At 38.2% G+C, this 230686-nt stretch carries 245 protein-coding genes, 4 pseudogenes and 1 riboswitch (2 of these 250 running past the window's edge); of the genes and pseudogenes, 80 read left to right on the forward strand and 169 right to left on the reverse strand.

Annotated elements, in window-relative coordinates:
* The 4 genes from MHI18_RS01790 to MHI18_RS01805 all read right to left on the reverse strand — a co-directional run.
* Positions 1-97, reverse strand: partial view of a family 43 glycosylhydrolase gene (locus tag MHI18_RS01790; RefSeq protein ID WP_340845705.1) — the beginning only. 1313 nt of this gene lie to the left of the window's left edge; only the first 97 of its 1410 coding nucleotides appear in the window; it begins with the start codon at positions 95-97; the stop codon falls past the left edge of the window.
* A 300-nt stretch (positions 98-397) separates the two neighbouring features.
* A complete protein-coding gene (locus MHI18_RS01795; RefSeq protein WP_340845706.1) occupies positions 398-1387 on the reverse strand; it encodes a LacI family DNA-binding transcriptional regulator in 990 nt (329 codons plus the stop codon).
* Positions 1388-1413: 26 nt separating this feature from the next.
* Entirely contained in the window at positions 1414-2052 is a 639-nt protein-coding gene (locus tag MHI18_RS01800) for a YesL family protein (RefSeq protein WP_340845707.1), read from the reverse strand.
* Positions 2053-2144: 92 nt separating this feature from the next.
* Positions 2145-2771 carry a TetR/AcrR family transcriptional regulator gene (locus MHI18_RS01805; RefSeq protein WP_340845708.1) on the reverse strand — a complete coding sequence of 209 codons (627 nt, stop codon included), beginning with the start codon at positions 2769-2771 and terminating at the stop codon, positions 2145-2147.
* Positions 2772-2850: 79 nt separating this feature from the next.
* Here MHI18_RS01805 and MHI18_RS01810 point away from each other — a divergent pair, with 79 nt between their 5' ends.
* Positions 2851-3990 (forward strand): YhgE/Pip domain-containing protein, encoded by a 1140-nt coding sequence (locus tag MHI18_RS01810; RefSeq protein ID WP_340845709.1) that lies wholly within the window; start codon positions 2851-2853, stop codon positions 3988-3990.
* Between the two features lie 309 nt (positions 3991-4299).
* Here MHI18_RS01810 and MHI18_RS01815 read toward each other — a convergent pair whose 3' ends face one another.
* The gene (locus MHI18_RS01815; protein ID WP_340845710.1) at positions 4300-4494 is read right to left on the reverse strand and encodes a hypothetical protein; all 195 of its coding nucleotides are present in this window, start codon (positions 4492-4494) and stop codon (positions 4300-4302) included.
* Positions 4495-4611: 117 nt separating this feature from the next.
* On the opposite strand from MHI18_RS01815, the gene MHI18_RS01820 reads away from it, so the two are divergent.
* Positions 4612-5580 (forward strand): NAD(P)-dependent alcohol dehydrogenase, encoded by a 969-nt coding sequence (locus MHI18_RS01820; protein WP_340845711.1) that lies wholly within the window; start codon positions 4612-4614, stop codon positions 5578-5580.
* Positions 5581-5759: 179 nt separating this feature from the next.
* Here MHI18_RS01820 and MHI18_RS01825 read toward each other — a convergent pair whose 3' ends face one another.
* From MHI18_RS01825 to MHI18_RS01860, 8 genes and pseudogenes are all read right to left on the reverse strand, one after another.
* A complete protein-coding gene (locus MHI18_RS01825) occupies positions 5760-6149 on the reverse strand; it encodes a VOC family protein (protein ID WP_340845712.1) in 390 nt (129 codons plus the stop codon).
* A 525-nt stretch (positions 6150-6674) separates the two neighbouring features.
* The gene (locus MHI18_RS01830; RefSeq protein WP_340845713.1) at positions 6675-7208 is read right to left on the reverse strand and encodes a hypothetical protein; all 534 of its coding nucleotides are present in this window, start codon (positions 7206-7208) and stop codon (positions 6675-6677) included.
* 348 nt (positions 7209-7556) lie between these two features.
* Positions 7557-8390 (reverse strand): annotated as a pseudogene (locus MHI18_RS01835) (IS3 family transposase); the annotation flags it as partial.
* Positions 8384-8947 carry a helix-turn-helix domain-containing protein gene (locus MHI18_RS01840; RefSeq protein ID WP_340845714.1) on the reverse strand — a complete coding sequence of 188 codons (564 nt, stop codon included), beginning with the start codon at positions 8945-8947 and terminating at the stop codon, positions 8384-8386. The pseudogene MHI18_RS01835 and the gene MHI18_RS01840, both read right to left, overlap by 7 nt.
* Before the next feature lie 74 nt (positions 8948-9021).
* Positions 9022-9342: a PTS lactose/cellobiose transporter subunit IIA gene (locus MHI18_RS01845; RefSeq protein ID WP_040376393.1), complete on the reverse strand. Its 321-nt coding sequence runs from the start codon at positions 9340-9342 to the stop codon at positions 9022-9024.
* A 21-nt stretch (positions 9343-9363) separates the two neighbouring features.
* Positions 9364-9681 carry a PTS sugar transporter subunit IIB gene (locus MHI18_RS01850; RefSeq protein ID WP_340845715.1) on the reverse strand — a complete coding sequence of 106 codons (318 nt, stop codon included), beginning with the start codon at positions 9679-9681 and terminating at the stop codon, positions 9364-9366.
* Between the two features lie 48 nt (positions 9682-9729).
* Positions 9730-10629: a DUF7916 family protein gene (locus tag MHI18_RS01855; RefSeq protein ID WP_340845716.1), complete on the reverse strand. Its 900-nt coding sequence runs from the start codon at positions 10627-10629 to the stop codon at positions 9730-9732.
* Between the two features lie 128 nt (positions 10630-10757).
* Positions 10758-12026: a PTS sugar transporter subunit IIC gene (locus MHI18_RS01860; protein WP_340845717.1), complete on the reverse strand. Its 1269-nt coding sequence runs from the start codon at positions 12024-12026 to the stop codon at positions 10758-10760.
* A gap of 230 nt (positions 12027-12256) precedes the next feature.
* On the opposite strand from MHI18_RS01860, the gene MHI18_RS01865 reads away from it, so the two are divergent.
* On the forward strand, positions 12257-13453 hold the full coding sequence (locus MHI18_RS01865; RefSeq protein ID WP_340845718.1) for an ROK family transcriptional regulator: 1197 nt from the start codon (positions 12257-12259) through the stop codon (positions 13451-13453).
* 297 nt (positions 13454-13750) lie between these two features.
* On the opposite strand, the gene MHI18_RS01870 is transcribed toward MHI18_RS01865, so the two are convergent.
* Entirely contained in the window at positions 13751-15142 is a 1392-nt protein-coding gene (locus tag MHI18_RS01870) for a VanZ family protein (RefSeq protein WP_340845719.1), read from the reverse strand.
* Between the two features lie 339 nt (positions 15143-15481).
* Here MHI18_RS01870 and MHI18_RS01875 point away from each other — a divergent pair, with 339 nt between their 5' ends.
* Complete coding sequence (locus MHI18_RS01875) at positions 15482-16447, forward strand: papain-like cysteine protease family protein (RefSeq protein WP_340845720.1); 966 nt, start codon at positions 15482-15484, stop codon at positions 16445-16447.
* Positions 16448-16770: 323 nt separating this feature from the next.
* On the opposite strand, the gene bla is transcribed toward MHI18_RS01875, so the two are convergent.
* The 11 genes and pseudogenes from bla to MHI18_RS01930 form a co-directional block, all read right to left on the reverse strand.
* Positions 16771-17655, reverse strand: coding sequence for a class A beta-lactamase (gene bla / locus MHI18_RS01880; protein WP_340845721.1), 885 nt, complete (start codon positions 17653-17655; stop codon positions 16771-16773).
* Positions 17656-17763: 108 nt separating this feature from the next.
* Complete coding sequence (locus MHI18_RS01885) at positions 17764-18051, reverse strand: hypothetical protein (protein WP_340845722.1); 288 nt, start codon at positions 18049-18051, stop codon at positions 17764-17766.
* 377 nt (positions 18052-18428) lie between these two features.
* Complete coding sequence (locus MHI18_RS01890) at positions 18429-18560, reverse strand: hypothetical protein (RefSeq protein ID WP_340845723.1); 132 nt, start codon at positions 18558-18560, stop codon at positions 18429-18431.
* Between the two features lie 18 nt (positions 18561-18578).
* Positions 18579-19238 carry a hypothetical protein gene (locus tag MHI18_RS01895; protein WP_340845724.1) on the reverse strand — a complete coding sequence of 220 codons (660 nt, stop codon included), beginning with the start codon at positions 19236-19238 and terminating at the stop codon, positions 18579-18581.
* A gap of 136 nt (positions 19239-19374) precedes the next feature.
* Complete coding sequence (locus MHI18_RS01900; protein ID WP_340845725.1) at positions 19375-20031, reverse strand: hypothetical protein; 657 nt, start codon at positions 20029-20031, stop codon at positions 19375-19377.
* 796 nt (positions 20032-20827) lie between these two features.
* The gene (gene ltrA / locus MHI18_RS01905) at positions 20828-22156 is read right to left on the reverse strand and encodes a group II intron reverse transcriptase/maturase (RefSeq protein ID WP_340845726.1); all 1329 of its coding nucleotides are present in this window, start codon (positions 22154-22156) and stop codon (positions 20828-20830) included.
* 529 nt (positions 22157-22685) lie between these two features.
* On the reverse strand, positions 22686-23030 hold the full coding sequence (locus MHI18_RS01910) for a hypothetical protein (protein WP_340845727.1): 345 nt from the start codon (positions 23028-23030) through the stop codon (positions 22686-22688).
* Positions 23031-23207: 177 nt separating this feature from the next.
* Positions 23208-23474: pseudogene (locus MHI18_RS01915) on the reverse strand (tyrosine-type recombinase/integrase); the annotation flags it as partial.
* 51 nt (positions 23475-23525) lie between these two features.
* The gene (locus MHI18_RS01920; RefSeq protein WP_340845728.1) at positions 23526-23795 is read right to left on the reverse strand and encodes a DUF4190 domain-containing protein; all 270 of its coding nucleotides are present in this window, start codon (positions 23793-23795) and stop codon (positions 23526-23528) included.
* A gap of 251 nt (positions 23796-24046) precedes the next feature.
* Positions 24047-24397: a DUF4260 domain-containing protein gene (locus MHI18_RS01925; RefSeq protein WP_340845729.1), complete on the reverse strand. Its 351-nt coding sequence runs from the start codon at positions 24395-24397 to the stop codon at positions 24047-24049.
* On the reverse strand, positions 24387-24797 hold the full coding sequence (locus MHI18_RS01930) for a MerR family transcriptional regulator (protein WP_340845730.1): 411 nt from the start codon (positions 24795-24797) through the stop codon (positions 24387-24389). Before MHI18_RS01930 ends, MHI18_RS01925 begins: the two co-directional genes overlap by 11 nt.
* A 116-nt stretch (positions 24798-24913) precedes the next feature.
* Here MHI18_RS01930 and MHI18_RS01935 point away from each other — a divergent pair, with 116 nt between their 5' ends.
* Positions 24914-25483, forward strand: a complete 570-nt coding sequence (locus MHI18_RS01935) for a VanZ family protein (protein WP_340845731.1) — start codon at positions 24914-24916, stop codon at positions 25481-25483.
* 75 nt (positions 25484-25558) lie between these two features.
* On the opposite strand, the gene MHI18_RS01940 is transcribed toward MHI18_RS01935, so the two are convergent.
* Positions 25559-26032 (reverse strand): DinB family protein, encoded by a 474-nt coding sequence (locus tag MHI18_RS01940; RefSeq protein ID WP_340845732.1) that lies wholly within the window; start codon positions 26030-26032, stop codon positions 25559-25561.
* 105 nt (positions 26033-26137) lie between these two features.
* A complete protein-coding gene (locus MHI18_RS01945; protein WP_340845733.1) occupies positions 26138-26530 on the reverse strand; it encodes a DUF5412 domain-containing protein in 393 nt (130 codons plus the stop codon).
* 166 nt (positions 26531-26696) lie between these two features.
* Between MHI18_RS01945 and MHI18_RS01950 the strand changes: the two genes are divergently transcribed.
* A complete protein-coding gene (locus tag MHI18_RS01950) occupies positions 26697-27410 on the forward strand; it encodes a class I SAM-dependent methyltransferase (RefSeq protein WP_340845734.1) in 714 nt (237 codons plus the stop codon).
* Between the two features lie 133 nt (positions 27411-27543).
* On the opposite strand, the gene MHI18_RS01955 is transcribed toward MHI18_RS01950, so the two are convergent.
* The 16 genes from MHI18_RS01955 to MHI18_RS02030 all read right to left on the reverse strand — a co-directional run bounded on the left by MHI18_RS01955 (position 27544) and on the right by MHI18_RS02030 (position 40270).
* Positions 27544-27807 (reverse strand): glutaredoxin family protein, encoded by a 264-nt coding sequence (locus MHI18_RS01955; protein WP_340845735.1) that lies wholly within the window; start codon positions 27805-27807, stop codon positions 27544-27546.
* Positions 27808-27823: 16 nt separating this feature from the next.
* Positions 27824-28525 (reverse strand): amino acid ABC transporter permease, encoded by a 702-nt coding sequence (locus tag MHI18_RS01960; RefSeq protein ID WP_340845736.1) that lies wholly within the window; start codon positions 28523-28525, stop codon positions 27824-27826.
* A gap of 2 nt (positions 28526-28527) precedes the next feature.
* Positions 28528-29223, reverse strand: coding sequence for an amino acid ABC transporter permease (locus tag MHI18_RS01965; protein ID WP_340845737.1), 696 nt, complete (start codon positions 29221-29223; stop codon positions 28528-28530).
* 20 nt (positions 29224-29243) lie between these two features.
* Positions 29244-30062: a transporter substrate-binding domain-containing protein gene (locus MHI18_RS01970; protein WP_340845738.1), complete on the reverse strand. Its 819-nt coding sequence runs from the start codon at positions 30060-30062 to the stop codon at positions 29244-29246.
* A 22-nt stretch (positions 30063-30084) separates the two neighbouring features.
* Positions 30085-31053, reverse strand: coding sequence for an LLM class flavin-dependent oxidoreductase (locus MHI18_RS01975; RefSeq protein WP_340845739.1), 969 nt, complete (start codon positions 31051-31053; stop codon positions 30085-30087).
* An 11-nt stretch (positions 31054-31064) separates the two neighbouring features.
* Positions 31065-31817 carry an amino acid ABC transporter ATP-binding protein gene (locus MHI18_RS01980; RefSeq protein WP_340845740.1) on the reverse strand — a complete coding sequence of 251 codons (753 nt, stop codon included), beginning with the start codon at positions 31815-31817 and terminating at the stop codon, positions 31065-31067.
* 18 nt (positions 31818-31835) lie between these two features.
* Positions 31836-33167, reverse strand: a complete 1332-nt coding sequence (locus tag MHI18_RS01985; protein ID WP_445669935.1) for an LLM class flavin-dependent oxidoreductase — start codon at positions 33165-33167, stop codon at positions 31836-31838.
* A gap of 318 nt (positions 33168-33485) precedes the next feature.
* Positions 33486-34466 carry an NAD(P)H-dependent flavin oxidoreductase gene (locus tag MHI18_RS01990; RefSeq protein ID WP_340845742.1) on the reverse strand — a complete coding sequence of 327 codons (981 nt, stop codon included), beginning with the start codon at positions 34464-34466 and terminating at the stop codon, positions 33486-33488.
* Positions 34467-34672: 206 nt separating this feature from the next.
* Positions 34673-35434: an SDR family NAD(P)-dependent oxidoreductase gene (locus tag MHI18_RS01995; protein ID WP_340845743.1), complete on the reverse strand. Its 762-nt coding sequence runs from the start codon at positions 35432-35434 to the stop codon at positions 34673-34675.
* A gap of 271 nt (positions 35435-35705) precedes the next feature.
* Positions 35706-36083, reverse strand: coding sequence for a hypothetical protein (locus MHI18_RS02000; RefSeq protein ID WP_340845744.1), 378 nt, complete (start codon positions 36081-36083; stop codon positions 35706-35708).
* Between the two features lie 103 nt (positions 36084-36186).
* Positions 36187-36705: a hypothetical protein gene (locus MHI18_RS02005; protein WP_340845745.1), complete on the reverse strand. Its 519-nt coding sequence runs from the start codon at positions 36703-36705 to the stop codon at positions 36187-36189.
* 63 nt (positions 36706-36768) lie between these two features.
* A complete protein-coding gene (locus tag MHI18_RS02010; RefSeq protein WP_340845746.1) occupies positions 36769-36894 on the reverse strand; it encodes a CPCC family cysteine-rich protein in 126 nt (41 codons plus the stop codon).
* Positions 36895-37052: 158 nt separating this feature from the next.
* A complete protein-coding gene (locus tag MHI18_RS02015) occupies positions 37053-38057 on the reverse strand; it encodes an SMI1/KNR4 family protein (RefSeq protein WP_340845747.1) in 1005 nt (334 codons plus the stop codon).
* Between the two features lie 77 nt (positions 38058-38134).
* The gene (locus MHI18_RS02020; RefSeq protein WP_340845748.1) at positions 38135-38518 is read right to left on the reverse strand and encodes a hypothetical protein; all 384 of its coding nucleotides are present in this window, start codon (positions 38516-38518) and stop codon (positions 38135-38137) included.
* Positions 38519-38628: 110 nt separating this feature from the next.
* Complete coding sequence (locus tag MHI18_RS02025) at positions 38629-38892, reverse strand: hypothetical protein (RefSeq protein ID WP_340845749.1); 264 nt, start codon at positions 38890-38892, stop codon at positions 38629-38631.
* A 124-nt stretch (positions 38893-39016) separates the two neighbouring features.
* On the reverse strand, positions 39017-40270 hold the full coding sequence (locus MHI18_RS02030; RefSeq protein ID WP_340845750.1) for a cytochrome P450 family protein: 1254 nt from the start codon (positions 40268-40270) through the stop codon (positions 39017-39019).
* Between the two features lie 227 nt (positions 40271-40497).
* Between MHI18_RS02030 and MHI18_RS02035 the strand changes: the two genes are divergently transcribed.
* The gene (locus MHI18_RS02035) at positions 40498-41097 is read left to right on the forward strand and encodes a TetR/AcrR family transcriptional regulator (RefSeq protein ID WP_340845751.1); all 600 of its coding nucleotides are present in this window, start codon (positions 40498-40500) and stop codon (positions 41095-41097) included.
* 228 nt (positions 41098-41325) lie between these two features.
* On the opposite strand, the gene MHI18_RS02040 is transcribed toward MHI18_RS02035, so the two are convergent.
* The gene (locus tag MHI18_RS02040) at positions 41326-41892 is read right to left on the reverse strand and encodes a GNAT family N-acetyltransferase (RefSeq protein WP_340845752.1); all 567 of its coding nucleotides are present in this window, start codon (positions 41890-41892) and stop codon (positions 41326-41328) included.
* A 261-nt stretch (positions 41893-42153) separates the two neighbouring features.
* Positions 42154-42603 (reverse strand): ASCH domain-containing protein, encoded by a 450-nt coding sequence (locus MHI18_RS02045; protein ID WP_340845753.1) that lies wholly within the window; start codon positions 42601-42603, stop codon positions 42154-42156.
* A 432-nt stretch (positions 42604-43035) separates the two neighbouring features.
* On the opposite strand from MHI18_RS02045, the gene MHI18_RS02050 reads away from it, so the two are divergent.
* Positions 43036-43479, forward strand: a complete 444-nt coding sequence (locus MHI18_RS02050; protein WP_340845754.1) for a carboxymuconolactone decarboxylase family protein — start codon at positions 43036-43038, stop codon at positions 43477-43479.
* Positions 43480-43831: 352 nt separating this feature from the next.
* Here the strand turns inward: MHI18_RS02050 and MHI18_RS02055 are convergent, their stop codons facing one another.
* The gene (locus tag MHI18_RS02055) at positions 43832-44878 is read right to left on the reverse strand and encodes a 2,3-butanediol dehydrogenase (RefSeq protein WP_340845755.1); all 1047 of its coding nucleotides are present in this window, start codon (positions 44876-44878) and stop codon (positions 43832-43834) included.
* 632 nt (positions 44879-45510) lie between these two features.
* On the opposite strand from MHI18_RS02055, the gene MHI18_RS02060 reads away from it, so the two are divergent.
* The 11 genes from MHI18_RS02060 to MHI18_RS02110 all read left to right on the forward strand — a co-directional run bounded on the left by MHI18_RS02060 (position 45511) and on the right by MHI18_RS02110 (position 53818).
* Positions 45511-45750, forward strand: a complete 240-nt coding sequence (locus MHI18_RS02060) for a hypothetical protein (RefSeq protein ID WP_340845756.1) — start codon at positions 45511-45513, stop codon at positions 45748-45750.
* Between the two features lie 259 nt (positions 45751-46009).
* Positions 46010-47191 carry a M20 metallopeptidase family protein gene (locus tag MHI18_RS02065; RefSeq protein ID WP_340845757.1) on the forward strand — a complete coding sequence of 394 codons (1182 nt, stop codon included), beginning with the start codon at positions 46010-46012 and terminating at the stop codon, positions 47189-47191.
* A gap of 22 nt (positions 47192-47213) precedes the next feature.
* On the forward strand, positions 47214-48026 hold the full coding sequence (locus MHI18_RS02070) for a VOC family protein (RefSeq protein ID WP_340845758.1): 813 nt from the start codon (positions 47214-47216) through the stop codon (positions 48024-48026).
* Positions 48027-48043: 17 nt separating this feature from the next.
* A complete protein-coding gene (locus MHI18_RS02075) occupies positions 48044-49024 on the forward strand; it encodes an aliphatic sulfonate ABC transporter substrate-binding protein (protein ID WP_340845759.1) in 981 nt (326 codons plus the stop codon).
* Positions 49025-49054: 30 nt separating this feature from the next.
* Entirely contained in the window at positions 49055-49828 is a 774-nt protein-coding gene (locus MHI18_RS02080) for an ABC transporter permease subunit (RefSeq protein ID WP_340845760.1), read from the forward strand.
* 17 nt (positions 49829-49845) lie between these two features.
* Positions 49846-50622 carry an ATP-binding cassette domain-containing protein gene (locus MHI18_RS02085; RefSeq protein ID WP_340845761.1) on the forward strand — a complete coding sequence of 259 codons (777 nt, stop codon included), beginning with the start codon at positions 49846-49848 and terminating at the stop codon, positions 50620-50622.
* 146 nt (positions 50623-50768) lie between these two features.
* Entirely contained in the window at positions 50769-51305 is a 537-nt protein-coding gene (locus MHI18_RS02090; protein ID WP_340845762.1) for a PadR family transcriptional regulator, read from the forward strand.
* A 218-nt stretch (positions 51306-51523) separates the two neighbouring features.
* Positions 51524-51781, forward strand: a complete 258-nt coding sequence (locus tag MHI18_RS02095) for a hypothetical protein (protein WP_340845763.1) — start codon at positions 51524-51526, stop codon at positions 51779-51781.
* Between the two features lie 296 nt (positions 51782-52077).
* Positions 52078-52284 carry a spore coat protein gene (locus MHI18_RS02100; RefSeq protein ID WP_340845764.1) on the forward strand — a complete coding sequence of 69 codons (207 nt, stop codon included), beginning with the start codon at positions 52078-52080 and terminating at the stop codon, positions 52282-52284.
* 15 nt (positions 52285-52299) lie between these two features.
* Positions 52300-52659: a spore coat protein gene (locus MHI18_RS02105; protein WP_340845765.1), complete on the forward strand. Its 360-nt coding sequence runs from the start codon at positions 52300-52302 to the stop codon at positions 52657-52659.
* Positions 52660-52681: 22 nt separating this feature from the next.
* Positions 52682-53818 (forward strand): zinc-dependent alcohol dehydrogenase, encoded by a 1137-nt coding sequence (locus MHI18_RS02110; RefSeq protein ID WP_340845766.1) that lies wholly within the window; start codon positions 52682-52684, stop codon positions 53816-53818.
* 38 nt (positions 53819-53856) lie between these two features.
* Here MHI18_RS02110 and MHI18_RS02115 read toward each other — a convergent pair whose 3' ends face one another.
* Positions 53857-54690, reverse strand: a complete 834-nt coding sequence (locus MHI18_RS02115) for an alpha/beta fold hydrolase (RefSeq protein WP_340845767.1) — start codon at positions 54688-54690, stop codon at positions 53857-53859.
* 141 nt (positions 54691-54831) lie between these two features.
* On the opposite strand from MHI18_RS02115, the pseudogene MHI18_RS02120 reads away from it, so the two are divergent.
* The 4 genes and pseudogenes from MHI18_RS02120 (at position 54832) to MHI18_RS02135 (ending at position 57791) form a co-directional block, all read left to right on the forward strand.
* A pseudogene (locus tag MHI18_RS02120) lies at positions 54832-55606 on the forward strand (Cof-type HAD-IIB family hydrolase).
* 32 nt (positions 55607-55638) lie between these two features.
* Positions 55639-56547, forward strand: a complete 909-nt coding sequence (locus MHI18_RS02125) for a helix-turn-helix transcriptional regulator (RefSeq protein ID WP_340845768.1) — start codon at positions 55639-55641, stop codon at positions 56545-56547.
* Positions 56548-56624: 77 nt separating this feature from the next.
* The gene (locus MHI18_RS02130; RefSeq protein WP_340845769.1) at positions 56625-57131 is read left to right on the forward strand and encodes a DinB family protein; all 507 of its coding nucleotides are present in this window, start codon (positions 56625-56627) and stop codon (positions 57129-57131) included.
* Positions 57132-57221: 90 nt separating this feature from the next.
* The gene (locus MHI18_RS02135) at positions 57222-57791 is read left to right on the forward strand and encodes a YdeI/OmpD-associated family protein (protein ID WP_340845770.1); all 570 of its coding nucleotides are present in this window, start codon (positions 57222-57224) and stop codon (positions 57789-57791) included.
* Positions 57792-57886: 95 nt separating this feature from the next.
* On the opposite strand, the gene MHI18_RS02140 is transcribed toward MHI18_RS02135, so the two are convergent.
* From MHI18_RS02140 to MHI18_RS02190, 11 genes are all read right to left on the reverse strand, one after another.
* Positions 57887-59119: an MFS transporter gene (locus MHI18_RS02140; RefSeq protein WP_340845771.1), complete on the reverse strand. Its 1233-nt coding sequence runs from the start codon at positions 59117-59119 to the stop codon at positions 57887-57889.
* Positions 59120-59237: 118 nt separating this feature from the next.
* Positions 59238-59771: a VanZ family protein gene (locus tag MHI18_RS02145; RefSeq protein WP_340845772.1), complete on the reverse strand. Its 534-nt coding sequence runs from the start codon at positions 59769-59771 to the stop codon at positions 59238-59240.
* A 253-nt stretch (positions 59772-60024) separates the two neighbouring features.
* Complete coding sequence (locus MHI18_RS02150) at positions 60025-60492, reverse strand: YjdJ family protein (protein WP_340845774.1); 468 nt, start codon at positions 60490-60492, stop codon at positions 60025-60027.
* A gap of 4 nt (positions 60493-60496) precedes the next feature.
* Positions 60497-60772, reverse strand: a complete 276-nt coding sequence (locus MHI18_RS02155) for a helix-turn-helix domain-containing protein (RefSeq protein ID WP_340845775.1) — start codon at positions 60770-60772, stop codon at positions 60497-60499.
* A 13-nt stretch (positions 60773-60785) separates the two neighbouring features.
* Positions 60786-61394 (reverse strand): GPP34 family phosphoprotein, encoded by a 609-nt coding sequence (locus MHI18_RS02160; RefSeq protein WP_340845776.1) that lies wholly within the window; start codon positions 61392-61394, stop codon positions 60786-60788.
* 154 nt (positions 61395-61548) lie between these two features.
* Positions 61549-61809 (reverse strand): hypothetical protein, encoded by a 261-nt coding sequence (locus tag MHI18_RS02165; RefSeq protein WP_340845777.1) that lies wholly within the window; start codon positions 61807-61809, stop codon positions 61549-61551.
* A 29-nt stretch (positions 61810-61838) separates the two neighbouring features.
* Positions 61839-62633: a nucleotidyltransferase domain-containing protein gene (locus MHI18_RS02170; protein ID WP_340845778.1), complete on the reverse strand. Its 795-nt coding sequence runs from the start codon at positions 62631-62633 to the stop codon at positions 61839-61841.
* Positions 62634-63047: 414 nt separating this feature from the next.
* Positions 63048-63272 carry a hypothetical protein gene (locus MHI18_RS02175; RefSeq protein ID WP_340845779.1) on the reverse strand — a complete coding sequence of 75 codons (225 nt, stop codon included), beginning with the start codon at positions 63270-63272 and terminating at the stop codon, positions 63048-63050.
* A gap of 697 nt (positions 63273-63969) precedes the next feature.
* The gene (locus MHI18_RS02180; RefSeq protein ID WP_340845780.1) at positions 63970-64212 is read right to left on the reverse strand and encodes an aspartyl-phosphate phosphatase Spo0E family protein; all 243 of its coding nucleotides are present in this window, start codon (positions 64210-64212) and stop codon (positions 63970-63972) included.
* A 227-nt stretch (positions 64213-64439) separates the two neighbouring features.
* On the reverse strand, positions 64440-65591 hold the full coding sequence (locus tag MHI18_RS02185) for a retropepsin-like aspartic protease (protein ID WP_340845781.1): 1152 nt from the start codon (positions 65589-65591) through the stop codon (positions 64440-64442).
* A gap of 74 nt (positions 65592-65665) precedes the next feature.
* Positions 65666-66355, reverse strand: coding sequence for a copper homeostasis protein CutC (locus MHI18_RS02190; protein WP_340845782.1), 690 nt, complete (start codon positions 66353-66355; stop codon positions 65666-65668).
* Positions 66356-66560: 205 nt separating this feature from the next.
* On the opposite strand from MHI18_RS02190, the gene MHI18_RS02195 reads away from it, so the two are divergent.
* Both MHI18_RS02195 and MHI18_RS02200 read left to right on the forward strand, forming a co-directional pair.
* The gene (locus MHI18_RS02195) at positions 66561-67826 is read left to right on the forward strand and encodes a Zn-dependent hydrolase (protein ID WP_340845783.1); all 1266 of its coding nucleotides are present in this window, start codon (positions 66561-66563) and stop codon (positions 67824-67826) included.
* Between the two features lie 19 nt (positions 67827-67845).
* A complete protein-coding gene (locus MHI18_RS02200) occupies positions 67846-69171 on the forward strand; it encodes an amidohydrolase family protein (protein ID WP_340845784.1) in 1326 nt (441 codons plus the stop codon).
* Between the two features lie 55 nt (positions 69172-69226).
* Here MHI18_RS02200 and MHI18_RS02205 read toward each other — a convergent pair whose 3' ends face one another.
* From MHI18_RS02205 to MHI18_RS02270, 14 genes are all read right to left on the reverse strand, one after another.
* Entirely contained in the window at positions 69227-72202 is a 2976-nt protein-coding gene (locus tag MHI18_RS02205; RefSeq protein WP_340845785.1) for a hypothetical protein, read from the reverse strand.
* A 256-nt stretch (positions 72203-72458) separates the two neighbouring features.
* Positions 72459-72947, reverse strand: coding sequence for a PTS sugar transporter subunit IIA (locus MHI18_RS02210; RefSeq protein ID WP_340845786.1), 489 nt, complete (start codon positions 72945-72947; stop codon positions 72459-72461).
* 21 nt (positions 72948-72968) lie between these two features.
* A complete protein-coding gene (treR, locus tag MHI18_RS02215; RefSeq protein WP_340845787.1) occupies positions 72969-73679 on the reverse strand; it encodes a trehalose operon repressor in 711 nt (236 codons plus the stop codon).
* Positions 73680-73702: 23 nt separating this feature from the next.
* Positions 73703-75364 (reverse strand): alpha,alpha-phosphotrehalase, encoded by a 1662-nt coding sequence (gene treC, locus MHI18_RS02220; protein WP_340845788.1) that lies wholly within the window; start codon positions 75362-75364, stop codon positions 73703-73705.
* A 57-nt stretch (positions 75365-75421) separates the two neighbouring features.
* Entirely contained in the window at positions 75422-76864 is a 1443-nt protein-coding gene (gene treP, locus MHI18_RS02225; RefSeq protein ID WP_340845789.1) for a PTS system trehalose-specific EIIBC component, read from the reverse strand.
* Positions 76865-77034: 170 nt separating this feature from the next.
* Positions 77035-78105 carry a ribosome small subunit-dependent GTPase A gene (gene rsgA / locus MHI18_RS02230; protein ID WP_340845790.1) on the reverse strand — a complete coding sequence of 357 codons (1071 nt, stop codon included), beginning with the start codon at positions 78103-78105 and terminating at the stop codon, positions 77035-77037.
* A gap of 263 nt (positions 78106-78368) precedes the next feature.
* Positions 78369-78758, reverse strand: a complete 390-nt coding sequence (gene dhaM / locus MHI18_RS02235) for a dihydroxyacetone kinase phosphoryl donor subunit DhaM (protein ID WP_340845791.1) — start codon at positions 78756-78758, stop codon at positions 78369-78371.
* A complete protein-coding gene (dhaL, locus tag MHI18_RS02240) occupies positions 78755-79384 on the reverse strand; it encodes a dihydroxyacetone kinase subunit DhaL (RefSeq protein WP_340845792.1) in 630 nt (209 codons plus the stop codon). Before dhaL ends, dhaM begins: the two co-directional genes overlap by 4 nt.
* A gap of 20 nt (positions 79385-79404) precedes the next feature.
* A complete protein-coding gene (gene dhaK / locus MHI18_RS02245) occupies positions 79405-80397 on the reverse strand; it encodes a dihydroxyacetone kinase subunit DhaK (RefSeq protein ID WP_340845793.1) in 993 nt (330 codons plus the stop codon).
* A 123-nt stretch (positions 80398-80520) separates the two neighbouring features.
* Positions 80521-81312, reverse strand: coding sequence for a TIGR00266 family protein (locus tag MHI18_RS02250; RefSeq protein ID WP_340845794.1), 792 nt, complete (start codon positions 81310-81312; stop codon positions 80521-80523).
* A 12-nt stretch (positions 81313-81324) separates the two neighbouring features.
* Positions 81325-82260, reverse strand: a complete 936-nt coding sequence (locus tag MHI18_RS02255; RefSeq protein WP_340845795.1) for an alpha/beta hydrolase — start codon at positions 82258-82260, stop codon at positions 81325-81327.
* A gap of 513 nt (positions 82261-82773) precedes the next feature.
* Entirely contained in the window at positions 82774-83412 is a 639-nt protein-coding gene (locus MHI18_RS02260) for an SdpI family protein (RefSeq protein WP_340845796.1), read from the reverse strand.
* A complete protein-coding gene (locus MHI18_RS02265; RefSeq protein ID WP_340847545.1) occupies positions 83396-83677 on the reverse strand; it encodes an autorepressor SdpR family transcription factor in 282 nt (93 codons plus the stop codon). The genes MHI18_RS02260 and MHI18_RS02265 overlap by 17 nt, the downstream gene beginning before the upstream one ends.
* 149 nt (positions 83678-83826) lie before the next feature.
* Positions 83827-84555, reverse strand: a complete 729-nt coding sequence (locus MHI18_RS02270; RefSeq protein WP_340845797.1) for an MOSC domain-containing protein — start codon at positions 84553-84555, stop codon at positions 83827-83829.
* A gap of 342 nt (positions 84556-84897) precedes the next feature.
* Here MHI18_RS02270 and MHI18_RS02275 point away from each other — a divergent pair, with 342 nt between their 5' ends.
* From MHI18_RS02275 to MHI18_RS02295, 5 genes are all read left to right on the forward strand, one after another.
* A complete protein-coding gene (locus MHI18_RS02275; protein ID WP_340845798.1) occupies positions 84898-86211 on the forward strand; it encodes an anaerobic C4-dicarboxylate transporter in 1314 nt (437 codons plus the stop codon).
* A 204-nt stretch (positions 86212-86415) separates the two neighbouring features.
* Entirely contained in the window at positions 86416-87333 is a 918-nt protein-coding gene (locus MHI18_RS02280) for a peptidase U32 family protein (RefSeq protein ID WP_340845799.1), read from the forward strand.
* Positions 87334-87353: 20 nt separating this feature from the next.
* A complete protein-coding gene (locus MHI18_RS02285; RefSeq protein WP_340845800.1) occupies positions 87354-88583 on the forward strand; it encodes a peptidase U32 family protein in 1230 nt (409 codons plus the stop codon).
* 216 nt (positions 88584-88799) lie between these two features.
* Positions 88800-89666 (forward strand): ABC transporter ATP-binding protein, encoded by an 867-nt coding sequence (locus tag MHI18_RS02290; RefSeq protein ID WP_340845801.1) that lies wholly within the window; start codon positions 88800-88802, stop codon positions 89664-89666.
* Positions 89663-90379 carry an ABC transporter permease gene (locus MHI18_RS02295; protein ID WP_340845802.1) on the forward strand — a complete coding sequence of 239 codons (717 nt, stop codon included), beginning with the start codon at positions 89663-89665 and terminating at the stop codon, positions 90377-90379. The genes MHI18_RS02290 and MHI18_RS02295 overlap by 4 nt, the downstream gene beginning before the upstream one ends.
* Positions 90380-90477: 98 nt before the next feature.
* On the opposite strand, the gene MHI18_RS02300 is transcribed toward MHI18_RS02295, so the two are convergent.
* The 3 genes from MHI18_RS02300 to MHI18_RS02310 all read right to left on the reverse strand — a co-directional run bounded on the left by MHI18_RS02300 (position 90478) and on the right by MHI18_RS02310 (position 93151).
* Positions 90478-91050 (reverse strand): DUF6944 family repetitive protein, encoded by a 573-nt coding sequence (locus tag MHI18_RS02300; RefSeq protein WP_340845803.1) that lies wholly within the window; start codon positions 91048-91050, stop codon positions 90478-90480.
* Positions 91051-91196: 146 nt separating this feature from the next.
* Positions 91197-92273, reverse strand: coding sequence for a metallophosphoesterase (locus MHI18_RS02305; RefSeq protein ID WP_340845804.1), 1077 nt, complete (start codon positions 92271-92273; stop codon positions 91197-91199).
* A gap of 53 nt (positions 92274-92326) precedes the next feature.
* The gene (locus MHI18_RS02310) at positions 92327-93151 is read right to left on the reverse strand and encodes a hypothetical protein (protein ID WP_340845805.1); all 825 of its coding nucleotides are present in this window, start codon (positions 93149-93151) and stop codon (positions 92327-92329) included.
* Between the two features lie 78 nt (positions 93152-93229).
* Here MHI18_RS02310 and MHI18_RS02315 point away from each other — a divergent pair, with 78 nt between their 5' ends.
* Positions 93230-93769 carry a hypothetical protein gene (locus MHI18_RS02315; protein ID WP_340845806.1) on the forward strand — a complete coding sequence of 180 codons (540 nt, stop codon included), beginning with the start codon at positions 93230-93232 and terminating at the stop codon, positions 93767-93769.
* Between the two features lie 152 nt (positions 93770-93921).
* Here the strand turns inward: MHI18_RS02315 and MHI18_RS02320 are convergent, their stop codons facing one another.
* Positions 93922-94680 (reverse strand): TrmB family transcriptional regulator, encoded by a 759-nt coding sequence (locus MHI18_RS02320; protein ID WP_340845807.1) that lies wholly within the window; start codon positions 94678-94680, stop codon positions 93922-93924.
* Between the two features lie 122 nt (positions 94681-94802).
* Between MHI18_RS02320 and MHI18_RS02325 the strand changes: the two genes are divergently transcribed.
* Positions 94803-95978: an MFS transporter gene (locus MHI18_RS02325; RefSeq protein ID WP_340845808.1), complete on the forward strand. Its 1176-nt coding sequence runs from the start codon at positions 94803-94805 to the stop codon at positions 95976-95978.
* 52 nt (positions 95979-96030) lie between these two features.
* Here the strand turns inward: MHI18_RS02325 and MHI18_RS02330 are convergent, their stop codons facing one another.
* Together MHI18_RS02330 and MHI18_RS02335 are read right to left on the reverse strand one after the other, a co-directional pair.
* Positions 96031-97236, reverse strand: coding sequence for a S1C family serine protease (locus MHI18_RS02330; RefSeq protein WP_340845809.1), 1206 nt, complete (start codon positions 97234-97236; stop codon positions 96031-96033).
* A gap of 1337 nt (positions 97237-98573) precedes the next feature.
* Positions 98574-98759 carry a hypothetical protein gene (locus MHI18_RS02335; protein ID WP_340845810.1) on the reverse strand — a complete coding sequence of 62 codons (186 nt, stop codon included), beginning with the start codon at positions 98757-98759 and terminating at the stop codon, positions 98574-98576.
* Between the two features lie 193 nt (positions 98760-98952).
* On the opposite strand from MHI18_RS02335, the gene MHI18_RS02340 reads away from it, so the two are divergent.
* The 8 genes from MHI18_RS02340 to MHI18_RS02375 all read left to right on the forward strand — a co-directional run bounded on the left by MHI18_RS02340 (position 98953) and on the right by MHI18_RS02375 (position 105212).
* Entirely contained in the window at positions 98953-99933 is a 981-nt protein-coding gene (locus tag MHI18_RS02340) for an ABC transporter substrate-binding protein (RefSeq protein WP_340845811.1), read from the forward strand.
* A 12-nt stretch (positions 99934-99945) separates the two neighbouring features.
* Positions 99946-100953: a FecCD family ABC transporter permease gene (locus MHI18_RS02345; RefSeq protein ID WP_340845812.1), complete on the forward strand. Its 1008-nt coding sequence runs from the start codon at positions 99946-99948 to the stop codon at positions 100951-100953.
* Positions 100946-101977, forward strand: a complete 1032-nt coding sequence (locus MHI18_RS02350) for a FecCD family ABC transporter permease (protein ID WP_340845813.1) — start codon at positions 100946-100948, stop codon at positions 101975-101977. Before MHI18_RS02345 ends, MHI18_RS02350 begins: the two co-directional genes overlap by 8 nt.
* Before the next feature lie 11 nt (positions 101978-101988).
* Positions 101989-102789 (forward strand): ABC transporter ATP-binding protein, encoded by an 801-nt coding sequence (locus tag MHI18_RS02355; RefSeq protein WP_340845814.1) that lies wholly within the window; start codon positions 101989-101991, stop codon positions 102787-102789.
* Positions 102786-103559: an alpha/beta hydrolase gene (locus MHI18_RS02360; protein WP_340845815.1), complete on the forward strand. Its 774-nt coding sequence runs from the start codon at positions 102786-102788 to the stop codon at positions 103557-103559. Before MHI18_RS02355 ends, MHI18_RS02360 begins: the two co-directional genes overlap by 4 nt.
* A 104-nt stretch (positions 103560-103663) precedes the next feature.
* Complete coding sequence (locus tag MHI18_RS02365; protein ID WP_340845816.1) at positions 103664-104209, forward strand: GNAT family N-acetyltransferase; 546 nt, start codon at positions 103664-103666, stop codon at positions 104207-104209.
* The gene (locus MHI18_RS02370) at positions 104169-104684 is read left to right on the forward strand and encodes a GNAT family N-acetyltransferase (RefSeq protein ID WP_340845817.1); all 516 of its coding nucleotides are present in this window, start codon (positions 104169-104171) and stop codon (positions 104682-104684) included. Before MHI18_RS02365 ends, MHI18_RS02370 begins: the two co-directional genes overlap by 41 nt.
* 15 nt (positions 104685-104699) lie before the next feature.
* Positions 104700-105212, forward strand: a complete 513-nt coding sequence (locus MHI18_RS02375; protein WP_340845818.1) for a DUF6141 family protein — start codon at positions 104700-104702, stop codon at positions 105210-105212.
* Between the two features lie 44 nt (positions 105213-105256).
* On the opposite strand, the gene MHI18_RS02380 is transcribed toward MHI18_RS02375, so the two are convergent.
* Positions 105257-105823 (reverse strand): competence protein ComK, encoded by a 567-nt coding sequence (locus tag MHI18_RS02380; RefSeq protein ID WP_340845819.1) that lies wholly within the window; start codon positions 105821-105823, stop codon positions 105257-105259.
* 416 nt (positions 105824-106239) lie between these two features.
* Here MHI18_RS02380 and MHI18_RS02385 point away from each other — a divergent pair, with 416 nt between their 5' ends.
* Positions 106240-106812, forward strand: a complete 573-nt coding sequence (locus MHI18_RS02385; protein WP_340845820.1) for an undecaprenyl-diphosphatase — start codon at positions 106240-106242, stop codon at positions 106810-106812.
* A gap of 403 nt (positions 106813-107215) precedes the next feature.
* On the opposite strand, the gene MHI18_RS02390 is transcribed toward MHI18_RS02385, so the two are convergent.
* Positions 107216-107728, reverse strand: coding sequence for a DUF3231 family protein (locus MHI18_RS02390; RefSeq protein ID WP_340845821.1), 513 nt, complete (start codon positions 107726-107728; stop codon positions 107216-107218).
* A gap of 184 nt (positions 107729-107912) precedes the next feature.
* Here MHI18_RS02390 and MHI18_RS02395 point away from each other — a divergent pair, with 184 nt between their 5' ends.
* The 5 genes from MHI18_RS02395 to MHI18_RS02415 all read left to right on the forward strand — a co-directional run bounded on the left by MHI18_RS02395 (position 107913) and on the right by MHI18_RS02415 (position 113165).
* Positions 107913-109433, forward strand: a complete 1521-nt coding sequence (locus MHI18_RS02395; protein ID WP_340845822.1) for a spore germination protein — start codon at positions 107913-107915, stop codon at positions 109431-109433.
* Positions 109434-109451: 18 nt separating this feature from the next.
* Entirely contained in the window at positions 109452-110543 is a 1092-nt protein-coding gene (locus tag MHI18_RS02400; RefSeq protein WP_340845823.1) for a GerAB/ArcD/ProY family transporter, read from the forward strand.
* Positions 110540-111625 carry a Ger(x)C family spore germination protein gene (locus tag MHI18_RS02405; RefSeq protein ID WP_340845824.1) on the forward strand — a complete coding sequence of 362 codons (1086 nt, stop codon included), beginning with the start codon at positions 110540-110542 and terminating at the stop codon, positions 111623-111625. The genes MHI18_RS02400 and MHI18_RS02405 overlap by 4 nt, the downstream gene beginning before the upstream one ends.
* A gap of 338 nt (positions 111626-111963) precedes the next feature.
* On the forward strand, positions 111964-112716 hold the full coding sequence (locus MHI18_RS02410; RefSeq protein ID WP_340845825.1) for an SDR family NAD(P)-dependent oxidoreductase: 753 nt from the start codon (positions 111964-111966) through the stop codon (positions 112714-112716).
* A 17-nt stretch (positions 112717-112733) separates the two neighbouring features.
* The gene (locus MHI18_RS02415; protein ID WP_340845826.1) at positions 112734-113165 is read left to right on the forward strand and encodes a MarR family winged helix-turn-helix transcriptional regulator; all 432 of its coding nucleotides are present in this window, start codon (positions 112734-112736) and stop codon (positions 113163-113165) included.
* A 21-nt stretch (positions 113166-113186) separates the two neighbouring features.
* Here the strand turns inward: MHI18_RS02415 and MHI18_RS02420 are convergent, their stop codons facing one another.
* The 5 genes from MHI18_RS02420 to MHI18_RS02440 form a co-directional block, all read right to left on the reverse strand.
* Positions 113187-113624, reverse strand: coding sequence for a GNAT family N-acetyltransferase (locus MHI18_RS02420; protein WP_340845827.1), 438 nt, complete (start codon positions 113622-113624; stop codon positions 113187-113189).
* Between the two features lie 66 nt (positions 113625-113690).
* A complete protein-coding gene (locus MHI18_RS02425) occupies positions 113691-114623 on the reverse strand; it encodes an aldo/keto reductase (protein WP_340845828.1) in 933 nt (310 codons plus the stop codon).
* A gap of 755 nt (positions 114624-115378) precedes the next feature.
* On the reverse strand, positions 115379-116200 hold the full coding sequence (locus MHI18_RS02430; protein ID WP_340845829.1) for a methyl-accepting chemotaxis protein: 822 nt from the start codon (positions 116198-116200) through the stop codon (positions 115379-115381).
* Positions 116201-116346: 146 nt separating this feature from the next.
* Positions 116347-116985, reverse strand: coding sequence for an alpha/beta hydrolase (locus MHI18_RS02435; RefSeq protein ID WP_340845830.1), 639 nt, complete (start codon positions 116983-116985; stop codon positions 116347-116349).
* Between the two features lie 73 nt (positions 116986-117058).
* Positions 117059-117505 (reverse strand): hypothetical protein, encoded by a 447-nt coding sequence (locus MHI18_RS02440; RefSeq protein ID WP_340845831.1) that lies wholly within the window; start codon positions 117503-117505, stop codon positions 117059-117061.
* Between the two features lie 610 nt (positions 117506-118115).
* On the opposite strand from MHI18_RS02440, the gene MHI18_RS02445 reads away from it, so the two are divergent.
* The 3 genes from MHI18_RS02445 to MHI18_RS02455 are packed head-to-tail and all read left to right on the forward strand — an operon-like array spanning position 118116 to position 122350.
* On the forward strand, positions 118116-120233 hold the full coding sequence (locus tag MHI18_RS02445; RefSeq protein ID WP_340845832.1) for an MMPL family transporter: 2118 nt from the start codon (positions 118116-118118) through the stop codon (positions 120231-120233).
* A 60-nt stretch (positions 120234-120293) separates the two neighbouring features.
* Positions 120294-120965: a response regulator transcription factor gene (locus MHI18_RS02450; RefSeq protein ID WP_340845833.1), complete on the forward strand. Its 672-nt coding sequence runs from the start codon at positions 120294-120296 to the stop codon at positions 120963-120965.
* A complete protein-coding gene (locus MHI18_RS02455) occupies positions 120962-122350 on the forward strand; it encodes a HAMP domain-containing sensor histidine kinase (protein ID WP_340845834.1) in 1389 nt (462 codons plus the stop codon). The genes MHI18_RS02450 and MHI18_RS02455 overlap by 4 nt, the downstream gene beginning before the upstream one ends.
* Before the next feature lie 99 nt (positions 122351-122449).
* Here MHI18_RS02455 and MHI18_RS02460 read toward each other — a convergent pair whose 3' ends face one another.
* The 7 genes from MHI18_RS02460 to MHI18_RS02490 form a co-directional block, all read right to left on the reverse strand.
* Positions 122450-123022, reverse strand: a complete 573-nt coding sequence (locus MHI18_RS02460) for an AAA family ATPase (RefSeq protein ID WP_445669978.1) — start codon at positions 123020-123022, stop codon at positions 122450-122452.
* On the reverse strand, positions 122995-123345 hold the full coding sequence (locus MHI18_RS02465; RefSeq protein ID WP_340847548.1) for an NIPSNAP family protein: 351 nt from the start codon (positions 123343-123345) through the stop codon (positions 122995-122997). The genes MHI18_RS02460 and MHI18_RS02465 overlap by 28 nt, the downstream gene beginning before the upstream one ends.
* Positions 123346-123503: 158 nt before the next feature.
* Positions 123504-124259: an HAAS domain-containing protein gene (locus tag MHI18_RS02470; RefSeq protein ID WP_340845835.1), complete on the reverse strand. Its 756-nt coding sequence runs from the start codon at positions 124257-124259 to the stop codon at positions 123504-123506.
* A 22-nt stretch (positions 124260-124281) separates the two neighbouring features.
* Positions 124282-124602 carry a PadR family transcriptional regulator gene (locus MHI18_RS02475; protein WP_174391505.1) on the reverse strand — a complete coding sequence of 107 codons (321 nt, stop codon included), beginning with the start codon at positions 124600-124602 and terminating at the stop codon, positions 124282-124284.
* A 136-nt stretch (positions 124603-124738) separates the two neighbouring features.
* On the reverse strand, positions 124739-125173 hold the full coding sequence (locus MHI18_RS02480) for a cell wall hydrolase (RefSeq protein WP_340845836.1): 435 nt from the start codon (positions 125171-125173) through the stop codon (positions 124739-124741).
* Positions 125174-125427: 254 nt separating this feature from the next.
* Positions 125428-125628, reverse strand: coding sequence for a YkvA family protein (locus MHI18_RS02485; RefSeq protein ID WP_340845837.1), 201 nt, complete (start codon positions 125626-125628; stop codon positions 125428-125430).
* A gap of 166 nt (positions 125629-125794) precedes the next feature.
* Entirely contained in the window at positions 125795-126580 is a 786-nt protein-coding gene (locus MHI18_RS02490) for an SDR family oxidoreductase (protein WP_340845838.1), read from the reverse strand.
* Between the two features lie 265 nt (positions 126581-126845).
* Between MHI18_RS02490 and MHI18_RS02495 the strand changes: the two genes are divergently transcribed.
* The 5 genes from MHI18_RS02495 to MHI18_RS02515 all read left to right on the forward strand — a co-directional run bounded on the left by MHI18_RS02495 (position 126846) and on the right by MHI18_RS02515 (position 130004).
* Entirely contained in the window at positions 126846-127148 is a 303-nt protein-coding gene (locus tag MHI18_RS02495; RefSeq protein ID WP_340845839.1) for an ArsR/SmtB family transcription factor, read from the forward strand.
* Between the two features lie 80 nt (positions 127149-127228).
* On the forward strand, positions 127229-127645 hold the full coding sequence (gene arsC, locus MHI18_RS02500) for an arsenate reductase (thioredoxin) (protein WP_340845840.1): 417 nt from the start codon (positions 127229-127231) through the stop codon (positions 127643-127645).
* Positions 127645-127926 (forward strand): Fe-S cluster assembly protein HesB, encoded by a 282-nt coding sequence (locus tag MHI18_RS02505; protein ID WP_340845841.1) that lies wholly within the window; start codon positions 127645-127647, stop codon positions 127924-127926. Before arsC ends, MHI18_RS02505 begins: the two co-directional genes overlap by 1 nt.
* A gap of 56 nt (positions 127927-127982) precedes the next feature.
* The gene (locus MHI18_RS02510; protein ID WP_340845842.1) at positions 127983-129305 is read left to right on the forward strand and encodes an NAD(P)-binding domain-containing protein; all 1323 of its coding nucleotides are present in this window, start codon (positions 127983-127985) and stop codon (positions 129303-129305) included.
* 207 nt (positions 129306-129512) lie between these two features.
* Positions 129513-130004 carry a hypothetical protein gene (locus MHI18_RS02515; protein WP_340845843.1) on the forward strand — a complete coding sequence of 164 codons (492 nt, stop codon included), beginning with the start codon at positions 129513-129515 and terminating at the stop codon, positions 130002-130004.
* An 88-nt stretch (positions 130005-130092) separates the two neighbouring features.
* On the opposite strand, the gene MHI18_RS02520 is transcribed toward MHI18_RS02515, so the two are convergent.
* From MHI18_RS02520 to MHI18_RS02530, 3 genes are all read right to left on the reverse strand, one after another.
* On the reverse strand, positions 130093-130914 hold the full coding sequence (locus tag MHI18_RS02520; protein WP_340845844.1) for a methyl-accepting chemotaxis protein: 822 nt from the start codon (positions 130912-130914) through the stop codon (positions 130093-130095).
* 298 nt (positions 130915-131212) lie between these two features.
* The gene (locus MHI18_RS02525) at positions 131213-131431 is read right to left on the reverse strand and encodes a hypothetical protein (protein ID WP_340845845.1); all 219 of its coding nucleotides are present in this window, start codon (positions 131429-131431) and stop codon (positions 131213-131215) included.
* Between the two features lie 67 nt (positions 131432-131498).
* Positions 131499-131939: a PH domain-containing protein gene (locus tag MHI18_RS02530; RefSeq protein ID WP_340845846.1), complete on the reverse strand. Its 441-nt coding sequence runs from the start codon at positions 131937-131939 to the stop codon at positions 131499-131501.
* Between the two features lie 143 nt (positions 131940-132082).
* Between MHI18_RS02530 and MHI18_RS02535 the strand changes: the two genes are divergently transcribed.
* Positions 132083-132685: a TetR/AcrR family transcriptional regulator gene (locus tag MHI18_RS02535; protein ID WP_340845847.1), complete on the forward strand. Its 603-nt coding sequence runs from the start codon at positions 132083-132085 to the stop codon at positions 132683-132685.
* A 62-nt stretch (positions 132686-132747) separates the two neighbouring features.
* Positions 132748-133989: an MFS transporter gene (locus MHI18_RS02540; protein ID WP_340845848.1), complete on the forward strand. Its 1242-nt coding sequence runs from the start codon at positions 132748-132750 to the stop codon at positions 133987-133989.
* Positions 133990-134015: 26 nt separating this feature from the next.
* On the opposite strand, the gene MHI18_RS02545 is transcribed toward MHI18_RS02540, so the two are convergent.
* The 13 genes from MHI18_RS02545 to MHI18_RS02605 all read right to left on the reverse strand — a co-directional run bounded on the left by MHI18_RS02545 (position 134016) and on the right by MHI18_RS02605 (position 147799).
* Positions 134016-134444, reverse strand: a complete 429-nt coding sequence (locus MHI18_RS02545; RefSeq protein ID WP_340845849.1) for a GyrI-like domain-containing protein — start codon at positions 134442-134444, stop codon at positions 134016-134018.
* A gap of 123 nt (positions 134445-134567) precedes the next feature.
* Positions 134568-135272 (reverse strand): CDP-diacylglycerol--serine O-phosphatidyltransferase, encoded by a 705-nt coding sequence (gene pssA, locus MHI18_RS02550; protein WP_340845850.1) that lies wholly within the window; start codon positions 135270-135272, stop codon positions 134568-134570.
* A gap of 236 nt (positions 135273-135508) precedes the next feature.
* A complete protein-coding gene (locus MHI18_RS02555; RefSeq protein ID WP_340845851.1) occupies positions 135509-136282 on the reverse strand; it encodes a response regulator transcription factor in 774 nt (257 codons plus the stop codon).
* Positions 136279-137955 carry a sensor histidine kinase gene (locus tag MHI18_RS02560; protein WP_340845852.1) on the reverse strand — a complete coding sequence of 559 codons (1677 nt, stop codon included), beginning with the start codon at positions 137953-137955 and terminating at the stop codon, positions 136279-136281. Before MHI18_RS02560 ends, MHI18_RS02555 begins: the two co-directional genes overlap by 4 nt.
* Before the next feature lie 148 nt (positions 137956-138103).
* Positions 138104-139765: an ABC transporter permease gene (locus MHI18_RS02565; protein WP_340845853.1), complete on the reverse strand. Its 1662-nt coding sequence runs from the start codon at positions 139763-139765 to the stop codon at positions 138104-138106.
* Complete coding sequence (locus tag MHI18_RS02570) at positions 139758-140864, reverse strand: ABC transporter ATP-binding protein (protein ID WP_340845854.1); 1107 nt, start codon at positions 140862-140864, stop codon at positions 139758-139760. The genes MHI18_RS02565 and MHI18_RS02570 overlap by 8 nt, the downstream gene beginning before the upstream one ends.
* Positions 140865-140929: 65 nt before the next feature.
* Positions 140930-141964: an ABC transporter substrate-binding protein gene (locus MHI18_RS02575; RefSeq protein WP_340845855.1), complete on the reverse strand. Its 1035-nt coding sequence runs from the start codon at positions 141962-141964 to the stop codon at positions 140930-140932.
* Between the two features lie 131 nt (positions 141965-142095).
* Complete coding sequence (locus MHI18_RS02580; RefSeq protein WP_340845856.1) at positions 142096-142809, reverse strand: Type 1 glutamine amidotransferase-like domain-containing protein; 714 nt, start codon at positions 142807-142809, stop codon at positions 142096-142098.
* A 588-nt stretch (positions 142810-143397) separates the two neighbouring features.
* On the reverse strand, positions 143398-143907 hold the full coding sequence (locus MHI18_RS02585; protein WP_340845857.1) for a GNAT family N-acetyltransferase: 510 nt from the start codon (positions 143905-143907) through the stop codon (positions 143398-143400).
* 105 nt (positions 143908-144012) lie between these two features.
* Entirely contained in the window at positions 144013-144990 is a 978-nt protein-coding gene (locus tag MHI18_RS02590; RefSeq protein ID WP_340845858.1) for a ring-cleaving dioxygenase, read from the reverse strand.
* Between the two features lie 146 nt (positions 144991-145136).
* Positions 145137-146366 carry a methyl-accepting chemotaxis protein gene (locus MHI18_RS02595; RefSeq protein ID WP_340845859.1) on the reverse strand — a complete coding sequence of 410 codons (1230 nt, stop codon included), beginning with the start codon at positions 146364-146366 and terminating at the stop codon, positions 145137-145139.
* Between the two features lie 30 nt (positions 146367-146396).
* Positions 146397-147395 carry a 3-oxoacyl-[acyl-carrier-protein] synthase III C-terminal domain-containing protein gene (locus MHI18_RS02600; protein WP_340845860.1) on the reverse strand — a complete coding sequence of 333 codons (999 nt, stop codon included), beginning with the start codon at positions 147393-147395 and terminating at the stop codon, positions 146397-146399.
* Between the two features lie 38 nt (positions 147396-147433).
* Positions 147434-147799 carry a hypothetical protein gene (locus tag MHI18_RS02605; protein WP_340845861.1) on the reverse strand — a complete coding sequence of 122 codons (366 nt, stop codon included), beginning with the start codon at positions 147797-147799 and terminating at the stop codon, positions 147434-147436.
* A gap of 340 nt (positions 147800-148139) precedes the next feature.
* Here MHI18_RS02605 and MHI18_RS02610 point away from each other — a divergent pair, with 340 nt between their 5' ends.
* The 3 genes from MHI18_RS02610 (at position 148140) to MHI18_RS02620 (ending at position 149706) form a co-directional block, all read left to right on the forward strand.
* Positions 148140-148517, forward strand: a complete 378-nt coding sequence (locus MHI18_RS02610; RefSeq protein WP_340845862.1) for a CidA/LrgA family protein — start codon at positions 148140-148142, stop codon at positions 148515-148517.
* Complete coding sequence (locus MHI18_RS02615) at positions 148514-149200, forward strand: LrgB family protein (RefSeq protein ID WP_340845863.1); 687 nt, start codon at positions 148514-148516, stop codon at positions 149198-149200. Before MHI18_RS02610 ends, MHI18_RS02615 begins: the two co-directional genes overlap by 4 nt.
* Before the next feature lie 131 nt (positions 149201-149331).
* On the forward strand, positions 149332-149706 hold the full coding sequence (locus MHI18_RS02620; RefSeq protein ID WP_340845864.1) for a hypothetical protein: 375 nt from the start codon (positions 149332-149334) through the stop codon (positions 149704-149706).
* Positions 149707-149975: 269 nt separating this feature from the next.
* Here MHI18_RS02620 and MHI18_RS02625 read toward each other — a convergent pair whose 3' ends face one another.
* The 3 genes from MHI18_RS02625 to MHI18_RS02635 all read right to left on the reverse strand — a co-directional run bounded on the left by MHI18_RS02625 (position 149976) and on the right by MHI18_RS02635 (position 152740).
* On the reverse strand, positions 149976-150755 hold the full coding sequence (locus MHI18_RS02625; RefSeq protein WP_340845865.1) for a formate/nitrite transporter family protein: 780 nt from the start codon (positions 150753-150755) through the stop codon (positions 149976-149978).
* A gap of 307 nt (positions 150756-151062) precedes the next feature.
* Positions 151063-151842: an SDR family oxidoreductase gene (locus MHI18_RS02630; RefSeq protein ID WP_340845866.1), complete on the reverse strand. Its 780-nt coding sequence runs from the start codon at positions 151840-151842 to the stop codon at positions 151063-151065.
* A 376-nt stretch (positions 151843-152218) separates the two neighbouring features.
* Positions 152219-152740, reverse strand: coding sequence for a GrpB family protein (locus tag MHI18_RS02635; RefSeq protein WP_340847549.1), 522 nt, complete (start codon positions 152738-152740; stop codon positions 152219-152221).
* A gap of 150 nt (positions 152741-152890) precedes the next feature.
* On the opposite strand from MHI18_RS02635, the gene MHI18_RS02640 reads away from it, so the two are divergent.
* Both MHI18_RS02640 and MHI18_RS02645 read left to right on the forward strand, forming a co-directional pair.
* Positions 152891-156118 carry a DEAD/DEAH box helicase gene (locus MHI18_RS02640; RefSeq protein WP_340845867.1) on the forward strand — a complete coding sequence of 1076 codons (3228 nt, stop codon included), beginning with the start codon at positions 152891-152893 and terminating at the stop codon, positions 156116-156118.
* A gap of 107 nt (positions 156119-156225) precedes the next feature.
* A complete protein-coding gene (locus MHI18_RS02645) occupies positions 156226-156411 on the forward strand; it encodes a hypothetical protein (RefSeq protein WP_340845868.1) in 186 nt (61 codons plus the stop codon).
* A gap of 482 nt (positions 156412-156893) precedes the next feature.
* On the opposite strand, the gene MHI18_RS02650 is transcribed toward MHI18_RS02645, so the two are convergent.
* Complete coding sequence (locus MHI18_RS02650; RefSeq protein ID WP_340845869.1) at positions 156894-157493, reverse strand: superoxide dismutase family protein; 600 nt, start codon at positions 157491-157493, stop codon at positions 156894-156896.
* Between the two features lie 232 nt (positions 157494-157725).
* On the opposite strand from MHI18_RS02650, the gene MHI18_RS02655 reads away from it, so the two are divergent.
* Positions 157726-158706, forward strand: a complete 981-nt coding sequence (locus MHI18_RS02655) for an NAD(P)H-quinone oxidoreductase (protein ID WP_340845870.1) — start codon at positions 157726-157728, stop codon at positions 158704-158706.
* Positions 158707-159013: 307 nt separating this feature from the next.
* A complete protein-coding gene (locus tag MHI18_RS02660; RefSeq protein WP_340845871.1) occupies positions 159014-159970 on the forward strand; it encodes an alpha/beta hydrolase fold domain-containing protein in 957 nt (318 codons plus the stop codon).
* Between the two features lie 113 nt (positions 159971-160083).
* Here MHI18_RS02660 and MHI18_RS02665 read toward each other — a convergent pair whose 3' ends face one another.
* Positions 160084-160755, reverse strand: a complete 672-nt coding sequence (locus MHI18_RS02665; RefSeq protein ID WP_340845872.1) for a hypothetical protein — start codon at positions 160753-160755, stop codon at positions 160084-160086.
* A 131-nt stretch (positions 160756-160886) separates the two neighbouring features.
* Complete coding sequence (locus tag MHI18_RS02670; protein ID WP_340845873.1) at positions 160887-161426, reverse strand: helix-turn-helix domain-containing protein; 540 nt, start codon at positions 161424-161426, stop codon at positions 160887-160889.
* 157 nt (positions 161427-161583) lie between these two features.
* Here MHI18_RS02670 and MHI18_RS02675 point away from each other — a divergent pair, with 157 nt between their 5' ends.
* On the forward strand, positions 161584-162123 hold the full coding sequence (locus MHI18_RS02675; RefSeq protein ID WP_340845874.1) for a GNAT family N-acetyltransferase: 540 nt from the start codon (positions 161584-161586) through the stop codon (positions 162121-162123).
* 42 nt (positions 162124-162165) lie between these two features.
* Here the strand turns inward: MHI18_RS02675 and MHI18_RS02680 are convergent, their stop codons facing one another.
* On the reverse strand, positions 162166-163503 hold the full coding sequence (locus MHI18_RS02680) for an amino acid permease (RefSeq protein ID WP_340847550.1): 1338 nt from the start codon (positions 163501-163503) through the stop codon (positions 162166-162168).
* Between the two features lie 150 nt (positions 163504-163653).
* Positions 163654-164286, reverse strand: a complete 633-nt coding sequence (locus MHI18_RS02685) for a LysE family transporter (protein ID WP_445669979.1) — start codon at positions 164284-164286, stop codon at positions 163654-163656.
* Between the two features lie 378 nt (positions 164287-164664).
* On the opposite strand from MHI18_RS02685, the gene MHI18_RS02690 reads away from it, so the two are divergent.
* Together MHI18_RS02690 and MHI18_RS02695 are read left to right on the forward strand one after the other, a co-directional pair.
* Positions 164665-164973 (forward strand): hypothetical protein, encoded by a 309-nt coding sequence (locus MHI18_RS02690; protein ID WP_340847551.1) that lies wholly within the window; start codon positions 164665-164667, stop codon positions 164971-164973.
* 116 nt (positions 164974-165089) lie between these two features.
* The gene (locus tag MHI18_RS02695; RefSeq protein ID WP_340845876.1) at positions 165090-165500 is read left to right on the forward strand and encodes a hypothetical protein; all 411 of its coding nucleotides are present in this window, start codon (positions 165090-165092) and stop codon (positions 165498-165500) included.
* A 410-nt stretch (positions 165501-165910) separates the two neighbouring features.
* On the opposite strand, the gene MHI18_RS02700 is transcribed toward MHI18_RS02695, so the two are convergent.
* From MHI18_RS02700 to MHI18_RS02710, 3 genes are all read right to left on the reverse strand, one after another.
* The gene (locus tag MHI18_RS02700; RefSeq protein ID WP_340845877.1) at positions 165911-166336 is read right to left on the reverse strand and encodes a DUF3021 domain-containing protein; all 426 of its coding nucleotides are present in this window, start codon (positions 166334-166336) and stop codon (positions 165911-165913) included.
* A complete protein-coding gene (locus MHI18_RS02705) occupies positions 166326-166787 on the reverse strand; it encodes a LytTR family DNA-binding domain-containing protein (protein WP_340845878.1) in 462 nt (153 codons plus the stop codon). Before MHI18_RS02705 ends, MHI18_RS02700 begins: the two co-directional genes overlap by 11 nt.
* Positions 166788-167009: 222 nt before the next feature.
* Positions 167010-167549, reverse strand: a complete 540-nt coding sequence (locus MHI18_RS02710; RefSeq protein WP_340845879.1) for a DUF7010 family protein — start codon at positions 167547-167549, stop codon at positions 167010-167012.
* Positions 167550-167824: 275 nt separating this feature from the next.
* Between MHI18_RS02710 and MHI18_RS02715 the strand changes: the two genes are divergently transcribed.
* The gene (locus MHI18_RS02715) at positions 167825-168586 is read left to right on the forward strand and encodes an SDR family oxidoreductase (protein WP_340847552.1); all 762 of its coding nucleotides are present in this window, start codon (positions 167825-167827) and stop codon (positions 168584-168586) included.
* A 124-nt stretch (positions 168587-168710) separates the two neighbouring features.
* Here MHI18_RS02715 and pruA read toward each other — a convergent pair whose 3' ends face one another.
* Complete coding sequence (gene pruA / locus MHI18_RS02720; RefSeq protein WP_340845880.1) at positions 168711-170285, reverse strand: L-glutamate gamma-semialdehyde dehydrogenase; 1575 nt, start codon at positions 170283-170285, stop codon at positions 168711-168713.
* Positions 170286-170452: 167 nt separating this feature from the next.
* On the opposite strand from pruA, the gene MHI18_RS02725 reads away from it, so the two are divergent.
* Entirely contained in the window at positions 170453-171001 is a 549-nt protein-coding gene (locus tag MHI18_RS02725; RefSeq protein ID WP_340845881.1) for a helix-turn-helix domain-containing protein, read from the forward strand.
* Between the two features lie 52 nt (positions 171002-171053).
* Here MHI18_RS02725 and MHI18_RS02730 read toward each other — a convergent pair whose 3' ends face one another.
* From MHI18_RS02730 to MHI18_RS02765, 8 genes are all read right to left on the reverse strand, one after another.
* Complete coding sequence (locus MHI18_RS02730) at positions 171054-171704, reverse strand: hypothetical protein (protein ID WP_340845882.1); 651 nt, start codon at positions 171702-171704, stop codon at positions 171054-171056.
* Positions 171705-171774: 70 nt separating this feature from the next.
* Positions 171775-172338 (reverse strand): DUF6434 domain-containing protein, encoded by a 564-nt coding sequence (locus MHI18_RS02735; RefSeq protein WP_340845883.1) that lies wholly within the window; start codon positions 172336-172338, stop codon positions 171775-171777.
* Positions 172339-172839: 501 nt separating this feature from the next.
* Positions 172840-173007, reverse strand: a complete 168-nt coding sequence (locus tag MHI18_RS02740) for a hypothetical protein (RefSeq protein WP_340845884.1) — start codon at positions 173005-173007, stop codon at positions 172840-172842.
* Positions 173008-173012: 5 nt separating this feature from the next.
* Positions 173013-174290, reverse strand: a complete 1278-nt coding sequence (locus MHI18_RS02745) for a hypothetical protein (RefSeq protein WP_340845885.1) — start codon at positions 174288-174290, stop codon at positions 173013-173015.
* A gap of 271 nt (positions 174291-174561) precedes the next feature.
* A complete protein-coding gene (locus tag MHI18_RS02750) occupies positions 174562-175359 on the reverse strand; it encodes a protein phosphatase 2C domain-containing protein (RefSeq protein ID WP_340845886.1) in 798 nt (265 codons plus the stop codon).
* A 182-nt stretch (positions 175360-175541) separates the two neighbouring features.
* Positions 175542-177620, reverse strand: a complete 2079-nt coding sequence (locus tag MHI18_RS02755; RefSeq protein ID WP_340845887.1) for a methyl-accepting chemotaxis protein — start codon at positions 177618-177620, stop codon at positions 175542-175544.
* A 134-nt stretch (positions 177621-177754) separates the two neighbouring features.
* Positions 177755-178714: a sensor histidine kinase gene (locus MHI18_RS02760; RefSeq protein ID WP_340845888.1), complete on the reverse strand. Its 960-nt coding sequence runs from the start codon at positions 178712-178714 to the stop codon at positions 177755-177757.
* Between the two features lie 15 nt (positions 178715-178729).
* Positions 178730-179428: a LytR/AlgR family response regulator transcription factor gene (locus tag MHI18_RS02765; protein WP_340845889.1), complete on the reverse strand. Its 699-nt coding sequence runs from the start codon at positions 179426-179428 to the stop codon at positions 178730-178732.
* A 162-nt stretch (positions 179429-179590) separates the two neighbouring features.
* Between MHI18_RS02765 and MHI18_RS02770 the strand changes: the two genes are divergently transcribed.
* Together MHI18_RS02770 and MHI18_RS02775 are read left to right on the forward strand one after the other, a co-directional pair.
* Positions 179591-180340 (forward strand): ABC transporter ATP-binding protein, encoded by a 750-nt coding sequence (locus MHI18_RS02770; protein ID WP_340845890.1) that lies wholly within the window; start codon positions 179591-179593, stop codon positions 180338-180340.
* Positions 180330-181487 (forward strand): ABC transporter permease, encoded by a 1158-nt coding sequence (locus tag MHI18_RS02775; protein WP_340845891.1) that lies wholly within the window; start codon positions 180330-180332, stop codon positions 181485-181487. The genes MHI18_RS02770 and MHI18_RS02775 overlap by 11 nt, the downstream gene beginning before the upstream one ends.
* Positions 181488-181536: 49 nt before the next feature.
* Here MHI18_RS02775 and MHI18_RS02780 read toward each other — a convergent pair whose 3' ends face one another.
* The 12 genes from MHI18_RS02780 to MHI18_RS02835 form a co-directional block, all read right to left on the reverse strand.
* A complete protein-coding gene (locus MHI18_RS02780; RefSeq protein ID WP_340845892.1) occupies positions 181537-183210 on the reverse strand; it encodes a glycerol-3-phosphate dehydrogenase/oxidase in 1674 nt (557 codons plus the stop codon).
* A gap of 173 nt (positions 183211-183383) precedes the next feature.
* On the reverse strand, positions 183384-184874 hold the full coding sequence (gene glpK, locus MHI18_RS02785; protein ID WP_340845893.1) for a glycerol kinase GlpK: 1491 nt from the start codon (positions 184872-184874) through the stop codon (positions 183384-183386).
* 32 nt (positions 184875-184906) lie between these two features.
* A complete protein-coding gene (locus MHI18_RS02790; protein ID WP_340845894.1) occupies positions 184907-185731 on the reverse strand; it encodes an MIP/aquaporin family protein in 825 nt (274 codons plus the stop codon).
* A 218-nt stretch (positions 185732-185949) separates the two neighbouring features.
* On the reverse strand, positions 185950-186498 hold the full coding sequence (locus MHI18_RS02795) for a glycerol-3-phosphate responsive antiterminator (RefSeq protein ID WP_340845895.1): 549 nt from the start codon (positions 186496-186498) through the stop codon (positions 185950-185952).
* 325 nt (positions 186499-186823) lie between these two features.
* Positions 186824-188443 (reverse strand): ABC transporter substrate-binding protein, encoded by a 1620-nt coding sequence (locus MHI18_RS02800; protein ID WP_340845896.1) that lies wholly within the window; start codon positions 188441-188443, stop codon positions 186824-186826.
* A 24-nt stretch (positions 188444-188467) separates the two neighbouring features.
* Positions 188468-189388 (reverse strand): oligopeptide ABC transporter permease, encoded by a 921-nt coding sequence (gene opp4C / locus MHI18_RS02805; protein ID WP_445669980.1) that lies wholly within the window; start codon positions 189386-189388, stop codon positions 188468-188470.
* Between the two features lie 24 nt (positions 189389-189412).
* Complete coding sequence (locus MHI18_RS02810; RefSeq protein WP_340845898.1) at positions 189413-190363, reverse strand: ABC transporter permease; 951 nt, start codon at positions 190361-190363, stop codon at positions 189413-189415.
* A gap of 41 nt (positions 190364-190404) precedes the next feature.
* On the reverse strand, positions 190405-191418 hold the full coding sequence (locus tag MHI18_RS02815; RefSeq protein WP_340845899.1) for an ABC transporter ATP-binding protein: 1014 nt from the start codon (positions 191416-191418) through the stop codon (positions 190405-190407).
* On the reverse strand, positions 191415-192428 hold the full coding sequence (locus tag MHI18_RS02820; protein ID WP_340845900.1) for an ABC transporter ATP-binding protein: 1014 nt from the start codon (positions 192426-192428) through the stop codon (positions 191415-191417). Before MHI18_RS02820 ends, MHI18_RS02815 begins: the two co-directional genes overlap by 4 nt.
* Positions 192429-192454: 26 nt before the next feature.
* Complete coding sequence (locus MHI18_RS02825) at positions 192455-193663, reverse strand: amidohydrolase (protein ID WP_340845901.1); 1209 nt, start codon at positions 193661-193663, stop codon at positions 192455-192457.
* 236 nt (positions 193664-193899) lie between these two features.
* Positions 193900-194445, reverse strand: a complete 546-nt coding sequence (locus MHI18_RS02830; protein ID WP_340845902.1) for a GNAT family N-acetyltransferase — start codon at positions 194443-194445, stop codon at positions 193900-193902.
* 29 nt (positions 194446-194474) lie between these two features.
* Entirely contained in the window at positions 194475-195353 is an 879-nt protein-coding gene (locus tag MHI18_RS02835) for a LysR family transcriptional regulator (protein WP_340845903.1), read from the reverse strand.
* 111 nt (positions 195354-195464) lie between these two features.
* On the opposite strand from MHI18_RS02835, the gene MHI18_RS02840 reads away from it, so the two are divergent.
* Positions 195465-196556, forward strand: a complete 1092-nt coding sequence (locus MHI18_RS02840; protein ID WP_340845904.1) for a citrate synthase/methylcitrate synthase — start codon at positions 195465-195467, stop codon at positions 196554-196556.
* A gap of 170 nt (positions 196557-196726) precedes the next feature.
* Here the strand turns inward: MHI18_RS02840 and MHI18_RS02845 are convergent, their stop codons facing one another.
* The 10 genes from MHI18_RS02845 to MHI18_RS02890 form a co-directional block, all read right to left on the reverse strand.
* Complete coding sequence (locus MHI18_RS02845; RefSeq protein WP_340845905.1) at positions 196727-197257, reverse strand: GNAT family N-acetyltransferase; 531 nt, start codon at positions 197255-197257, stop codon at positions 196727-196729.
* Between the two features lie 56 nt (positions 197258-197313).
* Entirely contained in the window at positions 197314-197718 is a 405-nt protein-coding gene (locus MHI18_RS02850; RefSeq protein ID WP_340845906.1) for a GNAT family N-acetyltransferase, read from the reverse strand.
* Positions 197719-197909: 191 nt separating this feature from the next.
* Complete coding sequence (locus tag MHI18_RS02855; RefSeq protein ID WP_340845907.1) at positions 197910-198524, reverse strand: DUF47 domain-containing protein; 615 nt, start codon at positions 198522-198524, stop codon at positions 197910-197912.
* 411 nt (positions 198525-198935) lie between these two features.
* The gene (locus MHI18_RS02860) at positions 198936-199712 is read right to left on the reverse strand and encodes a sulfite exporter TauE/SafE family protein (RefSeq protein WP_340845908.1); all 777 of its coding nucleotides are present in this window, start codon (positions 199710-199712) and stop codon (positions 198936-198938) included.
* Positions 199713-199761: 49 nt separating this feature from the next.
* Positions 199762-199989, reverse strand: a complete 228-nt coding sequence (locus tag MHI18_RS02865) for a sulfurtransferase TusA family protein (RefSeq protein WP_340845909.1) — start codon at positions 199987-199989, stop codon at positions 199762-199764.
* Positions 199990-200020: 31 nt separating this feature from the next.
* On the reverse strand, positions 200021-201148 hold the full coding sequence (locus MHI18_RS02870) for an MBL fold metallo-hydrolase (protein ID WP_340845910.1): 1128 nt from the start codon (positions 201146-201148) through the stop codon (positions 200021-200023).
* 27 nt (positions 201149-201175) lie between these two features.
* Positions 201176-201742, reverse strand: coding sequence for a sulfurtransferase TusA family protein (locus tag MHI18_RS02875; protein ID WP_340845911.1), 567 nt, complete (start codon positions 201740-201742; stop codon positions 201176-201178).
* A gap of 57 nt (positions 201743-201799) precedes the next feature.
* Positions 201800-202096 carry a rhodanese-like domain-containing protein gene (locus tag MHI18_RS02880; RefSeq protein WP_340845912.1) on the reverse strand — a complete coding sequence of 99 codons (297 nt, stop codon included), beginning with the start codon at positions 202094-202096 and terminating at the stop codon, positions 201800-201802.
* Positions 202097-202117: 21 nt separating this feature from the next.
* Entirely contained in the window at positions 202118-202480 is a 363-nt protein-coding gene (locus tag MHI18_RS02885) for a rhodanese-like domain-containing protein (RefSeq protein WP_340845913.1), read from the reverse strand.
* An 18-nt stretch (positions 202481-202498) separates the two neighbouring features.
* Positions 202499-202978, reverse strand: coding sequence for a DsrE/DsrF/DrsH-like family protein (locus tag MHI18_RS02890; RefSeq protein ID WP_340845914.1), 480 nt, complete (start codon positions 202976-202978; stop codon positions 202499-202501).
* Between the two features lie 392 nt (positions 202979-203370).
* Between MHI18_RS02890 and MHI18_RS02895 the strand changes: the two genes are divergently transcribed.
* Complete coding sequence (locus tag MHI18_RS02895; protein ID WP_340845915.1) at positions 203371-205266, forward strand: heavy metal translocating P-type ATPase; 1896 nt, start codon at positions 203371-203373, stop codon at positions 205264-205266.
* 5 nt (positions 205267-205271) lie between these two features.
* Here MHI18_RS02895 and MHI18_RS02900 read toward each other — a convergent pair whose 3' ends face one another.
* The 3 genes from MHI18_RS02900 to MHI18_RS02910 all read right to left on the reverse strand — a co-directional run bounded on the left by MHI18_RS02900 (position 205272) and on the right by MHI18_RS02910 (position 207016).
* Entirely contained in the window at positions 205272-205952 is a 681-nt protein-coding gene (locus tag MHI18_RS02900; protein WP_340845916.1) for a DUF3221 domain-containing protein, read from the reverse strand.
* Between the two features lie 111 nt (positions 205953-206063).
* Entirely contained in the window at positions 206064-206600 is a 537-nt protein-coding gene (locus MHI18_RS02905) for a YdhK family protein (RefSeq protein ID WP_340845917.1), read from the reverse strand.
* A gap of 29 nt (positions 206601-206629) precedes the next feature.
* Entirely contained in the window at positions 206630-207016 is a 387-nt protein-coding gene (locus MHI18_RS02910) for a DUF302 domain-containing protein (protein WP_340845918.1), read from the reverse strand.
* 130 nt (positions 207017-207146) lie between these two features.
* Between MHI18_RS02910 and MHI18_RS02915 the strand changes: the two genes are divergently transcribed.
* Positions 207147-207851 (forward strand): DUF421 domain-containing protein, encoded by a 705-nt coding sequence (locus tag MHI18_RS02915; protein WP_340845919.1) that lies wholly within the window; start codon positions 207147-207149, stop codon positions 207849-207851.
* Between the two features lie 89 nt (positions 207852-207940).
* Complete coding sequence (locus tag MHI18_RS02920; RefSeq protein WP_340845920.1) at positions 207941-208669, forward strand: CPBP family intramembrane glutamic endopeptidase; 729 nt, start codon at positions 207941-207943, stop codon at positions 208667-208669.
* A 41-nt stretch (positions 208670-208710) separates the two neighbouring features.
* Here MHI18_RS02920 and MHI18_RS02925 read toward each other — a convergent pair whose 3' ends face one another.
* The 3 genes from MHI18_RS02925 to MHI18_RS02935 all read right to left on the reverse strand — a co-directional run bounded on the left by MHI18_RS02925 (position 208711) and on the right by MHI18_RS02935 (position 212096).
* The gene (locus MHI18_RS02925; RefSeq protein WP_340845921.1) at positions 208711-209817 is read right to left on the reverse strand and encodes a 5-methyltetrahydropteroyltriglutamate--homocysteine S-methyltransferase; all 1107 of its coding nucleotides are present in this window, start codon (positions 209815-209817) and stop codon (positions 208711-208713) included.
* Positions 209818-209838: 21 nt separating this feature from the next.
* Positions 209839-210576, reverse strand: coding sequence for a cyclase family protein (locus MHI18_RS02930; RefSeq protein WP_340845922.1), 738 nt, complete (start codon positions 210574-210576; stop codon positions 209839-209841).
* 88 nt (positions 210577-210664) lie between these two features.
* A riboswitch (SAM riboswitch) is annotated at positions 210665-210766 on the reverse strand.
* A 76-nt stretch (positions 210767-210842) separates the two neighbouring features.
* Positions 210843-212096, reverse strand: a complete 1254-nt coding sequence (locus MHI18_RS02935) for an ATP-binding protein (RefSeq protein ID WP_340845923.1) — start codon at positions 212094-212096, stop codon at positions 210843-210845.
* Between the two features lie 188 nt (positions 212097-212284).
* Between MHI18_RS02935 and MHI18_RS02940 the strand changes: the two genes are divergently transcribed.
* The gene (locus MHI18_RS02940) at positions 212285-212746 is read left to right on the forward strand and encodes a hypothetical protein (RefSeq protein ID WP_340845924.1); all 462 of its coding nucleotides are present in this window, start codon (positions 212285-212287) and stop codon (positions 212744-212746) included.
* Between the two features lie 406 nt (positions 212747-213152).
* A complete protein-coding gene (locus MHI18_RS02945) occupies positions 213153-214742 on the forward strand; it encodes an esterase/lipase family protein (RefSeq protein WP_340845925.1) in 1590 nt (529 codons plus the stop codon).
* Between the two features lie 13 nt (positions 214743-214755).
* On the opposite strand, the gene MHI18_RS02950 is transcribed toward MHI18_RS02945, so the two are convergent.
* Positions 214756-215610, reverse strand: a complete 855-nt coding sequence (locus MHI18_RS02950; RefSeq protein ID WP_340845926.1) for an SDR family oxidoreductase — start codon at positions 215608-215610, stop codon at positions 214756-214758.
* Positions 215611-215788: 178 nt separating this feature from the next.
* Here MHI18_RS02950 and MHI18_RS02955 point away from each other — a divergent pair, with 178 nt between their 5' ends.
* The 3 genes from MHI18_RS02955 to MHI18_RS02965 are packed head-to-tail and all read left to right on the forward strand — an operon-like array spanning position 215789 to position 218328.
* Positions 215789-216535, forward strand: a complete 747-nt coding sequence (locus MHI18_RS02955; RefSeq protein WP_340845927.1) for a metal ABC transporter ATP-binding protein — start codon at positions 215789-215791, stop codon at positions 216533-216535.
* Between the two features lies 1 nt (position 216536).
* Positions 216537-217391: a metal ABC transporter permease gene (locus tag MHI18_RS02960; RefSeq protein ID WP_340845928.1), complete on the forward strand. Its 855-nt coding sequence runs from the start codon at positions 216537-216539 to the stop codon at positions 217389-217391.
* A 16-nt stretch (positions 217392-217407) separates the two neighbouring features.
* Positions 217408-218328, forward strand: a complete 921-nt coding sequence (locus tag MHI18_RS02965) for a metal ABC transporter substrate-binding protein (protein WP_340845929.1) — start codon at positions 217408-217410, stop codon at positions 218326-218328.
* Between the two features lie 42 nt (positions 218329-218370).
* Here MHI18_RS02965 and MHI18_RS02970 read toward each other — a convergent pair whose 3' ends face one another.
* The 6 genes and pseudogenes from MHI18_RS02970 to MHI18_RS02995 all read right to left on the reverse strand — a co-directional run.
* Complete coding sequence (locus tag MHI18_RS02970; protein ID WP_340845930.1) at positions 218371-220917, reverse strand: leucine-rich repeat protein; 2547 nt, start codon at positions 220915-220917, stop codon at positions 218371-218373.
* A gap of 1893 nt (positions 220918-222810) precedes the next feature.
* Entirely contained in the window at positions 222811-223353 is a 543-nt protein-coding gene (locus MHI18_RS02975) for a TetR/AcrR family transcriptional regulator (RefSeq protein ID WP_340845931.1), read from the reverse strand.
* A gap of 22 nt (positions 223354-223375) precedes the next feature.
* Complete coding sequence (locus MHI18_RS02980) at positions 223376-224560, reverse strand: MFS transporter (protein ID WP_340845932.1); 1185 nt, start codon at positions 224558-224560, stop codon at positions 223376-223378.
* A 146-nt stretch (positions 224561-224706) separates the two neighbouring features.
* Entirely contained in the window at positions 224707-225270 is a 564-nt protein-coding gene (locus MHI18_RS02985; protein WP_340845933.1) for a hypothetical protein, read from the reverse strand.
* Positions 225271-225312: 42 nt separating this feature from the next.
* Entirely contained in the window at positions 225313-225918 is a 606-nt protein-coding gene (locus MHI18_RS02990) for a Type 1 glutamine amidotransferase-like domain-containing protein (RefSeq protein WP_340845934.1), read from the reverse strand.
* An 11-nt stretch (positions 225919-225929) separates the two neighbouring features.
* Positions 225930-226583: pseudogene (locus tag MHI18_RS02995) on the reverse strand (AAA family ATPase); the annotation flags it as partial.
* A gap of 334 nt (positions 226584-226917) precedes the next feature.
* Between MHI18_RS02995 and MHI18_RS03000 the strand changes: the two are divergent.
* Positions 226918-227463, forward strand: coding sequence for a YitT family protein (locus tag MHI18_RS03000; RefSeq protein ID WP_340845936.1), 546 nt, complete (start codon positions 226918-226920; stop codon positions 227461-227463).
* Positions 227464-227470: 7 nt separating this feature from the next.
* Here the strand turns inward: MHI18_RS03000 and MHI18_RS03005 are convergent, their stop codons facing one another.
* The 6 genes in view from MHI18_RS03005 to MHI18_RS03030 are tightly spaced (at most 16 nt apart) and all read right to left on the reverse strand, a layout consistent with a single transcriptional unit that may run on beyond the window.
* Positions 227471-228331, reverse strand: a complete 861-nt coding sequence (locus MHI18_RS03005) for a DUF421 domain-containing protein (protein ID WP_340845937.1) — start codon at positions 228329-228331, stop codon at positions 227471-227473.
* Between the two features lie 16 nt (positions 228332-228347).
* Positions 228348-228548 (reverse strand): DUF1657 domain-containing protein, encoded by a 201-nt coding sequence (locus MHI18_RS03010; protein ID WP_340845938.1) that lies wholly within the window; start codon positions 228546-228548, stop codon positions 228348-228350.
* 12 nt (positions 228549-228560) lie between these two features.
* Complete coding sequence (gene spoVAE / locus MHI18_RS03015) at positions 228561-228911, reverse strand: stage V sporulation protein AE (RefSeq protein ID WP_340845939.1); 351 nt, start codon at positions 228909-228911, stop codon at positions 228561-228563.
* Positions 228908-229927 (reverse strand): stage V sporulation protein AD, encoded by a 1020-nt coding sequence (gene spoVAD, locus MHI18_RS03020; RefSeq protein WP_340845940.1) that lies wholly within the window; start codon positions 229925-229927, stop codon positions 228908-228910. The genes spoVAE and spoVAD overlap by 4 nt, the downstream gene beginning before the upstream one ends.
* A complete protein-coding gene (spoVAC, locus tag MHI18_RS03025) occupies positions 229927-230400 on the reverse strand; it encodes a stage V sporulation protein AC (protein WP_340845941.1) in 474 nt (157 codons plus the stop codon). Before spoVAC ends, spoVAD begins: the two co-directional genes overlap by 1 nt.
* 13 nt (positions 230401-230413) lie before the next feature.
* Positions 230414-230686: the 3' portion of a YhcN/YlaJ family sporulation lipoprotein gene (locus MHI18_RS03030; protein ID WP_340845942.1), read on the reverse strand. The gene runs 180 nt beyond the window's last position; 273 of the gene's 453 nt are visible here — the last part of the coding sequence; its start codon lies beyond the right edge, outside the window; it ends in the stop codon at positions 230414-230416.

Here is a 230686-nt window from a genome sequence, read left to right on the forward strand (position 1 = left end):
AGCCGTATACATAGACTCGATCATGAAAGACATACGGCTCTCCGTCTGGTATGTATTCCCATGATGGCAGGTATGGATTAACTCCTTGCTTTTTCATCACTCACTCTCCTCCATTTCTAACGCATGCGTTTGTAGGATGTTTCAACATCCTTCCATCGTTCCGTGTTCGTACACGAAAAAGCCACTATGTCTTCATTTTGACCCTTCTTTCGCCTAACGACCTGCGTGCCTCCGTACCGTGTTCGTACACGATTTAAGCGCTTACATTTTGTTAACACGAACTATATTCGAAGACGATCCTGCCCCTTACAAATCATGAGTTTATACTAACATTCTTACTAAACACGGGTCAACCATTATTTGGAATTTTCTAACTACTTTTTTTAGTCAGTAGTAATCAAATTGAATCACCTTTAATCATCTCATAATCTAGCAAAGGCGTTGGGATAAATTCACGATGTTCAATTCTGTTAATGATGCTTTCTATAGCCTTCGTGCCCAGTTCATTAATGGGATATTTCACCGTTGTTAATCGAGGGGAAACATATTTTAGCATTTCGATATCATCAAAACCCATTACGCCAACATCCTCTGGAATTCTTACCCCTTGTTTTTTTAGAAAATTCATTACTTCTAATGCATAGAGATCAGTTGAACAGATAATAGCGGCTTTTTCATGACTAAAAATGATCTCTTCCAACTCGTTAAGATAGTCTCGATTTTTTACAATATACGGTTTAGTCGTTATCTTATTATTCTTTAGCCCTTCTAAAAATCCAGCAAGCCTCTCTTCTTGCGTATAAATATTTGTTTGCCCCAAATAAGTAAGCGGCGGACTAATATAAATGAATGTTTGATAATGATTTTGACGAACGATATATTCCGTAGCTTCCCTCATGGCTTGACGTTCGCGAACCCCGATGAATTCCCACTTATCAGAAACAAAATTCAAAATGGTAATGATCGGGATTGTCAGCGTACTTAAGTAAGACTCAAATTGCTCTCCCTTATTCACCGTTAACAAGATAATACCATCCACTTTTCGATTCACTAAGTGTTCAATACAGTCAATTTCATCTTTCTTATTTTTATCTGATAGAGTGATATAAACAAAATACCCTAGTTTTCTAGCTTTGACCTCAATGGCATTTAATAATTGGGCAAACGATTGGTTATATAAATCAAACAAGACAACCCCAATCGTATTTGTTTTTCCCATTACTAGACCTCTCGCTGTATAATCCGGTTGGTAATTCATTTCTTCGGCCACTTTGAGGATCTTTTTTTTAGTCTCTTCGCTAATTCCTAATCGATTATTCAGTGCTCGATCCACTGTTCCCGCTGACACGCCACAAGCATTCGCAATATCTTTGATTTTCACCTTCATCGTCACTCACCTCCTTCCAAGCCAACTTAACTTTGTACTTGATACTTACTTTGCTTTTTAGCGATTCGCTTAAAAGCAGTCGCTGCTCCAAACATGATGATGATGGAGATGACACTCATGCTAAAAAACGGAATAAACCCTGGAAGATAGGATATTACCATACAAAAAAATAAGAGCGCGGTCACGATTAAAAGGGTAGTGGGCAGATTTAGGAGCCCAATAAAAAACGCATATTTAAAATAGTGTAGAAATCTTAATTCAAAATGAACATAAACAGGAAAGAAATAGAGAAGGATGAGTAAATAACTACAGGTAATAATCAATAACGGAACACCCAAAACAGCTAGAAACATCCCCCCGATGGACAAAACAAGCTTTAGATCATAATACAAGAAAAAACCAGCTGCCACTAAAAAGAACCCATACAAATTAGCTGGAAGGAACTCCTTTTTATACGTTTGAAAAAACGTTTGAAAAATAGGAATATCCGTTTCCGACATAGTCCACTTTCTAACTACGGTAAACAAGGCGACCGTTGCGGGCATGATTCCAAAAAGAATAAGCCCAGCCACTGTAAAAAGGAGCCATACTAGATTGACGATGACAATTTTCGCAATCCACTCACATACATTGTAAGCTTTACTAGTTAAACGATCGATTTGCACATCGCTCACCTCCCCTAAAACATTTTTTACATATATTATCATTTCTACCATTCTAAAGATACTATAACTTCTTACTTTATTAAGGCGCCTTACTATTTCTTTTGAATATAGGAAATAATATCAATATATAATGCAGTCATTTCTTCGGGGGTTTTATCTAACCCATTCTGAACCCATTGCTCGATTAATCCTAAGAAGGCAGATGTGATAAAGGATAAAAAGTAATCCATAGGAACTGTGGCCTTGAAGCTTTCATTTTTCACTAAATTAACATGTACTTTTTCTGAAAAGGCATCTCTAAATCGAAGGTGAAATCCAGGTCTGCCATGATTGCTTAAAAAGATCTTGATTAGTGGAGAATGCATTTTAATCGAGCTAAATAAGGTAGCTGCTAATTGCTCTTGCCCTTTTTCAAACGTCTGAGTAGATGAATAGTGAGATTGCAATTCGTCAATATGATTGCCTAAATCCTCAAATAATTGCTGCTCTATTTGGTCTAGCAAATCGAACTTATCTGTATAGTGTAAATAAAAGGTCCCGCGATTAATTTGTGCTGTTTTCGTAATGTCGCCAACTGTAATCGAATCAAATGTCTTTTTTTCTAAAATACTCATAAACGATGTTTGAATGAGCTGTTTGGTTTTTCGGTTTTTTTCTGCATAAATGTTCAAAAAAATCACCTCCGTTGAAAATTGAACAATCTGTTCACTTTTGTTCATTGCTATTGCACTCTTAAAAATTATAAGATAAATGCAGGTTCTAAACAACATGTTGAACATTGAGAGAGGATGAACTGTATTGAGACTTTTTAAAGAAAAACTAGCATGGGCTGCTCCACTCGCTGTTATATTAATTATCGCTCTATTCTCGGTAAACCTATTCGCCCAAGGAAATCCGAAAGTAAAAAATTTACCCGTTGCACTGATCGTTAATGATGAAGGCGTACATGTAGACGCTGTCCAATCAGCCGTTAAACAAATGAGTAAAGGCACTGATGGTGAAGAACCTATGTTAGCTTTTACAAATGAAAAAGAAGAAAACATTGAAACTCTATTTGACGATAAAAAGTATTATGCAGCCCTAGTCATTCCTGTGGGCTATAACGAGAGTTTACAAAATGCTATGAAGAACAATACGTCCGCAACGTTAAACATTTATATTAACCAAGGATATAACATGACGGGTGCTAACTTTGCGAAAACCGCTTTAAACGGTTTAGTTACGCAATTAAACAATCAATATTCGACGAACTTCATCGCGCAATTGGATGGTCAACAAATTGATGCAGCAAAAGCAGCTGTACTCGTTAACCCCATCGTTTCCGAAGAAAAAATATTTAATGAAATTACAGCTTCTACGGCAAACGGCAGTGCTCCAACATTAATGGCCGTACCTGCTTGGGTAGGTGCATTAATCGGTGGTTTCATCCTATTTTTAGTAACCTCAAACATCTTTAAGAAGGAAAAGTTAACCCGTAAACAAACATTACGCATAATGGGTGGTCAAATCCTATTCGGTGTAATTATCGCCCTATTCTCTGGTTTTACCGTTGCGACATTAGCTTCTATCGCCGGTATTAATATGCCAAGTTACTTGTTAGTTGCCTTCTTCGTATCGTTTGCAGCATTCTGTTTCTTCCTATTAGTATCAGCGATTACGGCATGGATTGGTAAACCAGCCATCACGTTATTTATGGTTGTCATGCTGCTAGGTATGGGTGTACTCATGACCCCACAAGAAATGCTGCCCGGTTTCTTCGTAAACTTCATTCGGCCTTGGGTTCCGATTCGCTTTGCCTCTGAAGGGTTACGTGATATTTTCTACTTCGGAAGCGGCTTCTACACTGGCGGATCATTTATCACGATTGCAGGAATCGGTTTTGTCGGTTTAGTGATTTACCTGCTGTCTATTTTCAAACCAGAACCTAAAACTAAATAAGACAACACATAAGCATGAAAAGAGCCAACCAGACATGGTTGGCTTAGACTGTAGACAAACTCGGGTGAGATTTAAAATCGAGCTGTTGATTTTCATTCCAGGCGCTCCGCTTTCCGCGGGCGGTAAGCCTCCTCATCGCTTACGCTCTTGCGGGGTCTCACCTGTTCTGCTATTCCCGCAGGAGTCTTCACGCCAACGTTCCCATCAATTGACTTTCTAAACTTAAGGCTCTGTTAAAGGTTAATGTTAATATAAAAGAAAAAAACGAAGATCCGTTGATTTGATTGTCTTATAGAACTAACGCCCACGTTAGTTGAATAACATATTATTAAACGGCATAAATGATGCACGAGTCAATTCCTCGCTTTCAATAACAATAGCAATTAATCCAACATCCGTTTTAGTTTCGTGCCACTCATCTTTTGCCCAAAAAAGTGCATCTCTAGCCTCAACTTTAAAATATTCTTCTTTTTCATTTACGAACATATCACTCCTGTTGTTCAACTAACCTGCCCTTAGCTGCATAAAAAAGAGCAGATCATTGCTCTTGAATGAAACGGCTTCTATCACCTTGCTTTGATTACATTTAATCAATGAAATGAACAATTGGAGGCGGTTTTTATGAAGGCGATAGTTTGTGATAAATATGGTTCACCTGATGATCTTGAATTAAAAGAGGTAAAAAAACCTTTCCCTACCGAGAATCAAGTATTAGTTAAGGTTCATTCAGCATCTTTAAACTTTGGCAATTTAGTTCTTTTGAAAGGTAAGCCCTTCTTAGCCCGCTTTGCCTTTGGACTAACAAAACCAAAATACTCAATTCCAGGAGGCGACATAGCTGGCACAATTGAAGCTGTTGGGGAAAAAGTTAAGCTATTTAAAGTTGGTGACCAAGTATTTGGTGACCTCTCTGGATGTGGCTGGGGCGGTTTTTCTCAATATGTAACAGTCCCCGAAAATGCTTTAGCCTTAAAGCCAGTCAATTTCTCCTTTGAGGAAGCTGCTGCAACTCCTATGGCAGGTGTGACTGCCTTACAAGGGCTGCGTGATAAAGGGAAAATTAAAAAGGGGGATAACGTATTAATCTATGGGGCATCTGGAGGCGTTGGTACCTTTGCCGTGCAAATTGCTAAATCATTCGGAGCTGAAGTAACAGGTGTATGCAGTACACGAAACGTAGAAATATTACGTTCGATAGGAGCTGACCATATCATTGATTATACAAAAGAGGATTTCAATCAACATCAAGAACGTTATGATTTAGTTCTCGGCGTGAATGGTTCTAATTCCATTTCAACTTATAAACGCGTACTAAAACAAAATGGGCGATTTGTACACGTAGGAGGTTCCGAGTCTCAACTATATCAAACATTATTTCTTGGACCCTTTAGTTCAATGACTGGAAGCAAGAAAATAAGTAGCCTATTACAAAGAGCAAATCAAAAAGACTTAAATGATCTAAAAGAGTTGCTGGATATTGGAAAAGTAAAACCAATCATAGATAAACGCTTTAAGTTAAGTGAAATAACGGAAGCATTCAACTATTTCCAAGAAGGTCACGCTCAAGGTAAAGTGGTGATTACTTTATAATGAGTGCCCTGCTTCATCCATAAAAAACAGTCGGCAAATTAGAAACGCGATACTGAACTGTACCCCAATTGTTAACAATTGGAGGTATAGTTTTTTTATGGATTTTTGTTATTAAAGAAATCTGACCAGTTTCTTCAATAAGAAAAGAGCCAGTAATGGCAGCCTTTATCTTTGCCTACTTATAGATCTTTTTGATTAACATTTAGTTCAATCAAATTACCATCTGGGTCGGCACAGAAAATTTGTGCGAATCCACTTTTTCCGTATGGTTTTTCATGGATTTCAACTTCATTCTGTTTTAACCAATTAAGAGTATCATAGTAGTTCTCGACTCTAAGGGCAAAGTGACCTTCTCTGCTGGATATGCTTTTATCCTTACGAATTGTCTGTGAAGAGGGATCGACTATCAAGTGAAGTTGATGACCCTCTATTTCATACCAGGCACCTGGAAAATCAAAATCAGGACGCTGTATTTCTTTTAAACATAAAGTTTTACCATAGAATTCTTTTGCTCTTACCAAATCTGTCACAGTAAGACTTACATGATGGAGGCATTTATATTTAATCAAAACCTTCACTCCTTTTATTTTTAACTAATTTTTCCTTTATTTTAGCACTACTTCAACTAAACTGCCCAGATAGTTCCATAAAAAAAAGAGCTGGTATAAAGACAGCCCTGATCTACAGCTAACGCCCCTGTTAGTTTAAGTGAAAACTTTCATAATCAATTGGATAAAACAATGGTTATGAAATGAATTTAATTCATAACTTGGGATTAACATCCAACAATATATCATATAAGTTGAATTTTATATCATTATTATCCGCATTATATGCTTTCGCCATCGCATTCTCGATGCTCTCATATAAAGCGCTGGTAAGCTCGTTTTTGATGTTTCCTCTCTTTTAACTTGGAGCGGTACTATACCATTGTATCGGGAATAAGTGGATGTTGTAATGTTGTTGTGGCAATAAAATTGGAAAGATACAGAAATACAAACATAAAATAATGTTGACGTTTATATTCCTATATCTTGCTTACTAATCTGCATTCCTGTTGACGGTTGTTTGTAAAAGTTTGCATTAAACTTTTATCATAATCTAGCTTTATTAAGTAGTGATCGTTGGTCAATCTGATTTTGTGTAAATTCTTTTAGTGATGGTTCAGTTCCAAAAGGGAAAAGTTCCTTCAGTTCCTCTGTGTTATATTCCGCATAATTTTGTCTTCCCAATGTCTTATATCTTATTTCAAATTCTTCTTGGAATCCAGACATCTTTGTTTCCGAAGGTGACTGTTTCATGCCAGATATCCATGTTTCTAAGTCATTCATTCCTCTATCAATGATACCGCATAGATCTTCCAATGACAGAGTCAACTCCCTCAAACAATCCAGTCCATTATATAAAATAATTCCATTTTTCTTAGCTTTTTCAATAGTGTGTTCAAATCTGTAAAAACTCTCATTGTAATGAAATTCAACAAAGCAGCTAGTACGTTCCCAATTGAAATTGTAATTTTGAATCTTTAAACGTTTCATAACATCAGTAAGTTTTTCTTCATACAGCCTTTGCTCATTATTTGGCACCCATTTTAATAAATTTTTTGTAAGAAAATTTTTTTTGAGCATATCGTTCACCTTCCTTGTCTATTCGGCTAGTGTTTCGAGACAATGATCTTATAGTAATCATTTCTAGAAAGTGAACGAAATTCCTTTAATAATCGTTTTATATTTATCGACTATTTTTTCAATATATTGTAAATAAAAATGGTTTAATTGTCTATTAATCGCCTTGTTTAACTCTTGCACCCGTTAGTTGAACAAGAATATTTGCGTTAGAAATGTATCGAATCTACTTTTTAATGGCTCTGTTATATTTAAATGTTGATTTTTAGGTCAGTCTTTCCAATTATAATTTTTTATGAAATGGAAAAGACCCCAAGATTTGATGTGACCCCTAAAAGTTAGAGTTTTATATTACGCAGCCAATTGGTTGGTTTGAAGACGGTATTGTACCGGACTCATTCCAGCCAATTTCTGTTTAATGCGTTGGTTATTATAATAATAAATGTAGGACTCGATAGTCCGTTTCAGTTCCTCGTACGTGCGAAGTGGTTCACCATAATACATCTCTTGCTTTAATAATCCGAAGAAGTTCTCCATAGGCGAGTTATCTAAGCAGTTTCCCTTTCGGGACATGCTTTGGAACACGTTATGTTTTTTCAATGTATGGACCCATTTTCTATGCTGATAATGCCAGCCTTGATCTGAATGGATGGTCGTTCGGTATCTTGCCTCTTTTACTACTCGAAGAGTTTCCTTCAAAGGCTCTATTACAAAGTCCAGTGTCGGATGCATACTCATCCCATATGAAAGAATTTCACCATTATACATATCCAAAATCGGACTGAGGTAGAGTTTACCTCCATCCGCACACTTGAATTCTGTGATGTCGGTGGTGAGTTTTTGATAGGGAATAGGGGTCTTAAACCGGCGATGGATTCTGTTCTTCGCTACCGTGCCAATTGTTCCTTTGTACGAACTAAATCGACGTGATTTACGGGTGAACTTATCCCCTTTCAATCCAAGCTTTCTCATGATGCGTTGTACTTTCTTATGATTCACTAGGAGCCCCTGGTTCTTTAACGCTAAACGAATCCTGCGATACCCATAGTTGCCATTATGCTCTTCAAAAATAGCTTGAATGATTTCTTCTACTTCTTGATGAGGGTTTTCTTGCTTCATTTTTTTCACATGGTAATGATAAGAAGATTCGGGAATACCTATGAACTGAAGTACATCCTTCAGTCGGAATTCTTCTTTGAGTTCGTATGATAGCGCTGCTTGTGCTTTTCGAGATAACCGTCCGGATCCATCTGAAAAGCGCGCAACTTTTTTAGGTACTCGTTCTCCAAACGCAGAAGTTCATTTTCCCTTTTGAGTTTCTGTTCAACGGTCATCTCTTTTACAGGCTGTTTTCTTCTTTGATTGTTCTTCGCTTTGTCTGACATGGCTGGCCGTCCTTTCGGTTTAAGTAGGCCTTCCACACCACTCTCAAGGAGTTTTCCTTTCCACGAAGCAATCAAAGGTGGATTGGTTAACCCGAAGTGAAGAGCCGTTTCAGTGTAAGAAGTGCCTGTCCTTTTCATAAAGCTTAGTACATCAAGCTTGAATTGAACAGAATAAAATTCATTGGTTTTCTTTCTAGAAAGTCCAACTGCGCCTTGGTTCTTGTATATATTTACCCAATTTCTTAATTGCGTAGGTGATTTTATCTCGTATTTACGAACAAGTAGTTTGAAGCCAAGTGGACCATTCAGATACTCTCTCACAATCATCAACTTAAACTCATCGCTATATTTAGCCATACTAAAACACCCCAAAAGTTAGATTATGACTCTAACTTTTGGGGTGCACTTCAATTATTCTCGGGGTCTTTTCGTTATAGTGAGCGTCTATATAGTTCAATCATTTCTGTAACCAGAAGTGTAATCGTATCTACACTCATGATCTGGTCTTCTGCATGCATTAACATAAGCGAGAACTCGAGTTTTTCCCCACTCGCTTCTCTTTGAATTAAAGAGGCATGCATCTTATGACCTTCGACAAAGAAGTGTTTTGATTCATTCAATTTTTCTTCTGCGGATTCAAATTTTCCTTCTTTTGCTTCATAAAGCGCTTCTATGACTAAACTTTTAGCCGTCCCTACGTTACTAATAATTTGAAAGGCCAGCGTATAGTACTCATTTTCTTCTAATGACATGGTATCCCCATCCTATCTTTATCACTTGTTGTCAATTAGTTGCAATGCTTGATCAAGGACCTTTTCACCGTTCATCATCCCGTAATCTTGCATATTAATGGGTGCTACCGGAATATTTTTACCGACTAGTTTTGCTTCAATTTGTCTTTGCATATATTTGACTTGCGGCCCTAATAATAAGACCTCTACATTTTTCTGTTCAAGCGTATAGTCAATCTCTTGCGCTGATTTAGCAAAAATATCTACTTCGATTCCTCTGATTTCAGCAGCCTTTTCCATTTTCGTCACTAATAAACTTGTACTCATTCCTGCTGCACAGACTAACATAATCGTTTTCACTCTTTTTCCTCCTTTAATTCTAGTAAACTAAGTATTACTATATGGACTTTACCGATTGATAGAACGAGAAACCATAGAAACGGTATGTCGAATGCCGCGGATAGCTTTACTCATCGCAAAGATATTTTCTACTGGCGCAAGTCCGGCGTACCCCGCATCACCGATGTGTTGAATATCGACGCCGCACACTTTATTACGGATGGCAATTTGTTTAACGGTGTCTTCATCAGAACTTTCTTGGCTCGTACCAATTGCCGATAAGACAAGTGCACCATGGTGATGAGCACTTTTCACAATCGTCTTCAATTCTTCATCATCAAAGCCTGGAACAGTCCCAACGGCAGGAACTAAAATGATATCTGCACCTGCGTCAATAAAGCCTTTTACCACGTCTGCATCTGATACGGGTTCATCTACTCCTGCTCCATGCATTTTCCCGGCGATAATTAATCCGGAGAAATGCTCTTTGGTAAGCTGGATCGTTTTTTGGATTTGTTCATTGGTTACACCTGTGCCGGGATTCCCTGTCAAACAAACAAAATCAAGGCCTAAACGTTCGATTTCTTGTATGGTTTCTAGATTAGCCTGACGACCTTTTGAAATGACTAATCTTTCTTCTGCCATATTTGCTGAATTGTCCACCGGCTCTAAATTCACGCCAATCGGACGACCGACCAAACGGTGAAGTGCCTCTACAAAAGTACCCTCTTCATTTTCCAATCCAGCAATCCGTGGTGCGAGCACATCAACGCCATTCAAAAGAATCAAGTCTGCTCCAAACGAACGGGCAATTTCGGCATTGGTGATATCCCCGATATAAGTCTCCCGACCTGCCACATTTTCAGACATAATTACGCGTCCTTCGCTTGCTTTGATACTTTGCTTCAATTCTGCTGCCGTCATTGCCAAAATCTCTGATGCATTTGCACTAATCAATCGTTTTTTCATGAGTAAACTTCCCTTCTGTTTATGTATTATTAATGGTCCAGAAAATAGTCATTATCTTCTGGACTATTGATACGGTCATCTGCATGTGAATGAATGATGCCTAGTAGTAGTTTAGTAATGTATGCCTCTTATTCTTCTGCTTTAAAACGTTTTTCGACCGCTAAAACGAATGGCAGGTAAAGTAAAACATCCAATAGTATTAACACAACCTGCAAAATGGCCCCGCTTATATCCCCTGTAACTAAGAAGCCGCTGAAGATTGGCGGCATCGTCCAGGAGGCAGCCGCTCTGGTTAATGGAACAATCCCGGAGGCCATTGCGGAATACGTGACAACTACGTTTACGATTGGAGCGAGTATAAATGGAATCACTAACATCACATTTAAAACAACCGGAATCCCGAACATGGTCGGTTCATTAATATTGAATAAACCTGGTACAACCGTAATCGGTGCTAATGCTTTTGTTTGTTTACTTGTTTTCTTTTTGCGTGCTAAATAGCCTAGAACTAATACCAAACCAAGCGTAGCTCCGCCTCCGCCTATATAGACGAAGTTATCCATGAAGGGAAGCGTGATAATGTTTTGTAGTTCTTGACCTGCTTGATAAGCCACACGATTTTCATCTAAGTTAGCGATCCATACAGGCTGCATAACGGAGTTAACGACATTTCCTCCATGGATACCTACAAACCAGAATAAACTATTCAGACCGACAACGATGATCGTACCAAACACGTTATTTCCTAATAATCCTAATGGTTTACCTAAGACTACTTGTGCAATGTCATGTACATTGGGTAAATCAAATGTGGTGAGCACAGAATAAATAAGTAACCACATCGTGATAATGACTGCACCTGGAATAATGGCACTAAAACTTTTCGATACAGCTGGCGGAACACTTTCCGGAAGTCTGATTTGGATATTCCGATTAATAAACCACTGATAAATATAGCCATTCAGCAAGCCCATAATAATGGCAACAAACAACCCTTTTGCTCCCATATAAGCGATTGGCATTCCCGCTCCAGCGTCAGAAGTAATGAATGGGGTTGCCATAATAAAAGCAGATATCGAGATAATACCTGAACCGATTCCATCTACATTAAACTGCCTGGTTAAACTGTACGCAATCCCAAAACTGGCGATTAACCCAATTAATCCAAAACTACTATCCGTCCCTTTCCATAAAAAATCCGCAAATCCCATTTTTCCCAACCATGCCTCCCAACCTGGGGCTGGGAAACTAGCAATAATCATAAAAAGTGAGCCAATAATAATTAACGGCATGGCAAATGTAATTCCGTCTCTTATGGCAATCAGAAACTTGTTATTGCCTAATTTCCCTGCAATCGGCATCAGTTTATTTTCCAATAGTTCATTCACTTTGCTCACTTTTTTCCCCCTCTAACTTTAATTATTTCTTATTTATAAATTATTACTAACTATAATTAAATACCCCCTTTATTTTGTTTATTAGTTATATATTATAATTAACATTAATAAATGTAAGCGTTTTTGTCAATGCTATATTCTGAATATTTTATATTTTCAAGAAATATTATTGATTTTTACTACGTACTTAATTATAATTTATAATTAATAGAGATGAGAAAGGGACTATAATGACACTTACAACGAAACAAAGAGAATTGCGAAGTAAAATTTTAGATAAAATTTATGTTAATGGACCCATCTCACGAATAGAGATTTCAAAACAGACAGGGATTACCCCTGCTACCGTGAGTGAGCTAACTGGATCCTTACTGAATGAAAACCTTATTTATGAATTAGGAGAAGACTCTTCTGAAAATAACAAATCGGGACGCAAGCGGATTCTTCTGGATATCGCCGGACGTCACAGTTTTTATATTGGAAGTGAGCTATCAGAAAAATACTTTTCGTTTTGCTTAAGTGACAATACGGGGAAAGTCTATGCAGAGAGAGTCATTCCGTTTCATGCTGGAAGCAAAAATGAAGCGTTAACCGACATTCATTTTGTTGAGGAATTAAATCAATTTATTGATCGTTACCACAGCTTTCAACCAAAAGCCGTAGGGATTGCACTGCCTGGACATTTTAATGAAGAAAGTAAAACCATTTACAGCAACAATCCACGCTGGAAGACCTTTAATCTGGGGATTTTAATCGAAAATGCAGCATTACCTATTTACTTTAAAAACAATGTTCATTCGATGGCGAACGCTGAGAGACTATTTAGCGAGAATACGATCGATGAAAATTTTATTTTCTTCCATGTCGGACGAGGGATGTTTTGTTCTTATTTGTATGAAGGGATGACTTATGGAGAACACAAATATTTAGTAGGTGAAGTCGGTCATACGATTGTACATCCAGACGGAGAACTATGTGAGTGTGGGAAAAGAGGCTGCTTACAGACCTACGCGAGTGAAGCTTGGATAATCAAGAAATCCCGAATCCTTTTTGAAAGTGCAAATACAACTTTTTTAAGCCAATTAACGCCAGACGAACAAAGTATCTCCATTGAAACGATATTAAGAGCCTATAAAATGGGCGACGAAGGTGTGACAACCATCCTTAATAACGCGATTAAGTACCTGTCTATCACCATCAATAATTTACCAATGGTCATAGATACAAATAAGATCATCCTACACGGAGAGCTATTTAATGAACCCGCTATGGCCAACCTGCTCAGCCGTTATTTAAATCAAAACACGATCCTCCTTCCCCTCAGCCATACATGGGACATTGTATTTAAACCCTATTCCAATATAAATGGAGCTCTCGGAGCATGCAGTCTCGCTATCTCCAACTTTTTATTACAGGGTCGAGAATAAACCAGAAAAGAGACAGTTCAAAACTGTCTTTTTTACTGTACTGATGATGGTCAATCTCCTATATAATGCGTTTTTTCTAACAAGTTCTTAACTTCTTTACCAATCGTTTCGGCATTCATTCTAGTTCATGAACCCCATGTCTATATTATTTTCTTCACTGAACAAAAAGAAATAACCCACCCTTAAAAAATTAAAGGGATAGGTTATTTTCTTTCTCTAAATACTAGAAGTTACCGCACTTCTTACAGAAACGTATGTCAGTGGAAACAGTTAACGCTGTTAATCCTATCTTTGTTCCTAAATTGCAGGAATTAAGATTGTTATATCCTTCCCATCTACAGTGCTATAAAAAGCATAAACAGGTTGATAATAGCTCTTTGAATCTAAATAAAAGCTTAGCTCTACATTATGAATAGCTAAGGTTTTTATGCCTTTATTTTCAACGTAATAGTTAAATTCCCCATCTAATATTTCCTGATAGACTTCTTGTTCACTTTTTATTAGAATATCCTTTACCTTTTCATAGGTAATTAAATGATGCTCAATTCCTTTTACTGTATCGTCGTTGTAATAATTCACCGTTATGGTGCCATCAATTAGTTGATTTTCTATGATTTTTTTATCTACCGACCACTCAAATGTACCCTTATTAACCTTTTTAAAATGAGCGTTTGGTGGAATCTCAATGCCGAAACCAGTTAATTTATTCTTTAAGGTTTCTTCTTCTACATCTATTGGTTCTATATGTTCGTCAAAACTTGAGAAATCCGTATAACTATAACTTCCATCTAAGAATTGGAAGGATAGATTATAAGCTTCTTCACCTTGGACCCTATATACACCTAAATCCGGGTAAGATATATCATCCATATTCGATACATCAATGTTTAACTTTTTAAAATAATTTAGCACAAACTCATCAGCAGCGTCCTTAGTATAGCTAGGTGCTTTATATACTGGGACGGTTATTCTAGTATCGCTAAGTTTTATATCTATAGTGGTTGTAGCTTGTGTCATATCTGTTTTTTGACTTGGCCTGATGGGAAGATTCCCAAACTCCTTAACGTTATAATACACAAGCATACTTCCGAATAAAAAAACGACTATGAATAACGGTGAAATGAAGAAAAGAGATTGCTTTATTTTCTTATTCTTTATTGAAATGAAGGCCATGATGATTCCATATCCAATAATGGCTCCTACTAGATTATTAAATAGATCATCCAGTTCAAAAATACCGTATCCTGATAGTAACTGGATACATTCAATGGATAGTGTGAATAACGCGGCCATCCCAACTGTCCATAAGGCCTTTCGAAAACGAGCATCCAATAAAGGGAAAAGAAACCCGAATGGTACAAACATGAATATATTTAAAAGTACAAATTGCCATTGCCGTGTACTAAAACTATACCAGGCCTCTCTGTATGATGAAAACAAAGATAAAACCATCTCGCCTTGGAAGTTTGACCCCCTATTCATAAAAGTCATACCAATAACCATAAGAACATAACTAATAAACAACCCTACTAGTAGAAGCCGCGTCTTTGAAAGACTTTTCTTCCCACTTAAAAGTTTTTTATAAACTATAAAATAGAGTAGCAAAAAGATTATTCCTAAAACAATAATGGCTATTAAAGCCAGAAAAAAGTAATTCTTAACTATACCAATGATTTCTTCTACCCTCATTTTCTATCTCCCTCATACAAGACTAATATGCCTTAATCTACTTTACATTACCTTGTTGTCGATTTAATACATTTACTTTCTAGCACTGCTCTACGAAACAATTCTGACCCTGATTCCTCCCCACTTTCCGAGTACATTAACTACTATAAATAGTACCTCTATCTATGTAATTGGTATAGTTCTAATTAGGAACAGCAAAGGGAAAAAGTAATGATTCTAGTATATTAAAAGTCATTTCATCTAGCAAAACTTTGTATGACGAAAAAAACTTCTTGACTATAAGAAATCCATCTACTATACTCAATTCTTGTGAAAAAAATAGGAAAAGGATGGGGATTAATGAAAAGACTTCTTACGGCAGCTATAGCATCCTCCATGCTATTATTAACTGCATGCTCAGACAACAATGAATCAAAAGAAGTGGAAGCAGAAACGACGGTATCAGCAAAACCAACTACTGCGGATGCTACGATTAAAGGAAAAGATTACGATGAAAATGGCGGCGCGGATGCTTATGCTTCTGCAGGTGACCATGCCGATTCTCGTTACTATAAAGCACCTGATTTCTTTAACTTGAAATCAAATGATCAATTACTATTGATCGAAAACTATCAAACGATGCAGCAAACAACCGAATGGTCTTGTGGACCTGCTACAGCACTAATGGTTGCGAATCATTTTGGAGTAACTGATTTAACCGAAATGGATATTGCGACACAAATGAAATCAATGACAGACTTAGACGTGAAGGATGCGTTGCCAGGAACGGCGAACAACTTCCCTGAATACGGCTCAAACGTTACTCAACTCTATGATTTCTTCACTAGTTTAGAAGGGTTTGAAGTGGTGGATACAAGCTACCGCGGAGAATACAACGACGCTGACTTAATTCAAGAGAGTAACGAAGTCACTGAAAATAACGTAGGCAACCTGCCTGCTGCTTTTACTTGGAACAGCCTGTATACTTCTGAAAACAGCGACACCTCTGAAGCCTACGTCGAAGATGCAAAAGACAGCTTTTTCGTAAAATGGCTGACAGATCACCTGTCAAACGATCGTCCAATCATGGTTGAATGGGGCGACTGGGATGGCCACTGGCAATCCATTATCGGATATGACAATAACGGTACACCAGGCATTGGCGATGATACACTTATCTTCGCTGACCCATACGATACATCTGATCACGCCCAAGATGGCTACTACTTCTACCCATTAGAGCGTTGGTTTGGCCAATGGAATGACCGCAACATCGCACCCAAACCATTCCAATTACAGCCCTATATTGTCGTAGATACAAAATAAATAGATAGAAACGGCAGCATCCAGATCAATGGGTGCTGCCGTTTTTACTAACCTGGTATTCTATTTATTGCTATGACTTTTTCCCTATCCGCTCTATCTGACATCTCCAAATAAATAGGGTATATTTCATAATCAAATAAGAAAGGATGTCAAAAAACAGATGCTAATGTCAGTCGCCACGCTGAGGATCATTGCATATAACCGCTTGCCAATCTCCCGAGATACCCACTAACGTCAAAATCCTTGAAGAAGGAACTTGGAAGATAAAGTTTGGATACTATTACGACTTGGTTCTTCAAAAAATGCAGTACTAACAGCCATTTCTATTTATGTTTGAGTTTAAGAGACTTAATCGCTGCTTCTGTTGCCTCAGCGATCAGCTTGTCGTTATACTCAGCCTCTTTCTCATCACGACTGGAAAGGACAGCTAGAACAATCGGGTCTCCTTTTGCTGGCCAGATAATCGCAATATCATTTCTCGTACCATATGATCCTGCCCCAGTCTTATCCGCCACTACCCACCCTTTCGGCACTCCAGCACGAATGAGCGCATCTCCAGTCGTGTTTCGCTTCATCCAATCTAGTAGAAGTTCCCGTTTCTCCGTTGATAGGGTATCTCCCAACGTATAAGCTTGAAGACTAGCAGCAAGGGCTCTTGCTGTACTCGTATCATGCGTTTCACCAGGATTCACTTCATTTAAATCCGGCTCATATCGCACAGGGTTCGTCACCGTATCGCCTATTCCCTCCAAGGCATTCTTAAATCCGCTCGGTCCCCCTATTTGTTTAAGAATAAGATTGCCTGCTGTATTGTCACTGTATCGAAGAGAAGCATCAGAAAGCTCCTTCAGCGTCATTCCCGTATCCACATGCTTTTCTGTAATGGGATTATAATTCACTAGATCCTCACGCGTATACCTAATTCGTTGATTTAAGTCTTCAATTGAATTCTGTTGTAAAAGGGCTCCAACAGCCAGCGCCTTATGTGTAGAAGTATAAGCAAATCGTTCATCTGGATGATAGACTACGGTACGGTTTGTCCCAGTATCCAATGCAAAGACACCCAGTTTAGCATCATACTTTTCTTCCAGCTTCGCAAACTTACTTTCTGGTTTTTGCGGTTTAGGATCGTGATGGTCTGAAAAACCCGTAAGCGCGGCACAAGAAAGAAACAGGACAGGCAATACATTTCTAAATGATAATTTCATACTTCCACCCCTTGCTTAAAGATTTTATAGCCACGTACATTGTTTGCAATAATTAGTCTTTTAGATTCTAGCATAAACACATATCTTATTCTTCGTCCGTTCGTACCACTAATATGTTGTCAGGAAATGAATAATATAGCCCACAAACCCAATTGATAAAACACTGGAAAAAATAACATATCTATTTCGTACAGATTTCTGTGAAGATTGATAGAGTAATTTTACCGTAAAAGTAGAAGCTAGGATAGAAAAAAGGGGCGCATAGACAAACACTAACAGAACAAAAGAAGCTCCTCCCGCCATATCTTCAACGTCAGTAAAGGACCATACTGTTACAAACCAGAGAAACCACCAGTTAAAAAAAGTAGCCAAACTAAAAAGTACGTTTTTCACCATTTTGGATCCCCCTCGACTATCATAAAAATGTTAAAGCCTATACGAATCTTCATATTTCAACCAAAACCTAATAGTCGAAAATTTATACGCTGATCAGATTTAATGAGCTGTAATTCTATCCAATATTCTAATCAAAAATTGAAATACCCCATCAAAATCCTGTATTTCTGCTTCGAGTCCTATGTAACCTCTGTTTCTTTGTGTGATAAATCGATACATCTCAGCTTAACCCTTTAACTTTTTCTGAAGCAGTATGGATCATGTATTGTAAATTCTTTACCTCTTATATTGTAAGGGCCATGTCTGCAGGCTCTTTCGCAAGCATATATCCTGTTTCCCACAATTTCGCATCTGTATGGCTTTTAAAATGACGAAAATCAATATTGAATCTCTTTAATGGACTCAGTTAAACCGTCTAGTTCTCTTAATGCTTTGTTTAACCGATATTTGCCTTGTCCTTTATGTCGTTTGGTAGGTTGACTGTCTTGGGTTTCTGCTGTCTTTGGCATCGTTTAACTCCTATTCTATTAAGGATTTTCACTATGGGTGACATCTATTCTAATCACTGAATCTTCAGTATTAAGAAATTTAAACTTAATCTTTCCTGTTTGAAATTCAGTTTCACCACCGTTTTTTATTACCTTGCCTAAATGTATATCAAGGATATCTTCTCTAGTTTTAATGGGAATGTCTTGGTTAAAGACAGATGTAAAGAAAGCTAAAGCTATAGTTTTAAATTCATTAATTTCTTCATCTTCTGTTAAATTCAATCCAGCTAAAAGTAGCTTAGAGAATTTTCTTGAATTGGGAGCTAGTGTACCACTCATTACTGTTTTATCGGTTGGGTAAACCATTGCTTTGTAGGAACCACTCTTAACATCTCCAAAAGTAATAGAGTGGTCAATATTTAAATCTTTGAAATATTTATTATAGCGGTATTCTAACACTGTGGGGTCTAGGGAGTTATCTATGATGTGGGTTTTTGCAATTGCTTTGTCGGATTGTTCCTTGTATTTTTGTCTAGCTTTCTCTTTTTCTTGTTCGGCTTTTACGATTTCTTGTTCTTTTTCTTTCGCTTTTTCATATCTTTCACTGTTAGCCGAATCTTCAATAAATGTGCTTCCGATAATAAAAAATAGTCCCAAAGCTATAACAGCAATGGCACCCCACTTTAATTTTCCCTGCATAGATATTAATCTCCTATCCTATAAAGTATAATATTAGCTGGATAATCTTATTCCTGGACCCTTGTTCTTTATGTCGTTTGATAGGTTGACTACTTTTGGTATCGACTGGATTTGGCATCATTTAACTCCTACTCCATTAAAGATTGTTAACATTAACAGCGTCTAACCTAACTAATGAATCTTTATCACAATCTAAAGTGTACTTAATATCTCCAATTTGAAATTCAGTTTCACCACCATTTTTTATTATATTACCTAAATCCATCTTTCTAAGAAGAATCTCTTCTCTGGTTTTAATGGGAATGTCTTGGTCAGCTACGGATGTGAAGAAAGCCGAAGCTATGTCTTTAAATTCGTCGATATCTTTATCGGTTGTTAAATCAAATCCAGCTAAATATAGTTTTGTGAACTGTCTTGAATTAGGAGATAGTGTACCGCCCATCACTATTTTATCATTTGGGTACACCATCGCATCAGAGGAGTTGTCTCCAAAAGAAATAGAATGTTCAATCTTTAAACCTTTTAAATATTTATTATAGCGATATGCTAATGTTGTGGGGTCAAGGGAGTCGTCTATGATGTGGGTTTTTGCAATTGCTTGGTCGGCTTTTTCCTTGTATTTTTGTCTAGCTTTCTCTTTTTCTTGTTCGGCTTTTACGATTTCTTGTTCTTTTTCTTTCGCTTTTTCATATCTTTCACTGTTAGCCGAATCTTCAATAAATGTGCTTCCGATAATAAAAAATAGTCCCAAAGCTATAATAGCGATGGCACCCCACTTTAATTTTCCCTGCATAGATATTAAGCTCCTATCCTATAAAGTATAATATTAGCTGGATTATCTTATTCCCAGAATTGTTTGGTAAGTACGATAGGTCATATTTAAACCTTGATCCTAATAGTTCCCCACAACATCTCCCTGTGTTCTATTTCCTAACAGAAACACTCTATTTGATGTCATCCTCAAGTCTATGAAATTAGTGTTTCTCATGCATATCACTTGCTGGTGTTGCCCAGTAGCCCCCTGATTTCCTATCCCAGTGAAAGGAGTGTGGCTGCAAGCATTCTCTTTGTTAGTTTAATATAAATTTCCCCAGTATTTTGATATCTTTTGTTTGTGGACTAACCTTTTCCTAAAAAGATTCTTTTTCATTCACTGCTGTATGTAAATCATATGTCTGTACCTTTAGTGATACCTAATCAAGTATGGAAATATACCTATTTTAATCCAGTAACCGCTAATACTTTAACATTATATTCTATTTTAGTTGTAATTTGGTATATATTTTTATGTTAAATATATATTCGAAATTTATTAACGGAGGAGAGCATTTATTGGATTCTTCTTGCGCTACATTAACTAAAAGTGCTGCAGACCCTTGACCTACTATGTGATTTTTCATTCTTTTATTTTGGCTATTTTCGTAATGTATGACCAAATAAAAAAGCCACTTTCAAAAGGAAGCAGCATTAACAGTTATTAAACTAGTCGAGTAGAAGGGAACCTCTCTACCTTACGGTAGATTGAGTTCCTCCCCCCTCACAGAACCGTGCTTGCGCTATTTACGCACACGGCTCCTCCAAGTCATCATTCACAAAATGTAGCTAATCTTTTTTCTTAAGTCATATATATTCACCTTAACTCTTGGTGAAGGTAAAGGATATTTACGAAGAAAGAGCCTGAATTTTTCCCAAGTAAAGGATTTCCTCTGACTTCTCCTGTTGAGCCATTTAAATAATAAATATTGGATTTTGTCTTTGAATTTGTTAACACTTGGCGTATTATCCGTGATGCAATAGTAGTTAAAATAGCCTACAAGCGAGCGTTTAAATCTATCCATAATCATATGAATATTTTTATTACGGTTATTCTTTATCCATTCTTTCGATTCCTTTAGTTTACCTTGTAGCTTCTTCCTACTTGTTTTCCGTTTCACACGAAAGTATCCTTGTTTACTCTTCCCACAATAATGTGTAAAACCGAGGAAGTCAAAGGTTGCAGGTTTTCTATTCCCCGTTTGTTTTGCATCTTTCTCCGCAAACCTCCCGAAGGGGATAATTTTGGTTTTATCCTCCGCTATTTCTAGGTTAAACTTCTGTAATCTTTCCTTTAATGAGTGAAAGAATTCCTGAGCTTCGCTCTTATATTGGAAACAACACACAAAGTCATCTGCATATCTAACTATGTATGCTTGGCCTTTACACTGTTTTCTAACCTTCTTCTCAAACCATAGGTCCAGGACATAATGGAGGTATAGATTGGCAAGTACCGGAGATATGACTCCACCTTGCGGCGTGCCTTTATCTGTCTTATATTTCTTGCCTTCCTCCATGTATCCACCTTTAAGAAACCTACCTATTATTCTTAGTAGGTTAGGGTCAGCAATTCGCAGTTTTAAGAACTCCATCATCCATATGTGGTCAACGTTGTCGAAGAATCCTTTGATATCTACATCTACTACATAATTTACTGATTTCTTTTCAATATAATGATTTAATATCTTCAAAGCATCGTGACAATTACGATTTGGGCGGAATCCAAAAGAGCAGTCTAGGAAATCATTTTCATAGATGGCATTTAGTATTTTTGTAATGCCTTTCTGCACAATCTTATCTTCATGTTCCGGTATCCCCAAGGGTCTTTTCTTGTTGGAGTTAAGCTTAGGAATATACATTCTCCTTACGGGAACAGGATGATAACTTTTGCTTTTGAGCCTATTTACTAAGTCCACTATATTTTCCTCTAGTGTTTCACTGTATTGCTCTTTAGTTGTGCCGTTAATCCCAGTTGCCTTCTTATTAGGTAATTCAACATGACATTGAACTAGGGATTGCTTATTTAGTAAATGTGCAAGAGATGTAAATTTCATCTTCGGATCAGATTTTGCTAATTTTGCTATCCTTAATAGTTTTGTTTCCATTTAGTATCCTACCTCCGCGTGTAGTAAATGTGTCCCTAATAAGGGTGATAACTTGGTAGCAGCCTTTCCTCCATCGGCATTACCCAACTTCATTGGTACTACGCTGCTATCCGACTCCCTACAACGGCATTTGGTTTCCTTGCTTATTATCGCTTGTACACCATACTCTTCTATAAGAAGAGACCGGTAGGGTCTCCCGAGTTGCCGTATCATATCAATGTCTGACGTGCCAAGGTCTCTGACTCCAGAGAGGTTTTATCCTTCTTGCCTTTAACGATGGATAAAATGTAGCTTTCTGCTGTGCTTAAGGCATCAGCCCTCTCGATTTACTAACATTATGGAGCTCAATCCCTTCAACCTATTGGCTTTCGGCCCGCCATCTAACTGTCTACGCTTAAAGGCTAATGTTACCATTAGCCCTCCAAGACTCGCTACGAGTGAATGGCTAGTTCTTTCTCGACGGGAATCCCACCCGCTATATGATACGACCTAGGCTCGGCCGCACAAGCACCCGTTAGCTGAATATTTATTAATTCACTTTAATGATGTCTATATGATTCGTTGTAGTAGTCAATATTACTTTATGATTTCCTTTTGTATAGTAAACGCTAGCCCCGCCACTTTCTCCTTTTTTCCATCCATTCGCTTTAAGAGCTATTTTATAACTAAATGGTATGCCATTTTCTTCTGATGCTTGTGACCAATCATAACTTTTCCCTTGACCATTTTCTTGAATTAGCTCAGCTTTTTTAGGAATTAGGAAGTCAAATGAATCTTCCGAAGGTTCGTAAAGAGATAAGGATATAAAATAATAAATGAATCCAACTAGCAAAAACGTAGTTAAAGTAATGGTCCAACCAACCATTTTCTTCATTTTACTTCCTCTTCCTTTATAAGTTTAATTGGAATTAATAAGCCAACAACTATTTTTTTCTATTTACTCTATTCAAATGATGGATTATCCTTCTTTAATTAACCTGCCCCGTTTCTACAATAAGGAGTTCAACACAAAAGGGCATTAATCCTTCTTGGATTAATGCCCCTTTTCATATCAGAAAAACTTTTTATATAGCTCTCGTCGGAGTGTCCCACTTAAATAAGCATAAATTTTAGTCGTTTCACTCTTTTCGTGGCCCATCAAATTTTGAATGACTTCTAAAGGTGCCCCATTATTCAACAAAGTAGTGGCATAACTATCTCTCAACTGATGGGGGTGAATACTTTTATTGATTCCAGATCTTTTAGATATCCGTTTAATGACATATCTCGTTTGTGAAATACTCATCCTATGAGGAGCACGAACTGTCACAAATAATGCCCCCGTTTGTTCATTAAGAATGAAGTTATTTAACTAATGATTGAGATTACATTACCACTTAGGATCAGTAATGAAATAAACACTGATTGACAAAATCAGAAGGAAAATTAGAAGTAATTGAAAACATAACCCTACAATACTACAAACCCTACCTGAAATAGCCAAACCTCTACCTTTTTCATTGGATTCCTCAATTTCTACAATACTTTTAGATGATATAACAAGTCCAAGAATACCAAGAATTAAGCCAATATAAGGTATGACTATTGATAATACTCCTAATATTAATGAAACAATAGATTTATTATTTATTATTTTCATTCCATAGCCCCTTATAAATAAAGCTTTTTTCTTACTTTAAACAACAAATTTGGAATTTCATTTATTGTAGTTTTATAATTTCCACTCATTTCCTTCCCATTAAAGATATTTGATAATTACTTTCTTTATTCTTCATAACGGAATGAAATTTGTAGAACTAACCTGCCCCTTAAGCTGAACAAGGGATACCATAAAATAGTAATTTAACCTTTTGTATACGAAAACAGCCTTTATTACAACTTCATTTTCCATTAAAGCCTTTGGATATGTGTTTGATTAAATGAATCTTCATATTTCAACCCAAAACCTAATAGTCGATCCAAAAAGATATGTGCTGCCCAGATGATTGATATCATAAGTAAATAATCGTTGGAAATGTACAGGTAACTTCCTGCTAAAAGCAGCGGTAAAAGAAAACTGTGTCCGACATTATACATACTTGCCCCTATTTTCTTGTTAATGACATAACCGATTATGGTACAATCAGGAACGAACAAAAGGACAAAAAATAGCCAAATCGGAAAGTCTAACTGCAGGTATAGATATAATGAAAGAGCAAAAGCAACTCCGTTTTCGACACGGATTAATTGGTTATTGGTCATTGTATACCCCTCTGATCAACTCTTCAATTTCTGTTTTATTTTCTATGTATTTCTCTTCTTGTACGAGTTTTTTTATCGTTTGCAATACGGTTAATGCTTGTTGATAAAACTCAATTTTTTCCTCAAGTTTCGTGATTTTTTGATTGAATAACCCGACTGAAGCTTTGTTGCATTCGGGTGTGATTGATTCAGCACTTAATACTAACAATTGTTGTATCTCTTTTATTGAAAAACCTAGTTGCTTTAATACAATGATAAGCTGCAGCTGTTTTTCACTTTCTTCATTATATTCCCGGTACCCATTTTCACGTCTTGTTGGTTTCAATAAGTTCTCTTTCTCGTAATATCGTATGGTATCCGTCTGAATTTGATATTTCTCAGCAAAATCTTTGATTTGCATCGTAACCACCCCCACTACAACATAACATTGGAGTAAGGTCTAAGGTCAAGAGAGTTGTTAAAAGATTGAGATAGACACTATACTAAAAACTATAAAACTAAGGAAGTGCAGTGCATGTGACAAAACAACAAAAAAGGAAAAGGGGAGTTCTTTTTATCCTCTTGTGTCTTTATTTAGCCGGATTGGTTTACTTCATGTTTTTCGGGTTTGGACGTTCAGACCTCGCAGAAACCCAAGAATATCGGTATTGGCTGATACCAGATCAAATCCCTTTATGGGTTCCTAGGTCTTTTTCGATAGACACTATAAAACTATGGATCTTTGCTCTTGGTAACCTTTTGGCGTTTGTTCCATTTGGAATACTTGTGCCGATGGTCTTTAAAAACCAGATGAAATCTTTCATTAGGTTTATTTTCTTGTTTGTCGTTTTTATTTTTTGTATGGAAGTCCTTCAAATGGTCACCTATTTAGGAAGCTTTGATGCAACGGATATTATGGTAAATACCATGGGCGCAGCAATTGGTTTCTGTTCATACAAAATAAGTGAACGGATGAAGACTTCAAGAACAAAACGTATCTCGATGGGAGTGACTATTGTGGGATTATCTTTGGTGTCGTTCTTCATTGCGGAGATATTTAATGAAAAAGTCACGCCCTACATTGAAAACATTTTTGGACGTTTATGAGGAATAAGCCATTTACATACAAATAAGAAAAGAGCCATGAATGGCTCTTTTCTTATTTGTATCCTGTAACACTCTTTATTCGAACAATTGTACATTCGGTTCTCGATTCAAAACATGTACAAGCATGGCATGCAGCTGACCACGGTGATGATAGAAATGAGCCTGCGTATCCAGAAGCCACTCATATCGCGAATGCACAGCCCCGAAAAAGGAAGTGGTTACCCGCAACAACTCCTTTTCCTCCAATTCTACTAAACTCTCTCTAAGAAATGAGTAGTTATCTTGCAGAGTGGAAACAATGGCATTCAGATTCATTTCCGGCTCAGCTTCCTCATAGTACCGATCCAGTTCCTCCTCTGAGGTTCCTAAACCGATTAGGAAATCGGCTTTACATATAACCGACATGTGCGCCAATAGTTCACCGATAGACCATTTTTCTGGATTTGATTTGATGGATAGGTCTTCGTTGCTTAACGTATTCATCAGCTTGATAACAGAATCGACCGCCATATCCATCTGATTAATGATTCCCTTACAATAAATGTTCAACCTATTCCCCTCCTTTTTTTCACTAAAATCATAAGCTTCAGCTTAAAAGATAAGATTTAGATTTACACAAAAAAGAGCTAATCAGCTCGATCATTTAGTGAACAATCAATGTCGTCTAAAATCAAATTTATCCTTTGGCACATCTAATGAATGTCCATTAATCTCAACTGTATCATTGTCTGTCCAAGTAATACTCGCAGACTCCTCTCGATAATTCCAATATATAGTTTTGGTTTTTTTATTGCTGTTATTAAAGACCAACTCGCCGCGAACAGCATATCCCGTTGTAGCACCTCCGCTAGAGACATATGTTTTAACAGTGTATTCCCCATCAGCCGATGTCTCTTCTGTAAGATAATCTCCTGTCGGTAACCTATTCATATCAAAAAATACCCAATACACACCATATCCGACCAATAACAAACCCAAAATCATAAGTGCCTTTATATAAAATTTCTTCGGTTCATTTTGAACAGTCTTTTCTTCTATATACTCCATTGCAAGAATTCTCCTTTTTTTCTTTATCCTCACTTTACCACAAAAAATTCAATGAGTTATCTGGATTTTCTCTTTTAGAGCTGGCAACTAAATACGTTTTTAAGAGTTCCTTGTAACGAAGTTATTGTATAATTAATGGTAGGTATTAACAATATAGGAGGAATATATGATTGCACTTGTTTATGATCAATTAAATCAATGGGGAAAAGATGATAACTTTTTTATGGAGTTGCTTGTATCTACGGAGTCCAAAGCAATTGCTGATTTAGGGTGTGGCACAGGGAGAATAACCGTTGAAATGGCAAAGGCAGGTTATCGTGTAACAGCTATTGATCCAAATGCTGAAGCTATTCAGTATGCTAAGAAAAAGGATTATGCAGAGGTTGTAACGTGGATTATAGGTGATAGCGCAGATTTGGAAACAGCAGCTTATGATGCAGTTATCATGACAGCCAATGTCGCACAGGTATTTATAACAGATGAAAGCTGGAAAACTGTTGTCCATGATGCTTATTGCGCATTGAAACCAGGTGGTCACTTTATTTTTGATACACGTAATCCTAATGTTAAGGCATGGGAAGAATGGCAAAAAGACGATAAAATAGACCAAATTCAAGATTTGAACACAGGAGATACATTAACCATGTGGGATGAATATGAAGGATTAAATGGTAGTGTCTTTACTTTCTATGAAAAAATAAAAAATGAAAAAACAAACGTAGTAATTGAAGACAAAGTACAACTTATTTTTCGTAGCTATGAGGAAATAAACGAGTCACTTCATCAGGCTGGATTTACTAAAGTTAAGGCATATGAGGATTGGGAATTTAAACTCGCGACATCAAAAGCTAAATCGTTTATTTTCCATAGTGTGAAATAAACGCTTAGTATTATAGAATTTTTACACAGTACTGATAGTTGAACACAAAGGTGTAAGAAACATAGAGAAGGCAGCCAATTGGCTACCTTCTGATGATGCACCTGATTGTTTATAAAGCTTGGGACTTAAAAGACTATAAGACTTTCTGTACCTTTAATTCTTTTTCAAGCGCCTTTAAACCTAGTTCAGTTACACCTGTATATTGTCCGTCTTTTCCGATTTCAATGACCGGCACATAACGGACGCCATATTTTGCTTCTAAAATATCACGGCGATTATCATGCTCTGTCACATCAATCACCTTATAATCGATTTGTTTTTCTGCAAAGAATTCTTTTACATCCTCACAATAAGAACAACCATTTTTCGCCCATAATAATACAGTTACCTCACTCATTATCATTCACTCCTTATTAAGCTTGCACAACGCCTTGACGCAAATGTGCCGTTAATTTTTTTTCTATTTGATTGGCTAATACTTCAATCAAAATCGTTACAACCCAGTAAACAATACCAACAGCTATAAACGATTCTAAGTATTTAAGATTACTAGATGCGATAATGTTCGCTGCGCCTGTAATCTCTTTTACTGATACCAGAAAGGCAATCGATGAACTGTGTAAAAACGCAATCAAAATATTTGTGAGGTTCGGAATTGCCGCCACAAAAGCTTGCGGCAAAATAATGCGCCTATACATCTGGAATGTCGTCATACCTAGTGATAGAGCTGCATCTATTTGATGGTTCGTGATACTCATAATACCTGAACGGATAATCTCAGATAGAAATGCCCCTGCATTAAGCGTTAATGCTATAATAACGAAAATAACGATTGGCCAGCCATTAAGCGAAATGTCAAACCACTCTTCTGCGATGAGCGGCATACCAAAATAAATTAAGAATATGTGAAGAATAACAGGGGTCCCTCTATAAAAGGATACATAAACGTTCAAAATGACCTTACTAATCTTCCAATCACTCAAGCGGACTAAAGCTACAACAATACCAATTAGTAATCCCAATAACAGCGGTACAAAGGCAATCAGGAAAGTCATCGGTAATGCCGGCAAAATACTTTGCAGTGCTGTCAATATAAATGATAGATCCAGTTGCATCCCTATCCCTCCGATACTGGGCCAGGTATATGCCGGCTATAATATTTTTCAATCCGTCTAAATAGTGCTTCCAAGAGCAGTACAATGAGATAATAGATAATGGCTAAACCAATATAAACCTCGAATGTCCGCATCGTGGCGGCAATTAATGTTTCCCCTCTTCCCATCATATCCATCACACCAATTGAAAAGGCTAGTGAGGTGTCTTTCAAGGAACTGACAGAAGCACTGCCGATATTTGGTAAGGCAACGCGGAATGCCTGTGGCAAAACGATTCGAATAAAAGTGTGACGGGATGACATGCCTATGGAGTAAGCTGCCTCTGTTTGACCGAAATCAATGGATTTAACCGCTGCACGAAAAATTTCTGCGAATTGGCCTGCATTGTTCAATGTATAGGCAATGACAACAAATATCATGGCCTCCATACGGGATATGTCAATACCGAACAAGCTAACGACAAATGGCAGCCCATAGTAAATCAAGAACAATTGAATCAATATCGGAGTGCCGCGAATAAACGAAATATATACCGTCGCAAACTCTTTAAGGATCGGAATTTTATACAGTTTAGTCACAGCTATCATCAGTCCGAGCAGTAACCCCAAGAGTATTGAGGATAAAAAAATTACGAGAGTAACCGGTAAATAACTAAGTAAAGTCGGTATAAATTCCGCAATATAGTGGAATTCAAGCATGGCACTTTGCCTCCATTTAATTAATCCTTCAGTTGATCGGAATAATCTTCATCAAACCATTCAACCAATAAATCTGAAATCGTACCATCTTCAATCAACTCTTTCACAGCGCCGTCTATTTTCGCAGCCAGCTCTTCATCTTTCTTATTGAATAGGAAGTAGATGTCGGTATATAACAGTGCATCGCCAACTATTTTTTGCTGGGCATCTGCTTTTTCGTTGTTCGCCTTTACTGAGAATGGGAAAGAGAATAGTGCATCAACGCGACCCGTTTTCAATTGATTGGTCATATCTGTATTTGTCGGAATGTATACAATTTCTGTGTTTAATTTATGCTCTTTTTTATATTGTTCAAAAAATAGCGAGGCATTGCTTGTTGGTACGGCCCCTACTTTTTTCCCTGATAAATCATCAATTGATTGAATATCCGTATTCTTTTCATTAACCACTACATGTGTAGGAATGGCATTATAATGTTGTTTATTGAATAGGAATTTTTCTTCTCTCTCTTTATTTTTGGCCATGTTATGTGCAATCATATCGATTTTCCCTGTTTCTAAGTTCAATAATAGGTTTGAGAAATCCATCGATTCAAATTTAAAAGAAACATCCTCTAGGCGTTTATCAATTACACGCAACAGTTCAACATCGTATCCGGTTAATTTGCCTTTTTCATTAATATAGGCAATATCCAGCATATCGTTCCCTGTCCCGATAATAACTTCTTGTGCTTTCTCTTCTTTTGATCCACCTGAAGTATTATCGCTTCCACATGCTCCGAGGACAATTACGCTTATTGATAGGAAGGTTGTTAGCCATGCTTTTTTAATGTTCTTCATTTTTTCTCCCCCACATATTCATTTATAAAGACACAGCATTATGCTGACTTACTAATTCAATTGACCGAAAACGTGCCTCTTCTTCCAAAATAGGTGTGTGAATAATAAATTCATCAATCCCGCTTTCATGTAACGTGTCGAACTTTTCAAAAATATCTGAGGCAGTACCGGCAATAGCTGGTGAAGAAACCGTTTCTATGGTGAATTTTTTTCCCGTTTCTAGCCCAAAGCGTTCTGCACTCTCAAAACTAGTTAGTGTGAATTTACCACCGTCCTCTATATGGACACGAAACAAGTCCGTGTTTTTCAAAAGGTTCTTCGCTTCTTCCCTACTATCCGCAACAACAACGGCAATTCCAACCGCAAAAGTTCCGGTCGGGTTACAATCTTTGTATACACGAATCGCTTCAGCCAATTGTTCTTCATTGCTGTTGATGAACTGTGCAAATGTATAGGTAATTCCTAATTGTGCAGCATATTCAGCACTACCGGCACTGCCTCCCAGCAAAACTATTTCTGGGGGTATTTGCGGAGCAGGTTCGGCAGCCAGTGAATTATCTCCCTTTATATAAAGCTGCAATTCTTTTAAACGGGTATAAAAATCATTGGGATTACTTAAACCGTTATATTGTAGAGCTTTTGTTGCAGTTGGCAATCCACCTGGTGCCTTGCCAACTCCCAAATCAACCCGGCCAGGGGCTAAGCTCGATAAAATATGAAAGTTCTCGGCAACTTTATACGGGCTGTAATGTGTAAGCATTACTCCGCCTGAACCAATGCGAATCTTATTTGTTTTTGCGAGTAAATGTGCCACCAATATTTCTGGAGAAGATCCAGCCAATTCCTTTGTTTGATGATGCTCAGATACCCAGAAACGCTTAAACCCTTTTTCATCGGCAAATCGGGCCAATTCAATCGTCCTTTGCAATGCTTGCTCTGCCGTATCGCCCTTCAACATTGGGCTTTGATCTAAAATTGATAATGTATACATGCAATCACCCCTTAAATCTCAAACGTCAGCTCTGGAGTCAATCGTTTTAAAAACTGTTTTGTCCGTGCATGTTTTGGATCATCAAATATTTGTTTTGGAGTGCCGGACTCAACAATGACTCCGCTATCCATGAAAATAAGATGATTAGAGACTTCCCGCGCAAAATTCATTTCATGCGTCACAATAATCATCGTAATTCCCTCTTTCGCAATTTTACGGATAACTTGGAGTACTTCCCCTACCAGTTCCGGATCTAAGGCAGACGTAGGTTCATCCAATAAGAGTACTTCCGGATTCATGGCTAATGCGCGAGCGATTCCGACACGTTGCTGCTGCCCTCCGGACAATGAACTGGGATACGCATTTTCTTTATGTGATAAGCCTACTTTCTCTAATAGCTTACGGGCACTTTCTTTTGCCTCTTCTAGACTGCGATTCTGGACGATGACCGGTCCTTCAATGATGTTCTCTATCACTGTTTTATGCTGGAACAAGTTATAGTTTTGAAAAACCATCCCCGTCTTTTTGCGAAGTTCAATAATATTCTTTTTGGAGGCATGTTTGACATCAAGGGACAGATTATCTATAGTCACAGTCCCGCTCGTTGCTTTATCCAGAAAGTTAATGCAGCGCAGAAGTGTTGTCTTGCCTGAACCACTCGGCCCTAAAATGGAAATAATATCACCTTTGTGTACTTCTAAATCAATTCCTTTTAACACTTCATTTTTCCCAAATGATTTTTGGATATTTTCAAGCTTTATCATCATGAAACCTCCCTTGCGTTATACTGAGACATTCCTATAGTTACTAGGTTTATTCGGCAAACCCAGATGTTCACGCAAAGTATCGGTTTCATACTTGGTTTTATAATGGCCGCGTTGTTGAAGAATCGGTATGACCTGCTCAACAAAGTCCTCCAATGCATGTGGGACATCTGCCAATATCATAAACCCATCTGCCGCACCCGCTTCAATCCACTTAATCACTTCATCCGCAACATCTTCAGCCGTACCCACAAAAGCTCCTTTCGGTGTCGCTTCACGGATGGCCACTTCATACAGGGTCAATTTTTCCTCTTTGGCGTATCGTTTTATACGATCGGTTACTGATTGGAAACTATTACGGCCGATATCGCCCAGCTCTGGAAACTGCTCATGCAAATGATATTGTGAAAAGTCATGATGGTCGAAATACCGGCCCAAAAACGCAATTGCTTTCTCAGCGGATACCAATTCAGCTACTTCACTATACTTTTTCTCAGCTTCTTCTCTTGTTTGACCAATAATTGGGGAAATACCTGGCAATACAAGCAATTGATCAGGGTTTCGTCCATTTCCTAAAGCAGCCTGCTTCAATTTATCTGAAAGCTTTTTATTCTCTTCAATCGATACGGAATTAGCAAAAATAGCTTCCGCTTCTCGGCCAGCAAACGCAATTCCAGCAGGGGATGAACCTGCCTGAAAAATGACAGGCTCTCCCTGTTTAGACCTCTGAATATTAAGGGGTCCTGCTACTGAAAAATACTTACCCTTATAGTTTACATTGTGCATTTTAGAGGGATCGAAAAACCGATCATTTTCAACATCGTATGTAAATGCATCTTCTTCCCATGAGTTCCATAACCCATGTACAACATCTAAATACTCTTTGGCAATCTCATAACGTTCCCCATGTTTCGGATGATCTTCAATGGTTTTGCTGTAGTTCAGTGCTGTATTTTCCAGTGGTGTTGTAACGACATTCCAGCCAGCTCTGCCGCCGCTTATTAAATCTAACGAAGCCAATTGACGTGCTACCGTAAAGGGCTCACTGTAAGATGTTGAAATCGTTCCCACTAATCCTACCTTTTCAGTTGCCATGGCAAGCGCAGATAAAATGGTGATCGGTTCAAAGCGATTTAAAAAGTGAGGCAAAGACTTTTCATGGATATACAGTCCATCAGCAATAAATACGGCATCGAACAAGCCTTTTTCCGCAACTTTTGCCTGTTGGACATAATAAGATAAACTCACGCTTTGCGATGGTTCAATATCCGGATGCCTCCACAGAGACATTTGCCCGCCTACACCATGGATCATTGCACCAAAGTGAAATTGTTTGATTGACATATCCATCAATTCCTTTAATTCTAATTTGTTTACTTGGTTTTAATATTTTTGATTTTAAATGAAATGTTGTGCATAAGCAAGCTTTTATTTTAAATTTTCTGATAAATTAAACGCGGTTTATTTCATGTATTCCTTAGAAACAAGGTTTTTAAGTATTCCTTATTAAACGATCCTGCCCGGCTAGTTGAACAAGAATATCTTTTTAAAAGTACGATAAAAAGACCGCCAATTGGCAGCCTTCTGATGACGATATTTTTATTATAAAAACGGGGAACTTCTACCTGTCTTTTCACCTTAAGAGTCGTTAGATCCCAGCTTAAAATTTCACTGGAAATCAGCCATTAATTCATCTATTATTCCCTTAACTGTTTTCTTTTCTTTAATCATATCAATCGCTGTATTTACAGATATGATCCCTTTTGTAACTTCCCCATCAAGCATTCCTATACGAAGACCGCCGCGCTTATTAATCTCTTGTTCAACTTCCCCAGTAGACTTTCCGCTCTGATACATTGTCGCTAATTCCACCGCTGATTTAGTGGGAGTAGAACGCTGTAACCCTGAAACAAGTAATAAGTCTTCTGATTTAGAATTGATAATGTCTTGTTTCGCTTTCTCAGAAGCTGGATTCTCTTCAGATACAATAAAGCGTGTTCCAACAAAGACTCCCTGAGCTCCAAGGGCAAAAGCAGCTCGTACACCACGAATATCATTAATTCCACCTGCTGCAAGAACGGGGATATCAACCGCATCTGCAATAGCAGGTACGATAGAAAATGTTCCTATTTGGCGCTGCGGGATATGTCCTCCCTCGTCGTATCCTGTAGCCACAATGATATCAACGCCGCTGTCTTCCGCAATTTTTGCAGAAACAACTGATGGTGTTAACTCTCTAAAGATTATAATGCCGCCACGATTTTTTATTTCTTTAAAAAAGGCTCGATTAACTTCTCCTACCACGACAAAGATATTTACCTCTTCTTCAAAAGCAACATCAAGTGTTGAACTTATATATACGTTATCTTTCTCCATCCCTTCTTGTGGAGAATACAAGTTAAGACCAAATGGTTTCTCCGTTAACTTTCTAATTTCTCTAATCTCACTTCTCAGTTTTTCCTCTATAGATACAGTTTCATCTTTTGCAAGTGAACCCGCATTAAATCCTAAGACACCTAGTCCACCAGCTTCAGAAACAGCCGAAACAAATTCAGCATTTGTAAGCCAATTCATTGGTGCTTGAATAATTGGATAGTTTATTCCTAAGATGTCCTCTACTCTTGTGTTTGTGTTTGTTTTTATATTCAATTCTTTCACCTCAAGGTTTACTTTTTAACTAACATTATGGTAACTCAATAGGGTTTTATCAGCAAATTTGAATGATTTCAAACAAAATCCCTGTTATAGAGAGTATCTAACCTAGCCCTTTATTAGTCAAATACAGAAAACGATGGATTTATCAGATGACAAATCCATCGCCCTTACACTTATGATAATTAACTGTGTAGTGCTTCTTACCGTCCGAATGTATGCCCGCCATTTAAAAATACAGTCTGGCCTGTCATAAATCTTCCTTCTTCACTGGCTAAGAATACAACTCCTGGCGCTATATCAACGTCCGGATCACCAAGACGGCCCAACGGCACTGGGTCCATTGTTTTTCTGTATCCTTCTGGATCTTTTTCCATCCACAGTTTCGCAGCAGGTGTCAGTGCGCCTGGAGAAACAACATTTACGGTTATGCCAAATTCACCAAATTCACGTGCTGCCACTCGTGTTAAGCCACGGATGGCTTCTTTTGCGGAACCATAAGCAGCGAATTTTTCCATGCCATCAATGCCCGTATCTGAACATACATTGATGATACGACCGTAACCTGACTCTTTCATATGCGGGACACATTGCTGCATAAAGAAAAATGATGCGACTGTCCCTGTTTTCCAGGCTAGTTCCATTGATTCATATGTAGTTTCCAGTATAGAAGCTGTTGGTTTTGATGCCTGTGCATTATTGACTAGTATATTGATAGTCCCGAACGTTTCAACTGTTTTAGTCACAACATCTTTTACTTGCTCTTCATTCGAAACATCACACTGAACAAACAATGCTTCCGCACCCATTGCTTTTAATTCTTCAACAGCTTTTTCCCCTGTTTCAGCATTGAACTCAGCGATTGTAATTTTCGCCCCTTCTTTAGCAAGCGCTTTCGCGAACGATAGCCCTAAACCTTGACCTGCTCCTGTTACAATCGCAACTTTTCCAGCTAATCTGCTCATCGTATAATCCCCTTTTCATAATCCGTGTATAAAGATCGTTGAATTCAACCTATTGATCATATATGATAATTGGTAAAAGAATCTGAGTTAGTTTTCCCTTTTTACCATTTAATTATGAAAGGACCTGCCTGCCAAGGTAACATTAGAAAACCAAACCAGTTCTAGTAATCGTCAATCGTAATACGTATGCATAAAAAAAAACCAAAATAAATCTGCCTAACCTTATCATACATCCTCACTAGTAAGTTCAATGAACTGGATTGAACTATTTTTAATAATCGGTGTTCCAAAACCTATCCTTCTTCATATCCTTAACCATTTTATTAAATGTATGAAGTTGTACACTATTTTCATCATAAAACATTATCATCCGAACTGGTGAGCGACTTGTAGTACCACCATTTTTTGAACAAGGAAAAATCAATATTTGGGAAGAATCCTTCTCAAGATAGGCTTCAATCAGCCAATGTGTTGCGTAAGGGTAATCAGGGGTTATTTCATCATTAGTCAGCGCATACCTATCGCATTCTCCAATTGGTAAAAACTCATATTGGATACACCTAATTCCTTTTCTTTTAACTTTTTGACGTTTGGCCCCATTTAATGCATTATATCTATTTTCTCTTTTTTTCTTTAATCGCTTTCTCATTTCCCACCTCTTAATCATCTGTTCTTTCGTAAAGTGGATCTCGCATCTAGCATTAAAGTAAACTATATTTTTGCAATTCTAGTAGCAATTTTAATCAGATACTCTATTTTATATATTTGTTTATATTGTCTAATGCCAAACGAGTCTGTTCTTGTACAAAGCGACTCTCATCTTGAAGTCCTTGATTAATAATATACAAAACTAGTTCTTTGTTTATCTTTTTATAGACTTTTGCACTATGCCCCAAACAAAGTATTGCGGTACCACGAATGGAAGCATCCTCGTGTTCACTGTACATAACCATGATTTCTTGAACAAAATCTGGGTCATCTGTACTTAAGGCTAGTTCTGATAAGCCATTTATAACGTTTTCCGTATCACCTGAATTGATACGTTGAAAAATGTCTTCATTATTATTTATATTGTAACTATATCTTTCAGACCATTCGTGTAAGATTTCATTTAAGATTTTCTCGTAAAACTTTATTTTTCCCCAAGCTAACCTATATTCTAATGAATCAGATTCATAGTTATCTAACTCAACAAATGCCCGTAATAAAGCCTTTTTGGTTTCTGTTTTTTTATCGGTTTGACTCAGTAAAGTTATTTTATCACTATACATAATGAGGTATTTATTAAAATTTCTTCTTGCTTCTGTGAGTGAGTAATCTCTATTAGGGCCACCTCACACTTCATCCGCATTTAAATCGTCTTGTCCATCATCTTGCCACTTACAAAGTACACATATCTCATAAGCATCACGCTCATCTAATGTCGGAAATCCACAGCAAGGACACTTTACACGTTGCACTAAAATCACACCCTACTTGTTCAAATTAAAAAATTCTTCCCTTTAGCAGTGACACCTTTACCTCTAGTCTTGTTAATTGTGTTAAAAAAAATAGAATTACCACAGGTAGTGAAATAGGTCCTCTGTGTTGGAATCGCCCATTAGTTAACTAGCATGTACTATAATATTTTCACATGATCCCAAATTTCTTTTAATGACTTTTCCTCCAATGTCCCCTGTTTTAGTAGTTCTTCAGTTGTACTAAACGATTGAAAATCCATTTCATAATCGGAGATATGCCATTTGTTGGAATGTTTATTAATGTGGTAGATATGGTCTTGATATGAGAAACTGACATGTGTATCAAAATTCAAATCCCTTTTCAAATCTTCATAAGAATAGTTAAGCTTTTCACTAATCATCTCAGCATACATGCGAACATCGATATCGGAATCATTCTTGAAAATTTCTATAAAGTCCTGAATTGTTTCATCATCTAATCGATAGGTTAAGAAGTTCCATACTAAATTAGCAATGTCATTTCTTATATAGTCATTCGGATGATTACTTAATTGTAAGAACTGTTTACTCACCCAACTTACATCAGACTCAAATTGTGATAGATAAGATAGTGCATCACTTAATTCCTCTACATTATCTTGTTTTATTAGCTCTTCCAAATCTTCTTTGCTGTATTCCTTCATTTGAGAATCATCATCATCAAAAGGTTCGGGTTCTTCCGTATACAGCCGTTCTAAAAATTCATCAAAAGTATCAGCTATTTTTATAATCATATCGTCTTCGTTATCTACATAAACGATTGAAGGATCTGAAGAAACAGTCCGGTAGTCAAAAGCAACCCAGGTATGTCCATCTCCATTAAACAAAATGAGTCCTTCGGGCATATCCCATTCTTTAATGAGTTCTTCGTTTTGCACGATACTATCTTTTGGCCCTATGCCTAAAATATGGTCTACATTAATATGGTCATCAGCCCACGATGTTGGTACATCAGTAGGGTACGCGTTAAATTTAATAGATCCTCCATTCTGTTCATTGAGAATAGTAATATACGATTGTGGTAATTTTATTTTCAGTTTCTCTTCTGCTTTTTTTATCATCTCTTTAGTTAATGGTTCTAATTTGAAATATTCATCTTCCACTTCCCAAATAGCTTTCCCCATTGAAATCACTCCCTAAAAATAATATTGAAACATTAATAATACATTGTTAGATAGTACGGTAGAGAGACTTGCCGATTTTAATCCCCAAATGCAGCTATGAAGTTGTTCTTCTGCAATGCTTCTTTGCAAAGCTCTAGTAATTTTTCAGCAAATTCTTTTATTTCTTCCCGGTATAAATTTTCTGTTTTGTATTTACTAACTAAACATTCGCAAACGTTGACTAACTGATGTATTTCTTGGGTTGAAAATAGTTTATCACCATATTGATCTAACCCTATAAGTAAATCGAAAGGTCCGATTTCTCGATTTCTTTTAAAGTGTTTTTCTTTATATCTTTTTACGTAATCTTCCTCATTTTGAAGATACCTCTGCAACACTTCTGTAAATTTTACAGATTCTTCTCTAAATATAGCTTTTTTCTTATTTGTCATATAGAAATCAATTCCCACACTAGTATCCATTCATTGCGCACCCTTCCATATTTTAATAGTATATCAGTCTTTCCCTCCCCACATAGTAAAAAAGCAATTGCTTTAATTTCGCAATCGCTGTTGTTATGTACATGTATTCTTTATCCTAAATAAGTAATCTGAGCATCTTGCTTTTTAGCTCTAATGATAACTTTTGCCACCAATTGTTCAGGCTGTTTCCCGTAGCTGGACTGAATTTCCTCAAAAAGGTGCTTCACAATGATTTCAATATTCTCTAAAGTAGTTTCTTTTGGCAGATATTTAGTTCTTGCAATCTCAAACCTTTTGTACGAGCCTTCATAATCTGAGATTGTCTCTTCGCCAAACGCGTTTACTTCAAATTCTACTTTAATTTCAGCATCCACCAGTACTCCCCCTTATATTCTACTATCATACAATACAACACCATAATAACCCATTTTTTGACTTATAGTTAAAAGAGCCGCTCATAGTTGAACGGCTCTTAATCTTGTAAATTCTTTCACTCTATTAAAAAGCGACGGGAAGGGATTTTAACCCCTGTGAGCTCAGCATGAATTGCCAGTTAACGTCCTCCCTTGGGATACTGAGATGCAAGTTAGGCATACGTCTCAGCAGGGTGGAAAACGCAACGTCTCCTTCGACGCGGGCTAATGGCGCTCCCAAACACATATGGATGCCTTGTCCAAATGCCATATGACGTTTGATTGAACGCGTAAGATCCAGTTCCTCTGGGTCCGAAAACTGGAGTTCATCTCGATTTGCTGATTTCAATACGGGAATCACCATATCTCCCCTTTTGATTTGCTGTCCTGCTATCTCGATATCTTCCGTAGCAAACCGCGGTCCTGCCATGGTGGAAGGCCCATTGAAACGCAGCAATTCTTCTACAGCTCCAGGTATCAGGTTGAGGTCTTTTTTTAGTTTCTCCAGCTGCTCGGGATGATCAAGTAACATTAACGTGCCTGTTGCGATCAGATTCGAGGTAGTCTCATGACCAGCAAAGATCAATAGGGAGATCATCGAAATTAGTTCCGATTCGTCGAGTTTATCTCCCTCTTCTTCAATAGCAACCAACTGACTGATTAAGTCATCTGCTGGATGCTTCCGCTTCTCGGCCACAAGCTGCACAATGTATTCCCCAAAAGCTCGAATCTGCTCTGCAACTCCCGGTTCTTTTCTTCCTAGGCCTAGACCGTGCGCAATGGCCTCTGACCAGACCCGAATTTGAGCCTGGTCTGCTTTAGGCACCCCGAGCATTTCAGAAATGACGTTGATTGGCAAGGGATAAGCATAGTCCTTAACAATGTCAAACTGTTCTTTATCTTCTACCTGGTCAAGTAATTCGTCAGCAATCTTTTGAACGAGAGGACGCAGGCTTTCCATGTATTTAGGCGTAAAGGCTTTGGATACCAACCTGCGCAATCGTCGGTGATCAGGTTCATCGACAGAAAGCATGGATTTAGCATTAAGGAAAGTTGGGGGAGCAGATGGATCCGCATTGCTTTGCATCAGATTATTGTTACCATCGATGGAGCCTCCGTCTACAGTAAAGTGGGCATGATCTTTTAAAACCAGCATGGCTTCTTCCATACGGGTAACCATCCATGTTTGGCCTTTTATCGCAGCAATCGGGGAAGGAATAGGAATAACGGCCCCCATTGTCCGCATCTTGGAGAATATCGCAAATGGGTTTTCAACACTTTCCCCACTAAATACGTTTAAAATAGATTGATCTGTTGCGTTTTGTTCTTGTTTTTTCATAACTATCATCCTTTCCTTTATGGGAGTGGATCGTTTTCATTTAAATAGGTCTTTTTTTTGATCATTCTTACCAAATTCGCAGATTAAATTTACACAGTGTTGTATAATTTACACTGTATAAATGAGAGTATAAAGATAAGTTAGCACCTTTTCAAGCGACAAACTTCCTAAAAGCGTATAGTAATCTCTATAAATACTGTTTATATAGAAGAAAGGAAAGAGAGAAAATGACGGAAAAGAAAAAACTTCACACCGACCCTCGCATACTTCGGACAAGACAATTAATAAAAGATGCGTTTGTTGAGTTACTTGAGGAAACCGATCTTCAGCAAATTACGGTTAATCGGCTAGCGGAAAGAGCCACAATCAATCGAGTTACTTTTTATCTGCATTTTCGTGATATTCCAGATATGTTAGAAAAGATGGCAAACGATATGATTGACGACATTTCAACGGTATTTGAAAAAACACCAACAGACCACCCATTCTCTGAAGAAGACAGTTGGAAAATACTTGAAAACTTACTACAGCATATCGCTGACCATTCCAATTTTTATAAGAACTTCCTTACTTCTAAGAAAGTTCCTATCTTCAGAGATCGGCTGACCCTGTTTTTACGGGAGAAAATCGTGACGAAGATAGATGAAAGCGGAAGACGAGTTCAATTAACTGATATCGTAAAAGAAGATATATTAATATGGTACGAAACGTCCGCTTTAATTGGCACAATCGTTTCGTGGCTTCAAAATGATATGCCCTATACACCAAGTTTTCTAGCACAACAATTCGCTTTGCTTCACCATAGGGCGTTAAATGTAGAACGTTAATCATTTAAAGTACAACGAAATCTTGCTATCTGCATTGATCTCTAGAAGGTTTTACTACTAAAATCTGTTTCCGTTCAGGAAACTGAACGGATTATCTTGTAGATGAAAATAAATTAGTTACTGTTCATTTTTATGTATGATGCAATAACATTTATATTGAAAAATCTTACGTTAAGAAGGTCGTTAATCGGCAGCCTCCTATAGCGAATGCATCATTTAGTTCAAAAGCTAATTTTCCAGGTATTCATTCCTAAGAATTGAATACATTGCAATATCTCTAAACTTTCCTTTAATAAAGTATTTTTCTCGTGATACTCCTTCTAATTTCATCCCTATTTTTTGTAGAACTCTTTGTGATTGACTATTTTCTACCATACAAGGAGCCTTGATTCTATTTAACTTCATTTTATTAAAGCCAAATTCCTTTACTTTGGCAGCAGCTGCAAGAATTATTCTGTCGCCCCAATGATCCTTGGAGAGAATAAAACCTAGTTCGGCTCTAAAATTTATAGGAAACCATGCAACAAAATCAATGGTACCAATTACTTTTTTTGTTTGTTTAAATTCAATAGCCCAAGGTGCTATTTTTCCTTCTTGGTATTGTTTATCGATCAAGTTCAAAAATTCGTATGTATCTTTAATCGTATTGTGGGACTCCCACGGAACGAATCTCGATACATCTGGTTCCGATGCATACTCAAACATATCTTCTGCATCACCTATTGCGAATTTGCGTAGTAATAGACGGTCTGTTGATAGGGTTTGCAATTCCCCATAAATATCTTTTACTTTCATATAATTTTTCTCCTTTTGTTATCCATCAGAATAAATTTTGTACCCTAAGCAAATTAAGACATAAGTATAGCTATTCGTACTCTTCTTTTGAGGAGTTAGTCCAGAAATGACGGTATATCGATTCATGACAATAAAGAAATAGAGAGGATTTCTCCTCTCCATCAAAGTCTAACTTTTTGGATCACCACAAATTGACCGCCTTCTTATGACGCTAACGCCCCTGTTAGCCATCCATGAAGCGTGAAAAATCAGAGCGAATTTTTACCCATTCTTCACATCTACCAATTTAAAACGCTCACACACAAGGAGCATGTCTTCCGAAAATTCACGTCCGATTGTGTTTAACTCGTTTCTGAAGAACTTTTCATGAGCTTCCCACCAATATTTGTAGGTTTTATCTCCTTCACCTTCTGCACTAGCGAACTCTTCAGTGACTTCATTCATAGGAGTTAGCGTAACCTCCACTGTCTTAATAATTGCTACAGGTTGATCATCGCTGTTTAAAATAATGCTATAATCATCTTTTGCTGGTAGTGGTTCATTCTCCAGTTCATAAAAAGTATATCCTGAGCATGTTGCAGTTTTAATTCCATCTATCACTAATTGTGCGAGATAATCAGGATCAGCCCCGAATTGCCATGCACTAACAGACTGAGGTTGATTTTGATTCTTCCAATATTCATTCCAGTACTTCTGAGTCGCCTGATTCATACTATTCCTCCATATACATCTATTATTTTAGTAACATTCTATCAAAAATAGTTTAGCTAATCTAAAATACATTCCATTAATTGGATCAATCATTGAATAAAAAGGCACTCTTAACTAGCCTCTCTATAGTTAGACAAGGATATTTTTTATCAGAATTTGAATGTATGATTATGCTAACATAGTACATTCAAACAGGCTGCCAAGTGGCAGCCTGTTTCTTTCGTTAAGTTAAGATAACCCTTGATCTCGGAAGCTGGAATTGGTCCGGATTTTTTTACTATAACTCCGGCTACACAGTAGTTTCTGAAGTATTATTCCCTTGCATATGAACGTCTCCAGGGTAAAATACTAGTACAAATGTTCGTATTGTGGGATAATAAGATTCGTATAGACGAATAATAAAATTATCTTAAAACAAAGGGGTTTTGCCTTATGAGTCAACGAATCGCCTATAATGATGTTGCGCCCGATGGTATTAAAATTATGATGGATATGGAAAAGTACACGAAAACATCTTCTATTAATCAAACTACTAGAGAGTTGATTAAAATTAGAGCTTCTCAAATTAACGGTTGTGCCTTCTGTATCAATATGCATACATCCGATGCTCGTAAGATGGGTGAAACTGAACAAAGAATTTATTGTTTAAATGTCTGGGAAGAATGCGATTTTTATTCACCTGACGAAAAAGTTGCTTTGGAACTTACTGAGCATATTACCTTAATCCCAACAAAACGAATTCCTGAGGACTTATACAAGCGTGTCCGAGAACATTATGAAGAGAAACAATATGTTGATCTAGTTCTTATTATTAATCAAATAAACAGTTGGAATAGAATCTCTATTGCAATGGGCAATACAGCAACTGAGAGTTAATTTTCTTAATGAACACCCAACGGTGTTCTTTTTTTCTTCAATTTGAATGTATGATTTGTGTAATTATCATACATTCAAATCCTTGATTTCATTGACTTTCTCCGCATTCTCTCTTTATACTAAAAAAAGAGAAAAAATTGTACATTCAAATCGTTGAATGCCAAGGGTTTCAAGAACCCACTTTTGAATAACAATAGAAAGGTCGAGAAAACATGAAACCAAAAACAGAGACTTCATATCAATTATGATGTAGATCTGGTGAGGTTTGGATTAATAAATAATAACGAAGAAAAGGTGTCTCATTAATTTCGGGAAACCTTTTTTTCGTTATCTTTTTGTGTAAAATTACTATCTATTCGGACTTAACAAGAATTTTCACTTGACTTCGCTCTTTTAGCAAAGCTTCAAATCCTTCTTCAATCACTTCGTCCAGTTTAATTCTTTTTGTAATAATTTTTTCAGCTGAGAAATATCCCTGTGCCATTAAACTGATCACAGCAGGGAAAATATCACGATACCCTATTATCCCTGTAACTATACGTTCATTTAGAACGATATCGTTTGGATGAATGGAAGCTTTCTTTTCAAAAATACTGACAATCATTGCTTGCCCGCCAATTTTTGTGGAATTGATTGATTGTGTCAAGACTGCATCAATACCTGATACTTCAAATGAAACATCCACTCCACCATTTGTTCGTCTCCGAATTTCTTTAACAACATCAACTTCTTTTGGATCTAAGACAATGGCACCGAATTCGGCTGCTTTTTGTTTTCGTTCTTCAGAAACTTCACTCACATAAATTTCAGTTGCACCTGCTGCTCTTAAAGCTTCAATAATTAATAAACCAATGGGGCCAGCTCCAAAGACAGCTGCTTTCTCCCCCACATTTAATGCACTTTGCCGTACAGCATACAAAGCAACAGCAGAAGGTTCTACTAATGCTCCTTGTTCAAAAGAAACGTTTTCAGGAATCTTATGTAACATCACTTCAGGTACTGCTGCATACTCCGAAAAACCACCGCCTCCCCCAGCTAAGCCATAGAAGCCCATTTTCTCACATAAGTTGTATTTACCTTGTTTACAGGCTTCGCATACACCACAAGCATATATTGGCTCCACTACAACTCGATCACCCACTTGAAATTTTGTTACATCTTCTCCAATTTCTACAACCCGCCCGGAAAATTCATGTCCCATAACAATAGGAGCTTTATCACCACTTAATGGATGCGTCTCAGTGGGAATAAAAATTGGTCCAGCCGTATATTCATGTAAATCACTTCCACAAATCCCACACCATTCAACTTTAATTTTTACTTTATCTTTCTGTGCCGTTGGTTCTTCAATGTTCTCTAATTTTAAATTTTTTACACCGTGCCATCTCAATGCTTTCATATTTTTTATCTCCTTTAATAAATTAAAATTATCAACCTCAGTTTTTATTGTTAGATTAATCCTTTAAGTTAATACATTTTTTATGCGATCCAACGTGCTACGTTGACGGGGTGGTCGGCGCATAGCCATAAAACTATGCCAAAAATAATAAAAACTTTAAAAGCCTCGAATACGGATGTAATCGTAAACCATCCACTTAATAAAAGAGTTGAAAATAACAGCTAGTTAACATAAATCCCAATTATCGGTATACCGAAGATTTCAGTATCTTTCAGGTGCTGTTATAGCATTTTCCTAAAAAGAACAAATAGGCCACTAACATTAGTGGCCTATTTACTACACTATTAAATTGAATAAAGAAAGAAAATAAATAAAGCTATAGTTACACAAATGATTGCTGCTGTTTTAGATTGTTTAGTAATACGTTCATCATTTTTATGTAAGTTTTCAAAAAATGTAAGTGTAAAGTAGAAACCCAAAACCATTAGTAATGTTAAAAGTATGACTACCCAAATTCCCATTCATCTATCACCCTCCTATAATATTACACAAGACAACCCAATTTAAAAGGTAATAAATTGACAGTTAACATAATTCAACTTATCGGTATACGAATGGGAGGCGATTTTTCAATGAATAAAAAAGAAGAACAAGAATTAAATGAAAGATTAAATCGTATTGAGCAGCATGAACGATTACGTAAAGCAGAAGGAAAAGAACAATATAAGGATACGTCAAAGGAGATCGAGTCATTGTCTATACAAATGATAAATAAGCTTTGGAGTTCTCGGAGGTTGAGACATGTTACACGATTAAAAGGTAATTATAGTCTTCTAAATAAACCTGTACCAGTAATCACCTCTCTATATTAAGATGTTCAGAAGATATTGGTCTATTATAGATTAAATTTATCCACAGCTTCAATTTCCGCAATCTCAATTAACCTCGTCTCCTCCCTCCTTCTGTTTTAAAAAAAGATCCCATGCAATTCCTCCTTAAAAATAAATATCAGAAAATTTCGTTAATGTGTTGATAAATTCTTAATTGTCTTTATAATTAACTAAAATCATATAATCCTTACCTACTTACTTGTATTTAAATTCATAATTTAGAAAGGTGCTGAAAAAACGTATGCACGAACTAAAGATTGATTTCAATCAGGAGCTTTTGGATTCTTTTGAAGAAATCGTTTCCTGGAGACGGTATCTCCATATGAATCCAGAGATTTCTTTTCAAGAAGTCGAGACTCCAAGGTTCATAGCCGAAAAGCTGAGAAGTTTTGGGATTGAGGTCCATGAGAACATTGGAGGAAACGGTGTTGTTGGAATCATCAAGGGTGCTTCTCCAGGTAAGACCATTGCCTTTCGAGCTGACTTTGATGCCTTACCCATTCAGGATGAAAAAGAGGTTCCCTATAAATCTACGGTTAATGGTGCCATGCATGCCTGCGGTCATGACGGTCATACGGCTGCCTTGCTGGGGGTGGCAAAGGTACTTAGTCGTAAGCAGCATGATTTAAGCGGAACCCTCGTTTTGATCTTTCAGCCTGCGGAGGAAAAGCCCCCTGGTGGTGCAAAAGCGATGATTGATGACGGGGTATTGGACGGGGTCGATTACATCTTTGGCGGGCATTTGGCTACAGATGTACCTATTGGTAAAGTAGCCATACGTTCTGGCGCTTCTATGGCTTCTGTTGATGCCTTCAAAATCACCCTTCAAGGCAAAGGCGGGCATGGAGCAAAACCGCATTCGACGGTGGATGCGGTCGCAATTGGCAGCGAACTCGTTAGTCATCTGCAACAGATTGTTAGTCGGCGCGTAGATCCGATGGAACCAGCTGTTGTGACGGTCGGCAGTTTTCATGCCGGCAATGCGTTCAATATTATCGCAGATACCGCCGTGCTTGAAGGAACGGTTCGCGCGCTTAACAGCGATGTCAGAATACAAATTGAAGAAGAAATCCGCCGGATATTGGACGGTTTCAAAACTGCTGACCGTATCACGTATACATTAGATTATCTGAACGGCTATCCAGTACTTGAAAACCATCCGGAGGAAACCCAGCTTATTGAACAGTTAGTAAAAGAGAACCTTTCTCCTGAAGCTTTCGTTGAGAAAAAAGTGGTCCTTGGTGCTGAAGATTTCGCTTACTATCTTCAACATCGACCAGGCGCCTTCTTTCATGTAGGTGCTCGAAATGAAAATCCTGCGACCCATTTTGCTCACCATCATCCTCGTTTTGACTTTGATGAGCAGGCAATGTTGGTTCAGGGACAGGTGTTTCTACTGCTTACAGCCCATTATTTACTATAGATTAAAGAAGGAGAGCGTACACATGACATTCAAATTAGATCATATCGTACACTTCGTAAAAAGCCCAGAGGATGCCATTATATCGTATCAAGAAAAGGGTCTGCATGCTGTTGAAGGTGGACGGCATGAATCCCTAGGTACATACAATGCCCTAAGTTATTTTGGATTAAGTTATATCGAGCTGATTGGTGTATTTGATCAAGCACTGGTAGAGCGTTCAGCTGAGGCTCCTTATAGCCTAAGAGAAAGTATTGTGAAAAGACAATTTGCCGAGGGCTTAGCACGGGTGGCTCTTCGTTCCACGGATCTAGAAGCGGACGCAAAGAGATTCCGGGACCTTGGCCTAGACGTTTACGGCCCATCCCCGCTTAGTCGGAAACGTCCTGACGGCAGTGTTGTCAGCTGGAAACTTCTTTTTGTCGGTAAACCGGATGAACAACCTGATCTGCCGTTTTTTATACAATGGGATGAAGACGACGATGAACGTACAGAAGATCTTTCGAAGCGAGGTGTAATTGCGCCTCATCCTGCTGGTAACGTTGAACTTACGTCCGTATCTTTTGCGGTAAAAGATTTAGAAAGTGTTATCGAAAGATGGTCCGCCTATCTTGGGTTAGAAGCTGAGGAAGCATTCGTTGATACGCATTTAAACGCGAAAGGACAGCGTTTGAAATTGGGAGGCGGCGACCTTATTTTTTATCGTCCGATTGGGGACGGTATTGTGGCTGCAACCATTAAAGAACATGGCGAAAAACCATTTTCACTTGAATTCTCGGGTACTGATCAAGAAATTGAATTCAGCTTGTATGACGCAGCCTACAAATTCACTAAATAAAAGGAGACTACACGAAAATGACTCATACAAAACGACTGGTTACCGGATTACTTCTTCTTCTCTCTGCCGTCTTATTGCTAGCAGCTTGCGGTAAAGATTCAAGCGAATCCGTTTCAGGTAGCAGTGAGAAGAAGGTTATTAAGATTGGGTACCAAAAAGGAAATACCTTAAATATCTTGAAAGAAACAGGCTATTTGGAAGATGCACTCAACAAAGAAGGGTATAAAGTTGAATGGAAAATGTTTACTCATGGAGGTACGTTATTAGAAGGTCTATACTCAAAAGCCATTGATTACGGCCATGCTGCTGACGGTTCCGCTATCTTTGCTCAAGCAAGTGGAAAGCCCCTCGTTTATGTCGGGGCTGATGCACCGAACCCTGAAGGTGTCGGACTCATGGTATTAAAGGACTCAGGAATTACTTCCGTTGAACAATTAAAAGGGAAAAAAATAGGCGTACTGAAAGGCGGTAATCATCATTATTTGGCCATCCTTGCCCTTGAAAAAGCCGGTTTGACCGCAGATGATGTGAAATGGGTTTACCCGGAAGATGCTGCACAAGGACGTGCAATTTTTGAAACCAACCAAGTGGATGCCCTTGCTTCCTACGATCCTTTTTTCGCAAGTGCGGAAACGGAGCTTAACACCCTTACCTTTACCGAAAATGTTGATTATGACTATCCAAACCGAACATTCTACTTTGCTACACCGCAATTTGCAAAAGAACACGCTGAACTGGTGGATCTTATTCTAGAAGCTACGGATAAGTCGGATAAGTGGGCGAACGAGAACAAAGCAGAAGTGGCCAAACTATTATCGTCTAGTATTGGCATTGATGAGAAAATCACGACTAAACAAGTGAACCGCCGTACGTTTGGAGCAGGTCCCATCACACAGGAAATCATTGATGCACAGCAAAAACAGGCGGATAAATACTTTGAGATCAAGTTAATTCCTAAGAAACTAGATGTTTCTGTTGATATGCCTCTTGGAGAATAACAACTAAACTTTGTAAAGGAATGAGCCATAATGAGAAAAAAATGGATATATGGATTTCAACCTTGGGTGATTCCTCTTGCACTTTTATTAACCTGGCAGGTGACCGCTTCATTGAAACTTGTCACTCCCTCACTATTCCCGTCACCCATTACCGTTTTGCTTACGTTCTGGGAGTTATTGATAAGTGGTGAATTAGTGCGGCATGTGTTTGCAAGCTTATGGCGAGCAGGGATCGGGTTATTGATCGGCGGATTAATTGGTTTTGTGCTCGGTATACTTAATGGATTATCGGCTACATCCTATAGATTCCTAGATTCAACGATTCAAATGATGAGGAATATCCCCCATCTCGCCTTGCTGCCGCTGGTCATCGTCTGGATTGGGATTGATGAAGGAGCCAAGATTTTCTTAGTCATTATCGGCGTCCTTTTCCCAATTTATATCAATACCTTTCATGGCATCCGCAATGTCGATCATGACTTAGTAGAGATGGGAAAAATGTATAAACTTAAAGGGTGGAGGCTTTTCAAAGACATTCTTCTTCCAGGCGCACTCCCTTCTATATTTGTCGGACTTCGTTACGCACTTGGTGTGATGTGGCTGACCTTAATCGTCGCTGAAACAATTCCGACAGAAGTTGGTATTGGCTACCTAGCAACGAATGCTCGTGAATTCATGCAGACAGACATTATTATATTGAGCATTATCATCTATGCCTTACTAGGGAAAATTGCCGATATCATTGCACAAATCGGAGAAAAATGGTCGTTAAAGTGGAATGTAAGCTACAACAAAGAGTTATAAGGGGATGAGTGCGTAAGATGGAAAATCTAAAACGAAGAGCTGCCGACCATTCTATTCAAATAGACATTGAAAAGGCAAGCAAGTCCTTTGGTGAAAAAGAAGTTTTAAAAGATGTGACGTTAATGATTAATAAAGGAGAATTCATCGCCATTATCGGAAAAAGCGGCAGCGGCAAAAGTACGTTATTACGGCTAGTCTCAGGTCTTGAGACGCTGACAGAAGGAGAACTGCGATTTAACGGTGCCCCTTCCACTCAATCTACCTCGAACATCACTATGATGTATCAGGACTCGAGACTGCTTCCTTGGAAAAAAGTGAAAGAAAACGTCGGGCTTGGCCTTGATGGGAACTGGGAGGATAAAGCTGAAAAGGTGTTAGATGCAGTCGGATTATTGTCCTTTAAAGATGTTTGGCCGTCTAAACTTTCTGGCGGTCAAAAACAACGTGTAGCGTTAGCAAGAGCACTTATCCATGAGCCCTCTCTTTTACTACTTGACGAACCGCTCAGTGCACTTGATGCCTTAACTCGTTTGGAAATGCAGAATTTAATTGAAACCATTTGGAGTACGTCAGGTTTTACCGCCCTGCTTGTTACACATGACGTTCGAGAAGCCATCCGATTGGCCGACCGTATTGTACTCATAGAGGACGGAAGCATCGCGATGGATATCAAAGTACATGCTGCTAGACCTCGGCATATGTCCGAAAATAAATTAACCCTGTTAGAAGAAGAAATTCTCGATCGTATCATAAACGGGGAGAGGAATCATCCACGAAAAACGTCAAATTTATAACCATAGAAGGTTGTCGAGGTTTCTCGACAACTTTTTTTAGCTTTCCTAGTATCCATTTTTACAAACCAGTGACTTTCCGGTATTTTAACAAAAGGAAGCGTTTGTTTGTTATAATACGTGCAGGATACTGAGAAAGGAGTTACACCATGTCGATTCCTATTTTTATTCTTGGCTCGTTAGCCGAACAAAATAATTATGCTTATTCCATTTATAAAGGTGCCGCAGAAACGTTGGCGATTGTCCAAGTAAGCGGTTTAACCGAAAGTAAGTTATATTATCATTTCGAGGCGCTTCATAAGCGTGGTTACGTTGAAACGGTGGAAGTTCTGAAGGATCCCAGACGGCCTGAAAAAACGATGTACCAAATTACTGATGCCGGTCGATTAGAGCTTGAAAAGAAGATTTATACAATTTTTAAACAGTCAACCGATGTCGGGGAGCTTTATTCAGCACTTATTTTTATTAAACATGTAGAGATCGATGAAGTTCTCTCCATTTTCGGTGCGAACATTGACAAACAAAAAAAGCGATGGACGCCTTCTTTAAAGGATAAAGTCCCGCAAGAAGTGCTTAATAAAAACAAACATTTACCGTTTATTGTTGAACACGCAACCAGCTATATTGATTTCCGAATTGAATGGTTAGAAAGATTATTCACCTACATAAAAAGTTTGCAATCATAATAGTAGTATTTCCAGGACTAAGCATGGTAGCACCAAGCTCAGTCCTTTTCTACATCCGTGCTCTCTCTCCTTTTGCAGGTACTGCAGCCTACCCAACCTTCCAATAATCTTTTATGGATAAAACTTCCAAAATGATAGAAAGTTTGATATAACTAGTAAGTATACATAGTTCAGCATATACTACTCCAAGTTTTTAGTTAAAAAGGATGGTGATTAAAATGAAGAAATTAGGTCTGGCATCCGTCGGTCTATTTGTTATTTCTCTAGTAGTCTATGGATCTTGGTTCTTTAACGAAAGTGCTTATAACGGAAAAGGAGTCTTACTGCTAGCTGTCTTACTTCCTGTTATTGGTTTAATTACCGCTTTCCAATCAAAAGGATTTTTAAAAGCAATAGGAATCGTAGGAAACACACTTGTTCTTATGTGGGTAGTTATCATCCCAGCTGCCTCTATATTATTTTGGAATCAGCCATGAGAATTAGCAGCTGTATCTCAGTGGTTATTATTGTTCGTTAGGCTGAACGTGTTATCGTTTTTTCAACACTTCAAAAGCCAAGTAAGCGGCTTAACCGAAGGTAAAAAATGTTTGCCCTCATGATATTATTTTTTCAGACTGAGCATGGTATTTCACCAAGCTCAGTCCTTTTTGCGTTCCTCTTGATTTCCTCCTGTTTCCACCGCGCACAATTGACTAACCCTCCTCCTTCCCCTGAATAGTAACGAATACAAATGGGGAACATTTCAAAAGATGAATTATGTGGAGGTGAATGTATGTTTGAAAAGAAATTAGCACTTCACGAAACGATGGAATTTCATGAACTCATTAATTTTAAGACGGTTTGTTTACTGAAGTCGAAAATGATGCAGGGCATCGTATTTGATCAAGATCTTAAAGCCTTACTAGAAAAGGACGTCACACAGTCCATTCCCGCTTTAACTGCCATGATTAAACTATATTCACATTCTGAGTTACATTAATCGGAGGTATCGTAGATGGACTATTTAGATCCAATTAATTCTGTTGGAATGCCAGAATTGACAGATTCAGGCGTAGCTCTCGAGTTTTTAATAACCGCAAAAACGGGCGTTAGAAATCTATCTATTGCCTTGACTGAAACCGCAACTCCCTCTTTACGGAAATTAATCAAAGCACAACTAGACATCACCATCGATTTATACGAAGAGATATCAGAACTGATGAAGGAAAAAGAGTGGTTAAAGGCATACGATTTGGATGAACAAAAATTACTGGATATTAAATCCGCCGAAAATGCGATTAATCTTGCAGGCCTCGATCTTTTTCCTGGCGATACCAATCGCAAAGGGTTATTTCCAAGCCCGCCTGAGAAATAAAGACCATAGGGAGATGTTACTTATGAAGGCTGTTACGTTTCAAGGTGTTAAAAATGTTCATGTTAAAAATGTTAAAGATCCAAAAATCAAAAAAGCGGATGATATCATCGTTAAATTAACCACAACGGCGATTTGCGGCTCTGACCTGCATTTACTACACGGAATGATTCCTAATCTTGGTGAAGACTATGTGATTGGACATGAACCGATGGGAATTGTGGAAGAGGTCGGCAAGGACGTAACAAAAGTGAAAAAAGGCGATCGAGTTATCATTCCCTTTAATATCGCATGCGGGCAATGTTGGTATTGTAATCATGAATTAGAAAGTCAATGTGATAATGCCAATGATAATGGAGAAATGGGTGCTTATTTTGGTTACTCCGACACAGCAGGAGGATTTCCCGGTGGTCAGGCTGAACTCATGCGGGTTCCGTATGCCAACTTTACGCCATTTAAGATTCCGGAAAATAGTGAAGTTCCCGACGAAAGTTTAGTGCTGTTGGCTGATGCCGCATCGACAGCCTTTTGGAGCGTAGATAATGCTGGTGTAAAAGGCGGAGATACTGTTGTCGTGTTAGGCTGTGGTCCAGTTGGCTTACTCGTACAAAAGTTTGCTTGGCTAAAGGGTGCGAAAAGAGTCATTGCTGTGGATTACATTGATTACCGTTTGAAACATGCGAAGCGAACCAATAAAGTGGAAATTCTGAACTTTGAGGATTATGAAAATTGTGGTGAGTATATAAAAGAGCTAACAAAAGGCGGCGCGGATGTGGTGATTGACTGCGTAGGAATGAGCGGAAAAATGACCCCTCTTGAATTTCTTGCTTCAGGATTGAAACTTCAAGGCGGTGCTCTCGGTGCGTTGGTCATTGCCAGTCAAGCTGTCCGAAAAGGCGGCACCATTCAAGTTACCGGTGTTTATGGGGCACGTTACAATGCCTTTCCATTAGGGGACATTTTTCAGCGTAATGTGAATCTTTTAACAGGACAAGCACCGGTTATTCATTATATGCCGCATATCTATCATTTGATAGCGGAAGGAAAAGTGGATCCAAGTGACATCATCACTCATGTCCTTCCGCTAGATCAAGCGAAACATGGGTATGAAGTATTTGATACGAAACAAGAAGACTGTATTAAAGTGTTATTAAAACCATAATAAATCCGACAAAAATTCATGCTGATTTTTGTCGTTTTTTATTGGCTATTCTCAACAAACAGGTTAAACATTTCTTCCTCTTCGAAATACGGAAAATGATTACTTTCTTCAAACGTTATAAACGTTGCTTGTGGAAGTAATTCAGCAATCTCTACCCCGAATTTATAAGGACATTGTGCATCATATTTTCCGGCATAGATGTAAGCTTGTACCTGGACGTTTGGTAACTCTTTACGGAGATCATAGCTTTGACATTCTACTGCTCCAAAGTAGGTTAACCTCTCCCCCACTGTGCGCCCGCTATTAGGTCTTGCATATGATTTGTCGAGACTTTCTTCCCGATAAAAGGACATAAGCGCCCATTCTTTGCTCATCTTCCGTCGCTCTTCAATCGGTGTTTGTCCGTCATTTAATGAATCCATTATCTCAATAATCCGCTCGTAGTTAAGATTTTGCGGACAGTAAATGCTGAGTGGATCTTCCCCATATTCCACACTTGCTGCGGCACCCCCAGCAATGATCTTATCTAATGAAGATGGTTTAAGGATGGCATATTTTAACGCAAGCATCCCTCCCGTAGAATGACCTGCAAACGCCCATTTTTCCAAGTTCAACGCTAAGCGAATACTCTCTAAATCCAACACCGTTTCATCGAGACTATATTGATCCTCGTATTCAGCTTTAACAGAATTCCCAGCTCCTCTTAAATTGATTAAAAATACTTTGTAATGCTCCGTAAATGGACTGGCGAACGCATACCCTCGTTCATCAAATGCACTATATAAATGTGTAATTGCAATAGGTGCTCCCTCTCCGCACTCAAACAGTTCAAATACCCCTCTAGTTGTTTCAATGAATCTTTGCTCCCACATGTTTTGATCTCCTTTATTTTATATATCCTCTTCTTTTCAATTCCAGATGTATCAATAAATCTCCTCCTCTATTTGAGAAAAAACGAACAATTAAGTAAATTAATGGTATTATTTCATTTATAAACCAATAAGGAGATTTTCATGAATTATAAAATTGTTTTTTTAGATGTGGATGGAACGATTACGCATCATGAAGATGGCAGTATTCCTGCGTCGACGAAAGCTGCTATTAGAACCTTAAAGAACAAAGGCATTCCTATCGTCGCCGCAACAGGCAGACCGTTATCGATGTGCGAAGAAATCAGAGAATTAGGAATTGATACGTTCATAACCGCAAATGGCGGATATGTAAAGCACAATCACGAGGTGATTCATAAAGTAGCAATGGATCCACAGACTGTTCGATCTGTATTTGAATTTGCCCAGACTGAACAACATGGGCTCTCCTTTTACACGGAAACCTTTTGTATGAATGGGGTTAGTAATCCGGACATTACAACAGCATTGAAAGAAACATTGTCTTTGACAGACTATCCCCCTATAGAACCCGTTCATCTATCATGAAGAGGTCTATTTACTCTGTTTGTTTGCGACGGATTCACAAGTTAAAAAATACATTCAACGCTTTCCTCATTTAACCTTTAAACGCTGGCATCCATTTGTGCTGAATGTGCTGCAAGAAGATGTTTCAAAATCGCTAGCCATCAAAAAAGTCTTAGACTTTTTTGCAGTTGAACCCAAGGATGCGATTGCCTTTGGTGACGGGGAAAATGATATCGACATGCTCGAGTTAGCCGGCCTTGGTATCGCGATGGGTAATGGAAGCGTAAAGCTTAAAGAAACTGCTGATTTCATAACGAAAAAGTCTAATGAAGATGGAATCGAATATGCTTTAAAGAAATTCGGCGTCATTTAGCTAATCAAATTGAAATACGGACGGGGATAGATATGAAATTAGAACGATTGATTTCTATGATTTACAAGCTGCTGAACCACGAAATTTTATCTGCCTCTTTGCTTGCTGAAGAATTTCAAGTGTCCAAACGAACCATTTACCGAGATATTGATGTGATTTGCGCTGCTGGGATTCCGGTCATCTCTCATCAAGGGATGAAAGGGGGATATGGCATAATGGACGGCTACAAGATGGATAAAAGCTTGCTTGGTTCGTATGATGTCGATTCTCTGATCACCGTACTCAGCAGTCTTTCTAGCGTGTTTGAAGACGAGCGAGCGCAAGGGACCATTGAACGCCTCCAGACTGTAGGAACTTCGCCGCAGACTCCGAGTTTAGCCGTGGATTTTGAAACCCTCCGAACAGATCCCGATGCACTTCGTCATTTACGTGCGGGTATTACGGAACGTAAAGTCGTCCGTTTTGATTACATCAATGCAAAAAACGAACGAACGACAAGGCATATGGAACCGATAAGACTTCATTTTAAATATAGCAATTGGTACATTTATGGTTTTTGTCAAACACGAGGGGATTATCGAGAGTTCCGACTGTCTCGAATGATGAATTGCTCCCTGACACAGGAAACCTTTCAACCACATCACAATGCACCTAAAAAAACGGAGTTAGTACGGCAAGATGAGGTAAGCGAAGTGGAGTTTCGAGTGGGACCGAAGGCATTAGCGGAAGCAATGGATCATTTTCACCAGGCAGATAAACAATTTCATGAGGATGGAAGTATGACCATGCGCATCCCCGTTTATCAACCATTGAAAGCTGGATGGATTTTGTCTTTTCTGTTGAGTTTGGGCAGCGGAGTCGAAGTCCTTAAACCGCTCGAACTGCGTGGAATCATAAAAGAAACACTTCAAAAAACACTTCAACTTTATGAAGAAGTATGACAGACAGTTGTCATACTTCTTTTTCTATTATAAAGACAGAACCAAAAACAAATCCAAATTAAAAGGAGACGATTTAAATGAATCATCTGGAAAAAATGTACGATTACAATGCATGGGCTACTCAAACTCTCTTGGGACGCATCAAGGAACTACCAACCTCAGTGCTGCAACAAGAAGTAAACACCTCATTTCCTACCATTGGCGAAGCGTTCGCGCATATCTATGCGGTCGAAAAGTGTTGGTTGCAAGTACTAAATGGTATTAGTATGCCGAAGGCGCTGGAAGTGTGTCTTCCCCTTCAACAAGATTTCCTTAGGTATTCTGTTGATGAATTCGCGATAGCCTTTCATGAGTTAGCAGAACCATTCAAATTATGGTTCCAACAACAAGACGAATTAGAACAAACCATTGAGCTCGAAAATCCATACGCAGGAACACGCAGCACTCAATTATCTGAAATTGTATTGCAAGTGGTCAACCACGGAACTTACCACCGCGGCAATGTTTCGACCATGCTGCGCCAATTAGGCTATGCTTCCACCATGAATGACTATTCTCTTTTTTGGTATCAGGAAGCTGAATGAAGACCCTCGAGATGAAGAATAGGATAAAAAGGTCGGTATTTCTACGACCTTCTTGACTACCATACCTAGAAAGGAGGTTATCGTTTATCTATGGAAATGGAGAATTTACTACCCGCTAAATCGAGGAATGAATTAAGGGATTGGCTGCAGATAAACGGAAAGACTGAAACATCTTGTTGGGTAATCGTCAGTATGACGCCCAAACCAGAAATTCTGTTCTATTTGGATGCTGTTGAAGAATCTTTGTGCGTCGGATGGATTGATGGAGTCAAAAAGAAACACTCTGAAACGCAACTATTGCAGCGATTATCCCCTAGGCGCAAAGGAAGTTCATGGACTGAATTGAATAAAGAACGTGTCCGCCGTCTCGAAAAATTAGACTTAATGAACGATGAAGGAAGAAACGTACTACCTGCCATGGATCTCGTTTCGTTTCAACTAGATAAAGTTATCGAGCAAAGGCTAAAAGCAGATGCGCAAGTATATGAGAATTTCAAAGCATTTCCAGCTCTTTATCAAAGAGTTCGAATCGACACGATACAAAGCAATAAAAAGCACCCGGAATTAATGAAGAGTCGATTAGACAAATTTATCAAAAACACAAAAGAAAATAAACTGTATGGGCAGTGGCATGATTCTGGACGCCTGCTAGATTATTAGTTACGAAGTACATCAAGGGCCGCTAATTTTGGCGGCCTATTGATCTCGAATTTCTTGTAAATGCAAACAAAAAAACCAACGGAATCGTTGGTTCTCTATATCCTTTTTTCAACATCATCGTCTATGGACAGCACTGCATATTTTCTAGAGCTGATAAGCGTAGTAAATGACACAAATAATGCAGCAGCGGCAACCATAAAGACAACCACTATGCCATACCGCTCACCCACGATTCCCATCATCAGCGTTGATAGCCCGAAAGTCATCATCATTAAAGAACTCTGTACAGCATATACCTTCGCTAACCGTTTTTCCTTCACTAAACTTTGGATGATTGTATGAATCGAAATCATCCTGAGTTCTTCGAATAAGCCATATATCCCTATAAGCAAAAGCGCCACGACTGGAATTTTATTCATTCCAAATAAAAAGGTCATCAAAAAAACCATAAAGCCACCGAGCAATAACACATTTTGATTATGCTTGTTAATTAAATCAGCCTGTCGATAGGCAAGGATTCCAGCTAGAAATAACCCTAATAATAAGGACGTATTAATATACCCCCACCATTCTGTTCCCACATGAAGCCTTTGGTCGATAAAAGGAAGTAAGATAGAGGACACCCAAACTGGACTAGCTATAGAACCAAAAACCAAGAGTAGATGGAGAATTCGCAGCCTCTTATCTTCTAAGATGATTCTCCAGCCCTCTAACATGGATGTCATTTTTCTTCCACGTACGATTCGTTCTTCCGCTTGTTTCGTTTCATTGACTTTAACAAATACCAGTAAGCATGTGGATACCACATATAAACTAAAAGTCAGCATTAATAACCCATTAGCATGTAAAAACGAAAATAATATGCCCCCTGCAGCCCATCCACCCATCTGAATAAATTGATAGACTGAAGACATAAAGCTATTAGCTTTAACTAACTGTTCGTCTGAAACCAACTGCGGTACTAACGCACTGCTTGCTGGGTTAGCGAAACTATCTAAAAAGGTGATACAGAATATAATGAAGTAAATTCCCATCAACGTATCAGACGATAAAAAGAATGATACGTATAGAGTGAGTACAAGCAAGATGCATGTCTTACCTAATTGAGAGAAAACTAAAATTGATTTCAACTTATAACGATCAATAATCAGCGGCGCTGCGAAACCGCCTAAAAACCCACCAAACATAATGATTACAGGAACCAGCGAAACATAAAATAATGAATTTGTTACATTGTATACACTTGTTATAAGTGCAACAATATAAAAAACATCTCCTGCGTTAGCAAATGATTGGCCCGCTACCAAACGTTTGAAAGACTTCTCCAATGTAAACATCCCCTTATGTTTTTTAGAGAGTATAAAAGATTGATTGATTTACATTGGATTCACTCCTTTGAGAATTTGATAGAATAGCGATAGGGGATTCGCTAGAGATTAGATGACCTCATTCACATATAAAAACACAAACGTCTTCCAGCTTTTCACAACTTCCCTTTAGTTCTCCGATTTCTTCAATTGTGAGAGAACCCTTTGGCCGTTTCAAGGGGGATCCTGTATCAACGACCCTCAAAATCATTTTATAAATAAAAAATCCAATCATACACCCGATTACATTAAAAATCACATCATCAATATCGGTTATTCGATCCATTCCTCCGAATAAATATTCTAATAATTGCAATAATTCTATACTAATTGATCCTATAAAACCCGCTGCCATACTATTTTTAAACTGCCTGAATTTACTCCATACTAGTGGTGCTAAAAAGCCTAATGGCATAAATAATAAAATATTACCTCCAACATTTTTTATAAGGATACTGATCATAAATAGGACATCCCCAGCATAAGCAGTTCCTATTTGACGACTATTAAAAACAATTGATTTTAGAGGAATAAGATTAATTGAACGATACCCATCTTCTAAATTAGAAGTAAACCCTATAGGGAATGGAAATATAGTAACAGAAACAACCATATATATGTATGAAACGGAAAAGAAATAGTACACTCTCCCGTAAAAAATCAATTTGTATTTTTTGATTATATCTAATTCCAAGTAGAATACCTCGTCCAATCACATAAAGCATTATTCCTAATAAAATAAATGAACGGCCATTGATTAGAAACAATCTGTCGCACTCCTTAACGTTACCCTTATTTTCCCATAAAAATTAAACAAATAACAGATACGTAGTTTGCTAGTCTGAGAATTTTTCTAGCAGCAGGGTTCAAATCGTAGGAAGATTATATATGTTGTAATACGTTTTTACAGAAAAAACCACACACAATCCACCACTTACTAACCAAATGTAAAAGAAAAGCTGACCGCCTAGTGTTGGAGAATTAAAAATAAAATAACTAAGTAACAGTAAACCTCCGCCCAAAATTAACAAATACCACGCAAACCATCTTTTCTTTCGCTTTAAAAACAAATAACCTATTGTAATCAATAAATATATACTACTAATAACCATGATAACTGGAAAGAGAGGTTGGAATTTACTTGCATAGATAAAGAAGTCGAGTTCTAAAATGTCGTTTTTCTCTTGTACAGCTCCATGAAAATAGTGAGAAAATGGTGTAGAGTATGTCCATTCCCATGGGTTATCTAAAATCGCACTTCCTTCGTACCATGAAGCAAAAGCTGAAACCAATAATAAAACAGCGGCGCTGCCAAACCTAATAAATCTAAACAAATGCCTACCCCTCAATATCATTTATAATTTTTAGTTCTTTTTTTATTTCTAAAATAGTTAATCCTCTTTGTTTTAATTCACTGATTTTCTCTAAACGCTCAGATGCTGAAATTCTTGGATACCGTCTTGTTAAACGTGTATCCTCTTGTTCAAATGGGAGCATGCCTTCTTCAGTATAAAATTTTATTGTGCTATATCGGATATCTGTTAAACGGACTAATTCGCTTATGCTAACAAAATCTGAATTTACTATATCCTCATGTGAACGTCTTCGTCCCATAGTTCGTCTCCTTTTAAATCACTACAGCAGATGTTAAAATTATCGCGTCCATAAATTCTATTTCTTTATTAATCGTTTTAATATCTTTCCATCTTTTATTATCACTTTGCTCTAGCTCTTTCAACCGAACCTCTAATTGCTCACCCTCGTAAGAAGAAAAATATTGTTTGAGTAATTTACTTGATTTTAAAAGCAAGGACAATGTGATAATTTCTATGGTTACTTGTTCCGGTTCGAGCAATTCCGCTCTAATTCTTTGCACAATTCGTTCTCGATACAGTTCATTATTTTTAGAATTATCGGTTATTTTTTCATATAGTTCTCTTCGTTTTTTTGAAGGAACACCTAAATAACGCATCCAGCGCTTAAAGGTCATCGGCTTTTTACTATTTATCAGTCTTAATAATTGATTTAACGCATCATGATTCGCATTAAACCTTCCATCAGTAACGAAGATTTTATTTTTCTCATCGAATGCAATTTGATTGTTAATTAACAGATCAAAAAACATCCCTCCAACCGCATACATTTCTATAACCTTTTTACGACCGATAACAGAAGACTTAATTTTTCTGCCTTCACTTAGAACGATAAATGCTTCTCCTATAATGATTTCCCTCATTCTTTCAACCACCTTTCATTTCTCTTAACACTTATTACTTATTACTTACTACTTACCACTTAAAATAAATATATTACATATATTAACATTTAACAACCATTAAATGTAAATATATGTTTGACTCCATAAAAAAAACCGCCAATTGGCGGCCAGCTTATAAAGCATCTACATACTGTTTAGCTTCTAGTAATGACAGCCCTAAGACCTCTCTAGCCTTTTTAACAGCTTGAACGTCCTTTCCTTCTTTTAAAAGTATACGCAATTCATCATTGATAGGATGCTCTGGTACTTCTACTTGAAGCGCTATCTGATCTAATGCGGCTTTCATACGTTTGAAACGCATTTCTAGTTTAGTAAGCTTGTCATACAGCATAAAAATGATGACAAACAATATTCCTAATATTAAATATTCCATCATAATCACTCCTTCTAGATGATATTCTTCTACACCAAACTATTTGCTTCATGTGTAAAGTTTGAACGAGCCCACTCACCCTCGTTCTTTACAAGCTCATATATCACTTCACGTTCAGTCGGCGGTTCATCTATCCAATTTAACAGGATATGTATAATCGATTCTTTCTCTGGGAAGTAGTGGAGAAAGACTTCCGATTGCTCACCTAGTCGAGTTGTCCAAATTTGAGAACGCACCATGACCATTGAATAGTATGTTCGAATAAGTTTACGAGCAAAGCTTTGTGAAAATCTTTTGACTTCTTTATCGGAAGCGGTTTTGATCCTCTCTAACGTCCGAGTTACCGCCTCACCAATATCACCATTAAAACGAATGGCTATTTCTGATGTAAGCTTGTACGGACCAAATCGGTCTCTTACATCCTCTCCGTAGACACAAACACAGAGTTCCTTAAAAAAAGCATTTTCGTAATAATTGAAGGGATCCATTGTATAGTCGTAGTCAGCAACTGCTATCCCAACCTCACGGACCAAAGAACAATACTTTTGAGACAGAGCTTCAGTAAGTCTCGTTAATTCTACCGTCTGAACCTTGCCCTCAAACATCGCGATAAGGTCTATATCAGATTTAAAAGCAACTGCTTCACCTCTTGCTACGCTACCGTATATATATACACTATGCAATTGAAGAGGAAACAATTTTTTAAGACTTTCAACAGATTCTTGAATACAAGGAACATAGACACCTTCAATTTTATCAATACTAACATCACTAACAATGAAACCATTAGAATCTAGACCGTGCCCAGCTCTTAAAGTCCCCACTGCATCCCCTCTTTTTCCACTCCATCTAATAATTTAGCGTGTTAAGCCTCCCCAACATCTTTTCAGTAAAAACAATCTATTAGTCAATCATAAAATAAACACTGATTGATAAGAGTAGAAGCATAATGAGAAGGCACTGAAAACATATCCCTACGATACTACAGACCCTGCCTGCAATAGCTAATCCTCTCCCCCTTTCATTTGACAGCTCAATTTCTTTAATACTTTTAGATGAAATAAAAATTCATAGCATTGTTCCTAGAATCCACTAGTCTCTTTGTAATAAAAGCTATAAATATGGGGATTATAGCTGGAATGTGGCAGGTATTATTTTTACTCAAAGAAAGAAGACTGCCGTTTGGAAGCCTTCCTTGTTCGAGGTATACATTGGGTGTCGTTCAACGATCTAGTATGTTACGCAATATGTTTATTCCGCTTCATAGTTAACCAAACAATTGAATAAACTATGACACTTGAAATCAGTATGATTAATAAGTTAGTCAAAACATTTGATTCCCCAAAGATGGTCGTAAATAAACGAGCAAAACTAGGAATTGCTAACCATTTAAAAACACCAGAGACAAAAAATATCCAAGCGAAAAATCCTAATAAAAGAACGATAAACCTTTTCTTTTCCATTTTTTAACCTCCCTCTGCTTATACCTATTCGTTGGGAAAAGTGAATTTCCTTTTTTCCCAAGCGCTTCTTCACACCTACGCTAATGTTTATTTAAAAAATAAATTTTCTCCTAAAAATATGATTAAACAGAGCAAAGTCAAACCTAAAAAATTTGAGATTTTATCTTTTTTATTTGGTTTTCTAAATAGGTACATGGATAGGAATATCAAAAAAGCCATTACATATAACCAGATTTGTTGATCAGCTATTGAAAATATACTTACAGAAACCCCTACAACAAGAAATAAATAGACTGCTTCCCTTTTTGATTGAATTTTACTAAAAATGACAATCCCCCCTTTGAGTCAACATATGGATCTCCTTTAGCTATCTCACAATTACTAGTATTACGACAGTCTAATTGATGGACAGGTATTATATTACTTGCCCAATGTCATTCTGTAACTAGCAAAGCGAGACAAGTAACTTGCCCATTTTGCCAAATACCGATTTTTTTCGACTTTTCTATGACCTTCAACGCTGTCATTTAACAGGGTAAAAGTGGAAATGTTTGTTCCTCACTATCACTGAGTTTTTTGGGATTCAACGTTTAGTTTTGAAATTGATTAAGGATAAAAAAGAATTTGAAGTAGTGAAACTTAATGAAGAACATTATGAAGCGAATAAATGAGGCATAAATTCATATCTAAAAAAACGTTAAACGTGAAGTTTAAGAAATAAAGATTTAATAATTAATTTGTCTAGTCTTTGACTATATTTCAGTGTTACCTGGTGACTTAGGCCTTTCTCAATACCCGTCTTTACAAGTTTTTGTCTTAGTCTATTTATCTTAAAATCTAATGGTATATGTAATTTCATAAAATCATTGGATTTATAATTATTGTCTATTAACTGGCCAATTTCTTGATAAATATGCTGAATTGTAATCTTTTTAGGCATATTTTTCTCCTTCCTAAGTCAATAAGGATTAATAGGTATTGTACCATATATTTTTCCAATATTGTAAAAATAACTAAATATTTTCAACCTTAATATCAACGTGAAAACGTTAAAGAAACCATAAATAAAGAGCAGCCTATTTTAAATAGCCTACTCTAAAACTTCAAATCATATTATATTCGTTTACCTGGATCTGCAGGTAGGATTAGCTCGTTCAGTCTCATCGTTTATCCAAGAACAAGCTCAAACTTTCTATTCGTATAATCAATAACCATTCGTCCATCCTTTGCAATATCACTGCCAAAAACACCATCTAACTTAAAAAAAGCAGCCAGATCTGTCAGCATCTCTCTCACCTTATGTAAGTGAATGGATTGATTCTCATTCAGATAAATAACTAAGTTTTCTATTCTGTCTAGCTCTCGTTCTTTTACGTCACCGATGCCTCCAGAAAGTATCATCCTTTTCTCTTGTTTAAGATTTACAATTTTCGATAGAAGAGGTTGTCCAAAATGGGTCTTATTCGCACCAGTATCTAAACCGAAATACAACGGAACTTGATTGTTTCCTTTCACATTTATAATCGGATATCCACAGAAGAAAAGGTTGTTCTCCCCTTCTTCTTCTTTTCGTTTTGGTTTCTGAATCACTACTATTATTCGTCCGTAATCGATTTCAAGAAAAATATGTTGTATGATATCCCATCCAATGATTCCATCTATCTTCATTATTTCTTCCGTTTTAGGGTTTTGAATAATTAATAATTCATTCGCCAGCACCAATGTAGGTTGGTTAATAATTTCCAAATCCTGTATAACAAGTGAGTGAATGATGGCTAAGTCCGTACGGAAATGTTGGTTTGATGAATTTCCAACCTCCAATCCTTCATCATTCAAACTGTTAATCTCACACTCTTTCGCTAAAGCCATTGAAATAACTGTCATCCCTGCACCAGTATCTAACCAAAAGCATTTCTTTTTCCCATTAATCAAGACATCAATGGTTGGTGAGCCTGAACTACTCAGTTTCATCGGAATACGTATTTGATCATTTAAAAAGGAGATTTTTGTTGGTTCTGACTGACTACACGCTTTCGCAATGAACCGATTGGTTTGATCAACGTTTGGATCGTCAAGAAGACCGAGCGACTTTAATTGTTTCCAGTCAGATTTTGTGAAATAAAGCTCAAATAAAATTTTGGCACAACTGCTTCGTAAAGATAAATCATGAGACTCACCATACAACTTCTTTAACCCTTCAATAGCCAAATATTCTTTGCCTTCTGTAATGAACGTTAAAGCAGAAACAAACGCTTTTTGCTCCTCTTTCATTTCTAACAATGAAAAATCAAATTTCTCCAATTGTTCAATACCATTCACATGATCCCCTCCAACAATACATTTCGATTACATAATTACTAGTTTCTACACCCTTCTATTAATTCCTTCTAAGATTAATTCAAACAACCTGCTATTTTAATAAACGCGGCTATCTTTTCTGGATCAATCGAATGAGAAAAACTAGCATTAATACGCGCACCGGATCCTATATGAATTTCTTTTACTCTGACTTTGGCTAAAAACTGTGCTGTATTATCCGCTGTAAGTCCGGAACCAGCCATTATTTTCAGATGGGACTTTTCGCTTTCTTTTACTAGTTGCTGCAATCTTGTAGTCGCCGTAATGGCCTTTTCGTCCCCACCCGATGTTAGTACCCTTGAGATTTCTGGGTAGGTTTGAAGAATTCTCAGCGCCTTGATTTGATCTGTCACTTCATCAAACGCACGATGAAAGGTAATATCCAATCCTTCAGCTGCCTCGATTAATTGATCTAACGCTGCTTTATCAATTTCATTTTGGTCAGTTAGGACGCCAAATACAACTCCAGTTGCCCCTAACTCCCTACAAATGCTGATATCATTTATCATGATTTCCAGCTCTTCAGGTGTATAACAAAAACTCCGGCTATGCGGACGAATCATCACATTAACGGGAATACGCAGGGAACATACTGCTTTTATCAACCCGTAGCTTGGAGTTAGTCCTCCCTCTAACGCACCTGAAATCAGTTCAATTCGACTAGCTCCTGCAACTTGTGCCATTCTTGCATCACTCACTGAATCTGCAATTACTTCAATAATCATGTATGTAGTACCCGCCTCTCTATTTTAACTAGTTCCTTTCCATATTGTATCTTAGTGTCTACTTAGTTTCATCGCACACATACTTATCATTAAAAAGGAATAGACTTAATATGGAAAATAATTCATGTTATAGTATCTTTAAAAGGATTAATGAAATGATTTAGTAGTAATTCAATCTATCTAAAAGGAAAATAGGTGATGACAAATGAAGCATTTTCCTATCAATCCATCAACCTTACGAATCAATATCCATCGACTTCAATCAAACATTGAAGAGCTTGGAAGCATCGGGCGAAACGAAACAAATGGGCTAGACCGAGTCACATTTAATGAATTTGATTTAGAAGCTCGAGAGTGGTTTAAGCAGCAATTAACAACCTTACAGCTTCCTTTTAAGGTTGACGCTGCGGCAAATATTTGGACCACCCTTGGAACCAATTCATTATTAGCCCCAATTACGATTGGTTCTCATCTCGATACGGTTCCAAACGGCGGCAAATATGATGGGGCGCTCGGTGTTCTTATTGGGTTAGAAATTTTGACCACGCTAATGGAACATAATATTGAAATGACCCATCCGATCAGCTTAGTATCCTTCACCGCTGAAGAGCCCAATCCATTTAACCTCTCTACATTTGGAAGCCGTGTGATTACAGGAAAACTCAAAAAACAAGATATTGAAGATGTCCAAACCCCTTCTGGTATTTCATTACAAAGAGCACTCGCTTCAGCCGGAGGGTCTATTGCACATATTGAAACGGCAAATGTTTCCCCACAAGCTATTGCCGCTTTTCTTGAAGTGCATATCGAGCAAGGTAAACGACTGGTAAACAAGGACATTCCAATTGGGATTGTCATGGCTATCACCGGAATATATCGGGAAGAAATCACCTTTACCGGAGAAGCCAATCATGCCGGAACGACGCTTATGAAAGAAAGAAATGATGCACTAGTGGCAGCCTCGAAATTCGTCGTCGCCTTTGAAGAAATCCTGCGTCTTGACCCAGCAGATGAAGTAGTGGGAACAATTGGCCAATTCGTTATTTCACCTGGGGCACCAAACATCATTCCAAGTGAAGTGAAAATACTCATGGAAGTACGAGGTGATACGAAAGATAGAATTCGTAAGACGGTTATTCAACTAGACCAGACCATTCGTGAATTATTTGAACATCAACCAATTAACATCCATCGAACAATCATTTTAGATCAAGCACCTGCACAAATGGATGAAGACGTAATCCACACTTTCGAACAATCCGTTCCCCCAGATGAACCGTATCTGCTTTTAGGGAGCATGGCCGGACATGACACTGCACACCTCTCCTCTATCACAAAAGCTGGAATGCTTTTTGTGCCAAGTATTGATGGCAAAAGTCACTGTCCTGAAGAATTCAGCAGGATTGAAGACATTGAAAAAGTGGCGAACGTCTTACTTCAAGCTATTTTCAAACTGGATCACGACCTATAAAAAAAGAAAGGGGCTCCCTATGCAAACCTTATATTTCGCTGACTATATTTATCATAACGATGTATTCCAAAAAGATTTGGGCTTGCTGGTGATAGATGGTGTGATTACAAAAGTGGCTTCTAAAGAAGATCTTGTCTCCCTCTATCCCCAAGCGTCTATTAAAGATTGGGCTGGGAAGGCAATTGTTCCTGGCACCGTAAATGCACATAACCATTCTTTTCAAAGTCTTCTTCGCGGGATTGCTGTAGACAAACCTTTCTTAGAGTGGCGTGATCAAGCTCTATATAAATATACCCCCTTATTAGATGAGGAAGCGATTTACACAGGTGCACTATTTGCCTTTGGGGAAATGGTGAAATACGGCGTAACAACGGTTAGTGATTTCTTCTACGTACATAACGGCGGAACTGCGAATGATGAAGCCGTTATTCGTGCGGCAAAAGATGTGGGGATTCGCTTCGTCATGGCACGTACGATGTATGACTGGACTGGTGCTCCTCAAAGTTACATAGAAAGCATTGATGATGCGGTGACCCGTACGAGACAGCTTGCCATTAAGTACCAAGGAGATCGTATGGTCGATATTCATCCAGCCCCGCATAGTCCTCACGCAGCCTCACCAGAAATGATTCAAGCTGGTCATAAATTAGCAAAAGAACTTGGGACCCCCTTCCATATTCATGTTGCTGAAGAAATGTTTGAAGTCAATGAAATACTAGCAACCTATAAAAAGCGACCTGTTCATTATCTTGATTCACTCGGTGTTGTTGATGATCGTATGATTGCCATTCACTTAGTATGGATTGATGAATCAGAGGTAACATTACTTGGTCAACGTGGTTCGGGTCTCGCCTATTGTCCTTCTAGTAATATGTTTTTATCGGACGGTGTTACACCCATCCCCGCATTAGCTGGTGCAGGTGTTCCCATTGCCTTGGGATCTGACGGTGCATGCAGTAATAACCGAATTAGTATTTTCGAAGAAATGCGGATGTGTTCATTACTTCAAAAAGTCTACCGACTCGACGGCACATGCATCCATGCCAAACAAGTCTTTGACATGGGAACCAAAACAGGCGCCCATTTACTCCGACTGAATACAGGGGAACTAAAAGAAGGATTAGCTGCGGATTTTGTCTCATTAAATCTAGATGATTTATCGCTTTCCCCAACCAATGAACTGTTTGCGAATCTCATTTATTCGATGCAGCCAAGTGCCATTTCTGAAGTCGTAGTAGACGGCAAGCTCATCTTGAAGAATTCACAACTTGTGAACATACCCGAAAAGAAAATAGTTAAAAAGGTAAATGATTTATTTACTAAATGGAATAAGCTTGATTTTTAACGCACGATAAAAAGCCTGCCCATCATCTAAACAAGCTGATGGGCAGGCTTCACTTTTATATAAGCTTTGTTAAAGGGGTAACATACACCTCAGTTTTAATATTTTTCGTTGGTTTAATCGCGTCAAACCCTCTAAACTTAGCGTTTTTAATGATGACCGAACTATTTGGATTTGAATTGCTTTCATCCGCAATGAAATTGAATTTAGAAATATCTGCAATTCTAAGGGTAGTATCTTCTATTGTCACTTTCTTTAATTGTGGATAATCCCCGGTCACTGCGGATGCGTAGGACAACATTCTTGTATTTGAGTTTACGACTTGATTAGTAAACTCTCCATCTATAAATTCTATCTCGTAAGATCGTGGTGCTTCAATACCATTAGATGGAATGTTATCATCAATCGTCACTAATACCTTTTTTTTGTAGTCTTTCGTAAAAATAACTTTAGAATCCTCAAAGATTACTTTTTGTACGATACCTTCTATTGAATTAACGTTTGCGTATACTCCCCCTAAATCGATTTGAGTATCTTGCAATAAGCATTTCTCAAACGTTAAACTACTGTTAAGAGTTTTATCGCTCACCGGTACCCTGATAGCACAATTATAAAATTCACACTCTTTAAATTCTGTGTCGTTATTAATATTCACACTATTAAACGCGATATTTCTGAAGATATTATTCTTCATGATTGAATCAGATTCTTTCTTCTTACTAGCATAGAAACGATAGTAATTATTTCCTCCAAAATTTTCAAAGGTGTTGCCTTCGCAAACTTTACAATTTATCGATGATTGGATGTATTCATTCCATTTTTCACCTGACATAGCTTTAACCGAATTCCCTTTAAATTCAATATTCCCTACCACTGTTATTGAATCTACATTAAACGTATTATTTGATACTTTCACAAACGTATTAGCATGACCTTCTGCATTTAATCCACAAACTTTCGTATTCACGATATTATCGGTAAAGTGAATGGTTCTCCGCTGAAATTCCATAGAAGGCATTAATCCAAATCCGTTACAATCATCAAAGGTATTTCCTTTTATAATTGTACTTGAATTGTTATAAATTATTGGCCCATTTAAACCTTGAAACAAACAATTTTCAATTCTAACATTGTACACACCAGCCAAAATACTGTGAAATCCAGAAAAGAAATGACAGTCAACGATATTAAGAAAATTACAATAGCTGTCTTCGAAGTTTATTTGATACCTCGTTGTGTCAGGAAAAATAGGCACGCTTATACTAGAATCCATCCCGTTATGATAAATTTTACTTTTTTCAATTGTAGTAAAATCTGCCCCACCACTTATACCGCCTCTGTGATTATCATGTATCTCACAATTTTTAATGGTAACGAACTGCGTTTGAGGCATGGTAATTGAATAATTTATCGTAAGATCAGCCAATCCTGGTGTTTCGTTTAGCAATTGAACAGCCATCGTAAAGGCATTGTAAGGTACCATTGTATTTTGTAAAGACACTGCTTTTTTTCGACCAACGATTTTTCCCGCCTCATCAAAAAACAAGTATTCAAACCACGTGTTTTTGATATTCGGAATACGGGTATATCCACCGCCTGTTCGCATTTGTATTTCTTTATGCACCCCTCTAATCAGTTTAAATCTTGCTGAAACATAAGCACCATCTTTGGCTATGGTTGTCCCTGTATCATCCACATACCCAGGCAGCATCTTTGGAGATTGAATGATGTTTGATGTCAGAGTGCTCATTGGGTAGGAACCCATTGAAATTCCATCACCCATGAACATAGATACATCTAAGTTTTCAAATGAACAAAATTTAGAACCTCTATCCAAGTATATTCCATATGTCTGTTCCATCCCATATTCTGAATTAAAGCCTCGACCTCCATCTGTGAAGCTTCTGTTTGGAATATCCCCGATGATTTTCCCATTAATGACATGGGAATGCATGCAGTTCGTAAGTTCAATGAATTTTCCAGCTAGTTTCCATGCAGGTGTTGCTGCTGGTGATTTATCGTAAGGATTCTTGTTAATAGAATCATACATTACCTCGAATTGAGATCCATTCAAATCAAGCGTCTGATAATCGAAAAGCTTAATAGGTGTGTTCTGCATGGCATGGGCTTCAGCTCCACCATTTAAATTCGTATAGCAGAATGAATAAATCCCCTTCGGAACAACAATTTTCCCCCTGCCGTTATCTTTTGCGTATTTTAATGCGTTATTAAATCCTAACAAGTTATTATAGGCGATTGCCCATTGAGCGCTAGTGTACGGCGGTTTGCCCATCGCACCTTGTGTAATTCCCCATTTATCTAACTCGATCAAATAGTCTGATCCGGAAGTTCCTCCGTTACCCAAACCAGCAGGGCCAGCTGGACCTTGATCTCCCTTGTCTCCTTTTACACCTTGTGGACCTGCATCCCCTTTCGGACCAGTCGCTCCCGTTACTCCTTTGGCTCCAGCAAGACCTGGTTCCCCCTTGTCCCCTTTTATACCTTGAGGACCGACAGCACCTATTGCACCGGCTATTCCCGTTACTCCTTTGGCACCAGAAGGACCTGGATCTCCCTTCTCTCCTTTTAAACCTTGTGGACCCGCATCCCCTTTCGGACCAGTCGCTCCAGTTATTCCTTTAGCTCCAGCAAGACCTGGATCCCCCTTGTCCCCTTTTACACCTTGAGGACCGACAGCTCCTATTGCACCCGCTATTCCCGTTTCTCCTTTGGCACCAGCCGGGCCTGGATCTCCCTTATCACCTTTCACACCTTGTTGACCTGCATCCCCTTTTATACCTGAAGCTCCTATTGCCCCTGTAGCTCCAGTTACCCCTTTGGGACCAGCAAGACCTGGATCTCCCTTATCCCCTTTTGGTCCTGGATCTCCTTTGTCACCTTTGACACCGGCACCTGTTGATAAATTCTTTATAGCCGCTTCTATCACTTCGATAGCCTCGCGGGCCTGAACATCTTTCATATCAAACAACACTTCTGCATTTTCATCATCAACATTTATTGAAATTTTGACCATTCTTTTATCCCCCTAAACTTGGTGATATTCTGGGTGCTTGTCCCGTCTACAAATAAGTAAGCAGCAGTGTTCGGTTTCTAACTCCACTGATACATTACGCATAAACGATTTCTTTTAAATAGTATATGTACATGCATAACATGTGTTCTGGTTCCTGTTACAATTCCACTCCATAAAAAAAATCAGCGCCGTTAAGCGCTGAATTAAAGGGATAAAAAACCCCCGTCAATCATCATGACGGAGGTATGCAGGAGAATTATTTAAATGTTAACTCAGCGATTTCTGTTCCTGTTGTTACTTCCGTTACCGCTGATGGAATTACTTCGGCAATTTTTTCATCAAAGTTAGGGAATACAAGGACGGTTATGACTTCCTTACCTTTTTCTTTGATATACGAGAGATCGAAGGTACCAATTGGGTCGTTGGCCTTTAGCACATCACCAGCTTTTACATTGATAGAGAAGCCTTCTCCTTTTAATTCAACCGTATCGAGACCAAGATGTAATAGTACTTCAAGTCCATTTTCTGCTTCTAGTCCAATCGCATGCTGCGTTGGGAATACCTGTGTTACCTTGCCGTTAATTGGGGAAACAATTTCTCCATTTACTGGATTGAAGGCAAATCCATCCCCCATCATTTTCTGGGAAAAAACAGGATCTGGTACATTCCCCAACGGGATAACGTCCCCATTCAATGGACTATATACGGTTATTTTCTTTTCTTTTTTTGACTTTTTGAAAAACATGCTGTTGTCCTCCTCTATTCTCTATTTCCTTCTTGCAAAATCGACAAATCGGAATTTGTCCGGACGATGGCGTGATTCTGTGTATTGAAACATGCTGGTATCGTCTAGGTATACATAGTTTTTGACCACGACGATATTGTGGTATCCCTCGAGGTCCAAAAAACGTCGATCTTCTTCCGTCGGAATTTCAATGGTAATTTCTTTTTTGGCGAACGAAATGGCTAGTCCAAGTTCTCCTTCGAGGTACTCGTAGATAGAGTTTTCACAGATTTCCTTCGTCAGCTCTGGCACATATGTTGCTGACAAGATGTCCTTATCAAGGATAATCCGTTCTCCCTCAATTTCACGTACCCTGCTCAAGGTCCAGACTAAGTCATCTTTTTCTAATTTCATTTTTTCTTTACTATCACGAGAGGGCTCTCCCTTTTCTAACTCTACCACCCATGTACGGATACGTTTACCCATTTTAGATGAAAGTTCTTTGAAGCTGACAAGTCCTGAAATAGGGAAATCAAGCTTAGTAACATCGAGTACAATGGAACCCTTCCCCTGCACCTTATGAATGTACCCGTCTTCCGCAAGGATTTTCAGTGCTTTCCGAACCGTTTCTCGTGAAGCCTCATACATGTCTGCTAATTCATTTTCTGAAGGAAGTAGTGACCCTGCTGTTAATTGCCCATCATTAATTTGTCCTGCAATATCTTCAGAAATTTGTGTAAATTTATTTTTCACCAGTTATCACCAATTTCATCATATCATTTTTTGAAATGATATACATATGATTGATACGGTCCTATGTCGATTTTTTTTGTTAGTTGCGGTATTTCCTCTACATTTGAAAGTAACAATTCATGATGATAATCATGAAGCAGCTCTTCTGGTAGGGTCAGCTCCGTCGTTTCTCCATAAAAATTATTAATCACAAGCAGGACCTCATCATCTAAGACTCGCTCATAAACAAATAGATAAGGGTGGTTTTTCTCTAGGAGACGATACTCCCCGTCCGTAATAATCGTATATTCTTTACGCATCGTAATCAATTTTTGATAATGATAAAAGATAGACGTTTCATCCCTCAAAGCTGATTCTGCATTGATTTCGGTATTAGCCCCTAGTGGAATCCAGGGGGTTCCCGACGTAAAACCAGCTTGAGCGTCTTGATTCCACTGCACCGGTGTTCGTGAATTATCCCGCGATTTTTCTTGAAGGATGCTCATGATGTCTTTCTCTGACTTCCCTGCCTCTTTCATCAGGTGATATTGGTTAATGGTTTCTACGTCCCGATACTGATCAATGCTCGTAAACCTAGGATTCGTCATCCCGAATTCTTCCCCTTGATAAATATAGGGTGTTCCCTGCATTAAATGAATGGTTGTAGCAAGCATTTTTGCCGATTCTTTATGATAGATGCCGTCATGGCCATAACGGGAGACAATACGAGGCTGGTCATGGTTGCACCAGAAAAGCGCATTCCATCCTCCGCCCTGCTGCATTTCTGTCTGCCAGGTGGAGAGGATTTTCTTTAGAGCTAAAAAGTCAAAGTCCCCCAATGCCCATTTTTCTCCATTCGGATAATCGACCTTTAGGTGGTGAAAGTTAAATGTCATGCTCAATTCATTTCGTTCTGGCTGGGTATACTGAATACAGTTTTCGATGGTTGTAGAAGACATTTCCCCGACCGTCATTCCATCATAATGAGCCAAGACTTCTTGATTCATTTCTTGCAGATATTCGTGAACACGAGGGCCGTCTGTATAAAATTTACGGCCGTCTCCAGGAAGTATGGATCCATCATCGTCGATATACCGTTGATCTTTTGAAATTAAATTCACTACATCTAATCTGAAGCCATCAATACCTATCTCAAACCAAAAATGCATCATCTTATAAATATCTTGACGCAGTTTGGGATTTTCCCAATTCAAATCAGCTTGTGTTTCGTCAAATAAATGCAAATAATACTGTCCAGTTCGTTCATCGAATTTCCACGCTGAGCCGCCAAATTTTGAGAGCCAATTCGTCGGTTCATCTTTCCAAATATAGTAATCGCGATAGCTGTTGTCTCGTGAAGAAGCTGCTTCTTTAAACCAATTGTGTTCTGTCGAAGTATGATTTACCACTAGGTCCATAATTACTTTGATTTCTTTTTGATGTGCTTCTTCTAGAAGCTGCTGAAAATCTTCCATACTCCCATATTCTTCATAGATAGAATAATAGTTGCTAATGTCATAGCCATTATCCCGCTGTGGTGATTGGTAGATGGGGGTGAGCCAAATCACATCCACGCCAAGTTTTTTAAGGTAATCGAGTTTTTCGATAATTCCTTGTAAATCCCCCATGCCGTTTCCAGTACTATCATTAAAACTCTTTGGATAAATTTGATAAACAACAGATTTTTTCCACCAAGGCTGCTGCATGAGTAAATACCTGCCTTTCTAAGAAGTAGAGAGAAAGGGTTGCCCCTCTCTCTTCGTTTACGCGGCTTCTGTTTTTGATTTTTTGAATGACATTTTTCCAATTTTAGTTTTGGCAAATACGATGGTTAGAATGAACGGAATCACAATGGCAACTACCATTGCTAGAGCAAACACAAGTAAGTAACTGGACTGAATGGAAAGAATACCTGGTATCCCGCCGACACCAATGGAGTTCGCCATAACTCCGCTTCCAACTGAAATGACGGCTGCTACTAATGAGCCAATCATCGCTGCAAGGAAGGGATAGCCATATTTCAAGTTAATTCCAAACATAGCGGGTTCAGTGACCCCCAAGTAGCAAGAAATCGCAGCTGGAATTGACACTTGTTTTTCTTCTTCATCTTTGCGGTTAATATAAATCATCGCCATAACAGCAGAGCCTTGAGCAATATTGGATAAAGCAATCATTGGCCAAAGGTTGGTGCCGCCGAGCTCACTCATTAGCTGCAAATCGATTGCATTGGTCATATGATGCAAGCCGGTGATGACGAGCGGCGCATAGACAAATCCGAAAATTGCGGCAAACAGCCAGCCAAATGCCGACGTTAATCCTGAATACACAATGTCAGATACCCACGATCCTGCCATCCAACCGATTGGACCTAGGACAACATGGGCAAGTAAAACGGTTGGAACTAACGAAAGAAAGGGAACGACGATCATTGAAATGGAATTAGGAATGACTTTACGTAATTTGAGTTCAAGGAAGGAGAAGACAAGACCAGCAAGAATCGCAGGAATGACCTGGGCTTGATAGCCGATCATATCCACTGTGGCAAACCCGAAATCCCAGAAAGGAATTTCTGCATTACCTGCGACAGCATACGCATTTAACAGCTGAGGAGATACAAGGGTAATCCCCAAAATAATCCCGAGAATTTGCGAAGCGCCCATCTTTCTCGCAACTGCCCATGTAATCCCGACCGGAAGGAAGTGGAAAATCGCTTCACCAATTAACCAGAGAAACGCATGGACTCCAGACCAGAATTGTGAGACTTCAACGAGTGTTTTGGTACCATCCTCTAACAACTTAATGTCTCCGATTACATTTCTAAACCCGAGAATTAATCCCCCGACGACGAGTGCAGGTATTAGCGGTGTAAAAATGTCCGCTAAATGTGAAATAATTCTTTGTAATAAATTCATATTTTGTTTAGCCGCTATTTTTGCGTCCTCTTTGGACGTATCGCTTACACCGGCCATTTTAATAAACTCATTGTAAAAGGACGATACCTCATTGCCAATAATGACCTGGAACTGTCCTCCTTGTGTAAAGGTACCTTTAACAAGTTTGATGCTTTCAATTTGTTCAACATCTGCTTTCGCTGGATCCTTTAAAACAAACCGCATTCTTGTCGCACAATGAGTCACTACTGAAATATTTTCACTTCCGCCAATGGCCTCCAAGAGTTCTTTCGCTGGTTCTTGGTACTTACTCATTCCTTTCCCCCCTTAACATTTTATTAGTGAACCTCGTTTCACAACTTGTATATACAAATAGTTGATTGCGCTTTCATTCTATCTTGTATATACAAATTAGTCAACGTAAATTTTCAGATAATTTTTTATATACAAAAAAGCAGGAGCCAATGTCCCCTGCTTTTTTGTGATTACCTATTTTTCCTCTTCGTACCTTTTGAAAGCTGCTTCCACTTTTTCTGTTCTGCGAGTTTTTCCTGGGTGTTCGTTTTTCTCTCGATATAAGCAAGTTCTTTTTGCAATTTGAAATAGCTCTTCAGCCGGGCTTCTTCTAATGAACCATCTCCCACAGCTTGGTTTACCGCACATCGTGGTTCTTTCACATGTGTACAATCACGGTAAAAACACTGTTCCGCCAAAAGGGCAATGTCTTGAAATCCTGATGACACGCTTTCGGACTGATCCCATAGCTGTAATTCACGCATTCCGGGGGTATCAATTAAACACCCTCCAGAAGGAAGCATCACTAATTCACGGTGAGTGGTTGTGTGGCGTCCTTTCGCATCATCCTCACGAATATCGGATACTTTCATTATCTCACTTTCACAGATGGCATTAATCAAAGTCGACTTTCCTGCCCCAGAAGAACCGAGAAGGGCACCTGTTACCCCTTCTGAAAGCAAGGCTTTGACATCCTCAATCCCTTCACCTGTAAATGCACTCACAATATGAACGTCTACACCCAATACACTGTTCTCGAGTTGACCTACATAACCTAGAACATCGGTGCATAAATCTGCTTTGGTCAAAATAACGACAGGGGTAGCACCAGAATCCCAAGCAGCCACCAAATACCGTTCAATCCGGCGGACGTTAAAATCAGCATTTAAGCTCATGACCAGAAAGAGTAGATCCACGTTCGATGCCACAATCTGCTCGGCAATTTGTTCGCCTGCAACTTTTCGAGAAAACTTAGAAAAGCGAGGAAATAATTCATGAATGATGGCTCGTTCTTCCCCAGGCATTTTTTCAACCAGCACCCAATCTCCAACGGCAGGATAATCCTCACGCGATATGGATTCATAGGCATACTTGCCAGCAACGGATGCCAGCCATTCTCCTTCTTCGGACACTACACGGTAGGAATGTTTATGTTCAAGGGTTACCCGAGCAGGTACACACTTACTATATTTGGGTTGTTCTAAAAATTTCACTAAGGTAGCTTCATAGTCTTCTTTAAAGCCTAATGTTTGTCTATTCAATTCGAAATCCTCCTGTTTTATGCATAATAAAAAACCTTATCACATGCCCGATTCGGCAGTCATAAGGTTTCCATGCACGTTCAAGAAGGTATACGTCAGTGCGTATACAAAGGGCATGTGAAAGTAGACTTACCGAATCGGTTTTGAACAATCGTATAAGCAATCGTATAAGTCGTCATAACACATCACCCTCCTTCAAAATTAGTAACTTAATATTACCAATACCTTCTATTATTGTCAAATTATTTTTAAAAAACTTCTTTTTAGCCTCGCTTTGGCTGCTCTCTTACTTGTTCGGCAGCTTCTAGGACTTCCTGCAAGGATCTGCCCATACTAGATTCAACCGCTGCCACATAGCCGCCTTCGATTAAGGGAGCGTCCGCAATTAGGATGTTTTCGCGACCAGAGAGTTCCATAGCCATTTCAGCATTCATAAGTGCACTGCCCAAGTCGAATAAGATGAGAACTCCTTTATCAGAATAAACGGTATCAATTGCACTCAAAATTTTCTCCAAATTCGTGCCGATTTCTCCGTCATCCGTTCCTCCTGCTGCTTCGATTGATACATTTTGAATTGCTTGCGTCGTTAATTCCTTTAATCCCAACGCAATCTGTTCACTGTGAGAAACAAAAACGATACCGACATTACTCATAATGTAACCCCTTCCTTTTCAATGACTTCAGAAAGTGACTGTAAAAGATAGAAGCTCGAAACTGAACCAGGATCTAGATGACCAATTGACCGTTCTTTTAAATAGGCAGCACGGCCCTTTTCAGCTTGCATGTCTTTTGTTTGTTCCATTGCCTCTTTAGCTTGATTGCTGAACGCTGCTGGATCAAAGGCTGTGTTTTCCTGTAAAAAACGGACAACTGGAGACCATACATCGACCAAGGTTTTTTGGTTTTCTGCTGCATGCCCTCTCTGCAAGATGCCGGCTAATGCTTCCTCAAACGCCGTCGTTAGTTCAGCATAATTAACTTCTGCTTTCCCTTTTACACTCATCGACATCTTTAATATGGCTGTCCCAAACAGCGGTCCAGAAGCACCGCCTACTTTTGAAATCAATGTCATGGCCCAGTCCTTTAACAAATCTCCCGGACTTTCATAATCTGAATCTGCCGTTTTTTTGATTGCTTCCTCAAAACCGCGGGACATATTAATTCCATGGTCGCCATCGCCTATCGCTTGGTCAAGCTCCGTTAAATACGTTTTATTTTCTTGAATTTTCTCATTGGTCTTTTGAAGCCATAGCTGGATATGTTCTGTTGTCAGTCCCACTCTTATCATCCTTTCCGTTATTACATCCGAAATGCTGTTGTATGTGCTGGAGCATCTAATAATTCTTTTAGTTCGTCATCTAGTTTTAACAGCGTAATCGAACAGCCTGCCATTTCAATCGCTGTCATATATTCACCAACAAACGTTTTATAGACGGTAAATCCTTTCTCCGCAAGAATCTCACTCACTTTTCCATTCAATATATATAATTCCATTAATGGTGTTGAACCCAATCCATTAATCATGACAGCTACTTCATCACCAGATTTGTGAACACCATCCTGCAAAATTTTTAAGAGAAGCTCTTCAGCAATTTCATCGGCTGTTTTCAGAAGAGTCCGTTCAATTCCCGGTTCACCGTGAATACCCATGCCAATTTCCATTTCATTTTCAGCCATTTCAAATCCCGGTTTGCCTGCTGCAGGGATTGTGCAGGCTGACAAGGCCATTCCCATCGAGCGTACATTTCGGATTGCTTTTTCGGCACTTGCTTTTACTTCTGCTAAAGATGCTCCTGTTTCTGCTTTCGCTCCGGCAATTTTATGTACAAAGACTGTTCCGGCAATCCCGCGTCTTCCTGTCGTATATGTGCTGTCTTCAACGGCCACATCATCATTCACGATTACTTTGTCAACTGTAATCGTTTCCATTTCAGCTAGTTCCATTGCCATTTCAAAATTCATCACATCACCCGAATAATTCTTAATGACTAACAAAACACCCGCTCCACTGTCGGCGGCTTTAATGCCTTCCAGTACCTGATCAGGGCCTGGCGAAGTAAAGACTGGTCCACAAACGGCCGCATCCAGCATTCCTTTTCCCACAAAACCAGCATGCGCTGGCTCATGCCCGCTGCCGCCTCCGCTGACGATTCCAACTTTTCCAGCAGTACGTTCAACACGTGTTAATACAGCTGTATCTGGAACATGCTTCAGTACATCATGATGCGCTGCCGCCATTCCTTTCATCATTTCTTCAACCACATTATTAGGATCGTTAATCAACTTCTTCATTTTTACTCGCCGCCTTCGATTCGAATAGACTGATTTTTTATACTATTTCATTATAACAGTAGGTTAAACAAAAATAGAAGTTATATAAACTGAGGCCGTCAACATTCGTTGACCGCCCCCTTTTTATTTCCCTCCGAACAAATCAAACATTCCGCCAAGGACACTGCCTTCATCCTTAGAATTCCCTGTTCCCCTTGGTGCAGCAGAAAACACACGGCTTGCCAAACGGGAAAACGGCAGGGATTGAATCAAGACATCCCCTGGACCTTCGAGTGTCGCGAAGAATAAACCTTCGCCCCCAAAGAGAGCTGTTTTTATTCCTTTCACCATCTCTACAGAATAATTAATACTCGGTGTAAAGGCGACTAAGCAGCCTGTATCGACACGCAATTTATCACCAGCTTTTAATTCTTTTTGTACAAGCGTACCACCTGCATGTATAAACGCCATTCCATCTCCTTCAAGCTTCTGCATGATAAATCCTTCACCGCCAAAGAAACCGGCACCAAGCTTCCGCTGAAATTCAATGCCCACCTGAACACCTTTTGCCGCTGCCAAAAAGGCGTCTTTTTGACAGATCATTTTGCCGCCTAACTCTTGTAAATCAAGGGCAATTATTTTTCCAGGATAAGGTGCAGCGAAGGAAACTTGCTTTTTACCAGACCCCGTATTCGTGAAGGCTGTCATAAACAAACTTTCCCCTGTGACCAATCGCTTTCCTGCGCCAAAAAGCTTTCCCATAACCCCTTCGTTGTTTTTCGAACCGTCCCCAAAGATGGTTTCCATTTCAATCGAGTTATCCATCATCATCAAACTGCCTGCTTCTGCAATAACTGTCTCCTGCGGATCCAGTTCAATTTCGACACATTGCATATCATCACCGTGAATGACAAAGTCTATTTCATGATTTCGCATATAGATCCTCCTTTAACTAGGTACAAACGAAGCTCTCAAGCTGGCCGCACCCTCATTCAGTGCTTCAAGCGCTTCAGGTACAAAAGAAATAAAGTTTCCAAAACCATGAATCAGATCTTGATAATTTTTATAAAACACCGGAACACCGTTGTCTTCAAGTTTTTCAGCATACGCTTTCCCAACATCACGCAGCGGGTCATATTGTGCCGTTAAAATCGCAGCTGGCGGCAGGCCGCTCAAGTCTGGATAGAGAATGGGTGAGACATATGGATTCAGCATCTCGTCATCATGTGTAACATAATGCTTTCTAAACCATGTCATCATGTCTACTGTTAATAAATAGCCTTGAGCATTTTCACGGATAGAAGGCGGTTCTTGAGCATATCCAGTCGAAGGATATAGGAGGAGTTGATAGCAGATACTCGGTGTCTTTTTTTCCTTCGCGATTATACAAGTTACCGCTGCAAGATTCCCACCTGCACTGTCTCCGCCCACCGCAATTTGGTTATGGTCAATCGAAAATTCCTTTGCGTGCGATGCAATATATTGAAGAGAATCATAGGCATCTTCTACAGCAGCCGGGAATTTGTGTTCTGGTGCAAGACGATAGTCAACTGAAATAACCACACACTGAGCTGAATTGGCAAGTGCTCGACAAATTCCATCGTGACTATCCAAGTTTCCGACTACCCAGCCGCCGCCATGATAAAAAACTAACGCAGGCAAAAGCCCCTCGCTTTTCGGGCTATAAATACGAACTGGAATATCCCGGTCCTTTAGCGGTAAGATTTGATCCTCTACTTTATGTACAGCTTCCCTTTCCTGTTGGAAACTTAATGCCCCAGCATCCTGAGACCGATACATCTCTGGCGTCACCTGATCGATTGGCAATTGCGGCATTTCTTTCAACTTATCTAAAAAAAATTGAATTCTAGGATTCACAGTCATACATTCACTCCTTTTCTCCATAACAGGTTTCACTCATTAACTTCGATTTATTGACGGGAAAATCCTGCTTCATCTACTTAACCGATGATTATAAATTAGCCAGCAAGAGAAATGAGGTAATCAACCCGGGTTGTTCTTACGTCTGGGGATTTTAAACGTCTCAGTCCTATTAGTGTGCAGAAAAGCGGAATTTGTGTGCAAAGTATCCCATTTTCTGTGCAAATCAAGCTCATTTCTGTGCAGAATCGGTCCATTCCTGTGCAATCCAGCCATTTTTCTGTGCAAATGCTTGTCGTAGGGAGGAGAATTGATGTTACGGGAATGCTGAAAATGCTTCATTAAGTTGGATCTTTGTCGTAAATCAAAGCCAGTTAAGGGCTAGTTACCCTTTATCATAAGACCAACCATAGGCTATTTTCTCGGCACCACGTTGTGCAAGGAGATTCTGAGTTTAGGAGGTTTAGACCTAAATAAAAAGACAGTCAGATTGTGTCGACTGTCTTTCAAATGCGCTCATATCCCCTTCTTGTAAAGTGAATAGGAATATAATACCGGTGCTCCAACTAAAATGAGTGCGATGATCAGAACGATTGGCACCCAGTAGATATTCAAAAAGCCTCCAATGATTAGGCAAATTCCCCCGATTGTCCACAAATAGCCTGCCATATGATGTGTTTTATTCCAATTATCTGTACTATTAAGGGTCCATGTTAACCGAATTCCGACTGTATAGTTTTGCTTGCATTTAGGTAAATAATTTCCGAAGACTGTGATTAATATGCCTACCATGACAGGTGCTACTATTTCAATGGGAATGTTATAGCCAAGCGCTTTAAACAATGTTACCGGAGTTAAAATCAATGACATGATTGGGATAATCCATATTCCTACCTGTTTCAATACAGTTGAAACGTTTGCTCGTTTAGGGTCTTTTTCCATCATCCTTAAGACAAATTGATGAATAGCAGCCATGAGAATTGGCAATCCCCATACTGCAATTGCTTTTGGCACATAATTATCAGGGGTTCCCGAAGCATTCCAGTGGATGGCGATTTCACTTGGCAGCTTATTATAAAGCATTAAGCCAACGACAATTGGAAGTAAGCAAATCAAGGTTGTGATGATTAAGGTTCGGTCAACTTTTCTTTTCATTTTCTTTCCCTCCAAACTGTGAGAACCACAACATGACCTCTTCAAATACAGAAATGTTAATCTCGTAGTAGATGAAGTTTTTATACTTGGTCTCAAAAAGTAAACCTGCTTTTTTTAATTGTGATAAATGGTAGGAAATTGTAGCACCTGTCATATCAAAATGCTTTCCGATGTCCCCTGCTGATAATTTTTTATCTTTGAGCAAGACTAAAATTTCTCTTCGCACCGGGTCGGAAAGTGCTTTAAATGTTTCTGGAAACCCCACCATGACACCTCTCTTTCATTCTATTTAGAAATACCTCTAAATAGAATAATAATCCATTTTCCGGAAAAAGTCGATATCTATTTCGAAAATAATCAAAATAGATAACAATAGAGCCTTGCCGCACATACATGCAGCAAGGCTCTGAATCATCAATCAACCAGTACCACTTCATCTCCCACTTGTATTTCCCCTGTTTGCATTACGGAAGCATATACCCCAAAATGATTATTGCGTTGGTTTAATACCGTTTTTTGTAAAGATGGGTCCCGTTCTGCATTGTCAGGATTAACCGTTATTATCATACATCGTTCACAGTGTCTCTTAACCTGTATCTCCACTTGATTTCCTATTTTTAATGTCTTGCCAAACCACATTTCTTCCATGAATGGGGTTTGTTCGTTTAAGGCAAGGATTAAGTTTGGCCGAAAGCGCCTATGATTGAGTGTTTCTTTCCCCCAAATTTTCTGCAATGCATTTAGGGATTCATCCGATATCAGTAGAAGATGTTCCAATTCAATGGCCCCAATAGGTACATCAGTGGGTGAATACTTCACTAGGGAAATGGATCGATTTGAATCAGCTTCTATTTGTTTAGTTAATCCTTCATCTCCCCAACTCACTACCTTCCCCTCAGGTGTAGTTATTTCGATTAAGGGATATTCATGCATGGTTTCTTCTCCCAAAAATTTTGCTTTATATCTCGCCATATTTGGGCATTGTGTGATGGTAACATATTTTCCTGGACGTGTTTCATCTAAAAATGCATGGCTGCGATCTCCATATAATCCATATTCCATAACGTTCGTGGTTTTTACACTTTCTCCATAAAATGATTTTATAGGATGGCGAACAATTTCCTTTATATGTCCTATCAACATCTTATTCCCTCCTAAACAAAATCTGTTTTTATTATACTAATTTTTTTTGCTTGTATATTCGTGGTTCTGCCAAATGAGAAAATAGTCCTTATCTCGCTTGGCCTTTTGTCTCACTTAGCGTCATGACAATGCTTTGAACTGTTCATCAGGTAAGAGTTCCTGTAGAATGGGAACAATAAAAATATGAACAAGTTCGTGTTTCCCGTCCAAGGAAGACCCTATACGATATGCTCAAAAACAGATAATTCATAAAATGTTACTTATTTGGGGCATCACCTTGAACGGATTGCTATAGAATAGAGGTGCAAGCTATTAAATCTTGCAACTTAAGGAGACGACATTATGTTTTGGATTCATTTATTAATTTTACTCGGATGTATTATCATAGGTGCACGAATCGGTGGATTAGGACTAGGAGTTATGGGTGGCGTAGGGATTGCAATATTCGTCTTTATCTTTGGCTTACAGCCGACTTCCCCGCCAATCGACGTCATGTTGATGATCTTAGCAGTCATTACGGCCGCTGGTGCCCTTCAAGCTGCAGGAGGACTTGAATACCTCGTATATCTTGCAGAAAAGGCCTTGCGGAAAAACCCTAAATATATTACGTATGTTGCACCCATCGTTACGTATCTCTTTACTTTCTGTGCGGGTACCGGACATGTAGCTTATTCCGTCTTACCTGTTATCGCAGAAGTTTCGCGCGAATCTGGGGTACGACCTGAAAGACCGATGTCCATTGCGGTTATTGCCTCACAACAGGCGATTACGGCAAGCCCAATCTCAGCCGCAACTGTCGCGCTTTTAGCTTTATTAACCGACTTTAATATCACATTACTAGATATCTTACTTATTACGATTCCTTCAACATTTATTGCTTGTATGCTTGCTGCATTTGTTTCAAGCAAAATGGGGAAAGAGCTAAATGAAGATCCGATTTATTTACAAAGGTTAGAAGAGGGTTTGGCTCCTATTAGAAAAGATAAAAAAGAGTTTGTTGCCTCTAAGGGTTCAAAGTCATCGGTTATTATTTTCCTCATTGCCGCCGTATTGGTCGTGTTGTTTGGATCCATCGAAGCCTTACGACCAGGCTGGACCATCGATGGCGAATTTACTCGAATGGCTATGCCTGTAACAATTGAAATGATTATGCTTTCCGCTGCAGCCTTCATTATTTTAATCTGTAAAGCAAATGTTGACACGATTGTTTCAGGATCTATATTCAAAGCAGGTGCTACCGCCGTGGTCGCTATATTCGGTATTGCATGGATGGGTGATACCTTCTTCAATGGAAATGCCGAATTCATCACGAATAATATTTCGAGCTTAGTTACTTCAGCCCCTTGGCTGTTCGCAATTGCCCTGTTCATTTTATCGATTCTTTTATACAGTCAAGCTGCTACGGTTCGTACATTGATGCCGCTTGGAATTACACTGGGAATCAATCCAGCACTTTTGATTGCTATGTTCCCTGCGGTTAATGGTTATTTCTTTATTCCTAACTATCCAACCGTTGTCGCAGCGATTAACTTTGATCAAACCGGTACAACTCGGATTGGAAAATACATTTTGAATCACAGCTTCATGATTCCTGGATTAATTGCTACAGTAGCGAGTATCGGAATTGGAATCTTGCTAAGTATGGTCGTTCTATAATTGGAAAAAGGCGTTCGTTAAGAAAACTTAGCGAACGCCTTTTTTCTTTTTTATTCTAAAAAAGACATGAAATGTATGAAAAGCAGTCATTTCTGACTGGAAACGATGAGGTAAAATAATGGTGAGTTTGTACGTTAGCCTACATATTGTTAAACATTTTTTTAATACCTGCAGTTCTTTGAACTTAGTAAAGGAGATTATCGCATGATTGAACTACTAGCGACAGCAGAGTCCTTTGAGCAAGCGAAACACCTGATTGATTGCGGTGTGGATACCATTTATATTGGGGAAGAAACGTATGGACTACGATTGCCGTATTCCTTTAGCCGAGAGGAGCAGCGTGCTGTTATTACTTATGCCCACGCACATGGACGTAAGGTAAATGTGGCAGTCAATGCTATTTTACATAATGATCAAATCAAAACTGTTCCCTCCTATTTGACGTTCTTGAAGGAAAACGGTGTGGACCGTATTAGTGTTGGCGATACTGGCCTCATCCAGCTATTAAAGCAGCCTGATTATTATATTCCATTCATATATGATGCAGAGACCATCGTGACTAACCATCGTCAAGTTGATTTTTGGGCTAAATACGGAGCGGTTGGAGCTGTGGCCGCACGTGAAGTTCCATTTGAGGAGCTGCAAAAGATGGCGCAAGCTACACTGCCGATTGAAGTATTAGTCTATGGAGCTACCTGCATCCATCAAAGTAAACGAAAATTGATGCGAAACTATTTTAATTTTATTGAAAAAAGGGAAGATGTCAGTCGTCAACGAGACTTATTCCTCTCTGAACCAAAAGGTGATGATACCCACTATTCGATTTACGAAGATGGCAGCGGCACTCATATCTTCGCCAATAATGATCTTAACTTACTGCCCTATCTCGGCCAGTTAGCAGCCTCAGAATTAACCACCTGGAAATTAGACGGACTTTACTGTCCTGGGCGCTCCTTTGTTTCGATTGCCAAATTATTTGTTGAAGCTCGTGAAGCCATAAAAGCAGGTCTTTGGAGTGAAGCCTTAGGTGCTCAACTTGACCGTGCTTTACGCCGGTTTCATCCTGCAAAACGAGGTCTCGACACAGGCTTTTTCTTACTGAAGCCAGACCAGGTTAAATAAACGAAATAGGAGGCTCAATCATGACCGTCATTACAAAAAAACCGGAAGTACTTGCTCCCGGCGGTACGTTGGAAAAATTAAAAACGGCCATCTTTTACGGGGCCGATGCCGTTTATATTGGCGGAGAAGCATATGGACTGCGGACTCGCGCAGGAAACTTTGATTATACAGATATGAAAGAGGGCGTTAATTATGCCCATACTAATGGTGCGAAAGTGTATGTCGCGACCAATATGATGACGCATGAAGGCGATGAAGCCGGAGCGGGAGACTTTTTTCGGACCATTCGGGATATTGGCATCGATGCCGTGATTATTTCAGACCCAGCTTTGATGACGATTTGCGCAAGTCATGCACCAGGATTAGAGATGCATCTCTCCACCCAGCAGTCTGCCGTAAACTATGAAACACTGAATTTCTGGAAAGACTTTGGCTTAACACGATGTGTGTTAGGACGTGAAGTCTCTATGGAAGAAATGATTGAAATCCGTGCAAAAACGGACGTTGAAATCGAAGCGTTTATACACGGAGCGATGTGTATTTCTTATTCCGGACGATGCACTCTTTCCAATCATATGGCGAATCGTGATGCAAATCGGGGTGGGTGCTGTCAGTCTTGCCGCTGGCATTATGGACTATTTGAAATGGAAGAGCCCGGTGAGCATATACCGGTTACAGAACCCGGCACTGAGCCCTTTTCCATGAGTGCCGTCGACTTATCGATGATTTATCACATCCCAGATCTCGTAAAAAGCGGGATTGACAGTTTGAAAATTGAAGGACGAATGAAATCAATTCATTATGTTTCAACTGTCTCTAATGTGTACCGCAAAGCGATTGACAGCTACTGTGCAGATCCTGAGAATTATGTACTCAAGCAAGAATGGATTGATGAACTATGGAAAGTAGCACAACGGGAATTGTCTACAGGTTTTTTCTATGATGAGCCCACAGAAAATGAACAATTATTCGGCCAAAGACGGAAGATTCCGCAATACGCATTTGTCGGCCAAGTGTTAGACTACGATTCCGCCTCACAAATGGCTGTTATCCAGCAGCGGAATAACTTTGGTATTGGTGATGAACTTGAATTCTATGGTCCAGGCATGCGTCACCATCAAGAAGAATTACACTCATTATGGAATGAACAGGGTGAACCGATTGACCGCGCCCCGCATGCGCTGCAAATTGTCCGCATGAAAGTAACCCAACCGGTTAAGCCGAACGATATGATACGTAAGAGAAAATAATCGCATATGCTAAGGGCTTGATAGATGTCAATTAGTGACCTCTCATCAAGCCCTTTTTTTGCTGGGAAATAGTAAACTACTACGCTAGAAAACACACTAATTCTACTTATAAACCTACGTTTTTCTTCTCGAAAACTCTATATAATAATGGTGAGTTACAATATATGTATATAAAGGGTCAGAAAGTAAGGCTGTTCTTGGGATGGAGGAATAAGGATGAATATCGCGGTAAGTATTCAGAATTTACAAAAATCATACGGAGAACATGCTGTTTTAAAAGGAATATCCTTTAATGTGGTACAAGGAGAAATCTTTGCACTTCTCGGTACTAATGGAGCAGGTAAAACAACGACACTAGAATGTATCGAAGGGTTACGGACCTATACGAGCGGACAAATCTTGGTGAAAGGAAAAATAGGTGTCCAGCTTCAATCTTCTTCCCTCCCAGCACACATAAAAGCTTCGGAAGCCTTGACGCTGTTTTCTAAATGGAATGCTACTTCAATCAACCTTGAATTTGCCAACCCAATGGGTCTGGAAACAATTAAGAACAAGGCATATATGGAACTATCAACAGGTCAAAAACGTCGGCTGCATTTGTTACTAGCTATGATTGGGAACCCTGACATTCTTTTGCTTGATGAACCGACAGCTGGTTTAGATGTAGAGGCCCGAGTTGCACTCCATAATGAAATCCGACTGCTGAAGGAGCAAGGCAAAACGATTATTCTTTCCAGTCACGATATGGCGGAAGTGGAAAGCTTATGTGACCAGATGGCTATTTTAAAGGATGGGCAAATCGCTTTTCTTGGAACCCTACATGAACTGACGGCACAAATTCAGACCACTTTTCGTATCCAATTAAAGCTATCCTCCTCTGCTTTGTTTGACAGTCTCTTGCTTTCATCTTTTCTTGGGGAACAGCAGGGCTACCATGTATTTGAAGCGGATGATATCCAAAATGGATTGTATGAAATTCTTACCCAAGTTAGAGAGAAGAACATCCGGATTTATGATTTAAAACTGGACCACATAAGTTTGGAGCAACGCTTTATGGAAATTGCAAAGGGGGGAAAAGTATGAGCGCCTTACTATATGGGATTGCCCTTCAATGGAAGCTTGATATCCGAAATAAAGGGATTCTATTAACGTATTACATCGTTCCACTCGTGTTCTTCGTCTTTATGGGAGGGATCTTCACCTCCATTGAACCCGAAGCCAATCAAACAATCATTCAATCCATGACGGTTTTCGGGGTAACCATGGGTGCATATTTGGGCACCCCAGCACCGCTAGTTGAGCTGTATAGCAGTGAGATTAAAAAAGCCTACAAAGTCGGTGGAATCCCCTTATGGACGGCTGCATTAAATAATGCAGTATCAGGATTTATCCATCTTTTTATCATGAGCATGGTTATTTACTTTGCTGCACCATTTGTGTTTAATGCTGTCGTTCCCATCTATCCATCAATATACGTTATGAATCTTAGCCTATTCATTGCCGCTAGTGTATCAGTAGGTACAATCCTTGGTTTGTTTGTAAAAAGTTCCTCCAAATTGACAATGTTCTCCCAATTCATCTTTCTGCCGTCGATCATGCTGTCGGGAATTTTGTTCTCTGGTGAGTTGCTGCCAGACATACTTGTATATGCAGGTAAAATTTTCCCGTCCACATGGGGCTACCTGAATATGTGCAAAAATGTCTTTAATCTCTTATCGATGCTTCCTCTTGCAGGAATAATGATTACCGCCACAGTTATCAGTATTTGGAAGATAAGACATCTAAAAAACGAGTAACAATCAGTCAATAATAAAATGAAGTTTCACTCATACCCCTTAATTTAATACCTCTCTAGTTATCTTGTTTTAAGGTGTCCGAATCAGCTCCTATTCCCCTAGCTACTTTCATCGGTATCAGGGGAATAGGTTTCTTTTGTGACTTCAAGTGCACCTAATACAGAACCAACCGTTTGGATCCAGCTGCCGAGCACTTGTTCGAATTGCCCATCCTCTTCGTTACCGCTTCGAAGCTGTTCAATTCCACCAATTGCTTGAAGCGAGTTACCGATTCCCTGTAATAAATTAGAAATCACATTAATCGCTTCCCCTGGTTCATCTAATTGAGCAAACCCGTCATCAATCGCTGTAAACCCGCCTAGTGCCTGCAGCCAATTCCCTTTAATAACTAGTTCTTGACTGGTTATATCATCTACGGGCAGAACCATTCCACTGACCACGGTTGAATTGCCAATCGCCTGTAGTTCATTGCCGATTTTTTCCAAATTGAACTGCTCAATTGTATCTGCAATCAAAGCATTCCCAACCGCCTGCAAAACATTGCCTATTAAGCTTAAGTTGTTTAATTGTTGATTGGTTAGGATTGGAGAAGGTGTCGCCCCCACAGCAGCAATAAAGGTGCCAATTGCCTGTACCCAACTCCCAAATAACTCCTTTATCTGGTTATTCATTACACCTCCCCCCTGCTCCCTACCTTAATGATATTCAATCCTTGGTGTCTTTGACATATGTAAAAGCCCTCTAGAGAGTCTAAATAGGTCAAGTTGTTTAAAAAAACAGTCTTGCTCGCAGCAAGACTGTTCACCAGGAATCTTGATTATTCAAATTTCACATTAATCACATTAACTTCTGACCGGCTGCCAATCCGAAGCGGTGGTCCCCATGTTCCGAACCCCGAAGAAACTACCGATTGAAGAGTGTTTTTTCGTAAATAGCCCCAATCATTTTCATAGATTCTGCTGGTAATAAGATTGGCGGGAGCTACCTGACCTTTATGGGTGTGGCCTGATAAAAGAACATCGATTCCCTCTTCTTTAGCAATATCCAGGTCTAGGGGTGTGTGGTCCATCATAATGATTGGTTTAGTATGATCAAGTTCACTAACTAAATCACTGACGGCTTGTCTATTTTCATCTGTCACATCATTTCTGCCTACGATATAAAACAGATCGTCCACATTTACGGTTTCATCCATTAAAAGCTTAATGCCTGCTTTGTCCAGTTCAATTTCAAGTTTTTCTAAGTCATCACCGTAATAATCATGATTACCAGGTATCGCATAAACGCCAAGCGGGGCTTTTAATTCTTGTAATATCTCGCCAACCTGATTATCTATGTATGGCTGAATATGATCGTCGATGATGTCTCCTGGAATTAAAATGATATCAGGCTTCACTTGATTTGCCTTATCAACCAAACGTTGGATATGCGCGGGACCAACGATTGCACCAATATGCAAATCTGAAACCATTAGAATTTCCACATCTTCTACATTAGATTTTTTATCAACGGTCAGGTTATAATTCCGAATGACAGGGCTCCAAGCATTAAATGAACCGTAAATAAACACAAATCCATAAACTGCGAAAACGCTTATACCAACCCAAAAGATGCCTCTCTTCTTCATTAAAAAGACGAGTAGATTACAAATGGGCAACAGAATAATTCCATAGCCAATGATCATCATCCAAAAGTAACCAAGTAATTTAAAGACAAGAAGGGATGAAAACAGACCGATAAATAAGGAGCAGGACAGAATCACAATAATTCCGATATAGATCTTTTTATATTTTGCAAAACAAGTAGTCTTCAGCCAAACCCAGCCATTATAGCCGACATAATAACTGAGTGCAGCAAAGACGAGTGCAGCTAAACCAATCATGAGGATCATCATATGTATCGGTGATTCCTTTCTTTTTCTCTGATAGTTGAATCTTCTAAACTAGTCTAGTATAAACGAAAAACCTCCAATCGTTTAGAGATAAACCTTATTCTTTCGGGAAAGCCATATTCATTTGGTTCCTTAATCGGTTTACCAATTAATAAAAATAATATGCTCTGTTTATCCCGAAGAAGTTCCTCACTTAATATAATCGGGAATACTACCTTTGAACTCGGTGGAATCATTATTTTGCCTAGCTGATTCAACTCATAATTCACTAATACATTTAAATTGGCATCATATTCAAAATCAAAAGGATTATTAATAGCTAAATAATAATAGCTTCCGCTGCATACGGACTCTACCAACTTCTTCATCTTTTTATCTTTAAAAAGGGTTAGTTTTACTCCCTTATCATTCTGACAAGTATGTCCGTTATATTCAAACAGCTCAACATGATTAGCCAGGCTTTTTTTCTTTGCATTTTCTACTTGAATGGCAAAATAAAAAAAACCTATATGTCCTTTACATTCTTCTTCTATATAAAAAGGATTAAGGTAGTCTTCAGTTAGTAAATAAATAATATGATTCCCCGGCGGCAGATCTTCAAACGTAAATACAAAATCTACCTCACCGTGTCTTGGGACATTCACCAAATGATGGACCTTCTTTACCCCCGCTACACTAAATTCCAAAAGGGTTCCTTCTCCTTCTAGCATTGCATAAAAAATAATTTTTTCAACTTTTTCAGTCTCATGCATCACCCTTAATGTAGCTGTGAACTGACCAGCGTTACCCGATTTATAACTCAAAGTATGAAAATCCTTGATATATTCCTTATTCGCTAAAAAAAGAAAACCCCTACGCACTTGATTTGTATCTTGATTCATAGATTAGCCGCCATTCCTATTTATTTCTGTTAACTAATGATAAAATAAAATGGAAAATAATTCAAACAAGGAGAGGCTATGAATAAAACAAAGAAGATTTTAGTAACCTTATTAATCCTCTTTACAGCTTCCTTAATTGGAATTTTCGTTCTTTTTTATTCCTTCAACCAGGGAATGAAGGCCGATTCTAAAGAAGAAGAAATAATTCGCAGCAATGCTGAAGAGTATCTAAAAGCTACATTCACAGATGAGATGGGCAATCAAGAAAACCTTGACTATACAGCTAAGGTCCGAGACACTCAGTCCGGTACGGATTTTCTTGTGTATGTTAATGACGATAAAGGGGAAATCGAGGATTCTTTTATTGCAGCTATATGGAGAGATGATACGGAACTAGCATTGAAACCCTACATCGATAAAAAACTAAGAGACGATAACCAGCTGGTTGTCCTTTATGAAAGTCATATAGGTAAAGAATTAGCGATAGACCCTAATATACCGGTCAGCTATAAGGAATACAATGTGGCTCCCACGATAAGACTAACCATCCCACGCAAAAAAATAGACAAAGATGAAGACACGTATACTAAAAATTATCCACTCTATTCAAACAGATGACATTCTTGCACACGGTACCTTTATTGTTGAATATATCAGTACAGAGGGTGTCCCTTTAGAAGATGGCGAATGGCGGGAAACGTTTTAACTTCTCAAAGTTCCATCATAATAGCCCAAACAAGAGACCTTTTTAAGAAAAGGTCTCTTTCGCTCTAATAACGAAGATTCATTAAAACGCTTCGTATTTTCTCGTCCTTCATAACTGTATCTTGGTATCTTTGGGTAATTTCAGTTAGGGCAATGTCATGGTAAAAGAATTCGGTGAAAAATTTAACAAGTGGTCCAGATTGCGTCCGGATGGCCTGCCACTTACTTTCCTCAATCCCTGCAAACAGCATTTCTCTGTCATCCACGATGATTATTCTACTTCTCTCCAACGTATCATGATGAACATCAGGAACTAATGTTGACACTTCAGAAATCGACGTATCTAGTTCCCCAATCGTATGAATTTTTACCGTTATACCTGCCTTGGCTTTTCCCTCTAGTAATGGCAGATAATTTTGCAGGTCATCGGTCCATCCTGAGATAAAAACAGAGGATTCTGCTTGTACAATCATATCTTTCAACACTGATTGTATGGAGGAGTTGTCTTTCAGAGTCCAAACCCGATCATCCGCAGGCGCAGCTTTTCTTTTTCTATTCCTGAGTTTTTCGACATTATTTTCAAAGTCTTTTTTCAGTTTTTCAATTGTTGTTTCAATGGGGAGCGCCGTATACAATCGCTTTTTCTCAATCGTTGACTCCAAAATCAGTCCTTTTTCAGACAAGCGATGCAGCACTTCATATACTTTCGCTCGGGGCACGCCGGACTGCTTTACAATGGCTGTAGCATCCAGTGCCGTTCCGTCCGAAATAAGACATTCATATACTTGACTTTCGTACTGTGTGAAACCAAATTGCTGAAGCATAATTTTTTACTCCTTACTTCATTCTTGTACGTTTATCATAGCACAAAAAAACTTCCTCTTGTTTTCTTTCTAAATAAAAGTTACTATCGTAGTAGTAACTTTTATGAAAGAGGTATTCATCTATGGATAAACGCGTCTATTTATTTACAGTAGTTTCTTTTGTAGTCGGGATGGTCGAGCTGATTATCGGTGGGCAGCTGGATTTAGTTGCGGCTGATTTACATGTTAGCCTCGGTCAAGCCGGCTTACTGATTACCATTTTTTCACTAGTCTATGCTATTTCTGCTCCTATTCTATTGATTGCAACAGCGAAGATGGAACGAAAGAAATTAATTTTACTTTCTTTATGTGTCTTCTTCATAGGCAATTTGCTTTCTGCATTAAGTCCAACTTACAGTGTGCTGATGCTTGCTCGAATTATATCAGCCATAAGTGGTTCTTTACTCATCGTTTTATGTGTGACCACGGCATCTGCTATCGTTTCCGTTCAATACCGTGCCCGTGCTATTGGAATTGTCTTTATGGGTGTTAGTGGTTCATTAGTACTTGGCGTGCCCATTGGACTTGCTTTAGGTAATGCATTTAACTGGCGTGCACCGTTTATTTTTATCGCAATATTAACCATTCTTTCTATGGTTGGTGTGTACTTTTTCATGGGTAAATTCCCGCCTAAGCCAGCTATTTCTATTTCGGCTCAGCTTCAGACATTAAAAAATAGGAAAATCTTCTTTGCTCAACTGACAACCTTTTTGTTTATGGCTGGTCACTTAACATTGTACGGTTACTTAACTCCCTTCTTAAAAAGCGAATTAGGATTAAGTGCTGGCTCGGTTAGCATTGTCTACCTCATTTTCGGTATTGCAGCCGTATCAGGCGGAGGCATAGGCGGCTATCTTTCAGATCGAATTGGAACAAAGAAAACCATTCTATCTGTAATCATTGCTTTCGCTATCTCACTTTTCATCCTTCCCTATACAACATTCTCCCTTCCTATTTTCCTAGGGGTTATGTTTATCTGGAGCATGTTAAGCTGGGCAATGACACCTGCCTTGCAAAGTTATTTAATTGAAGCTTCACCAGAAACTGCAGATATCCAACAAAGCCTAAACAACTCTGCTCTTCATCTGGGTATTGCTTTCGGCTCCATGGTAGGCGGCATCATCATCGAACGATCCTCAGTCGAGTTGAACCCGACAATCGGCGGCGTATTCGTCCTTATCGCCCTATGTTCAGCTGCACTATCGATGAAACGAAAACGTAAGACAGCAACAGAAATTCACTATTCAAAAGCACAATAATAAAAGGAGGAGTGCCAGTATACGGCACTCCTCCTTTTTTATCTAATCAGTCTTAATAATCATCACTAGTTTGATTTTCTTCGTCTAAACCTTCTAAATCAGAATCCTCTTCGTCTACACTTTCTACATCAGAATCTTCTTCTTCCACTAAATCAGAATCATCCTCTTCGATACTATTGTCATATTCATTATCATCAACCTCTTCGTCTATTCCATCAGAATATTCATCACTATAATCATTGTTTTCTTCATCGGAATATTCATTAGTATCATCTTGTTCTTCTTCTGTATATTCTTCATCGTAGTTGCTATCCGTATTTTCATCTATTTCATTTTCTTCTTCATATGTTAAATCACCACCATATTCTTCTGATGAATTGTATTCTTCATCTTCTGAAAAATCGCCTCCATCAAAATACCATTCGTTTTCATTTTCCCAAAGGTCTTCATAATAATAATCGCCATTTTCGTTATAGAATAGATCCTGAATGGCATCTATACTCATTGGTGCATTCATCCAGTCGTTGACGAGCGAATAAATATCCTTAATTGGAATACTAAATCCTACTGAATCTTCATTTACCATTTTAGCAGAATTGACAGCAATAGCTTTTCCGGTATCTTTAGAGAGTAGTGGCCCACCGCTACTGCCAGGTGCTATCTGTGCCGACATCTGGTAAATATGATCATATGAACGTTCTCCGATGAAAAAACTTCGGTCAGTACCTGTGACATAACCCATTGTTGCCGTATTTTCTAAGCCTTGTGGCGTACCTAGCGCAATTACTTCCTGACCGACCATAGCTGGTGTTGACGTTTCAAGAGCTAGCGGCTTTTTCCCTGCAAGCTCAGGCACTCGGACAATGGCAATGTCCACTTCGTTAGAGTACCCGATAACCTGTCCAAATAGTTGGTTACCTTGTTTATCTTTTACGATACCATCTACGTTGCCCTCAACAACATGAGCATTTGTCAGGATATCTCCCTTATCGCTGATTAAAAAGCCTGAACCCTGGCTGGTTTCTGTAAAAATAGTAAAAACACTATTCTGAGCTTCTGCAATCAACTTTGGTAGATTCAAAGGTGTTGCTGGAGTCTTCTTTTTTACCACCTCTGTTTTAACTGGAGCTGGCTCTTTCAATTGCTTAACTATTTCTTTTTTTGGTTCTTTTACTGTTTCGATTTTTGTAGTTGGAGAGACAGATGTTTTCTCAAAATAGTAATACAATGAATACGCAAATCCAGTTGTGGTAAACAAACTTAATACGAGTAAGAATGGAAGTATTTTTGACTTCTTTCTACTTTTTCCACAGTTTGGACAATACTTCGAACTTCGATCCAGTTCTTGGCTGCATGAAGAACAATACAAAATAATCACCTTTTCCCCTAATAGTCTTATATACCTAATATTATATAAAAATACATTATTTGTCTATGAATTTAGAACTATTTTAAATAGTTCTAAATTCATCTTTTTTATAAAAAATTGACTACTCTCCATAAGACGATCCGCCCCTTTCCACCACATAAAAAATAAGCCATTTATACTTTGGCTCTTGTGAAAATAGCGTATCTTTATCTTTTCTGTTTAGCTGGATTCGTTTTTTCCCAGTTAGCGACTCTTTTTAACAAAACCTGCTCTCGTTGAGGCTGTGGCTTTATAATTTTCTCTTATCTGGCCTAGATTCGGCCCATTTCTTAACTTATTCGGCCCAAATTGACAATCATTCGGCCCATCCTGTGGATGATTCGGCCCAAACTCAAAAAGATTCGGCCCTTGCTGCTTGGATACCCCCTAGGGTTTGCTCTTTAGAAAATAGTGTATCTTTCTCTTTTCTGTTTAGCTGGATTCGCTTCTTCCCTGTTAGCGACTCTTTTTGAAAACCTGCTCTTGATGGGGATGTTGGCTTTACAATGTTCTTTCATCTGGCTAGGATTCGGCCCTTCAACCACTTATTCTTCCCAAACTCCAATAGATTCTCCCCTTGCTGATTGGATACATCCCTTTGATTTTGATCTTATGAAAATAGTGTATCTTGCTCTTTTCTGTTTAGCTGGATTCGATTTTTCCCAGTTAGCGACTCTTTTTAACAAAACCTGCTCTCGTTGAGGCTGTTGGCTTTATAATTTTCTATTATCTGGCCTAGATTCGGCCCATTTCTTAACTTATTCGGCCCAAATTGACAATCATTCCGCCCAAACAGCGGTTCATTCGGCCCAAACTCGAAAAGATTCGGCCCTTACAGCTTGAATACCCCATAGGGTTTGCTCTTATGAAAATAGTGTATCTTTCTCTTTTCTGTTTAGCTGAATTCGATTTTTCCCAGTTAGCGACTCTTTTTAACAAAACCTGCTCTCGTTGAGGCCGTTGGCTTTATAATTTTCTCTTATCTGGCCTAGATTCGGCCCATTTCTTAACTTATTCGGCCCAAATTGACAATCATTCGGCCCATCCTGTGGATGATTCGGCCCAAACTCAAAAAGATTCGGCCCTTGCTGCTAGGGCACTCCCCTTTGGTTTTTCTCGTGTGAAAATTGGCTGGATTCAACGCAAAAAAGAGTTCCCTTCACGGATGAAGGGAACTCTTTTTATCTTTAGTTGATCGATTTACGGGGTTCTGTTTTGGTCATGTTCTGGAACTTACTTTTCACGTTTTCGATGGTTTGTGGATCTACGTAAGATTTTAGGGTATTCATTGTCTTTTCGCGGGTTTGTTTGTTACGCATGAGGAAGGCCGCTGCTCCTAATGCTACCGCGCCAACCATTTTATTCGATGGCATGTATGTTCCCTCCTTTTATTTTCATGTGTTGCTCTTTTCATACTATTCCCTATCTTTGTATATTTAAACAATCACCAAATTACTCTAGAATAATATAAAATTAAAAATAGTATAAATAATCATTGATAATGATTATCACTTTCATTATAATTGGAATGTATTACAAATATTCTATAGGAGCGATACATACATTATGAAAAAATATTGGTTAGTTGGTACATCTGCATTACTTGCCTTAAGTCTTGCAGCCTGCAATGGCGAAAAAGAAAGTGAGCCAGCAAAAGCTGATACTAGTGAAAGCTCGTCTGTAGATAAATCTTCTGAAAAAGCAGACGCTGAACAGACCATTAAGTATTTAGGTGAGAGTTATACACTACCGGCTAACGTTGATAATATTGTAGCAGCAAGCTTAGAGTCTATGGAAGATGCAGCTGTTTTAGGTATAAAACCAACTGGTGTTTTATCGATTGGGAATGCAATCCCTACGTATTTAGAAAAGGAACTTGAAGGCGCTGAACTTATTGGTGATAAACGTGAACCAAATAAGGAAGCTATTTTAGCATTAGATCCTGATGTAATTTTAGGATCATCTAAGTACACAGAAGAAGTGGCTGCCAACTTAAATAAAGTTCAAACGATGATTCCATATTCACATATATCGACAAACTGGAAAGATAACCTGACTCTTTTAGGTGACTTAACTGGTAAGGAAAGTGAAGCATCCACGGTTATTTCTGACTATGAGAAGAAAGCAGCAGATGCTAAAGCGGAAATGAGTGCAGATTTCAAAGATAAAGATATCGTAGTCCTTCGCATCCGTGGCGGTGCGATTTATGCCTATCCTGCCGGCGTTTACTTGAATCCAGTAATTTATGAAGATTTAGGTGCACCTGTTCCTGAAGTGATCACACAAACTGAAGCACAAGCTGAATTATCTCTTGAAGCCCTGACTAAGATAAATCCAGACGTGATTTTCTTGCAGTTTGAAACATCAGAAAATCCAGAATCACCAGCTGCTTTAGATGACTTAATGGCTAATCCTATTTTCTCAAAACTAGATGCTGCTAAAAATAAAAAAGTGTTTGTAAACTCGGTTGACCCGCTTGCTCAAGGCGGTACAGCATGGTCTAAGATTAAGTTCCTAGATGCTGCAATTGAAAATCTTTCTAAGTAAGGTGTGTTAATCATGAAGAAAACTAGCAGGATACCAGCACTTATATTGGTATCCTCCCCTTTCTTCATTGCTTTAGCTATACTATTATCCATTCTATATGGAGCTAAAGATATTAGTGCTCTTACAGCTTGGCAAGCTTTTACAGCGTTCGATGAAAATAATGTGGATCATCAAATTATCCTCACCTCTCGTCTTCCTCGCGTAGCCGCCGCCTTGCTTGTGGGGTCCTTTTTAGCAGTAGCTGGGGCAATCATGCAGGGGATCACTCGAAACTATTTAGCATCACCCTCTTTAATGGGAGTAAATGACGGGTCGGCATTTGTTATCACAATTGCCCTTGTGTTCTTCCCAAACCTACCAAACTATCAAATGATTATTCTTTCAATGATTGGTTCTGCACTCGGTGCCGGATTTGTTTTTGGATTTGGCTCACTTATTAAAAATGGTTTGTCTCCTGTCCGTCTTGCTATCATCGGAACGGTGATTGGGACATTTTTAAGCAGTATTGCGACAGCGATTGCGATGTACTTTCAAGTCTCTCAAACCGTCAGTGTTTGGTATAATTCAAAAATACATATGGTAGACCCGAACTTGCTTTGGATATCCATTCCATTTGGAGTGACCGGTCTCTTGTTAGCTCTCTTCGCTTCTAAAGCGATCACCATTGCTTCTCTTGGAGAAGATATCGCGATTGGCCTTGGTCTAAAAACGACTTTGATAAAAGGGATCAGTATGCTTGCGGTTGTTTTATTAACAGGTACAGCTGTTGCACTCGTTGGGAAAATCGCCTTTGTCGGACTCGTCATTCCGCATATAACAAAATTCATCGTGGGTGTCGATTATCGATTTGTTATTCCCTGTTCAGCTGTTATTGGTGCGGTATTCTTAGCCGTATGTGACCTGGTAAGCAGATTTATTAATTTTCCGTTCGAAACACCGATTGGGGTTGTAACAGCAATCATTGGGGTTCCCTTCTTCCTCTACTTAATTCGAACTAGAGGAGGCGAAAAACGTGCGTAAACGAACCAATTATCGTTTTCTTTTCACGCTGATCATTCTGATTTCCTTAACGTTTGGCGCCTTTTATCTGCATATCACGAATGGTTCATTCGATATGAGCGTGATGGAAGTAATTAAGACATTTTTACGAATTGATCCGAATGAGAAGTTCGATCTTGTCATTTTTGACTTCCGCTTACCGAGAATTATCTTAGCGATTCTTATCGGAATTGGACTTGGTATTGCAGGGGCTGTTTTACAAGGCGTAACCAAAAATGGCTTAGCCGACCCCGGTATTTTAGGAATTAATGCCGGTGCTGGTACTGCGATTGTCATTTTTATGTTTTTCTTTCAAGTTACCTTAAAATCCGTGAGCATGAGCAGCAATCTCTCCATCATGATGATGCCTTTCTTTGGCTTTGTAGGCGGGACCCTTGCCGCTGCCTTAATCTTTCTCTTTTCTTTCAAAAATCAGCGGATTGATATGCAGCGCTTGATCTTAACAGGTATTGCCATTAATAGCGGATTTGGCGCCCTATCGATGTATTTTTCGCTTAAAATGAATCCGCAGGATTTTGAAATGGCTGCTGTATGGATGGCCGGAAGTATCTATAGTGCAAACTGGATTTATGTTTGGTCCATTCTTCCATGGATTATTCTCTTCAGTTTTATCATCTACAGAAAAGCTTATTTACTCGATTACTTTCAATTAGAAGAAGACAGTATTAAAAGCTTGGGCATAGCCATTGAACGTGAGAAAAAGCTCTTGTTGCTTGCTAGCGTTGGCTTAATTAGTGCCTGTGTCTCTGTTTCTGGGAGCATTGGTTTTATCGGGTTAATGGCGCCCCATATTGCTAGACAGCTTGTCGGTATTCATCATCGGTATGTGATACCTGTAAGCGCAGCAGTCGGTATGCTTCTCCTAGTCTTTTCAGATTTCATTGGAAAGACCGTGTTTGCCCCATCTGAACTTGCTGTTGGGGTCGTCGTCTCTATTATTGGAATTCCCTATTTCTTATTCTTACTAGTCAAATCAAAAAATTAGGAGGCCTCTATATGGTACATGCCTTTCGATTAGAGGGATTAACCTCTGGTTATGATAAATTCAACGTGTTTGAAGATCTTCATGCTTCGATTGCAGAAGGAAAAATAACGACCATTATCGGTCCCAATGGATGCGGAAAGTCGACCTTATTAAAAACAATCGGACGTATCCTGCAGCAAAAGTCTGGAAAAGTCTTTTTACAGGAGCAAGATATAAAGCAGATATCGACAAAGGAAATTGCCCAACGAATGGCGATCTTATCACAGAATCCTGCAGCACCTGCTCAGTTGAAAGTGAAGGAGTTAATTTCGTACGGCCGCTACCCGCATCGTAAAAATGTGAATCGGTTAACAGATAAAGATGAAAATATGATTAGATGGGCGATGGAAGTCACTCATACAGAAACGTACGGTGATCGTGAAATTGACCAGCTGTCCGGCGGTCAAAGACAACGTGTTTGGCTGGCGATGGCCCTTGCACAAGAAACCAATATATTATTATTAGATGAACCTACCACCTATTTAGATATGGCTCATCAATTGGAAGTTTTAGAGATTGTCAAAAAGCTGAATACGATGCATCAGTGTACGGTGGTCATGGTCTTACATGATATCAATCATGCGGCTCGTTTCTCGGATGAACTTATAGCGATGCGTGATGGCAAAATTATTAAATGCGGTACATCGAGAGAGATTTTAACGAAAGAAGTCATGCGAGACGTGTTTCAAATTAACGCTCGGATTATGGAAGACCCAGCTACTAATACACCAGTATGCTTTGGCTACGATAACCTGAAAGGAATTGAATCATGAACCATTCCGCGGTCACTCTTGAAAATTGCGAACAATTTACCTTTCCTTCTGTTTTAGCTGAATACAGCTATGAAATTTGTGTCTCCATACCCAAACAAACGCCACCAGCAGAAGGATTTCCTGTACACTATGTACTCGATGGCAGCTTCTATTTTCAGCATGCCCGTGATGTGGTCAGGCTGCAATCTAGAAATACCCTGAAAACACAGATAGAACCAGCCATTGTCATTGGCATTGGCCATGCAGAAGAAACGATGCATGCACGCCGTTTTTATGATTTTACCGCACCAGCTGAAAGCTACTTCTATCCCGAGCGTCTACACGGCCGCACCCTTGGCCCGCATGGCGGTGCAGTAAGATTTATTGAGTTTATTGAACAAGAATTAAAGCCCTATATTGAATCAAAGTACCCTATTAATACGAGGAAACAAAGCTTATTCGGACACTCACTAAGCGGCTATTTTGCATTATGGGTTTTATTTACGAAGCCGGAATTATTTCAAGTTTATCTAGCATCCAGTCCATCTATTTGGTGGAATAATCATGAACTAACTCAGTATGCTCAAGCGTACTTGGATACTACCCCGGATCAAAAGCGGGTTTTACTCACAGTTGGTGAACACGAAAGGTTCATGGTGGATGATGCAGCAGCACTCTCGCTAGCTTTGAATAATCACCACTATCCCACTGAACTCTACATCGCACCCGATGAAAACCACGCCTCTGTCGTGCCGACCATACTTAGTCGTGCCTTTCGCTTTGCTCAATAATCTCCTTCAAAAGTTCCCTTTCAACGGGAACTTTTTTTGATACAAAATAACTGAAAAATGGTAAAATTATCATATACCTTCAGGAAGCGAGTCGATCACACCGGATGATTATGGAAACGAAACGTTTAAGTCTAAGACCTTTTACGATGGACGATTTATCCTCTCTTCACTCCATTTTTTCGGATCCTGAAACCATGGCCTATTATCCTGCACCTTTTAGTGAGGAACAAACGAAAAGCTGGATTAAACGGAATCTTGAAAGATATCATGTGGATGGATTTGGGTTATGGGGAGTTCTTTTGAAAGAAAACAATCAATTAATCGGTGATTGTGGTCTGGTTAAACAAACCATCGCCGGTAAAACCTACGTCGAAATCGGCTATCATATAAACAAAATTGAATGGTCTAAAGGCTATGCAACGGAAGCGGCGATGAGCTGCATGGATTATGGGTTTAACACTTTAGGCTTAAATAAGCTAATTAGTATTATTGATCCAAAAAATCATCCATCCATTCGAGTGGCAGAGAAAATTGGTTTTACGAAAGAACAGGACCTATTTGTATTTAATAAAATTCATTCAATCTATTCAAGCGATCGGAGTTCAATTAATGGACATCAAAACAAAAAGATTATGGATACGAACCTTTGAAGCGACCGACTGGGAAGCTGTTTATACCTATACGTCTAATCATGACGTAATGGTGTATATTCCTGAAGGGCCCTTCAGTGAAGAAGATGCAAAAGAGTTTGTTCATAAAAACAGCGGTGTTCATGCTAAAAACTTTCCTGTTCTATTACTAGAAGAAAATATCCTCATTGGGCATATGGTCTTTCACCGATATTTTGGTGAACATACCTATGAAATAGGCTGGGTGTTTAATCCTGCTTATCATAAACGAGGATATGCTTCTGAAGCGGCACAAGCTATTTTAGATTTTGGATTCGGAGAAATGAAGGTACATCGGATTATTGCTACCTGCCAGCCTCAGAATACTCCCTCCTATCGGGTGATGGAGAAGATTGGTATGAGGCGAGAAGGTTATTTTAAACAGTGTATCCCAAATGGAAACGACTGGTGGGATGAGTATTATTACGCTATATTGAACGAAGAATGGAAGAACTAATCGGAGGAGATTATGTTGAACAAAAATATCCTATTTCGCGAAGTTCAGCGGCTGCCCTATTTTTGGTTTGTTAATTTTTGTGCGTTATGTTTAGCAGGTGTTTTTTGGTGGGGATTTATACAACAAATTGTTTATGGCCATCCATTTGGAGATAAGCCTATGCCGGATTGGCTGTTTGTTCTCTTTGTCCTTGTAATGGGCATTCTCTTTCCTATTGCCGTATATAAATCGAAATTAATAACCGAAATTCGTGAAGATGGATTATATATTCGCTTAATCCCTTTTCATATTCGTTTTATCCATTTTCCAATCGATTACATACGGAATGTGAAAACGATAACGTATAACTCCCTTCTACGTTTTGGCGGATATGGCATTCGTTATAATTTTCACGGCGAACGTGCGTACAATTTACGCGGCAAAGAAGGCATTGAATTCTACGCTGAAGGAAAAACCATTGTTATCGGCTCACAACAATCTGTTGAACTTGAAAAAGCACTTAAATCAGTGATTTTTACAGATATATAAAACAACAGGTTGTCTTATCATTCGACAGCCTGTTGTTAGTTTAATTAATTTTTCTTTACTGGATCTTCTAGCCGGTATATTTTCGTCTCTGTTTCAGTTGTTTCAATGATGTCGCAGTTTGGGTCAAATAAGAAATTCATTTGCCTGCTCCGAGTTGTGATTGCCCGTAAATGGACTCTAGCAGCGATTCCCATACGATCTTCGACTTGTGCAACACTTAAAGGTATCAAGATCTTATAGCCATAGCTGGTTGAAATAAACGTCTCTTTTGCGGTTAATTTACAATGTTCCCGAATGTGATTGTTCACAATCCAAATCGTATCTTTTTTGGTTGGTCCTCCGAACGGAACTAAGATTAGAATCATTTCAGCATTGAGCACAATTGGAATATGATATTTTTGGCCCACGATGGATTTAGCACCATTGACTGCACCTGGCCGATTTGAAAAGTAGTAGGTTAAGCTGTCATCAATAACCTGTGAAACGGTTTTACGGACTAAAAAGATTTGCTCCCCCTGCCGAACTTTTGTTAATTCGTAAGCGCTTTCATTAAATACCGTTTCAAGACTAATTGTTTCATGAAAAATGATATATTTCGTTTTTATTATCATTTTAGCTTATCCTCCAGTTTCAAATTATAAGTAATGGGGGTATACTGATAATAGCATCGGTAAACACTTGATGCTTTCCTCTCAGGCTATTAGTCATCCCAGACGCCGCCTGAGGGGTGACTTTTTTCCTCTCACATCCTACTCACCTCCTTGCCATGTTTAATTGTATATCTTGGAATAATTATACAAAAACAAAGTGCCATTTGTCCTGCTTAATTTACAAAAAATTCAAATAATTTACATCTTTTCTTCGACATTTCCTGTCGTTAATTGACGATAAAGCAAATATCCCTCCCATTTACTGGTTGAGGGCTTTTTTTTTATTCATATTTTTGATTTTTAGCATCAAAATGTATGGTATACTCACGTCATTGTATGCCCCAATATCCAATGAATACCTTTAGGAGGAACATTTCTTGTCAGTTAATTCTACACTTTTTCAAACCATTAATGATTTAGGAAAAGATTTTCCCTTCATTAATCCATTATTTATTTTTCTAGCCGATTATATGTTATATTTTCTTGCACTCTTTTTATTAATTTTTTGGTTCACACGGATTTACCATAATCGTTTGATGGTGATACAAGCTCTTCTTGCCTTTATTCTCGCTGAAATTTTCGGAAAAATGGTTAGTACCCTACATAGCAACTATCAACCCTTTGTGGAAATGAAGGATGTTAACTTATTAATCGTCAAAGAAGTCAATAATTCTTTCCCTAGTGATCATACGATTGTATTTTTCTCTATCTGTGTATCCTTTGCACTCATGCGGAAGAATCAATGGTTTATCTGGCTGCCGCTTGCAGGACTTGTGGGTCTTTCACGAATTTGGGTGGGTGTTCATTATCCTGCTGATGTTGCTGTTGGAGCTTTGCTTGCCACCCTTGCTGCCTTAATCATGTACCGGATTACTCCACACTTGCGTCTAGTCCGTCTATCGCTAGAAAAATGCAGCCAATTCGAGAACAAAGTATTCCGAAATCAATAACTAACAGGCTGTAGACAAACTCAGGTAGGATTTTTAAAATCGAGATGTTGATTTCCATTCCAGGCGCTTCGCTTTCCGCGGGCGGGCGGTGAGCCTCCTCGTTGCTTACGCTCCTGCGGGGTCTCACCTGTCCCGCTATTCCCGCAGGAGTCTTCACGCCTTCCACTTCAATCAACTGACTTTCTAAACTTAAAAGTAAAAAGCCTATTTATAATAAATATAGAATTTCGAGGTGATAAGGAGTATTCTGGAAAACCATCTTGAAATGGTAACAATAGACCAGCTTGTTTCCGCAGGTCTATTTGATTCAAAAAATACAAAAGAGGTTCAGAATGAAACCACTCCAAACCACTTTGTCTACAAACTAACAGGCACATGCATCTGCATGTGCCTGTTTTCATCCTTATTCTTTAACCGGTCTTTGGACATGAAGCGGAGGCGGAATCAGCCATCCATTTTCCTTATTTAACTTCAATAGTTTTGCCCCTAATTGAGCTTTGTCCATGTGAAACTGTCCATACATCATACCAATATCTTCACGAATACACTGTCCCATTACCTGGCTGCAGGCTACTAAGCCCGCAGCCGCATCCATTGAAAGAGCTGCACTGATTTCTTGATCAGTAAATCTCGCTCCAACGGGGATGTCTTCTAGGTTAGCAGCTGGACGTTCCGGCGAAGCCGGCGGAAGAGCAACACCGTTTTCTTTTAATAATTCTTCAAGTTTCTTGTTTTCAGCTTTCATTCCTTCAATGGCTTCTTGGATTAATTTCTTAAGACTCGTATCACCAGCATGATTAAAGAAAGCTTGGTAAGCAGCTATGAGCCCATTGTTGGTAATAAGGTGTGTCCACGTCCCAAATACTTCACCATAATGCATAGGTTCATCTTGAGGGTTACCACTTAATATTCCCATGATCGCACTCCTTATCTGATTTAACGTCATGATTCTACTCCTTAGAAGGACAAGCATATACAAGGACTAGTATGTGTTGAACAGTGAAGAGTATTCATCTTTCATTTTCTCGAAATGGAACGACTAATCTATAAATAAATTGCAGATGATAGGTTTATATACTTGAGACCTTGAGGTGACAGAATTGTTTAGTAACAGGAAAAAATTCAAAAAAAACAGTAACAAACCTATTACCGAATTAACTACATATGACACGACAAAAGATTTATTTACTACCCTTTCTGCATCTAGTGATTTCTTAAATTATCAGGAAACGAATAGTGGGATAGGTTATTGGGTTTCTTTTTATCGTTCTTTAATTGATACACAGGAACTTCATAAAAGTGTGTTATCTGTCCTGCCAACGCTACAAACGATTAATTTGGAAGAAATCAAGAAAAATATCCCGATCGAAAATATGCTCATCACCAGTACCCCGAAAGAAATTAAAGAACGAATGATGAAGGGCGACATTTCGATTCGTTTGGACACGAATCTTGAGGAATGCCTGCTAATCGGTATCCCCTCCCAACAAGGAAGGCAAGTGGATAAACCAGAACTTGAATTTGGAATCATTAGCCCTCAGGAAGCCTTTGTCGAAGACATTGATATTAATTTAAATCTAGTCAGAAAAAGGCTGCCGATCCCGGAGTTACGAGTGACTGAATTGACGGTTGGATCACTATCTAAAACAAAAGTGGCGGTTTTATCAATTGAAGGTATTGTCGATCAGAGTAATCTGAATACGGTTATACAACGAATCAACGATATCAATTTTGACGAAATTCTTGATGGTTCTCACCTCGCGCAAATGCTCTATGATAATTCAAATACCCTTTTTCCCCTTTTTCTCAATACAGAAAGACCTGACCGTATCTCAAGTGCATTGGCTGAAGGCAAAGTCGTCATGATTATAGACAGATCCTCAGCTGCTCTAATCGCTCCAACTATTTTATTAGAATATTTCTCAACCATGGAAGATTACGATATGCCTTGGATACCTGCTTCAGCATTCCGTTTAATCCGATTGTTCGCCGTTACTTTTTCTATATTTGCTACCCCTATTTATGTAGCCGTACTTACCTACCATTATGAATTAATTCCAAAAGATCTTTTAGAAACGATTGTCGCTTCCAGAAACTTAATTCCCTTTCAGCCATTAATTGAGGCCTTGTTCTTGGAGATATCAATTGAACTATTAAGGGAAGCAGCTGCCAGACTGCCAACGAAAGTAGGGCAAACGTTAGGTATTGTTGGTGGTATTGTTATCGGACAGGCAGCGGTGGTAGCAGGTCTAACCAGTAATATATTATTAATTATCGTCGCCCTTTCCGCACTATCATCATTTGTTACACCCATTTATAAAATGGGAAATACGATTCGTTTATTGCGGTTCCCTTTTTTAATTGGAGCCCAAGTATGGGGACTGCTCGGCATTTCCATATCGGCCATCTTTTTGTTAACACATCTGATTAAATTAACATCGATGGGCCAGCCTTACCTTGCCCCCATCTACCCATTTCAGTTAAAAGATTGGCGAGACAGCGTCATTCGGCTTCCCTTTGATCTGTTTAAATCACGGCCAAAACATTTACGCACTCAGAATACAGAAAGACAACCTAAGAAAGAAAAATCACCCATTAAAAAGAATGATTTTAATGATTGATTTTAAAAGAGGTCCTCTATGAATCAAGCAACGGTTAATGAAAAATACCAAGTATCGCCATTCTATGTTTTCTTTATTGTGCATTCCATGCAAACAGGAGTTGGCGTATTAAATTTTCAACGACTTTTATCCAAGTCAACGGGAACGGATGGCTGGATTTCCATCCTCCTAGCGGGCTTGATTGTTCATTTACTTATCTGGATTATCTATAAGATTTTCAGTATTGTACCCGGTGATATCATTTACGTGAATCATCAAGCATTTGGTAAAGTGATTGGGAATTTTTTTAATATCGTCATCATTCTTTACTTTTTAATTCTGGGACTGATTGTCATGATCAGCTATATCAATGTTATCCATTTGTGGTTGTTTGATGAGGTAGGTTCGTGGGCTTTTGCCTTGGTTTTTCTAATTCTGATTTATTATATCCTTACAGGGGGCTTCCGGACGATTACAGGCATTGCCTTTTTAAGTGTCATGTTATCATTTTGGCTTACCTTCATTCTTTTCTATGCCATGAGGTACTCAGAATTCACGAATTTGCTCCCTCTTTTTGATCACCATATCCTAGAAATAATCAAAGGACTGAAAGATACTTCGTTAACGATGATTGGCTTTGAGGTGATTTTGATGTTTTATCCGTTCATTAAACATGCTAAGACATCACAAAAGTTCGCGCATGGAGGAGCACTGACCACGACACTATTAACCCTATTTATCTATATCATTTCTCTCATTTTTTATTCACAGAAACAGTTGGAACTTACGATTTGGCCCACACTCACTATGACCAGCGTGATCCAATTACCCTTTATTCAAAGATTTGAATACATAACTGTTTCTTGGTGGGCCCTTGTTATAATCCCTAATCTGAGCCTCTCATTATGGGCAGCGAGCAGAGGATTAAAACTTTTATTAAATGTAAAACAAAAGTATCCCTTTTGGGTACTATCTATCTTTATTCTCTTTATCAACATTGCTTTTTTTGATGTCGATTCCCTTTATGTATTGAATAAATTGATCAACCCGTACTATGTACTATTCTTTGTTGTTTACCTGCCTTTTCTTTTGATTTTCATCTATTTAAAGAAAAAGAGGAACTTATTATGAAGAATTTACTCACGATGATATTGATTATCTTCTTTCTTTCTGGTTGTGCACAACCTCGAGTGGTTGACGAAGTGAACATGTCCCAAGCGATCGGCTATGATTTAACTAAAGACAATAGGGTTGAAGGGATATTTGTTATTCCCATTTTTCAACAAGAAAAGATGGGGAAATATCAAATCTTAACAGGCAAATCTTCGGCGACAAGTGATGTTCAATCTGTCGTATCCAAAAAAGCCGATAAACCGGTTGTTCTTGGTCAGACCAGGATTATCTTATTTAGTGAAGAGGTCGTACACAAAATAGGCATAACAGAATTGACAGATTTTCTCTATCGTGAACCCCAGCTTGGGAACAGGGTATATTTGACTGTCGTCGAAGGCTCCGTTAAAGACGTCCTAAAAACAAAACCTCCAAATAAAAATGTGAATATCGGCATTTTTTTATCTGATTTAATTCATCAACAAATTGTAAACTGGAACGGACCAGATACTAACCTCCACCTATTTTTAGGGAATTCTTTAGAAAGCGGAGGGGATGCCTATCTTCCTATATTTAAGAAAAAGAACAAAGACATTGTTGTTTCTGGAGTGGCTCTATTTCATGAAAATAAATTAGTTAGTAAGGTGAGTTCCCGTGATATGTTTATTTTTAAAACATTAGTACAATCTCATAAGCGAGGGTTATACAAATTCAAATTAAAGAACAAAAAGCAAAGTAAGGTTGTGGTGGAAAGTATCCGAAGTCGCTCTAATTATGACGTTTCTGGTTCAAAGGAAGAGCCCTCCATCCATGTTAAGCTCGTTATTAAAGGACAAATTAAAGAAACATTGGTTAATAAAACACTTACGAATAGAAAATTGATCAGCAAAATTGAACGGGATTTAGAAGATGACATAACCAAACAAGCAACACGGCTTATTAACGAGTTTCAAAAAAAAGATATCGATCCCCTTAGTTTAAAGAAAAAGTATCATGCAAAAAATAAAGATACCACCTACAACGATTGGAAAAAAGTTTATCCTAAAATGGACATTTCAGTTGAAACCGAAGTGCATATTCTCCAAACGGGAACTTCAGAATAAGCAAAACCGGTGGTTCCTATAGGAACCACCGGTTTTTAGATATCTTTCCACCTGCACAAAGCCAGTGAATAATTTGCCACTCTTCACGACAAATAGCACATTAGTGAAACCATATTATTAGGGGGGCTCGTACGCAATAAGTGTTTTTGCCGTAACGGCATACTGTTTTCGCCACATCGTTTTTCACTAATGCAGATGGAAAAAGTGTACCCTTTGTCCATCTGCATTAACATCTACTCCCTTTACTCAATTAGTTTAATGAAAAATAGTTTAACGCTAAACTATTTTGTGTTAAACTATCTTACGTTAAACTAATTACTTATTAAGGGGATGAACATATGAAATTACAAGATAAAGTTGTCATTATTACTGGCGGGGCTGGCGGTATCGGCGGCGGCATGGCAAAAGCAATGGTTAAAGAAGGCGCAATTGTTGTCATTGTAGACGTGAATGAACAACTAGGCAAAGAGATGGAGAAACAATTACATGAATTCTCTCCGGAATCCATGTTTATTCAAGCTGATTTAACCGATCATGCGAATTTAAAAAATATTGTAGAAGAAACTGTGAAGAAATATGGCAGACTAAATGTATTAGTTAATAATGCACATGCTTCTCGTCAAACCATGTTTGCAGACACGCCTAAAGAAGAATTAGATTTATCGTTCAATACAGGCTTTTATCCAACTTGGTATTTAATGCAAGCTGCTTATCCTTATTTAAAGGAATCCAAAGGGAATGTTATTAACTTTGCATCCGGCGCTGGGATTAATGGACATGAAACACAAGCTGCCTATGCTGCAGCGAAAGAAGCCATTCGTGGTATTTCACGCGTAACAGCGAACGAATGGGGCCGTGATGGCATCAATGTGAATATCATTAGTCCTGTGGCTGATTCACCTGGTGTTCGTGCATGGGCAGAAGCACAGCCGGAATATTATCAAGCAGTCCTTTCTAAAATTCCTTTAGGTCGTTTTGGACATGTGGAAGAAGACATTGGCCGTGTAGCCGTCTTTTTAGCAAGCGAAGATTCTAAGTACATTACCGGACAAACCATTATGGTTGATGGAGGTACTACCCAACTACGTTAATATTCAGGAGAGAGAGTATGGAAAAAATTGATATCTTTCAGCTAATTAATGCCACAGAACAATTATGCAACTTGAATATCATTCAATTTTCTCAGAAATTTTCTTATCCTTTAGGCATATCACCAATCCTTGTACTGGCTGAATTGAAAAATAAAGGCCCCCGCAAGCAAAGTGAATTGGCAGAGGTTGTCGGTCATACTAAAGGAGCTATTACGAATATTTCCAATAAGCTTGTGAAATTAGCACTAGTAGAACGACTACAGGAAGAAGAAGATCGGCGTACCGTCCGACTAGAAATTACAGATAAAGGCGTGTCTGCCTTACAGGAAGCACAAAAAATAGGCAATGAAATTTACATTGACCTGTTTGATTCCTTTTCAGAATCTGAACTAAATGAGTATTTACGCTTACAATATAAATTAATTGAACACAGCCAGAAGCAAAAGTAAGGCTTTTCTCCTCTACTAGCATTAGAGGAGATTTTTTTTGAATCTAGATTTAAAATAGATAAGTTCCGGGTCTCCTTCGTCTAAATTTTCTACGATTCCACTTTGAATAAAGCCATTTTCAGTAAATACATCCTGCATCTGAGCATTGGAATGATTTGTTGAAGAAAACACTTTGTCTGTCGGCGATATCTTCATCATAAAATCCAACATCTTGCTTGCATATCCTTTTCTTCTTTTTGAAGGGGATACCATTATTAGGGAGATAAATGAACATTCGAAGAAATGCGTATCGTAAAGTAAAAACCCTACTATTTCATCTCCTTCTCTCGCACTGATACATCCCCCTGATTCAATGGCTCTCTCTATATAACTTCGTCTGCTTGTGTCACCCATCACTTCGCTGTCTATGTACATGATTTCGTCTAAATCTTGCATAGAAGCCTGAATAATGTTTGTCATCTTCCCTCCCCCTTTTTATAAAAAAACGCATGAAACTGTCAGTTCCATGCGTAAAGTAATCATTGTTTATTTGAAGATTTCATCAATCGCTTGAATATCTTCAGCATCTAACTGAACATCTAGTGTTTTTAGATTACTTTGCACTTGACCAGCACGTTTCGCTCCAGGAATAATGACATCAATTCCATCTTGTTCTAGATACCATGCTAAAACAACATTTGCCACTTCCGCACCTTTTGTCTCCGCAATGGTTCGTACTTGATCAACTTTGGCGAGATTCTCTGCAAATGCTTCCCCTTGGAAATGTGGTAGTCCAGCACGAAAATCTTGAAAGGTATCATCTTTTGAATACTTCCCTGCTAGTAAGCCTGAAGCTAGCGGGAAATAGGGAATAAACGAAATGCGTTGTTCTCGTGTGTACGGTAAATAGATTTGTTCGGCACCACGATTTAATAAATTATAATGGCCTTGAAATACGTCGACATATCCATCTTTATTCGCTTCTTTTAATTGATCCGGAGAGAAGTTTGAAAGGCCAATGGCACGGATTTTCCCGGCATCTTTCAACTCTTTTAAGACACCCACTGCCTCATCTTTAGGTGTGCTTTCATCAGGATAATGAATATACAGCAGATCAATATAATCCGTTTGCAAACGTTGCAGAGCCTTATCTACTTCATCACGTAAAAAGCCAGCAGAATTGTCCATAACCACATTTCCATCAACAAATTTTGGTCCGACTTTTGTAGCTAGGACCACATCTTGACGACGGCCTAGTTCTTTTACCACTTCACCAATCAACTCTTCAGAACGACCCATTCCATACATGAAAGCTGTATCCAGCAAGGTAACACCGGATTCAATCGCTGTGCGTACTAACTCCTTTCCTGCTTCTTCGTCTAAGTTTGGATATAAATTATGCCCGCCTACTGCGTTTGTTCCGACTCCGATTGGATTCACAAATACATCGGATGAACCAAGTTGAACCTTATTTATCATCTTCGATCCCAGCCTTTTTAATTTAATGTGTTCACGTAGTGCAAAGCGAACTTTTTCCTGCTCAACGTTTCTATCCTATTGCTGTTATTGGTGTTTATTCCTTTTTATGAAACTGGTATATGAAAATCCAACTAGTCGGAATATTATGTATTATTGAATAGTTTATCATATACACTTTAAATAAAAAACTATCCACTCCTTTTTCCAAAGCTACTTCTATTAAATCGTTTTCTGGAATTTTGTAACATACTATTTAACCGTAGGAGAGCGATTGTTTGTGTGATTGAAATTACGTGTTAAAAGAACGCGAAAAGCCATTCAAGATGACTTATTTGAGTTATTAATTCAAAAATAAAACACCGTACTGAACAATGTTTTAGGGGAGATATCCTATATGGTCTATCGTCTATTGCTTTCTTCGTTTAAACCCAATTTAGGGTATTGAATAATAAAGATATTTAGAGGTAAGTTAATTTTAATAAATCTATATTAAACAAAGAAATGATAAATATCCATTTCTCGTTGTATGACTATCCATAGCCCCTGTGTTCTGACAATCAATCCAATAATAAGTACACTTTACCTTGCCATAAAGATTCATTAGTTAGGATAGACGTTGTTAATATTAAAAATCCTAATAGAATAGGAGTTAAACAATGTCGAAACCAGGAGAAATCCAAAACAATCATCGAATTAAACGTCATAAAGATCAAGGCGAATATCGGTTAAAAAAAGCATTATGAGAGCTCTCCCCTTTAATGTGTAACCCCTTCAAATTTTTCAATTGTTCTATTAAATTCTAATTGTGTTTCTTTAATTATTTGTTGCAGATCATCGGTTGTTTTGCTGACCTTATTCACTTCTCTTTTAATATTTTCAACATTCGAATATACATTCTTAATTGCATCATCAACACGACCAGATAATCTCCTAACTTCGTCCGCTACCACTTTAAATCCTCTTCCTTGTTCGCCTACCCGAGCTGCTTCAATGGCTGCATTTAATGCCAATACATTGGTTTGAGAAGAAATAGTATGTATGATTTTAGAGACTTCACTAATTAAATCAATTTGTTTTTTTAGTGATTCAACCGCTTGTATTCTTTCATTTGAGTTTTCTACTACGATATTAACTAATTTCTCTGGCATGTCCTTTAATTGAGAAATAACTTTGGTCGTATTGTTTTCCCGATCTGTTATATCCGTGACAATCTTCAGAACATCCTCTACTGTACCTTCTTCATTTAGAATCGGAATATAGGTAGCCTCAAGCCAAAATAAATCCCCTGATTTACCCACCCTTTGAATTTTCTCTTGAAACTTCGTCCCTTTTGCGAGATTGTCCCATAACTTTTCATATTCCCTGCTGTTGCTGAACTCTACCGTACAAAATTGCTTATGATGCATATGTTTCATCTCATTTACTGTATAGCCTAATGTCTTGGCAAAATTTTCATTTACCCAAATGACTTCTCTATTCAAATTAAATTCAATCATGGCTAAATTCAACTCTAATGCAGCTAAAACAGATGATTCATCTAATACTTGAGTACTACTATAATTCAAAGAACTAATCATGTAAAAAACTCCCTTTAGTAAGACTAGTTTTCATTTTATTATAAAATGAATCTTTTTATCCACATTAAACTGTTTTTCAAAAGTTCATAGTTAACAAAAATGAAACATAGCCCCCAATTAATCAAAGGGTATATCGAGTATATTTGTTAAAATTGTTCAATGTCGTTTATCACATTTTTCAATATGTTAATAGATTCCACTGCGTTTTCGACATACTCTAAACTATGATTAACATTAGGAATTAACTTCGACGTAATATTTGAGTTTGCTGCTACTTTCACGTATCTTTCTTCGGAGTAACATGGATCCTTGTCGCCCATTATACTTAATCCCTTATTTTCGCTTGTAACCATTGCATGTAAAACATCTTCTCTTTGAATTAATGGTGTTAACCAAATAGCTTTAGCGTTTTTAAACGTTTCTCTAGTTAACTCTGAACTCATAGCGATCGTTCCAATTGATTTCCCAATCAAATAGAAATTTTTATATGTTTTATTAGTTAAAACAAAATCAATAACATTTTTTACATCTGCTTTAATTACCTCACTTATATCATGAAACCCATCATATGCTTTGTTAGTGTATTGATAATTCACGTGCAAAACATCAAAGGATTTATTGATAAATACACCGGTCGAGTAATGAAGAAGAGGAGCTTGCGAAGTATAGCCCATCCCTGGAAGAATAATCGCTAAGTTTTTCGAACTACTTTCCTTACTAAGCATTGTAAATGGAATATCAAGATCTTTGTACCCCTTAACGGTTTTCGACTCACTCTTAAACATATAATATCCTCCGTTCTCCAACTTGAGATTTTCCTTTTTTATTTGTTGGAAAGATTCCCTACAAGTCAATTTCTCAGCTTAAACTACTTCCCCATATCATATTGAGAAATACCATATATAACGTGAAGAATCCAGTTAATATAATGAAAATGATTGGAATACTTTTTAAGGTTTTATTTTTCCTCATGGTTATGATGAAGATTATGATAGAAAGGATTGCCACAGCATAATAAAGATAAATCATTAGAAAATATGAAAAAGGTCCCAAAAATAAACCTAGTACCGAGAACTGCATTAAAAACGTTAAGATAGAAATAGCCACCCATCTTGTTGTCTCTCTGATTAATACAATATTTCTAATCGAAAACCCTGCTAACATTATTACTAATGCGACAAGAAGCCACTCATATAAGAAGAACATGGATTCATTGTGGACGGCAAAATAATATCCAAGCATAGATAACGGTATGATTGTGAGCAGCAAATATCCATTTAGCTTGAGATAAAAGGTTTCTTTCATATTCTTCCTTCCTCCCTTTCAAATTAAAAATATAATGTTATATAGCTTTTAATAAGAACTTTAATCACTAATGTGAGTGAGAAAATAAAGAACAACTGTAAACACAAGCACACCGCACATTACGTAGATCGCTTTCTTAGGAAAACCATTTTAATTAAGTATCTTTTAAAATGGTTTTGATGTTTATTAAGTTCCTTTCATTATCAGAAGGGATTAAAAAAATACAAAGAGTACGCTCTAAACTACTAGTACTACCGCAATCTCCGAATACCCCATTAGGTAAGACCCTCACATTTGTCTATGTATACCTTTAAAACTTTTTATAAGGATTAAAGGTTGTATCCTACTCTTATATTCTGTAGATATAATGAAATCCCTTTCGAGACATCAATTTTACAAAAAATCTCTTACGAATTGATAGGTTCTTTTCTGTCATCTTACTGTCTTCAAGTAGCTTATTCTTGGTCATAAGTATGGCGCAATTCTATGTTTGCCACTTTCCTTTACCTTTAATAGACGATTGATTCAATAATGTGGAATTGAAAGTTGATATTAAATTTATCTTCACAATGTATGATGAACGAGTACTAAATTAAAGGAGGATTTTTTTGTGAAAAAACTACTATTTCCCATCACAGATTGGGTTTCAACAAAGAAAGGCGCTTGGATAACCCTTATTGCTTGGCTTGTTCTGATGATTGGCCTAAGTGCCGGACCGAAGCTTAGCGATTACAAGGTAACCAATTTCCAGTCGCTTCCTGATGAAGCACAATCAATTATTGCTGAACAAGAGACAGAAAAACTGTTTCCAAACGAGCAAGGAACACCTGGCATCCTAGTTTTCCACAATGAAAAGGGTGACATCAATACTGATGAAGTGAAACAGATTCTGAATGGAATTCTTGCTGAAGATATTGAAGGAATTGAAACGATTGTCGATATTAGTGCACTTCCTCCACAAGCGATTGCGTCCTTTATTTCTGAAGACGGCTCTACGATGATCGTTCCAATGGAATTAGAAGTAGGAATCGGCAATAACAAATATGCTGAAATTAATGATAAAGCTACTGCAATAGGCACTGATATTGCCAAAGATCTGGATAGTACAGGCTTTTACATAACGGGTCCCGCTGGTATTGCAGGGGATACAGTAAAACTGTTTGAACAAGCGGATTTTAAGCTGTTGTTAGCAACAATCGGCATTATATTAGTGTTATTAATCGTGATTTACCGTTCACCATTACTTGCGTTTATCCCTCTTCTTGCAACGGTTATTGTCTATCAAGTAGTCAATCAAAGCGTTGCGTTAATGGGTGCATCTGGTTTAGAAATTAACAACTCAACCACATCAATCATGAGTATTTTACTTTTTGCAGCCCTAATTGATTATTCATTATTTGTGTTCTCCCGTTATCGTGAGGAACTCAACAAATTTGAAAACAAGTATGATGCCATGAAGCACGCTATGCGGGCTACAGGAGAACCTGTATTCTTCGCAGGCGGTACAGTTCTGGCAGCGATGCTGATTTTATTCTTTGCTGATTTCCGAGATTATCAAAACTTTGCTCCAATTTTCGGATTAGCCATATTCTTCATTATGATTGCTTCTATTACATTGGTGCCTGCCTTATTTGCTTTATTTGGCAGAAAGGCTTTCTGGCCTAAAGTACCGAAGTTTGGAGATAGCAAAGAAGTAAAACATGGCGTTTGGGGACCATTTGCCAAGTTTGTGGTTAATAAGCCGCTTTTAACTGGTGGAATTGTAGCGATTTTCCTTATCGTTACAGCATTGAATGTTTTTAATCTGGATTTTGAATTTGACTCTGTTAAGAACTTCCCTGAAGATCTGCCTTCTCGAGTTGGCTATGAAATTGTAGAAGAGAACTTTGATAAAGGGGAACTTGCACCATCTACCCTACTAGTTGTCAGCAAAGAGGCTCTGACAGAAAAGGCTGCAGATTCCGTTATCGAAAAACTGCAAGCATATGATGAAATTGCATCTGTTCGTCCTACTGCAAAATCAGAAGATTCAAAAGCTCTTAAACTGAGCGTCTCATTATCAATGAATCCCTATTCAAATGAATCCATTGATTTTATCCAAAAATTACGCGATGAAACACCTGAGCTATTAGAGGATTTATCCATATCAGGTGAATCTCATTATAGCGGCATTACGCCAAAATTAGTCGATGAACGTGATACCAATAATAGCGACATTATTAAAATTGTCCTATTAGAAACTCTTTTAATCTTAGTTCTGCTATTTGTTCTGACCCGTTCATTTAAAATGCCGATATATATGATGGCTACTATTTTGCTCTCCTATCTATCTGCGTTAGGACTTGGGATATTCCTGGTCGATGTCTTGTTCGGTTACGATGCATTAAGTACGCGTGTACCGGTATATGCCTTCATCTTCCTCGTGGCATTGGGGATTGATTATAATATCATCCTTGTTTCCAGATTCATGGAGGAACGGAAGAACCATCGAGTGAAAGAAGCACTTGAAATAGCCATCCGCAATACGGGCGGTGTCATTTCATCAGCAGGTATCATCTTAGCTGCAACCTTCGCCGCTTTAATGACCATGCCCATCGCCGATCTATTCGTTTTTGGTTTCATGGTGGCGATTGGAATTTTAATTGATACATTCCTTGTGCGTGGTATGCTTCTTCCAGCGTTAATCCTATTTTTTGAAAAAGATAAACAAACCGCTCATAATAAGTAATAAGTAGAGAATACAAAGGGTATAATTCCCTTTGTATTTTTCCTTTTAGGAGGTAAAAAAATGAAAATTCTTGTTGTGGATGACGATGTCTATATCCAACAGCTTGTGTCCATACATTTAATCCGGAAAGGTTATCAGGTTCTTAAAGCAGAGCATGCAGAGGAAGCTTTAGCTATTTTAGAAGAGAACACTGTTGATTTAGCGATTGTCGACGTCATGATGCCTGGGATGGACGGCTTTGAATTGACGAAGATCCTGTCGGCTGATTTGAAAATCCCTGTTATTTTGTTAACAGCAAAGGGACAGTTGGACGATAAAGAACGCGGCTTTTTATCGGGTTCAGAAGACTACATTGTTAAACCATTTGAAGTAAAGGAATTATTATTCCGTGTTGCTGTAGTTTTACGACGTGTTGAACGAGCAATGGAAACGGTCATTAAAGTGGGCAATCTCATGATGGAACGGAAAAGTTTTGAAGTCGTGATCAATCAACAAACGATTATTATGCCGTTAAAGGAATTTGAATTACTTAGCCTTCTTGCTTCACGAGTGAGTAAGATTACACCCCGAGCCGCTTTAATCGAACATGCATGGGGATACGATTATGAGGGAAACGAACAAACGTTGAATACCCATATAAACCGAATTCGTGACCGATTAAAAAAACATGGATCAACGGTAGAAATACAAACAGTTCGAGGAATAGGCTATAAACTCGAGGTAACACAATGAAAACATTATATCGGAAGTTTATTTTAGCCACTCTTGTGATTTTATTAATTAGTACCACTCTTGCCTTCATATTAGCCAACTTGGTTTACATGACCTCCACAAAACAAATAATTGATCAGGAAAACGTAAAGATTGCCAAAGTCATTGCATCAAATCTTGAGGGCAGCCATGAGCATCATTCCTCAATCACGTCTTACTTAGAGTCCATGGGTAATCTAGGCTATCAGATTTATCTACTGAATGAGTCAGGAGAAGGAGAGTTTTTCGGCCAGTCTTTTTCCAAGACAGATCTTCCGCAGGAAGCGATGAAGGTCATTGAAGACAAGGATATCTATCATGGTATGAATGATGCCTCACAGCAGCTTTTAATGATGGGTCATTTTTCAAATGATGTTAAAAATACGGTTGGTGTTCCATTCACTATCAACGAACAATCATACGCATTGTTCATGCGTCCGAATAATAAGCTGATTTTTTCCGATATTCATATGATTCTGGCCTGTTTTTTTATCACCATCGCTGTGGTTGGTATCAGCGGGGTCATCTGGTTTACAAAACGCCTCATTCACCCCATCACCAAACTAACGGAGGCCACGAAAGAAATTACGCGTGAAAATTTCAACTACCCTTTACCATTTGAGCTAAACGATGAGATAGGCGAGTTGGTGAAAAGCTTCAACAAAATGCAAAAACAATTACAGCATAATGACCAAGTTCGTAAATCTTTCATTAACAACGTATCTCATGACTTTCAATCTCCACTAATGAATATTCAAGGATATTCGGAGCTGCTAAAAGCGAATGATTTAACAGAAAATGAGCGAAACGACTATTTACAAATTATCGATGTTGAATCAAAGCGCCTATCCAATTTAACAAAGCAGCTTTTATTATTAACGTCTCTTGATCAGAAGGATTATCCGATGAAGCTGATAGACGTCAATATTAGTGAACAAATTAAACAAACGATTCGCAGATATCAATGGCTACTTGAAGACAAGGAAATTGAAATTTCCTATAAACTGCCTTCAGTGACCATAAAAGCGGATGCCGAGCTCATGATTAACGTATGGGACAACTTACTCACCAATGCCATTAAGTATAATACACACGGAGGTATAATCTGGATTGATTTATCCGAGAAAGAATACTCAGTTGCCTTCACTATAAAAGATACCGGAATAGGAATGAACCAAGAAGCCCTCACCCAAATATTCGAACGTTTTTATCGAGTCGATTCCGCCCGAAAAAAAAATGGCACAGGGTTAGGCTTGTCGATTGTAAAACAAATTATCGACTTACATGGGGGGGAAATAACCGTTGACAGTCTAGTTGGAGAAGGAACGACGTTTACAATCATGCTTCCTTATATAAGAAATACTTAGTACATCACTCGGCAATCTCACTATGATGAATGGTGAATCTATTAATACCAGATTCACCATTCAGGTTAAAATCGTTAGTTTGTTTCAAAGATTATGTCCTTAACAATTAAAGTACTTTTTAATTTCTTTCTTTTTTGTAACCACCACTATCTTGTGATTGTATATCCCGTATTTTTTATAGAAATGAGGTTTTCCTACGTCTTCAAAGTAGCGGTTCCACTTAAACATTTTGAAAAATATCGGTAATGTGGGTTTATAGTTTGATGGTTCTATTCTTAGCTTTTGTAAGATGAATCTTTTTATAATTCGATAGGTTCTGACTGAATAATTCGTATCTAAGAAAATGATAACTTCCGCCATTTCAAAACTAGGTGCTACCCATTCTTCATTGTGGACTCCTTCTACAATCCAGGTATCTGTCTGAAGTATTCTAGTAAAATACGCTTTTCTTTCTTCTTCAGTTCTCCTGCTGTCTCCTGACTTATCTCTTTTCCAAACAACATTATCGATTTCATAAAGTGGGATAGAAAACGTCTTGGATAATTTTTTCGCTAAGGTTGTTTTTCCACTGCCGACTGAGCCTATAATATGTATTTTAGTTAGATTGTATGTGTTGATAAAACCACCACCGTCACAGGAGTTTTCTATTGCCCTAGCACTTCCAAAGTCGATTCTACATTTTCATTTTTAACTTCTAAGATATACTCCTTATACACATACTCTCTTCCGCCGTTTTTTTCATACCAGTCTTTAACTCGTTTAACGTGCGCCTCATCACAGCGTACTCTATTTTCAATTTCTACATAATCTTCATAACTGTCATATTCCCAAATAGCAAATATCTCTACGGTATGATCCTTATTCTCTTTCATCCAGCGACCTATTAATCGAGAACCGTATTTTAATTGACTAGGTAAATTTGTTTGGTTAAAATGCCTATTAAACTCTTCGACAAAATCACTTTTCACGGTATAAGACTTTCTTCTATAAAACATACCCAACCCCTTTTCCACTTTCTTTCTAACCAATAAATTCTCTATCAAAATGAATAATTCCTGCCGTAATGTGTCGATTAAATAAGATTGGGCTCGAAATGGAAAGAAAACAAAAAAAAGGCATCCAATTGGCTGCCTTAGCGCACTTTTAAGTTAACCTAGTTACTTTGATGTTTAGTCATTCTATAAGTTACAAGTAAATAAATCGCGATTCCACCAAACGTAATGCTGCTTGATAGGACGATTTCTGTACTTGGTTTAAGCTCGACGAATGTTATTACGTAATCCGGCAATACGAGTAAAGCTAACATAATGAGGACAACCCATGTTTTAGACCAGAATGAAACGCCAATCAAAAAACCAAGCGTCACGATTACAGTAATCACCGTTCCATAACGACCAAACGCGAAGATCGGTGTCTCTATGAGACGATTTAAATAAATTAGTCCTACGAATAAAAGGATTGGCAACATCCCCATTAAATAATAGAGTCCATATTCTTTCCTTTTTGATAGGTTTGCTGCAGCCATGTATTTAAATACAATTCCGATTGAAAAGATCAATACTAAACTCACAGCCACAGTTCCAATCATTTCTAACAAGGAGTAGGATAATTCGCCTTTGACTGCATTCGTTAAAATGGAAAAGGACAGGGCCCCTAATACAATAATCACCATCACTTTAAACAAGCTTCTCCAATTTGTATTCATTTCATTCGACAATTGTTTCATATATTCTTTAGGTGACTCACCCACAATATGATCGACTGTTTTCCCTCTTGCTTCAGCCTCCATTAAATGATCTTCTAATTCTTCAACAATAGAATGTACTTCCTTTTCTTCTTTCCCGCTGGAAATTAGATAAAGCCGCAAATTTTCTAAAAACGACTGACTATTTCGTGATAAGTTCACCATCATTCATCTCCTTATCGTTGTTTCATTTCAAAGGCAGCACGGAGTTTACCGAGCTTTGGAGTTTACTCCATCTGCTGATAAATTGCTGCAATTCCTCTTCACCTTTTTGAGTCAGTGAATAATACTTACGTTTCGGGCCGGCGGTTGATTTTTTCAAGGTCGAAACAATCAATTCTTCTTTTTGCATCCGTAAAAGAAGCGGATAAATCGTCCCTTCACTAAAAGAATCAAAGCCATATTGTTCAAGTTTTTCTGCAAGTTCATACCCATAAATTTCTTTTTCATGAATGATGGCTAAGATACAACCATCGATAATGCCCTTTAACATCTGCGTGGTAGACAAATAGTGGGAACCCCTCCTTACTCTTGCATTGCAAGGTACTGATTCAATCATAACCTCCAGTATCTTGTAATGCAAGATATTAACAAAAAAAAGATGACCTCTACTAAATACGAGGTCACTCATCAATAATAAGACATTAATAAACGCTATCACATGTTCCTCCAATTGGTTCATAAAAACAATGTTGCTTATATTGACCAGTTAAGGGCTGATTGTACCATGTGGGCGGGCATTCCCCAGAAGGATTAAAGTACCAAAGAGCGTATTTCCCTGGTTGTTCTCTCCAATAATCCAAAGCCTGTTTTGCTAATCTTTTTTCAGCCGATCTGGCTCTGTTATAAAATACATTTCCTTTTTGAACCGCTTCAAAGGAATAATTCCCACCTTGTACCTGATACACAACCTGTGGTATTGTCCTTACATTTTTAAAATCTAAACAATCTACAATTGCTCGATTCACTATAACATTTCCAACATATAACATCCCTTGTTTTCCTTCACCTTCGGCTTCCGCTCTCATCATCCTTGCCATTAAATCAATATCTGAATCTCGGTATTTTACTCTCGGCATTTTTTTCACCCCAAAATTATTGTATGAAAAAAACCTGCATTTATGTTAGTTGCATGAAAACTATGGAACTTTTAAACAGTACACAAGCGAAAACTAAGCATTGTAGATATGAGTTACCCTATGACCAATGAGATAAAAAGGCTTGGTAGCTATGTCCTCCTGATGGTCAAAATGGTTTTTCCCAAATACGAACGAAAACAAAAAACGCACGTGTTCAATTGAACACATTGCGTTTTTCGTATTCTATCTATCTACTACCCTTTTATAACGTTATCTCGATATTTCTTGCCAGCTAAATCGTTGTATAAACATTTACCTAGATATAACAGCACAGCTGCATCATCTACTTGTCCAAAACCAACTATAAAATCGGGGATGAAATCCGTCGGTAAAAGAACATATAACAAAGAGCCGAGCATAGCTATCTTTGTTTTTTTAGTTAATCGATTAAACACTAACAAGCCACCTCCTTTATGGTGAGCACTCCTTTCATTATAACGTACAATTATAGTGAAATCGAATCTTAGCGTAAATGGATGAACATATCCGATACCTACAAGAAGGTGAGAGCAGCTAACCTTCACACTAAAAAAAGAACCCATTAGGGCTCTTTTAGCATCCTTAATATTTGTAAGATTGTCCGCCATCAATTGGAATGACTGCAGCATTGATAAAGCCTGCTTGTTCAGAGAGCAGGAAGGCAACCAAGTACGCGACTTCTTCCGGTTTTCCAAACCGCTTCATCGGATTAACGCTGACGAATTCTTTACCAGCTTCCTCCCAATTGTCGCCTCCCATTTGTTTCAAGGAAGCTTCCACCATCGGTGTCATGATGGCCCCTGGTGCAATTGCCTTGATACTAATCCCATACTGCCCATATTCGATTCCGGAGTTACGTGTCAGTCCGACAACACCGTGCTTGCTCGCCGCATAACCCGACTGGTTCCCCACGCCACGAATTCCGCCGACAGATGCAGTATTGACGATCGTGCCGAGCTTTTGCTTTTTCATGACTTCCAGAACGTATTTCATTCCGAAGAAAACACCGTTCAAGTTGACGCCAACGACTCTCCGAAACTCATCAATCCCATATTCATCTGTCAGATTCTGTTTACCCTCAATACCTGCGTTATTGAAAAAACTATCGATTCGGTCAAACTTATCCACCGTTTGATTGACGTATTTCTTCACGTCTTCTTCTTTTGAAACGTCCGCCGTAATTAAGAGGACTTCGGCATCTGGTACATCTTCCCGAATGATTTTCTCTGTTGCTTTCAAGCCCTCACTACTTACATCCACCAGGACTAGCTTGGCGCCTTCTTTTGCCACCTGCAGAGCGGATGCCTGCCCTAATCCGGAACCTCCTCCTGTAATCAGTACGACTTTATCTTCAAAACGATTGTTCATTCTTTATTCCTCCTCGTTTATAAGCAACACTCCGCTATTCTTCCCTATCTAGTTATTTAAATCCTTTCAATTCGTGTCGTTTTTTGTGGGAGAGCTTCCATAGTTTCACTGTGGAAATCGTTAAATGGAATCATTCTTTTCTATTCTGGATAAATGTATAGCATGTTCAGGCTCAATAAAAATATTGATTCAATTCAGTTGCATTTTGAATGGAATAGTCATAACATAAGTATATTCTTATATATAAATATAAAGAGGTGTTGACATGGATTTTCTTTTACTGGAGAAACAATTAAAAGCCGTTGCAGATGCAAATCGATTAACCCTGCTTTCTTGTTTAAAAAATGGCGAAGTATGTGTTTGTGATTTAGTCGATGTACTTGGTTTATCGCAGCCTGCAGTTAGTCAGCAGTTAAAGAAACTTGAAGAATCCGGTATTATTACAGCTCGTAAGGTTGGGACATGGAAGCACTATCGTTTAGTAGAGGAGCAAACCCCTGTCATGCAGGCGATTCTTTCGCAGTTGGAGAACAAAAGTACCTGCCAGTGTACTACTGAATGTGAATAGATTCTTGTATGATCGTAAGGGCTGTTTTTACACTGGCGACAGAAATATAATAAAGCGATTCGTTTATAAGGAGATTAATGATGACAAATACAATTTATTTTTTATGCACTGGTAACTCATGCCGAAGCCAAATGGCTGAAGGATGGGCGAAAAAGCTCTTGCCTGAGAATTGGAACGTCAAGAGTGCTGGACTTGAGGCTCATGGATTAAATCCGAATGCTGTAAAAGCAATGCATGAAGTAAACATTGATATCACATCGCATACATCGAATATCATTGACTCAAACATTTTAAATACGGCTACACTTGTTGTCACACTCTGTGGACATGCCGATGACCATTGTCCACTAACCCCTCCACACGTGAAGCGCGAGCATTGGGGATTTGATGACCCAGCCAAAGCATCCGGAACAGAAGAAGAAAAATGGGAAGTATTCCAAAACGTACGAGATGCAATTGGTGCTCGCATTGAACAATTTGCAAAGGAGCTAGGTTAATGGATGTTTCATTGGATGGAAAGAACTATTTAACACTAGTCATCGAAGCGTCCGAAGCTAAGACCCTTCGATTCTATGGAATTTCCGGTTGTTGTGGAGTGAATTTCGGCGTTGGATTAGATGAAGCACACGAAAGCGATGAAATTATAACCATCGATGGACTAACAGTCGCTATTGATCCCCAGGTTAAATCTCAGCTCGCTGGAGTAACCATTCATGCCGAAGAAGAAAATGGCGAAATCGGATTAGTATTACTAGGCTATCAACAGAAAAGCTGCTAAATAAAAAAATTTCTCGAAAATATATAAGTAAATCCTTATTTATGGAGGCACATGTTATGAAAACATTTAAAATTTTAAATCAAGAGACTTGTTGTGATTCTTCAACGAATTGTTGTACTCCGGAATCTTCACTGCCGGTAGCTATTATTGGAGCAGGACCTATTGGGTTAGCTGCCGCTGCACATCTTGCCGTACGAAAACAACCTTTTATCCTATTCGAAGCATGTGAAGAAGTCGGTGGAAATATTCGTACATGGGGACATGTCACATTATTTTCTCCTTGGCAATATAACATTGATTCGTCCGCGAAAGCCTTGCTGCAACAAGCAGGCTGGAAAGAACCAAACGGAGAGCTTATTCCAACAGGACAAGAATTAATCGATACTTATTTACAACCATTAGCCGATCTCGAACAATTGAAACCATATATTCATCTTAATCATCAAGTTAAAGCAATTACGCGAAAATACAATGATAAAATGAAGTCAAAAGATCGTAACGAGCAATCATTTATCCTTTATCTAGAGGATAACGGAGAAATGAAAACAGTTGAAGCTCGTGCAGTCTTAGATGCAACTGGTACTTGGGGAAATCCAAATCCTGCACAAGGAAATGGTGTATGGCTTTCATCTGAAAAAGCCTTATCCAAAAACATTGATTATCATATTCCAAATGTGACTGCAGCCCCTTCACAATATGCAAATAAAAAAATCGCCGTTATCGGAAGCGGGCATTCAGCCATTCATTCATTACTAAATTTAGTTGAATTGAAAGAAAAGTTCCCAGCTACAGACATTACATGGATTTTACGAAAAGAACGTGTAGAAATGGCGTATGGCGGTGAACAAAATGATGAGCTGGCTGCACGTGGAGCACTCGGTTCACGTATTCATCAGCTTGTGGATGAAGAGGACATTCACGTTGTCACTGCATTCTTTACTTCCTCTGTAGATGGAAAAGATAAACTTTCAATTATTGGTACTCAGCAAGGTCAAAAACAAGTTTTAGACGGTTTTGATCGCTTAATCGTTAATACAGGCAGCCGCCCTGATTATACGATAAACGGAGAGCTTCGTTTAACTATTGATCCAACCACAGAAAGTGTGGCAGCACTAGCTCCACTCATTGATCCAAATGAACATAGCTGCGGGACAGTTGATGCGCACGGAGAAGCAGTTTTACGTCAACCAGAAAAAGGATTTTATATTGTAGGTGCAAAAAGTTACGGTCGTGCTCCAACGTTCTTAATGGCTACTGGCTATGAACAAGTTCGCTCGATTACTGCCTTTTTAGCCGGAGATGAAGAAAGTGCTAATCGGGTTGAATTAAGCCTGCCGGAGACCGGTGTATGTAATAGCACCTCAGGCGGCTGCTGTTAACTTAATTGAAAGGAAATCGAAGGATAAAAACCCTGAGACTGCTGGATGAATGATCTAGGATAATGATGACTATTTTACTCTCAAATGGTATAATCAGCTTAGCAGTGTGCAGCGACAAAGTGAGGCCATCTGAAATGGGTCTCACTTTTTTTCGTGCTGATTACGAACGTCTGCCATCTGAAATATTAATTTATGGAGATGACAAACATGCACAAAGAAGCTAGGCTTCCGCAAAATGCAAAAGAAGGCATCCTATTTTTATTCATTATTTCAATCATTTCAGTAAACACCATCGCGCCCATTATTGTAGGATTAGAACGAGGATTTAGTAAGGATGTCTATTTTGATACCTTAAAGATTATTCCCTTTATGTGGATTATTGTTGTTGTATTAGTAAGGATGGTTTCAGGACCAATTGTTGGGAGACTCCTGCCGAAATTCGTCGGAAAAACGGATGGATTTAATGCTAGAATTTTATTAAATACACTCATGAATGTTACCGTATTATCAATCTGTCTATCGATAATAGGTACATGGGTAGGTTCAGGTGAAGTAAGCTTAGAGCCATTTACAAACTACTTTCATATTTGGCCTAGAAATTTTGGCATAGCATTTTGGATTGAACTTTTAATCGCACAACCCATAGCACGATTTGTCATGAAAAAGATGCATGCAAAACAAGCACTGCAAAACGCATAACAACTTCCTATAACGTAAAAAAGAACTCATTTTGATTTTATTCAAAAGGAGTTCTTTTTATTTTCCGCAAAATATTGTGCAGCTTTGGTTATAACTTATTAGCAAATTGATTTAGTTTTTTTGCCAGTTCTTGAATTTCCTCAATAAAGGTAGATGTTTGGGAAATAGAAACAGCTTGCTCTTGTCCGATATTAGCGATTTTTTGTATAGATGTCCCCATTAAATGGGTGACTTCCTTGATATCATTCATTGTTTCATTAATTGTCTGCGTCGAAGCTACCGTCTCCCTTGAAAACTTGCGAATTTCGTTAGCTACCACTTCAAATCCTCTGCCCTTTTCTCCAGCGCGAGCCGCCTCAATTGCTGCATTTAAACCGAGTAAATTTGTATGATCAGCAACACGTTTTATGATTGAAAGCACTTCAGTAGATTTCTCTACATCCTCACCAGCATTGTGTGATTGAAGTAAGAGTTGCTGCGAAAACTCGGCTAATGAATTTGATCCATCCCTAACACTATGTATTTGTTCATTGGCTTGTATGAGTGAATCAGAGATTTGGTCGGCAATTTTTCTTAACTCTGTTTGTCTCAGTAACTGAACAGCAATTCCACCGATTACTTCACCACTATTATTATGTAAAGGCACAGCCGTTCCAGTGAACTCAAAACCATAAAAATCTGCCGGCACATTTTCCTTCAAAGCTTTATTCTCCCGTAAAGCTAAAGAAAGTGGCTCATCTGGGTTTAACGGTTGATTAACACGAATGTTTAAATTGATTGTTTCACCGGGAAAAATGGCAATAAATTTTTCTAAATCACAAATCGCGATGGACAAGTCAGCTGGTACGGCTTTTTTTATCATAGGAACCATGGAAATCAGACTATCTAAAGATTCAATATTATTATACATTCAAAGTAACTCTCCCTTTTGATGATGATGTCTACTGATGGAATTTACTTCTAAGAGTTCTCCTAATTCCTGATTTAAGGAGTTCAAATCCATACGGACGTTTGTACTCCCCTTCTGTAATTCTCAAACACATTCTTTAAGTTAATCATTCTCATTTTTAAATGCTGCATCGCTAGTTAAAAAGACTATCCACATCTTTATATCGACCTATTTCTTACATTTTTAATAAAAAGTGTACAATTAATTTTAGGAATTAAAAAACGCTTGGATTTCTCCAAGCGTTAGTACTCTCTATTAATTAAAAGGTTGGTGATTTTTCAGGTACCTCTTTATCAGTTACCACTGAGTCAGTAGACGTTGATTTAGTCATATTTTGAAACGTATTTTTTACTTTTTCAACAGTTTGTGGATCTACATATGATTTTATTTGATTGATTGTTTTTTCGCGAGTTTCTTTGTTACGCATGAAGTAAGCCGCCGCGCCTAATGCCGCAACACCGAGTAATTTATTTGCCATTATCTATTACCTCCTTGAAATGTCTATAGTTATATACTTCCCTCTGTACCAATGGATAAACGCTTTCTCACTTTTTAATCTGGACGGTCGGACAACGCCTCTTTAATTCAGTTATAAAAGCCTCACTATCTTTAGGTGAGATCTTCACACTGCCAAGAGCTGCCGAGGTATAAAAAAGTTCCATCCCTTCTTTAGAAGATAACAGTCGATAACCTGTAAAAATTTCTTTTACTGGAGATATTCTTGTTATTTTGTCATAGGGAATTCGACTTTTAAAGGGTCCGCCTTTAACCAATAAATGATCCGGGTAGAAAACGTATTTAATAGTGAACGGAATCCATAAAATAAACCCAACGGATAAAACACATAAAGAGAGAACAATTAGAATATCAGTCTTGGTTCTTTCATTATCTACACTAAGAGGAATGATGAATACAGCAAGTATCACTAAACAAGCAATGGATATAGTCGCGATAAAGTACTTGTCTATTTTCGAACGAAACTCCAAACTCCCGCCTCCTTACTACACAAATGTATGCTCCATTTATTATAAAACATAAAAATGTAAATATCTGTACAATTATTCCATTCTCAGTTAGTATATTATTAAATAAATGATTGATTGATTAATCATTGATAAGGAGATATATGATGGGGCTTTCTGATGAACAATTGTTGAATATGAAACTAAAACGTAACAGTATTTTAGAAACTGCGATTATTCTTTTTTCTGAAAAAGGTTATGAAGGAACCACTGTTCAAAACATTGCAAAAGCTGCTGGTGTTAGTTTTGGCAGCGTCTTTACCTACTTTGACAACAAGGAGCATCTTTTCCATTCTGCGGTTATTGAACCCTTACATACCTACTCACAACAGCTTCTTAATTTTAATCCTGATGCAGAAGATTTCATGAACGAACTTAAAAATATGATTATTCATCATATTGATGTGTTTTCAGGACTCAGTAATTATCTAAATTTAGTTGTCTTTGTCATTGCTCAAAACAAACATCATAAAAGTACTTTTGAAGAGCTTGATGATTTTCATGCAAAACTTAAGGATAAACTGATTGTCCTTGTGAAAAAAGGTCAAACACTAGGGCTGCTAAAAATCCAAGATCCTGCCTATACAGCTATTTCCTACACTAGTTTATTAATGGGACTGCGCTTAAATCTAATAGATGATCCCCAAAGTACTCTATGGGAGGACTTCGTACCTTTTGCGATCCAGCTCTTCGGACCTGAGCGACAGTAAGGTTCGAGTTTTTTTTAACCCATGAGTGATTGATTAATCAATCATAAACCAAGGAGGAATTTATGACTTTTTTAACCTTTAATAAAACCATTCAAATTAGACTCTTATTGCAGTTTCTAACCACGCTGGCCACTATGACCGTATTGCCTTACATTATTATTTACTTCTCCAAAACAGTAGGAACCTTTATAACAGGTTTCATGTTTATATTTGTTTTAACTGCAAGTATGGTCGGTTCGCTTACGGGTGGATATGCAGCTGATCACGTCGGTCGAAAAAAAGTCATTGTATTATCTGAAGCAATCGTGAGTATTGGGTTTGCCTGTGTAGCCCTTGTTAATTCTTCTTTGTTTACGATGCCATATATAACGTTCTTCTTATTTATGGTCATTTACTTTTTTAGCGGTGCCGCTGAACCAGCCTATCAAGCTCTTTTGATCGATGTCAGCAGCCTAGATAATAGACGTTCTATTTACACCTACTCCTATTGGCTGCGAAACTTAGCTATCTCAATAGGCGGCATTATTGGTGCATTTCTATTTTTTAACTATCATTTCTTCTTATATATAGGAATCGCTTTCTGCTTATTTATTTCTCTAATCATTACAATAAGCTGCATTAAAGAAACCTATACTCCTGTGCCGCTTGAGACTATACCTAAACGGGGTAACACCTTTTTAAAAGGATATAGTCAGGTCCTCAAACATAAGAGCTTTACTGCCTTTATTGTAGCTAATTTACTTCTCATCTCGATGGAAGAACAATTGACGAATTATATTGCTATCCGCTTAACGAACAACATACCGGAGCCGCAAGCCTTTTTATTCTTTAGGGCAGATGGAATCAATTTAGTTGGAATCCTTAAGTCAGAAAACACGCTTTTAATTGTCCTTCTCACCCTTGTCATTTCATATTTTGTTAAAAAATATAATGACCGATTTATTATACTACTAGGCGTTAGTCTCTATTTCATTGGTTATATACTGATCAGTTTAAGTGATGTACCCATTCTTTTAATCGTTGCAATGTTTGTCGCAACATTAGGTGAAATGATTTACTTACCTGTAAAACAGACCTTGTTAGCAGATCTCATTCCAAATCACGCACGAAGCACATATATGGCAGCCTATTCATTATTTTCATTTATCGGAATTAGCACTGCAGGTATTTTTATTTTGATAAGTACCTGGCTGTCAGCTGCCGTGATGTCTTCCATATTTGGTTGTATGGGCTTACTATGTCTACTTATTTATTTGAGACTCACTGATAAAGTAAAAAAGCATTCCCATCACCGCACAACTTAACCAAAGGGGGGATAATTGGCTTCTATTTATCCCCTTTGATAGGTAAACCACTCTAGATGCCATTTGTTTTTCAATTGCTTATAACCATGATCTTCAATCCATATATGAATGATTTCAAATGATTTTTTAATCTGGTTGTTTAATCCCTCATGGATTAAAACGGCGTACCTTTGTGAAGGTATGGTTAATGTGATCATGTCTTTAGGTACTTGATGGAAGTCTTCAACTTGGACGCAAACATAATACCCATCTTGCTCAGCACAGGTTTCTTCGACAATAAAAGCGCCAATTTGATTTTCAGGCTGGAGGATTTGTTGAATGTCTCTCATTCGAATGTTTAAAGTCTTAGCTGTTTTTTGAATGTCTCTTAGATACTCATTCCCAGTGCTTATAACACGCAATCCAACTAACTTTAATTCTCCAAGCTCCTTAATGCGACCTTCGAATGTGACCACCTTTTCCGTCAGAATAATCCCTCCTTCTTATATCTTATGTTTCTACATGTTTCGTGCAAATCCCTCTAATAAATGAGTTACTGTAACAATGTAAACAAAAAAACTAAGCGGGAATTTTCCCGCCTAGTTCAGTTTGTCCTGCTTTAAGTGTTTATTTTTCATAAATTGATAACTTATATATGCAATATATAATGGAATGGCGATGTAGATGAAGTAAGGGAATTCCTGGTGTTTCGTTTTAAAGATTAAAATAATAATGATCCCTAAAAACACTGTAACAAGAGTACCGTACTTTGGTAAAGGAATGGATTTAAGACTAGGTATTCGAATACGGCTCACCATCAGAAAACAAAGTGCCGTAAATGATACACTAATCACGATATTGGGAATCCAGTCGTGAATCAGTGTTAATAAGGTCAAAATACCGCCAGCAGCCGTAATTGGAACACCGCGGAAATAATTCATAGATGACTTTGAGGCATTAATATTGAATCTTGCAAGACGATAAGCGCCAAACAGAGGGAATAATCCAGCAACGAACATGCCTGTAAATCCATAGATGGCAAAAGAATAGTAATACACTAGTACAGCTGGAGCTACACCAAACGTCACTATATCTGCAAGTGAATCAAGTTCTTTACCCATTTCAGATTGGACTTTTAGCATCCTGGCAATTCGTCCATCCATACTATCTAACATCATCCCGATTAACACCAAGATCCCAGCATTTCTATAATCGCCGTTGGCTGCAAAAAGGATGGAAAGAAATCCACATAATAAATTACTTAATGTAAACGCATTGGGGATTGCTGCTCGTAACACTAACATCACTCCTATAATATGTACCTGATTATTTACCTAATTAAATAAAAAATCACTCATTTACACTATACTGTAAAGTAAATGAATGCCTATGTATGGAATGGAAAAAAATACTAACCTCACTTACTTCTCATGCTAGGTAGTTTAAATATACCACAGCCAGCAAAAAAATGGAGCAAGAACATAATAAAGGGACCATGTTCTTATAAAAGATTTAAAACTACTTTACCTGAATCTTCCTCTTACTTATCCCTATGTAAAAATTCGCTTGGTGAACAGGAAACATACTTTTTAAAGACTGTACAAAAATGCTTATAGTCAGAAAATCCAACTTCGTAGGCTACTTCATAAATTCGATAATGATTCGTCAGCAAAAGGGCAATCGACTTCATCACTCGGTACCGGTTTAAAAAATCTGTAATTGTATGATTCGTTTCTTTTTTAAAAACACGGCTTAGATAACTGGCACTTACGTTAAAGCGTTCCGCCATATCTTCAATATTTATTTTTTTTTGATAATTTTCTCTCACGTAATCTATAGTTTGCCTCACATAGATATTCATTTCATCCTTAGTTATACCGGCTCCCTCCAGCAACTCTTCATAATAAGAAATTTTTTTAGTTTTACTTTTCATTTCGCGATCGTAGGATATTTTTAATAGTAGCTTTGATATTGCTGCATTTAAAATTTTCTCATCTACTGGCTTTAAAATATAATCAAAGACTTCTAATTTTATCCCTTTTTGAGCATAGGTGAAATCACTGTAACTGGACAAAATAATTTTGTAAAAAAAATGTGACTGGTTGGCCGCTTCGAGCATCTCAATACCATTCATCTTCGGCATTTTTATATCAGTAAGGACAATATCAGGCTTCAACTCGATAATCTTATCATACCCCTCTTGCCCATTACTTGCCTCCCCAACAATAGAAACGCCAAGGGCTGTCCAGTCAATTGTATAGAGGAGACCTTGACGAATCATCCGTTCATCTTCAACAATCAACAGGTTTATCATGCTTTATCCTCCTTGTTGATAGGAATCTTAATGAGAAATAGACTTCCTTTTCCTTTTTCACTAAAAATTCTTACACCATAAGATGTTCCATATTTCAGTTGAATTCTTCTATGTACATTATAGATTCCTATATGATTCGAGTGATTAGCAGATGATTGTAATAATCTACGTATCTTTTGCAGACGTTCAGCTGTAAAACCAATGCCTGTATCTGCGATGATAATCAGTAAACTTTTCTTAGTTTTTGATAGTTTAATCGTAATACGCAGTTCACTAACTTCATCAATTCCATATTTTATTGCGTTCTCTACTAATGGCTGTGTAATCAACTTAGGAATACTATACTCCTCAAGCTCTACAGGAAGATCAATGGTATAATGGAGCCTTTCTTCAAACCGATATTTTTGTATTTCTAAATAATCTTTTATATACAGTAAATCATGTTTGATTGGGCTGTTTTGTTCGGTATTATTGATAGAATATCTAAGGATAGAAGAAAGCATTAGCAGCAGTTGTTCAGCCGAACTAGGATTCAATCGAATCATAAATTTAATATTTTCAAGTGTGTTAAATAAAAAATGAGGATTAAATTGCATCTGAAGTTCCTTCAATTCAGCTTCTGTCTTACGGACCAGAATTTCTTTGTTTTCCGATAATAAGCTGTCCCTATACTGGATCATTTCATTCAAATAATAATTAATGTATTCTAATTCGTCATTATCTTCTAACTTTTTATATCCTTTATATGTCCCTTCGTTTACCTCCGAAATAGTCGAAAGAATCGTGTCAATGGATTTTGTTTTTCGTTTAGCTGCATTGTTTGCAAATAATCTTGTAATGCCTATTAACAATATACTGATTACCAATAACCCTAAAAAACCAATGATATATAGTTTATTAATTAACCCCATATATCGAATAGAATGTACACGTAATTCGTCATTAACAATATCTGTTGTTGCCACATTATATTCCTTTTCGTTGAAAGTCATCATTTTACCGCTGCCGAGAATAAGAGATTTCTTCGATGTGAAGAGCTGATTACCAAAAGGGTCAGTGATGACTATATCCGTGTAATAGGATTCTTCGAAAAAACGCTTTAAATAGGTAGATTGTAAATCAAAAATAATAAATCCAACCACTTCTTCACCCTTATATACAGGGGTTGTCAGCTTTAAAAAAGCATAATCTAACAGTTCAGTATCTTTTTCTTTATAAATCGTAATTTCATCTTTTGGCTTCAGATGAAGTGAAGCTAAATATTGCTTATGGTATATCTTTATTGCTGAGTTTTGATAAGCATTGGTCAATACAACATCACCATCTCGACTAACAATATAAAAATTGCTTTTTAAATGGTGATTGGCCACAATTTGATACAACTCTTCATAAGTATGAGTGTGCATTTTTTTACTTTCAAAAACAGAAGACAGGTTGGGGTTTGCTTGCAAAATCCGCATATCTTCTTTATAAGAAACAATTTCTTTTGTTAGAAAATCAGATAATTCCTTGTTTTTATTTACTAAATCATGATTGCCGATATAAATCCCAATCGAAAAAAACAATTGAAAAAATAACGCTGTCACTAAGACAGTTGGAATGATGGCAAATAGTAAAAGAGAACGGCTCAATTTTTCACGATACATTTTTTTTATTGACAATTTATCTTTCATTCTAAAAACTCCAAACTGCACTGCGCATCGTTTCATGTGGTATTACCATAGTATAATTATATATCCCTATAATGACTAGACTTATTTTTCCAACAATTCTGTCAGAAGGAACAAAGACACCTCAGAATTATTATGAGGTGTCAAAAGTTTAAATACTAATTTCTTTTGATTTACTAAATTTAAAGAAAATTAATAAAGTAATAATCGTCGTTATAGTCAATATCGTTGACAATGCTGCTGCTGTACCGTAACTTGCACGGATAACTTCGGAATAAATCGCTACTGACATGGTCCTAGTACTTCCTGTATAAAGGATGATAGAAGAACTCAGTTCATTAATGACCGTTATCCAACTTAAAAGGGCACCTGCTAACACACCAGGCATCATTAATTTTGCCGTTATATTGATAAAGGTTTTAAATTGAGAGTACCCTAGACTGATAGAAGCTTCCTCCAGACTCGGACTTAGCTGATAAATGATCGCAGCACTCGATCGCATTGTATAGGGCAGACGCCTAATTACATAGGCAACAATAAGTATTGCAGCACTGCCACTTAGCATTAATGGCTGGTCATTAAACGTAACTAACAACGTAATCCCGAGTACTGAACCAGGGATAATATATGGAAACATGGCAATCGTGTCCAATAGTGAAGTAAAAAAATTATTTCTTCTCACCGATACATATGATATTAACATTCCTAAAATAATAATGATTATAATCGCTATCACGCCATAGAAAAAGGTATTTAAAATAGAGTCCCCCATTCGATCCATAACGGTAATATAGCTGTCAAATGAATAGCCCTTAACAAATATTGAGCCCTGTGTTTTTAAAAATGATGTGTAAATAACAGTAACCTGTGGAATAATCGCAATCGCAACCGTAAGATAGATAAAAACATGTGCCAATAGATTTTTTGTTCCTTTGATTTTCACTGGTTTGATTGGACGAAGTGAACTCATTTCAAAAGATTTCTTATTGACAATATATTTTTGTCCAATGAAAATAACAGCGGTTATAACAATCATAATGGAGCTTAAAGCCGCAGCAAAGTATGCATTCCCGCCTACCTCACTAATAAATTCTGAATAAATTAGAACAGGCATCGTGGAAAATCCCTCACCAATTAACATTGGTGTACCAAAGTCCGCTAATGCATTCATAAAGACCAATAAAGCCCCTGCCAGGATTGTTGGTAGAATTAATGGAAGAATGAGTGTGTATACTTTTCTAATTCCTGTTGTACCAAGACTCTCAGCTGCTTCTATAAGGGATGAATCCATTTTTTTTAATGCACCTGACACATAAAGATAAATGAAAGGAAACAACTTAAAGGTAAAGACAATTAATATTCCAGCAAATCCATAAATACTAGGAGTTTGGATATTGAAGTTTTCTCTGAAGAAATTCGAAACAACCCCGCTTCGTCCCAATAATAGAATCCAGGAATAGGCTCCAATAAACGGCGGTGACAATACCGAAATAATAATTAGCATTTCCAAAATAAATTTCCCTTTAATTTTCAACGTTGTCATTAAGTAAGCTAATGGCACGCCGAGTAATACAGCAAATATCGTGACTAAAATCGTAATCGAGAAGCTATTAAATAACGACTGGTAATAGTACTTCTTTTCAAAAAACGTTTTATAGTTTGCTAATGTAAACGCATCATTTGACGGATCCTTAAAACTGTTAAAAATCAGCGAAGATAATGGATAAACTAAGAAAATAATAAAGATAACAAAACAAAGGATAATCATGATATTCCAAAAATCTAAATTGATTTTAAACTTACTTCTATTCATATTTTTTCACTCCTTCGATGAGACTTTCCTCCCCATCCTCAGTGAATATATTAATTTTATCTATTAAAACAGTAAGCTTTATTTTTTGATTTACAGTAAAGAAATGTTTAGCCGTATTGGTATCCTGACTTAGTTCGGCTCTATTTCCATTTGGCAGTTCAATTTCATAATTAATATATTTTCCGAGAAAATTCCTAAAAATAATTAGTCCGTCAATTCCATCATCTGTTTCTGAAATAGCAAATTCTTCTGGACGAACAGCAACGGTAACAAGCTGGCCATCTTTTGCTTCACTGCTTATATTATTCATTTCGAAACTGTAGCCATCTTCAAGAGTAAGCGTCGTTTTATTGTTTTCTTTGCTCACTTTTCCTTTAAATAAATTGGAATGTCCAATGAATGTGGCAACAAATTGATTGGCAGGACGCAAATAAATGGATGTGGGTGCTCCCACCTGCTGAATAACGCCGCTGTTCATAACCGCAATACGATCCGAAATGGCCAATGCTTCTTCTTGATCATGTGTCACATAAACCGTTGTAATACCAATTTTTTGTTGAATTTCATTAATGGCCCGGCGCATATCAATTCTCAACTTTGCATCTAAATTGGAAAGCGGCTCATCCATTAATAATACCTTGGGATGGATGACAATCGCTCTAGCCAATGCTACGCGCTGTTGCTGTCCACCTGAAAGCATCGCTGGCAAGCGGTCCTTATATTGAGTGATTTGAACAGTTTCCAAGATATTTTCTAACCGCTTCGCTTTTTCTTCCTTTGAGAGTTTGCGAGCATTCAATCCATACTTCACATTGTCCTTAACAGACATATGTGGAAAAATGGCATAGCTCTGAAAGACCATTCCTATATCTCGTTTATTAACAGGAATTGAATTGATCACTTGATTATTAAACGAAATGGTTCCTCCATCTACACTATGGAAACCAGCAATCATCCGCAGCAGTGTTGTCTTCCCACAGCCCGAAGGACCAAGTAATGTGAAGAGTTCCCCCTCCTTTATTTCTAAAGATAAGTTATTGATGACCGTCAAATCTCCATATTTTTTTGATACATGATCAAATGTTATTTGAGTTGGCATTCTTATTCCTCCTATAGAAGAGCCGCCCCTTCTCAAAATGAGTGTGACGGCTGAAATCTTTGTTCTTAGTTGCTTGTGAATATATCCTTATACTTGTTTAACATATTTTCTTTATTTTCATTTGACCATTCTTCATCATCTTTAATCACTTTAATTTCGCTTAAATCCTTTATACCTGTCGTTTTATCGATGCTTACGTCTTTAAGGATGGATCGTCTGTTCAATTCTGACGTAATTTTTTGTTGAACGTCCTTGCTTGTCACATAATCAACGAATTTCTGAGCATTTTCTTTATTTTTGGCATCCTTAACAATGCCCATGCCATCAGCCTTAGCAATTGTACCTTCTTTCGGATAAATTATATCAACAGGTGCACCATTTCTAACATAGTTTAATGCTGCTTCCTCAAACGTTAATCCAACAGTATATTCACCGTCAGCAACGCCTTTATAAACAGCTGATGATCCGCTTAGTAACTTACCGTCTAAGTTATCTATTAATTTCGATACATAATCCCAGCCTTTTTCTGGATCACCATTGCCCATAGCAAACAACTGATTAATTAATTGTTCTAATGAAGAAGAAGACTTTGAAGGATCTGCATTAGCAATTTTCCCTTTTAACTCTTTATTAAGTAAGTCTTCGTAACCTTCTATTTTGATATCGCCTATTAAATTCTTATTAACCATAATCACACTTGGAATAACCGAAAACCTAGTTATATAACCGTCTTTGTTTTTAAATTCGTCAGCTACCTGGTCATCATTGCTAGATGTGAACTTTTCGAATAATTCTTTATTAGAATCAAGTGTAGAAATAGATCCACCCCATAATACATCAGATAATGGATTGTTTTTCTCGGATTCAACCCGCTTCAATAATTCCCCAGACCCTGCTGAAATCAGCTCCACTTTGATACCGGTTTCATTTTCAAAATCCTTAACTAGCGGCTCTGTAAATTCAAGAGGATGCGGCGAATAAACGGTTAACTCTTTTGCCTTTTTTCCTGTATTCGTTTTTTCATTAGAAGAACACGCAACTAATGAAAACGCTAACATTAATAAACATAAAAATAATAACTTGCTTTTGCTTTTTTTCATTTCCTTCACACTCCTTTTCGGTATAGCCTAACTTTACTGGGAAACCAGATTCTTAACAATCCACAAAATCGTCTAAACTATCCGATATTCTGAACACCCAAAAAAGAACTGGTTAAACTTAAAAAACCCATTCAAAGAATGAGTTTTTTATTTCCTAAGTAAAGGGCATCCATTGGTTCTTCCACAACTCTACCGTTTTCATTACTAAGATAATACGCTTTTGCTTCTAGTCTAGAGGATATCGTTTGGCTAACCTTTTCGTTGATAAAGTGTAAGGCCGCACCATCATCCACTGCGTATCCAGCACTAATTTCTTTTGAAGTGAGCATCCTTTGGTATGAAGATTGTCTTTTCTCTTCGCCATCATAATGTGGGCAATGGCTCCCATGGAGAAAACCTAATCCGTTGATTTTATAAAGGGGGCCATTTAGGGGGTCTGTTAGTCCTTCTTCAAACCAACATATTGATCCTGCACTCAGTCCCACAAGGATAGTCCCGTTATGATACGCCTTTTTTAGGATGACATCTATTCCCCATTCTTTCCACAATACCAACATATTTCGGGTATTCCCGCCACCCACATAGAGAATATCCTTCTCCATTATGTATCGCTCTAAGTCTGTGAAGTTCGGTTCAAATAAGGATAGATGTGAGGGTACACATTTCATTTTTATAAAGGATTGATAAAACCGTTTAATATAAAGCTCTTGATCCCCGCTTGCCGTTGGTACAAAACAAACACTCGGTTGATCTTTAAGACTTTGATTGAGAATATAGGTATCAAGCAGCAAGTTCTCAGGTTCCATTGAGAATCCGCCGCCGCCCATAGCAATAATTTGTCTCATCTCTAACTCCCTCCTCTAATTAAAAGCTTGATACTGGATATAGATCAGGAAGTACATCAAGGCAAGCACAAGGTCAAAAAGATAGTATTTTCGTTTTTGTTTATGCAAGTACCCTTCCACTCCATCTATCAGGGAAACAAAACCAAACAGTAAAAAAACGACACTAAAATTTTTAAAGGAAAACCCCATAAATAATGTGCGGACTACCACAACGATCAAGCCAATATAGATCAAACACTTTAGTACGATAACAGCTTTCAACTTTTAACTTTTGGTCTATCTTCAAATAACAGTCCCATGTTACCAAAACTCCCTTCTAGTAATCTAGCTGAATTTTTCTGTTTGACGCGGGATTGCGCAGAAGCCATAAGAAGTGCTAAAAGATAAAATAAAAGAGGGATTCTATGTAGGATGGTTACGATCGCTTTTATGTCTTTCTAATTCGAAAAAGGGTTAAAAAACAAAACCGTTTTCTATTTCTCTATGTAAGTGGTTTTCATAAATCCTAGACGCACGGGATGTTCCCGTCTATTTACTCTTTTCGTTCCTTGTCTTTTTTCTGTATACCGAACATTTATGCAGCGAAGTTTAACTAGTTTCGCTGCAGGTTACAACATCAAATGTTTGAATTAAGCAGGCATCCTCATCAATATGTTCCACCACTTCTTTAAAAGAAATATTCAGCTTCTGATATACTTTCTTCCAAAACATAACGGCGGGTTTATTGGCTGACAGCTCGATAATATAATAGCTGCCAGGCTTTACTTGAAATAAGTTTTCAATTACTTTTAGTCCAAGGCCTTTTCCTCGATATGAATTAAGAATAAAAATATCATTGACGCTATAATCTATTTCTTTTTTTAGATAGGGTCTTTCTAGCAATAACAAAAATCCAATTAAGTGATCGTCATCCTTAATTAGAAAAGGGGAAATCCCTTCTTCTTCCCAAAGATAATCAAGGTCATCAAAAACAAAGGAACCATCTGAGTGGATCGTGAGTCTATCCGTATAGGCTGATAAATCATGTAAATAGAGAGAATACAGGTTAGCTAAAATGGGTTTGTCTGCTACTTGAGCAGGCAGTAGCGTAAGTGTCATCCTATTCACTCTCCTCATGGATTTTTTCGATATATTCATAATAATCCAATAAATAAGAAAAGAAAAGCCAGTGAGGCATATTGTCAGCGTCACTGGCTTTTCTTCTTATTCTTTTATGATTTCTCGCGTACTTCTAACTGTGTCAATCGGGCGGACCAGCTTTTCAATTTGTTCCCGTTTTGGCTCTAAGAATGGCGGCAGTGATAATTTTTCTCCTAGCGTTTCATACGGTTCGTCTCCCATGAAACCAGGGCCGTCTGTTGCAAACTCAAAGAGAATCTGCGGAGCCACTCTTACATAAAGGGATTCAAAGAAGTGGCGGTCAACATAGCCGGATGTTTGAAAACCAAAGCTTTCCATCCGTTTAATCCAATGTTCTAAAACTGCTCGGTCGTCTACGCGGAATGCCGTATGATGAACGGTACCAATACCTTGACGAGCTTGAGGAAGAACCGTATTGTGCTCAGCTATAACCTGCGCGCCATTCCCGCCTTCTCCTACTTCAAATAGGTGAAACTGTCCTTCTTTCCCAATTTCTTTAAACTGTAAGACTTTCTCGAGCATTTCTTTAAAATAATCAAAATCGGCTATTCGAACAAAAATTGGTCCTAATCCAGTAATGGCATATTCTAATGGAATCGGACCATTTTGCCACGGTACACCAGCTGCTACGCCTTCATTATTCTCATCAGAAATCAACTGATAGTGCTGATCATCAAAATCGACAAAGGAAAGCGTCTTTTTCCCGAATTGTTCTTTGATTCCAGTGTGTTTTACATCTAAACGATCGAACCTTTTTGCAAAGTATTGTAAGGCTTCATCCGTTGGAACACGAAAAGATGTTTTGGATATCTCATTTGTTCCATGTACACCTTTAGAAATACCAGGAAAATCAAAGAATGTCATATCTGTGCCCGCTCCGCCAATATCGTCTGCGAAAAACAAATGATACGTTTGAATATCATCTTGATTGACGGTTTTCTTTACTAATCGCATCCCTAACACATAAGTAAAAAATTCATAATTCTTTTCCGCGCTGCTTGTAATCGCTGTAACGTGATGTAAACCTTTTAAACCATTCATTGCCGTCACCCTCCTGAATTTATCTTGAATACATTTATCTTGAATTAAAGATATCATAATTCATTCGCTCTGTCCATAGTGTTACCTAATCATATACAAAAAAATTGTAGAGAACCGTTATGTTCTCTACAATCTGTTGTCCAGTATTATGAATTGAATAATTGATTCACGCTTGAAGTGAGCTCATGTTGTGCATGAACGTTATCTGCCACCTCTTTAATCGCTAAGGAAACTTCGGAAATAGTAAATAGAATTTCTTCATTAGAAGATGCTGAGTGCTGACTGTTTGTTGTCACACTTTGAATAGCTCGGTTTAATTCTTCTATTGATTGGGCCATTTGCTTAGACGCACCTGCCAAATCATTTGACATTTTATTAATAAATTCTGCATCCTTCTCGTATTGGATCCCAACCTCGACGAATTGATCATAATCGGGCTTTACCTTCATATTCATGTAATCTAGAATACCTGTTGAATTTATGGTCAGATTGGCAAATGCATTTTGTACTTGGTCCGTCACATGATGAATATTATCAACGGATTGTGCAGACTGTTCAGCAAGCTTACGGATTTCTTCAGCAACCACGGCAAATCCTTTGCCTGCTTCTCCTGCTCTAGCTGCCTCAATCGATGCATTTAACGCAAGCAAATTGGTTTGACCAGCAATGCTGCCGATCGTATCTGCCAAATACTTGATTTCTTCTACCACTTTTACCTTCTCAATTACTTCTATAATATTGGCTTCTTTTTCAATATACATCGCATACGAAGACTCAGCCGATTTGCTTGCATCTTCTTTCACTTGAGAAGCACGCTCTTTTATCTTAAGCGCTACCCGGCCGCTTTCTTCAGCCTTTTCAGACAGCCTTTTTGTCGCCATTTCTATATGATTGGCCGTCTCACTAATTTGCTCTGTGGAGGCACTTAATTCAAGTGAACCCTCAGACATGGTTTGAATCGTTTCTTTCATATCTTCCATAATAAAAATCAGCTCGGTCGTTGTCGCAGACAATTCTTCTGTATGGCTGTCAGCTGTTGTAATTCCTGCTTTCAAGCGACCTATCAGCATTGCCATTTTGTTCACAGCTTGGTGCATCCTCTGTAATGAATCATGACCATTTTTTTCGTCTAATTCTCTTAGTTCATCACCTGACTCGAGACTTTCTGCATACTCATTGATCATTGATAATTGCTTATTTACTTTTTTCTGTGACCATAAACTTATGCCCATCATGGCAAGGATTCCTATTACCGCTAATCCTCTTTGTAAATAGTGATTTTCAATAAATAAACAAGCGATGACGACTACTCCGATTAGTAGATGTGGTGTACCGATAGTGACACCTGGCATTAACCGACTTGTTATCTTCTCCATGTCTCCAACTCCATCTATGAATATTCCTTATTAATACCTAAACAACATCGCAGAAGCCGCTGAACCCGCACCTACTGACCAAAAAATGACGTAATCGCCTTGTTTCAACTGACCTGTGCTGACTGCACGTTCGAAAGCCATAAAGGGACTTGCTGAACCCGTGTAACCATACTCAGTTCCTACGATTGGAAACTTGGTGATATCTTCATTAAATGCTTCTTGAATTTTATAGATATTTTTCCTGGAAAGCTGTGAAAAACAGAATGCCTGAATATCCGCCGTCGTAAGATCGTGACGGATTAAGAGTTTTTCAATTAGTTCCACAGTTGAAAGAAAGGCCTTGTCATTATTGACATTTTCCCATTTGACCCGCTTATCATAGGCATCAATCGTTACGTCTGATAAGTTTGAAACACCGCATGCCGGCAGAACGATTTTATCAATAGAATCGGTATCAATTTTATATGCCGAGTCAATAAATCCACGACTCTTATTTTCTTCTTTTTCTAAAATCACTGCGCATGCACCATCACCAAAACTAGCAAATGTTACAGCTTCTTCTTTACTTGCGTAACGGTGAAGCTGCTCAGAAGCCACAACTAATGTACGCTGAAGATTAGGGTTGCCAATCATCGTACGACTGGCTTGTTCCACTGCGATAATCATACCAACACAAGCAGCATTCATATCGCTTACGACTGCATCCGGTTTGCCTTCTATCGCATGATGAATGGCAATAGCACTTGGTGGAGCAAAAAATTCTGGGGTGCTTGACACGAAAATAATACTATCTATATCACTACCTGTTAAGTTAGCTTTTTTTAAAACCTTTTTAGATGCTTCGATGGCCATCGTTAAGGTATTTTCTTTTTCGTAATCAGCTATGTATCTGTTTTCTCGGCCTAATGCTTCAAGCAGACCTTCAATATTCTTTCCTTGCTCCTGGAAATGTTTTAGATAATAATCGTTATTAACGATTTTACTAGGATGATAAACAGCCGCTTCTTTTAAGATAATTCCTGTTGTCATATTTCTTTTCTCCTTATGTATCATGTTTTATCACAAACTCAATCTTGTGCTGATTCCGTGAGGGCCTCTCGAAGACTTCCAATAAATTCTCCTGTAAAATGGACATTTTTAGCCACTCGTTTAATCTGTAATCGAGGTGTCACACTGGCAGGACTCACAACTAACACTTTTTTGAATCCCAAACTCATGTACAATTGATAGCTTTTTTCAAGAATCGGCAAGATTTCAGGTTTAAATGTTTTCATATTCGTTCCATCGGCAATCAAGGTAAACGTTTTTACATCAATTTGGGCTACTTCTTTTTTTAAGCCTTCAACAAATAATGCAGCTCCTTCTGCTCCTGCAAATCCGGCAATGGTAATAATAAATGCTTTGTTCTTATGATCCGTTTGAAACAACGTCATTTCTGATTACTCCTTTAATAAAAAAGATTTTGAAGTTCTAATGACCTACTCAATATAATTTCAGTATAATTCCAACTAAATACTTAGTTACTATCGGCTTTTTTTACTTTTATTTAAGAATAATTACCTATAACATCAAAAAAAGCTCTTCACTAAAGAAGAACTAGGTTTATTTTATTACAGGACTTTTGCCCCTTACTAGATGACTTTTATCAAGTTCTTGCAATTTTTCCAAGCATCACACCTACAGGTTATGAAAAAAAGTCGTATAATAGGGGTTATTGAAAATTCCTACGAGATTTGGAGGTGACGATATTCCGTAATTGGATATCTTTCTGTGATGAACATACTACGTATTTTGGCGCAAATTGCTATTTTATTTGCTTTTTCTTTTATAGGAGGGTTGTTTCATACTTACCTACACATTCCCCTTCCAGGGAGTATCATCGGGTTGATTCTGCTTTTCCTTGCTTTATGTACAAATGTTTTCTCTGTGAAATGGATTGATCAAGGAGCCGGATTCTTGCTGGCATTCCTGCCGTTTCTTTTCATTCCTACATTAATAGGAGTCATCAACTACCCAGAATTACTTTCTAACAAAGGATTCTTATTACTCATCGTTGTAGTCATCAGTACGATTATCACCATCGGGGCTGCTGGCCGTGCCAGTCAATATTCCGAAAACAAATCAAAAAGAAGGCAGGAGGAGAAGTCATGACCCAAATTCTTATCGCACTTTTTATTATTTCTATAACTATACTTATCTATCTTGGCATGAATTACTTATACACCTACTTCCCTTCTCCCTTCCTCGTACCCATGATGACAACAGGGATTGTCCTCATTCTCCTGCTCATTAGTTTCCATGTCTCGTATGACACATACCTAATCGGGGGAAAGTGGATTAATTCTTTATTAGGACCAGCCGTTGTAGCACTTGCCTATCCACTTTATAATCAACGGCAGATTTTACGAAAAAATATCAAACCAATTATGGCTGGAGTAGGCATCGGAGCCTTCACCGGGATGGCAAGTGGTGTGTTACTATCTTCCCTTTTCGGCTTGAACAAAGTCATGATTCTTTCTATGATGCCTAAATCGATTACGGCGCCTGTAGCCATGGAGGTATCCTCAGAATTGGGAGGAATCCCGGCCATTACAGTCGTTTTTGTTTTGATTGCCGGACTGATCGGAGCGATTTTTGGACCAATCCTCTTAAAACTCTTTCATATCAAAAGTTCGATTGGCAAAGGAATTGCGCTTGGCAGCGCCTCACACGCACTTGGCACATCCAAAGCTTCCGAATACGGAGAACTAAGTTTCTCAATGAGTTCCGTGTCCATGGCATTAACAGCCATCATTGGTGCGATCATCGGAAGTCTAATTCCATTATTTTTTTAATTATACGTTTCACCAAGCTGTCGAAAAATCCTCGACAGCTTTTTCGCCCGCCCAGACGAAACACGGTCACAATACGAGTGTGAAATAAGTTAGCTTTTTTTAAAGCTTATTAAGCAAAAAGGAGATTAATAATGAAAAGATGGATGTGGATGATCCTATGTATCGCCCTTTTGAACGGTTGTGGAGATAAGGAAACACATGAACAAACTCCATTACCAGCGGGCATTGCAGGTGTAAATTGGCTCCAAGATGATAATGGACGCGATTTTAAATTATTTTTAGGGGAAGATGGTACCGTTTCCTATTATAGTCCCTCTGCTGGCAACCCATATAATGATTTTGATTTGTGCGAGAACTATACATACAATGCAGAAAGCTATGAGTTTTCGTTTGATACTCATTCATGCAGTATGAAGTTCATTGACATCACTGAAGATGGTAAAACACTCGTTTTGCTTGTTGATGGTGACAAAATGACATTTCATAGGGCAGGCTCCAATCAGTAATGACAAAATAACGAAGTATCCTTTTGGAAACTAATCTTATCGCAAAAACACCGGAAAATTATTAATTAATTCAAGTTGAAGAGGGTGCCTCCCATAAATAATCGTCGTGAAGATCAGCTCACTTTTCGGTAGATAAATAACTTTAATTTCATGATTTCGTGACATACATTCGCTCCATCATATCCTTCTTAATAATTGAAGAAGGCTACTCCTGGATAAGTTAAACAACACAAAAGCAGGCAGCCAATAGGCTGCCTAAGTTATATATGTTACTCTTTTAAATATGGTTTATTTACATAATAATACATCCAGCCCATAAAGACAGATCCGCCAATGATGTTACCAATTGTCACGGGAACAAGATTATGCATTAGACCTGAGAATGAAATAGACGGTCCATGATCTAGGACGAGGGCAATCGCGAATGTACACATATTTGCAATGCTGTGCTCGTAACCAGAAATAAAGAAGCAGAAAACAAAGAGAATCATGGAAAACATTTTAGCTCCGTCACCTTTAAGCGTCATTGGTACAAAGAAGGCTAAACAGACGAGCCAGTTACACAAAATAGCACGGAAGAAAAGCTCCATGGTTGATGTATTCATCTTGCCTTCGACCACACTCAATAGGAAGGTATTTACGGATGCTTCATCAAACAATCCTGTTAAATAAATGAGGGCAGCGAAACAAAATGCTCCTATTACATTTCCAGTAAAGGTTGTGGTTAATAATTTCACAACATTCATCCAAGATAGCTTTTTCCTTAAAGCCGCATAGGTTAAGTAAAAAGTATTCCCAGTAAATAAATCTCCTCCAGCATAAGCAATCAGTATAATTGCAGACCCAAACGTAATAGCGGCCATTGGATACGCTAATGGTGAATGTTCATTATAGAAAAAGCTTCCTGTTTTGAAAGCTACAATTACTCCAAAACCAATAAACATACTCGCCAATAAGGATCTTAGAATATAACGAAGTGGGCTAATATCAAATAATTCTTTTTTATGTATTGCCTTTTCTTCAACTTGCTTCAGCGTTTCTATTTCCATATGCAGAAACCCGCTTTCTTTGTGAAATAAGTTCATACGTAATCTTATCACTTATTTTTGTCTATATTTGACGAAAAAGTTACAAGATAGCGAACAAGTAAATACATAGGCTGAAACTCATACGCAACTTAGGTTCTAATCAAGTATCCACCAAACTAATCGTAAAAAAACTCCAAAAAAAAAATACTTCTGTATTTCTATTCTTCTTAATCTTATCTAAGTATACTTATTTTGTAAACAATTCATAAAAAATCCACATCTTTCAGCCCATTAGGAACAAAAAAGGCAAATTATACATCTGCCTCATTTATTTCCCTAAATAACCGCCATCAGATTTAAGGTGTTGTCCCGTCATCCAACCTGACTCATCACTTGCAAGAAATGTTAGTACGTTTGCAGCATCTTGCGGTGTCCCTACCCTTCCCATTGGGAACAGGGGTATAAATTGTTTCTTAAGCTCCTCATCCATCCACCCCGAATCGGTGGGACCTGGGTTTAGTGAATTGACTGTGATTCCGATAGGAGCAAGTGCAACTGCCAATGGTTCAGTAATCGCAATCAACATGCCTTTGGTTGCAATATACGCCAAATTGGTTGGATCTGGTCCTCCTGAAACGAGAAAGATGATTCTGCCATCTTTTTGGCCGGGATAAACTTGTTCAAATCGTTTAGCAAACTCTAAGCTCAAAAATATAGTGCCACTATTATTCACTTTATAATGGTTATCCAAAATAGCATTATTTAGTGATCGAAAATCAGCTCGTAATTCGTACGTCGCATTATTTATTAAAATGGATGGTGTACCCAACGTTTTTTCAATCTGCTCTAACATAGCGATAGGCATTTCCGGATCAGATAAATCTACTTCCATATGATTGGAACGAACTCCTAATTGCTTCATTTTCTCACACAAAATATCAGGCCATTCTGGCTCTTCCCCATTTCCTTCTAGATGATCAAACGCACGATAATGGGTGAAGAAAACATCCGCTCCTGCTTCTGCGAGTGCCAAACAGATAGCAGAACCTATTCCTCCTGATCGACTAGCACCCGTAACAATCGCGATTTTTCCTTGTAAAGATTTCAATAACTCTCCTCCTTTAAGTTGTTTCGTTACTTTTTTTACCATCGATGGTAAACTAAATTAATTCGTTTGAACGAGGTGAACTATGCTTATACCGTCGTTACTCGTCTTTTTAGCGGAAAGTTGGTCTATATGAACGTAAAAAAGAGAAAACTTCATTTATTGCAGGTCATCGTCAACTTTTTCATGTAAGAGATGAGAAAAAGTTAGCGTCAAGAATAAGTTGGGTTGTCGTTTTATTCGGGATTGAAACGGTCTTGTTTCCCATCATCTTTCAGCTTATCCCTCGAATAGACGGAACGGTTTTCGTAGGACTGGCCATGATCCATTTGGCAGCTGTTTTTGTTGTGATTCTAGCGGATCAACTAAGTCAATAACTTCATTTCCGCTTACTATAGATCCTTTTAACAAATGACTCCTTGGAGGCCGTATAATCATCAATCCCAGGTAAATGGATAGAATCTTTTTTAAGCTGTTGATAGGCCTCTCTTTCACTTGGGTTTGCATTTAGATAATTTCTAAAAAATAACAAATCATGCCAAAGCTGATGATTATATGCTACAAGATGAAGAAAGTGTGTTTTTTCTTGATAGGTATCATCCGTAAACTTTGCAAATATGATTTCCTCTGGTCGTTCTACCTTCAGCCTCAAAAAACCACTTTTCTTGAGACCAGCTATTATTTCTGAATCAATACTTTGCAGGTGGTCTACGCCCATCACAAGATCTATGACCGGTTTCGAAACAATTCCCCTTATTGCGGTACTGCCGATATGTTCGATTCGATTTTCCTGGATGGGAACTGTACGAAGAATTTCATCTTTTACGGTACAAAATTCACAGTGATATTCGTCTGTATATGGAACTAATTTCATTTCATTATTCTTCAAACCAAGCTTGATTACAATCTCCTCCTTTATCTTCTATATACTATTTCAACATAAAACATCAATGTCCTTGTTGTTAAAATGGTCTGATGCTGATAAGGTAAATACGTCGATTACCTATTTACTTACTTACATAATTTATTTCTGAAAGGCGTGAACACGGCAATGAGTTTTCATTTGACTAAAAAATCAATAAAGGAGATGTGCGGAGTTACTGCTTATCGCAGAGGAGAAGCCTACCTCAAAGCTAATCAGGTTGTGATTGAGCATTACGATTCTACCATTTGTGAGGCCGCTGTAAAGGGCGACTTTCACGTCATCCTTGAATCGAATGAAAGCGGCGATGCCCATGCCCAATGTTCCTGTCCGACACTCGGCTCTTTTACGAAGCATTGCCAACATATAGCTGCTGTCATGCTGTATGTCCAACAGCATCTTCTTTCGCTTGAATCAACGAACACCCAGACCACCGAAGAGGACACGATTTCTCAAGTGGACCTGCAGCTTACAAACGATATACTCGGCCTCTTTTCTAAAAAACAGCTAAAACTTAAAACAATTGAGACTCCCTTTGATTCTAGACAGCCGTTTGACGTTGAAATGATCTTTAAGCCCTTTCCAATTGATGATGGGAAATACCTATTTGGCGTTGAAATAAAAGCAGGACTTAAGCGAAAACTTATTGTCCAAAATCTTAGAGAATTTCTTGAAAAAATAGAACGAAAAGAACGCTATTTCTTTTCTCCTTCCTTTAGCTATGATCCTGAGGAACACTATATTCCTAAAGAAATCGGGATGATTCTGCAACAGCTAATACTCATCCATCATAACGAACAAGATTATCTTGATCGTCGCTTTAGTATCGATGTTACAGGGAAAAGACTGCTGCTTGTTCCTCCTGCTTCATGGGAAAACATGCTCCCGCTGCTGATTAGCTCTCCATTCGCTAAGATTGAACATAACGGTCACACAATCGAGGAAATTTTCCCTGTCTTTGAAAAAACACCGTTATATTTTGAATTTGATGAATCGCCTTCCAGTGGTTTTCAGTTAAGCGTTCTCGGGTTAACGAACATCACGGTAATGGAAGCTTATGGGTATATTCTTTCTGAGGATAAGATTCTTAAGCTATCTGCTGAAGACTGTCTAACGGTCGGCGGGTTAAAACAAACGCTTGATCGCACAGGAAAGCATCAATTTCAAATTCATGAATCGCAAATGGAGCATTATCTAGCAAAAGTCATCCCAGGTTTACGAAAGCTTGGTACGGTTCATATTTCAGAGGCGGTGACAGGACAGCTTGTCAAAAAGTCACTGAAAGCCAAACTATATTTAGATCGGGTTAATAATAATTTATTGGCAGGTTTAGAGTTCCACTATGGTCAGCTTGTCATTAACCCATTAGAAGAAGAAAATCATGAACGAAAATCCGGTGCCATCCTTATACGAGATAATGAAACAGAGGCAAAAATTCTGCAAATTATGGATGACAGTTCCTTCGCTAAAACAGAAGGCGGTTACTTCATGCATAACGAAGAGCTGGAATATCACTTTCTTTATCATGTCGTGCCCCAGATGAAGGATTTAGTCGAACTATTTGCAAGCACTTCTGTAAAAGCCCGGATTCATAGGAGTTCTCCTCGTCCTCGGATTCGAGTCGATGCAGATAATCGAACTGATTGGCTCGTGTTTCGCTTTGACTTAGAAGGGATCCCTGAATCTGAAATCAGTAATCTGCTTGGTTCACTTGAAGCAAAGCATAGATATTACCGCTTGCCTAATGGATCGCTAATGACGCTCGAAAGTACAGAATTAGCAGAAATTAAACGGTTAATGAAAGAATTAGACCTGGCTGAAAAAGATCTGGCACAAGAATTTCGCCTGCCGCTGGTAAGGGGATTCCAGCTGCTTGATTCATTAGAAGATAATCCATCTGTCAGCATCGGAGATTCTTTCCGTGAACTGGTTGAAACCATGAAAAATCCAAGTCAGTTAACCTTTGACCTGCCTAAAAGCCTTGAACATGTCCTCCGCGGCTACCAAAAGCAGGGCTTTCAGTGGTTAAAGACTCTTGCGCATTATCGGTTTGGTGGAATTCTTGCGGATGATATGGGACTCGGTAAGACATTACAAAGTATTGCTTATATGGTTTCCGTTCTGCCCGAAATTAGAAAATACAAACTACCGATACTAGTCGTTACTCCGTCATCACTTACCTATAATTGGTTGAATGAGCTGACTAAATTCTCCCCTGAGATTGAGGCGGTCATTGTTGATGGAGATCAAGCGGAGCGTAGACAAATACTTCGTGAAGCAACCGAAGTAGATGTGATTATTACCTCCTACCCGTTGTTGCGGAGTGATTTGACCGAATATAGCCGTCGATCGTTCCATAGTTTATTTTTAGACGAAGCACATACTTTCAAAAATCCGACCACCCAGACGGCAAAAGCGGTTAAAAAGTTAAAAGCTGACTACATTTTTGCCCTAACTGGAACACCTGTGGAGAATTCACTTGAGGAACTTTGGTCATTATTTGATGTCGTTTTCCCTAATTATTTACCGAATTTAGAAGACTTTCTTCACTTGCCTCGGAAAAAAATAGCGAAGCGTATTCGCCCGTTTATCCTGCGCCGCTTGAAAACGGATGTATTGAATGAATTGCCTGAGAAAATTGAGACTATTCAATCCGTTGGACTGCTTCCAGAACAGAAAAAGTTGTATGCTGCCTATCTAGCCAAGTTGAAACAAGAAACCTTAAAACATTTAGATAAAAACAATTTCGGGCAAAATAAAATCAGGATTCTAGCTGGATTAACCCGTCTTCGTCAGCTATGCTGTCATCCGGCGTTGTTCGTAGAAGGCTATCAAGGGAGCTCGTCTAAATTTGAACAGCTGCTGGAAATCCTTGATGAATGTCAGCGCTTAGGCAGACGGGTTCTCATTTTTTCACAGTTCACCAAAATGCTTGACATTATTGGCCGAACTTTAGGACGCCAAGACATTCCTTATTTCTACCTGGATGGTCAGACACCCGCAGCCGAACGGGTTGAGCTGTGCGACCGGTTTAACGAAGGCGAGCAGGACATCTTTTTAATTTCATTAAAAGCTGGGGGCACAGGTCTTAATTTAACTGGAGCGGACACGGTGATTCTCTATGATTTATGGTGGAATCCCGCTGTTGAGCAGCAAGCGGCAGACCGAGCACATCGGATGGGACAAAAGAATGTCGTTCAAGTCATTAAGCTCGTAGCTCATGGAACCATCGAAGAGAAAATATACGAACTCCAGGAACGAAAGAAAAACATGATTGATGAAATCATTCAGCCTGGCAAAGAACCTGCCTCCACCCTAACCGAACAGGACATACGAGAAATCTTGAGTATGAAGTAAACAAATGAGAAATAGCTGTCGAACATTCGATAGCTATTTCGATATCCTAAAATTGGTAATACATGTATAATAATGATAGGACTTAAACGTTTGGAGGCAAAACAATCATGGATTCGGCAAGCGGTTTATTACTCATCCCTATTTTACTGTATTTATTTATAATCGGTTTTAGCATTTATTTTGTCATCATGATGATCCTATTCATGAATCGAAAAACAAAATTAGACAAAGAACGCAATCAGAAACTAGACGAATTAATTCAAGTTATACGAAACGACAAAGGCAGCGTTTGAACGCTGCCTCAGACTGTAGACAAACTCGGGTGAAAATCGAGTTTGTCTACAGTCTTCTTTTTTAGTTTTTAAAATGCGGCTGTTGATTTCCGTTCCAGGCGTTTCGCTTTCCACGGGCGGGCGGTGAGCCGCATCAATGCTTACGCTCCTGCGGGGTCTCACCTGTCCCGCTTTTCCCGCAGGAGTCTTCACGCCAACACTCCCATCAGCAGTCTTTCTATATTTAATTTGTATTTTAGTCCGAAGATCAAATGGAAACACGTGCTACTATAGCAGATTTAGAAGGGGATTCATTCAAATCGGAGGAATTATGAAGAAAACTCTATCCGACAAGTCCGTTGGACACGAAAAATTAAGGATTATTAAGTAGAACACAAGTAATCCTGAAAGCAGAAACAATTTTAAGATGGAAAATAGTACTAATTAGAGACCTAGTTGCCTAAATGACAAAAGAGGCAGCGTCATGAACGCTGCCTTTTTTCTTATTTCCCGATTTCACCACAAGCAATTCGATCTCCTGCATCACCTGAAGGCTGTGATTTATAGTCATCCGCTTTTTCATGAATGACAAGTGCTGATCCATCTGAATCAAACAATGTATTTTCTTGATCCATTTTCAACGTAACACCTTTAGCTAGCAGTTCCTCTTTGATTGTTCCGTCATCCGCTACCTCAATATTAGGTAAATCTCCTGCATGTGCTCCTTTTTCATGTTCCGTTCCATGACTCGCATTTGTCGGATTAAAATGTCCGCCTGCAGATTCAAAATCAGGTTTTTCACAAGCGCCTGTTTCATGAATATGTATCGCATGTGTTCCCTTTGGTAAATTCGCAGCATCTAACAAAATACGGACACCACCATCGGTTTCTTCCAGATTAACTTTTCCAACTTCGTCACCTTCGGCATTATTCAGATCGACAGTGATTTTCTCAACCGCACTTTCTTTCTCAGTAGTTGGTTGACTACTTGTTTCTTCCGAATCTTCTACCACTTTGTTATCTTCTGTATCTTCGCTGCTCCCACATCCTGCTAACGTCAGCATAATTCCTAACGAAACCGGTAAAAAAAATAAACGTTTCATCTTTCGCCCTTCTTTCCTTATGTATTTATATTCTTAATTGTTCACATAATTAGAGGCTGCCAAACCTGCTTTCATAGAAAAGAGCCTTAAGTACCAAGCCGAAGCACTGTCTGACATCCATATTTTTACCTATATAACAGACCAGAGGAAGCTCAATTCAATTAGTTGCAGAATGATTTTTTTGGGCGTAATATTTGGTCCATATTTAGTAATTCTATAAGGAGTGTGGACGATGAAGGCAGTCATAGTTAACCAACCAGGCGGTGCTGAACAGATGCAGATACAGGATTACGAAAAACCAAAGCTGCAACCTGGAGAAATCTTAATACATGTTAAAGCAGCAGCGATTAATCGTACGGATATTCTTTCACGTGAAGGAAAAACCGGATATATGAGCAACCCTATTTTAGGCATTGAAGTATCTGGCGAAGTAGTGGATGCATCCCCCGGAGTCACCTTTACAGCGGGTACTCGTGTTATGGGACTCGTTAATGGCGGAGGTTACGCTGAATATGTCACCATGCCTGCTGACCGAGCAATCGTCGTTCCGGATACCCTTTCTTTTGAAGAAGCGGCAGCCATCCCAGAAGTCTATTTAACGGCTTATCAAACCCTATTTTGGTTAGGCCAGTTAAAAGATGCTGATACGGTCCTCATTCATGCCGGCGGAAGCGGTGTAGGCAGTGCAGCTATTCAATTAGCTAAGCAAATGACCAAGGCCAAAATCATTGTGACAGCGGGATCAGAAGAAAAACTAGCATTCTGTCGTTCACTCGGTGCAGATATAACCATTAATTATAAAGAACAAGACTTTGATGAGGAAGTGTTGAACGCAACCAATAATCAAGGAGTTGATGTCATTCTTGATTTTATCGGTGCCTCCTATTGGGAGAAAAACTTGAAAAGTATTAAAACGGACGGACGCTGGGTGCTTATCGGGATTTTGGGCGGTACAGAAGTAGAAAAAGTAAACATCATGCAGCTTTTATTAAAACGAATCCACCTAAAAGGGACTCTCTTAACACCTAGAAGTGACGAATACAAAAAAGAACTGACCGAGGAATTTGTTCAGAATGCCTTGCCTTTATTTGAACAGAAAAGAGTGAAAGCTATTGTAGATTCTGTCTTCCCTTTGACCGATATCCAATCTGCTCATAAACAAATGGAAGCAAATAAGAACATCGGAAAGATAATTATTGATGTAAGTTTATAAATTTGACAGGCGGTCGAGGGTTTCCCGACCGCCTTTTCGTTGTTAAAACTGTTCCGCTTCAGAAAGTCCATCTGCACAGTAAATGGCCTGAATTGCACATAAATTATCAGGTTCTGCACATCATTCAGCTCCAAATGCACAGAAAATTGTCTATTTTGCACACTTTTCCCGCCATTTTGCACAGTACGTATGCTGAGATGCCCAACTGTTAAATTAAGTAGGCTAAATTTTCAGACATTTAATTGACTATCACAAATTCGCAACATTATAATTAGTTGATTAATCGATCTTAAAAAGGAGCGGTAAAATGAAAAAACGAGTTAACCCAGAGTTAGCAGCTAATTTGGAGCTGTTTCAAGATCTCGATTTACGTCCAGAGAATCTACCCTTTATCAGAGAACGTTCAGTTCAAACGAGGCCGTCTGCTGTTGCAGATGATGCCCTTTCTCTCACAGATAAAATTATTAACGGTCCAGATAATCAACCGTTGCCTTTACGAATTTACCGGCCGAAACACAGTAGTGAAACCTTACCTGTCCTGTTATGGATTCATGGGGGTGGATATATCTTAGGGTCGATAGATGAAGATGACGAATTGTGTATGAATTTTGTAAAAGAAGCTGAATGCGTCGTTATTTCTGTAGAGTATCGCTTAGCTCCCGACCATCCATATCCTGCACCCATTGAGGATTGTTATGCAGCATTGAAGTGGATTGCTGACTCGGCAGACGCTTTACATATCGATTTGAATCGAATTGGTGTGGCTGGTGCGAGTGCTGGTGGTGGACTAACGGCAGCCTTAACTTTATTAGCCCGTGATCGAAACTATCCTTCACTTTGTTTCCAAATGCCGCTCTATCCAATGATTGACGATCGCAATACTACGCCTTCAACGAATGAGATTAAAGAGGGATTTGTCTGGAATCAAAAATCTAATGAAACTGGCTGGAGAATGTATTTAGGTGATTTATATGGAACAGATGACATTCCTTCCTATGCAGCTCCTGCTCGTGAAACAGACTATAGCCATTTACCCTATACGTATACGTGTGTCGGACAATTAGACCCCTTTCGCAGTGAAACATTAACCTATGTAACTAAACTTGCAGAAGCTGGTGTTGATGTAGAATTTCATTTATATCCTGGTGCCTATCATGGGTTCGAAGGAATCAATCCAGATGCTGAACTATCAATTCGTGCTAAAGATGAATATATCCTAGCTGTTAAGAATGGATTCAAACGTTCCGCAAAGGTAGGAGTTTAAAAAGATGGGCTTAAGCTCTGGATCTTTTCTGAAGATGATAAATCAGATTGTCAATAAAACCGACCACAAAAACAAGCCTCGAATCAACGATTCGAGGCTTGTTTTTGTTATTTCTATTTAGTCCGTACTAATTCCAGTTGTTTAACTAGAACGTCCACTAACGTATTTAATGGATTTTCGAGTGTCTTTGACAGCTCTTGTTCCGCTTTCATGGCGGCATCTACCATGGACAGTTGAGCGACTGAGACAGGTTTTTGGTTTTCTTTCATAAGTTGAGTAATGAAAGTGGTGACTTCCTCATCATAGACATTCTTTTTCCCTTGCATCATCAGTTCAAAGATATCGTTAATTACAATAATCTCTGTGTCTAAAGTCAGTCCACGGGCGTCTGCGTATTTATGCAAACGATCCATTGTTCCTTCCACTGTAAGAGGATTCGTAAATAAAAGGATTTGAGGTTCAGTTATCTTACAAATTTCATTGAAATAGGGTTCGTCAATATTAATAATCGGTACCGAGATGCTCAACTGTTCCCCTTGTAATAACGTTATATAATTCGTACATGTAATGAGAATGGCGTCCACTTTACTCTTAGAAATCCATTCTAGCTGCTCTCTGACTTTATACTGAGCTTCTCTTTTTTTAAAAGATTTATCTGAAGTCACACGATACATGAGTGCTGGATCAACAAAATGAACTAAATCAATATCGTAAGAAGAAAGTGCCTTTTCTATGTAATTTATATTTGAATAATGGGCGTGAAGACACCCCAATCTTTTCTTCATCGATTCAACACCCTAACAAAACAAATTTTTAGATTTAATCCGGTCAATAAATCATTCCTTATTTTAACACACCCTGTCTTGACATATCAAAAAAAGAGAGGGAAACATCCCCTCTCCTTTCTATTTTTTGCTTATTTAGCTGCGTTCCGTAGTTTTCTTTCGTAGACAGCAATTTCGCCTTCAAGGTCAAGAAGTTTGATTTGATACTCAAGCTCCAGTTTCTTTTTAAGTCTGTTTAATGACTCGATTTGGCCTTCAATATCCTCTTTTTCAAGCTTTGGTTCCGACTGGAATTGAGGCTTTGGTTCAGCTTTAAACTCAGGTTCCGGTTTCGGCTCAGCCTTTGGTTCAGCTTTATATTCTGGTTCTGGTTTAAGATCAGCGAAAATATCTCCGCCTTGCATAAATTTACTTATGCTTTTACTAAAGAAGTCTGCTGCTGCGTCCTTAGTCTTAGGATTTCCGATAATCCCTTCGATTAGGCTCTGCATCTTCGCTAACGAAGTACCTGGAATAACTGATTTCTTTTGAATAAACTCTTCCAGCCAATCTTTATCTATCTGATAACTTTTACCGTCTTGTGTAGCCTCAAGTTCACCATTTCGAATCCACCGGCGAACGGTTTCTTCTGAAACACGTAACATTTCACTTATCTCTTTTGTACTTAACATACTAAAACCTCATTTCTGTATTTGTTCACACACATAACATATCATACGTGCGCACGTCCGTGCCAATAAAAATGATTATTTTTTTCTATGACTCGGACTTGCTATCCATTAGGTATAACGTATGATACCCTATATTTACCATTAAAGGGGGGCAAGCATGTATAAAGCGGAGATCGATAAAGAACTATATCTGGCCATTTTAGAACCAAGACACGCACAAGAACTGTTTCAACTGCTAGATAACAGTCGTGACCATATAAGCAAATGGCTTACTTTTCCTAACAAAACAAAAAGTGTAGAGGATTCTCTTACATTTATAGAAAAATCCTTGAGACGATTATCCAAAAATAATGGATACTGGGCCGGTATTTGGTATAAAGGAAAAATGGCTGGCTCCATTGGCTTCTTATATATTGACTGGGATGCAAGAAAGACCGAGATAGGCTACTGGCTCGGAGACGAATATTTAGGAATGGGGTTAGCTACAAAAGCAGCCAAAGCATTCATCAACCATTCGTTTGAGGAATTAGATCTAAGAAAAGTTGAAATAAATGTGGCAAGTGAAAACGGACCAAGCAGAGCCATCCCTGAACGTTTAGGCTTTACTAAAGAAGGCAGTATTCGCAACTATGAAAAGGTAAACGGAGACTATCATGATCGGATTCTTTATGGATTGCTCAAGGATGAATGGAAATGAAAGCGAAAAGCATCCTCCAAGGATAAGGAGGATGCAATCGATTTAATCCATATTCGACTTGCGAGCCCGATCAGACAGAGACTTTTCTTTATTCCAGACTCGTTTCTTCATGAAAATGGCTGCCAGTCCAATAAGTACAACAAATAATAAGCTAATAAAGAATCCTGGCCTGATTTCTTTCTCAAGCAGTGTACCTGTTACGGCGGCGGCAATTAACAATAAACCCATCCAGCCTGTCAGCTTATTCATTATGTTTAATTTAAGGACTTTAAATGCAGAAATTATAATAAAGGCCCAGTTGTACAAAATTAATATTCCTGCAGCAGTCGTAATGTATTCATAAATTTTCCCTGGAAGCAATAAAGCTGTAATGATCGAACCAATGAGTCCGAGTGTCGCAAGACCAAGTGCTGGCAAAGGCAAGTCTTTAAAATTCCTTATTTTATTGGCAAAGAAAAGCGGTGCATTTCCGTCACCCGCAATGGTGACTAATAAATTCGTAACACCAAATAAAGATGCGGTCATGGTGGAAAAACCGGCTATTATGATGGCTCCATTAAATACATGTGGAAAGAACCCTAGATGATAACTATCCATCGCCGTTACAAAGGGACTTTCCTTTTCACTAAATGCATCTAATGAAACCATCGTTACCGCTAACCCCAAGGAAATAACATAGATAATCGTTAAACATAAAAGCATGATGGTTCCTGCTTTTGGTGCATCTTCTTTCTTTTTAAGACGCATGGCCATCAGACCAATGACCTCTATCCCGCCAAATGCATAAAAGGCATAGATTAAAGAGGTCCAAAATCCTTTTAGTCCTTTCGGGAATAATTCTTTATAGGTATTAGGGAATGAAGGCGGCTCAACCCCCTTAAGACCAAACCAACCGAATATCCCAAAAAACGCAAGAATAATAAACATCACGATAGCTGCTGTCTTTATTACAGCCAGAACATTTTCTACTCTGTCAAACCCTTTAGTCCCAAACAACACGACAATAATTGAGATAATGGCGAAACCTGAGGCAAAAATCCAAAGCGGAATCTTTGGAAACCAAAACTGAGATAAGATGGAAAGCGCCGTCAATTGACTTCCCATAATTAAGATATTAGATGACCAGTAATTCCAACCTGCGCTAAATCCAGCCCAACGTCCATATGCTTTATTTGCATAATAACAAAACGATCCTTCGTGAGGATCTGCTGCTGTCATTTTGGCAAGCAGTCGGTAAACAATATATGTACCTAATGAAGCTAAAACAAATGAAAAGATTATGGATGGCCCCGTTGTTTTTATCCCAATTGTCGATCCAAGAAAATAACCTGTTCCAATTGTACAGCCGACACCAATTAGGGACAGCTGCCACCACTCCATGCTGCCCGTTTCATCTGCTTGATTGGACCCTTGGCTGTCTGGACTGTGTGCCTTCTTCACTGTAAATCCCCCTTCCATACATCCTTCTTAGTGTGAATAAAACCACTCAGAATTATGTAAAAGAAAAAGGAGTGACAGAATAAGGTATGGCTAACCCAATAAAGCCGTTATCCCTTGATAACCAAAGTACAAACCAAACCCTACTAGTGATAGACCGGATATAATGGAGATAACTTTTATACTTGTATCATTAAGATATCTTCTAAAAACGGTAGTCAATGATGCCACAAAGATATCCCAGCATGTAAGGCCGATAAAAATCATTAAGGTATATACAAGTAACGAACTTGTTCCATAGGTTACCGCTGTTTTTGCTAATACTGATCCGTATATCCCCAGCCAAAATAAAACGGAAAGCGGACTGGTTATCGACATAATAAAGCCAACCATAAAGCACTTTAACAATGAATCAGGCTTGCTTCGATAATCAATGGTTAATTTCTTAGCGGCAAACATCCCTTCAATTCCTGAATAAAGCAAGACAAATCCACCAAATAACCACAAAAACGTCTGTACAATGGGAATATCTAAAAACTTAACTAATCCGACATAGACCATCAACATAAAAATGGCATCTGCCATCATTCCACCTATACCAACACTCCACGAATGCCAAAATCCATTTTTAAGTCCCTTGTCCAATCTCGCTGAATTGACTGGACCAATAGGTGCCGCAAGCGTAAGACCTAACACAAAATAACTAAACAGTATATTTACACTCAGGAGTACCACTCCATTCATCCAATTTCATCGGCTTGTCCAAAGATGGAGAAACTAATGAAGTATATGTACCTGAAGATGAAGTTAGAACTAGTCCTCAGAGTGTAAATTAGTTTTGATTAGTGTACCTTCTTCCTACATTTAAATTGAAGAAAAAAGCAGTTCAATTATAATTTCGTTTTATTTTTTTTTTTCTTTTTTCCCATTAAAGCCGTCGCTATGGCACCAAAGAAATTTCCTAATGCTTCAAACATTACTTTACACCTCCCACAACGAACTGCAGCATATAATAAACTAGTATATTACATTAATTACATATATGGTAAAATAAGGATTATTATTCAATTTCGATTTAGCAAAAGGGAGGTCTAGTATTTGGCTATCGCAAGTGTCAATCAATATAAGAAACATGGGGTAATTAGTTACATTTCTATTGTAATAGGGATCGTTTGTTTTTTTATTGTATTTGTAGCACCTACACGGCTTGCAAATATTGGTATGGCAGGTGGAGACTATGTTACATTTGCCCTTACAGCTTTAGGTATTATCACTTCCCTCATAGGTATCAGTAAGAAATCCGAGAGAAACCTAATTCCAATTATCTCGTTAGTTTTATCATCATCTTATTTTATTTTCTGGATAGTAACTATCTTTTTACTCGTAACTGGTATGGTTGATTTTGCTCCATAACAGACAAAGCGTATCTTTTAGGTCCCGTAAGTATCTTACGGGTTTTTCATTTTTTGTGATACATCACACATAATTAATAGCAGTGAGACATTATAAACTTATTGGGGTGAGCTATTTTGAATTTTTCATTTATAGATAGTAGAAGTGGTAGTGCAACCTGTGTTTTGGAGATTAATCATAAAAAGTTTGAGTTCCACCCTTCTTTTCATTCCGATGCCCTAGGGGATTTTGTTTCGTATCTTGCTTCGATACATCCTTTATGCAAATTGAGTTGGAAAGAAGGTGCCTTTCACAAAATAAATGGTGGGATTCATTGGCAAACCGGACCATCTTTACTAAATTGGGAATTCAAACGAGATTTCGAGGATTTAGAAATTATCATCATCGAAAAACAAAACTTTACCGTAGATAGAAAAGTTAATACCCATTTACCTAAAATAATAGTGAAAACTACATGCAAGTTTGATGATTTTGTTTTATGTGTAATAAAAGAAGTAGATCGAGTTATTAAACACGAGGCATTTTAGGTTATCGACAAGAATGGCAAAACTACACATTTCCAATGGATGGTTTTCTTGCACTGAAATATGCGTATCTTTATAAAAAACCCTTTGAGATAACCAAAAAAAATAGTGGTACTTCGCTTGAGGAAGAACTATCTTTATTATTGTTAGCTATTGAATAAACAGGGTATATGCCGAGAGATTTATCATCTTTAATCGACTGATTAGGGAGGTGTTGTTTTTGGATAAAGAGGTAAAGAGAAAATTAGCTTTCATTATATCCGTTTCTATTATAGGCAGTATTCTTGTATTATTGGTTCCCATTCTTTTTCATTATTTTTCTGGTTCTCCTTAACTTCACTATCCTTTCCACAGTTATGCCATTCCCCCTTTGATTACTAACTCCAAAGGGGGACCTCTTTTAAATCCCTTTGTTAGTTTTCTCCACTCTCTTCCCTTTTTCCAATTGTTTGATTTAGTTCTTCTTCTTGTTTTTTAAAATACGCCCGAAAGCTCAACCAAAAAATCGTATACGTAATGATGAAACAAACAAAAGCAGCTGCAAAAGGCCATATCCCGGCTGGAAGCCAGCCAATATACATCGCCATGGGAAAATAAACAAGGACTGATAAAGAAAAGTGAACACTTAACTGTTTCAGCGGACTCCAGTTGTCATTTTCAAAAATTAACGAAGCCATGCAGAAATATAAACTGATTACCATCGCACCTACTACACTTAGCCAAATTTCCTGTACACTAACTTCCGCCTTAATTACGACAATCACGGTGAGTATGATAAATACGACTACCATCGAATATCCAAGACCCGCCCAAGCTCGCTTTAAAAGCTTACTTCCCATCCTCTCCACCTCCGAGAATTAATTTTTTCTTTAGCTCAGCGACATAACTGCGTGAGACATATTCTTTTGTGCCTGATTTAAAATGTACACAAAGAATGCCGTTGAAGGTCAATTCAAAATGATCAATTTGGTCGAGGTTTCCGATAACTGATTTCGAAAATCTCATAAACCGCTGGGGGACTAACAGTTCCTCCAGCTCGTAAAGCTTCAACTTCATTTCAATCTTCCGGCGGCCGCTGACACCATACACCTTGCGTTTTTCAGCGAATACATAATCTACCTCGCTCGGGCTTAAGAGAATGGTCTTATCCTCCTCAACGCCTACGAGACGCTTTGACGATTGAATGTGTAATTTCCGAATGATTTCTGCCAACTCCGGAGTCATTTCTTTAGCCTGAATGGTAATCGTCAACTCGTCGTATTGATCATCTAAGTCGATATTCACTTTCATGATTGGTCCCCCCTGTTCTATATATATTATTGCGAATTTTCTTGCCTTTGTAACAATAAACGGATGACAGGTAGAAGAACGGGAGTCAACTGTTATAAACTTGGAATGAACTACGGTCCTATGTATAAAATCGTATTCAATTTGCTTAATTTTACCATTTATTCTCAGAGAAGTTACCTAAAAAAACAGGGACCTCTTTATTAAAGGTCCCTGTTAATGGATTTATTCTTTTCTAAGCTCTCTACTGATACAAAATGCACCGATGGTAAACACGATGGAAATCATTAAAGGAACGACGATATACGCTTGATCGACCACAAACCATCCTAGAATGAGTGATGACACGCTCGTTGTGAAGGCAATAAATCCATATGTCTTACTTTTATAAATCCAAATATAAGGAAAAAAGTGAGAACCCGTTAATAAACCAATCGTAAAAGGTAAATACTCGGGAATTTGAAGGTAGACAAGTATAAAAACCGGGATAAAAAAAGCCTGCGGAGCTGCAACTACTGCCGCTAACATTCCAATTGGATTCTCAATAACTAATACATTGATTTTCATACATCTGCCAACGGCTACCCCTAACGGAAAGATAACAATCAAGGCAAGAATCCAAATAACGCCTACGATCTTCATTGAAAAAAAGAATGGAAAAAGAGCAATAAGAAAAAAAACAAAGGCTCCAGAAAGTACAAGTGGAAACCCTTTTTTTGCGGTTTGGATAACATCCTTTTGTAAGTGGTTTAGCTTAGTATCCATTTAAGACTCCTTTAGAAATGACTCTGAACCATATACGGCTAGATTCAGTGTCCAAATCGTTTTTAATAGAAAGTAACAAATAAATAAGAACCTATTAAAATACATATCTTTCATTTTAAGTTTATACATATTTACCACTTTTTAAACTAGTTATTCATATACTCGACACACTCTAGTGAGCTATTCGCTATTTTATCCGCCTATCATTTGTACCCAATCAAAGATACGTATATACTTAATGTAAATATAAGTAAAAAAAGTAATTAGGAGGAAATATCATGAAATTAGAAGGCAAAGTGGCCATTGTTACAGGTGCCGCATCAGGAATGGGAAAAGAGATTGCTAGATTGTATGCACAAGAAGGCGCCAACGTTATCCTTTCAGATATTAATAAAGAGGCTGTGGAATCAGTTGCTGCAGAAATTGAAAAAGAAGGTGGAAAAGCCATTGCTGTAATGGCTAATGTGGCTAAAGAAGAAGATGTTCAAGCCATGATTGATTTGGCTGTTGAAAAGTTTGGGACTCTGGACATTCTTGTCAACAATGCTGGAATTATGGATAACTTCATTCCTGCTGCTGAACTTACAGATGAGCATTGGGAACGAATCTTCGCGGTGAATACGACATCTGTTATGCGAACAACAAGAAAAGCACTTTCCATTTTTCTTGCTAAAGAACAAGGGATCATCATTAATGTCGCTTCTGTCGGCGGACTCTTCGGTTCAAGAGCCGGTGCAGCATACACAGCTTCGAAACATGCAGTCATCGGCTTCACCAAAAACGTAGGCTTCCAATACGCTGGTAACGGTATTCGTTGCAATGCGATTGCTCCAGGTGGTGTTAATACGAACATTGGAACCACTATGAGTGAGCCAAACGAGTTTGGCATGCAAAAGGCAATGAGCGGCGCAGCCGGTAACCCGCGGTCCGGTGAATCGATTGAAATTGCCAAAGTCGCATTATTCCTTGCTAGTGATGATGCAAGCTTTGTCAATGCCACGACCATCACAGCTGATGCTGGCTGGACAGGGTATTAAATACTAGCTGTTACTTAAAACTCCCGATAAACACATCGGGAGTTTTTCTATTATTTACAACATAAAGAGACCGAATGCCGAACTAAGTTCACTGCATCCGGTCTCTAAGAAGAGAATGACTTCTTTATTTACTTACTCTTGACGTTAATTTTCCTTGTGTAAATAACAAGAGGTAATCGTATCCGCCTGCTTTTGAATCTGTTCCTGACATATTGAACCCGCCAAACGGCTGCGCACCGACTAATGCTCCTGTACACTTTTTATTAATGTATAAATTGCCACAGTGCATATGATCAAGCGCAAATGAAATTCGTTCTTCATTTTCAGAGAAATAAGCACCCGTCAGACCGTAATCTGTATCGTTATAGATGGCAATAGCTTCCTGCCAATCCTTTGCCTTAGCAAGGGCTAAAACAGGTCCGAAAATCTCTTCTTGCATAATACGCGCTTTAGGATCAACATCCGCAAAAACAGTTGGTTGAATGTAATAGCCATTGCCATCTGCTTTATTTCCACCGTTAAGCAATCTGCCTTCTCCCTTGCCGATTTCGATATAGCTCATTACTTTGTCAAAAGACTTCTGATCGATAACCGGTCCAACAGGATAATTTTCGGCTGGAGCACCTACCTCTAATTCACTCACTAATGAAGTAACTTTTTCAACCACCTGATCATACACAGACTCTACGATGATGGCGCGTGATCCGGCTGAACATTTTTGGCCTTGGTAACCAAAAGCTGATGCAACAATTGCTTTTGCTGCCGCATCTAAATCGGATGTTTCATCCACAACCACTCCGTCTTTCCCACCCATTTCAGCAATGACTCGCTTCAGCCAAATCTGACCTGGCTGTACTTTAGACGCCCGCTCATAAATTCGACAGCCAACGGCACGAGAGCCCGTGAATGAGATAAACCGTGTTTTAGGATGTTCAACCAGGTATTCTCCTACCTCAATTCCATCCCCTGGCACATAGTTTAATACTCCATCAGGAAGCCCAACTTCTTTCATCAGCTCGACGAACTTCGCTGCAATGACTGGAGCAGAATCTGCCGGCTTCAGAATGACCGTATTTCCAGACACAATTGCCGCTACCGTTGTACCTGCCATTATGGCCAGCGGGAAGTTGAAAGGAGAAATAATTACGCCTACCCCAAGAGGAATGTACGTCATTTGATTATTTTCCCCTTCAATTTTTGTAAGCGGGCGATGAATACTTGTTTCACTAAGACGAATCATCTCTCTCGCATAAAACTCAAAGAAATCAATTGCTTCAGCCGTATCAGCATCAGCCTCCGCCCAGTTCTTCCCAGTTTCTAAAACTAATAGGCTAGAAAATTCATGTTTGCGCTCTCTTAACAAAGCGGCTGCCCTAACTAAGTAGTCTGCACGCTCAGAAGCCGGTACCTTCTTCCAACTCCCAAAGGCTTCTAATGCCACGTTCATGGCTGAATCAACTATTTCACTAGTTCCCTTGCTGACCTTACCGATGATTTGATCAATATTACCTGGATTGATTGAGATGATTTTTTCATCAGTCGAAATCTTCTCACTGCCTATGTATAAAGGAATTTCACGTCCCAGTTCCTTTGAGACTTTCGCTAATGCATGTTCCATTGCCTGTTTATTTTCATTCGTAGAAAAATTTGTGAATGGCTCATTCTTAAATTCTGAAAGTTTTTTAGCTGTTGTAGTCATAATTATCTCTCCCTACTAACTGTTTTTTATCTAAAATTGAAGTGTCACTTTAATTTTTCCCTTGTTAATGATATATTATGGATGATTAAGAAAAATCAGTCAATAGTTTTATAAACATTTTTTTCTACTACTTACATTATTTTTACAAAAGACAAAGGGGAATACATATGGCTCACCAAATAGGAGAATCTTTAAAACGTCTCCGTCGCGAACAAAAAAAAACTCTCAAACAGATTGCCGAGAAAACGGGTCTATCCATTAGTTTTCTCTCTCAAGTGGAACGGTTAAAATCTTCTGTGACCATTGAATCATTAACAAAAATTGCTGAGTCCCTGAATGTCAGCCCCACGTATTTTTTCAGTGACAATGACCATCCCAGAAGTGTGATCCGAAGAAAGACACCTAACGATCAAGTTGATTTTCAACAATCCAGGTTCAGCTATCAAAGTTTAGCAGGCGACATACCGAATCCCGATTTTGAACCGATGATTGTTACCGTCCTCCCTAATCAAGAGCAGGTACATACCTTCACCCATAATGGACAAGAATTCATCTACGTACTATCTGGTGTGCTAACCGTCATGTATGAAGAGGAAGAGGTCGATCTTACTCCAGGAGACAGTTTTCATGTTGAATCTTCTAAACCTCACAATTGGTATAACCGAACAGATGATGTCGTAAAAATGGTTTATGTCCGTTCACACTCTTTTGAGTAAATAAACAAAGACCGACAAGCAAAATTGTCGGTCTTACTAACATATGTATGATTTATTGCGTGAATAATTCCTTAAGCTTTTCCTGCTCATAATTTTTAATGAGTATGTATCGCTGCAGTCCTTTTGTATTTGCTACCGCAAGCTCCGAAAATTTATAGGCTTCTAAGTAATTGCCTTCCTTGAGGTTAATCTCCACTTCAATGGCATCTTTATACCATTGTTTTTTAATCCGCTCCTTTAGGAATCGAGCAGTATTTAATTGACCTTCCTCAACCGAAATTAACGCATCATAATAATGCTTCACGTCCATCGGCTTCAATTCAGCTAAATACTCCTTCGCTTGTTCTGGATTTCCTTTATAAAGATGATAGATGGTCTGCAACTGAGCTTTTCCAGGTATAGATTTTACTTTTGACATCGTAAGGGTAAAGGAAACCTCTACCTCCTCATTATGTCTATTGGCTAACGCATAGTAAAACGCATACATCGGCTTTTTCTTATTCGCAAGTAAATACGCTTCCACCTGATTCATATTTTCCGTAAAGAAGACAGGATACAGCTTAATGTATAGGAAAAACAAAGCAAATGGAATCACCGTTACCAAGAACATCCAAAGTGGATAATCAAAATAGCCATATGCTCCCCCGATAAGAAGCGCAATCGTATACAACAAAATATTCTGCTTGATGGTAAAACCCTCCATAAATCGATATATCTCCTAGTATAGCAAACTCACTTCTAGAAAAAAATGATAAATTATCCTAAAAAATGAATCAGTCAGCTAACATACGATACCGATTACTTCCTGGAAGCCGCTTAATTTCCTTCCAAGCCTGAATGGCATCCTTTTGCGTTTTTCCCTTATTCCTGTGATCAGCAAAAAAATCACGGATAAACGTATTATACTCAAACTGAGGAGGAATCTCTTTTTGATAGGATTTGTCCATTTTCCGTTCGACCTCCTGATACCAAGCCTCCACTACATCACGATAGCTTTTACCAACATTCCCTTTAAAATAGGATTGTATATACGTTGAAAAATGAAATCCAGGGATGACAGACGAAAAAAAAGCCCGCACATCCTGGCTGCAGCGATGCCCTTCCGTAATAACCGTGTCTAGGCTAAGCACCTCATGTTTAACCATTCTCACCTTTTTCACAGCCGGCTTTCTTCTCTCACCCGTTTCAAGAAAAATAGCGACTCGCTCGGCTAACTCGCCCTTCGAACCAGCAGGACTCAATTCATGCTCCCGGCAAAACTCCTGCAGCTCCGTCTTAAGAAAATAGTAATTCCGAAAGTCTTCAAATGCCATATTACGATCAAGTACAGGCCGCAAACAACCGCCTCCTTTATTTGGTATTTATTTCATTATAGAACGAACGTTCCTTAAAAGCTATTTATGGACAAAGAAAAAGAGATGCTCACTGCATCTCTCAGACTTTAGAGAAACTCGGGTAATATCTTTAAAATCGAGATGTTGATTTCCATTCCAGGCGCTTTGCTTTCCACGGGCGGGCGGTGAGCCGCATCAATCTTACCCTCCTGCGGGGTCTCACCTGGCCCGCTGTTCCCGCAGGAGTCTTCACGCCTTTCACTTCAATCAACTGACTTTCTAAACTTAAAAGTAAAAAGCCAATTTATAAATGATATAGAATTCCAAGGTGATAAGGAGTATTTTCGAAAACCATCTAGAAATGGTAACAATAGACCAACTTGTTCCCCCGGCCTATTTGATCCGAAAAATGCAAAAGAGGTTTAGAATGAAACCATTCCAAACCTCTTTTGTCTACAAACTGAAAGATGCCTATTGCATCGCTGGTTTTCTAGTAATTTTGGATTAATGTGGACGACCTGTTTCGGCATCAGCATATGGACTAATCAAGCCAGATCCTGGTAAAACGCTATGTGGTCTTGTAGTTTCCGATTCTGCAGCCTTAGCAATTGTTGTTGCAGAAAAAGAAAGTGAAATAATAGCAAACAAAGTAATAATAAGACGTTTTTTCATATTAATTACAACTCCTTGTGTATTTTTTTTGTAGCATGTAGATCCATACTTTGTATCTGAAAAGCTTTTTTATATTGTTTTCTTTCAATATAAAACTCAGTAAATTCTTTACTAATAGACTTTAGATTTTTCCAATCTTCATTATCATAAAAATAACTTATACTTTTATTCATCAACTGCTCATATTGTTCATATTGTTGATTAAACCTATGCAACTGAGCTTCTAGTATTGAAAGATGCGTGAAATCAGAATCTGTTTTACAAGTACTTTTTGTTTCCTCTATTTCAGAGTTCAATAATTCAAAGTCTTTATTTCTCACGTATATTTCTAATTTAGCCCTATAGGAATTAAAAAGGGTTTCATGATTTTGCCTCTTTTTTATTACAATACAACGATCTAAAATTTCTAAAGCCTCTTTCCCTAAATTCTGTTCAATTTTTAAAAGAGCTAAATTATGAAGCAAAATAGGGTACATTCTGACGGACTCATTTTCATCTAAAATATCAAACCCATTATTAAGATATTCTTCAGTCTTAATCAAATCTTTTTTTTCTTTGTAAAGAAGACCAATTAAATTATAGCAATCTGCCGTTTTTACCCAGTCATGCAAGTTCAAATACAGGTCTTTTGCTTTAATTGAGTATTCTAGTGCTTCTGTATATTCATAAAGATAATACAAAGACAACGCAATATTAAAAGTTAAACGTGCTTTTAACTTTGGATCGGTAGTCAATGTTATTGTTTTACGAAAATTATGAATGCTTTCTTCGTAGTTCTTTTTAATGTAATGAATTAAGCCGGTTACATAAAAGTACTTTTCGCGTATTTCGGCACTGAGCATGTATACCTGACTTGGATCCACATAATTAACTACTTTATTATTGTAGAGCTGATTGGCATCCTCAATTCGGTTTGCATTGATTAAATCGAGAATTCGCAGCAAGCTGAAATATAGTTCTTGATTTAAGGAAGGGATAAATTCAAACTTCGATTCATTTTCATGATAGAAGCTCTCAATCTGTGCCAGCTCGCCCCCTTCAATAATTCTTTGATATTCTTTTAGCAGAACAGCTAGGTCCGGATCATCAATATGTATATCTTCAAAGTAAGTGTACGGGACAGCCAATCGATCTGCTAGTAAGTATAGTATATCCTGAGAAGGTACAAATCGACCACCCTCAATATTGCTGAAATGTGAAGTGGAGATGATTCCATGACCTACTTGATCCTGAGATTTCTCACTTCTTTTCCTCATTTCTTTTAATCTTTTGCCGATATGCAAACATTCCATCCCCTTGTTAAGGTTATCCCGAATCTATCTCTATTATTATGTTTTTTGTATTTTTGCTTTCTGTTTGCTTCTGGCTTTGCTAGAATTCTATTACAAAAAATGAGAATTTTCAATAATTTCCAGATTTATTTGTGTAAATTCACATCTTTTGTATCATTTTTTACCCATTTCACAAAAGAAATCTGGTGTAGAAAGAATTCTATTCTTTTATCGGAATAAGTCTTAACAAGTTTACAAGAATGGTGAAATTACCTAAGCTATTTTATAAATCACTTGGCATACTAGCTTGTTCCACTACGTGAACATTCCAAGTAATAATCGTCGTACTGTCTCTCACATGATGCTCCTGAATGGTAGAGAGCATCTTAATTACGGCTATATCAGCTGATATCTCCATTAAGGCATGATAGATTGCCTCCGATTCAGCATAAGGCTCCCCTGGACATTCTGTCAGCCCGTCGGTGGTTAAAAAAATCTGATTGCTGCCCGTTCTTAATTCCCGAGTTCCTCTGGTAAAACAGGGCACAGGCTGGTCAAAGGTATTCACTTGTCCAATCCATTCATAAAATTGCCGCTCATTCAGTAAATATTGACCCAAGTCTGCTAGTTCTGGATGCAGAAGATACAACATACAGTCTCCCACTGACAGCCACCAAACATATTTTTCTTTTCTTACCACGAATAAGCAGGCGGTTTCCCCCTTCACTTCTCGGCACGCTTGTAAAAAGTCATGGTTTTGAAGAACTGTTAATATGTGCTCCTCTATTTGTTTGAGTGCAACGGGGCTTGACTGGGAAAGGATAGTTTTCACGTTCATTTGTTCTTGCTGAAAACGATTAACGATAAGCGCTGCACTATCTGCTGAATAATGCGCATCAAGCACCATTGCAAATTCCCACTCTTGTTGGACATCCGCCCAAACGATACAGCCATCTTCGTTTTTATATGCTCCAGCAGCCGAATTTCCGCCAAACCGCCCCACTGTTACCTGATTCACCTGTACAACACTTACTTCATCCACAAAAGGATGTTCGCATCCAACCCAGCCTAATGTATTCATGCTAACTGGCCCTGCCTCTCTATATTTCCACATACTTAGTACAGATAAAAAGTCTTTGATTTTATATCTCCCTTACTTGTTGTCAAAAATTATAGTATAAAAAGTAATAAAATGGTATTTTTTTGACGTAGATCACTCCAAAAAAGACATGGAATGGCAGCTCCATGTCTTTTTATCTACACTTATTTTTTGATAATAAATTCTTTTAACGTTAGTTCTAATTCCTTAATTAATTCGTTTACGTTTTGTGTATATTGAGCTAGCTCATTAGATGATGCTGCTTGTTCCTCCATCGAGGATGCAATTTCTTCTGAGGCTGCTGTGGTTTGTTGAGATACGGCTGTTATTTCATCAATCATAGTCATAACTGTTTTCTTTTGCTCATTTAGCATGTTGATTGTTTCTGTCTCTTTATTTATAGATTGCGATATCTGTATGACGGAAGTCTCGAGCTCAACCATCGAATCTCTTACAGTAAGGACGGCACTCTTTTGATCCATACTGATTTGGTTGGTTTCATTCGTTGTTTTCAACAGGTCCTCTGTATCTGATAAAACACTATTAATAATGTTTTGAATATCAATCGTTGCCTTCTTGGAATCATCAGCAAGCGTACGTACTTCATTTGCTACGACTGCAAATCCCTTTCCATGTTCCCCGGCTCTTGCAGCCTCAATGGATGCATTTAGAGATAATAGGTTGGTCTGCTCTGCAATTTGAGAAATGGCATGAGTCACATTTGAAATCGTTTTTGATTTTTCTACTAGACTTGTACTCATATGTGTAACAGATTTGAAAGCCGCTTCTAATTTTTGATAAGAAGTTTCTAGTCTATCTACTTGTTCTTTCCCCGTTTCTAACTTTCTAGAAGCGGATTGTAACACGGATTGAGTCTGATTAGATTGCTCCATTAACTCATCCATTTCGTTGCTTAGTTCTCGAATGGCATTTGCACCCTGCTCAACTTGTTCTGATTGATTGGCTGCTCCTATAGCAATTTCTTCAATTGAACGTGAAACCTCAGAAATCGCTGTACTACTTTCAGCAGCAATAACACTTAATCCATTTGTTGCTTTTGTAACAGACTGTGTATTTACGTTAACTTTTTTAATGAGTCCCCTCAATCTGCTTAGCATGGCATTATAACTCACCGATAGATCGCCAAATTCATCATTCGCTTCATAGTGATATTCTGTCACTAAATCTCCACTCGCTGTTTTGCCTATCACACCTTGTAGGTTAGCAATCATTTTTCTTAACACATTGGCCAAGAATAGCGCACATAACACGCCAAATAGTAAGCCAAATACTTCAGAATATAAGGCAGCTTGGCTAATTTCATTTAATTTAGAAGCGGCGATTTCATCAGAGGTAAACGATAACACTTTCCAATTCAATTCCGGCACTCTATTGACCTGACCGGTATACTCTATACCTGCCCATTTCAACGGTTGCGAAGTAATACTCTTCCCTTCATACATCTTCGTTACCCAATCAAACTGTGAAGAAAATTGTTTCGAATCTGCTAATAAATTTTCAACACCTTCTACCGTCCCGCTGTTTTTAGGGTTGATATTCTTTCCGTCCATCCCCTCCATAAAGGAAGAAACAATAATTCCTTGTGAATCTAGAATGATCAACCGACTATTGGAATGGTCTTCAATATCTTTTCTTGTCTTGCCTATAGTGGAAAGATCGACGTCATATCCTAATGCGCCAACCATTTTTCCTTCTAATCGGACTGGTGTCACAACAGATGTCATCATTTTTTGTGATGATTCATCCTTATAAACGTCCATCCATCTTGTTTTTGGAGTCTCGGTTAACGCTTTATACGTTAAGGTCTCTCGCGCATCTTTGGCAAAGTCAATCGGCGGATACATCGTTAAACTGCCATCATTTCCATCCATATAATAAGCGGAAATAAGATTTTTATTATTTGTTTGCACCGATTCTAGTAGGTCCGACATACGTTCTTTTGATGTAGAATCTATTTGATCGGTGACAATATGAGCCAATTGCTCAAGCGAATTTTCGTAACTCTTCAAATCTAGGTTAATCTGAGCTGTCGCACTTTTTGCATAGCTAATATTAGCTGTTTTCGTATCTTCTTCAAATATGGATGACACCTTGATATATACGGAAGAGACAGATCCTACAAGCACGAGCAGAACGATAATACTAATAAAGAACATCCATTTCAATCGAATAGATACCCTTTTTTTTCTCTTTTCCTTACTTTTTCGTTTTAACTTTTCCAATGGCTCCTGCTCCTTCTTTTCAACTTTAACGTGTACAAATTATTATCGGTAAATAACTTTAAACTTTTAGTAATATTTAGGTTGTGTTTAAAAAAGGAAAAGGATCTTCATAGAAGACCCTTCACATTACTCATTTATGACCGGATTGCCGGTATTTTAATTTTTACAGTAAACGCTCCATCCTTATGAATATAGTCTAATAACCCGTGATGGCTGGAAACAACATCAGCGATGAGCTTTGTTCCAAGCCCTTCATGACCTATCCCCTTTGTAGTCTGTCCGTACCTTTTAAACAGTCCATCCAGAATATTAGCGGGAACTGGCAGACTCGTATTCTTACAAATAAGCAAATATAAACCGCTTCGTTTATAAAATTGTAAGGAGAGCATTGCTTGTTCGTCATATACCTGCTGCCATTGCTCACAGGCATCCATGCTATTCGACAAAAGGTTGCCAAGTAATATTACTATATCTTTGTCAGGCAGCGGCAAAGTAGATAGCGGAATGTCCAAATCATAAACCACATCAATTCCCGCTGTTTGTCCACGCCGGTACATTTGATGTAAAACACCTGCAACCGTACCCCGCTCCCCTTTAATCGATAGATTCGTCTCTTCATACCCTTCCACCAATTTATCTAGGTAGTGCTTTGCCTCTTTTGATTGATCAGATTCGAGCAAAAAGTGCACCGCCGATATATGTTTAAGAAAATCGTGCCGCTCACTCCTTACACGGCGAAAGGTCTCATTCATTTGAGTATGCTGTTCTTCGACCTGCCTTAATTCTTGAAGCAGAGGAGTGAGTTTTTTCACCATCATCCATCGGATAACTTCTATCCCGATGAACAAGATAAAAAACCAGTAAGTATTCACTAGTACATAAACGAATGATAAAAGTATCTGCAGAACAAATAAACTACTGTTGAGACTGTTTCCTAATGTAGAAACATCTACTTGTCTTGTCTTAGCTAGATAACCAACCAACCCTATTACAACAATAGAAGTTAGATAGATTGGTATCTTGCTAAAAAGCATATGAAGGTGTACTACTCCTAAAATAGTAATCATCACCCAATAAAGAATAGACGATTTCAAATCAAATCCACCTTTTTAAAAATAATTTGTTTGTAAAAAATCTACTTTTTCCTTTGTAATCATAGCTTGTTCCTCCATCCCTTCAAAGGTAACAATGTAGGAGTTTTTTGCATATAGCGAAAAGTTCTTCACATGATGGATATTGATAATAAAGGATCGATGTGAACGCAGGAAATCCCGCTCCCTCAATTCCCCTTCCAATTCATTCAACGTTTGATAGGTTTTAATTGGACCCGTCTTTGTATAAATCGTCGTTGATCTCCCAGAACGTTCAATAAAAATAATATCCTTTTTCTGTACAATATGTATTTCGTTTTTCTGTTTTAAATACAGCCTGCCCACCATTTCACTCGACCTTGATTTTTCTAACAGGCGCTCAACAGACTTCACAAGCCGGTCCTTTTGATACGGTTTCATAATATAATCATGAACATTTAATTCAAATGCATGAACTGCATAGCCGCTGCTGCCTGTCACAAAAATGACCGAAATATTCAGCGCATGCGAGTGAATGATATCGGCCAGCTCATAGCCTGATAGATTGGGCATTTCAATATCCGCAATTAATAAATCAATGGTCTGTTTCTTAATCTGCTCGTATGCCTCTTCTGCTGATAAAGTTGAAAAAATAACCTCTACTTCAGGAATCCCTGCTACAATTCCATTTAATTTATCCAGATCGATAAACCGATCATCTACGAGTCCTACTCTCATTCTTCTTCGCCTCACATACCGTTGTTGTTTTCATTTTACCATCAAATAATGGAAAAATGACCTATTTACGACATTAAAAGGGATATTCACGACATAAGTACAGATTTCGTTTGTGATTATTTATATGATAGAGCTATCAAAAGACAATGAGGAGGAAAAGTAATGATTGAAATAAAAGGTGTCACGAAACAATTTAAAGAAAAGAAAGTGTTCCTTACCGCTTTAAAGCATGTATCGTTCACCGTTAAACAAGGTCAAATTGTTGGCTTACTCGGGGAAAATGGCGCTGGAAAAACAACACTGCTGCGGACGATTGCTACCCTATTATCTCCCACCGACGGTCAGGTGTTAGTCGCTGGACACGATACGGTCGAAAGTCCAAATGAAGTAAAAAAAAGAATCGGTGTTCTATTTGGCGGTGAAACGGGATTGTATGAACGACTGACTGCCCGGGAAAACCTTGAATATTTCGCTCTGTTATATGGCATGAGTAAACATGAAACGAAGGTACGCATTGACGACCTGGCAAAAATGTTCGGGATGAGAGATTATCTTGATCGTAAGGTAGGAGGGTTTTCTAAGGGGATGCGGCAAAAGGTGGCCATTGCCCGTACGATTATCCACAACCCAGACATTATTTTGTTTGATGAACCAACCACTGGGCTTGATATCACCTCGTCCAACGTCTTTCGGCAACTGGTCCATCAATTAAAACGAGACGGAAAGACGATTGTCTTCTCAAGTCATATCATGGACGAAGTTTCCATGCTTTGTGATTCAGTCGCAATGATCCATAAAGGTGAGCTAGTCTTTCACGGAAACCTAGAAGCTTTATATAAAACAGAAGCCAGCCGTGATTTAAATTATATTTTCATGAGCAAGCTTGTGAGGGGGAACGAACATGCTTCTTAATATCTATTTAAAAGAAATGAAAGATTGTTTCAGAGACCGCAGAACCTTACTTCTGACCGTTCTTCTACCGATTGTGATGATGTCTGGATTAGTCTTTTTCTATGAAAGCATAGGATCAAGTGGAGAAGGAGAAACGTACAAACTTGCGGTAGACTCTTCGTTTAGTAACGACGAGGCAGCTATTTTTAAGGAGTATGCAGCCATAGATATTATAATATCAGCTGATCCTGAACAAACATTTGCAGATGGTGACGCCCAAGGCGCTCTAGTGTTAAATCCTAATTTTCATGAGACGGTCAAAATGGGGAAAGAAGCATCATTTACGATGATTGGTGATTCAACTAGTGAAAACTCATCTAATTTAATGTCTTTGGTAGCAACTGCCCTGACAGAATACGAAAAAAGGATTGTCGCTGAACGACTACAGGCTCAAGGAACCGATGCTTCGCTGATCCAGCCATTTTCAGTTGAGCAGAAAGAAATGTCTGAGGATAATTTCGGTGGCCATTTAATTGCCTTTCTGATTCCTATGATGCTAGCACTTGCAATTGGAGTAGGAGCTGGTCCTGCAGCAGCTGATTTATTTTCAGGTGAAAAAGAAAAGAAAACAATGGAAGCTTTGCTGATGTCACCGGTAAGCCGTTCAACACTCTTAACAGCTAAATGGTTGACGATTTCAACGATTGGTGCTTTAACGGGTATGATCACCTTAATCGTCGTTGCCCTTGAAATTACCTTTTTAACGGAAAATCTTAAAAAGGGCATCTCGTTTGGTAATGAGGTCTATTTAATCATTCTTATCGCCATTTTTCTTTCCATCATCTACGCGATGTTTATTGCTTCGCTCTTGATGATGACCAGCATTATTGGGAAAACAACAAAAGAAGCTCAAAGTTATAGCACTCCCATTCTTATGGTCGTTATTTTTCCTTCTATGATGCTAGCAACCACTAGCGTGAACGAACTAGCTTTCTGGCATTTTGCTACACCGATTATGAACTTGTTCAGCCTTTTTAAAGAACTATTATTAGGTGTCATTCATTACGAGCATATTTTCATTACGATTGGCAGCAACCTCCTCAGCCTATGCGTCATCTTTATCATCGCCCGAATCTTATTTATGAAGGATAAATGGGTGATGAATTAACGAAAAAAGCTGCCGAGAATTTTCTCGACAGCTTTTTTAAAGTCTTTATTTACGCTTTTACGGTTGGTTCATCGATAGCCGTAGTCGCATGTTTAATTTCGTATTCAAGTTGTGAAGTCATTTTTTGTTTGGTTTCATCAGACCAGTTGAAGTAAGCTTGCATAAAGTCGATGACTTTTTCCTTATAACTTCTCACTGTGTCGATATCAAATAACAAGGCTCCTGTTCTTCTATATAAGAAGTCGACTGGAGTCGCAGTCATTTCGTGATCAAGAGCATATTGAAGCTTAGCCATTAATACAATTGGCAGGCCATATTGCTCTGCATTTTTTCTAATTGTATCTAAATTATCAAAAATGGTTGGAACATTTGAACCATAACGAGTAGCTAATTGTTCAGCTTCTTTCTGTGTCAACGATAGAGACAGACCTCTTTCAATCTGTTTTTGAACATAGCTGTCAAACTGTTTAGAACCGCCCACATTACCACCTGAAATCGGAAGATGTTTCGTTTGGCAGGTAGTGTATTTAATATTTTTTTCTTGTTCAAATTTCTTGGCAACTAAATTAACAATCGTTTCAGCCATTTTTCTGTATCCAGTTAATTTACCACCTGCAATAGTGATTAATCCTGACTCAGATTCCCAAATTTCATCTTTACGGGAGATTTCTGAAGGATCTTTTCCATCTTCTAAAATTAACGGACGAACACCAGCCCAGCTAGACTCAATATCACTCTCTGTAACTTTCACAGTCGGGAACATATAATTAATAGATTTAAGCACATACTCTCGGTCACTGCTTGTAATATTCGGACTAACCGCATCTTCATCGAAGAAGGTATCTGTCGTTCCAACATAAACCTTCTCTTCACGAGGAATAGCGAATACCATTCTGCCGTCTGGTGTATCAAAGTAAACAGCTTGCTTCAGCGGGAATCTAGATTGATCAATAACTAAGTGCACGCCTTTTGTTAATTGCAATGCTTTACCCTTCTTAGAATTATCAATTTCACGGATTTCATCTACCCAAGGACCTGTTGCATTGACTACTTTATCTGCAAAAATCTCATGTTTCTCACCTGTTAATTGGTCATTAATTAAAACACCTACAACTTTACCATTTTCATAGAGCAGATTTTCAACTTTTGAATAATTAAGTGCTTTTGCGCCTAATTCAACAGCTGTTTTCATAACTTCGATGGTAAGACGAGCATCATCGGTACGGTATTCAACATAATACCCTCCGCCTTGAAGATTTTCGTTCTTCACTAAAGGTTCTTTATTCAACGTTTCTTGTTGAGATAACATTTTTCTACGTTCACTTTTTTTAACACCCGCAAGGAAATCGTATACTCTCAACCCGATATTTGTACTGAAACTACCAAAGGTTCCACCTTTATGGAAAGGTAATAACATCCATTGAGGCGTGGTAACATGAGGTCCATTTTCATAGACGATTTCACGTTCTTTCCCTACTTCAGCAACCATTTTAATTTCGAATTGTTTTAGATAACGTAAACCGCCGTGAACGAGCTTTGTTGAACGGCTGGATGTTCCAGCTGCGAAATCCTGCATTTCCACTACTGCCGTCTTCATTCCTCTGACTGTAGCATCCAGGGTAATACCTGCTCCTGTGATTCCTCCGCCAATTACCAATAGGTCCAATTTATCTTTCTTTACAGAAGTTATGATTTCATTACGATTTTTATTTGAAAAGTTCATTATATTTTCCCCTCCATTTTGGCAGAAATCAATAAAAGAGACCACAAATCAACATTATCAATATGATAATGTGTTTCGTGGTCTCTCCATGTCTCCTACCGACTTTATTAACTTAAGTTTAGTATACCAGAAACCGCTGATAAATAAAAATCCTCAGCCTCGAGAATAAAAAATTATTTAAAAGCCATAGCAGCATGAACAGCTTTTTTCCATCCTTTATAAAGGGTTTCTCGTTGTTCTTCTTCCATTTTTGGCTCGTAAGAACGTTCGATCGCCCATTGTGAAGCAATGTCTTCCCGGCTTTCCCAATAACCTACTGCTAGTCCTGCTAAGTAAGCTGCACCTAGTGCAGTTGTTTCATTAATAACAGGTCTTTCTACAGGCACGTTTAAGATATCACCTTGGAACTGCATGAGAAAATCATTTTTAACAGCCCCGCCGTCAACGCGTAAAGTCTTTAGTTTAATTCCTGAGTCTGCTTCCATAGCAGATAACACATCTTTTGCTTGATAAGCTATTGATTCTAACGTTGCACGGATAAAATGTTCTTTTGTTGTACCACGGGTTAATCCAAATACAGACCCACGTACATCACTGTCCCAATAAGGAGTTCCAAGACCGACAAAAGCAGGTACCACATATACACCATCTGTTGTATCAACTCGGTCCGCATAACTTTGACTATCCGCAGCTGATTTAACCATTCTCATTCCATCTCGAAGCCATTGGACAGCTGAACCAGCAACGAATATACTACCTTCAAGCGCATACTCTACCTTCCCGTCTATTCCCCAAGCCAATGTCGTTAATAGACCATTTTCAGAACGGATCGCTTTTTCACCCGTATTCATCAGCATGAAGCACCCTGTACCATACGTGTTCTTTGCCATTCCTTCTGTAAAGCACGCTTGGCCAAACAGAGCTGCCTGCTGATCCCCTGCTGCGCCGGCAATTGGAATTTCTTTACCAAAGAAATGATACGATACGGTGTGTGCATAGATTTCCGAAGATGGACGAACTTCAGGAAGCATTGATTTAGGTACAGTTAGAATTTCTAGAAGTTCATCATCCCATTTTAATTCATGGATATTATACATCAGCGTTCGGGATGCATTAGAATAATCCGTCACATGCGCCTTGCCGCCGGACATTTTCCAGATTAACCACGTATCAATTGTCCCAAATAGAAGTTTCCCTTGATCCGCTTTTTCTCTAGCGCCTTCAACATTATCAAGAATCCATTTTACCTTTGTGCCGGAAAAATAAGCATCGATTAGTAAACCTGTTTTGTCTCTTATGGTATCGCTATGTCCTTTTTCTTTTAATTCGTCACAAATTCCGCTCGTTTGTCTAGATTGCCACACAATAGCATTATAAACCGGATTCCCTGTTTCTTTATCCCAAACCACTGCTGTTTCCCGTTGATTTGTAATACCAATTCCGGCAATTTGTTCTGGTTTAACCGTAGATGATGATAGAAGCTCAGCAATAACAGCTAAAACAGATCCCCAAATTTCATTTGCATTATGCTCTACCCAGCCTGGCTTCGGAAAGTATTGAGTAAACTCACGTTGTGCAGTATGAACGATTTCCCCTTTTTTATTAAAAAGAATAGCCCGTGAACTCGTTGTTCCTTGATCCAGTGATAAAATATACGTCTCCATTTGCTTTCCCCTTTTCTCTACTCGTATTTTACTTAGACTGCGATTTTTGAACTATCCATTTCGCTTTGTTTCTTTTCCCCAAGAACGTACGCTAGGCCTAATATAACTATATTCGCACCTAGCACTACCCAAAATGATGTCCCAAGGGTTCCACTAAACATATATTTATAGAATACAGCCCCTAATGAACCGCCTAAAATCGGTCCGACTACCGGAATCCAAGCATATCCCCAGTTCGATGGACCTTTGCCGGGAATCGGTAATAAGAAGTGAGCAATCCGAGGACCAAGGTCACGCGCAGGATTAATGGCATATCCAGTAGTTCCGCCAAGAGATATCCCGATTGCGATAATTAATAACCCTACTGCAAATGGATTTAATCCTTGAGTAAATTCATTCGCACCAATATACAATAATCCTAGAACCAGCATAAATGTACCAAGCATTTCACTTAATAAATTCGAAAATGTGTGCGGTATAGCCGGGCTTGTTGCGAAGACGCCAAGCTTTGTTCCTGGATCATTTGTAGCTTTCCAATGCGGAAGATACTGCAAGAACACAAGTGCTGCTCCGATGATTGCTCCTATCATTTGAGCAAGAATGTAACCGGGTACATCACCCCACGCAAACGATCCGTTAAGTGCCATTCCAATTGTAACAGCTGGGTTTAAATGAGCATCACTGATGGATCCAACTGCAAATACCCCTAATGTTACTGCAAGTCCCCATCCAATGGTAATAACAATCCATCCTGAATCTTTCGCGAACGATTTCGTCAGCGATGTACCAGCGCCTACCCCGGCACCAAAAACTATTAGAATCATCGTACCTATTACCTCGCCCCAAAATGGAGTCATGGTCAACACTCCCCTTAAATATGAGTTCTATTTCTACTAACATCATGAGAGAGACAAAAAAGATTCACACAGAATAATCCTCTATATAGAGGCAGCACTGTGTGAATCTCCTTATCTCCGTCACAATTCATTAACTTATTTTGAATTATACAAGTCTATGAAAACGCTGTCAAGAAAAAGACACATTCCTTCGATTAAACTTCTTTTTTTAAAAAACCTTATTCTTCAAAAAATCTCCATAATTCTTGTTTAGACGTTGTAATCCCAGATGCTCCTGCCTGCAGGGCATTATTTACCTCATCAGATGTTCGGATTAACCCGCCGGCCAAAATAGGCGTATTTAATCGTTCTTTCACTTCTTTGATCATCCATGGCATAGCGCCAGGAAGTACCTCTATATAATCTGGTCTCGTTCTTTCCACAAGTTTGTATGTCTTTTCAACTGCATGTGAATCAATCAAAAACATCCGCTGAATCGCCAGCACACCTTTTTGTTTTGCTTTTAAGATGACACTTGCCTTTGTTGAAATCAATCCATACGGTCGATATTCCTGACAAATATACTCTGTAGCATATTCATCATTCTTTATTCCTTGAATTAAATCGACATGATATATGATCTTTTTCCCGCTGCTTTCCGTCATCCGTTTAACATTTTTCATCTGTGAAATATGTAAATCCAAGAAAACACCAATTTCATAAGAGCTGTCTAAAAACTTTTCAAAATCTTTCATATTTGTAAAAGCAGGTAATATTTTTTGGTTCATTTTTTCCTCCTAGAACGTTAATAACCTATATAGTTATCGAATTAACTTAATAGTACCATACACCTATCTGTTCAGCTAAAAAAGACTATTTATCAGTCTCCCGGACTCGTATATCGGTCTAACATGAGGTTGTATCGGTCTATCCAATTTTTATCAGTCTAATTGATGCTTGTATCGGTCTAACTCTTTTGTTTATCAGTCTGGGCTCATCCAAATCTCACTATCTACTTTTTTGCGTTCGGATTTTAAAAACAGCTCCTAGAAAAAGACTGTCGCAGTTTCTCGACAGCCTGAGTGTATCTATCATACACTTCTTCCATTATTCTTAGTTAGCTCCTTCTAAATTCCATTTAAACGTTTCATGATGGAAGCCAAACACTTTAGGCTCTCCATTGGTTACTTGCTTGGAAACGGCAGAAAAATCAAAATCAGAGAACAGCGTGATAATCGGCATATCTTCTTCCCATATCTCTTGGACTTCATCATATAATTCTTTTCGCTTCTCAGGATCCGCCTCGGATTTCCCTTTATTCAACAGTTCATCACTTTTAGGATTATCGTAACTCATAAAATTATAAGCTCCTGTTTTCGTATATAAGGAAGATACATCAGGATCCAGGGTAAATGTGAAGCCCATAAGCAAGGCATCAAATTCTCCCGCCTTTCCCTTTGCCATCAAAGTCGGGAAATCAAAGGTGGACATTTTAACTTTTACACCTGCATCTTTTAGGTTCTGTGTAATGATATCAGCAGCTTGTTCACGTACTTTATTTCCTGTTGGTACAATGAAATTAAGTTCCTTTTCGAAATCCCACCCTGCTTCCTCAAGCGCTTTTTTCGCTGCTGACGGATCATAAGCAATCGTTTTGATATCCTTATTCAAGTATGGATTGATGGTTGTATACGGTCCATCAATCACCTCGCCGTACCCTTTAAGCAATTTATCAACGATTTGTTGTCGATCGACAGCTTGAGCAAACGCCTTTCTGATTTTCGGATCTTTGATGGTCTCGGTATTAAACATCATCGATTGGAAACCAAACGTATTTTCCGTCTTTGTTTTCACAGTTTCAATTTTTTCAACCGTTTCATAATCGGTCGGTACGATTTTCCCAATGCCTCCTGCCACATTCATGTGCAATTCACCCGTTTGAAGCTGAGCGACTAGATTAGCAGCAGGCATTACTTTAATGAATAACTTACTAAGTTCAACATTCCCTAAATAATAATTCGGATTTTGTTTAAATTCGACATATTGATCTTTCTTATATTGAACAAATTGGTATGCACCGTTTGTAACTGTTGGATTTTGCATAAATGGATCCTGAGACAACTTTGCCGGATCAATTTTCTCAAGGGCATGCTTCGGAAGAATCATAAATTTTGTTCCAAGCTGTTCTTTAATCATATTTGGGTCAACAGGCGTTTTTGTTTTAAATTCAATTTTCTTTTCATCAATAATTTTCACAGATGGAATTTCTTTTGCTCCCCCCTCAAGCTTTCCATTTGTATCTAACCCTTCAAACATGGAAATATATCCACCCACTACCGTTTCAACAACAGGATTAGCCACTAGGTTAAAAGTGAAGGCAACGTCATCGGCTGTGACCGGTTTACCATCAGACCATTTCGCCTCTTTATTCAACGTAATCGTATAGGTTTGATTGTCAGTCGTCTCAAATGATTCCGCAAGCTTTGGAGCGAATTCCTGTGGACCAGTCATCTCCAAAAAGGAATCAAACATGAATTTTTCTGTGAATTGTGAAGCCACATCCGATGAGTTGATTGGATTAAATAAAATTGGCGGATTTACCATTCCAAGAAACATTGTTTTACCCTTTTCACCTGATGTTGACGCCTTTTCACCGCTGTCCTTACTACATCCGGTCAAAAAGATCATGGTTGCAAGGAACAGCATACCTGTGATTTTCGTTAGTTTCCTCATTTGATTTCCCCCAATTTCTCTAGTTTATTTTATACTTCTCGGATCCATTGCATCTCTAAGGCCGTCACCCATAAAATTAATTGCAAGAACTGCCAGTAAAATTAACATGCCGGGCGGTACCCATAACCATGGCTGATTCGCTAGAACAGAGAGTGATTGAGCCTCTGTTAAAATATTTCCCCAACTGGCTGTTGGTGGTTGGACGCCAAGACCTAAAAAGCTTAGGGAAGCTTCTAATATAATTGCCGAGGCAATACCGAACGTTGCGTTTACAAGAATCGGTGCCAGACAGTTCGGCAGGATATGCCGAAAGATAATTTTAGGGGTTGAATAGCCTAATGCCACACCTGCCATGACATAATCCATTTCTTTTATTGAAAGAACGCTTCCTCTAACAATTCGAGCCACAGCCGGCCAGCCAAGTAAACCAATTACTAAAATGATGTTGGTTAATGACGGACCCATAATGCTGACGAGGACAAGTATGACCATTAAATAAGGAAATGACATGAATACATCAGTGACTCTCATAATCAGCATGTCTATCCATTTTCCAAAGTATCCGGCCAAGGCACCCAGTATCGTGCCAATGGTTACATAGATAGCCACTGCCCCTATTCCAACGGATAATGAGACTCTTGAGCCATAAATAAGTCTGCTTAAAAGATCCCGTCCGACTTGGTCTGTACCAAGAAGGTGCGCAGAAGATGGACTTGCGGCGAAGTCACCGGTTATTCGAGTCGGACTGCTAGGAGCAATCCAAGGAGCAAAAATCGCCATAAATGCAATGAGAACAAACACGATTAATCCTAAAACTGCAAGCTTATGTTTAATAAAACGTTTGGTAATCAGCGATAGATAACTTTCTTCCTTGCCGAGATCTTCAATGATGTTTAGAGGGATTTCAGGTAAGGGCTTTTTATTTCCAAGCTTTGTACTTGCCATAGACATTACGCCCTCTCCTTTCCATTAATTGTATTTAATACGAGGATCCGCCACAGAATACAACATATCCGCAATCAAATTGGAAAGCAGTACGGCAATAGCAGCCATTAAATTAATCGCCATTAAGGTCGGATAATCTCGAGAACCAATCGACTGGATCGTCAGCTGACCAAGACCAGGCCATTGAAAAATTTGTTCAGTGACAACCGCGCCGCCGATTAACATTGGTATATCTACACCTATGACTGTAATAATCGGAATCAACGCATTTTTGAGAGCATGCTTATTTACCACAAAAAACTCTTTTAGTCCCTTTGATCTTGCCGTTCTCAAATAATCCTGTCCCAGTATTTCAAGCATACTTGAGCGGACATAGCGCACCATATTTCCTGCAATACCCGTTGCCAGTACAATTGCCGGCAAAATCAAATGGGCGATTGTATCCATCAATCCACCCTCATTGCCGAGTGTATTCATTCCTCCAGTCGGGAATATTTGAAAAGTAATCGCAAATATATAGATAAGCCCCAACCCTAGGAAAAAGTTAGGTATCGAGATACCTATAAAGGAAAATGATGTAGTAAAATAATCCATCCAAGAATATTGCTTCGTTGCACTGAGAATGCCAATTGGAATGGCGATGATATAGGCAAGTACTAGTGCTGTCCCCATCAACAATAAAGTCGGTCCAATCCGATCCACGATCATCGTTAAAACCGGTTCATAGGTGCTGAAGGAATAGCCAAAGTCTCCTTTTGCCAAATTCACGAGCCAGTGTACATACTGAATATGAATTGGATCATTTAACCCCAATGCTTCTTTCTTAGTTTGGATGTCAGCTTCTGTCGCATAAGGATTAACTTGCATATCGACTGGATTTCCAGGTGCTAGGTTTACAATAAGAAAACTGAAGATTGTAACACCGAATAAGACTGGAATGGCAATTAGGATTCTACGTACCATATATTGAAACATCATTGTCCTCCCTTTTTGATCGATGACATTCTTTATCCATTCTAGGCAAGTGGGAAATGACAGGCTACGGAACGCTTTTCTTCCGTTAGTACGGGAGATATTTGTTCACAAATTTCTTGGGCGTATGGGCATCGAGTATGAAAACTGCAGCCACTTGGCGGATTAGCCGGGCTTGGGACATCCCCTTTCACGACGATTCGTTTCCGTCCCCGCAGATGCGGATTAGGAATTGGATAGGCATTTAATAAGATTTGTGTATACGGGTGTCTTGGACTCTTAAAGATTTCTTCTGTTGTTCCTAGTTCAACGATTCTCCCAAGGTACATGACCGCAATACGATCACTAATGTACTTAACGGCTCCAAGTCCATGGCCGATGAAGATATACGTTAATTGAAATTCTTTTTGAAGATCCTTAAGTAAGTTTAAGATTTGCGCTTGTATGGATACATCAAGCGCCGAGACAGGTTCATCACAGACAATTAGTTTGGGATTCAATATGATCGCGCGGGCTATACCGATTCTTTGGCGCTGACCACCAGAAAATTCATGGGGATATCGTGATTTATGTGTTGGTGTCAGACCGACAATTTTCAATATATCATCTACTTTTTCTACGGCTTCTTTACGACTGATGTTTCGATGGGTCAAAAGCGGTTCAGCTAATAGATCTCCGATACGCATTCTCGGATTTAACGACGAAAATGGATCTTGAAAAATGATTTGCATTTGCGTTCTTGTTTTTCTTAGCGCTGCATTTGATAAGTTTGATAGATTTTCTCCTTCAAAATACACTGTTCCTTCAGTCTGTTTATCAAGCTGAACGATGGCACGGCCAGTCGTTGATTTACCACACCCTGATTCACCAACGAGTGCCAATGTTTCACCAGGATAAACCGAAAAGTCTAGACCATCAACAGCCTTTACTGATCCTACTGTTTTAGAAATAATTCCTTTTTTTATCGGAAAATGCTTCTTCAATCCTTCTACTCGAAGAATAGGCTGCGGTTCCTGAAAAGAATTATGATTATTCACCAGTATAGATGTCTCATTCATAAAACCGCCTCCTCTCGGTTTTCACTTTTTTGTTCTTCTTCATAAAGCCAGCAGCGGACCTGATGACCCATTTTTTCATCTAGTCCCTGTAGTTTTGGTTTTTCTTTTAAGCACTGATCCATTACATACGGACAACGAGTATGAAAACGACATCCACTCGGCATGTTTTGCAGGGTAGGTACAGTTCCTGGTATCGAGGCAAGCCTTTCTTCTGATTCTGTTTCAAGGTGAGGTATGGATTGCATTAGGCCCAGCGTATAGGGATGTTTAGGTTCGTCAAATAGTGTAAAGACGTCCGCTTCCTCTACTACCTCTCCGGCATACATCACCAGAACTGTATCCGCCATTTCAGCAATTACTCCTAAATCATGAGAAATAATCATGATTGCTGTATTTGATTCATCACGCAGCGTTTTCATCAGTTCAAGAATTTGTGCCTGTATGGTAACATCCAAAGCCGTGGTTGGTTCATCTGCAATTAGCAGCTTTGGCTTACAGGAGAGTGCCATAGCAATCATAACTCTTTGCCTCATTCCACCTGAAAGTTTGTGAGGGTATTCATTAATGACATCTTCTGCTCTTGGAATCCCGACCTTTTGCAGCATTTTTACGGCATATTGCTTCGCTTCTTTTTTTGAAAGCTTCATGTGAAGCTGAATCATTTCAATCATTTGATTTCCAATTGTAAAAACAGGATTTAGTGATGTCATTGGCTCTTGAAAGATCATCGCGGCTTCATTGCCTCGTACATCCCTCAATTCCGCTTCGGTCAAACTCGTCAGGTCTTTTCCATTCAACGAAATTGTTCCTTTTTTGATATAGCCAGTTTGACCGAGCAGCCTCATGATGGAAAGAGAGGTAACGCTTTTTCCGCAGCCGGATTCTCCGACGATGCCAATGGTTTGTCCAGCATTCAGCTGAAATGAAACATCTTCAACTGATACGACCTCGCCTTTTCCCGTTCTAAAGGCGGTTTGTAAATGTTCTACCTTCAGCAGACTTTGCGTCAAAAAGACCCCTCCTTTAAATTCCTTTTTTAACTAATTGGCTCTGCCGCTTTTTGCTCGGCTGTTTCTACTGCATAATGATGGATGAGCGTTAAGAATGCTTTTCCAGCATCAAGCATCGCCGTCTCATCAAAATCAAACAGCGGATGATGATGAGGCATATCTGCACCAACTTCTTCATTTCGTGCTCCAGTAAAGAAGAACGTTCCTGGCTTCTGCTCCAAGTAATAAGCGAAATCCTCTCCGCCCATTAATGGGGTCATCTCGGAGAGTCGATCCGAAAACCCTGCTTGCTCCATTGCTTGAACAAAGAGCTTGGTTTCCTTTGGATGGTTGTTAACCGATGGATAACCGCGCTTATACTCGAGCGTATAAGTTGCTCCAGCATCATCACAAATTGCATGAACAGCTTTCCTTATTTCTCGTTCAATCTGATCTCTTACGTCTGCATCATACGTCCTTACGGATCCTGAAATCTCTGCGGTATCTGCAATTACATTTGGGGCTAGTCCTGCATGGAAAGAACCTACTGACAGAACGCTTGGTTTTTGAGGGTCTACTTTCCTGCTGATGATGTATTGCCAATGGTGGATGATTTGTGTGGTAACCGTGATTGCATCAATGGTTTCATGAGGTGTTGAACTATGTCCGCCCTTGCCTTGCACAGTTAAATTGAATTGGTCTGAAGCTGCCATTATTAACCCTTCTTTATAAAGATAAGTCCCTGTTGGTGCACTTGTTGTGAGATGGGTGCCAAATACAACATCGACTTCCTCTAGACATCCATCCTCAATCATCGAAACAGCACCACCTGGAGCTTGTTCCTCTGCATGTTGATGCAGTAAAACAACATTACCAGCAAGATTACTCCGGTTTTGATTAAGGACATGAGCTACACCAAGAAGAGTCGCCGTATGACCATCATGGCCGCAGGCGTGCATAACGCCTGGCACTTGTGACTTATAAGGAACATTCTTTAAATCATCAATCGGGAGAGCATCGAAATCGGCACGTAAAGCAATCGTCTTGCCAGGCCTTCCACCTCTGATTACACCAACTACTCCCCTGCCGCCTACACCTTTTCTCACCTCAATTCCAAGATTCTCAAGGACTTCGGCGATCATAGCAGGTGTTTTCACTTCCTGAAAGGAAAGCTCAGGATTTTGATGTAAGTGACGTCTCCATTTAACAAGCTGGGGATAAAGAATCTCTAATTCGTTATGCCATGTTTGGAGCATTCTGGCCACTCTCCCTACTATAAAATTATTTTATGATAAATTTGAGACAGGTTACTTTTAACTAAAATGAACTCTCTTTATCTATCATTGTGAATGATTATACTAAATACATTTGTTGAAAACAAGATAAATTATTGATTATTCAGAATATTAAGAACAGTAAGAAACCGTTTACATCCCCGGTTTATATGGTCTTAATGACAAAAAAAGAAAGGTGTCCTCGGGACTTCCCTTTCTTATTTCGTACAGTCTTTCGATTTTAATAAACGATAAGTTATCAAGTTTTCATAATGGTCGTACAGCCATTGACCATCTCTCTTTATCCCTTCTTCAAAAAAACCTAATTTTATCGGAATGGTCCTGCTTCTATGATTCGTTTCTGCACATTGAATTTCGATCCGATGCAAATCTAACTCATCAAATAAATAGGTGATCAACGCCCTGACACATTTCGTAATGATTCCCTTTCCTTGCGCTTCTTCCGATAAAAAATACCCAATACTCGTTGCTTTATTTTGCCAATCTATATGATGCAAACCAATCATACCGACTAATCGTTCCTTGTATCGTATTCCGGCATCAAACCCGTCATTATTCGCATACTTGGAAATCCATAGTGGAATAATGGTATCGAAATTCTCCGCCGTCTGCCTTTTATCCACCCATAGCAGCCACTTACGCAGATGCTCTCTATTCGTATCAACTAACCGAAATAATTCCTCCTTATGCTGCTGTTGGATCAGTTCGATTTTCAGCTCATCATCTACTCGAAACGAAAACATGTTATGCACCTGCTTTCTCAAAAGTTCTGTCAAATTCGGTAATTCGCGATAAATGCCAAAAATTCTTGTTGTTTGGTATGTTTATATTTCATAACTGCATAGGTATTCGCTGCTGGTCGTTTGATGAATTGGCTAGGAACCTCGAGCAGTCTGCCTTCAAGCAATTCTCTCCTTACTGTTGATATTGGTAAATAGGAGACGCCTAATCCTTCAGCAATAAAACGTTTAGTAATATGGACTTGTGAAACCGCCATCATTCTTACTGAAGGATAATGACTTTTAATGGTTCTGCACAAACTGTCCCAGTATACAGGGTGATTATGTGTAAATAGATAATTCGATAGTAAAACCGCTTCTTCATCTAAGGGAGGTGCAAACTCTGAGTCCAATCCATCATGGGAAGTAATTAAAATGACTTCATCTTGATAGAGAAGTTCGCTGATGACGTCTCGTTGTGTTCCTTTTATACATGACAAACCGATATCTACATCTTCCTTCAACACGGCTTCTTCAATTTCTTTTGATTCAATAATTTTCAATGAAAATTCTACTTGTGGATGCTTTTTTAGATATGTTTTAAGCATATAGGGAAGGATGGTGTCCGCTATCAACGGGGAAATGGCTAGTGATAATGTAGTGGTATACCCCTGTCGGAAAGACTCTAAATCCTCTAAACCAGATTGATAGACTTCAAACAGCTTTTTCGCATGAACAAGATACCGTCTTCCGTCTTCCGTCAGTTTCATCGTTCTACCTTCACGCAAAAATAACTGCACACCTAGTTCATTTTCTAATTGTTTGATATGGACGGTTACAGACGGTTGAGAGATATATAGAAGCTCCGCAGTCTGTCTAAAATTCCCACATTGAGCAGCCGTAATAAAAGTGGTTAACCAAGAAAATTCCATAACCGCCTCCTTAGTCTTTTATTTTTTTAATTGAATTGATTAAAAACAATTACTATTCCTAATTATCTTTATTTTATAAAATATAAATATAAAAGGAAAGGGGATATGTATATGCTGCAACCAGGATTAAAAGGGGTCGTTGCTGTTGAAACATTAATCAGTGAAATCGATGGGGAAAAGGGAAAGTTGTATTACCGAGGATATGATATTTTGGACATTACGAAATCTCATTCATTTGAAGAGACTGCCTATCTGTTATGGTATGGTGAATTCCCCACCATTGAACAACTTGGTGAATTAAAGGCAGCCCTTGTCCTGCATCGTATTCTTCCTGCCCATATCGAAAAGCTAATTTGCCAGCTCCCTAAAGATATGGACTTGATGAGTGTCATTAGAACAGCTGTATCGGCAGAAGGAAACTCTAGCTATGGATGGAAACCGTCCGTCTCACAAGCAATTAAATTAACCGCTATGATTCCAACCATTATTGCTTTTCGGAAAAGATTTCTAGAAGGAAAAACACTCATTCATCCTTTGAACAACGGAAGTCATTTAGAAAACTATCTTTATATGTTAAATGGTAATAATCCTGTCGAAGCACATATTGAGGCATTAGAAACCTATATGATTCTGACCATGGAACATGGGATGAACGCCTCAACGTTTTCAGCTAGGGTTACTGCTTCAACAGAATCAGAATTAGTATCAGCCATTACTTCAGCGATTGGAACCATGAAAGGTCCTCTTCATGGAGGCGCCCCCTCTGAAGTCATTGATTTGTTAAATGAAATATCTACTGCAGGCGATGTTGAAACAGTCATTCGTGCCAAATTATCTAAAGGTGAAAAATTGATGGGATTTGGTCATCGGGTGTATAAAACACATGATCCACGCTCCGTTTCATTAAAGTCGAAACTGATGGAGCTTAACGGAGAGGACCCTTGGTTTGATCTCTCTATCAAGGTTGAAGAAGCTGCTGTCCGTCTTTTACAGGAATTCAAACCAGGCCGGGCACTCTATACGAATGTAGAATTTTATGCAGCAGCCATCATGAAAGCAATTCAGATGGAGCCTGCCTTATTTACCCCTACTTTTACCGCCAGCCGAATCGTTGGCTGGAGCGCACATGTAATTGAGCAAGCTGAGAACAATGTCCTTTTTAGACCTCAATCGAACTACATTGGTTTGATTAAAACTGATTAGTATCATAACGAAACCTATATTACGACTACGTCCTTGCCCTTCTCCGATGATGCCTTGCCATAATCCCGTCTAGCATGCGCATAATCCCGTCTGAAGAGAACGTATTCCCGTCTAGAGACAGCATAATCCCGTCTGGAATCACAAAATACCCCAACGGGTATCATTCTTTGTCATTTCTTATATTCAATTAACCAGCAATCTCGATACTTTCCTTCATGATATTCATGGCTAGGCAGGGTTTTAATTTTTTTAAAGCCGCATTTCTCATAGCAGTGTATGGCTCGTTTATTCCATGCTTGGGGATCCATTACTACTGCCTCTGCCTGTTTTTCTTTTAGTAAATATTCGACCATAGCCGTAACCAGAATTTGACCTATTCCTTTATTCCAGTATGTTGGCTCACCGATGAATTGATCCATCCCATAGACCTTTTCATCCATGTATCCGTATTCATCTTTCGTTTCATTATCTACTTGGTAGTATTGGATATACCCGATTGGCTTCCCTTCAAATTCTACGATACATCCTTCGTCCTTATTTTCAGCATCATAAAACGCTTTATCGACCTTTTCCATATCAAATGGGTTATCTCTTCCTTCGTAAAATTCCAAAACTTCTGGATTGGACAGCCATTTAACCAATACATACCTATCTTTATCTTCTAATTTCCGAACACATACCCTATCTTTTTCAAATAACATACTTCCCTCCGATTCAAAAACGCTCAGAAAAAATCCCCAAGCGTTTTAAGCGTCTATTAACTTCCAGATTGTCTATTATAATTCCTTATAACCATCCCATTCGTTTTCGTCATTCCTAGAGAATGATAATAAGGAATCAAGTCATCATCACAACATAAATCAATCATATAGATGTCATCAAGCTCATTTAATATCCGTTTTACTAATTCCTTGCCAATTCCTTTCATTTTGTATGCTGGTAACACTTCAAGGAACGGTATATACGCAGATAGAATACCATCACTAATTGCCGTAATAAATCCAACAACTTGTTTTGTATCGTTATCAATTGCCAGGATTACTTTACTGCTGTTCTTTAATAGCTTTAAGTGCGTTTCTTGATTTGGCGGGTGCGGCCAATCCACAAAAAAGCCCGTTAGCATTTCCGAAGAAATTCCCTCGAGTGAGTCTTTATATATCATCAACAATCAGCTCCTAATTTTCTTTTCCTTAGTTAGAAGATGATTGATTAAAAGTAAAGTAACAAAAGAATACCTCCAAGTCTGTTTTATACATTACCTATTCTACTTTCATCCGATAAATCCTTTTTAAAAAAATAAAAACTGTCCCCGAAAATCATTTTCCAATGATTTTCGGGGACAGCATAGTTCGCTTATGCGTTTTTCATAACCACACCTACAAGGATGTTGGCGACTCGTTGACAATCATCCGCTACATCTTCTAGGCTTTCATACATTTCTTTGTATTGAATGATACGGAACGGATCCTTTTCAGTTGAAAATAATTGTTTAATCGATTGGCGCTGAATTTCATCACAATGAGATTCTAAATCTTTAATTTTAATCGCAATCACTGGGATTAATTGAAGATTCTTCGTTGTAAGCAATTTACACGCTTTGGCAATTTCATACGTACATTCTTTAATAGCTTCAATAAAGTCGAGGATATACTGATCCGTATTACTAATCGAATACATGTCGATTAAGGATGCACAATTTTCTAAACCATCCAATATATCGTCCATACTATTGGTTAATTGAAGAATATCTTCTCGTTCAATGGGTGTGATAAAAGCCTGAGTCAGATCCTTACTCACCTCATGGACCATACTGTCCCCTTTAAGTTCGTACTCCTTCATCTTATCGGCAAATGCTGTATAATCACTGGTAACGTTGAATTCAGCAAAATAATCAGCACTTTCCTTTAAGTTTTGAGACATATTAATTAGGGCAGCTGTAAACTTGTTTTGTTTTGCTTTAAATAACAATTAGATGACCTCCTATAAAAAATCGTTCTATATGTTGCTAATGCCGTATACTCAGAAAGGCAAGAAATGTACAAATCTCAATAACCTCTGTGAAAAGAAAAAGTGTATGTGTTAGGCATGCGCGTTTATTAGCCTTATGTAAGATGAGGGGGTTCATATTAGTGGAATGAACACAATGGACTCAAATAAATTTTGTTTGGACTACTTTTACTATTATACTCCTATTAATTCAAATCTGTTATTATTCTTTCTTCCCGACTTCAAAAATCGTGCAGACTCAGACTAACCATAAAAATAAGAACAATCCTTATGAATCCTTGCCACTCTCTAATTTTCCTTATCATTACCTATTTATTCGAAAAAAAACCTTCATCTTACCAAAGGCAAGTTGAAAGTTTTTTTAGTGTGCTATTACACTATTCCCGCCCAAATTTTCACCGCTGTGGCTAAAATAAGAACCGCTAATATAATTTGAAGAATTTTTGTATTCATTTTTTTCCCTGCCATCGCTCCAAGCGGTGCAGCTATTATGCTCGCGATTATCATGATTAAGGCTGGATAATAGTCCACTTGCCCTGTAGATACTTTCCCCACAGTTGCTCCAATTGATGAAATGAAAGTAATTGCTAGCGAAGATGCAATCGTCACCCTGGTTGGGATTTTTAACACGACCAGCATAATTGGCACTAATAAAAAGCCCCCTGCAGCTCCAACAACTCCAGAACCTAGGCCAACAATTAAGGCTAAAATCGCAGCAAGCCACTTATTAAAGGTTACCTGGTCTAAAGGAATATCGTCGATTCCCTTCTTAGGAATAAACATCATAACGGCTGCTATGATGGCTAGGATGCCATAAACAAGATTTATTCCGTTCTCTGACATAGACTGCGAACCAAAGCTCCCAATTACACTTCCGATTAAAACACTGATCCCCATATAGATAATGAGGGTTTTATTTAAGTATCCGCCTTTACGATAGGCCCAGACACCTGAAATGGAAGCAAATAAAACTTGAACAGCACTTATTCCAGAGACTTCGTGTGCACTGAAGGCCGCTAACCCAAAGATTGGCGGTATATACAAAAGCATCGGATATTTGATAATGGATCCGCCAATACCGAGCATTCCTGAAATATATGAGCCTATGAATCCAATTAAAAAGATCGTAATGATAAAACCGATATCCATTTTAATCCTCCTTTAAAAGAAGGGAACCCTACTTGGTTCCCTCTTACAATCAGCCTTTTTTAATCCAAAATTTAAATACATCATTTTCTTCTGTAGATTCCAACAGCTCATGTCCGCCAGATCTAGACCAAGCGGCTAAATCAGCTTTTGCACCTTTATCTGTAGCATGGATTTCTAACACTTGACCTGATTCTAGTTCATTGATAGCTTTCTTTGTTTTTACAATGGGCATCGGACAAGCTAATCCTTTTGCGTCTAATACTTTATCTGAATTCATCTTTTATTCCCCGATTCGTAATAGTTTTTTATTAACGTACTGCACAACGATTGGGTCCAATCTCCATTTCACGTTGTTTTTCACTATCTGGCGTGATTTTTCCCATGTTTGTTTCCCGAATTTCTTGGTAGGCATTTGGTTGTGGAGGTAAGTTTCCAGTAACCATTGCTCTAAACTCTTTCTCATCTTTCATATTTAAGCCATGATTTTCTGCAAATAACGTTCCTAACTTCTTAGCAACACTACCGTTTCCATTCAGTTCTTCAATGATCATAAAGTGTGAAGGTAAGACAATTAGCTCGTCCGACAATTGTCTATAGCGATGATAGAGCGTTTCTCTAAGATCACCCACCCAATCCTCTGCTAATCCAGCTAGATCTGGTCTGCCAATTGAATCGATGAATAAGATATCTCCAGAAAGTAAGTACTTTTCATCGACAACAAATGATGTAGAACCAATTGTATGGCCAGGTGAGTAAAGAGCATGAATGTCTATTGCTGTACTCCCAATCGTTATAACATTTCCACCTTCTAATGCCTGATATGCAAATGTAACTTCAGCTGCATCTTTAGGAGGTAACCAATACGTAGCATTGGTTCGTTCTGCAATTTGTCTTCCACCCGAAATGTGATCTGCATGTAAGTGTGTATCTAATACATGTGTGATTTTCACTTCTTTACTCGCTGCAAATTCAAGATAGACGTCCGTCATTCTAGTTGAATCGATGACCGCCGCTTCACCGTTAGAAATAACCATATAAGATAGACACCCTTTGCCAAGACGAACGAACTGATAAATTTCAGCTCCATCATGCAAATCGCCGATTTTAACTGGTTCTAAATGTTCACTCCAAGCTTTCATGCCGCCTTTTAAATAAGACACCGAACGTCCAGCTTCAGATAACATATCAGCTACCATAATCGATGAGCCTTCTTTTGCACAGACAACAAGTACATCTTTATCAGCTGGCATTCTTTCCATCACTTCTTCAACGCCATCTAACAAATCAAAGTAAGGAGTATTAAAGATTTCAATGCCCTCTCCTTCAATTTTCCAATCGTTAAAATCACTTTCATTTCGTACATCCAAAATAAATAAATCTTCTTTATTAATGACCTTTTGTGCAATTTCTTTAGCTGTCATTACATTTACAGTCATGAACTATTCCTCCAGTATTCGTTATAGTTAGCTAATTGACTTTTCAGTAGGTCCATTCCATTGACTCATTCCCGGAACAACATTAATGACTTGCTTGAAGCCTGCCGATGTAAGTTTTTGTGCAGCTAAATCACTTCGGCTGCCTGTCCGGCAAATGACATGAATTTCTGTATTTTTATCCAATTCACTTAATCGTTCTTCTAGTTCCCCTAAAGGCAACGATACAGCGTTTGGAATATGACTAAAGACAAACTCTGCTGATTCACGTACGTCAACTACTACTGGCTTTTGGTTTTCCATTTTAGACAGCAGATCATCATTAGAAATCACATTTTCATGTTTCTTTTCTATTTGTTCATCACTACTTGATTTTCTTATATAATGTTTTAGAACCGTTCCTTCTTCAACTGTACCTAAATATTGATGTCCGGTACTTTCTGACCAAGCTTTCATGTCTGCAGTTGATCCTTTATCTGTTGCTTGAATTTCTAACACATGTCCAGCGTCCATAGCGTTCATCGCTTTTTTCGTTTTTACAATCGGCATCGGACACGCTAACCCTTTTGCGTCTAATATTGAATTTGTTTTAATCATTACCGTTTCCTCCTCTAAAATAAAATACGGGTGGGGGTATAATAATTTTTAAAAAAATTATACAGTTTTCCCCTTATAATGAAGCATTCCACCAGTCATATTCCTAACGTTGTATCCATTATTCTCAAGAATAGCAGCCGCCATTGAACTTCGATTGCCTGAACGACAGATTATGATATATTCTTTGGATTTATCTAATTCATCCAGTTTATCTTCTATTAATCCTAAAGGGATATTCGTTGCGTTGGGAATCATCCCTTCGGCCGCTTCCTCTTCTTCGCGAACATCAATCATATGAATTGGCGTATTACTCTTTACTAAAGCCTCTACTTCTGAAGTTGTGATCACTTTCATAAACAAATACCCTCCTTAAAATTAGTGCCAAGCACTAATGCCGCCTTTAACATTTGTTATCTGTGTAAACCCAAGCTTTTTTAAAGTTTTACTTGCTTTACTGCTCCTCATTCCACTTTGACAAATCACAATCACTTCTTGTTCCTTTGAAAGTTCTTGTGCTCTTTTCTGTAGTTCGAACAAGGGAATATTTTTAAAGTTCCTGATGTGATTACCTCGAAACTCCTGAGGCGTTCGAACATCAATAAACTGCTTCCCCTTTTTAGTCAACTCAAGCTTTAGCTCTGACGTACTAATGCTCTTAATTCCCTTTGCAGGAACTAACCGTTGGTATAAAAACCAGCCAAGAGCTACAATCAATATAGCATTTATAATGGTATTCATATGGCAGACTCCTTTTTCTTAAATAAATAGGTTTACGTTACCGTCCTCTGCATCTGCTAGATAAGCGGCCACACCTGCATATTCAATTCCATCTAGTAATTCTGGTTGCTGCAAACCCAATAAGTCCATTGTCATCGTGCAAGCGATTAGCTTCACTTCTTGTTCTTGTGCCATCTCTATTAGTTGCGGAAGAGTCATTGCATTATGTTTTTTCATAACATGCTTAATCATTTTAGGACCCATTCCAGCAAAGTTCATGTTGGATATTCCCATTTTATCTGCGCCTCTTGGCATCATTTTGGCAAACATTTTTTCTAGGAATCCTTTTTTTAACATAACCGGCTCGTCCTTACGCAGCGCATTTAATCCCCAGAACGTGTGGAAGATGACTACCTCATGATCATAAGCTGCTGCTCCATTGGCAATAATATAAGCGGCCATAGCCTTATCATAATCCCCGCTAAATAATACAATGGTTGTTTTTTTCTTTTCACTCATTTGTTTTTCCTCCAATATTCTATACCCCAAGGGGTATTTATTTATTTAAATTTTTTTGTCTTGATTTAACTCACATACCCATAGGGGTATATACTAGGCTAAAAAGTAAAGTTCGTCAACCCTCATTTTCTGAGTGCTATCGAACTTACTTTTCTGGTTTGAACTGAATATTATTACTGATCCATAAAAAGAGGTTGGCCTCTTCTTGCACTCTTATAATATACCCCATAGGGTATGTTGTCAAGAGCCTAAACCGAACCTTACAGATGGCACCTGCAATCGAGTTTAGAAGATCTATATGATGTATCAAGTTATTTTGATGGGGAAAACTAATGAACATGCCCTTTGATTAGAATTACTACTAACCAAGCCTCTATAAGAAAGGATCTACTATGAATGCTAAGAGTAAACAAGATGTGACGCTTTGGAGTAAACTTAAGCCGCATATAGAGTTAATTGCAGCATGTTTTTGCGGCGTACTCATAATCATTGGGTGGATTCTATCTAAAAACGGAGCTGAATCCTATTCGACTTATGTATACGTGTTAGCCTTTATTATCGGGGGGATGGCGAAAGCCAAAGAAGGTATACTTGACACCATTGAAACAAAAAAATTAAACGTTGAAATTCTAATGATTTTAGCCGCTTTAGGTTCTGCACTTATTGGCTATTGGACCGAGGGAGCCATTCTAATCTTTATCTTCTCTTTAAGTGGGGCTTTAGAAACATATACAATGAACAAAAGTCACAAGGAAATCTCTGCTTTAATGGATTTGCAACCGGAAGAAGCCACTCTTCTCGCTAGTGGAAAGGAAAGAAGAGTTGGTATATCCGAATTGAAAATCGGAGACCAAATCTTAATTAAAGCTGGAGAACGTGTTCCATCAGATGGAATAATCATTAAAGGACAAACGAACTTAGATGAAGCGGCCATTACAGGAGAATCAATTCCAGTAAGTAAAACGATTAATGATGAAGTATTTGCTGGCACCGTTAATTTAAGAGGCACCCTTATCGTTGAATTGACTAAAACTCAAGAGGAAACCCTTTTTAATAAAATCATTCTGCTCGTTCAATCTGCACAGAGTGTGAAATCTCCATCCCAGCAATTTATTGAAAAATTTGAAGGTAGATATGTAAATGTTGTTCTTATCGCTGTCCTGCTTATGATGTTTGTCCCGCACTATTTATTTCATTGGGACTGGAAAGAAACGATTTATCGTGCCATGGTGCTACTTGTCGTGGCTTCTCCTTGCGCACTCGCCGCTTCTGTTATGCCAGCAACTTTATCAGCGATTTCTAATGGTGCCCGCCATGGCATATTATTTAAAGGCGGGGTTCATTTAGAAAATTTAGGACACTTAAAAGCCATTGCCTTAGACAAGACTGGAACATTAACGAAAGGGAAACCTGAGGTGGTTGATGTTTTGTATCGAGAGGATTATACGATGGAAACATTTCTCCTGCATGTAGCATCAGTGGAGAAATACTCAACTCATCCGCTCGCCCAATCCATCGTTGCTTATGCTTCTAAACATAGCATTCTCGATCTTATTAAGCCCGAAACGTCTGAAGATATCTCAGGTTTTGGTGCAAGCGCACGCATTGCCGGCGTGACCTGGAAAGTCGGGAAAGCAGATTTTGTTGGGGCTGAGGAAGCAAGAGCTTTTCAAAACGGGATTGCGGAAACATTGGCCAGCGAAGGAAAAACCATGGTTTATGCCTCTGATCAGCAAGGGCTAGTTGGTTTGATAACACTTAAAGATGTCATCCGTCAAGAAACCATTGATGCAATTGATAAACTAAAATCGATAGGCGTGCAGATCTATATGTTAACAGGTGACAGCCAGGCCACGGCGAAAGCCATTGCAGCAGAAAGCCACATTAATGGATTCGTTGCAGAATGCCTGCCTGAGACAAAAGTGGATGAAATAAAAAAATTACAAGATCAATATGGCACCGTTGCGATGGTTGGAGACGGGATTAATGACGCTCCAGCATTGGCGACAGCATCCATTGGGATTGCTATGGGTGAGGGATCTGACGTAGCCTTAGAAACTGCTGATGTTGTCTTAATGAAAAACAATCTTTCACTAATTGCAGACGCTGTTCTTCTGTCTAAAAAAATGAATAAAATTGTAAAGCAAAATGTATTCTTTTCAATTTTCGTAATCATTTTACTGGTTTGCTCCAATTTTCTTCAGTTACTGAATTTACCGTACGGAGTAATCGGACACGAAGGAAGTACAATACTTGTTATTTTGAACGGCCTACGACTTTTAAAATAAGCAAGCTAATTCACCTCTATAACAAATGTAAAGGAGACTTTACCATTAGCCCATAAAGCGATTGCTTCATAGATATACCGTCCTTTTTCAGCAGGAACGATAATAGGGTACTCTTCCCGTTCCCTACTTTCTGTTTCTGCATTCCAACGATAGACAATCAGTGTTGGTTTTTGTTCCACCTCTATGGTCAGTCTACTGTTTGGCTTTGCATGGATGGCTTTAAACTTTTCAGCAATTTGAAGGGGACTTGCGGCATCTGTTTGCTGAACTTGATTCCCGTTTCGCCACTCAAAACCGCCTCTTTGCATGTTATATCGTTTTTGATTGATTGTTACGAATCCAGGGAGGGCAGATGGAAAACCATCTTTTTCAAAAATAAATTCCGGTAAAGGTGTTGCTGACTGAATATTTAAGGCTCTCGCTTGTGCAGGTATTGAATTACTAATGACCCCATCGATCCATACGACTACTTCCTGACCTTGCACATATTCATCTAAATGATCGCTTTCATTTAGTTTGATCCAAATCAAGCCATGCTTTCGGTCATCTATTAACAATCGGTTTTCTTTCGTGTCTATCTCCGTAATAATACCTTTTCTATCAATTTCACCTTTAGCTGCTCCGTTTTGAGAACAGCCTGCTATGATAAAACAAATCACTACTAACCAAAACGTCTTTCTATACATGCAATTTTTCATCACCTTTCTTAACCTGAATAGACGATAATTTTCATTAATAGTTTCACAACATAACAAAAAACAACCTAGCATAATAGGTTGTTTTTTAAAATTCATACCTTACTTTAATTCACTTTCAACAAGCCACTTATGATTGGTTACTTTTTCACCACCTGTTGTCGGCGTGTAATCAATCATATAAACGGTTGTTTTTTCGGCTGATTCAATCGTTGCTTCTGCACCTTTCATCCCTTTCATATGATTTGCTTCAATGATTACTTCCGTACCAGGTTCCAACATTTTGTCTCCTGCATCTTTAATTTCTTCTTGAATGACCCATTTATGGTTGTTGATTGGTTCTTTGCTCTTCCCTGATTCAGGTATGTATGAAACAGTGTAAGCCGTTGTCTCATAAGCGCCAGTAACAGTGGCTTCTGCACCTTTCATCCCCTTCATATGATCCGTATTTATGATTGCTTTACTTCCAATGTCATACGTTGGGTTTTCAGCAGCTCCTAAGTTACTTGGTACTTCGGACTCCCCGTGAATGTGCTCGTTGCTGTGTTTAGAACTAGAATCTTCTTTTTCGTTGGCACAGGCAGTTAAGGTCATTGCTGCTGCTAACATAACTCCCGCTATCATCTTTGTTTTTATCATATGAATATCCTCCATTGTTGGTAGTCTAATTAAATACTTTTATCCAAAACCTTAATTAACGTTTCTTCAATCTCAACAGCAATTTCTTTCAGCTTAGAATCTTCTATCATTTCCATCATTACCGTTGGCTTCGGCATACCAATATTCGTCAGCCCTTCCTTCTCATACACCGTAATTTTACAAGGAAGAAAATACCCTACAAGTTCATTTACCCCTAATACTCTTGCTGCTGCTTCTGGATTACACACCTCTAAAATACGATAAGGCTGCTTAAAGTTCTCTATCCCTTTTTCCTGTAACTTTTCAGTTAAGTCTAACATCCAAAGTACGCCAAATTTTTCGTTTTTTAAGTTTGTTTCTAAGGCTGTAATGGCCTCATCAATAGATTTATCTGTTTGCACTGTATAATGAAACATCATATCGCTCCCTTATTTGTCATTTTGTAAAGTTATACCTCTATGCCACTCACATTAAACATTGGTTTATATACTACTATACTGGTGATAATAAATACCGTAACTATTGAAAGGCAGGATGTGTTGTTAAATGGATTTTTTCAGCAGTCAAGACTCTCTTACGATTATTCAATGGAGTGTAAGGGCGGTTATTAGTTTCACTTTCCTACTCATCGCCACAAAAATAATGGGACCTCGATCATTTTCACAATTAAGATTGCTTGATTTTATCATTGCACTAATCATAGGGAATATTATCGCCCACCCTCTTTCAGACGAACATTTAGGCATGAAGGGATCAATGGTTACAATAACTGTTTTGGTTATTTTTTACACATTATGTGTCTATCTGAGTTTAAAATGGGATAAATTTAGAACCTGGCTTGATCCATCTCCCTTCCCTATCATAAAAAACGGACAGATTATTTATAAAAATTTAGCCAAAGCTAGAATTCCGATTGATGTTTTATTATCAGAACTGAGAAAAGATAAAATTGAAGATATTCAAAAGATTTCACTAGCACTTTGGGAACCGGATGGTACTCTATCAACGTTTTTACATTCACAGCATCAACCACTTACTCCATTAGATATGCAGGTAAAAACAAAACCATTTAGTCTACCCAATCTCATTATAAAAGAAGGGAAAATTAACTACACAGAATTAGATAAAAGAGGCAAGGATGAAGTATGGCTAAAAAAGAACCTCGAATTAACCTACCAAACGTCAGTTAGTGAGATTTTATTGGCCACTATTGATATAGATGAAAAGATAACCGTTTATTTGTATACATAGTTGTTTATTTTCTATCGTGAAAGGTTAAATTTTAACTCCGCCGAATATATACATATATAGTATAGATTCCAATGGGAGCTGATATTCATTTGGCCGCTAAACGTATTTGGTTAAAAATAATCGGGTTGGAAATTCTTTTGATGTTTTTTTATATGGTAAATGGAGCTTTTGTTTCGATTATGAATCCAACACATCCAGTCTTACAATTTATCGGACTGATCCCCCTAGCCATCGGCGTTTTTCTCTATTTACTTTTCAAGAAAAAATGGGATGTTTATTTCTTTAAGCGTTTCTTTCCTTTATCCAAACAGTACATACCGTTAGTACTTGTTTTACTAATCATTGTCGTTGGAAACAAAGGGCTGGATACCTCTTCTTTCGCTAATTTATTCTTTATGTTTCTCATGCAGCTGTTTATTGTAGCCTTCATCGAAGAAACATTTTTCCGAGGTTTCATGCTCAAATTGGTTCTTCCAAAAGGTAAGGCTATCGCCGTTTTACTTACAAGCTTTCTCTTTGGCATTACCCATTCCATCCAGCTGTTTGGAGGGCAATCTATAGAGGACACCATTTTGCAAATTATCTATGCCTTTATAGTCGGACTTGTTCTGTCCTTACTTATTGTTACGGGTCATTCCATCCTTGTTACGATTGCATTCCATGGATTTAATAATTTTTTAAATTTCATGGGAAATACGGAAAGTCATAATATTTTTGCCTATCTCATTTTAATCATCCTCATAGGCTATTCATTCTTTCTATGGAACCTAATGACTAAACCTGTCGATACCCGGAAGGATCAGTTCTTCTTGGGCTAATACAGAAAAAAAAGCACCGCTTGTGCGATGCTCTTCAACTACTATTCGTTCCATACCTCTTTTGATACATTGACGATGAATTTCAGCTTTTCCCATTGCTGTTCTTCTGTCAGTTTATTTCCATGATGGGTTGAAGCAAATCCGCATTGCGGGCTTAAACATAATTGTTCATGCGGTACATATTGTGCCGCTTCTTTAATGCGCGATTTGATGACGTCTATATCTTCTAGTTCACCATGTTTTGAGGTAACCACGCCCAAAACAACTTGAGCACCTCCATTTGGAATATGTGTTAATGGTTTAAAATCACCTGAACGATCGTCATCATATTCTAAGAAGAATCCATCTACTTTCTCTTTGGCCAGAAGGGTCGGTGCAATAAGCTCATAGCTGCCGCCAAATCGATAGGTAGATTGATAATTCCCACGACATAAATGGGTGGTTACCACTAGATCATCCGGCTTATCTTCTAAAACTCCATTAATAACCCTTAGTGCTAAATCGGTTAAATATTCTCTGGAATACTTTCCGTTCTGATAGGTTACCTCTGGAGAAGAAAGCCCCGCAATGTACACATCATCAAATTGTAAATACCGCACACCATTATCATAAAAAGCTTGTAACGCAGCTTGATAAGTTTTGATAATATCGTTGGCGTAATCCTCAATGTCTGGGTATATCGCTTCATTACGGGTTCCGTTGGTAAATAACTGATTCGGGCTTGGTATGGTTTGTTTAGCGGCAGCACGGCCGGCAACAATTTCATTGAAGATAATAAAATCTTTAATAAATGGGTGAGTTGGGTTAAAGGAGACTTTCCCTATATTTCGTAAAGAGTATTTTTCCGTTTCTACTCCCTTGAATTGTAGTCCTGTTTCAGGTACAAAGCCCTCTATACCGTTTAAATGCTCTAAGAAATCAAAATGCCACCATGTACGTCTAAACTCTCCATCGGTTACAACTTCTAATCCAACCTCAATCTGTTTATCGACCACTCGTTTAATTTCCTTTGTTTCTATTTCACGTAATTGTTCGAGTGTTAATCTGCCTTCTTTATATTCTTTTCTTGCTTTTTTTAATGACTCCGGACGTAATAGACTTCCGACGTGATCTGCTTTAAACGGTGCTTTTGTTAGTGTGATAGACATGTTGAGTTCCTTCTTTCTATTCTAGGGTAGGATAGCAAATGATCGAACTGGGAAGCCGGATGCTTTTTCTGGTTTCGGTACAATATTAAAAATAACTGCACCTTTTGCCGGCACTTTATCTAAGTTTGTCAGCAATTCAATTTGATAGGTATCTTGTTCAAGTACATAGTATTCAGCTAATAGAGAGCCATTTTTTTGATAGTCAATACTGGCATCCGTATCGAACGTTTCATGACCAATCGCTTTAATTTGTCTCTCTTGGAATAAGAATTCTAATGCTTCTACTGACCATCCAGGTGTGTGGTTATTTCCCTGTTCATCTTTGTTTTCAAATGCCTCTTGATTTGGCCAACGCTTACTCCGATCTGTCCTCAAAGCGACAAATGTACCTCCGTCAATCGTTCCATGCTCTGCTTCGAATGCCAAAATATCAGCAGTATGTAAAGCGAAATCAGGATTCTCAGCGGATTCCTTTGACTTATCAATGACAACAAGCGGGAGGACCAATTCTTTAAGTGTTAATTCTTCAAGGAAGCGTGTGTCCCGAACAAAATGAATAGGGGCATCTATGTGAGTGCCATATTGCCCAGCAAATGAAAAGTTTTGGGCGAAAAATCCATCATCATGATTGAAAAGAGTACTTATTTTTGCTTCATCAAACGAGGCAAAATGTGGTGAACCCGGTCCAAACGTATGTGTGAGGTCAATCCACTGTTTTTGTTTAATTAAATCAAACGCCTTACTCAATTCATTCGTCATTTTACCCCTCCAGACTTTTTTAAAAAAGGGACAAAGAAAAAACCCCTACCTGAAAAAAAGAAGAGGTTCTCAGCCAAAAGGCTGTCTCTTCTTATCTTCAAGCTTACGCTACTAGAATTAGCACAGTACTTACAATAAGTCTGCTGCTGAGGCTTCAAAGGGCTAGTCCCTCCACCTCTCTTGATAAGAAAGTGACTATTAAGTTAGTGAATAGGTATACTTTACAACTGCTCATTCAAACTGTCAAGATTATTCTGAAAACAAAATTAATTATTGATTGGGAATGTAATCGTAAATGTGGTTCCTTTTCCAAGCTTACTCTCTACACTAATGGATCCTCTCATCGCATGGATGAGCTGGTACGTAATGGTCAAACCAATACCTGTCCCTTTTTCTTTTGTTGTATAAAAAGGGGTTCCTATATTCTTTAACTGACTTTCCGTCATCCCTTTTCCTGTATCTTGAATTTCAATGAATACGAAACCACCACCGTCATACAACTTCACGTACAGTAAACCACCCATATCCATTGATTCAATTCCATTTTTGATAATATTAATTAAGACCTGTTTAACTTCTCCTCTATTTCCTTGAATGTAGAGGTTTTCTTGTAGTTCAGATCTAATATCTATATCGAGTATTGTTGAAAAAGAAGTCATGAGTTCAATCGCTTTTTTCACTTCAATAGAAAGATTTAATAGCGTTTTCTCTTCATTGTGTGGTTTTGCTAAAGATAAATAATCATTAATAATCCCTTGAGCATGATCCAATTCATCAATCGCGATGGTTATATAATTTTTCTGTGTTTTGGTACTTGCTTCATCTTCATTTAATAGCTGTAAAAATCCGCGGACAGAGGTCATTGGATTTCGAACTTCATGCGCTACAGAAGCCGCCAGCTGACTGATTACGTTTAATTTTTCGGCACGCTGTAGTTCTAAATCGATGGTTCGTTTTTGTTGAACATTCTCAATAGTATAGATACCCATTAATAAACAAATCCAAGAAATAAAAAAATAAAACAGTAAAAATGGAATTTGATTAAATTCCTTTGTATTTAAATAAATCATAACTAATGTAAAGGCCATTATCCAGAATACAGAACTAGACACCACAATTTTATGTTTCATTTGAAGGGCTTCATATCTGTTCATATAATATAGTAAAACAAGAGTTGCTATCGAATAACAAATTAACACATGATAAAATCCTTCTCCACCAATAAAGAACCGAAAGATTAATAACGTGAAAAACGTAAGTAAACCTGGTATTAATCCACCGTAAAAAAAGGCAATAATAAATGGCACTATTCTAAAATCATATATATACCCCTCTGAAAATCGAACGGGAAAAGACATGGTTAATACAACCATAAGTAATAGAATAAGGGTCAATTTAATATCCAAGCCATTTTTATACGGTTTAGTACGATCATTAAAAAATAATTGATAAACAAAAATAGGAAAGAGGACAATTAATATTTGGGTTAACACATAAATAAGTTCAACATCTTTAAACAAGTGGCCCTCCCCCATACTACTTACACTTACTTGTCTGAAAATTAAAATAATCCATTTTTTAGGAACACATAGGTATTATAGCATACCATCCTGCTGTGATGCAGTTTAATACTCTTTAGTGTCCGTGGACCCTTCTGAATCCTATTCATATACTGTATTATTTCGCTCACTAACAGGAGGAATCATCTATGGCAATTGAGCAAGGACTACCCGTCCCATCGATTTGGGGAATTGACGCATCTATGGCTGGCAGACCGATTGTCCGAGGAGAGTTTATTATCAATTCAATCACTGACAATCAGATTGTCGGCACGTCTAATTTCCGAGGCACACTGCTCCCTTTTAACGGCACGTGGGATAAAACATCCAATCAGATTACCTTTAATACGCCTTATGCAACATTTGCCGGCAAGCTGTCTTTATTCGAGGACCCATCTATCGGAGTCCGGCATTATATTTTAACTGGCCCCTTTTTAATGAAGGCACCCTCATTACAAGCAGGCGAATATGGTAATTGGATTGCAACCACAGATGTCAGCTATAGCCAGCTTTCCGCAAATGATCAAATAAGTCAAAATACGAATGCCCTGCCTCCTGTTGGTGTATTTTTAACATCAGATATTCTTTACCTATCAAATAGATTCCCCTAACCAATCCTCTCCCGAAGGCTGCCGAGAAAGGCTCGGCAGTCTTTTCATTGTGACGAACCCTCACTACTCAGATCCAAGATCTCCTTACTCAATACCCTTTTGCACAGTAAATCTTTTGACGTGCACAGGTTTGGCCTCATTTTGCACAGCTTTCACCCCCATTTGCACAGTAAATGGGCTGCTTTGCACACTTTTCCCTCCGTTCTGCACAGAACCATTGCCGTGATCCCTCAGTCCTGAACCTCACTCTATCTCTAGCACCATATCAAATTTATAATCCGGTCAGTATAGCCTGTTTTCTCAAATTCTTTGCTAGCCTTATTCTCTCATTTTAGAGAAATTTAAAGGATTTACTTGTTTGTCATTTGAATTAACACTGAGAGTCATAGAATAAGGAGGAATGTTAATGAAAAGAATGTGGTTCCGACTGTTTATGGTTACTTTATTTTTGTCATTATGTTTGTTTATGAGTTTACCAGCCAAAACGTCAGCTGAAGTCATTCAGCCCTACGGCAAACTAAAACCTCCAAGTGAGAGTTTCACACCTGGAGATTGGTTTCTAGGAAGTACACCGCCAAATTATAACTCTAGTAAACCGCCGATTGTTTTTGTTCAAGGAAAAAACGGGTCTTCAACAAGCTGGTACGGTGAAACCGAATACCATGGTGTGAATGATATGTATACAAAAGCATACGAAGCAGGCTATCAAACGGTTTTTGTTCAGCTTTATGATGCTGCAGGAAATGGGTCTTCCAATCAATACAAAAACGGAAAACTATTAGCTGCCAAACTCGCTCAAATCAATGCCCACTTTGGCGGTAAAAAAGTGAATATCATCGCTCATAGTAAAGGCGGTCCAGATACACAAGCTGCTCTTGTTTCTTATGGTGCGCACCAATATGTTGGACGAGTTATCACGCTTGCCTCACCGCATCATGGTTCTAATTTAGCTGATTTGGCTTATAGCTGGTACGCTGGCTGGCTCGGTTCTCTACTAGGAGCAAATGATGAAGGTACCTATTCCTTACAAATTGGCCAGATGGCTGAATTTCGCTCAGCGATAGACAATCATGTGAATTCTAGAAAGAACAAATACTATACACTAACCGGCACCAACCAAGGACCAGCGTTTTCCGCTCTATCATTTGGCGGACTGTATCTCTCTTCCTATGGTGATAATGACGGGCTCGTCAATGTTTGGAGTTCAAAATTACCATACGGCACCCATCTATTTACTGATTCCAACTATGATCATGACAATATTCGTACAGGCTCCGCCGTTTTTTCAAGAATTGAACCCTTTTTGCGGAATTCATCTACTTCGGGCATTGCTAGTTTAAGTGAACAGCCTGTTGAAGAAGAAAACATCTCAACCCTGCACACTCAACGTGTTCACGGCGGACCCTTACAAACCAATAAATGGATTGAACAATCTATTTCTCTAAATGAAGACACTGCTCATGGCGATATCACACTCTATACGTCAAGCCCCTATGTGGAAACTGAATTAATTTCTCCATCAGGAGTCACTTACCCTCATTTCCTAGTTTCGCAAGCTTCAAAAGGTGAAACCTCTTTCCTAGCTGGTGCGTATGTTCATACGTTAAGACAAACGAATATGGAAGCTGGTGAATGGGTTGTTCGAATGAAGACAAAAGCCAAGCAGGATGCCTATTTACTTACTGCAAAAATCGATGATAAAGAGCCCCTTATACTTGAAATGCCCGGAAAAGTGAAACAGAAAGACGCACAATTTATCCTCAAATCACCGGTAAAAGGAAGCCCAAGCACCCCATTAACATTTGATGTTCACCTTACTAACGAACAAGGAGTTGAAGTAAAAAATCCCGCTGCCATTAACAAAGTAAATACAGAAACTTATTTTGGCACACTGCCGAACGTCCCAGTATCCGGTATGTATAACCTAACCATCGATGTAAAAGCTGGTCCAACGGTTACCCGTACAATTATTCGTTCTGTTTATATTGAGAAATAACGAAGGGCTGTCCTTATTTGAGGACAGCCTTATTTAACATTTTCTTTACGATTGTCTCCCACAATTGCCAGGAAACCCTTTCTTTAAGCCAAATCGTCAGCTTTACTCCCTTACCAATTGGATACCTAAAACGAGGGTTTTTCTTCCGGACAATTGCTGCAATGGTTTTGGCTATTTCCAGTGGATCGCCGTATGTTTCTGCACTACTTTCTGTGTAGGCTTTCAACTTTCTCATTTCTGCAGCATATGGTGAGTCAGGTCGCTGAGACATTTCGGTTACTTGCTTCCCGCTTGACCATATATTCGTTTGAAACGAGCCAGGCTCAAGTAATACAACCTTTACACCAAACGCGTTCATTTCTAATCGTAAACACTCACTCCATCCTTCAACGGCATATTTCGAAGCCGCATAGGGAGATAAACCCGGAAAACCCATCCTTCCGCTAATGCTGCTCATATTTATGATGGTGCCGCTTTTTTGTCTCCGCATCAACGGAAGCACCGCCTGTGTGACGCTGATCATTCCAAAAACATTGGTATTAAACTGCGCCTTATATTCAGAGACAGGTATTTCTTCAATAAAACCAGCACCGGCAAAACCAGCATTGTTTACGAGGACGTCTACCCTGCCCATCTCCAACAATACCTCCTTTAACCTGTTTATCGATTCTTCTGATGTGACATCCAGTTCTTGTAGGACAATCAAATCTTCTAACCCGTTTTCTTCTGCCTGTTTCAGTAATGCGTTGCCTTTCGTAAGATTCCGCATTGTTGCTAGTACGGTATAACCTTCCTTAGCGAGCTCTAATGCCGTAAGAAAACCAAATCCGCTAGAAGATCCGGTCACGACCGCTGTTTTCATCGTCATAGTAATCTCCTCGTCTTTCCATCTATACCTCCAGTTTAGTTGATTTTCCAAAATAGTTCACCAATCTTATAAACTTCCCTAAGATTAAATTTGTGGTTGAGGGAAACTTTTTTATATAACGTGCATAATATTGCTTATACACAAAATACACTAAATTAAACGAGAGAAGGTGCTTGGTATGGAAGACATGTATGCTATCAATATTCAAGATTTGTCCGTCTCCTATCATGGTAAACCCGCTTTACGTACGATAAATATCGCAATATTACCAGGATCATTAGTTGGCATCATTGGACCTAATGGTGCAGGAAAATCGACTTTTATTAAGGCATTGCTTGATTTAATTCCTAAAGATAATGGTTCGGTTAGGATATTTGGTAAGACGTTCTCTGAACAACGGCAGCTTGTTGCTTATGTTCCACAGCGTAACAACATTGATTGGGACTTTCCCATCAATGTTTTAGAAACAGTCCTCTTAGGTACCTATCCTAGCTTAGGCATTTTTAAAAGACCTAAAAAAGCCGATAAAGCACGGGCACTTGCCTGCTTAAAACAGGTAGGCATGGAGGATTACCATGACAGGCAAATCGGTGAATTATCGGGTGGGCAGCAGCAGCGTGTTTTTTTAGCAAGAGCCTTAGTCCAGGAACCCGAAATTCTATTATTAGATGAACCATTTGTCGGCATCGATATTCTTAGTGAAGAAAACATGATGAATATCCTAAGAAACCTCAAAGCAACAGGTAAAACCATTCTAGTCGTCCATCATGATTTATCAAAGGTAGACACCTATTTTGAACAACTTCTTGTGCTTAATAAAAAGCAAATTGGCTATGGGGACGTCAAAGAGGTTGTTCGAAATGGGGTAATAAATCAGGCATATTTAGGTCAGCTTTCGATCTTTGAAAAAGCAGAGGTGATGTGAAATGGCGTTTATTGAGGCTGTCATTCAGTATGGGTTTTTACAAAAGGCCTTGTTGACCTCGGTGATGGTGGGGATTATTTGCGGGATTATTGGTTGTTTCATCATTTTACGAGGAATGGCGCTTATGGGCGATGCCATTTCCCATGCGGTCCTGCCTGGTGTCGCTATTTCTTATATGCTTGGAATCAATTTCTTGATTGGTGCCGTACTTTCGGGAATTATTACCGCTATTGGCATTGGCTTTGTCAGCCAGAACAGCCGGATTAAAAATGATATTTCGATTGGTATCATGTTCACTGCTGCTTTTGCCTTAGGAATCATTTTAATCACCCTAATGAAAAGCAGTACCGATCTTTATCATATTTTATTTGGTAACGTGCTTGCTGTTCGTCCGTCTGATATGTGGATAACATTAGGTATTGGTACGTTTGTACTGCTTTCCATCTTTCTTTTATATAAAGAGTTCCTGGTCACCTCTTTTGATTCAACCATGGCAGAGGTTTACGGACTGCCTGTTCGGCTTATCCATTATTTCTTAATGACCCTCTTAACATTGGTTACCGTTGCTTCCCTTCAGACTGTAGGAATCATTTTGGTCGTTGCCATGCTGATTACCCCCGCCGCTACAGCTTACTTATTAACCGATCGATTATCGACCATGCTTTTTTTATCAGCAGGGATCGGTACGCTTGCTTCGATAGCAGGATTATATTTCAGCTTTACCTATAACTTAGCCTCTGGCGCTACGATTGTATTAGTCGCTACTTTCTTCTTCCTGCTGGCTTTCTTCTTCTCTCCAAGACAAGGCTTAATTCGTAAGTTTATCAAAAAAAACAGTGCTGAAATCAGCCGCTAGAAGGGATGTATAACTGATGAGAAAAACCATGAAAGTACTATCTGTCTGTCTACTCTTCTCTTTTTTCTTATTCGCTTGCAGTAAAAAGGAGTCTGAGCATGATCAGCTTCAAGTGGTCACTACCTATTCCATTCTGTATGACATCGTCAACGAAGTCGGTGGAGACTTGGTTGACATCCACAGTTTAGCACCAGTAGGCTCGAATCCGCATGAATATGACCCTCTGCCAAAGGACATTCAAAAAACGACCGATGCGGATATAGTCTTTTATAATGGTTTGAACCTCGAGGCAGGTAATTCATGGTTTGACAAGTTGATTGAAACCGCTGGCAAGTCTGGAAAAGATGGACCCGTATTTAAGATGAGTGAGGGTGTCAGCCCAATGCACCTGACAACAAAAGGCAAAGAAAAAGAAGAAGATCCTCATGCTTGGCTGGATATCAGAAATGGCATTAAATATGCTCAAAATGCTCGTGATGGTTTAATCAAAGTGGACCCCAAACACAAGAAACAGTATCAGCAAAATGCCGATACGTATATTCAGAAGTTAGAAAAGCTTCATCATGATGCCATTGAACAATTTAACAAGATTCCTAAAGAAAAACGTTTCCTCATTACAAGTGAAGGTGCATTTAAATACTTTAGCAAGGCCTATGATTTTGAAGCAGGTTACATCTGGGAAATCAATTCAGAAAATCAAGGAACTCCTGAACAGGTGACACAAGTCGTCGATTTAATAAATAAAAAACAGCTGCCTGTTTTATTTGTTGAAACAAGTATGGATCCTCGCAGCATGGAAGCCGTTTCAAAAGAAACCGGCGTCCCTATCGGCGGCAAGCTCTTTACAGACTCAATTGGAAAACCTGGTGAAGAGGGAGATACCTACTATAAAATGATGAAGTGGAATATTGATACCCTTTTAAAAAATATGAAGTAAAGCCAAAAAGCCTGCAGGTTAACGTCTGCAGGCTGTTTATAGTTATTTTATAGTTATACTTTTTACAGAACTCCAGGGGCCATAATATTTTGTTCCTGACAATGTTTTGTATGATTTTACTCGAACATAATATTTTTTACCCTTTTTTAAAGAATTTATTGTTTTAGATACGGTATTTTTGTTTGTAATTGTTACATTCTTTGTTGCACTACTAGTAAACTTGCTGCTAGTAGAATACTGAATTTGGTACCCTGTAGAAGTAGAAATCTTCTTCCAGTTCACTTTCATACTTGTTGAGCTACTCTTTTTAACACTCGATAATATAACAGTAGCTGGATTTGTTGTAGAAGTGAGAACACTGCTGTAAGATCCATAAAAATTTGTTTTCCCTACGGTTTTATATGAACGAACTTTATACTGATACGTTGTTCCGGCACTTAGTTTGCTAATTGTATAACTGTTCGCGTTACTTGTAATTGTCTTTAACAGTTTACCCTTACTATCATACTGATAGAGTTTATAGCCTGTGACTTCATTTTGTTTATACCATATCAGTTTTAAAGAGTTTGTCCCTCTGCTAGATACTTTTAAGCTTTTTACTTGAGCAGGGTTTACCGTTACATGTCTTTCAATATTTACAGTATTTCCATCCCAGTCCATTACCTTGTACGTTAAGGTGTAGCTGCCCACCTTCGTCGAGTTCACACTTCCGGCAACTTCTATACTTGCTGTCAGTTCTCCATCTTCTGTATCTGTTGCAATCACGCCTTTTGTAACATCAAAGCTATCTCCTACTTTGATTGTGGCAGCTTTGGTCCCTTTAATCATAGGCTTCTCATTACTTCTTACGCTCACTTCTCTTTTTACCTCTGTTGTATATCCATCGCTATCCGTCACCTTGTATGTTAAGTTGTAGCTGCCCACCTTCATCGGGTCAACGCTTCCAGATATCTCTATACTTGATGTCAATTCTCCATCTGCTATATCTGTTGCAATCACGCCTTTTGTAACATCAAAGCCATCTCCAAGTTTAATAGTTACATGTCCTGCCCCTTCAATTACAGGTGGAGACAACCATTTAGCATAAATTGTTACACCTGTTTTAGATTGATCCCAAACTGTTGTGTAATTTTTGTCTAAATGCCAGACAAATAAGTGGTTTTTCTCGGTCCTTCCAAAAGGATCTTCCCCCAAACTCATTAGACTTTTCGGGATGGTTACCCATTTTAATTGGTTATCCTTAAATGCCCCATACCCTATACTCGTCACGCCTTCTGGGATGATTACATTTGATAATTGATTTGAAAAAAATGCAAATCCACCTATACTTACCACACTATTTGGGATGGTTACACTCTTCAATTTATTTTTACTAAAAGTATCATTTTCAATTTTAGTCACACCATGTGGAATAGTCACACTTGTTAGTTGATTATTTTTAAATGCAGATGATTCTATCCTAGTTACTTTTTCCGGTATGGTTACTCTTTTCAGTTGATTATTATTAAATGCAGAAGTCCCTATACTAGTCACACTGCTTGGAATGACTACACTTGTTAGGTGATTATCCTCAAATGCATATGCCCCTATCCTAGTTACTTTTTCCGGTATGGTTACTCTCGTTAATTGATTTTCACTAAATGTATTAGATTCAATACTTGTCAAATTTTCTGGAATGGTTACACTTGTTAGGTCATTATCACTAAATGCATAAGACTCTATATTTGTCACACTGTTCGGAATGGTTGCACTTGTTAGTTGATTCCTATGAAACGCATGGTTTCCGATTTTCGTTACACCTTTTGGAATGGTTATACTTGTTAGTTGATTCCAATGAAATGAATGATCCCCGATACTCGTTACGCTTTTCGGGAGATTTACATTTGTTAATTGGTTCAAAGCAAATGCATATTCCTCAATATTTGTTACATTTTTCGGAATGGTTATACTTGTTAATTTATTAGAAAAAAATGCATAATCCCCTATCTTAGTTACACTTTCTGGAATGGTTACACTTGCTAATTTATTAGAACGAAATGCACCTTCACCTATACTCGTCACGTTATTTGGAATAATCACACCCGTTAATTGATTCCCACGAAATGCTTCACTCCCAATCTTGTTCACACTATTTGGAATGGTTACACTTACTAATTTATTAGAACGAAATGCACGATTTCCTATACTTGTTACACTCTTCGGAATGGTTACGCTTGTTAATTGATTCCCACCAAATACTTCATTCTCTATACTTGTAATACTATTTGGGATGGTTACACTTGTTAGTTGATTATCACTAAATGCACTATCTCCTATACTTGTCACACTTTCCGGGATGAGTACACTTGTTAATTGATTATTACTTAAAGCATGCCTTCCAATACTTGTTACTGCCATTTCATTCAGTTTACTTGGAATCTCCACGTTCTTAGCTTCTCCAAAGTAATCTACAATTTCAACTGTTCCATTTAAAACTTTATATTTGTAATTATCTTCTTGAAGTGTTTCTGCAGACGCCTGAATCATTGAAAGCGGTATAAAACTCAATAACAATATAGAAAATACTATTATCTTTAATATAAATTTCATCGAACTCTCCCCTTTTTGGAAATCAATACTAAAAAATCATTTAAAAACTAACTATACTACTATACAAAACAGGGATACACATTACTAGGTTCAATTGCAAAAAATTTCAAACTATCTGCAAGTATTCATCTAAACTTGATATACTCAAAGATTACTCAAGCATGTAAAAGCAAAATCTATTCCAATGGAAATATTCTTATTGTATGAACGAATAAAGTTGTCAAAGACTTTATTCATAATTTTATGTACCTACTCATAATCCATAGAGGTCTTTAGTATTCTTATTAAACTTTTTCTATAACCACTTACTTATAAATAAAGAAAGAAAAGGTCAAAAAAAGTAATATTTTTTGACCTTTTCTTTATTTTAAAATTTGTAAAGAGAAAATAAGTATGTGTTATAACTCTTCTAAGGGGCTATCCCTTGTTAGCCATACTATTAAAAATAACGGTAGTGTCTACAAACGTACATTGGGAAATGGAAACAGTCCCTTCTATTTCTGTATAACTGTCGCAAGCCCAACCTTAAAGTAAATATACCAGTTTCCATCGTGGGATTACCAATAGTCTTTAGCTAGATGTCTAAGCTTATCCCGTGTAAAGATCATAGTGCTTTTCTTTTGGAATTAAGCACCTAACTAAACAAAACTATAATTATTTATCTCTAATTTCTTTTAAAAGTTCAATTATTAGTTCATTTTTCTTGTTAATAGATTTTAGATTGATTTCTATGATATTTGTAGATATAAATAAAACAATCAAAATGGCAATTCCCACAAACAACAATTCATATCACCTCCAAAAGGATATCATTTACAGTATACCATTAACCACTAATTACCATAAAAAGTTATTAATTAATACAGTAAACTTGGAGTTATATTTAATTTTGTTAAATTCGTTAACGTTTTTAATAATTGTTTTTGCGATTAAATATACTCAAAACACTTAAAAGAATTGCGATACTAACATAATAAATTAAACCTTCACTAGTAAATCCAAATTTATAAAAGATAATCGTAGCAATAATAAACACACTCGTTAAAATTATTTTATAAGTCCAATATTTATTCATGCTCTTCACCTCAACTTAATCATAAAATTTTGATATCTAGTTTTGCTTGACCCTTTATAGTTCTAATCTTTATAGGAGTCAATTTTAAGCCGTCCGTTTTTATTGATTTTGCCGAAATGTAGAATTATTAAGAGAGATGGACAGGTCTGTTACTTATTTAAAAATATGAAGGTTGCATATACACAAGTAATTTGTTCATTTAAATAATATTGATATATGAAATTAATCTACACTCCTTTTTATGACTCTTCCATTTTATAGATTTTTTATAACTTTTAACACAAAATATAGTTATGATTACCTTACCTTACCTTTTATTTTGTGTGAAATATCAGCTCAAATCAAATATCATTCTAGGAGCTATTGGTTAAATACACGTGATAAGTGCAATTTCTAATTACCAATGATGGAAGGAAACTATCTAATTGGATATCGTACATCAGATTACATTATTTTTCTGCAATACAACTTTCTCACCTAAAATCATCATATCGAATAAAAAGAAATAATTTTTGATATATATTGCTAAGGTAACTGCAAGTAGTTGAAGAGATGGGAATAGCATCAGATGAATAGCTATATAGATCTTTAAATAAAATAAGAGAGTCCCTATGAGGGGATTCTCTTATTTTATAGACAAAAGAGGTTCGGAATGGGTTTCATTCCGAACCTCTTTTTAATTTTTTGAGCGGGAACAAGCTGGTCTAGTGTTACCATTTCAAGGGGGTTTCAAAAATACTCCTTATTTTGCAGTTTACGATCAAGTTTTCAACCAATACAAAATAGACATCCGTATAAAAGAGTGTGCTTAGTTTGTTCTATTCTAATTTCTTCGTCCAAGCCGAAAGCTGTGAAAATACTTTTTCTCTCATTTCTTTCTCTAATGGCGCCATCCCGAATAAATCGGCATACCATAGGCCATCTGATGCTAGTCTGATAATGTTTGCTGTGACCGGATCAAGACCTTCATTTTCCATTTTTTCTTTCCATGTACGGTAATGTTCTTGTAAACATTCGAGCATTTCAGGATTGGTAAATAGGGACGCATGCATCCCTGAGCTAATTTCCAGCCCTTCTTCTAACTCCTTAAAAGTTGCTTCCAGAAAGGCTCTGCTGTACTTCCCCGTTTGAATAGGATCTACCGTCGCTCGTCCTTCGACATCTTCAACAAATGTATTGGAACATCTTGTAACCATACCATCGATTAAGGATTCTTTATTGGGAAAGTGGTACAGAAGGCCGCCTTTACTTACTCCTGCCTCTTTCGCTGCTGCTTCTAGTGTCAGTTTTGCAACACCGTCCCTGCGGACAATGGCAGCCGCTGCATCTAAGATTTTTTCAGGCTTTGTTCGTTCATTCATTTCGTGACAGCTCCCTGTACCGTTATCCTTCTTCTATTTTTCCAGATGACTTCCACATGACTGTCATCACAAATCCGACCATCAGAATAGCACCTGCAAAAATATAAGGGAGATTTAGATTTATATCAAATAAAATACCAGCTAATGCAGGCCCGATAATATTGCCAAGGCTTGTATACGTTGAATTCATTCCAGCGACAAAGCCTTGTTCATTACCTGCAATTTTTGATAATAAAGAAGTGATTGCAGGACGAAGGATATCGCATCCTAAAAATACAATAAAGGTAACTGCCATAATCATTGCATAGCTGCTTACAAAAACTGACACGAACATAAAGACAGATGCCATAACTAAGCTGACCTGTATTAATTTTTTCTCACCCAGCCATTCCACTAGTTTTCCGAAAAATACAACCTGAGCAATGACACCAAAGACTGCTCCAACCGTTATAATGACGGAAATATCCTTTGGCGTAAAACCAAACTTTTCATCAACAAATAAGCTGAACATTGTTTCATAAGCTGCTAATCCGAATGCTAAGACGAAAACAATAAGTAAAGGAACTAAGTACTTGGGCTGGAAGGACTTTTTCAATTCGGACCAAATATTGACCTTTCCACTTGACTGGCTGCCAGCCGCTAATTCTTCTTTCGTTAATGGTTCTTTAAGAATAATCATAGAAAATAGAGCGGCAGCGAGTGCAATAACGGCTGCAAAATAGAACGGTGCACGAACACCAATTTCTGCGATAAAGCCGCCAATTCCCGGCCCAATAATAAATCCGGCACTGATGCTTGCAGAAACATAGCCTAGTACTTTCGGACGTTCTTTAAGCGTTGTAATATCCGCTACAAAAGCAGTAACTGCAGGCATGATGAATGCAGCGCTGATTCCGCCTAAAATCCGTGATAAAAACAGGAGACTTATATGACTGCCTACAGCAAAAATCAGCTCAGATAAAGAAAACAGAAATAAGCCAAAAACAATCATCGGCTTCCGTCCAACTTTATCGACCCAAACACCAGTAAATGGTGAAGCAATTAATTGAGCTAACGCAAAGGCTGCAACAAGATAGCCCATGATCTCTCCATTTAAGCCTAATTCCTTGATAAAGGATGGCATAACGGGAATAACCAAACCAATTCCAAGGAAGGCAATAAATAAATTGCATAATAATAAAACAAGTGAAATCTTTTGATTCTTCATACAGACTTTTCCCCTATTCTAGTTATCGTATCTGAATGTTCCCAAGGGAAACAAATAGTCTTTTTAGTGTACCGTCCAGACGGTTTTTTAGCAACCAACAACTATACACAATTTAACACCTGCAAATGTTTTTCTTCCCCTGATTATCATGATGATAAGTTGATATTTTTATACCAATATTCCCACTGGCCCATCGGCTCTGCTCGTACATGTACATATAAGACATCCACTTCATCAGGATTCACATTTTGGGGTAAAGAAAAAACATATTGAAATTCCTTCAGGGTATTCATTTTAAAAATTTGTGGTTTCCATCGAGAATCATGTTCTTGATGTAAATATTCTTGAACCTCCTCTAGTAAGTAATCACCTTCTTCCGTTCTTAACTCTGTAAGTTGATTATCTTTTACACTCTGCATTTCTTCATTTTTCGGTATAAAAAAAACGATAAAGTCTATTGGATATCTAAATTTATCTAACCGATCCTTCCAATTTCCATTCAAGACAAAATGATTGTTTTCCTTCTCCACATGAACCTGCAAGGAATCTGGTGTGGTTTTATAATTAAAATGATAGGAATAATAACTAATAAAAGCGATGATTAAAAAGATAGGACTGAAACATAACAAAGAGAACCAGCGACTTTTTTTCCAGATTTTAATTCCAAGAAATAATGAACCAATGAAAACAATGAATACGATAATCGACATTTGTATCCTCGCTCCCTTTTCGTTTTATAATGACTGGGAGAGTTAAACAATAAGAAATTGATTATCTGCTAATCTAGTTACTTCGCAAGCATAGCATTGCTCAAAAACATCAATACGATCGGCAATCGTTTGGCCATGGGGATCATTGAATAAGTCCTCTCTGTTACTATGGGGAAACAGAGAGAGATTAACTAGCTTCAATCCAGAAAGGTCTTGGAGGTTCCGCGCATTCATTTCTGGTGTAAAAAATTCAGCAATCTCAATATTATTCCCGAGAACCATCGCTCCAGCACTAACGCCGATAAGTACTTGTTGATCATTCAGATTACGAATCACTTGGTCAGCTCCGCTCTGTTTTAAATGATAAAGCAAATAAAAAGGATTCCCGCCATTGATATAAACACAATGATAGTTTGTTAATTGCTGGGCTTCATCAAACTCGATATCTATATAGTCAACTTTTGCAAATCCCATATTCACTAAATCTGCTTTAGCTTTTCTCGCATAGATATTTTGTTCTTTCTGTAAGGAAGCAGTAGTCAGAATGCATGCTTTCATTTGTACTGGGTCATTTTCAAACAACAAGAGAAAGTTGGCTGCTATATCGTCTGTGGACAAACCATTTGAAGTCAGCATAATTTTCGGCATGAGACCTCTCCTTACTCATCATCTTCTTTAAAAATATCATTCAAGAACTTTTCCCGATGGTTTAGAAAATACTTAGTAATTTGATAATGATCGGTATTTTCATAGTTAATCGGCGTGATTTGACCTTCGTCAAAGCTGAGAATATCAGCATCTGGATAGCCTAGTAAAATGGGCGAATGAGTGGCAATAATAAATTGCGCTTGTCTGTCTTTTGTTAGGTCATGCAGGATTCGTAATAGCGTTAGCTGTCTTGATGGGGAAAGAGCCGCCTCTGGCTCGTCAAGCAGAAAAATAGATTGTTCTTTAAAGCTGTGAAGAAATAACGATAAAAAGGCTTCTCCATGTGATTGCTTATGTAAAGATTCCCCACCATACTTTTGAAATCCAGTTTTATCGACTTCTTCAAGATAGGTAGCGAAGTGATAAAAAGACTCCGCACGTAAAAAGAAGCCATTCGATACCTTTGGGAGCCAGGACAGACGAAGGTGCTGAGCCAAATCTGAAGAAGAAGCATGCACATCATAGGTATGATCCTTCCCGCCGCTGGCTGTATTGAAACCGCAGACATCGGCAATGCCCTCTAGTAAAGTAGACTTGCCCGAACCATTTTCTCCAACAAAAAATGTAACGCTCTTTTTCAGTTCAAGTTGTTCCATGCTGTTAATGGAAGGAATGGAAAGTGGATATTCCCGAAAGCTAGAGATTGAATCACGTAAAAGGGTTACTTTTTTTAGAAACAAGAACTTTCACCTCTTATCTTTTTTCTACTACTAGAATTAGTTTACTAGTTTTTTATTATTCCATCATGTTTTAAAGAAACACATCATATATTCCTTTATAAGACAAGGGGGATTTATATGAAAACAGTATTCATAGAAACACTAGAGAGACACATCTTTTCGGTTCTGTTAATTGTTTGGTTTTGGGTATGTGTTTGGGGAATATCAGTCTTATAATTATCTAAAGCGGGTGAAACTTATTGTACAAAAAATAATTGCTATGCTCATTGGAAGCTTTCTTGTAGGGAGCGGGATTAACGGATTTTTAGTTCCGTATCATCTTCTTGATGGAGGAATAATTGGACTAGCTTTAATTCTTCATTATTTTTTTGAAGTATCTGCAGGATTTTGTATGTTCATTCTGAGTATCCCGCTCTGCGTCTTTGCTTGGACAGAAAACCGGGCTTATTCATATACTAGCTTTCTTGGATTGCTTATTTCTTCAGCCATGATCGACTGGCTTCGGCCATTACAAACCCTCTTTTTAGTTCCCATTGCACTCAGTTCAATTTATGGAGGGATCTGCATCGGTGCAGGTATTGGACTTATGCTACGATACGGTACAAGTACTGGTGGTACCGATTTGCTTGCAACCTATTTATCAAAGATGTATTCCATGAATGCAGCTCTTATTATCTTTCTGCTTGATGCAATCATAGTTACTGCAGGGTCAATTACCTTAAACGCAACCAGCTTTCTTTATTCCTGTTTAATGATCTTTATTGCAGGCTTAATGACTTATCTCTTTAAACCCACTGAAATATAGAATTTAGTTAACTTTTCAATATAGGTTCTATTTTATCAATGGCATGTTGAATTTTCAAACTATTTTCTTCGTACATCTCCTTTGCTTCTATTGAATCTGTACTGAGGGCAAATAACTCCAAATCAGCTTGACATTTTTTTAATGTCGCCCACAATAAGGGTCTTTCCTGTGGAGAGGCTACCTTCAATTTGTCATCATATAAATCGACAGTTAATTCACCGTATGTATTAATTTGTCCAATAAAAACATTTTCAACAGTAACCCCTTGCTTTACCAGCTCTGTTTTTAGCCATAATCTACTGCGTCCGGCTGTGGACAGGGGTTCATCTAAAATTTCTCCATCCATAATAATCGTTTCCGATCCTTTTATGGGCGCTAATTTCATGTTCAAGTCCTTTGCGGTCAGCGGCTGATTTTCTTTTTTCAACAAGACATTTAAATCGCCCGTAGCTTCTAAAATAGCATACTCGACATCACTGACATTAAAGACATCCTTTTTTCGCAGTAATTCTAATAATTCGTCAATCGTATATTTTTCTTTATACATGTTTTCTTCAAGTACTTTCCCATCCTTAATGAAGACTGTCCCTTTTCCTTCCACAATATTACGAAAAGATTTACTCTTCATAGAAATAAAACCAGCTACAAAAGGAGCGAGTGAAAAAGTAGCAATGGAAACTACTCCGTTAAAAAGACTGTGTTCAACTTTTGTCGCTAATTCTGCTCCAATATTCCCAATGGTAATCCCAGTTATATATTCAAAAAGAGATAGCTGCGATATTTGTTTTTTTCCTAATAATTTTGTAATGATAAATAACACAATTAAGAAGAAAAATGACCGAAACATGACATTAATCCAATCAGGCATCTTGTTACCTCCTACCCTAAAAACCTTTATATTTTTCCCGTTCTAATAACCCAACCCGTTTCTGTAAGTCTTCAACGGTTTCATGGACAAGCAGGACCGCCTCATTCAGTGTCTTTTTCGATTCTTCTTCTACTGTTCGTAATGCTATACCTGATAAATTAGCCTCTGCTCCTTTAAGACTCGCGAGGCATTGTTTCACATCTGATGCAATGGTCATTTCGATTTCATCCTAACCTTTTGGTTTAAAAAGAATGGCACCAATCATCCCAAATATTATTGCGGCTGATATACCGGCACTTGTGACTTCAAACATCCCGGATAAAATACCGACCAGACCATGCTTTTCAGCTTCCTCCATGGCGCCATGGACTAGTGAATTACCAAAACTGGTAATTGGTACGGTTGCACCTGCTCCCGCAAAGTCGATAAATGGTTCGTATAAACCAAAGCCGTCCAACACAGCTCCAACCACTACAAAGGTACTTAAGGTGTGCGCTGGTGTAAGTTTAAATACATCAAACATAATTTGCCCAATCACACAGATCAATCCGCCGACAACAAACGCCCAAAAATAAATCATGGTGTATTTCCACCTCCATATTCAATTGAAACCGCATGTGCGATACATGGGATGCTTTCCTTTTGTTGAAAAGATAAGGGAGATAATAAGGCTCCAGTTGCGACAACCAAAATTCGTTTAAGTTCCCCTTTTTTCATCCGATTTAACAAATGACCATAGACAACCGTTGCCGAACAGCCTGCCCCGCTGGCACCCGCAAGAACTGGTTGGTCCGATTTATAAATTAGTAACCCGCAGTCACTATAAAAACTGTCATCGATTGGTATCCCTTGTTTTTTAAATAAATCCAATGATACTTCATGTCCAATTTGTCCAAGATCCCCTGTAACTATTAGGTCATAATAGGAAGGATCGATATTTCGATCTGTTAAATGGGCAGTGATTGTATCAACGGCAGCCGGGGCCATCGCACCACCCATATTAAATGGATCGGATAAACCCATGTCAATGACACGCCCTATCGTTGCGGAAGTTACTCTTGGACCTTCGCCTTTATCACTTAACAGTGCCATTCCAGCACCAGTTACTGTCCACTGTGATGTAGGAGGCTTTTGTCCGCCGTATTCAGTTGGATAACGAAACTGTTTTTCAACGGCAGCATTATGACTAGATGCACCTGTTAAGACATATTTCGCTCCTTTTGCATTGATAATCGCTGCTCCTAACGCTAAGCCCTCCATCGAGGTGGAACAGGCACCAAACAGTCCAAGATACGGCACCCCAATGGAACGTGAGGCGAAACTCGTCGGCGTTATTTGATTAATTAAGTCACCCGCTAAGAAAAATTGAACGTCTTCCTTTTGAATGCCGCCTTTTTCTATCGCTTTTTGCGCAGCTTCCTCAATCATAACTCTATGAGCCTTTTCATACGAATCCTCTCTCAACCACAAATCAGAGTGAAGAAGATCAAAGTCTTCCGCAAGAGCACCGTTGGCTTCGAATGGTCCTCCCACCGTACCAGTTGAAACAATGACTGGCTTTTGATCAAAAACCCATGTACGATGTCCTCTTAGCATTAAAAACCACCCCACATGATAACAATCGTTTTTATAAACGAGACAACAAATGCAGAAAAAACACCGAATAAGATGACTGATCCTGCTAGTTTAAACATATTGCCGCCAACACCTAATACAAAGCCTTCTGACCGATGTTCGATTGCAGCAGAAATGACCGCATTACCGAAACCTGTAACTGGTACCGCTGATCCTGCCCCGCCAAACTGTGCAATACGATCGTATACCCCGAATCCAGTGAGAAGCATGGAAATGAAAATCAACGTACCCACTGTAGGATTTCCTGCTGTTTGTTCGGTGAAATTAAAGTTATGAATATAGAAACTCTGAATTCCTTGCCCGATTAAGCAAATCAAACCACCGGTTAAGAAAGCTTTTAAACAATTAGTAAGAACAGGTCGTTTTAATTCTCTTTGTTTTTGTACCTCTTGATAATCCTGTTGAGCTGGGGTTAATTTTTTCTTTTTGGACATCCCTAGGCCTCCTTTAAGGTTTTTCATTCATTAATTTTTTTAGATCTTTATGTTCCTTTTTCAAAGTTTTCGTATCAAGCTTATTTTTTTCTATTTTAGATTGTAGCTTGTCTATCTCTAAAAAAATCTTTGAATCAGCTGTTACCTCTACCTTATGATTAGGAAATGTTTTCTTAAGTTTCGATTTTACTTCTTTAACTGTTTTCTTAATATGAAGGCGATCAAATTGTTCAATTTCTAAAGCAACTAAGAGCTCCTTTTCTGTATTGACCGCCTTAACATTAGA

This window comes from Peribacillus sp. FSL H8-0477 (genome assembly GCF_038002765.1).
GTDB lineage: Bacteria > Bacillota > Bacilli > Bacillales > DSM-1321 > Peribacillus.

What these genes read in the sequence shown, in the direction of transcription:
- MHI18_RS01795 (WP_340845706.1), bottom strand. Translation starts at nt 1,387, where the DNA reads ATGAAGGTGAAAATCAAAGATATTGCGAATGCTTGTGGCGTGTCAGCG.
- MHI18_RS01805 (WP_340845708.1), bottom strand. Translation starts at nt 2,771, where the DNA reads ATGAACAAAAGTGAACAGATTGTTCAATTTTCAACGGAGGTGATTTTT.
- MHI18_RS01820 (WP_340845711.1), top strand. Translation starts at nt 4,612, where the DNA reads ATGAAGGCGATAGTTTGTGATAAATATGGTTCACCTGATGATCTTGAA.
- MHI18_RS01830 (WP_340845713.1), bottom strand. Translation starts at nt 7,208, where the DNA reads ATGCTCAAAAAAAATTTTCTTACAAAAAATTTATTAAAATGGGTGCCA.
- MHI18_RS01840 (WP_340845714.1), bottom strand. Translation starts at nt 8,947, where the DNA reads ATGGCTAAATATAGCGATGAGTTTAAGTTGATGATTGTGAGAGAGTAT.
- MHI18_RS01845 (WP_040376393.1), bottom strand. Translation starts at nt 9,342, where the DNA reads ATGTCATTAGAAGAAAATGAGTACTATACGCTGGCCTTTCAAATTATT.
- MHI18_RS01855 (WP_340845716.1), bottom strand. Translation starts at nt 10,629, where the DNA reads ATGAAAAAACGATTGATTAGTGCAAATGCATCAGAGATTTTGGCAATG.
- MHI18_RS01865 (WP_340845718.1), top strand. Translation starts at nt 12,257, where the DNA reads ATGACACTTACAACGAAACAAAGAGAATTGCGAAGTAAAATTTTAGAT.
- MHI18_RS01870 (WP_340845719.1), bottom strand. Translation starts at nt 15,142, where the DNA reads ATGAGGGTAGAAGAAATCATTGGTATAGTTAAGAATTACTTTTTTCTG.
- MHI18_RS01875 (WP_340845720.1), top strand. Translation starts at nt 15,482, where the DNA reads ATGAAAAGACTTCTTACGGCAGCTATAGCATCCTCCATGCTATTATTA.
- bla (WP_340845721.1), bottom strand. Translation starts at nt 17,655, where the DNA reads ATGAAATTATCATTTAGAAATGTATTGCCTGTCCTGTTTCTTTCTTGT.
- MHI18_RS01885 (WP_340845722.1), bottom strand. Translation starts at nt 18,051, where the DNA reads ATGGTGAAAAACGTACTTTTTAGTTTGGCTACTTTTTTTAACTGGTGG.
- MHI18_RS01890 (WP_340845723.1), bottom strand. Translation starts at nt 18,560, where the DNA reads ATGCCAAAGACAGCAGAAACCCAAGACAGTCAACCTACCAAACGACAT.
- MHI18_RS01895 (WP_340845724.1), bottom strand. Translation starts at nt 19,238, where the DNA reads ATGCAGGGAAAATTAAAGTGGGGTGCCATTGCTGTTATAGCTTTGGGA.
- MHI18_RS01900 (WP_340845725.1), bottom strand. Translation starts at nt 20,031, where the DNA reads ATGCAGGGAAAATTAAAGTGGGGTGCCATCGCTATTATAGCTTTGGGA.
- ltrA (WP_340845726.1), bottom strand. Translation starts at nt 22,156, where the DNA reads ATGGAAACAAAACTATTAAGGATAGCAAAATTAGCAAAATCTGATCCG.
- MHI18_RS01910 (WP_340845727.1), bottom strand. Translation starts at nt 23,030, where the DNA reads ATGAAGAAAATGGTTGGTTGGACCATTACTTTAACTACGTTTTTGCTA.
- MHI18_RS01920 (WP_340845728.1), bottom strand. Translation starts at nt 23,795, where the DNA reads ATGAAAATAATAAATAATAAATCTATTGTTTCATTAATATTAGGAGTA.
- MHI18_RS01925 (WP_340845729.1), bottom strand. Translation starts at nt 24,397, where the DNA reads ATGACCAATAACCAATTAATCCGTGTCGAAAACGGAGTTGCTTTTGCT.
- MHI18_RS01930 (WP_340845730.1), bottom strand. Translation starts at nt 24,797, where the DNA reads ATGCAAATCAAAGATTTTGCTGAGAAATATCAAATTCAGACGGATACC.
- MHI18_RS01945 (WP_340845733.1), bottom strand. Translation starts at nt 26,530, where the DNA reads ATGGAGTATATAGAAGAAAAGACTGTTCAAAATGAACCGAAGAAATTT.
- MHI18_RS01950 (WP_340845734.1), top strand. Translation starts at nt 26,697, where the DNA reads ATGATTGCACTTGTTTATGATCAATTAAATCAATGGGGAAAAGATGAT.
- MHI18_RS01955 (WP_340845735.1), bottom strand. Translation starts at nt 27,807, where the DNA reads ATGAGTGAGGTAACTGTATTATTATGGGCGAAAAATGGTTGTTCTTAT.
- MHI18_RS01960 (WP_340845736.1), bottom strand. Translation starts at nt 28,525, where the DNA reads ATGCAACTGGATCTATCATTTATATTGACAGCACTGCAAAGTATTTTG.
- MHI18_RS01965 (WP_340845737.1), bottom strand. Translation starts at nt 29,223, where the DNA reads ATGCTTGAATTCCACTATATTGCGGAATTTATACCGACTTTACTTAGT.
- MHI18_RS01970 (WP_340845738.1), bottom strand. Translation starts at nt 30,062, where the DNA reads ATGAAGAACATTAAAAAAGCATGGCTAACAACCTTCCTATCAATAAGC.
- MHI18_RS01975 (WP_340845739.1), bottom strand. Translation starts at nt 31,053, where the DNA reads ATGTATACATTATCAATTTTAGATCAAAGCCCAATGTTGAAGGGCGAT.
- MHI18_RS01980 (WP_340845740.1), bottom strand. Translation starts at nt 31,817, where the DNA reads ATGATAAAGCTTGAAAATATCCAAAAATCATTTGGGAAAAATGAAGTG.
- MHI18_RS01985 (WP_445669935.1), bottom strand. Translation starts at nt 33,167, where the DNA reads ATGGATATGTCAATCAAACAATTTCACTTTGGTGCAATGATCCATGGT.
- MHI18_RS01995 (WP_340845743.1), bottom strand. Translation starts at nt 35,434, where the DNA reads ATGAGCAGATTAGCTGGAAAAGTTGCGATTGTAACAGGAGCAGGTCAA.
- MHI18_RS02000 (WP_340845744.1), bottom strand. Translation starts at nt 36,083, where the DNA reads ATGAGAAAGCGATTAAAGAAAAAAAGAGAAAATAGATATAATGCATTA.
- MHI18_RS02005 (WP_340845745.1), bottom strand. Translation starts at nt 36,705, where the DNA reads ATGTATAGTGATAAAATAACTTTACTGAGTCAAACCGATAAAAAAACA.
- MHI18_RS02015 (WP_340845747.1), bottom strand. Translation starts at nt 38,057, where the DNA reads ATGGGGAAAGCTATTTGGGAAGTGGAAGATGAATATTTCAAATTAGAA.
- MHI18_RS02020 (WP_340845748.1), bottom strand. Translation starts at nt 38,518, where the DNA reads ATGGATACTAGTGTGGGAATTGATTTCTATATGACAAATAAGAAAAAA.
- MHI18_RS02030 (WP_340845750.1), bottom strand. Translation starts at nt 40,270, where the DNA reads ATGAAAAAACAAGAACAAAACGCAACAGATCAATCTATTTTAAACGTA.
- MHI18_RS02035 (WP_340845751.1), top strand. Translation starts at nt 40,498, where the DNA reads ATGACGGAAAAGAAAAAACTTCACACCGACCCTCGCATACTTCGGACA.
- MHI18_RS02040 (WP_340845752.1), bottom strand. Translation starts at nt 41,892, where the DNA reads ATGAAAGTAAAAGATATTTATGGGGAATTGCAAACCCTATCAACAGAC.
- MHI18_RS02045 (WP_340845753.1), bottom strand. Translation starts at nt 42,603, where the DNA reads ATGAATCAGGCGACTCAGAAGTACTGGAATGAATATTGGAAGAATCAA.
- MHI18_RS02050 (WP_340845754.1), top strand. Translation starts at nt 43,036, where the DNA reads ATGAGTCAACGAATCGCCTATAATGATGTTGCGCCCGATGGTATTAAA.
- MHI18_RS02055 (WP_340845755.1), bottom strand. Translation starts at nt 44,878, where the DNA reads ATGAAAGCATTGAGATGGCACGGTGTAAAAAATTTAAAATTAGAGAAC.
- MHI18_RS02060 (WP_340845756.1), top strand. Translation starts at nt 45,511, where the DNA reads ATGAATAAAAAAGAAGAACAAGAATTAAATGAAAGATTAAATCGTATT.
- MHI18_RS02065 (WP_340845757.1), top strand. Translation starts at nt 46,010, where the DNA reads ATGCACGAACTAAAGATTGATTTCAATCAGGAGCTTTTGGATTCTTTT.
- MHI18_RS02070 (WP_340845758.1), top strand. Translation starts at nt 47,214, where the DNA reads ATGACATTCAAATTAGATCATATCGTACACTTCGTAAAAAGCCCAGAG.
- MHI18_RS02075 (WP_340845759.1), top strand. Translation starts at nt 48,044, where the DNA reads ATGACTCATACAAAACGACTGGTTACCGGATTACTTCTTCTTCTCTCT.
- MHI18_RS02080 (WP_340845760.1), top strand. Translation starts at nt 49,055, where the DNA reads ATGAGAAAAAAATGGATATATGGATTTCAACCTTGGGTGATTCCTCTT.
- MHI18_RS02085 (WP_340845761.1), top strand. Translation starts at nt 49,846, where the DNA reads ATGGAAAATCTAAAACGAAGAGCTGCCGACCATTCTATTCAAATAGAC.
- MHI18_RS02090 (WP_340845762.1), top strand. Translation starts at nt 50,769, where the DNA reads ATGTCGATTCCTATTTTTATTCTTGGCTCGTTAGCCGAACAAAATAAT.
- MHI18_RS02095 (WP_340845763.1), top strand. Translation starts at nt 51,524, where the DNA reads ATGAAGAAATTAGGTCTGGCATCCGTCGGTCTATTTGTTATTTCTCTA.
- MHI18_RS02100 (WP_340845764.1), top strand. Translation starts at nt 52,078, where the DNA reads ATGTTTGAAAAGAAATTAGCACTTCACGAAACGATGGAATTTCATGAA.
- MHI18_RS02105 (WP_340845765.1), top strand. Translation starts at nt 52,300, where the DNA reads ATGGACTATTTAGATCCAATTAATTCTGTTGGAATGCCAGAATTGACA.
- MHI18_RS02110 (WP_340845766.1), top strand. Translation starts at nt 52,682, where the DNA reads ATGAAGGCTGTTACGTTTCAAGGTGTTAAAAATGTTCATGTTAAAAAT.
- MHI18_RS02115 (WP_340845767.1), bottom strand. Translation starts at nt 54,690, where the DNA reads ATGTGGGAGCAAAGATTCATTGAAACAACTAGAGGGGTATTTGAACTG.
- MHI18_RS02125 (WP_340845768.1), top strand. Translation starts at nt 55,639, where the DNA reads ATGAAATTAGAACGATTGATTTCTATGATTTACAAGCTGCTGAACCAC.
- MHI18_RS02130 (WP_340845769.1), top strand. Translation starts at nt 56,625, where the DNA reads ATGAATCATCTGGAAAAAATGTACGATTACAATGCATGGGCTACTCAA.
- MHI18_RS02135 (WP_340845770.1), top strand. Translation starts at nt 57,222, where the DNA reads ATGGAAATGGAGAATTTACTACCCGCTAAATCGAGGAATGAATTAAGG.
- MHI18_RS02145 (WP_340845772.1), bottom strand. Translation starts at nt 59,771, where the DNA reads ATGGTTGTTTCTGTTACTATATTTCCATTCCCTATAGGGTTTACTTCT.
- MHI18_RS02155 (WP_340845775.1), bottom strand. Translation starts at nt 60,772, where the DNA reads ATGGGACGAAGACGTTCACATGAGGATATAGTAAATTCAGATTTTGTT.
- MHI18_RS02160 (WP_340845776.1), bottom strand. Translation starts at nt 61,394, where the DNA reads ATGAGGGAAATCATTATAGGAGAAGCATTTATCGTTCTAAGTGAAGGC.
- MHI18_RS02165 (WP_340845777.1), bottom strand. Translation starts at nt 61,809, where the DNA reads ATGGAATATTTAATATTAGGAATATTGTTTGTCATCATTTTTATGCTG.
- MHI18_RS02175 (WP_340845779.1), bottom strand. Translation starts at nt 63,272, where the DNA reads ATGGAAAAGAAAAGGTTTATCGTTCTTTTATTAGGATTTTTCGCTTGG.
- MHI18_RS02180 (WP_340845780.1), bottom strand. Translation starts at nt 64,212, where the DNA reads ATGCCTAAAAAGATTACAATTCAGCATATTTATCAAGAAATTGGCCAG.
- MHI18_RS02190 (WP_340845782.1), bottom strand. Translation starts at nt 66,355, where the DNA reads ATGATTATTGAAGTAATTGCAGATTCAGTGAGTGATGCAAGAATGGCA.
- MHI18_RS02195 (WP_340845783.1), top strand. Translation starts at nt 66,561, where the DNA reads ATGAAGCATTTTCCTATCAATCCATCAACCTTACGAATCAATATCCAT.
- MHI18_RS02200 (WP_340845784.1), top strand. Translation starts at nt 67,846, where the DNA reads ATGCAAACCTTATATTTCGCTGACTATATTTATCATAACGATGTATTC.
- MHI18_RS02205 (WP_340845785.1), bottom strand. Translation starts at nt 72,202, where the DNA reads ATGGTCAAAATTTCAATAAATGTTGATGATGAAAATGCAGAAGTGTTG.
- MHI18_RS02210 (WP_340845786.1), bottom strand. Translation starts at nt 72,947, where the DNA reads ATGTTTTTCAAAAAGTCAAAAAAAGAAAAGAAAATAACCGTATATAGT.
- treC (WP_340845788.1), bottom strand. Translation starts at nt 75,364, where the DNA reads ATGCAGCAGCCTTGGTGGAAAAAATCTGTTGTTTATCAAATTTATCCA.
- treP (WP_340845789.1), bottom strand. Translation starts at nt 76,864, where the DNA reads ATGAGTAAGTACCAAGAACCAGCGAAAGAACTCTTGGAGGCCATTGGC.
- dhaM (WP_340845791.1), bottom strand. Translation starts at nt 78,758, where the DNA reads ATGAGTAATGTCGGTATCGTTTTTGTTTCTCACAGTGAACAGATTGCG.
- dhaK (WP_340845793.1), bottom strand. Translation starts at nt 80,397, where the DNA reads ATGAAGAAGTTGATTAACGATCCTAATAATGTGGTTGAAGAAATGATG.
- MHI18_RS02250 (WP_340845794.1), bottom strand. Translation starts at nt 81,312, where the DNA reads ATGCGAAATCATGAAATAGACTTTGTCATTCACGGTGATGATATGCAA.
- MHI18_RS02255 (WP_340845795.1), bottom strand. Translation starts at nt 82,260, where the DNA reads ATGACTGTGAATCCTAGAATTCAATTTTTTTTAGATAAGTTGAAAGAA.
- MHI18_RS02260 (WP_340845796.1), bottom strand. Translation starts at nt 83,412, where the DNA reads ATGAAAAGAAAAGTTGACCGAACCTTAATCATCACAACCTTGATTTGC.
- MHI18_RS02270 (WP_340845797.1), bottom strand. Translation starts at nt 84,555, where the DNA reads ATGTTGATAGGACATATAAAGGAAATTGTTCGCCATCCTATAAAATCA.
- MHI18_RS02275 (WP_340845798.1), top strand. Translation starts at nt 84,898, where the DNA reads ATGTTTTGGATTCATTTATTAATTTTACTCGGATGTATTATCATAGGT.
- MHI18_RS02280 (WP_340845799.1), top strand. Translation starts at nt 86,416, where the DNA reads ATGATTGAACTACTAGCGACAGCAGAGTCCTTTGAGCAAGCGAAACAC.
- MHI18_RS02285 (WP_340845800.1), top strand. Translation starts at nt 87,354, where the DNA reads ATGACCGTCATTACAAAAAAACCGGAAGTACTTGCTCCCGGCGGTACG.
- MHI18_RS02290 (WP_340845801.1), top strand. Translation starts at nt 88,800, where the DNA reads ATGAATATCGCGGTAAGTATTCAGAATTTACAAAAATCATACGGAGAA.
- MHI18_RS02295 (WP_340845802.1), top strand. Translation starts at nt 89,663, where the DNA reads ATGAGCGCCTTACTATATGGGATTGCCCTTCAATGGAAGCTTGATATC.
- MHI18_RS02300 (WP_340845803.1), bottom strand. Translation starts at nt 91,050, where the DNA reads ATGAATAACCAGATAAAGGAGTTATTTGGGAGTTGGGTACAGGCAATT.
- MHI18_RS02305 (WP_340845804.1), bottom strand. Translation starts at nt 92,273, where the DNA reads ATGATGATCCTCATGATTGGTTTAGCTGCACTCGTCTTTGCTGCACTC.
- MHI18_RS02310 (WP_340845805.1), bottom strand. Translation starts at nt 93,151, where the DNA reads ATGAATCAAGATACAAATCAAGTGCGTAGGGGTTTTCTTTTTTTAGCG.
- MHI18_RS02315 (WP_340845806.1), top strand. Translation starts at nt 93,230, where the DNA reads ATGAATAAAACAAAGAAGATTTTAGTAACCTTATTAATCCTCTTTACA.
- MHI18_RS02320 (WP_340845807.1), bottom strand. Translation starts at nt 94,680, where the DNA reads ATGCTTCAGCAATTTGGTTTCACACAGTACGAAAGTCAAGTATATGAA.
- MHI18_RS02325 (WP_340845808.1), top strand. Translation starts at nt 94,803, where the DNA reads ATGGATAAACGCGTCTATTTATTTACAGTAGTTTCTTTTGTAGTCGGG.
- MHI18_RS02335 (WP_340845810.1), bottom strand. Translation starts at nt 98,759, where the DNA reads ATGCCATCGAATAAAATGGTTGGCGCGGTAGCATTAGGAGCAGCGGCC.
- MHI18_RS02340 (WP_340845811.1), top strand. Translation starts at nt 98,953, where the DNA reads ATGAAAAAATATTGGTTAGTTGGTACATCTGCATTACTTGCCTTAAGT.
- MHI18_RS02345 (WP_340845812.1), top strand. Translation starts at nt 99,946, where the DNA reads ATGAAGAAAACTAGCAGGATACCAGCACTTATATTGGTATCCTCCCCT.
- MHI18_RS02355 (WP_340845814.1), top strand. Translation starts at nt 101,989, where the DNA reads ATGGTACATGCCTTTCGATTAGAGGGATTAACCTCTGGTTATGATAAA.
- MHI18_RS02360 (WP_340845815.1), top strand. Translation starts at nt 102,786, where the DNA reads ATGAACCATTCCGCGGTCACTCTTGAAAATTGCGAACAATTTACCTTT.
- MHI18_RS02365 (WP_340845816.1), top strand. Translation starts at nt 103,664, where the DNA reads ATGATTATGGAAACGAAACGTTTAAGTCTAAGACCTTTTACGATGGAC.
- MHI18_RS02370 (WP_340845817.1), top strand. Translation starts at nt 104,169, where the DNA reads ATGGACATCAAAACAAAAAGATTATGGATACGAACCTTTGAAGCGACC.
- MHI18_RS02380 (WP_340845819.1), bottom strand. Translation starts at nt 105,823, where the DNA reads ATGATAATAAAAACGAAATATATCATTTTTCATGAAACAATTAGTCTT.
- MHI18_RS02390 (WP_340845821.1), bottom strand. Translation starts at nt 107,728, where the DNA reads ATGGGAATATTAAGTGGTAACCCTCAAGATGAACCTATGCATTATGGT.
- MHI18_RS02400 (WP_340845823.1), top strand. Translation starts at nt 109,452, where the DNA reads ATGAATCAAGCAACGGTTAATGAAAAATACCAAGTATCGCCATTCTAT.
- MHI18_RS02405 (WP_340845824.1), top strand. Translation starts at nt 110,540, where the DNA reads ATGAAGAATTTACTCACGATGATATTGATTATCTTCTTTCTTTCTGGT.
- MHI18_RS02410 (WP_340845825.1), top strand. Translation starts at nt 111,964, where the DNA reads ATGAAATTACAAGATAAAGTTGTCATTATTACTGGCGGGGCTGGCGGT.
- MHI18_RS02415 (WP_340845826.1), top strand. Translation starts at nt 112,734, where the DNA reads ATGGAAAAAATTGATATCTTTCAGCTAATTAATGCCACAGAACAATTA.
- MHI18_RS02420 (WP_340845827.1), bottom strand. Translation starts at nt 113,624, where the DNA reads ATGACAAACATTATTCAGGCTTCTATGCAAGATTTAGACGAAATCATG.
- MHI18_RS02425 (WP_340845828.1), bottom strand. Translation starts at nt 114,623, where the DNA reads ATGATAAATAAGGTTCAACTTGGTTCATCCGATGTATTTGTGAATCCA.
- MHI18_RS02430 (WP_340845829.1), bottom strand. Translation starts at nt 116,200, where the DNA reads ATGATTAGTTCTTTGAATTATAGTAGTACTCAAGTATTAGATGAATCA.
- MHI18_RS02435 (WP_340845830.1), bottom strand. Translation starts at nt 116,985, where the DNA reads ATGTTTAAGAGTGAGTCGAAAACCGTTAAGGGGTACAAAGATCTTGAT.
- MHI18_RS02440 (WP_340845831.1), bottom strand. Translation starts at nt 117,505, where the DNA reads ATGAAAGAAACCTTTTATCTCAAGCTAAATGGATATTTGCTGCTCACA.
- MHI18_RS02450 (WP_340845833.1), top strand. Translation starts at nt 120,294, where the DNA reads ATGAAAATTCTTGTTGTGGATGACGATGTCTATATCCAACAGCTTGTG.
- MHI18_RS02455 (WP_340845834.1), top strand. Translation starts at nt 120,962, where the DNA reads ATGAAAACATTATATCGGAAGTTTATTTTAGCCACTCTTGTGATTTTA.
- MHI18_RS02465 (WP_340847548.1), bottom strand. Translation starts at nt 123,345, where the DNA reads ATGTTTTATAGAAGAAAGTCTTATACCGTGAAAAGTGATTTTGTCGAA.
- MHI18_RS02470 (WP_340845835.1), bottom strand. Translation starts at nt 124,259, where the DNA reads ATGGTGAACTTATCACGAAATAGTCAGTCGTTTTTAGAAAATTTGCGG.
- MHI18_RS02480 (WP_340845836.1), bottom strand. Translation starts at nt 125,173, where the DNA reads ATGCCGAGAGTAAAATACCGAGATTCAGATATTGATTTAATGGCAAGG.
- MHI18_RS02490 (WP_340845838.1), bottom strand. Translation starts at nt 126,580, where the DNA reads ATGAACAATCGTTTTGAAGATAAAGTCGTACTGATTACAGGAGGAGGT.
- MHI18_RS02495 (WP_340845839.1), top strand. Translation starts at nt 126,846, where the DNA reads ATGGATTTTCTTTTACTGGAGAAACAATTAAAAGCCGTTGCAGATGCA.
- arsC (WP_340845840.1), top strand. Translation starts at nt 127,229, where the DNA reads ATGACAAATACAATTTATTTTTTATGCACTGGTAACTCATGCCGAAGC.
- MHI18_RS02505 (WP_340845841.1), top strand. Translation starts at nt 127,645, where the DNA reads ATGGATGTTTCATTGGATGGAAAGAACTATTTAACACTAGTCATCGAA.
- MHI18_RS02510 (WP_340845842.1), top strand. Translation starts at nt 127,983, where the DNA reads ATGAAAACATTTAAAATTTTAAATCAAGAGACTTGTTGTGATTCTTCA.
- MHI18_RS02515 (WP_340845843.1), top strand. Translation starts at nt 129,513, where the DNA reads ATGCACAAAGAAGCTAGGCTTCCGCAAAATGCAAAAGAAGGCATCCTA.
- MHI18_RS02520 (WP_340845844.1), bottom strand. Translation starts at nt 130,914, where the DNA reads ATGTATAATAATATTGAATCTTTAGATAGTCTGATTTCCATGGTTCCT.
- MHI18_RS02525 (WP_340845845.1), bottom strand. Translation starts at nt 131,431, where the DNA reads ATGGCAAATAAATTACTCGGTGTTGCGGCATTAGGCGCGGCGGCTTAC.
- MHI18_RS02535 (WP_340845847.1), top strand. Translation starts at nt 132,083, where the DNA reads ATGGGGCTTTCTGATGAACAATTGTTGAATATGAAACTAAAACGTAAC.
- MHI18_RS02540 (WP_340845848.1), top strand. Translation starts at nt 132,748, where the DNA reads ATGACTTTTTTAACCTTTAATAAAACCATTCAAATTAGACTCTTATTG.
- pssA (WP_340845850.1), bottom strand. Translation starts at nt 135,272, where the DNA reads ATGTTAGTGTTACGAGCAGCAATCCCCAATGCGTTTACATTAAGTAAT.
- MHI18_RS02555 (WP_340845851.1), bottom strand. Translation starts at nt 136,282, where the DNA reads ATGATAAACCTGTTGATTGTTGAAGATGAACGGATGATTCGTCAAGGT.
- MHI18_RS02560 (WP_340845852.1), bottom strand. Translation starts at nt 137,955, where the DNA reads ATGAAAGATAAATTGTCAATAAAAAAAATGTATCGTGAAAAATTGAGC.
- MHI18_RS02565 (WP_340845853.1), bottom strand. Translation starts at nt 139,765, where the DNA reads ATGAATAGAAGTAAGTTTAAAATCAATTTAGATTTTTGGAATATCATG.
- MHI18_RS02570 (WP_340845854.1), bottom strand. Translation starts at nt 140,864, where the DNA reads ATGCCAACTCAAATAACATTTGATCATGTATCAAAAAAATATGGAGAT.
- MHI18_RS02575 (WP_340845855.1), bottom strand. Translation starts at nt 141,964, where the DNA reads ATGAAAAAAAGCAAAAGCAAGTTATTATTTTTATGTTTATTAATGTTA.
- MHI18_RS02580 (WP_340845856.1), bottom strand. Translation starts at nt 142,809, where the DNA reads ATGAGACAAATTATTGCTATGGGCGGCGGCGGATTCTCAATGGAACCT.
- MHI18_RS02585 (WP_340845857.1), bottom strand. Translation starts at nt 143,907, where the DNA reads ATGACACTTACGCTACTGCCTGCTCAAGTAGCAGACAAACCCATTTTA.
- MHI18_RS02590 (WP_340845858.1), bottom strand. Translation starts at nt 144,990, where the DNA reads ATGAATGGTTTAAAAGGTTTACATCACGTTACAGCGATTACAAGCAGC.
- MHI18_RS02595 (WP_340845859.1), bottom strand. Translation starts at nt 146,366, where the DNA reads ATGGAGAAGATAACAAGTCGGTTAATGCCAGGTGTCACTATCGGTACA.
- MHI18_RS02600 (WP_340845860.1), bottom strand. Translation starts at nt 147,395, where the DNA reads ATGACAACAGGAATTATCTTAAAAGAAGCGGCTGTTTATCATCCTAGT.
- MHI18_RS02605 (WP_340845861.1), bottom strand. Translation starts at nt 147,799, where the DNA reads ATGACGTTGTTTCAAACGGATCATAAGAACAAAGCATTTATTATTACC.
- MHI18_RS02610 (WP_340845862.1), top strand. Translation starts at nt 148,140, where the DNA reads ATGAACATACTACGTATTTTGGCGCAAATTGCTATTTTATTTGCTTTT.
- MHI18_RS02615 (WP_340845863.1), top strand. Translation starts at nt 148,514, where the DNA reads ATGACCCAAATTCTTATCGCACTTTTTATTATTTCTATAACTATACTT.
- MHI18_RS02620 (WP_340845864.1), top strand. Translation starts at nt 149,332, where the DNA reads ATGAAAAGATGGATGTGGATGATCCTATGTATCGCCCTTTTGAACGGT.
- MHI18_RS02625 (WP_340845865.1), bottom strand. Translation starts at nt 150,755, where the DNA reads ATGGAAATAGAAACGCTGAAGCAAGTTGAAGAAAAGGCAATACATAAA.
- MHI18_RS02640 (WP_340845867.1), top strand. Translation starts at nt 152,891, where the DNA reads ATGAGTTTTCATTTGACTAAAAAATCAATAAAGGAGATGTGCGGAGTT.
- MHI18_RS02645 (WP_340845868.1), top strand. Translation starts at nt 156,226, where the DNA reads ATGGATTCGGCAAGCGGTTTATTACTCATCCCTATTTTACTGTATTTA.
- MHI18_RS02650 (WP_340845869.1), bottom strand. Translation starts at nt 157,493, where the DNA reads ATGAAACGTTTATTTTTTTTACCGGTTTCGTTAGGAATTATGCTGACG.
- MHI18_RS02655 (WP_340845870.1), top strand. Translation starts at nt 157,726, where the DNA reads ATGAAGGCAGTCATAGTTAACCAACCAGGCGGTGCTGAACAGATGCAG.
- MHI18_RS02660 (WP_340845871.1), top strand. Translation starts at nt 159,014, where the DNA reads ATGAAAAAACGAGTTAACCCAGAGTTAGCAGCTAATTTGGAGCTGTTT.
- MHI18_RS02665 (WP_340845872.1), bottom strand. Translation starts at nt 160,755, where the DNA reads ATGAAGAAAAGATTGGGGTGTCTTCACGCCCATTATTCAAATATAAAT.
- MHI18_RS02670 (WP_340845873.1), bottom strand. Translation starts at nt 161,426, where the DNA reads ATGTTAAGTACAAAAGAGATAAGTGAAATGTTACGTGTTTCAGAAGAA.
- MHI18_RS02675 (WP_340845874.1), top strand. Translation starts at nt 161,584, where the DNA reads ATGTATAAAGCGGAGATCGATAAAGAACTATATCTGGCCATTTTAGAA.
- MHI18_RS02680 (WP_340847550.1), bottom strand. Translation starts at nt 163,503, where the DNA reads ATGGAGTGGTGGCAGCTGTCCCTAATTGGTGTCGGCTGTACAATTGGA.
- MHI18_RS02700 (WP_340845877.1), bottom strand. Translation starts at nt 166,336, where the DNA reads ATGGGAAGTAAGCTTTTAAAGCGAGCTTGGGCGGGTCTTGGATATTCG.
- MHI18_RS02705 (WP_340845878.1), bottom strand. Translation starts at nt 166,787, where the DNA reads ATGAAAGTGAATATCGACTTAGATGATCAATACGACGAGTTGACGATT.
- MHI18_RS02710 (WP_340845879.1), bottom strand. Translation starts at nt 167,549, where the DNA reads ATGGATACTAAGCTAAACCACTTACAAAAGGATGTTATCCAAACCGCA.
- pruA (WP_340845880.1), bottom strand. Translation starts at nt 170,285, where the DNA reads ATGACTACAACAGCTAAAAAACTTTCAGAATTTAAGAATGAGCCATTC.
- MHI18_RS02725 (WP_340845881.1), top strand. Translation starts at nt 170,453, where the DNA reads ATGGCTCACCAAATAGGAGAATCTTTAAAACGTCTCCGTCGCGAACAA.
- MHI18_RS02730 (WP_340845882.1), bottom strand. Translation starts at nt 171,704, where the DNA reads ATGGAGGGTTTTACCATCAAGCAGAATATTTTGTTGTATACGATTGCG.
- MHI18_RS02740 (WP_340845884.1), bottom strand. Translation starts at nt 173,007, where the DNA reads ATGAAAAAACGTCTTATTATTACTTTGTTTGCTATTATTTCACTTTCT.
- MHI18_RS02750 (WP_340845886.1), bottom strand. Translation starts at nt 175,359, where the DNA reads ATGAATACATTAGGCTGGGTTGGATGCGAACATCCTTTTGTGGATGAA.
- MHI18_RS02765 (WP_340845889.1), bottom strand. Translation starts at nt 179,428, where the DNA reads ATGAGAGTAGGACTCGTAGATGATCGGTTTATCGATCTGGATAAATTA.
- MHI18_RS02770 (WP_340845890.1), top strand. Translation starts at nt 179,591, where the DNA reads ATGATTGAAATAAAAGGTGTCACGAAACAATTTAAAGAAAAGAAAGTG.
- MHI18_RS02775 (WP_340845891.1), top strand. Translation starts at nt 180,330, where the DNA reads ATGCTTCTTAATATCTATTTAAAAGAAATGAAAGATTGTTTCAGAGAC.
- MHI18_RS02780 (WP_340845892.1), bottom strand. Translation starts at nt 183,210, where the DNA reads ATGAACTTTTCAAATAAAAATCGTAATGAAATCATAACTTCTGTAAAG.
- glpK (WP_340845893.1), bottom strand. Translation starts at nt 184,874, where the DNA reads ATGGAGACGTATATTTTATCACTGGATCAAGGAACAACGAGTTCACGG.
- MHI18_RS02790 (WP_340845894.1), bottom strand. Translation starts at nt 185,731, where the DNA reads ATGACTCCATTTTGGGGCGAGGTAATAGGTACGATGATTCTAATAGTT.
- MHI18_RS02795 (WP_340845895.1), bottom strand. Translation starts at nt 186,498, where the DNA reads ATGAACCAAAAAATATTACCTGCTTTTACAAATATGAAAGATTTTGAA.
- MHI18_RS02800 (WP_340845896.1), bottom strand. Translation starts at nt 188,443, where the DNA reads ATGAGGAAACTAACGAAAATCACAGGTATGCTGTTCCTTGCAACCATG.
- opp4C (WP_445669980.1), bottom strand. Translation starts at nt 189,388, where the DNA reads ATGGCAAGTACAAAGCTTGGAAATAAAAAGCCCTTACCTGAAATCCCT.
- MHI18_RS02810 (WP_340845898.1), bottom strand. Translation starts at nt 190,363, where the DNA reads ATGTTTCAATATATGGTACGTAGAATCCTAATTGCCATTCCAGTCTTA.
- MHI18_RS02815 (WP_340845899.1), bottom strand. Translation starts at nt 191,418, where the DNA reads ATGAATGAGACATCTATACTGGTGAATAATCATAATTCTTTTCAGGAA.
- MHI18_RS02825 (WP_340845901.1), bottom strand. Translation starts at nt 193,663, where the DNA reads ATGCTCCAAACATGGCATAACGAATTAGAGATTCTTTATCCCCAGCTT.
- MHI18_RS02830 (WP_340845902.1), bottom strand. Translation starts at nt 194,445, where the DNA reads ATGTTTTCGTTTCGAGTAGATGATGAGCTGAAAATCGAACTGATCCAA.
- MHI18_RS02835 (WP_340845903.1), bottom strand. Translation starts at nt 195,353, where the DNA reads ATGGAATTTTCTTGGTTAACCACTTTTATTACGGCTGCTCAATGTGGG.
- MHI18_RS02840 (WP_340845904.1), top strand. Translation starts at nt 195,465, where the DNA reads ATGCTGCAACCAGGATTAAAAGGGGTCGTTGCTGTTGAAACATTAATC.
- MHI18_RS02845 (WP_340845905.1), bottom strand. Translation starts at nt 197,257, where the DNA reads ATGTTATTTGAAAAAGATAGGGTATGTGTTCGGAAATTAGAAGATAAA.
- MHI18_RS02850 (WP_340845906.1), bottom strand. Translation starts at nt 197,718, where the DNA reads ATGATATATAAAGACTCACTCGAGGGAATTTCTTCGGAAATGCTAACG.
- MHI18_RS02860 (WP_340845908.1), bottom strand. Translation starts at nt 199,712, where the DNA reads ATGGATATCGGTTTTATCATTACGATCTTTTTAATTGGATTCATAGGC.
- MHI18_RS02865 (WP_340845909.1), bottom strand. Translation starts at nt 199,989, where the DNA reads ATGAATTCAGATAAAGTATTAGACGCAAAAGGATTAGCTTGTCCGATG.
- MHI18_RS02870 (WP_340845910.1), bottom strand. Translation starts at nt 201,148, where the DNA reads ATGACTGTAAATGTAATGACAGCTAAAGAAATTGCACAAAAGGTCATT.
- MHI18_RS02875 (WP_340845911.1), bottom strand. Translation starts at nt 201,742, where the DNA reads ATGATTAAAACAAATTCAATATTAGACGCAAAAGGGTTAGCGTGTCCG.
- MHI18_RS02880 (WP_340845912.1), bottom strand. Translation starts at nt 202,096, where the DNA reads ATGAAAGTGATCACAACTTCAGAAGTAGAGGCTTTAGTAAAGAGTAAT.
- MHI18_RS02885 (WP_340845913.1), bottom strand. Translation starts at nt 202,480, where the DNA reads ATGAATACCATTATAAATGCTATATTGATTGTAGCTCTTGGCTGGTTT.
- MHI18_RS02890 (WP_340845914.1), bottom strand. Translation starts at nt 202,978, where the DNA reads ATGAGTGAAAAGAAAAAAACAACCATTGTATTATTTAGCGGGGATTAT.
- MHI18_RS02895 (WP_340845915.1), top strand. Translation starts at nt 203,371, where the DNA reads ATGAATGCTAAGAGTAAACAAGATGTGACGCTTTGGAGTAAACTTAAG.
- MHI18_RS02900 (WP_340845916.1), bottom strand. Translation starts at nt 205,952, where the DNA reads ATGTATAGAAAGACGTTTTGGTTAGTAGTGATTTGTTTTATCATAGCA.
- MHI18_RS02905 (WP_340845917.1), bottom strand. Translation starts at nt 206,600, where the DNA reads ATGATAAAAACAAAGATGATAGCGGGAGTTATGTTAGCAGCAGCAATG.
- MHI18_RS02910 (WP_340845918.1), bottom strand. Translation starts at nt 207,016, where the DNA reads ATGTTTCATTATACAGTGCAAACAGATAAATCTATTGATGAGGCCATT.
- MHI18_RS02915 (WP_340845919.1), top strand. Translation starts at nt 207,147, where the DNA reads ATGGATTTTTTCAGCAGTCAAGACTCTCTTACGATTATTCAATGGAGT.
- MHI18_RS02925 (WP_340845921.1), bottom strand. Translation starts at nt 209,817, where the DNA reads ATGTCTATCACACTAACAAAAGCACCGTTTAAAGCAGATCACGTCGGA.
- MHI18_RS02930 (WP_340845922.1), bottom strand. Translation starts at nt 210,576, where the DNA reads ATGACGAATGAATTGAGTAAGGCGTTTGATTTAATTAAACAAAAACAG.
- MHI18_RS02940 (WP_340845924.1), top strand. Translation starts at nt 212,285, where the DNA reads ATGGCAATTGAGCAAGGACTACCCGTCCCATCGATTTGGGGAATTGAC.
- MHI18_RS02945 (WP_340845925.1), top strand. Translation starts at nt 213,153, where the DNA reads ATGAAAAGAATGTGGTTCCGACTGTTTATGGTTACTTTATTTTTGTCA.
- MHI18_RS02950 (WP_340845926.1), bottom strand. Translation starts at nt 215,610, where the DNA reads ATGACGATGAAAACAGCGGTCGTGACCGGATCTTCTAGCGGATTTGGT.
- MHI18_RS02955 (WP_340845927.1), top strand. Translation starts at nt 215,789, where the DNA reads ATGGAAGACATGTATGCTATCAATATTCAAGATTTGTCCGTCTCCTAT.
- MHI18_RS02960 (WP_340845928.1), top strand. Translation starts at nt 216,537, where the DNA reads ATGGCGTTTATTGAGGCTGTCATTCAGTATGGGTTTTTACAAAAGGCC.
- MHI18_RS02965 (WP_340845929.1), top strand. Translation starts at nt 217,408, where the DNA reads ATGAGAAAAACCATGAAAGTACTATCTGTCTGTCTACTCTTCTCTTTT.
- MHI18_RS02970 (WP_340845930.1), bottom strand. Translation starts at nt 220,917, where the DNA reads ATGAAATTTATATTAAAGATAATAGTATTTTCTATATTGTTATTGAGT.
- MHI18_RS02975 (WP_340845931.1), bottom strand. Translation starts at nt 223,353, where the DNA reads ATGAATGAACGAACAAAGCCTGAAAAAATCTTAGATGCAGCGGCTGCC.
- MHI18_RS02980 (WP_340845932.1), bottom strand. Translation starts at nt 224,560, where the DNA reads ATGAAGAATCAAAAGATTTCACTTGTTTTATTATTATGCAATTTATTT.
- MHI18_RS02985 (WP_340845933.1), bottom strand. Translation starts at nt 225,270, where the DNA reads ATGTCGATTATCGTATTCATTGTTTTCATTGGTTCATTATTTCTTGGA.
- MHI18_RS02990 (WP_340845934.1), bottom strand. Translation starts at nt 225,918, where the DNA reads ATGCCGAAAATTATGCTGACTTCAAATGGTTTGTCCACAGACGATATA.
- MHI18_RS03000 (WP_340845936.1), top strand. Translation starts at nt 226,918, where the DNA reads ATGCTCATTGGAAGCTTTCTTGTAGGGAGCGGGATTAACGGATTTTTA.
- MHI18_RS03005 (WP_340845937.1), bottom strand. Translation starts at nt 228,331, where the DNA reads ATGCCTGATTGGATTAATGTCATGTTTCGGTCATTTTTCTTCTTAATT.
- MHI18_RS03010 (WP_340845938.1), bottom strand. Translation starts at nt 228,548, where the DNA reads ATGACCATTGCATCAGATGTGAAACAATGCCTCGCGAGTCTTAAAGGA.
- spoVAE (WP_340845939.1), bottom strand. Translation starts at nt 228,911, where the DNA reads ATGATTTATTTTTGGGCGTTTGTTGTCGGCGGATTGATCTGTGTGATT.
- spoVAD (WP_340845940.1), bottom strand. Translation starts at nt 229,927, where the DNA reads ATGCTAAGAGGACATCGTACATGGGTTTTTGATCAAAAGCCAGTCATT.
- spoVAC (WP_340845941.1), bottom strand. Translation starts at nt 230,400, where the DNA reads ATGTCCAAAAAGAAAAAATTAACCCCAGCTCAACAGGATTATCAAGAG.